Genomic DNA, 230,686 nt, shown 5'->3' with positions numbered 1-230,686 from the left:
TGAGCGCGCCCACGGCTCGGTTGGCGGCGCTGACTCCGGAGAGCGCGGTCGGTGCCTCGCGCGACCTCCTCGGCGACCTGGTCGAGCGGCACGGCCAGGTCGGTGCGATGGTCCGCACCATGGCCCACTCGCCCGCGGTCCTGGGTGGCTACCTGCAGCTGAGCCGGGCGATGAAGCGCGCCAAGCTCGACCGGCGCATCAGCGAGCTCGTCTCGATCGCACTGCAGGTCCACCAAGGCTGCGAACTGTGCCTGGAGGCGCACGAGAGCGCCGCCCGATCGCTCGGTGTCACCGAGGAGGAGATCGAGGCGGCCCGGCGCAGCACGTCCGCGGATCCCCGGGTAGCGGCCATGATCGCGGTGGCCATGAGGGTGTACCGGGAGCCCACGGGCATCACGGACGCCCAGGTCCAAGAGTTGCGCGACCATGGCTACAGCGACCGGGAGATAGCCGACGTCGTCGGGGTGGTAGCGCTCAACGTGCTCACCGGAGCGTTCAACCTGCTCGCCGGACTCACGCCAGAGACCACCCCCTGAAGCAGGATCCCAGCCCGCGCAGCCGACAGCCGGTGGCCGACGCCGCTGGACCCGCGCGGCCCTGAAAGCCCCGTCGGCCCGGACCCCTAAGTCGATTCGTTCAATGGATTTTGAACATGACAGCGAGTTGTCGCAGGGCGCTGCATCTCGACAAGAGCCGGGGCTCACCAGGGATGGCCCGAGTCTTCTCGAACTTTCGGGGGGACGCCTCCTGACCTGCGCGAATGCGTTGACGCGAACTGCGTCCCCCCGTTTGCCGCGGACGGCGGGGGACGGATGCGGGGACGCGAGGACGCCACGCTCAGGCCGTGACGCAAAACGAGTTCTCCGAAAGTGTCCGATCCGTGGCGGCCGCGGTTGCTTGTTGGGTCATGATGGGTTGGCGGCGGGTGTGCCCGGAGGACGGATGTTCTCAGAGACAATCCTCACGACCGGTTGGCCAGTCCGGTGGGGTCGCCGAGATCGGAGTGATCGACGGTCGCCAGGTAGCGGGTGGCGCCTTCGACGCTGAGTCCGAACAGGTCGTAGATGCGGCGCACGTCGCCGCCGGTGGCGTGGATCTCGTGCAGGATGCGGTCCTCGCGCAGGGCCCGCGGACGAATGCGGCTGTCTTTCCAGGGAAAGGAGTGGCCGCCCGGCACGAGCCGCGGCGCGGTTCGTCGGTTGATGAGCAGGTGCGGGTTGGCGGTCGCCGGCCAGGTCTGGCTGCGGTAGTCGAGCCAGGCGCTGACCCGGGTTCTCACGGGTGCTGCGAGCGGGATGTCGCGGCCATCGAGGTGGAGCCGGCCGTCGACGATGTCGGTCAACCCGAGCTCGCGCACCTGCTTGCCAGTGAGGCCGTGGAAGGCCACCAGTGCCACGGCGAGCGCGACGGCCGGGTTCGGCGAGTCCAGCTCGGCCCGGATCAGCGCGAGGTCCAACGGCATCGGAATGTTGGTGTGGACGCGGGTCAGATCGATGCCCCGCATCGGGTTGGCGAAGACGAGTCGGCGGCCCTTGAGGATCTTGAACAACGACTTCAGCCCGTTCTCCGCGAAGTGGCGGTGGCTGGTGCCGGTAGGCAGGGTCGCGAGGGCGGCCAGGATGTCGTCCTTGGTGATCTCTGCGAACGACCGGCGGCCGGCTTCAACCCACACCTGGACCACGGGCGCCAGCCCTTGGATGTGGATCTCGACGGTCTCGGGCTCGCGGGGCAATTGACGAGGTGCTTGTCGGGATCCGCCGAGCATGACCTGAAGCCACAGTCGGAGGTGCTCCCGCATCGCGTCGGGGAGGCTTCCGGATTCGATGAACTTGGCGTTGAAGTACCGCTCCACCCGTGTCGGAACGTCTTCGATGAGCAACTCGGCTTCCGCGAGGACGTCGAGGGTGGAGGTGATGGTGCCGTCATAGCGGCGCAGCGCCACGACGTCGCTGGCGCGGATCCTCGCAGTGGGCGTCGGCCGGACAGTCTGCAGCATCCGCAAGGTCTGCATCACCGCATTGCGTTGTCTTACGCTCCAGCCGTAGCGCCGGGCGTGATCGGCAACGATGGCCGCGCAGTAACGCGTCAGCTCACTGTCTTCGAGCAGGATTCGGTTGCGCAGGACGTCAGGATCGGGGTCCATATCGAACAGGGTCAGCTGTTCGCGCGCGTGCTCGTCGAAGCTGGTACCGGGGTGGTAGCTCAGCTGGTTCTTGTTCTTCATCGACCAACGGGCATCCCAACTGACGTAGTCCGGCAGCGGCGTCGCCCGACGTTTGAAGACCATGTTGGCGAAGAACAACTGCTGGCTGTTCTTGTTCGCGCCGGCGAGGTCCGGGGCGCGCCCGGGCACCTGCTCGAGTCGGGCATTCTCAAGGCAGAGGCGACATGCCCGCCTGTCGCTGACGTGGCTGGTGCGGCCGCAGAAGTCGCAGGTGCCCTTCGGGTAGTGGGTCTGCCACCAGCGGCACGACCAGCAGGTCCAGTTGTGGCGGGGGTAGACGCCCCAGGCAAGGCAGCCTTTGCAGGACCCGATGTGCTCGGGGCTGCGGGGATGACATCGACTGCACAATCCCTGACTGAAGTAGTCGGCGCGGGAGCCGCAGTGGTCGCACGGTGGCGATGCGAACGGGCCACCGGGCAGGCAGCGATAACAGAGGTCGACTCGGGGGTTGGTCCAGGCAACCCGGTGGTCCTGGCAGGCGTTGCACTTGGGCGGCACCCGCAGGGGCGCGTTCGGGCCGGGCGCTGGCATGCAATGCTCCTCGTCGCCGTGGCCGATGTGGGCGAGGGTTACAGCGGCGGTGTCGACCGCGGCTTGCCGAGCCGCGGGGTGACCGCCGGGGGCTTACCGGCGCTGTCGTTCGGATCGCCGTTCCCGTTGCCGCCGTTGCCGGTGGCTGCGGCCGTGTTGCGGGGACGGCGGGCGGCGACCTTGTCCGGCTCCGGTGTCATCAGGTCGTTCGGGGTGCACTCGAGCACGGCGCACAGCACGTCGAGCTCTTCGAGCCGCATTGTCGGCGGGGCGCCGGCCCACCACGACGACATCTTCCCGGCGCTGATCTCAAGCCCGGCTTCAGCCAGCATCCGGCGCAGCTCCGCGGACTTCCAGATCCCTCTCTCGGCGGCTCGCAGCCGCAGGCTCCACTGCATCTGGATCCTCTCCTTCGGTTCGTCGGTCGGGTCAGTCGGTACGAATGCCCAGGCGGGCTTCAACGCGGTCGCTCGCGTTGTTCCACGCACGTTCGATGTGGTCGCTGCGGACGTGGAGGTAGCCCGAGGTGGTGGCCAGCCACTGGTGTCCAAGGAGCTCTTGGAGGGCCTTGATGTCCATGCCGGCCGCGTACAGAGACGATGCGCAGTAGTGCCGCAGCACGTGTGGCGTCATCCGCCCCGACCACGCCGGAAGCCACTGATCGACCTGGATCCCCAGAGCTCGGCGCAGCGCGTTCGCGCCGACGCGGCCACAGCGGTCCAGCTCGCGGTCGAACCGCTCGGACGGCAGCATCGGCGCATCCGGGTCAGCCCAATCCTCGCCGTACTGCGGGCGGACCTCTCCCAGCCACCAGTCGATCAACTGGTTCGCGCCATTGATCGCCGGCACCAGCCGGGGCTTGGGTCCGCGGCCGCCAGAGCCCTTGCCATGACGGACGTGGAGCTTGCCGAACTCGCCCAGATCGGGGCGCCAGTCGCGGATGTCGAGCATGACGGTCTCGTTGATCCGCAGCCCGAGCCGGCGCCACAGCGAGGCGGCGAAGTAGTCGCGGGCCGCCGGCCGATACTTGCGTGCCTGCGGGACCGAGCCGCGCCAGGCAGTGAACAGCGAGTCGACCTCCTCATCCGACGGCGGCACCCGGACCTTGCCCAGCGATGCCCCGGACTGACGATTGAACTCATCGATCGGCTGCTCAACCAACACACCGGTCGCACGGCGGATCGTGCCCTCGTAGCGGGCGATCACGAACTCATAGAACCCCGACAGCGCCCCTGCCTTGCCCGCCCGGGTCGACACGCTGAGCCCCATCCGGCGCTGCTGGGCCAGAAAGGCGTCCGCGTCCGCGCAGGTGGCCTCCCACAGCGGGGTGGACAGCGAGCGCGCGAACTCAATGACGATCGCCCGGGTCCCGCCGATGTGGCGGTCAGTCAGACCTGCTGCCGACATCGCCAGCGCGTGCTGGTCGACGACCTCCTGCTCGAAGTCCAGCACCGCCTGCGCACCTATCAGTGCCGGATCAGCAGCGCTGCCACCCGGCAGCGCCACCAAGCCCATCAGTCACCGACTTCAAGCGAGGCGATCATGCATCGATGCTACAGCGAGACCGTCAGCCAGAGTGACCAAGTGTCAATTCAGGTCCGGCCAGCGGTCGAACCGACGCCACCTGCACAGACGCAGATCGGGACTCATCTGGGTCCGATCGAACCTGAGTTCCTGGAGATTGCCGGCTGAGGCGCTCGGGACCGACCTGTCGTGAAGAAGCTGCTCCTCGCCGGACTGCCGGTCCTGATCGTCTTCATGGCTCTGCCGTTCGTCGTGACCCTGATGGTGGTCATGACCACGACCGCGGCCGCCGAGTGCCGCACCCAGACCAGCGAGACCGCACCCACTGAGCTCGGCGACCTTGGTGTCATGGACGGGCCGGTGGGCGGTCCGGTCAAGGGCAAGGTCACCATGGCGCAGGCCAACATCCCGCGCCGCTCTGGTCTCGACGGCTTCCGGGCCTCCATGCCCCGGGTGCTGTCGACGAACCCCGACTTCGTGAGCCTCAACGAGGCCAGCGGCTGGAGCCTGGCGCAGATCGAGGCCGCCGCTCCCGGCTACGACGCGTTCCGAGTCGCCGACCACACCGGCGACAACAACTCGATGGGCAACGTCGTGCTGTGGAAGCGCGACACCTGGTCCAAGGCCAACGGTGGCCGGGTCACCCTCGCCGTCGACGACAACACCTATTACAAGGGCCGACCGGTCACCTGGGATCGGTTCGCCACCTGGGTGATCCTCGAGCGCGCCGACGGCGCCGTGGTGTCGGTGATCTCGACCCACCACATGACCAACCCGCACAAGTACCCCCGCCAGCACGGGAACCCGCCGCTGACCCGGCCCCAGCAGTACGGCGCCGGCATGGACATCCTGCTGCAGCTGCGGAACTCCCTCGCCACGCACGGCCCGGTGCTCATCGGCGGCGACATGAACACCCACGCCTCCTACACAGACCTCCCGTGGACGGCGGCCGCCAAGATGAAGGCCGCCGGCTACGGCTGGCACAACCACTCGGTCGACTTCATCTTCTTCCCCCGTTACCAGGGCGTGCGGCTCGAGGGCGGCAGGGACGGGACCATGGTCTCCGACCACCACTGGATCGCCGCCCGCATCGCCATGAACGGCGCCGGCCCCGAGAGCGCCCCAACGACTGCGGCCACCAGCGAAGGTGTGGTGAACGCCGCCCACACCACAAGGACCTCGGCCGAGGAGCCGCCGACCGGCGACGTGCTCGCCCAGCTGATGCAGCTGCGGTTCGCCTCCAGCTACCCGACCCTGGCCACCGAGCAGGCCCGCAACGCGATCACCATCGCCCAGGTGGCCCGCGACCTCCAGGTCCCCCGCTACGGCCTACAGATCGCGATCGCCACCGCGATCCAGGAGTCCAAGCTGGTCAACCTCACGGGCGGCGACCGAGACTCCGGCGGCCTGTTCCAGCAGCGTCCCTCGACCGGCTGGGGGAGCCGCGCTGAGGTCACCAACCCGGTCCTCGCCGCGCGGGCGTTCTTCGGCAAGGCCCAGCACACCGGCAACCCCGGCCTGCTCGACATCCCCGGCTGGCAGGACATGCCGCTCACCGAGGCGGCTCAGGCTGTGCAGCGCTCCGGCTTCCCCGACGCCTACGCCCAGTGGGAGGACGTCGCCGGCGACATCACCGATCTCCTCGGCGGCGACCTGCCAGACCTGCCCGACGTCGATGGCGCGGTCTCGAACGCGAGCAACTGTGAGGGCACCGTCAACCCGATCACCGTTGGGACCTTGAACATCCTGGGCGCCGGACACACCGACAACGAGGCGGGCGGTGGCAATGAGAATGCCGGGTACGCCACCTGGGAAAAGCGGCTGCCCGGGGCACTCAGCGCGATCGAGAACGCCGGCGTCACCATCGCCGGCCTCCAGGAGGTCCACGGCCCCCAGGCGAAGGCCCTGGCTGACCGCTACTCGGCCAAGTGGGGCATGTACCCGGCCACCGGCAACACCCAGAACAAGGTGATCTGGGACCGCGGCAGCTGGGAGATGACCGACTCACGCCTCGTCCAGATCCCGTACTTCAACGGCAAGGACGTCGGGATGCCGGTCGTCCAGCTGACGGGTGCGGCCGACAGCGTCAACGCAGGGCAGGTGATCTGGGTCTGGAGCATCCACAACCCGGCCAACACGCAAGGGAACGCTGCCGGGCACCGCAAGGAGGCGCTGCGCCGCCAGCTGGCCACCATGACCGAGCTCGCCGGCACCGGCACCCCGACGGTGATCCTGGGCGACTTCAACGACGGCAAGGACGGCCAGAACTCCTCGCACTGCGTCCTCACACCCGAACTGAACAACGCCTTCGGGGGATCAGCGGAGCCCTGCAAGAAGCCCAAGCAGGACGCGCCGATCGACCACATCTACGGCGCCAACCTCACCTGGGCCAGCGCTGAGGTCGACAACAGCACCCAAGCCAACAAGATCGCTGACCACCCGCTGGTGACCGCCACCACCGCCGGCAGCAGCGCGGGCTGCGCGGTCGCGACCGAGACCAACTACAACCTCGGCCCGGTCAAGCCGCAGCTGACGCAGCTGGTCAACATCCTCGGCCCGATGTTCGACATCAAGACTGTCGGCGGCTACCGCGAGAGCGCCACCGACCCCCACGGTCACCCGGCCGGCCTGGCGGCCGACTTCATGGTCCCGCTGACTCCCGCTGGCAAGGCCCAGGGGGACGCGCTCGTGGCGTACGCCCAGGCGCACGCGAAGGAACTCGCCATCGACTACATCATCTGGTACCAGCGCATCTGGTCGGTCGCGCGAGCCGATGAGGGCTGGCGGCCGATGGAGGACCGAGGCTCGGCCACCGCGAACCACCTCGACCACCCGCACATCAACGTTCTGCCCAACGCCCAGGTCTCCCCGGTCGGCCTCGAGGGCGCGTCCTGCGACGAGGTGGTCCACCCGGTTCCCGCGCAGTACATTGGAACGGACCGGAAGAACTGGCACGACACCGGTCCCTACTGGTCCAACTGGCACACGGGAACCGACTTCTCCGCCCCGTGCGGCACGACCGTCTACGCCGCCCACGCCGGCACCATCGAGATCGACACCAGCCAGGGCTGGGCCGGCCCGCAGCTGGTCAAGGTCACCACCGGCGCCGGGTCCCTGACCACCTGGTACGCGCACATGCAGAACGTCACCGTCAGCCGCGGCCAGACCGTCGCCGCCGGCGAGCCGATCGGCCAGGTCGGCAACGTAGGGAACGGAAGTGGCTGCCACCTGCATTTCGAGGTCCACCTCGAGAACGGCTCCATCTACGGACCCGACAACGTCGACCCCTCGACCTGGCTAGCGGAAAACGCCTCGAAGCCGAGTCGGTCTGTGTGATCGCTGCCGGGCCCTTCCGACACATAGGTGACCAGCCAGAACTTCGACCACGAGGCGGAATCCAATGCAGCGAGAACGACGACGCGACCCCTACCCCTGGACCTGGGAGATCCCTGTAGCCGTGGCCCTGGCGGCCCTGTTCGTCATCGTCATCGGCATCCAGCTCGGCCGCTCCGTCGCGAACCTGCTCGCCGGCGCCGGCTGGACCTGGCCCGACGCCAACGCCGGCCCGTTCCCCTCACCGATCGGCACCGCCTTCTGGACCAGTCTTCCCGGCGTGCTCGGCGGGCACGCCGACGCCGGCCTGCCCACACCGACACCGGACGGCCTGGCTGGCCGCGGCCTGGTGTGGGTCAGCCTCGCGATGACCGAGGTCGCGCTGCTGACCGCCACCATTTGGGTCGGCGTCTGGGCCTACCAGCGCTGGGGCCCGGGACGCATGCGCGGCATGGCTACCGCCGCAGAAGCCGAGAAGATCCTCGGCGTCACTCGGCTGCGAAAGGTCGCCGGCATCGTCCGGCCCGACCTCTACGGCAAGCACGCCACCGCCACGGCGGCACCCGTTCAGCGCACCGCCGGCGACCTCACCGAGCAAACCGGGCCGCAGCTCGGCCACGGGCTCAGCCCGCGGCTCCTGAACGGCCGCCGGACGAAGGAGGAGCGATGAAGCTGAGGTTCAACCCGTGGGACGTGGGCTGGCGCATCGGGGACGCGCACGAGCCGCGTGGCGGCGAGCTGTGGGTGCCGTGGGACCGCACCGCCGGCGTCATCGGCCCGCAGGGCTCAGGCAAGACCCTCGACCTGCTCACGCCGGCGCTGCTCAGTGCCCCGGGCGCTGCCCTGGTCACCCTGACGAAGGTCGAGGACCTGCTGCTCAGCCTCACCGAACGCTCCCGCGACGACCGGCCGTGCGTGGTCCTCGACCCGTTCGGGCTGGCCGAGGGCGTCGTCGACGAGCTGATCTGGGACCCGATCGCCGGCTGTGTGGACCCCAAGGTCGCCGAGCGGCGAGCCAAGGCCTTCACCGCCGGCACCGTCAAGGGTGCGATCACCGGCGGAACGGGGGACGATGCTGCCCGGTTCTACGCCGCGGAGTCGGCGAAGGTGCTGCAGGGCTACTTCCACGCCGCGGCCCTGACCGGCAAGACCCTCGAGGACGTCCTGCAGTGGGTCGCGAACCCGACCGCGGCCACCCAGCCGATGGAGATCCTGCGCCGCCACCCGCACGCCGAGCCCTTCTGGCACGGCCTGCTGCACGGGGCGCTCAACGGCGACGACCGCACCGCCGGCAACACGATCACCACGGTGCAGCAGGCGGTGTCCCTGTTCTTCCAGGCCGACATCCGCTGCCGCTGCGTGCCCAGCCACGGGCACCCGGCCACCGACCTGGCCGACGTGATCCGTCGACGCGGCACTATCTACCTCCTGGGCCGCGAAGACCCCTACGCCTCGGCCAGCCCGCTGATGACCGCGGTGGCCGAGCACGTCCTGGACACCGGGCTGCTGCTGGCCAACAACTCACCGTGGGGAGGCCGGCTGTGCCCGCCACTGGTCTCGGTGCTCGACGAGCTGCCCTCGACCGCACCGCTTCCGACCCTGCGCACCCGGATGGCCAACGAGCGCGCCCTCGGACTGTCCTTCATCTGGGCCGCCCAGACCCGGCCCCAGCTGACCAGCATCTTCGGCGAGCACGAGGCCCGGGCGTTGCTCGGCCTCACCAACACCCTGGTGATGTTCGGCGGCTCCAAGGACGTCGTGTTCAACCAGGAGATCTCCGACCTGCTCGGAACCGTCCGCATCGGCCGCGTCACGCACTCCACCGGCGGGTTCAACGGCGGTAGCCGCAACTTCTCCGGCGACGACATCCCCATCATGCGGCCCGAGGAGGTCCGCCAGCTCCCCGAGCGGCGGGCCCTGGTGATCGCCGAGAACGGCAAGCCGATCATCGCCAAGCTGCACCGCTGCGTGGAGGCCAAGGCCGGCGAGCGGCTCCTGGCTGACCAGCGGGCACTGCGCGCACGGCTCACCAACGACCGCCGCATGGTCATCACCCCCGAGGCACGGGCGACCGCCGCCCTCGTTGAGGCACGCCGCCTCGGCTTCGTCGACGACGAGACCGAATCGACAAGGAGTGAGCTGTGACGACCGAACAGGCCCGACGGGCCGCGAGCCCGATGGTGTTCCCGTTCCCCGTGCCCGGGGAGCAGGTCCGGCTGGCCTACCGCGAGCTCCACATCGCCATCAACGGCACCGAGGAGCAGAAGAAGGCCCTGGGCAACCACGCCCTGCTGCCCCGGCCCTGGGAGCCGGCGACGTGCCCCGACCCCGAGCTCCGACATCAGCTGTGGGAGTGGTTCGAGGACGTCGTGATCTGGCTCAACCGCGAATACACCTGGGACGTCCCCGGGCTGATCCCCAGCTGCTGGCCACTGCACCCGCACCTGGTCCACGAGATCGCGGTGCTGGCCGATCAGCGCCGCCGTGCCGGGCTCGCCATGACCAGCGACGCGCTCGAGGAGTGGCACCGCTACTGCCTGCCCGCCTTCACCGACCGCATGCGCAACCGGCTACGGGCGCATTGCGACGACGAGCACAAGAGCTGGCCCGCCAAGCCGCGACACAACGAGCACCTGGGCGATGCCAGCACCCAGCGGCGTGAGAACGCCTTCGCCCACGACGTCGACGCGCTGCCCGTCACCGGACGGGCCTACGAGCAGCCCGAACCGGTCAGTCGACCGCGCCTGGTCGAGGTCGACCTAGACACCGGCGAGATTAAGGACGACCCGCTCGGCTCGCAGCCGCGCACCCGAACCGAGAAGGGTCCCCGAATCTGATGCGGCAATCGCGGAACGTCGCGCGACCAGACCCAACTCGCTAGGGAGTTGTACTAGACCGACCCCCAGTGTTTTCCACCAGGCCGCCAGGTGCCGATGCGAGCTGGTTCGGCGTGCGTTGGCTAGGCCGCGTGCTCCCGCCGTCCGGGCGTAGGGTGTCCTGATGTCGGGTGAAGATGGCCGCAGTTAGCGCGGGGCGGAGCAGCCCGATGATCGAGCGTCCCCGCACCGGCCTGACGCCTGTGGAAGCGGCGGAGAAGCTGGGCGTTCCGCGCTCGGCGATCGACCTATGGCGCCACCGCGGACACATCGTCCCGATGGGCATCATCCGAGGTCGGGGACGACCGACGCCGCTGTACTTCATCGAGGAGCTCGAACCCCTCGCCGCTGCTTACCGCGAGCGGGTTGAGCGCCGGGCGACACGCGGAGCCAGCGATCATCCCGGCCCTCGGGCCGCGAGTCGTGAAAGATAGTGATGACGGGACAGGTGCGCCCCGACGAGGTCTCAGCTAGAAGCTGAGGCCTTTGTGGTTGCAGCCGGCGTCGGCGTGGCGGTTTGCCCCCGACGCCACCGGCTGTCACCATCTACGTGGCGGAAGAAGTGCGCCCGAACGAGACCTCGACGAACATCACGTCGGGGCTTCTTGCGTTCACCGCCCATGTACCCGACCGGTCCTGTTGTGCTGATCGTTGCACCGTCACGCAGATACGGTGGGTCAATGAGGGTCTGGGAGCTCGCAGAGAGCCTACGGATCACGACCGCGGAACTCCTCGCTCTGATCGAGCCGTACGACAAGTACGTGACCTCCCACCTCGCAACGATCCCCGAGATGGCCTTGCGCGCCATCCAGTCTGATCCGCCGGCACCGACGCGGAAATTCAGCGACTACTACTGGCACGCCGAGCCCCGGCCCCGGCCCCGGCCCAGCCCGGCACCCCCTGCGGCTTCACGCCTAGGCGGCAACCCGTTCTCCGGGCGTCGCGGACGGCTGCGACGGCGCCCCGGTCCACGCCCGGTGTCATTCGAACCTCCCTATGAGGAGGACGATCACGGGTGGGGCAATGACCCGACAGCCGACCTCAAGTACGAGCCGATCTGGTCCACCCGAGACGTCGCCCGGTACTACGACGTGAAGCCCGCGACTGTGCGCCAGTGGGTCGCCCGGGGGTACCTCACCCCGGAAGGGAAAGAAGGGCCGTCGCACGTCTTCGCTCGCAACGAAGTCATGGATGCCTGGGCCGACATCAGCGCACGTCGGAACGAGTCGGGCAAAGCGAGTTCTCAGAGCTGGCCACCGTCACGTCCCCGCGGGCTTCACGCCACCGACCTCGACCGCCTGAACAAGGTCACGCCCGAGTCCCTCGTCACCATCACCGAGGCCGCAGTGATGCTCGGGCTCGCGCCCGCGACCATCCGGTCCTGGATCCGACGCGGTCACATCACCCCGCATCCAACCAGCACACCCCGACGCACTCTCGTCAGCGTCGCTGACGTCCACGCGGCCGCGCGCCGCAAGCGGCACTGAAGAACGGAGGCCCGATGAGACCTCCGTAGGAGACCCCTGTCCACCACAGACCCGCACACCCACAACCGAAGAGAAACACCAGGCCCGCTGACCGCGGGCCTTCTTCAATTCAAGGGGAAACGCATCATGAGGATCTCCACCGCGCTCGCTCCGCTCACCGCGGTAGCCAGCGCAGCTGCTTCTGACGCAGCTGCGCATGCGCTGGTGCTGATCGTTGCGATGGTCCTCGCCACCCAGACGGCCTTCGTGGTCCTGTTCGTGTGCCTCCCGGCAGCGCGACGCAAGGACCTGTTGAAGCTCGTCCGGGCTGTGCGACGACCGCGCTGACGATCAACACGGCGAACGCGTGAACGGACTTCTGACCCCTTGAGACGCCTGCGACGGGCTCTTTGTCGAGTATCTCGATAAACACAAACGAGCAACCTGTGAGGGGAGCCGGGTAGGCCGTCAGTTACGGTCCTCGACGTGTCCGACAACAACAACACGCTCTACGTTCCTCTACAATCACGGCCCGTACGAGTGGGCCCTGGTCGAAGGCCAGAAGCCTGACGAGAGCAGCGAGAGCACCTACGTCGTGCGGTTCGACAACGTTCGGCAGCACATCGCCGACGAGTTGGCGGCGGGCAAGGCCAACCCCAGCCACCAACTGGGCCGAACTGCACCAGCTTCCGCACCAAGAACTGTGACCCACAGCTGACCCGCTCCCGCTCCCGCCACGGTCTGATGCTGAACCGCTGGCATTGCCGGGCAGGCTGATTTACTTCTCCCCGGGGGTCACATCGAGGATGAGGGACCATGCGGATTCGCCGGCTGGACATCGAGCACTTCCGAGGCATCGACAGCGCATCGTGGCGGCTGCCGACCGAGCACACCTTCTTCACGCTGATCGGACCAGGCGACTCGACCAAGTCCACCATTCTGACGGCGGTCGAACGAGCGCTGACCGACCGAACGACGGTCACTTTCCAGGACACCGACTTCCACGGCGGCGACATCAGCGAGCCGATCCGGATCCGCGTCGCGGTCGCCGAACTACCGGACGAACTGCTCGCCCTCGACGCCTTCGGGGCGTTTCTGGCCGGCATCGACGCCGACGGCAACTGGGTCCACGAGCCTGACGAAGACCATGAGTCGTGCGTGATCGTTGAGCTCCTAGTCGATGCGGACCTTGAGCCAATTTGGCAGGCGTTCCGGCCACCGGCCGATGACGGAGAGGACGACGGTGACCCGCCGTCGATCCGTGCCAAGCATCGGGCCCGCATCACGGCGTTCCGCATCGACGAACGAGTCGATGCACACCTGCGCTGGTCCCGGATGTCGGCGCTCGGCAAGCTAACCAGTCGGCGCGAAGACACCAAGGAGACCTTGACCGCCGCGAACAGGGCGGCCCGCGTCGCCGCAGCGGAGGCCGTCTCCCCGGGCCTCAAGGAATTGGCCAAGGAGGTTCAGAGCACGGTCCAGCAAATTGGTAGCGCCGAGTTCGCCGACCTGAAGCCTGGCCTCGACGTGTCCCTGACCAACGCCCAGGGCAACCTGGCGCTGTTCGACGGCGACATCCCGCTGATGAACTTCGGGCTAGGCACCCGGCGGCTTGCAGGCGCCGCTACCCAACAGCTCGCGAACGGAGGGGCCAGTGTCCTGCTGGTTGATGAAGTCGAGTACGGGCTCGAACCGCATCGGCTGGTGCACCTGCTGACCTACCTGCGGAACAAGGACGCGTTCTCCCAGGTGTTCGTCACCACCCATTCTCCGACCGCGTTGCAGCACCTCGATCCCGAGGATCTGGTGATGGTGCGGTGCACAAGCGGAGCGACGGACGTGCGGTCTCTCGGTGATCCGCTCAGCTTGCGCGCGGTGATCAAGTCGAGCCCGGAAGCGTTCCTCTCCCGCCGCGTGGTCGTGAATGAGGGCAAGACCGAGTACGGGATGGTCCTGCACTTCACGGACACGTGGAACACCGACACCAGCGAGGGCTTCGTCTCAAGCGCCGCGCTCGGCGTCGTCGCGATCGAGGGCGACGGCGGCACCGGGTCCGTCAAGTGGGCGACCGAGCTCCTCGAGGTCGAGTATGACGTCGTGTTGTTCGTAGACAGCGACGACGCCAACACGAACGCGTTGCTGCCCGGCGTCGAGGCAAAGGGCGGCGTCGTTGCTCGGTGGGCAGGCGACGTTTGCACCGAGGAAGCTGTCTGCTCCCAGTTGGACGCAGCCGGTCTGAGCGCCCTGATCCAGGCCGCGGTCGAGGTGCACGATGACCCGGACACTGCGCCGACGGTCTTCGCTGACCAGCTCATCGCTCGTGGCGGACCCAAGAGGGATGAGGCAGCGGCCGTCGATCCGATCGACGTGACCACCTGGACGAACGCCGGGATCGACGTGGAACAGGCTCGCGGGATTGTCTCCTTGACCGCGAGCAAGGCGAAGTGGTTCAAGCAGATCCACAAGGGACGTCGCCTCGGCGAGTTCATTCTCGACACGCCAGCGCTGCAGACCGGACCGGTTGCTCAGGTCGTGGAAGAGCTGCGCGAGGCCATCTACGCGCGTCCGCCGGCCGCCGAGGCCGTCGAGACACCGTCGCTGGAGGAAGCCACGGTGGGTGCGACCGAAGTCGAGGAGCCGAGCGAGGTGGAGGAAACTCCTGGTGCCTGACGAACTTTCCGACGCCCTGCGAGCCGATGCAGAAGGCTTCATCGCAACTCTCCCCGCGTCCGTCACGATGCCTGCGGGCGCGGGCAAGACCCACCTGCTCGCTGCCACCGCCCGGGTCCTCGCCGACGCCGGTGCCAAGGTCCTGGTCCTCACGCACACCCACGCAGGGCTGCATGCGATCCGGGGGAGGCTGAAACGGTTCGGGGTCTCCACAGCGCAGTGCCAGGTCTCCACGATCACGAGCTTCGCGATCGCGATGGCTCGGCCCTACCCGACCCTCGGCGGAGTCCGTGTGCCAGCTACTCCGGACATGGATGACGCGACCCTGTACGTGGCGGGGGCGACTGCTGTGGCGACATCCGAGCACATCCGGAAGGTTCTCGCTGCGTCGTACACGCACGTCTTGGTCGACGAGTACCAGGACTGCAGCGAGGGTCAGCACGCGTTCGTCCTTTCGATCAAGGCGGCGGTGTCTCAGGTGGGCGTGCTTGGCGACCCCCTCCAAGCGATCTTCGGGTTCAAGGAGCAGCTTCCCGACTGGGAGAGAGAAGTGCTGACCGAGTTTCCCGACCATCTGATCGACCCGCAGCCGCGCCGCTGGGATGACCACAACCAGGCACTGGGTGCCTGGCTGCACGGGACCGTCCGGAAGGCGATGCACCCGAGATCGCTGAAGTTCGCTGGCGTGAAGTTCCCGGACGGGGTGACGTTTCGGAACACCGTCGGTGACTATCCGGCGATCTTCAGCGAGGCCCGCCGGGACCGACCGAAGAGCGAGTCGGTCCTGATCATCACCGCGCGCGCCTCAAGCGCGAGAACCCTCGCCGGAAGGCTCGGGGGCTCGTTCAAGATGATGGAGGAGGTCGCCGGCAACTTCATGGTCAAGGCCCTGGAGGCCCTCGTCGCAGCAGAGCCAGACGCGTATGCGCTCTGGCTGTTCGATCTGATGAAGGCCTGTGCCTGCGGGCACGCTGGACTCGACAAGAACACTGTCAGGAAGCGGTACGTCGAGAACCGGAGCTCCGCGGGCCTGACTCGTGCGGGCTTCGAACCTGCGTTGGCAGCGTTCGACCGACTGGTCGCTGAACCGACGCTCGCCAACCTGGTCCTGGGCATGGACCAGCTCCTGACCTCCAGGGGCTTGGCCCTGCACTCCTCCGAGGCCTGGCTCGACATCCAGGCCGCGATCCGAGGCGCCGTTGCGGCGGGCGACGACAAGTCCGTACTGCTAGACGAATTGGCGAAGGCGCGGGAGAATGTTCGGCACACCGGCAGGCGGAACCGGAACCGCGTGATCTCACGGACCCTCCTGGTGAAGGGGCTCGAGTTCGACCACGTCGTCATCGCCGACATCGCCGACCACACCGAAGTCCATGACCTTTACGTCGCACTCACCCGGGCGCGCAAAACGATCACCATCCTGGGCACCAAGGACGAGATCGAGCTCAAGCCATCGCCGAACGGCCCGAAGAAGTAGAACGCCCACCTGCGTGACACAGAGCCGCACACGGATGCCCGCGCCGGGGTTCCGGGACGCGGCGATCGCCATCCATGCGCCGAACGCGCGCAGTACGGCGGGTACGTCCGAAAGCGCAGGCGAAACGCTGGGCCTCGATCCTCGACAGCGGAGCTGAACTTGTCGCCGTGAGTGTCCGCGGAGGTGTTTCCGGCCAATCCGAGCCGACCCCGCACATCCTCGTTCGCACGCGCGAGCTGTACGAGCACCTGAATCGCTGACGCTAACTGTCGGACCTCGTGGCTACGGTCCGTTCATGGCTACCTCGAAGTCACGACGCGGACGCGGCAAGAAGCGTCGTGCACTCGCATGCGGCTCGAAGGTCGCATACGCGAAGGAGGCGGCCATCGCTACGGCTGTAGCGCTGACCAAGAAGGCCGGCGTCAGGTTCAACGCCTACAAGTGCCCGTTCTGCCACCTGCCGTCTGGTGCCTGTGCATGGCACGTCGGCCACCAGGCCACGCCGCGCCGCCGCCTCAGCTGACCCGACCAACCGGGTCCTCAGTACTCGAAGTTGCTGATCCGGTCCTCGAGCTCGGCGAACCGCTCCACCTCTTCAAGGAACGCCTCCGAGCCTTGAGCGATCGCCTCCCGCATCCGTTCGCGATGCTCAGCATGGAACGCCACCTGCAGGCCGCCCTCGATCCACACGAACGCATCCGAGAGCGGTCCGGTGCGCAGAAACTTGTCCACTGCATCGAACACCTCGCACGCTTCCGGGAACGTGCTCGGCGCCTCCGAGATGACGGTCGCCTTGATTGCGCTCGCGCCCTCCGCCAACCGTGCCGGGATCGCACCCATCGGCGAGTGCACGAGCAGCGACTGTTCCTTCTTTCCGAACCCGCCGTGAGCGTCGAGATTCCTGAACTGCTCCGCAGCGTCGCTGAGTAGGTCGAAGGTCTTCTTCGCGTCGCCGTTAGGGGCAGCCATCGCGTCGCGAAGGACGTAGCGCCATTTGTCCGACCACGGGTCGCCAATTGCCTTGGTCACCGGCTTCTCTACCGGGTCCCAATGTGGGGTGAATGGCAGCGCCAGGACGAGGACGTGTTCCAGCCAGGAGAAGTAGGCCGACGCCATCGCGGTCAGGCAGTAGCCCACGTTCACCGGGTTGAAGAAGGGTAGGAAGTAGTGGTTGTCCTCGGGGTCCCCGCCGGCGGCGCGGATGGAGATGTCGATCATTTCTTGGCGGATGTCTGCGTCTCCGTGGCCGTCGATCAGAGCCTGGCCTTGCCACCGGAAGAAGTTGTAAGCGCCGCGGAGCCGGCCGTTCTGGTTCACCAATGTGACGTTGCCTGACTCGACCTGGCTCTGCACCAGGTCGTTCAGCACCCTGGATCCGAACACCTGAGCCGCCTTCCGGACCGCGGTGGTGAAATCGGCGACGAGTGCGGCGAGGTCTGGGTCGCTGCTCAGATCGACCCGCTTGGATGCGATCACCCCAGGAGGCGGTGTGAACGGCTGGTTCTCGGTCGGTGTGAGTTGTCGATCCGTCTCGACCATCACCCTGAGTCCGAACTTCGTCGAAGCGAACGACACGTTCGTGTCCCTGAACCTGCCGCCGACTCGCCATGCCGTCTTCTCATCCCAGCCGCGCTGATTCACGAATCCAGCCCAGACCAGGGCGGCGCGCGCCAGCTCAGGTACAGGAAAGTCTCCTTCCTGCACCGGGGACAGGAGCTCGCCGTTCTTCCACGGCCGTTCGGGGTCGTCGGGCGCGAACTCGGCGAGGATGTGGCCGAGGATGCGTTGGGTCTCCTCGTCCGGCTGCAGCGATGTGATGTCCACCTACGCAAACTACGGTGACGGCCCATCTCTGACCGAACGAGTTACAGAGACGTCGGCGGCGCCTGGTCGCGAATTTCCGTAGGGGCCAACAGGTGCCGGCTGCCAAGATCGTTCCGTGGGAACGCAGATCATGCTGAGTCTCAACGACATCAACATCGACTACGGCAAGAACAGGTACTGGAAGAGCCACTACTGGCTGTTTCCGCCCGGAAGCGAAGCGAACGTACCGACCGAGTACGTAAGCGGAGTCCGGCTCCAGCCCGGGTACGAAGCGTCGCTGGCCGACGTCCGTTTCCGCCTGTGCCACCTCGGATACTCATACGCGGAGACCAGAGCGAAGTTCGAGACCTATGTGCACCGGTGGCAACGCACCGACGACGACCTGCAGATCACCTACGACGAGTTTCACGACACGATGACCGGCATCGAGTTCGCAACGCTCACCTCCGACGACCTGAAGCCCTACATCTGGGACTTCAGAGACTTCGTCATCGATCGGCTCGCAACGACCCAGCGCGACAAGTACGTGCTCGAAGACTTCATCTACGGCCTGGACTTCTCAATCACCCTCCGCACGTTGTGCGACCGGCAAGACAACCTGCAACTGCCGGTGAGGTGGCAGACCCAAGACCTCATCGACAGCGGATGGGTCACGCTCGAGGACCTCAAGGACATCGACCGACAGACGTACATCAACAACCACACCCTGCTGTGCGGCCGTATTCAGGATCACGTCGGCATCGACGGGCTGAAAGCGTTCGACAATTGGCTGCACGCCCAGGGTCTCCCGAAAGCGACGCCGTACACGCGGTCGTACCCCGGCGGCAGTCCGACCCAAGAGACCCTCACGCTCCCCGTCGCAGTGCGCCACAAGATCCATCACCCCGAGAACACCCACAACACCCTCCCTGACGAAGAGCTTCGAGAAAGCACCGAGCTCCTCCTCGACATCGTCAAACAACTTCCGCCTCCTGGCCTTGGCTTGGCCTAACTCGCGAGTCCCCGCAGATCCGCTGGCGCTGCCATCAGAGGCGGCCGCAAACGAAACGGTGCCAGCCTCTAGGATCTCGTGCACCGAACCCACGACCAGCAACACCGCCCACACGCCAGGAGCAACCTGCGTGAACTCGGGCGGGCCCAGCTCGACGGCCATCGACTCACGACAGTCGCGCTGACCGGGACTGTCGCAGCTGCACCCGATCCGGTCCGATGCCGAGGACCGCGCAGCCGCCCTCGGCCCGAATGCCCCCCGTCCGGACGAGCCCGCCGAGGCGAAGCCCGGGTCCAACTTCGAGATCGTCGCGGGCGACCGCCTGGTGCCGCACCCGCGGCGAGCAGGTGATCCCGGGCCGCCTGGCCCTTCGGATACGAGATGCGGCCACCTGGTTTCGCAGTACAGCCATATGAACATCGGCGAGCGCAGCAGCCAATACTGAACGGGCGCGAGGGTGTTCGCACCCGAGATTGGGGAATTCCCCATCACGGTGCGCTGTTCCCCTGCGCGAACTCCGCACCCGGCCCGCGTCATTCTGGTTCGCCGGTTCGCCGTGGCTTCGGAGCCCGACTCATCGCCGACCGGTCGGTGGGATACGACGATCCATGGTCGGACTTGACCAGGGATAGTGCGCTCCCTGGGATTGGCGGATCGCGGGAATGTCGAGAGGCGAGGTCGCGTCGATCGGCATCCCCAGAAGGGAGACGATCCGGTAGCGCAGGTCGCGTGCGGGGCTGTTGCCCAGGGGTGTCTCGGCGACGATCGCGCGGGTGGAGGCGCCGACGTCGTGACCGTGCTCGTGGGCCCGCTGCAGCATCGCTGCGGTGGCCGGCCAATCGCCTTGGTCGAGCAGGCGGGGGTCGAGCTCGCGGGCCAGCGGTGCCCACCGCTCGGCGGGCGTCTTGTTGGCCGCGGCCGCGAGTCGGGCGCGGACCTCGCTGCTCTTGTGCAGCTCGGCCAGGGCCGCCTTCCGCGGGTCGGCGTCCCACGTCTTGACCGCGTCCCTCAGGTCCCGGCGGGCTTGCAGATGGGAGAGCTGCAGCCGTGCCCGCACCTGGGTGACGCCCGGCTCCCAGGCCCGGCTGGGACGGGCCGAGAGGACCCGCATGGCGGCCACCCGTGCCTGCTCGGCGCCGAGGTTATCGAGGCGTTCGGTGAGGAGCTGGTCGCCCAGGGACCGGAAGGCGGGTTGGCCGCTGGCCACCGCAGCGGTGAGCGCGGCCGGGCCGCGCTTAGCGAGCAGGTCGGCGGGGTCGAGTCCGTCGGGGAACCGGGCGTAGCCGGGGTCCATGCCGTGCAGGGTGAGCATCCAGAAGTCGCGCTCGGCCGCGACCTGGCCCGCCAGGTCGGCGTCGGTGGCCACGATCGGGTCGCGTCCGACGGCGGCCAACTGCGCGGCCTGCTCCTCGGTCAGGGACGTGCCGAGCGGCGCCACGCCGAGGTAAAGGCCGGCGCTGGCGATCGTGACGGCGACCGCGTCCATCGGGCCCTCGACGATGACCGGGACGGCGCCCTCGGCGAGCACTTCGTTGACGACACCGAACAGCTGCGCGCCCTTGTGGAACAGCGGGGTGTCGGCGGTATTGAGGTACTTCGGTCCGGCCTTGTCGTCGTCGGTGAGGTCGGGGCGTCGGCGGCCGACGAAGCCGAGCACCTCGCCCTGGTAGATCACCGGGAACATCACGCGGTCGCGGAACCGGTCGATGAGGCGGCCGGTGCTGGCCTCTACAGCGACTCCGGTGGCGAGCATCTCGGCGTCGCTGACGCCGCGGCCGCGGAGGTGGTCGACCAGGTTGGTCCAGCCGACCGGAGCCTGGCCGGGGCGGAACCGCTCGTCGCCGGCGAGGTCGACGCCGAACCGGCCGGTGAGGTAGTCGCGGCCCCACGAGTCGGTGAACCGGGACTCGAAGAAGGTCTGCGTGAGCTCGTTGATCTCGACCATGCGCTCACGCGTGACGGGGGAAGAGTGCCACTCGTCGGCGCGCTGGTACATGAGCCGGATGTCGGTGTCGGTGGGCTCCAGCCGGGTGCCGCCGAGGTCGCGGATGTAGGCGGCCAGCGTCAGGTCGCTCTCGATGTACTGGTCCTCGTCGACGTCGACCAGGGCCTCCACGAGCGCGTCGACCTGGTGCTCGTCGACCAGGTCGACGGAGGGCTCGAGGTCCATGCCGGGGTCCTCAGCAAGCGGCCACGGGATGTCGTCGGACTGGTCGACGAACATCGCCTCCTCCGGCTCGATGCCCTCCCACAGGTCCGCCGGCGGCTCCTCGAAGTGGTACTCGTGCGCGTGCTCGTCGGGAGCGGTCTCTAGCGCGATCGAGGTCTGCCAGACCAGTGCCTGGCACTCGTCGACGCCCTCCCAGCCGTCGCTCGGCAGCGCCCGGCCGGCGCCCAGCAGGGCCTCGACCTGCCAGCCGCGCTGCAGGCCGTGGTCGACGTTGGAGACCAGCGCCGGCCACCAGGTGCTGGCCTGAATGCTCGCGGCCCGCTCGGGACCAAACAGGTCCGCGAGCCGAGGCGCCCAGTCGGTGGTGACGCTCTCTCCGTGGGAGCCGTCGCCGATCTGGGCGGCGACCGCGGGTGTGAGGTGCCGGGCCATGCGCCACCAGAGCGCGGCCGCGGCGAGCTCGTCGGGCAGCGCGCCCGCCGGGTGATCAGGCGCGGCGGCGGTGCGCAGCAGCTTGTGGGCCGTGACGCCGGCACGCGACATCGCGGCCAGCCGCTCGGCCAGGAGCGGGGTGAACTCGTCGTCGCGGACCTGCGGGGCGAGCGAGTAGAGCAGCTGACGCCATTCCTTGAGCGCCGGCGTGTGGTCACCGGTGACGGCCCGGTTGAGGCGCCGCTGCCACGTCGCCGACGCCTTCTGCAGCTGCGGTGCACCGGTCGGTCGCCGGTCGTCGCCGGGGACCTGCATGGCTGCCCGCCAGACCTCGACGTCGGCCACCGTGGCGGCCTCGGGGCGGATGCCGTTCTGCGCCCACACCGGCAGCGCGGCCTGCTCGGCGGCGCGGGTGTGGACCTGCTCAGCGAGCTGCTCGACCAGGTGCGCCCGCTGGGAGAGGTAGGCACCCCAGTGCGGGTCCTCGGCCAGACGCGCCGGGATCCCGGGCATCCACGGGAGCGGACCGGCGCCCGCGTTGCGCAGCCCGGAGGCGTCGAGGCGCCAGTCCAGGACCGCGGCCCGGTCGCGTGCGCTCTCCAGCTCCCGGTCACCGGCGGCGGCCCGGAGGGCTTCGACGGGGTTCTCGCCGGCCGCGCCGAGCAGCAGCAGGTGGGCGCGCAGGGTGGGCCAGGCGGCCTCATCCGACAACCCGGGAGCCAGCGTCTCGACGGCGGTATCCAGCGCGTCGACCATGTTGACCGTGGTGCCGTCGACGCCGGTGGCGGGCTCGTGGCGCAGCAGGTCCTCGGCTGCGACGTAGAGGCTGTCGAGGTAGCGCTGGGCTGCCTCACCGAGCCGGGTGGCCGGGTCGGCCTGCTCGCGGATCAGGCTGGTCGCGGACAGCTGCGCGTCGTCGCGGGCCAGCACCTGTTCGAGGATGTCGGTGGGGGTGAGCGGCCGGACCAGGGTCGGGTGGATCACCGAGTGCGGGTCGCCGTCGCCGACGACCTCGAGGTAGACGTGGTTGGCGGTCGCGCCGCGGGTCATCATCGTGTAGAGCTGCTGGCGCGACTCGGTGCCGGTGGCCAGGCCGTGCATCGTGTCGGCGGTGACGCCCTGGGCGGTGTGCACGGTGCACGCGTAGCCGAGATCGGTGGCCTTGGCGACATAGTCGCTCGGCAGTCGCACGGTGCGGCCGTGCTGGGTGTGCTGGACGGTCAGGTCGCCGCCGTCGTGGATCTCCAGGACGGTCCAGCGGTCGCCGTTCTTCACCCAGTCGGTGGCCGAGGTACGCAGCCGGCGGTCGTTCTCGCGGGTGATGATCAGCTCGCCGATCGACGCCTCGTTGCCGTCGGCGAGCCGCCGCACTGGGCCACTGCTGGCGACGTCGGCCGGGTCGATGCCTTCCAAACGGTGAGCGCGGGCCTGCTGGTTCAGCTCGCTGACCAGGTCGCGGGTCGGGGCGAGCATGATCGAGTCCTGGCCGGCGGCTCGGTCGGCCTGCCAGGCGGCGAAGACCTCCTCGGTCATGGTCGCCAGGTCGCCGACGTGGACCCGGTCGCGGTCGAGGTAGAAGCCGAGCGCCTCGCTCTTGCCCTCGCGCAGGGCCAGCGACGCTGCGCCCTCGGCGGGGTCCTTGAACCGGACGAGCTCGGTCAGCTGGAGCGCGCCGTGGGTGGCTCGGATGTCGCGCAGCACGCCGCCAGCGCCGATCGCGGAGAGCTGCTGGTCGTCACCGATCAGGCGGACGCTGCCGCCGCGCTCGAGGATGTAGGAGACCGCGGAGTCCAGGGAGAGGGTGTCGGCCATGCCCGCCTCGTCGATCACGACGAGCGTCGAGGAGTCGATGCCGGCCACCCAGTCCGGCATCGCGGCACCGGTCTGCCGGGCCTGCTCGAGGGAGTGCGTGAGCTTGGCCAGGGTGTCGGTCTGGGTGTCGATCTGGGAGCGCAGGGCTTCCGCGGCCGCCGCCGAGGGAGCGAGGCCGATGATGGTGCCGCCGCCGTCGGTCCACGCGCTGGCCAGGGCTCGCATCGCGGTGGTCTTGCCCGATCCGGCGGGGGCGATCGCCAACTGGAGCCGGGCGCCGGAAGTGGCCATCTCCCGCACCAGCGTGGCCTGCCCGGCGTTGAGGGTGATGCCGTTGGCGGTCGACTCCAGAAGCGCCAGGTCGACCGAGGACGCCTCGACGGCGTACCCGTCATGGCGGCCGGCGGCGGCGACCAGGCGCTGTTCGGCGGCCAGCACCTTGCTCGAGGTGAACAGGTCGGCCCCGGCCTGGGTGTAGACCGAGGACCCGTCTGCGCGGCGCAGCTCGACCGGCTCGCTGATGGTGCCCCAGGGGCGGGCCATGCTCACCGAGTGGCCGTCGAGGACCTCGCTGACCAGCAGATCGACCACCTGGGAGACCTGGTTGGTGGGCACGTTGGCGGCCCGGACCTGCCGCTGGGCCTCGGCGTAGACGTGCCAGTACTGCCACGTGCTCCGGCTGCCTTCCATCGTGGCCACGATGCTGTCGGTGGTCTTGGCGAACCAGGCCGAGTCGGCCAGGGAGCGGGCCGCGCCCTTCGGGTTGAGTGCGCCGTGCACCATCTGCTTGACCCGCTGCGAGGTGCCGAGCACCTCGACCGCCTCGCGGTTCCAGGCCTCGCGCTGCTCGGCCAGCGAGCGGGGCTCGTGCTTGGCCTCGCGGGTCTCCAGCGTCGCCTGCTGGGACAGCTGGATGGTCTCTACGGGCGTCGGGGGCCGCCCGTGGGTGGCCTGGAACGCCGCCGCGAGGACCTTGCGGCGGTCCTCGACGTTGATCCGGCGCTTGGAGAACCGGCGATTCAGCTCGGGGTCGACGCCGACGATCTCACGCACCGGCCGCTTGCGGGCGTCCTCGTTCGGGCGCTCCTCGAACCGGACGCCGAGGGCGTCGACCAGGTGCCGCTCGAGCGCGGTGTTGTAGGTCTCCGAGGCCGAGACGACCGCCTTGTGCAGCGGCCGGCCGTCGATGGCCAGCCACTTGCCGTCGAGGGTCTGGACTTTGTTGGCCACGGCGACGTGCGTATGCAAGTCAGGGTCTCCGGCGCGGGAGTCGCGGTGGGTGAACGCCGTGGCGACCAGGCCGCGGACGTCGACCTGGCGGACGCCGTTGGTGCCCCGGCGAGTGAACAGTGCCTTGGACTCGACGAAGTCCAGCGCGTCCTTGATCGCCGCCTGGTGGGCCCGCTCGATCACCGCGGCGGTCTTCGGGTCGGAGATCGCCCACAAAACCGAGACGCTCTTGACCGGGGAGAAGGTCAGGTCGTAGCCGGCGACGGCGTTGGTCTTGGACCGGGAGTGCTTGGCGATCGTGGCCGCCAGCTCGCGGGCGTCGACCGGCTCGCGGCCGTGCTCGGCGCGGAAGAACTCACGGCCCACCTCGGTGCGGATTCTGGCGCGCTCTGCCGCGGGGACGGGGTAGTCGCCGGGGTGACCAGCGGCCTCATTCCATTCACTGAATCGCTTGGCGACCTCGATCCGGAACGGGCTGATGTCGTTGTCGTAGACCTTGTACGGGGTGCCGAGCCGGACCGCGGTCTTGTAGTCCGCATCGGTCGGCCGCTCGGCGTCGTCGCGGCCGATCCGCAGGTCCAGTTCCTTGGTTCGCTGGGTGGCCAGCGGGTGGTGCCCGGAGCCGAACAGGCTCTGCATGTGGTCGGCGGTGACGATGTCGCCGGCATCGAGTCCCTCGATGCCCTCCATGCCCGAGCCGACCCACACGCCGGGGGTCTCGCCCTTCTCGGTGTAGTAGCTCGCCAGGCCTGTGTGGCCCTTGTCGGTGGCGTCCATCGCTGCGACCTGGCGGGTCAGGTAGTCGTACCCCGACCCCGCCGTCAGCTTGTGGAGGCTCATCGTCACGGTCACCTACGTGCGCACGTGCGCGGCAGGCGATCATTTTCGACCGGATTTCTGCTCTGTTCTTTCTATTCGGCGAACCGAGAATGCAAGAGGTGTGTGGCACTTGGTCGGTCGCGGAAATCTGGGGGGACGCTGAGGGGCGTGGGTGACGGCTGGGGCGTCGGGTTCGGATCGGGTGGGCTGAACGGGTCGAGGGAGCGGGTTTGAAGGTTTCTGCGGTTCGGTGATCGCTCGGGGTCCGGGAAATGTCGTAGGTGACTGTCAGAGTCCATGTCGACACGAGTGAGGACCGGATGAGTCAGCAGACGATCAAGCAGCAGGCACGGCGTACGGCGCGGGAGATGGCCGAGAAGCGGCGGCGCGAGCGCGAGGAGCGGGAGCGCCGGGTAATCGACCTGGCCGAGCGGGTCATGGTCGCGATCGGTGAGCGCGACGCGGCGGTGGCCGAGACCGAGAAGCGCGCGGGTCAGGCGCTGCGGGAGTTGACCGAGCGCGAGGGCCTGTCCCTGGGCGAGGCCGTCGAGTGGTGCGGCGAGACGATCACCGTGCGCGAGGCGACGCGACTGCGGCGGCTCGCCGGTGAGCCGCAGGCAGGCGACGACGGCGAGCAGGACAGCGACCGTGACGGCGCGCAGGGCGGCGACGATGCGGCGCTGGCGGCCGCTGGGAGTGGGGGAGCGGGTGCCGGTTCGTCGGCTGGATGATGCCGGCCTCGCGGCGGTCGCGGCCGCGATCACCGATCCGGCTGTGCTCGCGCGGTACCGGGCGAAGGTCGCCACGGTGCCGGGGAGCGAGTGCCTGTGGTGGACCGGCGCGGTTGCCGGTCGGTCCGATCGTGAGCGCACGGACGGCGGCGGGCATGGCCGGTTCTGGTACGCGCCAGGGCGGGTGATCATCGCGCACCGGTTCGCGTTCGCGGTGATGAACGGGGTGGACGCGCTCGCGGAGGCGCGGCTGCTCGGGCATCGGTGTCACAACCCGCTGTGTCAGCGGATCGCACCGGATCACGTCGTGGTGTCGAGCGCGGCGCAGAACCGCCGGGAGTGGTCGGTGCAGCGGCGGTTGCCGTACAGCCCGCTGGCCGATCCGCGTGGGCCGCGACGGCGGGCGCGGGAACTGCGCGACCTGGCGCGCGAGGACCCGCAGCTGGTGGCCGACGACCTCGCGCGGCTCCAGGAGCTGCTGGGCGAGCAACTGACGCTCTGGTGAGGTGGGGCGGACGCAGCAGGCCGCCCGCAGCGGACAGCGCTACGGGCGGCCTGCTGGCTGAGGGTCAGGCGGGCTCGCCGTCGAGGAGGCGACCGAGCGTCTCCCACAGGTCGAGGTAGCCGTCAGCGTCCTCAGGCGACTGCTCGCCCCACTTGGCGTGAAGATCGCGGATGCGGTCGAGTCGGTCGAGACGGTCGGGGAGCGCGTCACGGGCGGCGGCGATGAACTCGACGTCGGCGGCATGGCCGGTGGTCTTGAGGCCAAGCCGGTGGTCGTGCCCGGTGTAGTAGGCCACGAGGATGTTGTCGGGCAGCAGGGCGTCGGCGGCGGTGGCGCGGATCTTGTCACCGTCGGGAGTCCAGGGGCCGGGGGTGGCGCGTGTCTCCAGAGCGCGCAGGGTGGCGTCGTCGCTCATGCGGGCTGGTCCTCCCGGGCGGCGAGGTCGAGCCGCCCGGATGCGGCGGTCGCCACGGCGGTGATCCGGGCGGCCAGCGCCCGCAACTCGGCGGGCGTGCCCTGGATCGCCACCACGTCGTCACCGGCGAGGGTGAGGACCGGCTGACGATGCTCACCGGCACCCACCCAGTCCTCGCCGGGGGTGAACACCTGGACGCTGGTCTCGCGAGCGGCCAGCCACTCGATGTGCGCGCTCATGGGGTCACCTCGGCGGGCGCGGTGCCGATGAGGCGGCGGAACGCCTCCACGTCGGCACCGAGGGAGAACAGTCGGCGCCGGTGCTTGTCGTTCTCGGCGGCGACCTCGCCCAGGACTTCCGCGAGCCCGTGGAGGAAGGCCACGACGGCATCGGCGTCGACGGCATCGCCCATGGCGACCCACGGCTTGGGCACCCGCTCGGTGGCGGCGTAGGGCATCGCGGACATGGCGGCTCGGATGCGGCGCTGGTCGCGCTCGCTGATCACCGTCGTGGTTGAAGCTGCGTCGTTGGTCATGACTGCTCCTGTTCGGTGGTGCGGTGGGTGTGCTCGGCGTGCAGGGCGTCCAGCGCCGTGGCGACGCTGGACAGGGCCGCGTCCAGGTGGGCGCGGGCGGTCTCGGGGGTCCAGCGGCGTACGTCGCGCAGCCGGTGCTCGATGACGATCAGGTCGCAGGCCGTCTCGCTGAGGGTGTGCCGGTCCTTGGCGGCGCTGGCCTCGACGTCGGCTGGCGTGGCGGTCGGCTGGCTCATCGCAGGACGTCCTCGACTGCGCGGCGCTTGGCCTCGTCGAGCGTGCGGGTGTTGATCGCCCAGTGCTGCCCGTAGCCGCCGTCGATGTCGGCGTAGAACCCCGAGGCGAGGTAGGTCGCGTGGTCGCCGGGCGTGATCCGGATCAGGTACGTGCGCCCATGGGCGTGGACGCTGGCGGTGTGCGCGGTCCAGCGACCCGGCCAGCGGTCGTCGGCGTCTGCGGTGTGCCACTCCACGGGCGTGCTGTCGGGCGTCGTCGGGGCGGCGCTGGCGTGGGTGGTCGTGTCGGTCATGGCTCCTCCGTCGGTTGGGCCGGTGGCGGGCCGGACTCGGGGTCTCACAGCCCGCCACCGGAGGAACTGGCGAGATGGTCAGGCCGGGGCGAGTGCGGTCCAGGCGCGGCGCTTGGTCCGGTCGGGGTCGTCGCTGGTGAGCACGCGCGTGGCGCGGGCGGTGTGCTCGTCGCCCTTGGTGCGGACCGGGGCGTAGTGGTCGACGTACTCGGCCACGGCCTGGTAGCCGGCCCACGCGGTGTCGCGGATGCCGGCCTGCGTCTCGGCGTCGGCGAACAGCCAGTGCAGCCGGGAGCGGCGGCGGCGCTCGGTCTCGCGGACTCGCTTGGTGGCGTTGGCCTCGGCCTTGCCGAACGTGGCGTCGATCAGGGCATCGAACGCGGCGTCGGTCATGGTCTGCTGGATCAGCCGCTCGGCCTCGACCTGGAACGCGTCGACGTAGGTGAACGTCAGCCCGAGCGCGTCGCGGGCGGCCTGCACGGCGGCCTTGGCGTTGCGGGTGTGCCGGATCGAGAACGACGACTCGTGGTTGCGCAGGGCCGCGCTCTGGGTGTTCGCACACACGACGCGGACCGGGGTGACGAGGATGCGGAACGCGCTTGAGCCGTCGTGGCTGTTGAGCGCGGCGATGTTGAGGTCGACGCGGTCGGTGCCGCCGACCGTGAGCGAGTCCGGCAGCTGCATGGTGATGAACACCTGCCGTCCGCCGCGCAGCGACCCGGCGGTGTCGAAGATCGCGCCCGACTCGTCGGCCAGCAGGTTCAGGAACTCGGCGTGGTCCTCGTTCTGCAGCGGGGTGTAGCCGCCGCCGACGACGCCGAGCGCCTCGGGCGCTCCGGTGAACGGGTTGGTGCGCACCGTGGCGAAGCCGGGGACCTCGATCGGGGTGACGCCGCCCTCGTTGACCTCGGCGGTGGTGAGCGGCAACTTGCGGACGTCCCAGCCGCTATGCCGACGTCGGCATAGCGGCTGTTATGCCGAGGTGCTGGTTATGCCGATCTGGCCTGGTTCGCCGGCGGTGCTCGGGAGTCGGGTGTCGGCATAGTCAGAGGCTGGCGAGGAAGGCGAGTACCGGGTCGGGCGGCTGGTAGCGGCCAGCGGCGGCGTCTTGCGGGGTGATCTTCGCGATCGCGTTCTCCTTGATGGTCATGTCGGCGTGCAGGTAGATGTTGGTCGTGGCGATCTGTTCGTGACCGAGCCAGAGCGCGATGACGGTGGTGTCGACTCCGGCGTGGAGCAGTCGCATCGCGGCGGTGTGCCGCAGGGTGTGGGCGGTGACGTGCTTGCCACGCAGCGAGGGACGGGCCGCCCTGGCTCGGGTGGTTGCCAGGAGGATGCGGCGTTCGACCGCATCGCGGCTGAGCGGTCGTCCGGTTGAGGTCGCGAACAGTGGGTCGTTGGCGTCGCCTGCTCGTTCGCTGATCCATGCCTTGAGCACCCTGACGGTGGCTGGCAGGAGTGGGGTGCGCCGTTCTTTGCGGCCTTTGCCGATGCAGTGGACGTGGGGTCCGTTACCGAGGTGGACATCGGCGATCGTCAGGCCGGTCAGCTCGCTGATCCGCAGTCCGGTCTGGATTGCCAGGGCGAACATGGCATGGTCCCGCCGTCCGGTCCTGGTGGTCTGGTCGCAGGCGGCGAGCAGGGCGTCGGCTTCGGCGTGGTCGAGGTAGGTGACCAGGTTGCGTTCGATTCGGGCGGTCGGGATCGCCAAGACGCGCTGGATCACTGCGGCGTGTTCGGGGTGCCGTAGCGCGGCGTAGCCGAACAGGGAGTGGATGGCCGCGAGCCGGGCGTTGCGGGTGCGGACGCTGTTGCCGCGGACGTGGTGGAGGTGGGTCAAGAACCCGCTGATACAGGGTGCGTCCAGGTCGCTGATCTGCAACGCCGACGGTGTGGTACCGGTCTGGACGGTGACGTAGTCCAGTAGCAGCCGGAAGGCGTCGCGGTAGGCAGCGATGGTGTGGGGGCTGGCCCGGCGTTGGGTCATCAGCCGGTCGGTGAAGAACGCCTGGAGCAGGGGCGCGAGGCTGCTCACGACGCACTCACCCCTTCCAGGTCTCCACCCTGGCTGGTGGCGAGTCGACCGGCGGCATGCGCCATGAGCTCGGGGGTTGCGGTCAGATACCAGTAGGTGTTGGCCGGGTGGGTGTGTCCCAGGTAGGTCGACAGCACCGGCATCCTGGCGGCGACGTCGAGGCCGTCGCGATACCAGCCCAGCAGTGTGTTGACCGCGAAGGTGTGCCGCAGGTCGTGGATCCGCGGCCTGACCTGCTCGGTCCGCAGCCCGGCGGAGGTGGTGACCTGTCGGAAGGCGTGGTGCACGTTGCACGGCGGCAGCGGCGCACCACCGGGCAGCGTGAAGAACCTCGCCCCGCCGCCGCCGGTTTGGCTCACCTGGCCGTTTAGGCGGGTCGGGGCGATCCGGTCGGCGTAGTCGCGCAACGCGTCGGTGGCGGTCGGGTGCAGCGGCACCAGTCTGGGGTCGCGCGACTTGCCACGGGTGATGGTCAAGATCCCGTCGGTGAGGTCGACCTCGTCCCGGCCCAGTCCCAGGGCCTCGCCGAGCCGCAGGCCGGTGGCCGCGATCAACCCGAACAGCACCGGGTAGAGATTGCGGCGGTCGTAGCGGATCAGGCCCGTGCAGGCGGCGAGCAGCGCATCGATCTCCTCGGACGTGTAGATGTAGGGCGCGGGACGGGTCTTGCGCCACCCGAACACGTCACGGGGCGGGACCTCGTGGACCGGGTCCAGGGAGTGCAGGTAGGTGGCGAACCCCCGGATAGCGGTCAATCGCACCGTCGCGCGAGTCACCGGACGATGGGTCTGCCCGGCTGGGAGCGCCCCGGCCCATGCGACCGCGTCGGCGACTGTGAGCACGGCGATCCCCGATGCCGTCAGGTCGGTGGTGAACTGTCGCAGCAGGTGCTCGTGCCAGGCCAGGTCGAACCCCAGCGAACGCCGCAACTTCAGATAGCCCCCGACGCGACCGGACCAGGTCTCGGCCAAGCTTTCGCTCACCGTCGCGGCCGCGCCAGTGCCTGCGGGACTCATCGCGCACCACCCGTCGGCCAGGCCGTCGAGGTCGTCGAGATCGTCGAGGACGCTGAGGTCGGCCAGGGGACCGCGAGGCTACGTAACCGTTCGACGTCGACGCGGGCGTAGTTGGCGGTGGTCAGCGGGTCGTGGTGGCGCAGCACCTGCGCGATCGCGGGCAGCGGGACTTCGGCGCGGATCATGTCCTCACCCAGGGAGTGCCGCAGCAGGTGCGCCCCGACGGGTTCGATCCCGGCGCGTTGGCAGGTCCGGGCGATCATCGAGGAGACCGTGACCCGGTCCATCCGTCGTCGTGGGGCACGTGCCGCGACGAACACGGTGCGCAGCTCGGGTGCGTCGGTGGGTCGCGACCTCATCAGGTAGTCGACCAGGGCTTGGCCGACCTCGGCTGGCAGTGGCATGCCTTCATCGCGGTGACTCTTGCCGCGCACGATGATCTCGCCGTGGTGCCAGTCGATGTCGGTCAGCTGCAACCGCGCGACCTCGATGGCCCGCAGCCCGAGCCTTGCCAGTAGCAGGATTACGGCATAGTCGCGGCGGCCCACCACGGTGTCGCGGTCGCACGCGGCCAGCAGCGCGGCGGTCTGCTCCCGGCTGATCCCGATCGGCAGCAGCGAGGGCTGGTGAGACTTCACCGGCACGGTCGCGCCGGTCAGGTCGCGGTCGATCAGCCCGGTCAGGAACGCGTAGCGCAGGAACGTCTTGATCGTGTAGCCCAGCCGCTTCACCGACGACACCGCATGGTCCCTGCCCTCGTCCCGCAACGCCTGGGTGACCTCAACCGTGGTCAGCTGCCCGACCCCGCCCGCAGGGCAGTAGCCGGTGAGGAACCGGCGGATCCGCGCCGCCTGTGCCGCCGCCGTCTTCGGCAACAGACCTCGCTCGGTCAGCAGATACTGTTCGAACCCCGCGACCGCAAGGTCGGTCGGCGTCGCCGGTGGCGGCTCCTCGACCGGAAGCACGCCCAGCCCGCCCAGGTGCTCCAACAGCGGGCGGAGCGCTCGCCGTGAGTACAAGGCCGTGTAGGTGGCACGGCGCTCGACCAGGAACTCGTCAACCCGAGCGTCGGTGAGCATGCCGACCTCCAGGCCGCGGGCCTGCATCCAACGGCTCAGATGAGCCAGCAGCCGCAACTGGTGCTCCACCGACAACGGCAGGAAGCCGCGTCGTCCAAGCTTGGCCGCGAGCCCGGGCGCGTACTCGGCCAGCGGCCCGGACAACACGACTCTCTTCGACGCCCTCGCAGGACCCGTCATGATCTCCTCCTTCTTTGCAAACAGTGAGAAGAACAAGGCGATCAGCAGCACTGCGTTATGCCAACAAGATCACCCGACGCTGGGTGCCAACCGCGAGGCGACCGTGGCTGTGTCAACCCCGCTTGGCCGCACTGTGACGGCTTGGCTTGGCGCCCCCGGGAGGGACCGTCGAGGTGGCCCTGGTCGGGCTCGGCGTCGTTGTTCAGGGTCCAGCAACGCAGGGGTTCACTCCGGCACCGGGTCAGGCGCTTCTCTGGTTTCGATGATTCGGCAGACGACAGCGTCACCGCCGGACCGGCGGGCCCGGTCGGCGGTGCGGCGGGCGGTGAGCAGGGCGCGGCGCAGTTGCCTGAGCTCGGCCCGGGTGCGGTCGATCTGGTCGATGTGGGTGTCGAGCAGCGGGGTCACTCGGCCGCAGGGTTGGGCTCCGCCGTGTTGCAGGCTGAGGATGTCGTTGATCTCAGCGAGGGTCAGCCCGAGGGTCTTGGCCTGGCGGATGAACCGGAGCACGGCGATGTCGTCGTCGGTGAAGAGCCGGTAGCCGGCGCGCACAGGGTTGATGCCCCCCGCTCGGAGTCGTCGCGGGCGAAAGATATCCCGCTTCCCACCTGCACGTCGACGTTGAGGGCACGATCTGGAGCCGAACGCCGGCACCCAGTGCAGTTTTCAGCGGCTCGCGTCCGCGGGCGCGGCGCACGAGGGTCAGGGCAGGCGTGGGTCAGGGCAGGCGTGGGTCAGGGCAGGTGTCGGTCTAGCCGGCGGAGGAGCCGTCCGAGCATCGGGCGTTGGTGGAGCCGGAGTCGGATGACGCCATCGCGCCCCACGCGCGTGACGTCGCGCAAGCGTCCGCGGAGGGTGGGGTTGCGCTGGTCGTACGCGGCCTTGGCCTGGCGGCCGAGGTAGGTGGCGCAGTTGAGGCAGACGACCGTTTCGGGGTGCGCGCCGAGGTGGATCAGCTCGGCTGGCTGGTAGGAGTTGCCGCAGCACCAGCAGTCCGCCGCGTCGTCGTGGTTCCTGGTGTCAGGTCTGGGCTTGTGGGTGGCGGCCAACGGGATCCCCCTCACAGGTAGCGGCAGACCTGGTCGGCGCTGCAGGTGTCGGGCTCGACCTGGGTGGCCTGGTCGCGGAGCTGGGTGATGGTGTCGCGCAGCTCGAGGAGCTGGGTGATCTGTTGCTCGAGGTCGGCAAGGCGAGCGTCGAGGAGATTCCGGACGTGCTCGCACGGCGCTTGCCCGTGGTCGCGGATATCGAGGATCTGTCGGATCTGGGCGAGCGTGAGTCCCGCGGCCTGGCCGCGGTGGATGAAGTCGACGCGGGCAAGGGCCTCGGGGCGGTAGTCCCGGTAGCCGGCGGGGGTCCGGTGCGCCGGCCGCAGCAGGCCTTCGTCCTCGTAGAACCTCAGCGTCTTCGTGGTGGTGCCGGCCGCCTCGGCGAGCTCTCCGATCCGCAAGACTTCCCGCTCCCGTCGTTTGGGTTGACCTTCCCCCTTACTGGAAGGTCCAGTATGGCCGCATCGGACCGGAAACCCAACGAAACCCGGAGGCACGAATGACCCCGAACAGGGTGCATCTGGCGGTAATCGGGTCGGGCGGGGCGGCGTTCGCCGCGGCCATCCACGCCACCGCGCTCGGGAAGCGGGTGGTGATGGTGGAGCGTGGCACCATCGGCGGCACCTGCGTGAACACCGGCTGCATCCCCTCCAAGGCACTCATCGCGGCGGCTGAGGCCCGGCACGTCGCCGCCGACGGCGGCCGCTTCCCGGGGATCGCCGCCACCGCCGGACCGGTGGACATGCCCGCTCTCGTCGGCGGGAAGCAGGCCCTTGTGGAGTCGTTGCGAACCGAGAAGTATCTCGACATCGCCGACGCCCACGGCTGGCCGATCCTGCAGGGTGAGGCAAGCTTTGAGGACACGCCAGATTCGCCTGCCCTGAGGGTCACCACAGCCGACGGTACGAGCGAGCTCATCGAAGCCGACCACTACCTGGTCGCCACCGGCGCCCGGCCCTGGATCCCGCCGATCGACGGCCTGGACTCGGTGGACTACCTGACCTCCACCTCGGCGATGGAGCTGACCGAGGTCCCCGAGTCGCTGCTGGTCCTCGGCGGCGGCTACGTGGCGTTGGAGCAGGCCCAGCTGTTCGCCCGGCTGGGCTCGAACGTGACCATGCTGGTCCGCTCCCGGCTGGCATCCAGGGAGGAGCCGGAGGTCTCCCAGGCTCTGCAGCAGGTCTTCGCCGACGAGGGCATCCGGGTGGTTCGCCGGGCCGAGGTCACCAAGATCGGACTCGACGAGGCGACCGGCCAGGTTGTCGCCACCGCGTCGGTGTCCGGCGGCCAGGCGGAGTTTCGGGCCGACCGGGTCCTGGTCGCGACCGGCCGTCACCCGGTCACCGACGGCCTGAACCTGGCCGCGGTGGAGGTCAAGACCGGCGACGTGGGCGAGATCGTGGTCACCGACCAACTGGTCTCCTCCAACCCGCGGATCTGGGCGGCCGGTGACGTCACCGGCCACCGCGAGTTCGTCTACGTCGCGGCCCACCACGGCGCGCTCGTCGTCGACAACGCCTTCGCCGGCGCGGACCGGTCGGTGGACTACGCCCACCTGCCTCGGGTGACCTTCACCAGCCCCGCCGTGGGCGCGGCCGGCATGACCGAGGAGCAGGTGCTCGCCGCCGGGATCCGCTGCGACTGTCGGGTGCTGCCACTGGCCTACGTGCCCCGCGCGCTGGTCAACCGCGACACCCGCGGCTTCATCAAGGTCGTCGCCGACGCCGACACCGGCCGGATCCTCGGCCTCACCGCGGTCGCCAAGGACGCCGGCGAGCTCGCCGCCACGGGCGTCTACCTGCTGGAGGCCGGCATGAGCGTCGAGCAGGTCGCCCGCTCCTGGGCGCCCTACCTGACCATGGCCGAGGGCATCAAGATCGCCTGCCAGTCCTTCACCACCGACATCTCCAAGCTCTCCTGCTGTGCCTGACGCGTGCCAACCAGAAACCACCGGAACCCGACGAAGGACAACTCCCGTGACGAACCCCTCTCCCAGTCCATCTGCCGGCCTCATCGACCGTCTGACCACCCCCGAAGAGACCGCGCTGGACCTGCCGCTGCTGGTGCCGCTGCTGCGGCTCCTGGCCGCCGGCGAACCGGTCGACGTCTCCGCCCTCGCCGGCGCCGCCGGGCGCACCGTCGACGAGGTCCGCGCCCGGTTGGCCGCGGTACCGGACACCGAGTACGACAACCACGGGCGGATCATCGGCCAAGGCCTGACCCTGCGCCCCACCCGGCACCGGTTCACCGTCGACGGCCAGGAGCTCTACACCTGGTGTGCCCTGGACACCCTGATCTTCCCGACCCTGCTCGACCGGGGAGCCAGCATCGAATCCGTCTCACCCGCGAGCGGACATCCGATCCGGGTCACCGTCGACGCCTCTGGCGTGACCAGCGTCGAACCCGCCACCTCGGTGGTGTCCCTGGTCAACCCCGACGACATGACCTCGATCCGCCCCTCGTTCTGCAACCAGGTGCACTTCTTCACCTCCGGTGATGACGCCCAGACCTGGCTCGCCCAGCACCCCGGCGGCGAGGTGCTCTCGGTGGCCGATGCCTACCAACTGGGCGCCGCCCTGACGACCACCATGCTCGACCGACCTCAGCCGGATCCCGCCGTGGACAGCGACCAGCACTGCTGCTGAGGCAAACGGTACGTCGAGACCGGAGCCACCGATGACGCACCGACCGAACTCACCCGAAGTCCCAGGCGGCGGCTCGCTGCTGTGAGCGCCGCAGCGGCCCTCCCGGCGGTGCTGTGCAGCGCCGGGCCCGTGCTGATCGCTGCCGGCGCCTCGGCCGGGGCGCCCCTCGTTATGCCAACAAGGTCACCGGCGAACAAACGGCACCAGCCGCGCGACCAACTCCGTTCGGCGTAAACAAGTCCCCGGCATAACAGCCGCCCAGGTGGCCGAGCCTCATGGCTTCCTCGGCGGTGAACGCGCGGTCACGGACGGTGGTGCCCAGGCGGTGCCAGGCGTCCTTGCGCGCGAAGACGGCTGCGGTCTGCGTGCCGTGGGTCTCGATCTCGTGTGACATGTCGGGGTCCTCCCGGGTAGCGGATCAAACGAACTGAGTTCATTCTATGGTTTCTATTCTATTGAGGGCGGTTCTCCACAGGAAGAACCGCCCTCAGATGGGGGAGGGGAGCCGATCAGGCTGCGCTGTCGCTGGCCTCGTCGGCGTCGTCGTCGCTGTCGTCCTCGGTGCTCGGCTGCGGCTCCTCGCCGAGCAGGATCCGCTCGACCTCGCTGGGCTGGTAGCCCCACTCCACGAGCGCGCCGAGCACGCGGGCGTCCCACGCGGTCGGGTTGCGCCACGAGTGCTTGCCGGTCGTGGCCTCCCACGCGGCGACGATCGCGGCGAGGGTGGTCATGGTCGCGGCCTTCGGCGTGCTCGCCTTGGTCGCGATCTTGTGGCACTCCTCGTACCCCGCGCCGTAGTAGCCGGTCGGGACGTCGATCCCGAGCAGCGTGAAGAGCATCGGGTGCCGGTGGTCCATGGCCTTGCTTAGCGAGTGGTGGCCGGTCACGACGGCCTCGCAGATCAGGGCCTCGGCACCCTTCGGGGCGGTCTTGCGGGCCACGAACGTGGCCAGCCACTCGCGGCGCACCGTCTCCGCGCTCGCCCAGGCCTTGTTGTTGGCGATCACGCGGCGGCGCTCCTCGCGGCGGGCCTCGGCCTCCTCCTCGCTCTCGCCGCCCTCGTCCGCGCTGGCGGTGCTGCTGGACCCGCCGCCGCGACGACGCAGGCCGGAGGCGGCGAGGTCGGTGACGACCCAGACCGGCACGTACTGCTGGTAGGGCTCGGCGGGCTCGTCGTCCTCGTGCTCCTCGTCCCTGTCGTCCTCGTGCTCCTCGTCGTACTCGTCCTCGGGGTAGACCCACTCCTTGACGACCTGGACGCGAGCGCCGGGAACGTTGGGCCACTCCTCCTCGGGCAGCGACTCGCCGTCCTCGGTGACCAGCCGCTCGATGCGCAGCACCTCGTCGGCCTCCGCGACCTCCTCGGCTCTCAGCACCGGCAGGCCCTCGGCGCGCAGCCGCTCGACCTCGGCGGCGTCGGCCTCGCGCTCGGCGGCCTCGTCGCGCAGCCGCTGGGCCTCGTGGGCGAGCGAGCGACGCCACCGCTTGGCGTTCTCCAGGCGCTCGACGGCCTCGGGGTCGTGCTCGAACTCGGCGAAGAGCGCGGCCTCCTCCAACGTCAGGTCACCGGAGTCGAGCCGGTTGCGGCTCTGGTCGGCCTTGGTGACCGCCAGGGCGGCGTTCACGGTCGGGCGGTCGATGCTGGTGCGCTTGGCGATCTGCGCGGCGCTCACGCCGAGCAGGGCCAGCTGCTCCACGCCCGCGACGATCTCGGCCTCGCGCATCCCGGCGCGGTGGATGTTCTCCACCATCTGGTCCCCGATCCGGTCGGCGTCGGCGGGCTGGGGGACGACGCGGGCAGGGATCAGGCCGGTGGGGGTGCCGACCTCGGCGGCGGTGACGGTCCGGCGCTGTCCGCGCAGCAGGACGTACTGGCCGTCCTCGTTGCGGCAGACCGTGACGGCCTCCAGCACGCCGCGCTCCTTGATCGACTTGCGGAACTCCTTGTGGTCGGGGCGCAGGTCAGTCCGGGCGTTCGTGCCGATGATGATCTCGGCGGGGTCGAGGTACAGGAACTCCTCAGCCCGGACGGCCTCGGCGGCCTCGTCGGCGGCGGTGTCGGCGGGGGTCTGGATGGTGTCGGTCATGCGGCTGTCCTCCATGAGTAGAATAGAAAGAACTGACAGGACTAAGTCTCCCAGCGGGGGCCGACGCCTACCGGGCCACAGGGCGGACCTGTGGAAAGGTGGGCACCCGGCGAGGGTGGGGAAAACCCGGCCTCACCGGGCGCGGACTCCGCTGCGGCGGCGCGGCGCAGCTGCACCTCGTAGCTGGCTGGAACGGAAGGAGTCGAGCGAGGGTGGGAACGGCTGCGCAGGGCCCCGACCGGGAATGCAGCGGCGTTGGTGTTAGCCGCTGCAGCTCGACGCCGGCGGAGGAGACCAGGGGAGTGATCAGGTGACGAGCCAGACCACGAGCCCGGTCGGGATCTACTGGAAACCCGGCGTGTGGGACCTCGCACGATCGGCCTACCTCGCAGACCTGGACACCGACGCCGACTCACCCGGCTCGTTCGTTGGCTGGCTCGCCCAGGCGCTCGAGCTCCACGCCCGGCGCTCACCGCAGCAGCGGGCCGAGCTCGCGGCCGCGGGCGAGAAGCATCCCGCCCTGGTCAGCGTGACCCGCAAGAGCTTCAACAAGAAGCACGACCTGCCCGCCTCGACCATCGAGGCGGTCGAAGACGCGCTCGTGGCCGACCGTCAGGAGCTCGGCCGGATGCTCGCCCGTTCGGTGTTCGCCCAGGAGGCAGTGATCGTCGCGGCCGAGGAGGCCCGCCGGCGCCTGGGCCGCGAGCTGCCGCCGCCACCGCAGAAGCTCAGCAACCGACCGCCGCGGCGCCGGCCGTCCGCGTCGACTGGATCTGGACCGTGAGCGTTGAGCGCGTCCTGGAGGGTCCGCGGGACCTGCTCAGCTGGGCGAGCTGACCAGCTGCTCGTGACAAGCGAAATGCGGCTCCGCCGCGACGTCGACGCGCTCTGCCCGACGCCGCGGCACCGCGACGTGCCCGGCAGCCTCCACGCCGCCCGGGCGCACTGCCGCGAGCAGCTCGAGGAGGCCGGCGCGGCCGGCGGGTCGGACAGGTCGATCATCGGTGTTGCCTCCTTGTCAGTTCAGCAGCGTAGGCGTGGACGCCGACGACATCGGGTTATCCACAGGGGCGCGGTTGGGCTCATCGTCGAGGCGCGGAGGCCGGCGTGATCGAGCTCGGGGCCTGGCCCTGCGGCGAGCGCACCGGCCCGGGGACGAAGGACTCGTCGAGCTGATCCCTCGCCGCCGAGTAGGCGTGGGTGGTGAGGTCGGTGATGACCTCCTGGGCGGTGGTGACCATGCTGGCCTGGCCGAGCCGGATCAGCTGGTTCACACCGACCGAGGCGGCGCTGGTGACGGGCACTGGGACGCCCATGACGGGCCGGTGCATGGCCTCGGCCCACCGGGCCATGCTGAGGGTGCCGCTGCGGATGGCGCCCTCGACGACCACGGTGCCTTCGGTCAGGCCGGCGACAATCCTGTTTCGGGCGAGGAACCGGGCGCGGGTGGGCGCGGTTCCCGGTGGCGCCTCGGCGACGACCAGGCCGCGGTCGGCGATCGCCTCGAGCAGCTGGGCGTGCGCGGCCGGGTAGGGCCGGTCGACCCCGCAGGGCATGACGGCGATGGTCGGGCCGCCGGCGAGGAGGGCGCCGCGGTGCGCTGCCTGGTCCACGCCGTACGCCAGTCCGCTGACGACGGTGTGGCCCATGGTCGCGAGATCCCGGCTCAGCTCCGTCGCCTGGTGTGTGCCGTAGCTTGTCGCGGCGCGCGACCCAACCACGGCCACGGCGTTGGCTGCGAGCTGCTGGAGGTCAGCCGCTCCCCTGATCCACAGTCCGACGGGTTCGCCGCCGCGATCGTGCAGTGCGCCGGCGCCACGCAGGCCCGCGAGCTGGTCGGGCCATTCGGCATCGCCGGGGATGACGAACCGGATGCCCCGACCGGCGACCTGCTCGAGGACCTTGCCGGGATCGACGTGGGCGAGCTCGTGGCCGATGGTGAAGCCCCAGTGGTTCTCCACCTCGCCGGCGGCCTCGAGGTAGTCCAGGACCTTGACGGCGCCGAGCTCGCCGACCAGGCCGGTGACGCGCAGGTCGCCGGGCTCGATGGCGCTGCTCAGCTTGACGCGGGCCAGCCTGTCGGCGTCGTCGACGTGCGGGGTGCTCATGACGCCTGCTCGTAGGGTCCGAACAGCCAGCAGCTGGCCTCCCAAAGGGTGAGGTCCAAGATCTCCATGTCCGTTACGCCGGCGAGCCGGAGCGCTTCCCTCCCGTTGCCCAGGAGGTCCAGTGCCTGCCAGACATCGCAGGATTGCATCAGGAGGTAGACGCGCTCCCCCACCTTCTCCTCGTCGCCCATGAGTGCGTCGTCGTCACGCGAGAACTCGAAGGCCACGTCGGCGCTGAGCCTGTTCAGCAGCTGCGCCGCTTCAACTTGTTCCTGGTTGCAGCTGGGAGTGGGGCCGGTGAGCCGCGCAACCAAGAGTGCGCTGAGCAGATGCACCAGCGCAGTTGCGGTGTCCCAGGGAACCGCGAGCTCGACTCGCGAACTCTGGGGGTTCTCCGGGTAGTAGGGCTGGCCTGCGTAGTGAACGGCAGCGCAGGCGACAGACTCTGCGAACCCGGTCTCCTGCCACCGGGGAATTTCCTGCTGGGGCAACGGAGTGAACGTGCCACCGTCGTCGACGGCGAAAACCGGCCCGGACAACAGTTCGACGGTGCGTCGCAGCCGTTCCGCTGCCTCCGACCACGTGATGGGCACGCCGTGGCGTGCAACATTCCGGGCGACCTCCGCCGCGCTCGCGAGCACCCATTCGTCGACGTCGGTGCGAGGGGTGCTCATTCCTGGCCTCCCCACAGCAGGTCGAGGTCGGGTTCGTGGATGACGTCAAGGCGCTTGTCGGGGGCGTAGGCCGCGGGCTCGGGCACGACCAGGCGTCGCAGCTGTCGCTCGGTCGCGCTGTGCTGCACCGGGGTGTCGTCGTCGTGGTTCATCGCGGTCCTCCTCAGCGGCTCGGGGCCGGGCGGTCGGTGACGGGCTGCGTGCCCGGGATGTCGCGCTGCTGGCCGGGTGGCTTGGGGACGAAGGACTCGTCCAGGTCGGCGGCGATGTCGCGCATCTGGGTCTGGTATCGCTCCCACTCGCGCGGGTGGATGCCGTTCTGCAAGGCCGAAGCGACGATGGCGGCCATGGAGTAGGGCCGGTCGACGGGCACCTGGTCGAGCGCGCACCAGGCCTTGGCGCCGTCGCCGTGCAGCCAGCTGGCGAAGCCGAGCATGGAGGCCGGCGCCGCGCGGACCTCGTCCGGGCCGCGGCGGGTGAGGTCGGTCCAGATGGCCATGTGGGAGGTGGAGTTCTCCCGACTCATGTCCTCCCACAGCGCGTCCCGGGTGCTGATCGTCTCCAGGGCCACGAGCATCCGCGCGCCGTCGACGTCGGAGAGCCGGTTGCCGTCGGCGTGGAACTGCTCGAGGCGGTCCAGTGCCCAGTCCCGCTCCGCAGCGGGTGTGCTGGCCGCGGCCGCTCCCCGAGCCGCGGGGAGCAGCTGGGAGATGGGCTCGCGGTCGCCGACCAACGAGGCGGCCAGGGACTCGCGGCTGGCGGCCGGCTGGGCGGCGCCGGTGAGCACGGTCGCGGCCGCGATCCGCTCGGCGGTCGACGGGGTCTGCAGCCCGGTCTGGCCGGTGTTGAACTCGCGCCAGCGCTCGCCGTCGGACCACAGCCTGATGTGGGTGGTGATGCCGACGTCCTGGAGACGGTTGGACAGGTGCTGGCTGGCCAGCTCGGCGCTGCGGCGGTCCTCGGTGATGCAGATGATGGCCAGGCGGGCACCGGGCCGGGCGTGGCGGCCGTACGGGCCGCTGAGTGCGTCCCAGACCTCCTCGCGATCGGCGGCGGTCCGGGGCAGGTCAACGCGGGTGATCGGCAGTCCGGGCCGGAAGGGCACCAGGACGATCGACTCCTCGGGCTTGAAGCCGAGGACGTGCGGCACCGCGGCGAGCAGCTCGTCCGGGGACTGAACGACGAGATCCATCGGAGCGAACCTCCTCAGCTGGCCTGGGCCGCGTGCGGGGCGCGGTCGATGCGCGCGGACACGTACTTGAGCGAGATGCCGACCTCGCCGAAGCGGTTGTCGACGACCACGACGTCCTTGGTGCGCTTCTCGCCGGTCTCCTTGTCCGGCCAGCTCTCGGTGCGCTCGAGGCCGTGGACGAAGATCGGGTCACCGGATCCGCAGCTGTCGTGTACGTGCGTGGCGGCCGAGCCGAAGATCTTGACGTTGTGGGCGGTGGGCTCGTCGCTGACCCACTCGCCCTGGTCGTTCTGGACCCGGCGGTTGACCAGGACGCGGCAGGTGACGAACGGCTTGTTGTTCTCCCGGGTGTGGTGCAGCTCCGGTGCCTCGGCCAGGTTGCCGGCGAAGGTGACGGTGGTGGACATGGCTTCCTCCTAGGTGACTGCGAGACGTTGATGGGTCCCGCAGTCACCTACGTGTCATCCAGGCCCGGCAGCGATCACATCGGCCGAAGTCGTTTCCACCGCTCGAGCCCGGCGGGCGGATCAGCGGGAGCTCACCCAGGGCATGCAGAAGCGCCCCGACCGGCTCTCGGGTACCGGATCGGGGCGCTGGGAAGCACGCTAGGACCAGGTGCCGACCCAAACTGCCGGCGTCGTCCTCGCCGGCTACCGGGCAGGCCGGCTGGACCGCGGAGGAGCGGGTCTTCCGCCCGCGGCCGGCGCTGCGGCTCTCTGACGCCGGGCACCCGGTCTCGCCCCTGGCCATGCGCTGGATGTCCGACCTCGAGGGCGTCAACCTGCTCGCGACTCCACCCGGCCATCCTGGCCACCAGGCCGGCGACGTCCTGCTCATGGCACACCTCGACACCGTCCGCTGCAGTACCGGCGCCGACGACAACGCCTCGGGCGTCGCCGTGACACTCGAGGTCGCTCGTCAGCTGCGAGGGCGCGACCACCGCGTGGTGATCGCGCTCGTCGACCTCGAGGAGCTGTGGCACCTCGGCTCCCGCGAACTCGCGCGGACGGTTCCGCCCCCGGGCTTGGTGGTGTGCCTCGACGCCGTCGGTTTCTTCGACGAGCGGCGGGCTGCTCAACCCGATGCTCGCCGAGGCCGCGATGGCCTCCTCGAACGTGTTCGTGGTCAGCAACAAGCCTGCACCGGCGCGGCTTCAAGCCGCTCACACCCTCGGCCGGAGACCGATGAACCGGCTCGTCGCCCCGGCTCCCCAGACCGCACGGTCGCCGAGCGGATCTCCGTCGCAATGCAGCTGGTCCAAGGCTGCGAGCGGCGCCTGCAGTCCCACATCGACGTGGCGCAAGGTCTGCGGATCGACGAGGACGAGATCGAGCTGGCGCGCCACGGGGCGTCGGATCCCCGCCACGCCGCGATGATCGCCTACGGGCAACAGGTCGTTGACCTGGTGGGCCTCGTCGTCCTCAGCGTGCTGACCGGCGCGTTCAACCTCGTCGCCGGAGTCCAACCCGACCCCGGTCATGTCGCCTAGCCTCGAGAGCCGCCGCGCATGGCGTGAAGCACGTGGTCGATACCATCGGAGCGTGAGCCTTCCCGTGCCAGCGGCGCCAGTGCATCCTGCGCTGCGGTTGGCTGGACTGCTCGTGGTGCTCGCAGGCCTGTTCGGCATGCACGGACTCAGCGGTCAGACCGGTGGTCACGACGCCGCGGGCATGAGCATGCAGACAGCTTCGCCGGCGCTCATGCCGGCGTCCTCGATGGGCATGGACGCCTCCGACCTTGCCGCGATCCCCACGGGCATCGTGTCGGACGCTGGGCTGACGGCCGGCAACCAGGCAGAGGACCTGCTCGAGGTTGCCACCGGATCCGGTCACGGTGGCATGGCGGTGGGCGCCATGTGCCTGGCCATCCTCGGCGCCGCGCTGCTGGCCCTGCTGCGGCTCCTGCAACGGATACGGGTAGCACCTGTGGTCTGGTCGCTGCCTCGACGCACGAGAGCGATCGTCCCTCGTGGGCGGGATCCCGACCCGCCATCCCTGATCAAGCTGTCGATTCAGCGCTGCTGAGCAGCTGCGGAGCACCCCTGCGGTGGCTCCGCTGGCTCCGCATGCCCTCATTCGACAGACCACTCAGGAGATACGCCGATGAAGAGAACACTCATGTCCGCCGCGTTTGCCGTCGTGGCAGCATTGACCGTTGCCGGCTGCGGCAGCGACACCGATTCCAACGATTCAACCGATAGCAGCGGCGCGCAGTTCAACAACGCCGACGTGACATTCGCCCAGTCGATGATCGCCCACCACGAACAGGCCGTGGAGATGGCCATGATGGCCCAGGAGCGCGCCTCCAGCACCGAGGTGAAGCAGCTCGCCGACAAGATCGAGGCCGCCCAGGGCCCCGAGATCGCCACCATGACCGGATGGCTCGAGGACTGGGGCCAAGAGGCCTCGCCCGACTCCGAGAGCGGGATGGATCACTCCGGCAGCGACATGTCCGGAATGATGAGCGATGCCGACATGGAGAGTCTCGGTACCGCTACCGGCGCCGAGTTCGACCAGATGTTCCTCGAGATGATGATCCAACACCACACTGGCGCCATCGAGATGGCCAAGACCGAGCAGCAGAACGGCGAGAACCCCGACGCCATCGCGCTGGCCGAGAAGATCGAGGCCGATCAGACCGCCGAGATCGCCCAGATGGAGGACCTCCTCGGGTCCTGACCACAGCCGAGGTGCCCACTCTGGCGTGGCCCGCAGCTCAGTGCGGGTCACGCCGGCTCGGCACGACGGGCGCTCGACGGCCGCCCCCATCCGCAGTCCCTCTCCGTCGAAAGGAACCCACGTGTCTCTGGCTAACGCACGGAACAGATCAGTACTTCGCCGGCTGTCCGTCGGCCCGATCATCAACGCTCTACTCCTCGGCCTGCTTCTGGGCTGCGGCAGCGACCCAGCGAACAACGAGACCTCCAGTCAGTCCGAAGAATCGGGCGGATCTGGGTCCTCGGACGGGACCTCGATGCCCCCGTGGCCAGCACCGACCGACGTACCCGCTCGGGTCGCCAGTGCTGGCCTGGACCTGGGACCCATGGGAACGGCCGAGCACTACCACCCCAAGTTGCGGATCATCATCGACGGCAAGGACGTGCCGATACCGGCCAACATCGGCGTCGACCCCACCACCGGCGCCATGTCGGCGGTCCACACCCACGAGACCGACGGGACGATCCACATCGAGGCCGACACCGCCGGCGAGACCTTCACGCTGGGCCAGCTGTTCACCCAATGGGGAGTCACGCTGACCCCGACGCAGATCGGCGGGGTCAAAGCGAAGGAAGGCCAGCAGATGGACCTCACCAGCAACGGGATGCCGGTCGCCGGAGACCCCAAGGACCTCCGCCTCGAGCCCGACCAGGTGATCGTGTTGCGCATGCCCTGAACACCCTGCACTCGACTCCGGTGGCTTTCGTCGATGCCCCGTTCGCTTGGTGTCTCCAGGCGTCGGCCATCGGATCTGACTGGGGCGACATGAGAACCGACCCCTTGACCACATACCCAAGGGGGGTATGTTGGAACTATGAGCGACTCTCTCCAGCGCAACGCATCGACCACGACGCCGCTCGTGAAGGATCCCGTCTGCGGGATGGACGTGGACCCGGCCACGAGCCCGTACAGCTCCGAGCGCGACGGGCAGACCTACCACTTCTGCTGGGGGCGCTGCCAAGCGAAGTTCGAGGCCAGCCCTGAGACCTACCTGACCCCGTACGCCGACCGGCCCGATCACCACCAGCACGACCATGGCGACCATGGCGATCACGGGGCCGATCACGAGGCCGGTGCGACTGCGGCAACAGACGAGGCCACCGAGTGGACCTGCCCGATGCACCCGGAGATCCGGCGTCCAGGGCCGGGCTCGTGTCCCATCTGCGGGATGGCTCTCGAACCGGTCACGGTGACCGCGGACAGCGGGCCGAGTCCCGAGCTGGCGGACATGACCCGCCGATTCTGGGTGGGCGTGGCCCTGTCGATCCCGGTCGTCCTGCTGGGCATGGGCGCTGATCTGGTCCCGGCGATCCATGACCTAATCTCTGCCAGGGCCTCGGCCTGGGTCCAGCTCGTGCTGGCCACGCCGGTGGTGTTGTGGGCGGGCTGGCCGTTCTTCGAGCGTGGCTGGGTCTCGGTGCGGACCTTGAAGCTCAACATGTTCACGCTGATCGCGATGGGCACCGGGGTCGCCTGGCTGTTCAGCGTGGTCGCCACCGTCGCTCCGGGCATCTTCCCCGACGCATTCCGCATGGACGGCCCGGTCGATGTCTACTTCGAGGCCGCCGCGGTCATCACCACCCTGGTCCTCCTCGGCCAAGTCCTGGAGCTGCGTGCCCGAGAGCAGACGTCCGGGGCCATCCGTGCCCTGCTCGACCTCACTCCCGATTCCGCCCACCGGATCAACCCGGACGGCACCGAAGAGGAGGTGACCCTCGACCAGGTCCAGGTCGGTGACCGGCTCCGGGTCCGCCCCGGCGAGAAGGTCCCCGTGGACGGCATGGTCGAGGAAGGCCGCTCCTCGCTCGATGAGTCCTTGGTGACCGGGGAGTCGATGCCGGTCACCAAGACCACCGGCGACACCGTCATCGGTGGCACCATCAACCAGACGGGGTCAGTGATCGTGCGCGCCGACAAAGTCGGTCGCGACACCATGCTCGCCCGGATCGTCCAGATGGTCGCCGACGCCCAACGCTCGCGGGCGCCCATCCAGCGGGTCGCCGACCAGGTGGCCACATGGTTCGTGCCCGCGGTCATCGTCGTAGCTGTTGTCGCGTTCCTCGTCTGGGCCATCGTTGGGCCCGACCCCCGTCTGGCGCACGCGCTGATTGTGGCCGTCTCGGTCTTGATCATCGCCTGCCCCTGCGCTCTCGGCCTGGCCACGCCGATGTCGATCCTGGTCGGCGTGGGACGGGGTGCGGGGCTCGGCGTCCTGATCAAGAACGCCGAAGCGCTCGAAGTGACAGAGAAGGTCAACACCCTGGTCGTGGACAAGACCGGGACCCTGACCGAAGGCAAGCCGTCGGTCACCCGGATCGTCCCAGCCACCGGGTACGACAGCGACGAGCTGCTCCGTCTCGCCGCGGGCGTCGAGCGCGTCTCCGAACACACCCTGGCAATGGCCGTCGTAAAAGCCGCCACCGCTGCCGGCCTGGCAATCCCGGACGTCTCCGATTTCGACTCTCCCACCGGCAAGGGTGTCATCGGTTCCGTCGAGGGCCGCCGAGTCCTGTTGGGCAGCTCCACCTTCCTGGGCGACAACGGCATCGACTCCAGTGTCCTCGCGGCCGAGGCCGACCGGCTCCGCGCCGACGGAGCCACCGTGATCTTCGCAGGCTTCGATGAGCAGGTCGCCGGGATCATCGCCATCGCCGACCCGGTCAAGGACACCGCGCCGGCCGCCCTGGAAGCGCTTCGGAGCGAAGGCATCGAGGTTGTCATGCTCACCGGCGACAACCGGGTCACCGCCGAAGCCGTCGCACGCCACCTCGGCATCGACCGGGTCGAGGCCGAAGTACTTCCCGACCACAAGAGCGACATCGTCACCCGTCTCCGCGGCGAGGGCCGTGTTGTCGCCATGGCGGGCGACGGCGTCAACGACGCACCCGCGCTGGCCGCCGCCGACGTGGGCATCGCGATGGGCACCGGAACCGACGTGGCCATCGAGAGCGCCGGGATCACCCTGCTCAAGGGCGACCTCACCGGGATCGTCCGAGCCCGGAAGCTGTCCCAGGCGACCATGTCGAACATCAGACAGAACCTGGTGTTCGCGTTCATCTACAACGTCGCCGGAATCCCCATCGCAGCCGGCGTGCTCTACCCCGCCTTCGGGTGGCTGCTGTCCCCAATGATCGCCGCCGCCGCCATGGCACTGTCCTCGGTCAGCGTCATCACCAACTCCCTACGGCTCCGCGTCAAGCAGCTGTAGGCAGGCTTCCGCTCGACCATAAGATCATGCTGCGAGCCCCACAGAAGCGCCCGTCGGCCCGCGAGAACATCACCGATCCGGCCATGCGTCCGGGTGAAACTGGGGTCGCCTCGGCGCGCTCCCGGAAGTGGGGGAGTACGCCTGTATCGCGAGGCTTCAGCTGGTCAGGGGAGGCAGCCGCATGACCTGTCTTGCGGTCGGGAAGGGTCGCTCAGCGTGGTCACAGGCCAAACGCGCCGCCCTCGACCATGATGACGAGGCCGAGCACGATGAGGACGAGCGGGAACAAGATGTGCTCCCAGCGCTCGAGCACCTCTGCGATCGGTTTGCGTGTGGCCACGAACTTTGCCGCAAGGACGAGAACGGCGACCAGGGCCAGGAACACGACGCAATAGGCCACGAGGGCGCCGGTGCCGACCGCGAGGAACACCGGCACGTAGACCCCGATGTTGTCTCCACCGTTGGCGAAGGTGACTGCCGCCACCGTGAGGGCACTGACGGGCTTGTCGGCCACGGTGTCGTTGTCATCGTCCCCGTTGCGCCACACCTGCCAGGCAGCGAATGCGCCCAACAGCAGTGGAATCAGACCGAAGTACGGGATGGCGTCGTCGGGAAGGAACAGCCCGGCGCCGAAGGTCACCGCGACTGAGGCCAGAAGGATGCCACCAAAGCCAAGGTATTGCCCGACGACGATCTTGGTGGTGGTACCTCGTTGCCCGGCTCCGCGTGCGAAGAACAGCGACAAGACGATGATGTCGTCGATGTTGGTGACCAGGAACAGGCCAATGGCCTGCAACGCGGAGGAGAGCACGTTCATGTCCTATGCGTTCCTTCGGTTTCGACGCACTTCGTCGTCTCGGGTGTCGAGGGGCGTATGCCTGCTCGGTGGCTAGCGTCAGCCGAGTTTGGGGCGCCGATGCGTGTGATGCCGGGCGCTGAAGGTCATGGCTATGTCTGCGGGGGGTGATCCGTGACGGGCGGGTTGGCGGTGAGGTCCTTCGTCGGCGCCGTGGCGGTGTCGGTAGTTCGTTCGGGACGGGCGTGCAAGAGGGCGATCACGATGAAGCCTGTGACCAGGAAGGTGTCGGCGAGGTTGAAGGTGGGCCACCAGCCGGTGTGCAGGTAGTCGGTGACCCGGCCGTCTCCGGCACGGTCGACGACGTTCGCGAGGGCGCCGCCGATCACGGCGCCTCCGGCGATCCGCTCGACCCACCCCGCTTGGGGGGCCCGGTGCCACGCGTACGCCATGATGGCGACGGCGGCGGCGGCGGTGATGGCCACGATCACGCCCACGGGAAGTCGGTCGCCCATGCTGAACGCCACGCCGGAGTTGTACGCCAATTGGAGCTGCAGCAGCCCGAGATCGACCGACGAGTCGGCCAGCCGGACCTCGGAGGCCGCCTTCGCGGTCAGGTCGATCGCGGCGACCGTCGCCGCGGCCAGCAGGACCGCGACACGACCCGTACGCGCCCGTGTCCCTGCCCCGGCCAGACCGCGGCTCACCTGGCCGCGGCTTCCGCCGGAACCGCAGCCGCCGTGGGCGTGTCAGCTGGTGCGGGGGGAAGTGGGCGGACGCGGCCGGCGCGCACGCCGTTGCCGATCACGAAGATCTCCGCGACCTCGTGGACCAGGACCACCGCGGCTAGCCCGAGCACGCCGAAGGCGGCGAGCGGGATCAGGATGGCAATCAGGCCCAGGGACAGGCCGACGTTCTGCAGCATGATCGACCGGGCGCGGCGGGCGTGGGTCAGGGTGTGTGGCAGGTGGCGCAGGTCCTCGCCCATGAGGGCGACGTCGGCGGTCTCAATGGCCACGTCACTGCCCATGGCGCCCATGGCGATTCCCACGTCGGCGGTGGCCAGGGCGGGAGCGTCGTTGACGCCGTCGCCGACCATCGCGGTCGGCCGGTCCTCGCGGAGCCGGTGGATGATGGCCGACTTGTCCTCGGGCCGCAGCTCGGCGTGGACATCGGTGATGCCGGCCTGAGCGGCCAGGGCGGCGGCGGTGCGTTCGTTGTCGCCGGTGAGCATGGCGACCTGGTAGCCGCTGGCCCGGAGCCGGGCGACCACCTCGGCGGCCTCGGGTCGCAGATCGTCGCGGACCGCTATGGCGCCGACCACGGCTCCGTCGTACTCGACCAGCACCGCGGTGGCGCCCGCCTCCTGCATGGCGGTGACCGGCTCCGCCAGTTCGCCGGCCGCGATCCAGCCGGGCCGGCCCAAACGAGCCGGCCGGCCGTCGACGGTTCCGGTGAGGCCGGCGCCGGTGACCGCCTCGACGCCGTCGGCGTCCTGGTGCTCAGGGAAGGCGACGAGGATGGCGCGCGCCAGGGGGTGCTCGCTGCGGGACTCCAGGGCGGCCGCGATGTCGAGGACCTGCTCCCGGCTCTGGCCGGGAATGGTGGCGACTTCGACGACGGCGGGTTGGTTGCGGGTCAGGGTGCCGGTCTTGTCCAGGGCGACGGCACGAATGCGGCCGAGCGCCTCCAGGGCGGCGCCGCCCTTGACCAGGGCGCCGATGCGGCTGGCGGCGCCGATGGCGGCCACCACGGTGACCGGTACGGAGATCGCCAGCGCACACGGGGAGGCGGCGACCAGGACCACCAGGGCGCGTTCGATCCAGGTCGCGGGATCACCGAGCAGACTGCCCGTGATGGCGATGACAGCGGCCAGGACCATGATGCCGGGCACCAGGGGCTTGGCGATGCGGTCGGCCAGCCGCTGGGCGTTGCCCTTGCGTGACTGCTCGGCCTCGACGATGTTGACGATCCGGGCCAGGGAGTTGTCCTCGGCGGTGGTGGTGACCTCGACCTCGAGGACGCCGGTGCCATTGATGGAGCCGGCGTACACGGTGTCCCCGACGCCCGCCTCGACCGGGACGGACTCGCCGGTGAGGGCGGAGACGTCCAGGGCGGTGCGGCCGGTGCGGATGGTCCCGTCGGTGGCGACCCGTTCACCGGACCGGACCAGGAGCAGGTCGCCGACTACGAGGTCTGCGGGGGCCACGGTGACCTGGCCGCCGTCGCGGAGGATGGTGGCCTCGGCCGGGACCAGGGACAGCAGCGCCCGCAGCCCGCGGCGGGTGCGGGCCACGGCGTACTCCTCCAGGCCCTCGCTGATGGAGTAGAGGAACCCCAGCATGGCGGCCTCGGCGACCTCGCCGAGGATGACCGCGCCGACGGCGGCGATCGTCATCAGGGTGCCGACGCCGATCTTGCCCTTGGCCAGCCGCTTCAGCGTGCTGGGCACGAACGTCCAGGCCCCCAGCGCCAGCGCGATCGCGTTCAACCCGGTCACCACAGACCCCGAGGCGTCGTTGAGATCGGCGATGAAGCCGGCGATCAGGAAGAGCCCGGCGAGTGCGGCGAACCGTAGCTCGCTGACCTCCCACAACCGATCGCGCTCGTGCTCCTCCAGCCCGCCGTCGTCGTTGCTGGGCTCGTCGTGGCCGCAGCCGCAGGCGTCCGTCATGGTGCTACTTCCTCCGTAGTGGTGGGGGTGGTCTCGTTGTGAATGTCGGGGTGGGCGTCGGTGGGGCCGTAGGTGGGGCAGAGCTCGACGGCCTCGCCGGTCAGGGCGAGCAGCTGCTCGGCCGCGCCGAGCAGGTCCATCAGCTCGGGGTGGGCGATGGAGTAGAACATCTGCCGGCCCTCGGGGCGGCCGACGATGAGGCCGCAGTCGCGCAGGCAGGCCAGATGGCCCGACACGGTGCCTTGTGCCAGATCCAAGGTCTTGGTGAGGTCCACCACGCGCCGCTCGCCGTGAGCAAGCTGTCGCACGATCGCCAGCCGGTTGCGGTCCGCGAGGCCGTGGAACAGAGCAGCGCCGCGCCGCAGCGCCGGGTCGGCCTTAACCGTTGTCATTGCCATAGACCGATGATAGCGTCCGATTCATTGATCGTCCAGTTCCGCTGACAGCGGCCAACCTTGAAGGGTCTTACCATGGCGACGACAGTGGTTCACCACGAGCGGAGCAGGAAGCGCGAGCCGGAGACGGAGGCGGGTCCGCTCCTGCGATTGCTGCTCCGTCGCCGCGGACTGGTGCTGTTGGCCGCGCTGCTGCTCATGATCCTCGCCGGCGTGGCCGGGCGGGATGCCGGAGACAAGCTGACCTCCGGTGCCTACCTGGACCCCTCGGCGGAGTCGCAACGCGCTGCCGCACTGTTGACCCAGGAGTTCCCCGGCGGGCCGCCGAACCTGGTCCTGGTCGCCGAGACGGGCACCGGCACCGTCGAGTCGCCGGCAACCGTGGCGTCGGGGCGCGAGCTCACCGCACAGCTGGCCGAGACTCCCGGTGTGGGCGCGGTGCACTCCTACTGGGCGACCCCAGACCCGTCGCTGCACGCGGACGACGGCAGATCCGCGCTGATCGCGCTGCAGCTGACCGGCGGCGAGCACGCCGCACAGGAGACCGCGGCGAGGATCATCGACAACCTCGGGGAGGACTCGGGAACGTTGCGGGTGAGCGCCACCGGGCCTGCCGCGGTGGGGTTGGCGGTCGACGAGCAGGCCGAAAGCGACCTGGTCTCCGCGGAAATGGTGACCTTGCCGATCACCCTGCTGGTGCTGCTGCTGGTCTTCGGCTCCGCGATCGCAGCCGGCATGCCACTGCTGGTGGGTGCCGGTGCGGTGGTCGGCACCCTGGCCGTGCTGGGGCTGCTGGCCGAGGCCACCACGATGTCGACCTACGCGTTGAACCTCACCACAGCGCTCGGGTTCGGGCTGGCGGTGGACTACAGCCTGTTCCTGGTCACCCGATTCCGCGAGGAACGCCGCGCCGGCCGCACCGTCGAGGACGCAGTGGTCATCACCGTGCGCACTGCCGGCCGCACCGTGGTGTTCTCCGCGCTCACGGTGGCGCTCTCGCTCTCGGCGCTGCTGCTGTTCCCGATGCCCTTCCTCCGCTCACTCGGGTACGCCGGGATCGCGGTCACCGCGCTGGCCGCCCTCACCGCGGTGGTCCTCATCCCGGCGATGCTTGCCCTTGTCGGGCACCGGCTCGACCGGGCCGACCTGTTCGCGCCGATCCGACGGCGGATGACCCGGCGCCGCGCGCGGGTGGGGGAGGACCGGCTGACCTGGCACCGGATCGCTGCCCTGGTGATGCGCCGCCCCGTGCTGATCCTGGTCTCGGTCAGCGCTGTGCTCATCCTGCTGGTGCTGCCGTTCGCCGGTGCGCGGTTCGGGCTGTTGGACCATCGGACCCTTCCCGCCGACCACCCCGTGGCCGAGACAGCCGAGCGGCTGGCACGGGACTTCCCCAGCGCGGCCGAGGACCCGATCGCCGTGGTGATGCCCGGACGCGACGCCACGCCGATCGGCGAGGACGAGCTGGACGAGTACGCCGCCCGGCTCTCAACGCTGCCCGGGGTGGCGACCGTGGAGACCGCGAGCGGCCGCTACGTCGACGGGCAACCGACTGCTCCGACCGGCCAGCAAGCCGAGGTTCTGAACGCCCGCTATACATCGGCAGCCGGAACCTGGGTGGCCGTCACCCCGTCGGCCACCGATCCCGCCGACGCCCGCAGTGTGGTCCGGGACATCCGCGACCAGTCGGCACCGGGAGACGTGCTGGTCGGCGGCTCCGCGGCCACCTTGGTCGATGCCACCGACACCATCGCCGACCGGCTGCCGTGGGCGCTGGGGGTGATAGCACTGTCGACCTTCGTCCTGCTGTTCCTGTTCACTGGGTCACTGCTGATCCCGGTCAAGGCGATCGTGACCAACCTGCTCAGCCTCAGCGCCACCTTCGGAGCCCTGGTCTATGTGTTCCAGGAGGGTCATCTGCGCTGGCTGGTCGGCGACTTCACCCCGACCGGAACCCTGGAGACCACGCTGCCGGTGCTGGTGTTCTGTGTCGCCTTCGGCCTGTCGATGGACTACGAGATCTTCCTGCTGTCCAGGATCACCGAGGCTCACCGCAACGGCGCCACCACCGCCGAAGCTGTGTCCCAAGGCCTGCATCGCACCGGGGGACTGATCACCGCCGCGGCCGTGATCCTGGTCACCGTCTTCCTGGCCCTCGCCGCCTCGAACCTCACGGCCCTGAAGGTGATCGGCGTCGGCCTGACCCTCGCCGTGGTTCTCGACGCCACCATCGTCCGCGGCCTGCTCGTCCCCGCCATCATGCGGCTGGCCGGCGAGGCCAACTGGTGGGCCCCCGCGCCGCTACGGCGCCTTCACAACCGCCTCGGCCTCACCGACTGACCCACCCGGCCACACAGGAACGGAGAAGGATCATCATGACGACTGCGTACGACGATCCGCGGCGCTGGTGGGCACTGGCCGCCCTCGGCCTAGCCGTCCTGACCGACCCTCGGCTTCGACATCACCATCATGAACGTCGCCCTACCAGCCATCGCCACCGAGCTGGAGGTGGGCACCGACGCCCTGCAATGGATGGTCAACGCCTACGTCCTGGTGATCGCCGGCCTGATGCTCACCTGCGGGGCGCTGGGCGACCGGTACGGCCGCAAACGGCTGCTTCTCATCGGGCTCGGCGTGTTCGGGGTCTCCTCGGCTGTCGCCGCCGGGGTCGACTCCGCCGCCCTGCTGATCGCCGCACGCGGCGTGATGGGGCTGGGCGCCGCGATCATGATGCCGGTCGCCTTCGCGGTCCTCGCCGCCCTCTTCGGCCCAGCCGAGCGTGGCAAGGCGGTCTCGTTCCTGGTCATGGGGCTCGGGGTCGGCATCCCCCTCGGGCCGATCATCGGCGGCTACCTGCTTGAACACTTCTGGTGGGGCTCCATCTTCCTGATCAACGTCCCGATCGCGATCATCGGCGCCATCGCCATCGCGGTCCTGCTCCCGGAGTCGCGGGACCCGTCGCCACGCCGGCCCGATGTGCTGGGAGCGGTGCTGTCCATGGCCGGGCTCGCCTCGCTCGTCTACGGGGTGATCGAGGCCCCCGGTCGGGGCTGGTCCGATCCGGTCACCATCTATGCGATCAGTGCCGGACTGGTGGTGCTGACGGGCTTCGTGGCCTGGGAGCTACGGGTACGCGACCCGATGATCGACCTGCACCTGTTCGCCCAACCGCAGTTCCTGTGGGCTAGCATCGCCGGCGTCCTGGTCACCTTCGGATCCTCGGACTGTTGTTCGTCGTCCCGCAGTACCTGCAGTTCGTCGTCGGTCACGACGCCCTCGGCACCGGGATCCGGCTGCTTCCGCTGATCGGCGGCCTGGTCCTCGGCGCACCAGCCGGGGAGCGGCTCGCCGCGCGCGCCGGCTACCGGGTGCCGGTCGCGGCCGGCCCGGCCGTGCTCGCCGCAGGTGTGGCAATCGGCGCGTTCACCGATCTGCAGTCCAGCTACGGTTTCGTCGCAGCCTGGCTCGCCACAGCAGGGCTCGGGATCGGGATGGCGCTCGCGCCCGCCATGGATGCCGTCCTCGACGCCCTCCCTACCGAGCACGCCGGGTCCGGTACCGCGATCACCATGACCCTGCGCCAGACCGGTGGTGCCCTCGGCGTCGCCCTGCTCGGCAGCCTGCTCGCTGAGGGCTACGCCGGTCGAGTGAACACCGCCGGCTTGCCGGCCGAAGCAGCGGTCGCCGCTCGCGAATCCATCGCCGGGGCCCTCGCCGCAGCCACCCGCCTCGGAGAGCCAGCCCTCGCGTCCAGCGCGAATGCCGCCTACCTGCACGGCATGACCCTGGTGCTGATCGCCACCGCGATCACCGCCGGGCTCAGCGCCGTGCTCACCGCGCTGCTCCTACCCGGCAAACCCACCGCCGGCAGCGACCATGACCTTCGCTCGTCACATGCCACCGCCGTCCCCAACGACAGGGAGCGCTGACAGATGCTGATGAACAATGTGGAGACCCTCATGGTCACCAGCCCCACCAACCGAGTCTTCCAGCGCTGCGTCGAAGCGCCGACGCTGCGCCGGCTCGGCGGCCGCACCCCCGGAGCTCGCGCGCTGGAGATCAGCTGTGGGACGGGCTTTGGCAGCAAGCTGATTCTCGACCAGTTCGGCGCTGCCACAGTCGACGCCGTCGACCTCGAGCCAACCATGGTGACCCGACGCCGGCGGCTGGGCCGAGAACGACTGGAGAACCCCAGGTACGTCGCGCTGCGTTTCGCACTATGGCTACGACTCGTTCTTCTGTATCCCCGGCATCGAAGGCGCGCACGAGAAGGGCGAGGTCGAGGGAGAGATCGGCCGGTTCCGTCGTCGTCACCTCACCCGGTCCCGCACGTGGGATCGCTGGCGGCGCTCAAGGCCGCCTTGGCCGCGGCCGACCTGCGTCATGAGGCCCGCCGGATCGGGGCGCGGGTCGAGACTGTCGGCGCGGATGCGGCACGGGAGCTGCCGCTGCTACGGCCGCCGCCGGACGACGCCGCCCGGTTGTCGTGCCGCGTGGACGCCAAGGCGAAGGTCTGTGTGGGCAGTCCTACTACTCGGTCCCGGCCCGTTATTCGGGCCGTCTCGAGGTCCGGCTCGGCGCCACGACGGTGACCGCCCTCGATGCCGGTGCGGTAGGGGGCCACCCACACCAGGTCGCTGCACAAGGGCCGGGAGGACCTGGTGCTGGACCACTATCTGGAGGTCCTGGACCCGCAAACCCGGGTGCCCTGGCCGGCGCCACCGCGCTGGTGGCGCCTCGCCCGACAAGTTGACGGCGCCGCTACTCCCAGCGTAAGGCCCGGGCGGCCAAGAAGCGGTGGGCGAGGCCGGTTCTCATGGTCGGTCAGGGTCCGTGTTGTCGCTGGCGTCTGTGTTCAATGCTGCCGCGAGCAGTGCGGGCCGGCGGGAGCTGACCAGCCAGTACGGGGTGGGATCGTTGGGATCCTCGATGGGGATCCGGACCCCTGTTCGGACGTAGGGGCGCAGAAGGAGATAGGCGCGGGCGTTGGCTTCGGGGCCGGCGATCGACCGCATGTTGGGTGCATCGAGCACCTGGGTTGGCCCGAGGTAACGGCGCTGGATTCGGGCTCGCCCCGCGTGTAACCATTCGTTCGTTACGACGATCTTGGCCGACCCGTACGAGTGGAGAAGGGCCGTGAGTAGGAGCAGCAGAATCGTCGTGATCCCCCAGGCGAAGGCTTCCGGAACGGAGACGATCATGGCGACCCAGAAGCTGGCGACCATGAGCGTCCACTGAATCCACCAGCGCGCGGGTACCCGCAGCCGCTCGCGGTAGCAGCTCGTCTGGCGGTGCACAACCTGCCTCTCGTCGCGCTTCTGTCCGGGCACCTGTGAAGGCGCACCCGTGAAGGATGGTGGTTAGCGCCTCGGGCGGATGCAGACGTAGGCGAGGGCGACGCCGAAGCCGGCGATGACCGGGCCGACGGCGCCGAGTGTCCGGGACTCGGGTTGGTTGCCGACCACGCCCCAGGCGAGCAAGGTCCAGTAGCCGCCGAGGGTGATCATGGCCACGGCGGGAGGGATGCCGAGCGCCATGATGCGTCGCCGCGGTGTCTTGCCGTAGCGGGATTCGTCCATTGCGTTGCCTCTTGTTGCGTCTGTTGTTGCCGTGCCGGTTGTGTCACGACGGGGTGAGGTCGGAGCCTGCGGCGTACTCCCAGTGCCAGGGTTCGGGTTTGGAGCCGCCTTGTTGGGCCCAGGTTGGGTTGGTCCATCCGGTGTCGTCCGCGTTGGCCATGAGCCAGGTGTACTCGGCAGTGCCGTAGGTCTCGGCGCCGCCGCACAGGTCGATGGCCACGCCCCAGCCGTGGTTGCTGGTGCCGGGGCGAGCGGCCAGCCCGGGCTTGGCCGCACTGAGGCGCTGTTGGGCGTCGAGACTCCGGTAGGCGTCGGTCATGCAGAGCGGCTCGTCGAACTCACGGTGGTAGCTCTCGGAGAGGCGCCACCAGGCCTGTGCCGCGTCGCCGCGGAGGTGGAGTCCGTCGGTGGGCATCTCGCAGAGGTTGTTGTCGGAGATGAGGCCGTTGGCTTCGCTGGTCTTAGCGGGGGTGGTGTCGCAAGTGGCAAGCCAGTCCGGAAGCTGTGGCTGGGCTCTGACGGAGCCGCCTCGACTCACGGGTGGTTGCCGGTTGGTGCGGTGGTCCTTCTTCTGGATACTGCTGGGCGCGACGACGCCGGGGAGGACGGCGTCATCGGCTCGGAGGTCAGGCTCAGACTGTGGCAGCGCGTCGCTGGCGGTGGATGCTGGTGCCGGAGCGGTGGGTCCGATCAGGTCGGTGGCCCACGCGGTGGGGGCGGCCACCGCGGCTAGGGCCAGCGCGGTGGAGAGTGTGAGGCGTCGGCCCGGATGGTGGCTGGAGCCGGATGCGGCGCGGTGTCGACCTGTGGTGTCGGTCTTGCGTGATCGGGTAGGTGTGGCGGCTCGTCGTCGTCCGCGAGTTGAGGTGGACCTAGGTGCACGCGTCGTTGCCCTGTGCTGTGGACCTGCTAGCACGTGGCATGACTCCTCACTCAGGGACCTGGTCGCGGCTTGTCGCAACCCAACTTCTACTATACGAAATAGTAGAAGTTGCGAGGAGTGAGAACCAAATGTCCAGACCTTCCGGACCCGAGCACACCCTGAGTCCAGCTGACCCGAGCTCAACCGTTGAAACCGGCATCCGGCGCGCGTGGGTGGGGCCGGCCTTCCAGGTTGCGGCGAGGGTCGAGGCGGCGACCTGGATCGGGCTGCTGAGCGGGATGGCGTTCAAGTACGTGCTCGCCGACAACGATCTCGGGGTGCGGGTGTTCGGCCCACTCCATGGCGTGGCGTTCATCGGGTATGTCCTGGTGACCATAGTGGCTGCCCGCAGGTTCGGATGGTCCTGGAGGCTGCTCCTGGCTGGCCTGCTGGTGAGCATTCCTCCGGCCTTCACGTGGCCGTTCGAGCGGTATGTGGCCAGGCGCGGCCACCTCGGCGGCGACTGAGGATCCTCCTCCTTGGAGCCCGGGTCGGGGCAACCCGGTCTCGGGGACCGCGCAAACCTCGCCGGTTGGGTGGAGGACGGCGACGGCAAAGCCGGCGACGAGGACGACGCCCGAGTCCCGCGGCTGCGGCCCCGGTCGACGTTTCATCGGTGCCCGGGTCACTCTCCGGGGGAGGCCCTGCGGCGCGCTCGCGACAGCCACCCGACGAATCCGAGCGTCAAGAATGCGGTGAGGAGCCCGATGACGACCGTCGAGGTCGCCGACCCTCCCGACTCGCTACCCTCTCGCGGCTCGTCTCGCGAGGGTGGGACCGCGTCATCGGGCTCGGTGGGGGAGGGGCCCCTTGGGGATGCGCCCCCCGGGGTAGGCGTTTCGGCGTCAGTGCTCTGGGCGACGGCTTGGTGTCGATCGACGGCCGTGCTGGGGTCGAAGGCATTGACGGCCGCGGCCGGCGAGGTGAGCACGAGCGCCCAGGCGGCCGCCAGCGGTATGAGCCTGACCACCGCCCACCATCGGCCAAGGCACACCGTGCGCACCCCGCTTGAATGGCCAGGCGGCTCGGCCCGGGTCCGTGTTGGCCTGATCTGTGGGTCTGTCATAGGTCTGTCATGCGCCGAAGAGCAGATAGAGGCCCATGAAGGTGTAGCCGACCATCGCGAACAGCAGCGCGAGCTGACCAATGATGAGGTGGCGGCGTGCGAGCAGGGTGAGGGACCGGTCGTGTGCGGCGATGACGCCAAGGACGTGGCCAGTGACGATGGCGAGGACCTTGATGCTGGCCACGACCGAGGGGTGCTGGGAGAGCCAGTAGTTGATCTCCAGGTCTGCGGTGCCGAACAGGTTCGCCCCGGTGCCGCCGGGATCGCTGATCAGGATCAGCGTCTGCTGGCCGTACTCGACGAGGAAGGTGAGGTAGTGGGCGATCATGTACCCGACGATGATCGGCACGATCGAGTGGGCCAGCCGTCGGGGCAGCTCACGGCGCGGGGTCCCCTGGGGGCCGACGCCGGTGGCCATGGAAGCTGCGGTGAAGGTGATGCCGACGATCACGATGATCAGCAGCATCAGGCCGGTGCCGAGGCGGGTGAGGTCGATGCTGTTGGACTGGACAAACCGGATCCAGGTGACCGAGCTGCTCCAGCTGTCGTAGGCGGTGCTGCCGAGCAGTACGGCGACCACGGCGACCAGCCCGGCTTCGGGGGAGATGCGGGCGAGGTTGCGCAAGGGGCTGACGAGGACGAGCCTCCCAGCAGTGTTCCGGCTCCATGGCGAGAGGTGTCCGACGAGGGTGGAGTACACCTCGAAGGGGTCGGCACGGGAGACCCAGGCGGTGCCGAAAACGGCCCATCCGACGAGCATGGCAGCGGCGTAGAGAGCGAACCAGAGTCGGACGAAGTCGAGGTCGGTTCCGTCCGGCGAGACGAGTTCAAGCCAGACGAACGCGAAGAGCCCGAGGCTGGCGGGCCAGTATCCGAGCCACGGCGGGTAGGGCCGGAGGCCCTCACCCCGTCCGTCACTGTGTCTGTCGCCGGGAGTGCGGCCGACGGCCTTGTCGAGGAGCTCCAGGAGGGTGCGGACGGGGTTGACGGCGCGATAGGCGGACCCGAACAGCAGGGACACGGGCACGAGACCGACCCAGAGCCAAGCGTAGGCCACGCCGAAGACGGGGTTGGTCAGGTCGTTGGGACCGAGGACGGCGGGCCAGAGCATGAACCCGAGAAAGAGCAGACCGAGGGCTCGCAGCGCAATCTTCAATGCGGGACCGTCGAGGACCCGGGCGATCGGAGGCGGGACCAGCAGCTCGTGGCTGGGTGTGTCGAACCGTGCTTTGCGCCAGGCCAGGAGCAAGACGGCGAAGGAGATCGTCAGCGCCGCGGTACCGCCGGCGATCGCGAGATTGGCCGGAATCGGCAGGTCATCTGCGCCGCCCAGCCCGTGGGCGGAGATGTTGGTCAACGCACTTCCAGGATCGCGACGACCGCCCTGGTCTCGTGGTCCTCGACCTCGACACTTCCGGGGGTCTCAACGGTCATCTCAGCGCGCGTCTCACCTTCGCCGAACTCGACGTATTGCTCGGGCTTGGAGTGCACGTGCAACTCGCCGGCGCGGTCGGAGGTGATGTTCCACACCAGCGTCTCGTTGACGGCGAGTGCGAGCTCCTCCGCGTTGGGGGCGACCCTGTCGCCCTCGATGCGCACCTCAATGCTCGGCCCGGCCGGCGCCTCCTCGGTGGGTGACACCGACTGGGTGGGCGAGGTTGACGGCGACTCCTCGGGAGGCGCACTGCCGGAGTCGTCGGGGGCCGCCGCGGTGGCCTCCGGCGCGTCGGTTGATTCGTCGTTGCTGCCGGAGCAGGCGCTGAGAGCAAGCACAGTGGTCAGGGCGACCGCGATCAGGCGCACGCTACGCATGGAGTCTCCTTCTGGGTGGCCGAGGGACCGGTCGTGACGTCGCCTCCGGGCCCCACGGCGTCAGTGTGGGAGACGGCGGCGCGGATCTACTATGCCGCATAGGACAGTGCCTCTCGAACGGCGCGCACTGGACGCGTTCGACGGTGAGCGTGCTTGGGGAGGGCCGGGTTCGGTCAGGTTCGGGTCGCGGTGACCAGCCAAGCGGCGCCGTCGAGAAACACGCCGTCCTCGCGCACGTACGGGGCAAGGGCGGTGGCGACCGCCTCCCAACCCTGGACGGCGTCGGCCGGGCCGGCATCGCCGAACACAGCGTCGCCGAGCTCACTTTGTCGCAGGAACCGCAGGGCGTCGCTCAGGTCCGCGCCTTGGTACATCGGCGCCACGGTCGGCTGGACCTCGACGTCGGCGAATCCGGACTTGGCCAGCAGCGCCTGGGTGCGGGTGGGGTCGGCCAGCGAGAAGGCGGCATAGGACCAGCTGTCGGCGGTGAACTCGGGTGTCGGCACGTGCTCGAGTGCCGCAGTCAAAGGGACCATCAGGTGCTGCTGATGGGTTAGGTCCTGCCAGCAGGTGAACACCAGCCGACCGCCCGGGTGGAGCGCGGTGCACAGGTTGGCGAAAGCAGCGTCGGGGTCGGCGAAGAACATCACGCCGAACTGGCTGAGTGCGAGGTCGAACTCCTCGAAGCCGAGGTCCTCGGTGGTCTGGACGTCGGCGCGGATGAAGCGTGCGTTGTCGAGGCCGAGTTCGATGGCCCTGTGTTGGGCGACCTGCAGCATAGGGCTGGCGACGTCGACACCGACGACCTTGCCATGTGGTCCGACCGTGGTGGCGGCGTCGATGGTGCGATCACCCATGCCACAGCCGGCGTCGAGGACGCGCATACCGGGGCGCAGTTGAGCGGCGGCGAGGAGGGTGCTGCCGAAGGGTGCATGCATGCGCTCGTAACGGGCTTGCTCGGTGACCCAGCGTTGCCCGACTTCGCCGTCCCAGGCCCTGATCATGGGTGAGTTGTCTGGCTCCATTGCCCGCTCCATCGCCGGTTCCATCACTGTTGTCTCGTGTCGTGCACCAGGCCGAGGCGGCGCGGCCACCTACCCATCCACTACGATGCAGCATAGTAGTTGGTGTCGAGTCGAGGACGTGCGCGTGAGTACCCAGGTGAGAGTGGCCCTGCTGATTGCCGGGGCGTTCGTGATCGCGATCGGTGGGCTGCTGTTCTGGGCCGGTCGTGACGATGCGGCCGAGCCTGGCTCGGACGCCCCCGGTGGTGCTGCTGATCCGCGGCTGGTGCGCGAGGACAGCCGCATCATGGGTGAGGAGGGCTCTAGTGATGTGGTGCTCGTGGAGTTCCTGGACTTCGAGTGCGAAGCCTGCGGGGCCGCCTATCCGATCATCGAGCAACTCCGCGAGGAGTACGCCGGCGAGGTGACGTTCGTGGCTCGCTACTTCCCACTGCCCGGGCACTTCAACTCCGAGCGCGCCGCCCGCGCGGTGGAGTCGGCGGCGAGGCAGGGCAAGTTCGAGGAGATGTACCAGCGGATGTTCGAGACCCAATCTTCCTGGGGTGAGCAGCAGGAGCCCTTGGACGACCTCTTTCGCGAGTACGCCGTCGAGATCGGCCTGGACATGGACCAGTACGACGCCGACTACGCCTCTGACGAGGTGGCCGACCGGGTTCAGCGCGACGTCGCCGACGGCACCGACCTCGGAGTCCAGGGGACCCCGACGTTTTACCTCAACGGCGAGCTGTTCGAGCCGACCTCGGCCGAGGACTTCAACACCGCGATCGACGACGCCCTCAACCAGTGAGTGGGGAGTGAGGGGCGCGTGAGACCAGCATCGGGGAAGACCATGCCGGACGCAGCGGTCACCGACCCGGCAGTCACCGACCGCAGCGCAGTCGTCGCCGAGACACAGATTGACCGGGACACCAACCAGACGACTGGCCAGCCGACGGATGACACGGCGAGGGGGCGGTCGCTCGGGGCTCGTCCCGTGTCGGATCGTGCTCTGGCGTGGCTGATGCTCGTGGGGGGCGTCGTCGGTTTCACGGCGGCGTTCGTGCTGGCGGTGGAAAAGATCGCGCTATTGACCGACCCGAGCTACACGCCCTCGTGCAGCCTGAACCCGGTGCTCAGCTGCGGGTCGGTGATGCAGACAGCGCAGGCCGAGGCGTTCGGGTTCCCGAATCCGTTGCTCGGGGTGGCGGCGTTCCCGGTGGTTGCCGCCACGGGCGCCGCGCTGCTGGCGGGCGCCCGGCTGGCCCGCTGGTACTGGCTGGGGCTGCAGGCCGGTGTCACCTTCGGGTTGGTGTTCGTGGGATGGCTGATCTTCCAGAGCCTGTACCGAATCGGCGCCTTGTGCCCTTACTGCATGGTCGTTTGGACGGTGATGCTGCCGCTGTTCGGCTACGTCACGCTTCGCAACGCCACCACCGGGATGTTCGGCGCGAAGGTCGGCGGGAGCCGGGTGGTGCGGGTGGCTGCGCAGTGGCACCTGGTGGTGCTGACGACGGCGGTCGTGGTCGCGCTGGGCCTGATCGCAGACCGGTTCTGGTACTACTGGTCGACCCTGGTCTGAGCGCGACATGACCAGCATGAACGTCGTCGGGGTGGGGGTGGTCGCGTGAACGGGCTGCAGGACACCGTTCTCTCCGGCTCCCTCCTGTTGGCGGCCGTGGTCGCCGTCGCCGCTGGGGTGGTGTCTTTCTTCTCCCCTTGCTCGCTGCCGCTGTTGCCGGGCTACCTGTCCTATGTGGCCGGGGTGTCGGGCCAGGAGTCGACGGTCGTGCGCGAGCTCCAAGGTCATGCGCCGACGGCACGCGGTCGCACGATCGCGGGTGCGGGGTTGTTTGTGCTCGGGTTCGCGGCGGTGTTCACCAGTTACGGCGCGTTGTTCGGTGCGTTGGGTTCCCAGCTGGTGCGCCACCAGGAGGACATCATCCGGTTCTCGGGGGCGCTGACGGTGCTGTTCGGGCTGGTGTTCGCGCTCGCGGGCGCCCGGGTTCCGCTCCTGGGGCGAACGGTGCGGCTGCGGTACCGGCCGCGGGTCGGGCTGGCCGGCGCGCCACTGCTGGGTGTGGTGTTCGGGGTGGGGTGGACTCCCTGCATCGGCCCCGCGTTGGCTGCGGTGCTCACGTTGGCGACGAGCTCTGCCACGGCGGGTCGTGGCGCGGTTCTGGCGTTCGCCTACAGCCTCGGGTTGGGTCTGCCCTTCCTGCTGGCGGCGTTCTCGGTCAGTGGAGCGATGCGGCGGTTGGCGTGGGCCCGGCTCCACGTCAGGGCGATCGCGCGTGCCGGCGGCGGGTTTCTGATCGTCTTGGGGGTCCTCCAGTTGACCGGGGTGTGGTCGGAGTGGATGGCCGCGATGCAGGCCCTGATAGCCGGCTGGCAACCCCCCATCTAGTACACCCACGACTGATACGGGTGCAGAACGGATCGAATACCGCGGGATCGGCCCCGGTTGGCAGAAGGGGGAGGAAGGGATGGAAGGCGAGGCAATGGTCAGCAGACCCAGCACACTTGGTCCGGCCGGTGCACCCGGTTCATCTGGTAGGCCGTCCCCGTCTCGGACCCCGGGGACGCGGATCCTGTCCGTCCTGGTCGTCCTCGCCGTGATCGGTCTGGTGGCGTGGCTGGTCGCTAGCCGTTCAGACGGTGGTGACCCGCGGGCGCGGTCCGCCGACGGGTCGGTGGTCGAGGAGTTCGAGCCTGACGACCGGATCGAGGGCGAGCCGTTCCAGGCACGGATGCTCAGCGGGGATCGGTTCGATTCCGGCGATCTAGCCGGCCAGGTCGCGGTCTACAACGTGTGGGGTTCGTGGTGCGTGCCCTGCGTGACCGAGGCACCCGAGTTGGTCGAGGTCGCGGAGGAGTTCACCGGCCAGGTGCAGTTCGTTGGCATCAACGTGCGCGACAACGACGCGGCCGCGCGTGCTTTCGAGCGCGATCACGGCGTGCCCTACGACAGCATCGTTTCCTCGGACTCGAGCGAGGCGATGCTCGCCTTCCAGGGAGCCCTGGCCGCCGCGGCGGTGCCGACCACGCTGGTCGTCGACCCCGAAGGCCGGGTCGCGGCCCGTGTCGTGGGGCCGGTGACTGCGAGCACGCTGCGTGCCTTGATCGAGCCCGTGTTGGCCGAGACGGATGCGCAGGACTAGAGCCGCCGCGGGTCGCCGGCCCGGCGGTGCCCGATCCAACAGGTATCGAGTCGACAGCAGCCGGTCCGGGAGGCATCGGTCGGGCAGGCACCGCCGTGCCGGGTCGGCTCGACGTGGAATCGTCGTCTCCGCGCTGGTGGCGATGGTGCTGGGTGGTACAACTGCGGCGGTCAGTGGCGGGCTCGGACGGCCGCAGTCCACGGCGGCGAGGACGCCTCCACCGGAGGCGCCGCCCATGCTCGACGAGCCAGCCGCGCAACCGGCTCCGACGCCTGGGCCGCCCGCGTCGAGACCGAAGTTGCGGGCGAGGGACAGGGCCGAGCGGGACCGCACCGGGCGCGCGCCAGCCGGATCGCGGTCGACACGTGACGCGATGGGGCAGGCGGGGGTGAGGATCCCGGCTGGCGGGTCCGGCAAGTTCGTCGTGACCGCGCCCCCAGGCAACAGCGCCGACCACGCTGCCGGAGCCGGGGAGCTGACCTACACGGTGGAGATCGAGGAAGGTCTCCCGTTCGCCCCGACGGTGACCGCGCGCACGATCGACCGCATCCTGGACGATGACCGGGGCTGGGCGACGGTGGCCGGCCGCACGTTCCACCAGGTCGCCGAGGCTGGTGAGCTGCGGATGCTGATCGCCACACCGGAAACCACGGATGTGCTCTGTGCGCCGCTGAGGACGAACGGCGAGGTCTCCTGCCGCAACGGGGACCTGGTCGTGCTCAACGCCCGGCGGTGGGCCTTCGGCACGGACGACTACCAGGATGCGGTGCCGATGTACCGCACGTACCTGGTCAATCACGAGGTCGGGCACGCCATCGGGTACGCCCACGCCGACTGTCCCGGACCGGGCGAGCGGGCGCCGGTGATGCAGCAACAGACCTACGGGCTGGACGGCTGTCGGCGCAACCCCTGGCCGAATGTCGGCTGAGAGCCAACGACGCGCGCCCAGCCACGGACGGAGCGACCAGTCGGCTGGGGTCTCAACCGAGGATGGTGGTGCAGCCGGTGATGATCATCTCGACTATCGGGGACATCGCCAGCGCGACCGGCGTCGCCAGCAGGATGGCCGTACCCAGGGCGACCGCGAGGCTTTGGCGGCGCTTCCACGGCTTCCACGGTCCCGCGGCGGCCGCGAGCCGCTCCACCCGGGCCACGGCGGCCACGTTGCCGGCGCCGAGTCCGGACTCGGGCACCCCTGCGGCAAGGCCGGAGCCGAGTGTCACCAGGGCCCGGGCGAGCCCATGGCGGTCGTGGGCGGCGTCGTCGGCCTGCATTTCGATCAAGGTGGACACCTGCTCGTGTGCCACTCGGAAGACCGCCACAGGGCCTAGCGCGCGGCGCAGTACGTCGGCGAGCGCGAGGGCCAGGTCGTGACGTGACCGTAGGTGGGATCGCTCGTGGGCGAGCACGAGTTCCAGCTCGTGCGGGTCCAGCACCTCGAGGGCGGCGCTGGTGACCACGACTCGCTTGCGCAGTCCTGGGAGGCAGTAGACCAGTGGCTTGGGATGCTTGACGATCACGAACCCGTCGGGGTGCTCGGTGCCGAGTACGCGCAGCAGGGTCAGCTGGGTGTGGCGGCCGCGGGCGGCGTTGACCACGGTCGAGGTGGTCAGCCAAAGCATCCGGATGGCGAGCCCCGCCGCGGCCAGAGCGGCGAGGTAGGCGACCCAGGTGCCCGCTGGGGTCTGGTAGTGCTCGATGACCTCGGCCGGGGTGGTGCGGCATAGCCGGGCGATGAACTCGGCGAGGGGTGTGAGCGGTGCGGCGAGGGTGAGGCCGACGAGCGCGATCGCGGCGACGACCGAGATCGTCAGTGCCTGCCAGGCCAGAATGCCCCAGCCGGGAGCTCGCTGCACCCAGGCCGCGCCGAGAAGGAGCCGCGGGCCGAGGGCAGCGGCCAATGCGACGAAGACGAGGAGGACGGCGGGGGCAAGCACACGCTCACTCCTTCTCGCCTGGATCACGTGACTGATTGCCGCGCTTGCTGAACTTCGCCAGGGCGGTGCGAACTTGGACCTGTTCTTCTGAGGAGAGCTGCTCGACGAAGTTGAGCAGCGCGGCGCCACGGTCGGCGGTCTGGGCGAGGACGTCTTCGAGCATGCTCGCGGTGTGGTCCTCCTGGGACATGACCGCGGTATAAACATAGGCACGGCCTTGCTTCTGCCGGTGTACGAGCCCCTTGCGGTGCAGGTTGTCGAGCACGGTCATCACCGTGGTGTAGGCGATCTTGCGCTCCCGCTGGAGATCGTCGACGACCTCGCGCACCGAGGCTGGGCGATCCCAGTCCCATAGTCGATGCATGACAGCTGCTTCGAGTTGTCCCATCTGCTTCATCCGACCTCCGCGCCTCCGCACTCATCAACGGCCTACTATGCTGCATCGTAGATCGGTTGGTTCGTCCCGTCTCGTTGCTGCTCTTCTGGCTCCAGTTCCGTCCTCAGGGTCCCATGTCCTCCAACTCTCGCGCACCTTCCGGTCGGACCGGGGCTCCTCGCGCCGCGACCCGCACCGGGCCTGCTGGAGACCGATACAGCCTTAGCGGCGAGCTCGGCGGGTGCAGCCCGATCGGTCGACGTGGCGGCCTCGTCAACGCGGTCGGTGCCGCCGGGGGAGGTCTGGTGGCCGCGCTGTGCTTTGAGCCGGTGGGTGCAGGCTGGCTCGCACCGGTCGCGATGGCGCTGCTGTGGGCCAGCGTGGCCCGCGCGCCGCTGAGGTTCGCGGCCTTCTCGGGGCTGTGCTTCGGTCTGGCCTTCATGCTCGTGCTGTTGTGGTGGCTGGAGGACTCGATCGGCTGGGCGGCCTGGCTGGGCCTTGCCGGTGCCCTGGCGGTGAGTGTCGCCGTGGCCAGCGTCGGGGTGCGTGCGGTGGCGTCGCTCCCGGCCGGGCCGGTGTGGGCCGGTGCGGTGTGGATCGGTGTCGAGTCGTTGCGCAGCGGCTGGCCGCTGGGAGGTATGCCGTGGGGCCGGCTCGGATTCACCGCCATCGACACCCCGTGGCAGTCGCTCCTCCCCTACACCGGGATCACCGGCACCGGGCTTCTCATCGCGACCGGAGGCTTCACATTTGCCCACGCCTGCAGCGTCTTCCTGCGCCGCACTTCATCGCCGCGTCGCACCGCGGCCGCCGGAATGCTGGCGGGCGTATGCGCGGCCGTTCTCGCGGGGGCGATCTGGCCCTACCACGTGCCGGCCGTCGCGACGACCACAGTGGCCGCGGTCCAAGGCGGCGTGCCCGGCGATGGCCGGGATCTGGCTGGTCATCACCGGGCGGTCACCAGCAACCACGTCGAGGCGACCACCGCGCTCGCCGACAGCCTCACCTCCAAGCAGAGGGAGTCGCTCGTGTTGGTGGTGTGGCCGGAGAACGCTACCGCCGTCGATCCGGTCCGCGACCCCGTTGCGCGCGCGGCCATCGAGGAGGCCGTGGCCGCCATCGGCGTTCCGGTGCTGGTCGGGGGGATCTTCGATGGCCCGACCGCTGAGACGGCCTACAACCGCGGACTGCTCTGGCGACCCGACCGCGGACCCAGGCTCGGTGGGAGCGGAGCGTACACGAAGACGCATCCGGTGCCCTTCGGGGAGCACATTCCGTGGCGGTCGGTGATCGGTGGCTGGTCGTCGCGATTCGACCGCATCCCACGTGACATGCTTCCCGGCCAAGGCGAGGGACCACTGTCGGTGTACGGGCTACTGGTAGCGGACGCGATCTGCTTCGACGTCGCCTACGACGACGTCCTTCCCGGCCAGGTCGCTCGCGGTGGACAGATCGCGGTGGTGCAGACCAGCAACGCCACCTTCACCGGAACCACCCAGCCCGAGCAGCAGTTCGAGATCACTCGGGCTCGGGCAGTTGAGCTCGGGCGGACGGTCGTGGTGGCCTCGACCAACGGTGTCTCCGGGGTCATCGCCGGCGACGGCGAAGTGACCCAACGTGCAACAGGGGAGGAGACCGCGACGCTCGTTGCCGAGGTTGAACTCGCCGACCGGGTGACGCCAGCGGTGCGTTCCCAGTCGGTGCGGTCGGCGACCATTCCCGCGGTCGCGGTGGTGGGGCTACTCCTGGCGTTCGCCCGTGGACTCCGGCGCCGGGGGAGGGGCAGGGTCCCGACTCGGTTCGAGCGATCCGTCGAGCTTCCCAAGGCGGCTGAGGTAGGCGTTGTAGTCGGCCATCACCTGCCCTCCGGTGCGGGCCTCGGAGCGGTCGAACCGACGTCGCTCGCGCCGGTCGGAGGCGACCCATCGGACGATGAGGGCTCCGGCGAGGATCGCGAGCGGGTAGTCACCCAACGCCCATCCCAGTGATGCGCCGAACTGCTGATCGTCGAGTAGGGAGGCTCCCCAGGGCCGCTGGAGAGCTGAGAACCAGTCCGGCGCGAGCACTTGGTCCGAGGACATGAGCGAGACCGAGAAGAGTGCATGAAAGCCGAACGTCACCATTAGCAGCACCACACGGAGCGGGAACATAGGTCGGTGGATTCCCGGGTCGATGCCGACCAGGCAGTTCGCCAGTAGGAAGCCGGTAAGGAGGAAGTGGGCCACCATGGCCACGTGCATGGTGTGAGACTCCAGCGACAGTTCGAACAGGCCGCTGTAGTAGAAGACGGCCAGGCTCACTACAAACATCCCGGCCGTGACCACCGGGAGGGTCAGGAGGTGGGCCAGGAACGATCGAAGTGCCTCCTGGAGCCACTCTCTGGGGCCCAGGGAGCCGTCGGTACGGCGGGGCAGTGCCCGTAGCGCGAGTGTGATCGGTGCGCCGAGGACCAGGAACGTGGGTGCGGCGGTCGCGATGGTCATGTGCTGGACCATGTGCATGCTGAACAGCACCCGTCCGTAGACCCCCGGGGAGCCGCTGGTGGCCCACACGACGAGCAGCCAGCCGAGCAGCCAAGCGATAGTGCGCAGCAGTGGCCATCCGTCACCCCGTGCCCGGAGCCGGAGCACCGCACTCAGGTACCAGGCGGTCATGGCCAGGGCGACCGTGAGCCAGATCAGGTCGGGCTTCCATTGGGTGAACCACTCACCGATGCCGAGCTCGGGGGGCAGGTCGGTGCCGAGGAGGGCCTGTGCGTTGCTGAGGGACGGGTCGGTCTCGGGGGTCGGTGGGTTGGTGCGGCTCAGCGCGACCCCGGCACCGGCGCCGGTCAGCAGCAGGACGACCTCGTAGAACGCAAGCCGGGCGAACGCACTCGAGGCGCCGGACTCGATGCGCCTGACGATGCGGGTCCGCTGCCACCAGCCGAGAGCGGCGACCGCGCTCAATACCGCGACCTTGACGGCGAGCATGGCCCCGTAACTGGTGGTCAGTGCCGATGCGCCGGGTAGGCGCAGGGCGGCACCGGAGATTCCGGAGAGCGCGACCAGCAGCAGGCACCAGCCCGCGAGCCGGGAGTAGCGGCGTACGACAGGTCCGAGGTTCTCGCCCAGGTGTCGGCGCACCACCAGTAGGCCGACCAGGCCGCCGGTCCACACGGTCACGCCGAGCAGGTGGAACAGCTGCAACTCCACCAGGCGGTTGTGATCCAGTGACCCGGTCGCATGTCCGCCGAGTGCCATAGGCCACACTCCGGCCAACGCCACCAGCGCCGCGAACCCCATCCCTTCGGGACGTCGAATCATCAGGCAGGCGGTGGCGAGCAGCGCCGCCAGAGCGGCGCCGGTGAGCAGGTAGCGGCCAGGCTCGAAGCTGGTGGCGAAGTACCACGCCTGGGACCAGAACCCCTCGCCGCCTACGGGCTCACCGGAGGCGTCGGCGTAGACGAAGATGAGCATCGCCAGGGTGCTCCATGCCCATGCCATCGCGGTCACGGCACCGACCTTGAGCAGCAGCCGCTGCGTCGACGACACGCGGCGCGACCCACCGCCGGACCCGGCGCTGGGTCCGGGGGCGGTGGGCAGGCAGGTGGCCGCGAGCACCACGACCCCGACCGCGACCGTCGCGCTGGCATCCCGTACCGCCTGCACCACCGGCAGGCCCCACCGTGTGACGGACCCCGAGTCCGGCAGCCCCGGCAGGCTGGTGGCCGCCAGGCCGTCGGAGAGGAACAGCAGCCCCAGCGCGACACCCGGCGCGAGAGCCGTGAGCAGCAGCAGGCCGGCGGCGCGCCTAGTCCCGCTGCCGATCACCGGGGAGCCGGTGATCGCGTGGTCACCAGGCGCGGTTGGGCTGGGCATCGTCGGGGTCTGGCTGATCGGGCTCTGATACGTCTGTCTCGGAGTTGGCCTCGACTGTTTCGGCGTCCGTCCCCGTGTCGGCCACCCCGTGGCCGGCTTCTGCGTCAGCCCCTCCGGTGGTGGTCTCGGCAGGCGTGCCGTCGATCGACTCGACGGGTGCCACCCGGGTGAACCGGGTCACCAAGAGCAGTGCGGCGAGCAGGAGCAGAAAGCCGCCAAGGAGCACGGGCGCCACAAGTCGCCACGATCCCGCGCCATCGTCCGCTCGCGCGTCGCTGGTCTGCTCGCCACCCCCTGATGCCGCACCATCGGCTGGCTCAGAGGACGCGTTCTCGTCCGACCCTCGGGCATCGGCGGGGTCGTCGCTTGATGCGTTGCCCTCTGTGTCTTCGGGGTCCTCGGTGGCCGCGTTCGCGGGAGGGCGCACGGTGAACGACAGCGTCCCTTGGACGGGGTGCCCGTCGGCGGACGTGACCCGGTAGGCGACCTTCCAGGCGCCACCGGCCATGCCCTCGCCGGGGATGTCGGCCACCAGGGTGGTCGGTTCCGAGCCCGCCGTCACGGGCAGCTCCGCCGCGTCCTGGTCGGGCGTGGTGAGGGCGACTTTCGAGAGCTGTGGCTCCATCGGCTCGTTGAACCGCAGCGTCACCTGATCCGGGGCCTCGCGAAGCGTGGAGTCGGCGGCGGGGTCGGAGCCGACCAGGTCGGTGTGGGCCGCTGCGGGTGGGGCGGGCATGGTGAAGACGAGGACCGATGCGAGCATCGAAACCAGCAAGGCAGTTCGCAGGGCAAGGCTCGGGTGCACGGGCTTGACGGTCAAGGGGATTCTCCAGCCGTTCACGGACAACTACTATGCTCCATCGTAGACAGCGGTCGACTAGGAGGGGACATCGGGATGGGTGTCGGTCACGGGCATGGGCACGGGCCTCAGGATGGGGGCCAGCTCACGGGACACGCGGGCGCGCGTTACCGGTGGCGGCTAGCGGTCTCCTTCGGACTCATCGCAATGTTCTTCGTCGTCGAGCTTGTCGCGGGCATCATCAGCGGCTCCCTGGCGTTGATCTCCGACGCTGGCCATATGGCCGCCGACGTCGTCGCCCTGGGGGCCGCGCTCGTGGCGACCAAGATCGCCACCCGCCCCGACGACACCGGCCGCCGCACATACGGCTCCTACCGAGCGGAGGTCTTCGCCTCCGGGCTCGCCGTTCTGCTGATGCTCGGCGTCGCCACCTACGTCGTCATCGAGGCGATTGGTCGTATGGGCACCAACCCCGAGGTCGACACCGGCGCCATGCTAATCGTCGGCCTTCTCGGCCTCCTGGTGAACCTGGCCGCACTGGTCCTGCTGCGCGCCGGAGCGAAGGACTCGCTCAACGTCAAGGGCGCCTACCTGGAGGTCGTCGCCGACACCGCCGGCAGCATCGGGGTTCTTGCCGCAGCCGGTCTCGTCGCCGCCACCGGCGAGGGGTACTGGGACACCGCTGTCGCGTTCGCGATCGGCGCCTTCGTGGCGGTGCGCGCGGTCATGCTCGGCCGCCAGGTCCTCGCGGTGCTCGGGCAGCACGCGCCCGCTGGCCTGGACATCGACGCGGTCGCGGACTCCTTGGCCTCGTTGCCCGGAGTGAAGGACGTGCACGACCTGCACGCCTGGACCCTCACCTCGGGGATGAACGTGGCCACCGCCCATCTGGTCCTCCACGACAACGCTCAAGGGCAACCCGCATTGGTGGCCGCACAGACGATCCTGCGGAATGACTACCTCATCGAGCACGCCACCTTGCAGGTCGAGGAGAAGCGCACCGCCAACTGCGACGAGGTGACCTGGTAGCTGCGCGCATCAGTTGTTGGCTGCGGGCGAGGGCCGCGGGTCGACTGGTGTCTCAGTGCGTGTCGCCGTGCATCCCGCCGCACTCTCCATCGCCCTCGGGATCGACGATGGGGCCATCCTCGGCGGGCGGATCTGCAGACCGATCTTGGGGCGTGGCTTCCGGCTGATTCCCGGGTTCGTTCTGGGCTGCCGCTGTCGCGGATGATGAGTCCTGCTCGCGGGCAGCGGCGAGTCCGTCGGGCACCCGGTTCTCGGTCAACCAGAACACCAGTGTCCCGACACCCACGCAGACGGCGATGGGGATGCCGACGAACATGGCGATGATCTCCCACCAGCTCATGGCTGCCCTCTGTCACCATGGCGCATCTGATCACGAGGTGCCGCTGACAACGGCGGTCCGGTCACGACCGGGTCACACTCCGGCGTAGGAGTGCAGGCCGGAGATCCACATGTTGACCCCGACGAAGTTGAACAGGAACGCCGCGTAGCCGAGGAGGCTGAACCATGCTGCGCGGGTTCCGCGCCATCCGGCCGTGGACTGGGCGTGGAGGTAGGCGGCGTAGAACACCCAGGTGATGAACGCCCACGTCTCTTTGGGGTCCCAGCCCCAGTAGCGGCCCCAGGCGGCCTCGGCCCATACCGCGCCCGCGATGACGGCGAAGGTCCAGATCGGGAAGGCGAATACGATCAGCCCGTAGGAGACTCGCTCCAGCGTCTCCGACCTCAACCCAGCACCAGCCCCGCGGCTGGTTGCGTCAATGCCGGGTGTGGAGTCGTTGGCGCGTTCGCGGCGCCGCTGGATCAGGAACGCTCCCGAGGCGAGGGCGGCGATGGTGAACACGCCGCCGGCGACGATGGCCGCAGCCACATGGATGACCATCCAGTAGGAGTTGAGGACGGGGATCAGCGCATCAACCGGTGTGTAGAGAACGGTGACGGCGAGCCCGAGGCACACTAGGACCAGTCCGGCAACTCCGATCCCGAGACCTTCAATCCGGTGGCGCCGCGATCCGATGACGAAGGCGGTGGCGATGGCAGCGGCGCCGACCATGGAGAATTCGTACATGTTTCCCCACGGCGCCCGCCCCGCGGCGACACCTCGTGCTACGACGGCCGCGATGTTCACGCTGCAGGCGATGGTGAAAAGTCGCCCCGCTATCAGCGCGGTCCGGCTGAGGTCGCTGCGGTCGAGCAACGAGTTCACGTCTGGGGTCGTCACGTCCTCGGGCGGTCCATCTGGGCCTACGGTGACGGGGGAGTCGACGGGATTCGCCGACCCGGTCACCGCGGCAGGCGTGGTGGAGCGAGTTCGGGCGCCGAACCGGGCGCCAGTGCGGGCCTTGGCCAGATCGGCGGCGTACACCGTGAAGGCCACCGCATAGATGCCGATGGCGAGGGCCACTAGGTTGTCGGAGAGCGCGGCGAGGTTCACGAGAGACTCCTCACGGCCTCGGGATCGAGGTCGGGATCAAGGTCGGGGGCGAGGTCGGGGGCGAGGCGATTCAGGGTCTGCATGAGCTTGTCTGTGTCCTCGCTCGGTGCGGATCTGCGAGTGAGGGACCGCGTGGCGGTCTCCACCTGGACGCCCTCCCGGTCGGGGTATTGGGTGACGCGGACCCAGACCCGTCGACGGCGGACGGTGAGGGAGACGGTGAGACCGATCAGCAGGAGGACAGCTGCGGCCAGGGCAATCTCCTTGCCCGGGTCGTAGGCGACCTGGAAGTTGCCGAACCGGGCGACGCCGTCGAAGGTGACCGACCCGGCACCGTCGGGCAACCGCATGGTCTCGCCGATCCGCAGGCTCTGACTCTCGATCTCGGTCAGGCTGGTCTTGTCGAGGCTGTACACCGACTGCGGCACTCCCGTGTCCATGCTCAGGTCGCCGGAGTAGGCCACCAGATCCAGACGGGGTGCGAGCAGTCCGGGGAACTGCGAGACATCGCCGCCCATCGGCGTGCCGGTGGGCAGGAACAGACCTTCGAAACCCAGCTGGGTCGGTTTCGCGTTCGGCACCTTGATGACGCCGTCGCTGGTCAGTGCACCGTCGGAGGGAAGGAAGATGACCGGCCCGGAGAAGACGGTCTCGCCCTTGCCGTCACGGACCGTCACCCTGGGGGCGTACCCGTGCCCGCTGAGGAACAGCTTGGTGCCATTGACGTCCAGCGGCTGGTTCGGCGCGATACTGGTGGAGGCTTCGGAACCGCCCTCGGTGCGGTAGGTGACCTGTGCGTCGAACTTCCGGGGTTCGCCTGTTCGTGGCCCAGTCGGCGCGAAGGCCGTCTCGAGCTCCTCCAAGGTCATCGAGAATGGGGTCAGCCCGTCGACGTCGGCCAACGACGCCGGTGTGAATGCGTCGTAGGAGGAGGCCACGTTGGTGAAGGTGTCGCCCTCGGCGAGCGCGACCCGGCCCTCGAAGCCGAACAGCTTCCCGCCGGCCACGCCGACCAGCAGGACCAGCAGCGAGAGGTGGAAGGCCAGGTTTCCTATCTCCCGGGCATAGCCCTTCTCCGCGCGAACCTCCGCCCGTGCTTGCGCCTGGCCGGGCACTGTCTCACCCGTCTCACCTGTCGTGTGGGGCACGTCGGGCTCGCTGTCGACGACGACGCGATAGCCGCGGCCGCGCAGGGTTGCCGCGGCCTGTGCGACCACGACGTCTGCCGGGGCGTCGAGCGAGGTTTCGCGGTGGTGTTCGAACCGGTCCAGCCGCGGTGGGGCCTTCGGTGGCTCGGCCCGCGCCTCCCGCCACAGCCGCGCGCAGCGGGGGAGGACGCAGCCGGTCATCGAGACCAGCAACAGACCGTACGTGGCGGCGAACCAGGGGGAGGCGTAGACCTCGAACAGCCCCAGCCGGTCCAGCCATGGCGAGAGCCTCGGGTGCTCGGCCATGAACTGCGGCACCGCCGCCGGATCCGTGGCCACGTTGCGTTGCGGCAGCACAGATCCCGGGATCGCCGCCAATGCGAGGAGTGCGAGCAGAACCACGGCGGTACGCATCGAGGTCAGCTCACGCCAAGCCCACCGACCCCATCCCCACGAGGGCAATGGCCGGGCGCCCCGGTCCGCCGAGTCCGTCGTCACCACCACCCCACCGAGTTCCGTCACCATTATCTACTAGACGCAATAGTAGACACACGTCGCGCTGTGCCACCGCAGCGCCCTGCCCCTCACGCGTAGCCACAGATGGACGGGCTGGACAACCCTTGGAGCGATCTCTGGTTCTCCTCATACCCCGTCCTCGATCACGACCCGCTGAGCGCGGTTGCTCTGAAATCAGTAGGTCGTCACATGGACGTGGTCATAGTGATTCGCGGTCACCGATCCGCGATCCTCCATCGCGCGCCAACCCTCTGAAGAGCGCTCCACCGACCAGATCCGCCGGGCGTGAATCACGTAGCTGACCCCGAACTCGGAGTAATACGCCCGGAGAAACTCCGCGACCTGCCAGGCGCGGTCGCCGGCAGCCATGATGTCCATAGCGATCCCCTGCGCATGCTCACCGTCGCCGCGCAACGTGCCGTAGGTCGCGATCTCGGGAAAGTTCGCGCAGACGGCCTGGTGGATCGCCCGGATGTTCGAGCTGACACCGGAGGGGACAGATGTCCCGTTCGTGCACTGACCGCCGAGGCTAGGCCCAGGGTCAGGTTTCTCCTCGCTGAGATAGCCCGAAGTGACCCACCGGGCCTCGCCGTCCAGCACGATCTCCTGTCGGCCGAGCATCGCGCGGCCGGTGACTGGCACCTTCTTACCGGCATCGAGGACGCCGAGCTGCTCGGCCTGCTTGTCCGGGCGGGTCCAGATGTTGAGCTCGGTGGTCGTCCACCGATGGGTGTCGGCATTCCGGATGGCCGCTGCCACTGCATTTGGCAGCAGGACCTCATCGACCGGGCTCAGCTGACGCGCAGCAGCGGCCTTCAGCTCACGCGCGGGAGACCCCGCTGGCCGGCCGGCGTCGCCGCGCCTGATACCGCCACGCGAAACGACCGGGCGGCGGTCGAGGACGCTGCCCGCGGCCGACTGGTCGACGGCGAGGAGGTCGGACGGGGGATCGGATCCAACAACGCCGATCGTCACCGCTGCGCCGGTTGCGAGAACCGCGAGGGGTGCCGCGATGAGTGCTGCCGAAGGCTTGCGTCGTGCGGTTTCCCGCTTGTGGCTATGAGTCGCCACGCGCTGATTCCTTACTGTCGCTGTCATGGTCGATGCGCTGGTTCCCCCGGTCAGGAGTCCGGGCATGACGAGTGATGCAAGCACGCCGGTCAGCGGATTCTGAAATCCTCACTACTATCCCGGATAGGACAACTGCTCGGACATGTGAGTCGCGCTCGGCAGCGGAGCTGTTCCCAACCGCGCTGGCGCACGATGGCCGCGGTGGCGGGCCCGCAGCCCGATCGGACTGATGTCGTCGGCGGCTCCATTCAGCATCTCCGCCACCAGTTGTGCTCCGTGAGCAGCGGTGGGCCGAAAGCGGACCTCCACGCGCGTAGGCACCCCGGGTGACGGACGGTCGCGGTACTCCTCATAGGCGCGATCGGGTTTTGCGACCCCGAAAAGGCCGATACACATGGAGAACTCATCCGGAGTTGCTCACGAAAGGACACGGAGATGGAACATGATGAAGATGCCGGGCGGCGGCCACCCCGATGCCATAGACGAAGATCGTGCAGTTGGCATCGCGGAGAAGCGCGAAACCGTCCAACACGGACCGAGATCGAGACCCTGAACGACCTCCTCTCGTCCGGACCGACATCGATGAGATGGACTGGTGACGGCACCACGTGGCCGCCCGTCCTGGCGGCTGCTGAGGTTCTCTTCAGTGTCGCAACCACCGCTCGGACTGGGTGAGGTAGAGCAGGTAGGACAGTGCCGGCAGCACGATCGCCACCGCCAGGCCGACGGCGACCAGCAGCGCCTGCAACGTCGCGTCGGCACCGGCGGCGTCGACGATGGTGACCTCGTCGACCAGCAACCACGGGTACTGCCCGGCCCCCCAGCCCAGGGTCACAGTGGCGACCGCGGCCGCCACGGCGAACCGGGCGACGGAGTACCGCCGCGTCCAGATCAGCACGAGTGCGCTGGCTCCGGCGAGCGCCGACAGCACCATGAGTGGCAGCGCCCGACCTGTGAGGCCGTCGAAGAGCGTGGGTGCGTCCTCTTTGATCGGCACCAGCGCGGCGAACACCAACGCGCCGGTGAGCGCGCCCACACCCAGCGTGCGCACGCGCAGCATCTCGGCTAGCCCGCGGTGCCCGGATCGGGCGGCGTCGGCGACGAGAAACGAACCGGCCAGGTACGCACAGCTGCCGCCCGCAATCAGGCCGCCGAACAGCGAGGTCGGGTTCACCCACGACGAGACCAGGTCGCCGCCGCCGTCGGCAGGCACTCGGCCGGAGGCGATTGCGCCGGCTACGCAGCCCAGGAAGAACGGGGTGATCAGTGAGGAACCGGCGAACACGATGCCGAAGAGCCGAGCTTGGCCGAGGGTGGCGGAGTACTTTCGGAACGCGAAGGACGCCCCGCGCAGCACGATGCCCAGCAGGGCCAGCATCAACGGCAACCAGAGCGTCGACATGGCCGCCGCGAACGTTCCGGGGAACGCCGTCCACCAGGTGACCAGCACATAGATCAGCCAGACGTGGTTAGCCTCCCACACCGGTCCGATGCTGTGGTCGATCAGCGTGCGAACCTCCGCACCGCGGCGGGCGCCGCCGGCGGTGGCGTCGAAGAAACCGGAGCCGAAGTCCGCGCCACCGAAGACCGAGTAGACGACGACACCGGCGAACAGCGCGGCGGCCACCGCAATCTCCAGCGTCACCGGGACGGCTCCTGCACGCCCTCGGCGGACTCGGGGCCATAGGGACTGGGTAGATCGAGCTCGCCGGCGCGCCAGCGTCGCGCCATGGACCGGAGTACGACGTAGGCGCCGACCGTCATGCCGAGATACACCACCGCGGTCCCGGCCAAGCTCCACCAGATCCACGGGTTCTCGGTCACCGCGTCCTCGGTGCGCAGCACCTGCCAGACCACCCACGGCTGACGGCCGACCTCGGTGGCGATCCAGCCAGCCTCGAGGGCGATCATCGCTAGCGGGCCGGCGGCCACGGCGTATCGCAGGAACCAGCGACTTTCCAGGAGGTCGCGGCCGCGCCATCGCACGAACCAGAACAGCAGCACGGACAGGGCGAGCAGCGAGCCGATGCCGACCATGGACTGGAACGCCCAGTGGGTGATGTTGACCGGCGGCCGCTCGTCCTCCGGCACCTCGTCCAGGCCGGGCACCGGCCTGTCGAAGCTGTTGCGTGCGATCAACGAGCCGATCTTGGGGATGTCGATGCTGTAGCGGACCTCGCCGTCGATCATGATCCCGCCCAGGCGCAGCGGCGCCGGTTGCTCGGTGGTCTCGGCCAGTTCGAACGCGGCGAGCTTGGCCGGCTGGCTCTCCGCGACCCGTAGGCCGAGCACGTGGCCGACCAGCGGCTGGGCAAGCGCGGCGACGGTGGCGAAGACGAACGGAACGATGAACCCGAGCCGGTGGTGGCGGTCGCGGTGGCCGCGCAGCATGCCCGCGGCGTACACCCCGGCGACGGTGAAGCCGACGACCACGAAGGCGCCGACCCACATGTGGGCGAACATCAGCCACACGCCGTCGTTGAACATCGCGGCCCAAGGGTCAATGTCGACCACCTCGCCGGCCGCGTTGAGCCGGAAGCCGGTTGGGTTGTTCATCCAGGCGTTGACCGCGATTACGCAGAACGTGCCGATCACGCCCGCGCAGGCCATCGGGACCAGCATCAGCAGGTGGATCCGCGGGGGCATCCGGCCCCAGCCGTAGAGGTAGATGCCGAGGAAGATCGCCTCGACGAAGAACGCCAGCCCCTCGAATGCGAACGGCAGACCGAGCACGTCGCCGTACCTCCCCATCAGACCCGGCCACAGCAGACCCATCTCGAAGCTGAGCACGGTCCCGGACACCGCGCCGATCGCGAACAACACGGCGGAGACCTTCGACCACCGCTTGGCAAGCTCGAGTGCCACCGCGTCACCGCGGAAGACACCGCGCCAGTGGACGATGAAGATCATCGACGGGAAAGCCACGCCGAAGCAGGCCAAGATGATGTGCCAGCCCAGCGACAGCGCCATCTGGTTACGCGCGGGCAGTAGACCGGACGGCGTGTCAGACAACAGGACCTGCAGTGCCTCAAGGGTCATGGGTTCTCCTCAGTCGAGCCAGCACAGGAACGCATCCGGTCGCGGTTCACCGATGGTGCCGTCCGATCTCGCCGGTCTGCCGGGATTCCGTAGCTTTCGCGGACATGGTCGCCCCCTTGCGCCGGCATCAGGCGCCCGTAGTTCCGGCCCCTTGCCGGCGAAAGCCTGGTCGTCCACTCGCCATGGGCAAGAGTCTACTAACTCTCATAGTAGATGGGCGCAGTGGGCTGACCTGGCGCTTCTTAGAGAAGCCCGCGCCGGCTACCTAGTCGGAGGCACGGCACCTCTTGTGGGGTCCATCAAGCTGGCGCAGATCCGCGTACTGCCGCTCCTACTATGATCCCTAGTAGGAGGTCGCGGTGCGAGTCTTGGAACTGACCTGTCCGGAGTGCGACGTCACTCTTCAGGCGGGCGACGAAGCGGAGCTCGTCGACCTCGGGCTACAACACGAGCGGAGCATTCACGACCGAGCGGCCTCGCGGGAGCACGTGCTGACCTCGATCTGGCTCCAGAATCGATAATGGCCCACCCCGCCGAGGTTCCCGCCCTCGTCCGGCACGGGCCGATCTCTCCTGCCATGTGCCGACGGCGATCATCTGCGCCGGTCGCCCCCGCGCGGGCGTCGCCGCCGGGTGACTGTGTCAGAGCGGGCGTCCTTCTTTGCCGGGAACTCGACCTATTTGCGGGGGCAGATGGAGGTCCTTGTCGACGAAGGACCCCTGGTCGCCGCTGCCCAGTACAGGCTCGGGAGCGGCGGCGGGCTCGGCGCAGGTTCAGCCGAACTGGTAGCCAGCCTTGGTGATGGCTGTCCGCGGTCGACGGCGTCGGCCCGGATGTGCTCGATTCGACGAGGCTGTCTTTTGAAGTCCTCAACAACAGTGTGTCCGGGCCGATCTGTGTGATCAACAGCGATGATTCGCCGGGACCCTCTGACCAGGAAGCACCACCATGACACAGTCTGCGAAGGCCGACGATGAGCCGAGGAAGGGCAAGAAGAAGATCGTCGCGATCGTCGCCCTTCTCGCCGTCGCTGCCGCAGCGTACTTTCTCGTCCTCAAGCCGAAGCCCGAAGGGGATCCTGAGCCAGTCGCGGGCGAGGTCGTCACCCTCGAGCCGATCCAGCTGAACCTCGCCGCCGGAAGCTATCTGCGGATCGCAATCGCGCTGCAGCTCACGGCTGAGGCCGAGGAAGCGGACGGCAGCAGAGCCCTCGACGCCACGATCGAGATGTTCTCAGGCCGAACCGTCGCAGAGCTCTCTGACGTCAAGCAGCGGACGAAGCTGAAGGAGGAGCTCGCCGCTGAGATTGAGGAGCTCTACCACGGTGAGGTTATGGATCTCTACATTACGGAGTTCGTGACGCAGTAGTCGCTGGATCTCGTCGAGAAGACTCCGCGACGCCAGGCCGAACGACCCCACGGAAGTCCGGAATGTGTACCAGCCAACCCAGGAAACCAACAACGTGCTGCTCGGCGGAAACATCCCCGTCCTCTTGTCGCCGATGACCTATCTTAGGTTAACTAGTGTCTAGAACTCCACTAGGTAACCTATAGGGGCATGCTAGCATGTCGCCATGGCTCGATACCGTGACATCGCCGAGGACCTCCGTCGCCGCATCGGAGCCGGCGAGTTCTCCCCCGGCCAGCAACTTCCCTCCATCGCGGCTTTGCAGGAGCACTACGACGTGCCCGGCTTGAACACGATCCGCCAGGCGCAGCAGCTGCTCGTCGAGGACGGCCTGGTCGAGACCCGCCAGGGCGTCGGTGCCTTCGTGCTGCGCAACGATCCGCAGCCGCGCACCGTCGATGTAGCCGCAGAGTTGCGGACAGCTCGCGCCGCAATCGACCGAGCCCTTGCCGCTGCGCTCGGCAGCCAGAGCTGAAAGTCGCGCCACAACTGTCGGAGGCGGTCCGCAGCGCCGGGTCTGCAGCAGAGCTAGTCCTTCGTCGCCCGGAACGGTCGCTCACGGGCTTCTGCCCACAACCAAGCAGCGAGTCGAGGCGATCGCTCGAGAGATCCTGAAACCGCACCTGGCGTTCTCGTCGACGAGGGTGATTGAGATTCGAGCCACGCCGCGTTTATGTCCCGAAAACGTGAGCGCAAAGGGTCTAGCCAGGTCAAGTGGGATCAAAACGAGCGAGCGATGTAGCCACCCCAGCGGGAGCGTTTGCGCAGGTCAGCGCCCAACCTGTCAAAGGCCAGCAAGCGGCGACGAACAACAGTCGCCATCGCACCGTGAGTCCAGAGGTCGCAGGTTCAAATCCTGCCCCCGCTACAAAGAGAAACACCAGGTCAGAGGCGGTTTTGGGAGGAATCCGGAAACCGCCTCTGGCGTTCTCGAGAGCCGCCCGTGAGCACTTGGCAGCAGCGATTGCCGCGTTCTGCCCCGCTCGGGCTTGCGAGACGACTTAAACAAGCGTGGAAAGCCCTGGCTCCACCGGGACGTATGCAGGCGTAGGGGGACGGAGATTCACGGCCTCGAGCGCCAAATGATTGGGTCGTTTGGAAAGAGTTCAACGCGCCGTCCGTGTGCGCCGACTGCGCCAGCTTCATGACGACTCACTGTGGGATCCGCCCGCTATTGGCGCGGCGTGCGCTCCTGCCGGTTGGAGAACGTGATCGGCGACCGCTAGATGGAGGTGGCTGGCCGTAGGTGCTCCGCCGGCAGCCCCTTCAGTAGCCGTGTCGGCGCGCGACTGGATGTGTCACTGGAAGAGGATGTTGGTCGCTTCGCCGCCGTTGAGGGTGTCGGCGCCTTCGCGCCGCGGAGGATGTCGTCGTCCCCGCCGCCGGACACGGTGTCGTCATCGGCGTTTCCGTTGACGGTGTCATTGCCTGCCTCGCCCCGCAGTGTGTCCGAGCCGTCGGCGCCTCGGACTTGTCATCGCCCGCGCCGCCGTAAACGTAGTCGTTCCCAGCTCCGCCGTTGATCCGGTCGGCGGCTGACCCAGCGAGGATGTCGTCATCGCCGGGGCCGCCGACCAAGAGGACCGACGCGCGTCGTCGCCGAACATGTCGTCATCGCCCATGCCGCCACGGAGCACGCCGCCGGTCTGGTTGGAGCCGAGGTTCTGGCCGGAGTACGAATGTCGACACCCGTGCCGCCGTCGATTAGGTCGGATCCCAGTCCGCCACAGACCGTGTCGTTGCCCCCGAGGCCGTAGATGAAGTCCCTGCCCACGTCGGGGTTGTGCGTCGACGAAGTGGCCCGCGGGAGTTTGTGTGACGACCCGAGCCGGGGACAGCAGGGTGCCGAGCATCACCGAGGTACCGGTAAGGGCGAGGATGGCGAAGGTCAACGGTCGTTCTGCTCGCTGGTCCGGGCTTCTGCGCGGCCAAGTGTCCGCGGGCGTTCGAGTCGCCTTGGCGCCACTGGTCGGCGAAACGCGGGTCTTGACCGCGGCGAAGTGCGGCCTGGTCACCTCGCTACGGCCTTCCGCGCGCATCAACTGGGCCACCGGATCAGGGCCACGTCGTGCTCGGCATGTTTGCAGCCGTGACCCGTAGAGCCCGGTAAATCGTCCGCCCTGCTGACTTAGGTTCGCCGACGCACTTCACCGTCGCGGACTGCGGTGCTCCACGACGCCGTCTTGACACGCGGTTTAGACTGAGAGTCTAAACACGAAGAGCACAACTTGCCAAGGAGGTCCAGTGCGTCGCGTCCCCGCCCAGATCGCCGCTCGACTACCGGCCGCGGCCGAACTGTTCGCTGATCGCGGCTTCGAGAACACCAAGGTGGACGACGTTGCCGCCGCGACCGGTGTGCCGAAGGCAACGCTCTATTACTACTTCGCCGGGAAAGAGGAGATCTTGGCGTTTTTGCTCCAAGAAACCCTCCAACAGATGGCCGACGAGGTGGCGATCGCGGTGCAGGCGCCTGACTCGGCCGCGGCCCGGTTGGCCGCGGTTGTACGGGCGCAGCTGAGGGTGATGGCAGACCAGCCCTCCGTCTGTCGCGCGCTGATCGAGAACCTCGGACACGCCGGGCGGATCCCGGAGCTCGCCAGCTCCGTGACAGAGGCCTACTACACGCCGGTGCAGCAACTCCTCGACGAGGGGGTGCGCGACGGATCGCTCCGAGCGACGGAGGACCCTTCGACGACGGCGATGGTTTTGTTCGGCGCCGTCACCATGAGCGCGCTCTCGTACCTGGCGGCGGGTCGACCGCTGAGCCCCGAGGGTTTGAGTCCCGCGATCCTCACGGTCGTCCTGGACGGGCTTCGACCTACGGATTCGCCTCCCTAGGGCTGCCCATGGCGCGACAGCCCAATTCACGCCGTGCAGCCGCAACGCAAGGCCGGCTTGGCGGCTGCGAACTCGGCTCCGAGTGCCGCGGTTGAGACAGGTTTACGAGAAGGAGATGTCTGTGGATCTTCACCTCCACGAGACGGTCCTCGCCGCCGTGGTCGCCGCCGCTGATAGGCGGCTTGACGGGAGCCTTCCATGGTCGGACGTCCCTGACGCCGAGAGGTGCTTCCGTACCCCGGAGAGGCTGGTGAGCATCCTTCAGCTGCGTTGGCACACGCGTCTCTCCGCCCTCATCGAGGACGCGCTCGACGACGAGCCGCTGGATCTAGCTCAGGCAGTGATCGAGGCCTGGCGAGGCTGCGCGGCCGAGATGCCTGGGGTGCGGCGCATCCTAGACGCGCATGCGGACACGCCGGCCATGCAGATCGCCCAGCGCAAGGACTGGGCGTTGCTCGCCAGCGCAAAGGGCCTTAGACCAACCGAGGACCCGAGAGTGGAGGCTGTCGGCAGGAAGATCGAAGAGCTTGCCCGTTCACGATCAGGGTTGCGGCGACTTACCACCACCAACCCACGGCACGTCTCCGGATCGCTGTGATGTCGAAGAACATGGTTGCGCCGCATCGCAACGCCGGGCCTGATCGCTCAATCACTTCGGATCACGCCCTCCGAACGGAAACCCAGGGTCGGAGTTCGAGCAGACCGATTCGAGTCGTCCCGTCGGCGTGTCCACGCCACGACCAGCAAATCGATCTGACCGCGGATGCAGCCGACTTCAAATACGGGGGCTAAAGATGCTGGAGCGTCCGGTCGGCCGGCTGGCCCGGGCCTGCGTGTTGGGCATCCGCTTCCCGCGACTGGTGGTTGTCGGGTGGCTGGTCGCGGCTGCCCTAGTCACGTTCGGGGTGCCCTCGCTGCCGTCGGTGGTTGAGCGCAGCAGTGGCGCCTTCGTGCCCGAGGACGCTCCCTCGTTGGCTGCGTTGCATCGGATGGATGAGGCGTTTGGGTCTGGGCGTACTGAGTCGTTCGCCTACGTCGTGTTCAGGAACGACGCGGGCCTGAGTGCAGCGGACATGGGGGGTTACCGCGATCTGGTGCGGGCCCTGCAGGCGGACGAGGAGCGGGTCTCTGATGTGCAGCACTTCGTCGGCAATAAGGACGCCCGGCGCCAGCTGGTCAGCGAGGACGGTCAGGCCGCTTACCTGGTGGTTGGGCTGACCAGTGGTATCGGGTCGCCAGGTTCCGAGCGGGACGTGCACTGGCTTCGGGAACAGATCGCCGGGTTGTCGGTGGCGCCGGGCACCACCACGTATGTGACTGGTGACCCGGCGATGATCACCGATTTGACGACCGAGGTGAACGCGGCGTCGGTGCGGATCACGGTTATCTCCGGTTTGCTGCTGGTCATCATCTTGTTGATCATTTACCGCCGGGTCAGCACTGTGCTGCTCACCCTGGTCACGATCGGGGTTGCGCTGGCCTGCGCGCGGGGTGTGCTGGCCTGGGCCGGTGAGCAGGGGATGGCTCTTTCGACCTACACCGATGCGTTCGTCACCGCCATCGTGCTGGGCGCCGGCACCGACTACTGCGTGTTCCTGATCAGCAGGTTCCGCGAATCGTACGGACGCGGAGTCGAGCCGCTGATGGCGGTCGAGGAGTCCGCGACCAGGGTGGGACCTGCATTGGTGGCGTCAGCGGGAACCGTCATCCTCGCTGCGATCTGCCTGGGGTTCACCAAGCTGGCCATCTTCTCCACCACCGGACCGCCGATGGCGATCTGCGTCGCGGTCACCGTGGCGGTGAGCTTGACGTTCACGCCGGCGCTGATGGTCTGGTTCGGGCCCAGGATCGGCCCGGCGAAGGTCCCGGCCCCGACATCTGCGTGGTCACGGGTCGGAAGGTTGGTGGCGCGGCGACCGGCTCGGGTGCTCCTGACCGGCACCGCCGTGTTGGTGGCGCTGGCCGCGTTCCTGCCCACCATGGTGATCTCCTATGACCAACGGAACTCCCAACCCGAGGGCACGCCGAGCAACCAGGGGTTGGCGGTGCTGGAGGATCACTACCCCCGCAACGAGACCCTGCCGGACTACTTGCTGGTGGAGTCCCCGCGCGACATGCGCAACCCGAAGGATCTGGCCGTGCTCAACGAGCTGAGCCGCGCCGTGGCCAAGGTCGACGGCGTCACCGGAGTGCGCAGCATCACCCAGCCGGCCGGTGAGCCGTTGAAACCGGCATCGATCGCCCGGCAGCTCAAGCGACTCGCCAACGGACTGGGTCGCGCCAGCGACGGCCTGGAGGACGGCCAGCCCGGGCTGGAACGCCTCTCCTCAGGCAGCACTCAATTGGCCGACGCGATCGATCAGGTCGCAGACGGCGCCGACCGCGCCCACGACGGCGTCGGCCGGCTGGTGAACGGAACAACCGACCTCACCGACGGCCTCGGCCGCGCCACCGAGAACACCCAACGAGCCGCGCAGGGCGCCCGCCGACTGCAGGCCGGCGCGGCCACTTTGGCGACAGGCCTGCAAACCGCGCACGACCAAGTCAGCATGGCCGTCCAGGGCATCGACCTGATCGTCCAGGCACTCAACCGTGACCTGCTCTGCACTGCCGACCCCATCTGTCGCCGGTCCCGGGAAGGACTGGCCGAGATCCACCGCGGCCTGAAGAACGAGCTCCTCCCCGGACTGCAGCGCGCAGCCAACGGCGCGACCCGCATCGCCCGCGGCCAAGGCAACCTCGCCGGTGGCCTCGACCGTCTCGCCTCCGGGTTGAGCCAGGCTCAACGCGGCGCCGACCGGATCGCCGAGGGACAACGACTCCTGCGCACGCGGCTCGGACAGATGGCCCACGGCACCTCACAAATCGCCCAGAACGCCGACGCCTTCGCGCCCGGCATCGAGGACCTCATCAACCAGACCAGCGTGCTCGCCGAGAACCTGCAACGCTCTGAGTCCTACCTGCGCACGGTCAACCGAGGGGCCGATACCCCCGAGGCCGGCGGCTTCTACCTACCCGCGCGCACCCTTCGTGACGAGCGCTTCGCCTACGCACGTGAGGTCTTCCTCAGCCCCGACGGCCGCGTTGCACGCATCCAGGTCACCGGCGACACCGACCCTCTGAGCCCGGACGGGCTGCGCCGCTTCGAGGAGGTACAGGACACCGCCGATACCGCGCTCACGCAGACACGTCTCGCCGACGCGACGATCAGCGGCACCGGCGCCGCCGGCCTCGGCGCGGACCTGAACCGCTACCTGCTCGACGACGCCAAGCTCGTCCTTGCCGCGGTGCTCCTGGTCGTTCTGCTGCTGCTCATCATCACGCTGCGCTCCCTCGCCGCCCCCCTGTACCTGCTCGTCTCGGTGGCGCTCTCCTGCGCGGCGGCCCTCGGCCTGACCACCTTGGTCTTCCAAGACATTCTTGGCCACGACATCCAGTTCCCAGTGCCGGTGATCACCTTCGTGCTGCTGGTCGCCGTCGGCGCCGACTACAACATCTTGCTGATGAGCCGGATGCGCGAGAACGGCACCACCCTGACCCGCGCCAAGGTCGCCGAAGCCGTCACCCTCACCGGCCCCGTGATCACCTCCGCAGGCATCATCTTCGCCAGCACCTTCATCGCGCTGCTCACCTCACCGGTGATCACGCTCGCCCAGACCGGGTTCGCCGTCGCAGCCGGGCTGCTGCTCGACACCTTCGTGGTCCGCAGCCTCATCGTCCCCGCTTGTGCCGCCCTCCTCGAGGACCACAACTGGTGGCCCGCGCGCCGGCCCCGGCGCTCTGAGTCACCCGAAGCAACGCCCGCCAAAGTGCCCTCCTGAACCTCTGTTTCCCTCTGCGCACATATATGGGAGTCGACGACGTCCCGTTCACGGCCGACGTACAAACGCATCCTCGAAGGTCGCCATCCCTGGGGTCGGCGGGAGCGAGACCGCGAGTCTCAGGCGTTGCGGTCGCGTCTCCTCCAGCAGGGGCTCCGCAGTGTCTATTGGGGATCTGGATGCGAGGTGAGGTGGCTCATCGAGTCGATGCGTGGCCGCTCAGGAGGCCGGGGGACTCATCGGAATCCCAGCCGAACCGGCGCTTCCCGAAGGCGTCGAGCGCGAAGTGCGTGGCAAGCACAAGACCACAGCCGAGCAGCACGTCGATCACGTAGTGGTTGCCGGTCGCGATGACGACGAACGCCTGTGCGCTTGGGTAGAGGACCGCCAACGGCCGCCACCACCGGCCTTTGAAGTCCCACATCTGCAGCGCACACCACAGGGCCCAGCCGCAGTGCAGGGACGGCAGCGCGGCGTACTGATTGGTGGCGTCGCCGATGCCTCGGGGCGCGGAGGCAGCGCCACCCCACCAGCCGTAGCCTGCGAAGGCACGCATGACGTCAGCGACGCCATCACCGGGTACGAGTCGAGGAGGCGCAACGGGGTAGTTCATGTAGACGAGCAGCGCCACCGCTGAGGCAAGCACCAGGCTCCAGTAGCCGCGGCGGTACTTCCAGCCGCCGACCTTCCAGGAGAGGAACAATACGGTCGGAGTCGCGACGTAGTGCATGACGGCGTAGAAGTAGCACGCCGGCACCGCTACCAGTGGCACGCCCATGGTCCATGAGTTCAGGGGCACCTCGACGTGGTCGAAGACCCAGCCCTCGAGTGCTACCAGCTCGTCGGAGTGCACGAACGCGAGGGCGACATCACCGCCCTGCCCGGCCCGGATCACGTTGTAGGCCAGCGCGAGCATCGCCATGGCGACGAGCTCAAGCACCGATGGGTGGACGATCCTCTTGATCGCGACACCAACCCGGCTCGGCTGGCGGGACGTCTCGACCGACATCAGCCCACGTTTGCCCGAGAGCTGTTGGCTACGAGGAGAGCCAGCGGACAGCGGGGCGCGTCCGAGACGCAGGCGAACGACGGGACAGAACCCCCGGAGCACGCGTAGGTTTCCACGGCACGCTTCATAGGGCGAGGATCGAAGGAGTTCCGAGGCCAGCCCGCGAGGTGATCCGTGGTGAGCTGCGGATGGAGGACGCTGCGGACGAGGCGCTGCGCGCCCTCGGAACTGAAAGGCTTCAGGCGCGTGGGTGATCCGTACCCGCGCTTGGCGATGGCGCCCGTGCTGCTCCGCCTAGCCATGGCGGCGTGTCCTTCCCGGCGGCGGTCGCCTGTCCGGCCGCGGTCCGTCGTCGTGGTCGGCGAGCTGTGCGTCGGGGTCGACGGAGGTCTCGAACGCGGCGGCGACGTCCTCGCCCGAGGTGTGTCCCCGGGTCTCGCGCAGTGGAGTTTCGCGGAGGAAGAGCAGGATGAGGAACCCGAGGATCGCGAATGGTACGGCGGCGAGGAACGTGGTCTGCAGCGCCTCGGCGAACCCGGTGGTGACCGCGAGATGGATGGGGTCGGGCAGCGCGGCGATCTGCTCGGGGCTGCCCAGGGTGGCGGACGTGGGGGGCATCTGGTCGGCGGTGACCCCGGCTTCCTTCAGTTGGGCGGGGATGGTGTCGCGGAGCCGGTGGGTGAGCAGTGCACCGAAGACCGCGACTCCCATCGCACCGCCGAGGGACCGGAAGAAGGTCGCTCCTGAGGTCGCGACGCCGAGGTCGGCATGGGCCACCGCATTCTGGGTCGCTAGAACGAGTACCTGCATCACCATGCCGATGCCGGCCCCGGTGATGAACATGAACACCCCGGCGAGCCAGAGCGAGGTGTCCACCGAGAGTCGGCTCATCAGCATCAGCCCGCCGGCCGCGACCAGCAGGCCGACGACGGGGAAGATCTTGTAGCGACCGGTGTGGGTGATCAGGCGCCCCGAGCCGATGGAGGTGATCAGCAGGCCGACCATCAGCGGAAGGGTCAGGAGACCGGAGGCGGTGGGCGACTCGCCCTTGACGATCTGCAGGTACTGCGGCAGGAAGATGATGGCGCCGAACATGGCGACCCCGACCGCGAAGCCGGCCAGGCTGGTGATGACGAAGGTGTGGTTGGTGAACAGTCGAGGAGGCATGATCGGTTCGGTCGTCCGGCGTTCCTGCCAGACCGTGAGGGCGAGCATGAGCAGCGCAACTGCGGTCAGGCCGTAGGTCCAGGCCGAGTTCCAGGCGAACTCCTTGCCGCCGAGCGAGAGCATTAGCAGTAGCGCGCTGATCCCGGCGACGATGAAGAACGCCCCCAGCCAGTCAATAGCATGCTGGCGGCGCGGGAACGGCAGCTTGAGCACACGTTCGGTGACCACGAGGGCGGCGATGCCGATGGGGATCCCGACCCAGAAGGTCCAACGCCACGAGAGGTGCTCGACCAGGAACCCGCCGAGCAGGGGGCCAGCGACGGTTGCCAGGCCGAAGACCGAGCCGATGTAGCCCTGATAGCGGCCGCGTTCGCGGGGACTGACGACGTCGCCGATGATCGCCTGGGACAGTGCCATCAGCCCGCCCACGCCGAGTCCCATCACGGCCCGGAACCCGACGAGCTGTCCCATGTTCTGGGCGAACCCGGCGGCGAGGGAGGACACCAGAAAGATTCCGATCGCGGACTGGAACATGATCTTCGGCCGTACAGGTCTGACAGCTTGCCCCAGATCGGTGTGGATGCGGTCGAGGTCAACAAGGTGGCGGACACGACCCAGGCGAGCTGGTCCTGGCCGCCGAGCTCGCCCACGATGGTCGGCAGTGCGGTGGCCACGATCGTCTGGGACAGGGCGGCGACCAGCATCCCCAACATGAGCCCCACCAGGACGGTGAGGATCTGCCGGTGCGTCAGGTCCGGCATCACCTGCTCGGTCGGTGGCCCGGGCTGAGCGCCTCGAGGCGTGGGTGACGTGCTCATCGCTGGCTCTCTTCTGGCGTGGGGGATCAGGGCTCAGCTGGCTTGTCGAGGCCGCCGTTGATGGCGGCACCGAACGAACGCAGTGGGTAGCAGACAGTCCGCTCTGGGCAGCGCCTGGAGCGGGCTGGTCCGCCGCGCAACTCTACCCTTTTCCTCCTATGCATTCCGGCGTAGGCTGGCCTCAACCACTGCGCACACGGTGATCGTGATCCCCGGCTCGGCCGCCCAGGCTGGAGGTGGATAAAGTGAGATATTGGGATCTGAACGGCCCGGCTTGGCAACCGCTGGCGAACGCGCTTTGGGACGTCTCGGCGGTCTTGTGGTGGACGCTCGTGGCTGGCCTTATCGCCTGTGGTGGATGCTGGTACGCGGGTCGGTTCATCTATGGGGAGTGGGTTCGCGAACATCCCCCGCCCCATCTCCGGTTCCTGGCCGAACGAAGGCTGCGTCGGGACCTTGCCCGAGGGGTGGCCGAACTTGAGGAGTACCTGCGCAAACGCGATCCAGCACACCTCAACGACAGTCTGGTTCGGCCCGGCCCGTCGCGGACTCAGAGGCGCCATGGATGGCGTCGACTTTGAGACAGACCTTGCAGTTCGCCAGGTCGATCTCCGACGGCAGCCCCGACCCCGGCCGAGGGGTGGCTGGATTCGGGCCCGAACCTATCTCCAGCGGGACACTGGGACCACGGCGGGCAACTGCGCGACCGCTGGGACCACGGCGGTCAACTGCGCGACCAATGGGAACAGAGGTGACCGGAGTGCCAGCGGCGTGAACCGTCCGGAGGGGGCGGTTCCTGCCGGCGGGCGAGGTCGACGCGCAGCCGCGGTGGCGAGGAGGACACAGACTTCTGGCGGCCGGGTCCGGCAGGATTGGCCGCCCGCGACCACACCAGAGACGCGGGAAGAGCAGCCCAACGGCCCACCATGGTGGCCGCCTACTAAACCGGTCCGGTATGGCGAGACGCACTGGATCATGCCCCTCGAGACGTTCGGCTCTGGTTGCGTCAGTTCCCTCATCACCTGCGGATCTCGATGTCTTCTCGGTCATTGGCCTCGGTCCGCTGGTTGAGCATGGTCAGCAGCTGGTCGCCCTCAATGTCGAGGTCGGGCAGCAGGCGGTCGAGCCAGCGGGGCAGCCACCATGCTCGCTCGTCGAAGACGGCCATGAGCGCCGGGACGAGGGTCAACCGGACGATGAAGGCGTCGATGAGGATGCCTGCGGCGAGGGCGAAGCCGATCTGCTTGATCATGATGTCGTGGCTGAAGATGAAGCCGGAGAAGACCGCGACCATGATGATGGCGGCAGCCACGACGACCCGGCTGGCCTGGTCGAACCCATGGATCACGCTCGACCGGGCTGCCTGGCCGTGGATGTGCGCCTCGCGCATCGAGGAGACCAGGAAAACCTCGTAGTCCATGGCGAGGCCGTAGAGGATGCCGGTCACGATGACCGGCATGAAGCCCATGAGCGGACCGCCGGTGTCGAACCCGAAGAGGCCGCTGAGCCAGCCCCACTGGAAGACGGCGGTGGTCGCACCGAACGTGGCCACGATGCTGAGCAGGAAGCCGGCTGTGGCCTTGAGTGGGACGACGATCGAGCGGAACACAAGCATCAGGATCAGGACGGAAAGGATGACGATGATGCCGAGGTAGAGCGGAAGCACGTCGGCGAGCTTGTCGGACATGTCGATTCGGATGGCGGTGAACCCGGTCACGCCCAACTGCACCTGGTTGTCCAGGGCGATGGCGTTGTCGGGCTCGCGTAGTGACTTCACGAGGTCGCTGGTGGCCTCGTCGCTGGGGCCGGAGATGGGGATGATGCTGAACACGGCCAGGTCGCCGGCCTCGTTGACGCCGACGGGGGCGGCCAGCACGATGTCGTCTCGGTCCTGGAACTCGCCGAGGAGTCTCGCGGTCAGCTCGGGCGTGACGCGGCCTGCGGTGCCGGTGGGCTCTGCGGTGACCAGGAGCGGGCCGTTGAATCCCTCACCGAAGCCTTGGGAGACCGCCTCGTAGCCCTGTCGGGCGGCAGTGTCCTTGTTCGCCGTCGCGCCGGATGGGATGCCCAGGTTCATGTTGGCGGCGGGGATCGCCATCACTCCCAGGATCGTGACCACGCCGGCGATGACAGGCCACCTGAACCTGATCACAGCCTTGACCCACTGGTCGGCGACGCTGTGGGACTCCGCCTCCACCTTGGCGCGGCGCCGGGCTCGGGCCTTGTCCGAGCAGATCCGTTCCCCGACCAGCCCTAGCAGCGCGGGCAGCAGGGTCAGGGCGATGAGGACGGCAAGGGCGACAGTGGATGCTGCGACCAGTGCCATCGTGGACAGCGTCGCGATGCCGATGACGGTGAGCGCGGTCAGTGCGATGAGGACGGTCAGGCCGGCGAAGAACACGGCACTGCCTGCGGTGCCGACTGCTCTGCCGGCAGCCTCCTTCGCAGTGAGTCCCCGGTCGAGGATCAGTCGTCGCTGGCGGTTGACGACGAACAGCGCGTAGTCGATGCCGACGGCGAGGCCGACCATGAGACCCAGGACGGGGGTGGCGGAGTTCATCTCGACGGCCGTCGAGAGCGCGTACGCGCCGCCCACGCCGACGCCGACGCCGACCAGAGCGGTGACCAGGGGCAGGCCGGCCGCGATCAGGGAACCCAGGGTGAGCACCAGCACGAGAACGGCGACGGCGAGACCGATCACCTCGCCGATGCCGACGGGGATCTCGAGGGCTTTGAGCGAGTCGCTCGGGAGCACGGTGATCCCCGTTCCCTGCTCGGCGCGCTCCACCACCTCGACCACCGAGGTGACGTCGTCATCTGTCAATGAGGTCGAGGCGACGGTGAACTGGAACTGGAACAGCGCGACCTGCCCGTCCGAGGACATCAGCACGCCGGGCACCGGTGCCCCGTCCACCAGCAGCGGCTCGTAGGGGGGCGCCTGTCCTCGGTCCGACTCGGCTGGGCGATCGACCGGTGGGTTCTCTTGGGGCGTGCCCGGTGCGCCCTCCTCAGCGGCACCCAGCGCGGCGTCGAGGGGGTTGACGACCTTCTCGAGGTCATAGACGTCGCTGACGGTGCCGCTGATGACCGCGAGTCGCTCCGGAGTGTCGAGGCGCTCGCCGTCCGGTGCGGTGAAGACGACGCTGGCCTGCCCCCCCGAGGCCTCGGGGAGCTCATCGGCTACACGGTCGAGCACGGTCTGTGCCTCGGTGCCGTCGATCTTCATCCCGGAGCTGACACTCACCCCATTGATGGCCATGCCGCCGACGACCACCGCGAGGACTGCGACCCAGCCCGCAATGAACAGCCACGGCCTGCCGAACGCGGTGCGTCCAAGCCGATACAAGAAGGTAGACATGGGGTCGGGTTCTCCTCCAGGGCGAAGGCGGCGTTTAGAGGCCGTGGCGCAGGTAGTCGAAAGTGATGTCGAGGAACGAGCTGTAGTCCATCGACGCCGGGCTGGAGTCGCTCTCGCCGTCCAGGTGCACGTCGAGGGTTCCCTCCAGGGCGGCCATCACGGCGCCGTACACGGCGCCGAACAGCAACGGCACGTAGATGGCGGGGTACCGATCCCCAGCCACCGACCCCAACAGTTCCTGGGCCACATGGCGCATGCGCTGCTGAACGCCCAAGACGTAGGGCTCCAGGGTCGGGTACTGCCGCGCCATCGCCATCAACTCGCGCATCCTCACCAACGTGCCCTCGGTGAACTGATCCCTCATGACAGCCAGCAGGGCATCCAGCAGCGGCAACTCTGTGGGCAGGCCGACCAGGATCGCGCTCGCGTCCTCGACACCACCGAACGCGACCGAAGCGACTGCTTCCTCCTTGCAGGAGAAGTGGTTGGCAAAAGTGCGTCGCGAGTACCCCGCTCGCTCCGCGACGTCCGCGGTGATAAATCCGAACAACCCGCGCTCACGGGTCAACTCGAAAGCCGCTTGGGCCAGCGCCTGCCCCGTCGCCTCACGCTTGAGGTCCCGCAAACCACGATCCATGCCTCAGTATGACCTTCCCTGCCCGATGAGCAACATTGCCCAATGAGCAGGCAGACATTTCAGGCCTCCGCCCTTGCTCCAAAGCAGCAGTCCGCCTACCGCAGGCCGGTAGCGTGACAGCAACACGAAGCTGCCGATCCGTCTTCGGCACCGGTCTCGTCAAGGACGGGCCATCGACTAACGGAGCGCGTATGGGTGTTGGTGGCGAAGGGGTCGGGGCTGACGGCGGACGGAACCAGAGCACGACCGATGACGGGGAGCAGTTCGCCGATGCAGTCCTGGCTCTGCTCGCGGTGGCTCGGCGGACACGGGGCCGACTGCAGCCGCTCTTCGAAGACGTCACCGTGCCTCAGCTGGTGCTACTGGATGCAGTGCAAGCCTGCGGCCTTGAGGGCATCGGCGCCATCTCGGCATACACGCTGCTGAGCCAACCCACGGTGACCCAACAGGCGGCCAGCCTGGAAGCCGCTGGTCTCCTGCGCCGCATCCCGGCCGAGGACGACCGGCGCCGGCGCGTGCTCACGCTCACCGATCGCGGCGAGCAACTCCTGGCCGCCAAGCGCGACCTAGTCGCCGACCGACTTTCGCTGGCTTGGAAATCCCTCACCCCCCAGGAGCAATCCATCGCGGTTCCACTGCTTCGCCACATCACGGATCTCGTCAGCCATCTCACCTGAAACCACGCACTACCCTTTTCCTCCTATGTATTTCGGCGTAGATTCACGCATGGTCCCTGTTCACACGTCCGCCGGCGCCCGGACCGCCTCGTCTCGCAAGCGCCGAGCTCGCAAGCGAACAGGTGGCCACCTAGGTAGGTGACTTATGCACTGGGTAGACCTCCACGGACTCGGACGGCACGACCTGGCCGAGGCGTTCCTCGACGTGACTCAGTACCTGCTGTGGTGGGTCGTCGGTGGACTCATTGCCTGTGGCAGTTGGTGGCACGGCGGTGTCGAGGTGTACCAGAGTTGGGTGCGAGAATCTCCGGCTCCTCGCGTCAGGTTGGTGAGTGAACTGCGGTTACGCCGAGAGGCGCGCCAAGGCTGTCGCGCGCTCGAGAGGTACCTCGGGTAGCACAGAGCTTGCGGAGTGACCGCGATGCGGCGGGGAAGGTCTCATCCCGTGTGTCTACGACGGCGACTCACCGGAAAGTCTGCAGAAGGACCGCGTGAAGTCGCCCGAGCCAGTCCGAGGACATCGGGAAACGCGGGACGTCGCTTCGGGATCGATCCGCAGCCTTAGATCAAGCGGGTTTCGGTCGCGACTTGCGATCGGAGGTCGGCGGCCTTGAAGACCTCGTTCACCTGTGCAGATTGGGCTGGGGTGCGGCTGGCTCTCACTGAAAGGACAGTGAGGCGAACCCGCGGATCGGGCCTGAGCGGAGTCGGATCGACGAGTCGAGGTCGACATCCCAGTCACGATGGCGGGTGAGAAGTGCCATCAGGGCGATGCGTGCTTCGAGCCGGGCCAGGGATGCGCCGAGACAGAAGTGGATGCCGCGACCGAACGCGACTTGTCGTTCGGGTGCGCGGTGGATGTCGAAGTGGTCTGCGTCAGGGAACGCGTGGTCGTCGCGGTTGGCCGACCCGAAGAGCAGCAGCACGGTGTCGCCGGCTTCCATGGTCTGCTCGTGCAGAGTGGTCTGTCGGGTCAGGGTGCGTGCGAGGCCCTGGACCGGGGAGTCGAAGCGCAGCAGCTCTTCGACCGCTGCGGGCACGAGATTGGGGTTGTCGACCAGCTGTCGTTGGCTCTCGGGGTGCTGGGCGATGATGACCGCGCTGTTGGAGAGCAGGTTGGTGGTTGTCTCGTGGCCGGCGACAAGCAGCAGCAGGCAGAAGCCGAGAAGTTCCTCTTCCGGGAGGTGTTCGCCGTCGACTTCGGCCTGCACGAGTGCGGTCATGAGGTCGTCTTGGGGGTGGGCGCGACGTTCGGCGAGGAAGGCAGCGAAGTAGTCATAGAGCGCGGCGGCGGCGTCCAGCCCTGCGCCGAACTCACCCCGGGTGGGGTTGGACTGGATGAGGGTGGTGGACCAGGTTCGAAAGCGGTCGCGGTCTTCGCGCGGCACGCCGAGCATGTCGGCGATGACGATAGCCGGCAGCGGTCCGGCGAACCCGGAGACGAAATCCCAGGGACCCGCCTCCGGCGTCTGGTCGAGGAGGTCGTCGACCAGGGTCTGGATGTGTGCCTCCAGCCCGGCGATGCGCCGAGGTGTGAAGGCCTTGCTGACGAGGTGGCGCAGCTGGGTATGCCGCGGCGGATCACTCATGATGAGCATGGGCAGGAACAGCTCGGTCATGTCCACACCGGGCGGTGTGGGGAAGATGCCGGACGCCGACGAGTACCTCGCCGGGTCTGCCAGCGCGGCCGAGACGTCTTCGTAGCGGCTGAACACCCAGGAGCTTGCCTCTGGTGACCAATAGGCGGGGGCGTGGTCGCGCAGGTCGCGATAGACCGGGTAGGGATCAGCCATGACCTCGGGGTCAAACGGGCTGTAGGCCACCTGCTGGCTCATCGGAGTCTCCCTCGGGTATTGGTTCAAGCGCGGTCAGCTTCCGGTTCGGCCACCAACTGCAGTCCTAGAACAGGGGTGCACAGGTGGGGAAACGAGAGTGGGACGACGTGCCGACGACGCCGCGCGCTTTCTCTGCCCTAGCGTCGGGGGACGAGCCCGCCAGACACCATACATGCATGCATGTATGCATGTATGCTGCCGCACATGACCACTGGAGTACAGCCCCGCCACGTTCGGGCGGTGACAACTCGCCGGCTGTTGCTGGACACCACCGTGGCCTGTCTGGCGGAGCTGGGGTACGCGGGGACCACTGGCCCGGCGGTGGCCGAGCGAGCCGGCCTGTCGCGAGGCGCTCAGCTCCACCACTTCGGCACCCGAGACCAGATGGTCGTCGCAGCGGTCGAGCATCTGGCACAGCAGCGCCTGACGCATGTTCACGACAGCCTCGCGGTTCGCATCGCAGACAACCCGGGCACTTCGGCTCGAACAAACAGGGAAGCAGCACTGGCGGCTCTCGAACTCCTGGCAGAGGCAATGTCCGGACCACTGTACGGAGCCACCTTGGAGCTGTGGGCCGCAGCGCGAACCAACGACGACCTTCGGCGTCAGCTGGTATCGGCCGAAGAGCGTGTACACGCCGACCTTCGCGAAATCTGTCGGGCCTGGATCACCACGGACCCGCTTCTGGTCCAGATCACCTTGGATCTCCTCCTGGGCCGAGGCGTGAGCGGGATGCTCGTCCCGCATCCCCCGCACTGGCAACGCGCTGTCTTGGAACGCTGGATCGACACCATCAACACGGTGGACCCGAAAGCAACGGGGTCGCGCGATGAGCAGTCTTAATGACCTGATGGCGTCGTTCGCTGACAAATTCCGTCCTCATGAGGACGGCAGTCGCCTTCCCTCGCACCACGCCAACTGCCTGGGCTGCGGCGAGGACAACCCTCACGGGCACCGTCTGGAGGTGCGACGCGCCGGCGACGGCGTGGTCGCTGAACACACCTTCGACCTGCGGCACGAAGGCGCTCCCGGCATCGCGCATGGCGGGGCACTAGCAACAGTCATCGACGACCTCTACGGGTTCCTCCAATACCTGGTGGGCGGCCCCGCGGTGACTCGACGTCTCGAGATCGAGTACCTGCGACCAGTGCTCCTCCACACCCCCTATCGGTTGGAGGCCCACCTCGCCGGCCGCACGGAGCGCCGACTTGAGGTCGAAGCCACCATCACCGACACGGACGAGCGGACAGTGCTCACCTCGACCGCCGTCTTCGTGCTCGTCGACGTCAGTCACTTCGCGGCCGCGCACCCACTCACCAAGGAAAACGCTTCGACCAGCGCCATCACCGAACCCGCAGCCGAAACCCCAGTCGAAACCGGGGACCCCGCAAGAGTGCCGAGGGGGCCGCTGCCATGAGCGCCCAACTAGGCGGGTCTGACCAGGACAGTCACACCCTCGCGAAACGCAGGGTTCGCAGTCCGAGGAGGACCAGATGATCACCGGTCTCGCCTCGGTTCAGGTGTCGCCCTATCCCCATCGAATAGGTGGGCACTGCGGTTCTGGTGCCCTGCGGGACCTCCTGGAATGGGCTGGACTCGGATGGGACGGCCCACCCAGCGAGGGCCTGGTCTTTACCCTCGGCGGCGCGCTTGGTCTGTCCTACGTACGCTCGCCCGACCTGTTCCCACCCCTGTACCTGGTTGGCCGCGGCGGAGAACTCGAGTTGGACCTGCCCCGCCGGCTCGGCGGAACCGCCCAGCAGCGGGCCACCGACGATCCCGCCGAGGGCTGGGCCTGGGTGCGTTCAGAGGTCGAGGAAGGCCGGCCCGTGATGGTGTGGGCCGACATCGCCGAGCTGCCCTACCTGCGCGTGAAGCTCTCGATGAGTCGCCACGACATCGTGGTCCTCGGATACGACGACGAGGCCCAGGTAGCTCTGGTGGTGGACAACGACCGTGAAGAAGTCCAAGAGGTTCCGTACGACGCCCTTGCCCGGGCCCGCCGCTCGACCTCCTTCCCGCAGCCCACACGACACACGGTCTACGACATCACGTGGCCGGGTGAGCTACCCGATCTGGCATCCGCCGCAGCCGAAGCGTTCGCCCAGTCAGCCCGGGCGATGACCGAACTCGCCCCCGTCGCCAGCATCTTCGACGACGAACCCCCAGCACCAGGTGACGCCGGTGGACTCTCCGGTGCCACCCATCAGGCGGTGCACACAGCCGGAGTCGCCGCAGCGAGCGCCTTCGCCGAGGACATTGCGGACTGGGAGCAGCACGACGACGAGGAACTGGAGATCATGTTGTTCAGCCTCGGCGCGTTCATCGAGAAGGCAGGCACTGGAGGCGGTCTCTTCCGCCGCCTCCTGGCGCAGGGGACCTCCGAGATCGCCCAGACGACCGAGGACGACGCGACCGCCTCACTCGCGCGCTCAGCCAAACACGCCGCCCAAGCATGGACCTCCGTGGCGCGTGCGGCCACCACCCGGGACCAGCCCGCACGCGAACGCGCCCGCCACGCCGCGCAGGCGGCCTCCGTCCTCCCGGGGCTCGAGTCAAACCTGACAGAGCGCCTCCAGGCGGCGGCGGCATCGCTCAGAAGCTGATGCAGGACGACACCCAGACATCACGACTCGTCGCTGTCGGAATCTTCTTGTCGGGTCCATCTGAGTTGTCCGGAGGCGCGCAGCTCTCTATCCATCATTGAGGTCTGGGGGTGAGACAGGGCGAACTGCGACCCGAGAAGGACGAACTCAGCCACGATGCGGCCAGCGAACACGATCGCGGACAGCGCCCGATGCCGGTCTCCGGGGCCGCTGCCGTCCACGGCACCGCGGGCCGCGCCGGCGGCCGGACGGAGGCGTGAACTTATGGTGATGTCTCGCGTCGAAGCCCGCGTGGGAGCTCGCGTGGGTACCGACATGCTGAACGGGGCGCTCGGGGCCCGGCGGCTCTGCCTCCTACCCCTTCCCCTGCGTGGGGACCTCCGGCGATTGCGCCAACGCCATTAGCACCTTGTTCAGCTCGCTGAGGAGCGTGACAAGCCTGGCTTCATCCTCCTCGGGCATGCGCGAAAGGCCACGCGCAAGCGCATCGACGAGCCGCTGCCGCCGCTCGACGAGGAGGTTCACTGCCTCGGGTGTGGGGAGGACGAGGACGCCTCGACCGTCCGAGTCGTCCGGTTCGCGGCGGAGCAGTCCGATGGAGGCGAGCGAATCGACCGTGCGACTGGCGGTGGCATCCGTCGTTCCCATCCGGGCGGCAAGCGCGCCGATGCGAAGCGGAGACTCGTCGACGGCGATCGCGAGCGCGAGCCGCTGCGTCCAGGAGAGCGGGCGCTCGTCAGCCTCCTGGAACTGGCCTCGGGGGTGGACGAGGAGCAGGACGAGCCGCTCTAGATGCTCTGCTAGCCGAGCCGGTTCCGGTCCGCTCATTCGACTGCCTCTGCGACGGGGACGTGCCGCGACTGGGGTAGGCGCGGAGTGACGAGGAGGGCGACGAACACTGCGACGAGGGCGGCTGCCGCTCCGATAGAGAAGGCGGTTACAAAGGCCGACTCGGCCGGGATGTTTGTCCTTCGGATCGTGTCGGCGGTCAGGATCGCCGCCCCAACCTGGCCGCCGATCACGCCGCCGACGGTGCGCATCACGGTGTTCATGCCCGTCGCGACTCCGGTCTCGCTGGGCCGCACCGAGTCGACGATGACCTTCGCCATCGCCGCAAAGGTGAAGGGGATACCGCCACCGAGCACGATCATGCCCAGCACGATCTGCCAGGGATGGTCGTGCCAGAGGGCGAACATGGCGAGCCCGACCGAAGCCATCGCCATCCCGAGCGCCATCGGCCATTTCGACCCGTAGCGCCGGCCGAGCACGCCGGCGAGCGGACCTGAGACGAACCCGGCGAGCGCGCCAGGTAGCAGATAGAGCCCCGCGGTCGTCGTGCTCGCGCCGAACCCGTATCCGACCAGGCGTGCGAGCGAGTCAGGAAGCCCCTGCGGTGTCTCGGCGAAGATCGGGATCAGCACGAAGGAGCCGAACATGGCAAAGCCCGCGATCAGGCCGGTCAGATTCGAGAAGAGAACCGGCCGCCGAGCGAGCATGCGCATATCGACCATCGGCTCAGGGACGCGAAGCTCGAAGGCGCCCCAAACGACAAGAAGCGCGGCCGATGCGACGAGAAGCGCCACGATGCGGCCGGACCCCCAGCCCCAGTTGTTCCCTTCGGTGAGCGCGAGCAGGAGGGAGAGCAGTCCGCCCGAGAAGAGAATGGCTCCGGGAACGTCGAGCCGCGACGGAGTCTTGACCGGCGACTCGGGCACGAAAAAGACGACGAGAACAGCGGCGATCCCGACCGCGATCGCCCCAACGACGAAAATCCAGCGCCAGGAGAGGTTGTCGACGATCACCCCAGAGAGCACGAGCCCGAGGCCGCCGCCGACCGCGAACACAGATGAGACAACCCCGACCCCGACCCCGACCTTCTCCTCAGGGAACTCGTCCTTGATGATCGCAAAGCTGAGCGGGAAGACGGCGCCGCCGGCGCCCTGCAGGATGCGAAAGGCGATCAGCATCCAGATGCTCTGGGCGAAGATCGCGCCCACGCAGCCCACGAAGAAGATGCCCAGGCTAACCAAGAGCAGGCGCTCCTTACCGTGCTGGTCGCCGAGCTTGCCCAGCAGCGGCGTCGCGATGGAGGAACTGAGAAGGAACCCGGTCAGGAGCCAGGTGACCCAGGTGGTCGTCGTGTCGAGCTCGCGCTGCAGGGTCGGCAGGGCCGGGATGATCATCGTCTGCTGCAGAGCAAACGCGATGCCGGCAAACGTGAGCGCGGCGAGCGTCACGTTGTAGTGCTGACGATGGGCTTGTTCCTGCTCCGTCACGAGCGCCTCACTCTCAATAGTTCATCTCTCCAAGAACCACCCGGCAACGAGCCTGCAGCAACCAGGCCCGTCGCTCGCTGATAGGCCAACCGCCTTCCCGCGGCCGCGCTTGATTCACCCGCACAACTAACTCCTTGCCGACCGCGTCGACTATGCGCTCGCCGGCTCGACCAGCTGCTCGTACCCCGCACGCCGCAGACGCGCCGCCCGATGAAGAGCGTGGGCACGAACGCGACGGGCATCATCGGCAGGCCGATCACGAAGATGGATGCTCGTCGTTACGGTGCTGCTGTCGGTGATGCTCTCGCCGGTGCTCAACACGGCGATCGTCGCGATGGCCTCTGCCGAAGATCGGCACTGCAGAGGTCGCCGCCAAGTTGTGCGACGCCCTCGCAACGCCACGCATGTAGATGCCATGCATATCGGTGGGCACAGCTCGCCGTCGCTGACACCGTCCAACTATATTACATTGCGTAACGAAACAAGGTGGGGCTCGGAATTGCCTCCGGCGCTGATGAAGGCTCGGGTTTGTCGTCTGGCGATTCAGAAGGCGACGCCGATCCCGCCGGAGGTTGGCCGACGACCTCGAGACACTCAGCCCGGGCGTGCCGGGGAGGCGGTCACTATGTTGAGGACGAAAAGTCATCTGCCCGTCGTCGCTGTCGACACCGCGGGTAAGCGAGTCGGACGCAGAACGGATCGATCACCAGCTCTGGCACGATTCTCGAAACTGCCTCGGAGACTGGCCAGTCCACCTCTTGAAGGCATGCGAGAAGTTGGTGAGGTCGCTGTACCCGAGGTCGATGGCGACCTCGCTGACCGACGCAGATCGGTCGAGCAGCCGCAGCGTGGCGCGTTCCAACAATGACGTCTCGAGCAAGTCGCGGAACGTGGTGCCCTCTTCTTGGAGGCGCCGCTTGAGAGTGCTGGCGGACATCGACAGCTCATCTGCGACCGTCTGACAGGTCTTCAGTTCACGAGCCTCGTCCAGCGACATCCGTACCTTGTCCGAGTAGGATGTTGGCTCGATCTTGTGCTCGAGGGACTCCCGCAGATCGGCAATTGCGAGGCGATATGCAACGGGATCGGAGAACCGACAGACCTCGTTCAGCGTCTCAGTCGGCACGTGGACGAACGTCATCGAGGCGTTGGCAATCAAGTGCCCGCGTGGGTGGTCGTGTTGAGCTATGGAGGCGGGCGCCGGCCAGCTGGTGTGCAGTTTGACGGTTGACTCGTCGCCGACCAGCATGTGGATCAATCGTTGCAGCGCCGAGCCGCAGTAGGTGACGAGCAAGCAGTCCAGATCTGGATCACCGATATGGCCCGTCAGCCCGACGGTGAGGCCGTCAACGCTCGGATGGAATCGTGTGGTGACGGCTGTCGTGATCAAGGGAAGGTACGTGAGCAGCTCCATGATCTCGGCTACTGATCCTGCGCTGATCAGCGGGAGGCTTAGCGGGCCGAAAGAGGTCAACTGAGCCTGTTCTGCGAACGTGTGGCCGAGGTCGGTGGCATGTTCAGTGTCAAGCGTGGGATAGACCTCCCGGAACCACCGCACCGGGACCTGGGCGTCGTCCTGCAGCAAGGTCGCCTCGGTGACGCCTTCGCGATCCATGATGGCGCGGAACCGTGCGACAGCGTCCGCGCCGAGTGCCTGGCTCTCGAGCAGCTGCGCGAATGCGGTGTAGGGCACACCCGCTTCGCTGAGGGTCATCGAACCCCTTCCCTGAGCCGAACTCACAACTATATGGCCCGGGTGAACATAGCCACGACCAGCATCCGCGACAAGAGTCGGCACTAAGGCTTTGGGCCCCGACATCGCATCAGGAGTTGATCATGGCAATGGTTTCGTTCGTGTCGCACGACGGCGAGACACACACGGCGTCCCTGGACGAAGGGCAGTCGTTGATGCAGGTCGCGACCAACAACGCGGTGCCCGGCGTCGACGGTGACTGCGGCGGAGAGGCTGCCTGCGGGACCTGCCACGTCATTGTTGACCCTCAGTGGTCGGAGCGGGTCGGGCTCTCCGGTCCCGATGAGGAGCAGATGCTCGCGATGAACCCCGAGCGTGAACCGACCTCCCGACTGTCGTGCCAGATGGCGGTCTGCGACGCATGGGACGGGCTGACAGTCCGGCTCCCTGAATTCCAGATGTGACCAGCGAGAACGGGTAGAAGTGATGAAGATTCCTGAGGCGGTCACCGCCAAGGTCCAGGCAACCATCCCGATGGAGCGGCAGATTCAGGGCGCGCATCTTTACGACAAAACCAGGAGGTGGGTGACGGGGACCAACGGCAGGAGAATGTTTGTCGAGAGCCCCATCCCGCCGGTCGAGGAGATCGAGCTCGCGGACATCGACATGAGCAATCCGTTCATGTACCGGCAGGGCCGGTGGAAGTCCTACTTCGAGCGTCTGCGCAACGAAGCCCCCGTCCACTACCAGCCCAACAGCCCGTTCGGGCCGTTCTGGTCTGTCACTCGGCACGCCGACATCATCGCCGTTGACAAGAACCATGATGTCTTCTCTGCCGAACCCTTGATTGTCATCGGCGTGCCACCTCGTTTCCTCGATATCGAGATGTTCATCGCGATGGACCCGCCGCGGCACGACCTGCAGCGGCAGGCGGTCCAAGGCGTCGTAGCGCCGAAGAACCTGCGCGAGATGGAGGGTCTCATCAGAGAGCGCGTTCGAGAGGTGCTGGACAACCTTCCGGTGGGCGAGCCCTTCAACTGGGTGCAGCGCGTATCGATCGAGCTGACCGGCCGCATGCTCGCCACCTTGCTGGACTTCCCGTACGAGCAACGACACCAGCTCACCTACTGGTCGGATCTTGCGTCGTCAATGGAGCAGGCCAACGGCGGTCCCTCGGACAACGACGAGGTCTTCCGCGGCATGCGCGACATGGCGCGAGGTCTGAGCGCCCTCTGGCACGATAAGGCCGCCCGGACTGCTGCCGGGGAGGAACCCGGCTTCGACCTGATCACCATGCTGCAGAGCAACGAGAACACCAAGGACCTCATCGACCGCCCGATGGAGTTCCTCGGAAACCTGGTGTTGCTGATCGTCGGAGGCAACGACACGACCCGCAACTCGATGAGTGGTGGTGTCCTTGCGCTCAACCAGTTCCCGGATCAGTTCGAGAAGCTGAAGGCCAACCCTGACCTCATCCCCAACATGGTCTCGGAGGTCATCCGTTGGCAGACTCCGCTCGCCTACATGCGCCGGATCGCCAAGGTCGACACCATCCTGAACGGTCAGTTCATCCGTGAGGGCGACAAGGTCGTGATGTGGTACGCCTCGGGCAACCGCGACGCCGCCGTCTTCGATCGGCCTGACGAGCTGATCATCGATCGGGCCAACGCGCGCAACCACATCTCCTTCGGCTTCGGCGTCCACCGCTGCATGGGGAACCGGCTGGCCGAGCTGCAGTTGCGGGTCCTGTGGGAGGAACTGCTCCCGCGCTTCGAGGAGATCGAGGTAGTGGGCGAGCCGGAGTACGTGCAGTCAAACTTCGTACGCGGCATCAGTGAGTTGATGGTCCGTCTCACCCCGAAGGCCGGCGCATGACCGGGCCGCGAGCGGTGATCGTCGGCGCAAGCCATGCCGGCGCGCAGCTCGCAGCGAGTCTGCGCCAGGAGGGGTGGACCGGGGAGGTCGTCCTGGTGGGCGATGAGTCGGCGCTGCCCTACCAACGCCCGCCCCTGTCGAAGGCCCTGCTGGCGGGCAAGAGCACCCTTGAGGATCTGGCGATCCGTAGCGCAGCGTTCTACGCCAAGCAGGAGATTCAGCTTCTGGATGCGACGATCAAGTCGATCGACCGCACCGCTGGTCACCTGGTGCTGGGCAACGGCGAGTCGCTGGGCTACGACAAGCTTGCCTTGTGCACCGGTGCTCGTCCGCGACGGCTCCTCGTACCTGGCGCCCTTCTTGGCGGGGTCTACTACCTGCGCACCGCCAAGGACGTCGAGCTGATCCGTGGGGCCGCCTCGCCCGGACAGCGAGCCGTCATCGTCGGCGGGGGCTACGTCGGGCTGGAGACAGCCGCGTCGTTGCGCGCGTTGGGGCTCGACGTCACCGTGCTCGAGGCGACCGAGCGTGTCCTCGAACGAGTGACGGCCCCCGAGGTCTCAGCATTCTTCGAGCGGATCCACCGAGATGCGGGCGTCGGCATTCGGACGAATGCACTTGTCGAGGCCATCGCCGGGGACACCCAGGTCCGCGAAGTGCTCCTGTCGGGCGGCGAATCAATTCGTGCTGACTTCGTCATCGTGGGCATCGGTGTTGAGCCGAACACCGAACTCGCCTCGGCATCAGGCCTGGTTGTCGACAACGGCATCGCGATTGACGATCGAGCCCGCACGAGCGACCCCGGCATCGTTGCGGCCGGCGATTGCACGAGCCGCACCATGGCCAGTCACGGTCGTCGAGTTCGTCTCGAGTGCGTACCGAGCGCGGGGGAGCAGGCCAAGGTGGCCGCCGCCACCCTCTGTGGGAAGGCCAAAGAAATCACTGCGCTTCCGTGGTTCTGGTCAGATCAGTACGACGTCAAGCTCCAGATCGCCGGACTCAACACCGGTTACGACGAAGTCGTTCTCAGCGGTGATCCCCGTCAAGACCGCGACTTCACCTGCTTCTACCTCCGCCAAGGTGTGCTGATCGCCGCGGACTGCGTGAACCGTCCCCGTGAGTTCATGATGACCAAGCGGCTCCTGGCGCAAGGTGCTCCGCTGCTGGGGCGGGCGGAGTTGGCTGCCCCAGATCTGACCGACGTACGGGGGTAGGCCGAGCGGCGTAGTGCGCCTCCATTGCTGACCACCGGGAACGCTCATAGATAGGACATCAAGTGACGAACCTCTTCCCACGAGTAATCACGAAGAGGCGCGACCGGCTCTCGTCGTTGCTCCTGGCGCCGCTACCGAGTCGATGGGACGCTGCCCTGCGCGAGGCAAGCGACCGGTGGCCGGTCTACGAGCTCGCCCCAGCTCCGGAAGGCTCCGGACTCAAGCCCGTCCAAGGGACCGCCGGACTCCCTCTCCTCGGACACACCGTGGACTACATCCGCTTCGGGTCGGACTTCACGCGTGCCAGATACAGGCGCTTCGGTCCGGTGTCCTGGATGGGGGCGTTCGGCACCAAGGTGGTGGCGGTGGCCGGCCCCGAGGCCACACAAGAAGCACTGACCACCAAGGCGAGGTCCTTCTCCCAGGACGGCTGGACCTATCTCATCGACGCGTTTTTCCACCGTGGCCTGATGCTGATGAGCTTCGACGAACACAAGATGCATCGACGCATCATGCAGGAAGCGTTCACCCGTGACCGGCTTGCCGGATACGTCGACCAACTCGGACCGACCGTCGAGGCGAACATCCAAGGCTGGACCGCCGGCACGTCCAACCGCCTCTACCCCCTGCTCAAGAGCCTGACTCTCGACGTTGCCACGGACGTCTTCATGGCGGGGCGAGGCGGGAACGAGGACACCGATGCGATCAACGACGCCTTCGTGTCGACCGTACGGGCAGCCAGCTCGATCGTGCGGATACCGCTGCCGGGGACACGCTGGCGAGCTGGTGTGCGTGGGCGAGCAGTGCTGGAGGCCTACTTCGCACAACATCTGCCTGCTGCCCGCGAGGGTCAGGACGGCGACCTGTTCGCGGGACTGTGCCATGCGCAGACCGCTGAAGGGGACGCCTTCACCGATGAGGACGTCATCAACCACATGATCTTCTTGATGATGGCCGCCCACGACACCTCGACCATCACCACTGCGGCGGCCGCCTACTTCCTCGCCAAGCACCCGGCGTGGCAGGAGCAGGCCAGGGCCGAGTCCGACCGACTCGGCGACCGGACCCCGAACATCGTCGACCTGGAGTCGCTGGCGACTCTCGATCTGGTGATCAAGGAAACGCTGCGCCTGGTGGCGCCCGTGCCGATCGTCATGCGCAAGACCGTCGAGGACGTCGAGATTGCCGGGAGCCACATTCCAGCAGACACGTTGGTTGCCGTCGCTCCGGCCGCCAATCACTTCGACGAGTCATGCTGGACCGACCCCGACACATTCGACCCGGGACGCTTCAGCGAGCCGCGGCGGGAAGACCAACACCACCGCTTCGGGTGGATCCCGTTCGGTGGCGGGGTGCACAAGTGCATTGGTCTCCACTTCGGGACCCTGGAGGTCAAGGCCATCCTGCACCAGATGCTGCGTACCTACAGCTGGACGGTCCCCGACGGCTACGAAGTCAGGTGGGACAACACCTCACTACCGATTCCCGTCGATGGGTTGCCGGTCACCCTGGAGCGCCGATGAGTCAGATACTTGCGTCCTACCTAGAGCCGACGGAATTTCTCGACTTCGAGCACGAGGAGGTCCGCGACTTCACCGCTGCCACGGTCGGTGACGCGAGGACCGACACGGAGAAAGCGAGACGACTGTTCGCTGCCGTCCGTGACCAGGTCTGGTACGACCCGTACACCGTGTCGGCCGATCCAGCCCACTACCGGGCGAGTTTCGTGCTTCAGACCGGCCGCGCCTACTGCGTCCCGAAAGCCGTGCTGCTGACTGCGGTGTGCCGCGCGGTAGGCATTCCGGCGCGTTTGGGTTTCGCCGATGTCCGCAACCATCTGCAAACCCAGTCATTGCGAACGCTCATGGGCGGCACGGACCTGTTCGTCTACCACGGATACAGCAGTCTCCACGTCGACGGGAAGTGGCTCAAGGCCACTCCGGCGTTCAACGTCGAACTGTGTGCTCGTTTCGGTGTTCCGCCGGTGGAGTTCGACGGTGAGCACGACGCGCTCATGCACGCCTTCACGGCTGACGGAACCCAGCACATGGAATACGTCCACGAGCGCGGTCTCTACGACGACCTGCCCCTGGCTGAGATCCTGATCGAGCTTCGCAATACCTATGGATCGATGGTGGATGCCTCCGCGCATGCGGTCGACGACACTTTCTCGCTGAGGCCGACGAGTCAGATCCGTTCCAATGCATCGCCCATCTCGCCAGCGGGCGGGTCGCGTGAATGAAGTTCGAGTCCGGATGGTCGGCCTTCGCTCTCTGCTCGGCCCTTAGAACAGACTCGGCCTTGCTCGTCGACGTCGACATGACCGCCAGGAGTGCCTGGGTCGATACCGGAACAACGAAGCCCGTCTCCACGATCCGGCCACACGAGAAGGACGTCACATGCCCCGAAGAATCATGATCCGGGATTACCCGCATCGGATGGGAGGGCACTGCGGCTCGGGCGCAATGCGCGATCTACTGCACTGGCACGGTCTCGGTTGGGACGGGCCGCCTGACGAGGGCCTGGTGTTCGTGCTCGGCGGCGCCCTGGGGCTGTCCTACCTCCGATCGAGCGAACTCTTCCCGCCGCTGTATCTGGTGGGACGAGGCGCCGACTTCGAAGTAGACCTACCGGCACGACTCGGCGGCCTTGTGCACGTCCTCACCACCGACGATCCGGAGGCGGGATGGTCGTGGGTCCGAGACGAACTCGACGCCGGGAGACCCAGCCTCGTGTGGGGGGACATCGCCGAACTGCCCTACCTGCGGGTCCAGCTGCAGATGAGCCGCCACGACATCGTGGTCATCGGCTACGACGAGGAGAAGAAGCTCGCCTTCGTCGTGGACAACGACCGCGCGGAGGTCCAGGAAGTTCCATTCGAAGCGTTGGCTCGGGCACGGTCCTCCACCGCGTTCCCGCAGCCCACGCGCCACTGCACCTACCGGATCACCTGGCCCCGTTCGCTGCCCGCCATCGCGGAAATCGCGGCAGATGCCTTCAGTCAGTCTGCAGCCAACATGCGCGATCCGTCGGCCCACAGCATCGCCGAACCCACCACGGCGGCCGTCGGCGCTGAAGGCATGGAAGCAGTTTCTCTGGTCGCCGAGGACGTTGCGAACTGGGCGGAACTTCCCGACAACGAGCTCGAGATCCTGCTGTTCAGCCTCGGCGCCTTCATCGAGAAAGCAGGAACCGGCGGCGGGCTCTTCCGCCGTCTGGTCGCCGACGGCTGCGCAGAGGTCGCACGGCTGACCGGTGACCCCGCGACCGCAGACCTTGCGAACGAAGCCGCCCACTGTGCGCAGACCTGGACCGACGCCGCACGAGCCGCGGTCAAACGCGAGGCCGATCCACGGTCTCGGGTCGACGATGTCGCCTCGATTGTTGGACGGCTGCCAGAGCTGGAATCGCGTCTAGTTGAGTCCTTGGAGGCTGCCGCAACGTCGTTGGCCGCCGACCACTGGCCGGCTCCTGCCGTCGCGTCGACTGACGGCACCGAGATCGTGATCGAGGCCGGGGGAGAAGTGGAGTGACGCACATACCGACAACGGGGGATCGCAACGACGAGTACGCACGCTTGGACGGGCACGACGGGCCCGCCTCTCGCGCTGAGGGCGTGGTCCCGCGATGGGCGGCGCACCTCGCCGGTCAGGGCAACGTGGAAGTCGGACAGGCGCTGCCCCCACATTCCCCCGACTGCGCCGGATGCGGGCCCGACAATCCCGCCGGGCTGCATATTCGCGCGGTCCGCACTGCGTCGGGCGTCGAAGCGGTGCACAGCTTTGTCGCGGCCCAGGTAGGCGCGCCCGGCATCGCCCACGGAGGAGCAGTCGCCCTCGCATTTGACGATCTCTTCGGCTTCTCGCTCTACACAGTCGGATCGCTCGCGGTCACGAGAAGTCTCGCTATCGAGTACCACGCGCCGTTCCGGTTGCACCGTCCTTACACATTTCGTGCCCACGTCGCCAAACGCGAAGGACGCCGATTGCTGCTCCATGCTGACGCGTGGGACGACGCCGGTCAGAAGGTCGGATCAGCCGAAGCCACTTTTGTAACCGTCGGTCCCGGCCATTTCACAGCTGGCACCCAAAAAAACGGGAGGAGTCAGGACCAATGAGCTCCGTAGATGCGCGACGCCGGGGTGCTCGCTGCGATCCCGCCGAGGATGGCTGGCGAACGCGCACCGGATCGGGTTACCGGGCCGCGCGCACTCCTACCGTGTGCCGCGCTTCGCTCGAAGAACCCGGGGTGATCATCCGGTGACGTCTCCCGGAGCGCACGCGGACTGGGGCGTGGCATGGTGGGTCGCCTTCCTGATCTGCAAGCCGATTCTGATGCTGGTGCGCCGGCGCGACTGGCGTGGAGTCGAGCGGATACCCGCACGCGGCCCAGTCGTACTCGCCGCGAACCACGTCTCCGAACTGGACCCGTTGCTCGTCGCCGAAATGGTGCTCGCCCAAGGGAGGACCCCGGCGTTTCTTGCGAAGAGCAGCCTGTTCGAGGAAGGGATCGTAGGGAGGTGGTTCCGTGCGGCCGGACATGTGGAGGTGGATCGATCTCATGGTGCCGACGGATTCGGCGCCGCCTTGGCGGCACTTCGCAGCGGTGCACTGCTCGTGGTCTATCCCGAAGGAACGATCACCAAGGACCCTGACGGCCGCTTGATGGAACTCAAGACAGGCGCTGTGCGGCTAGCGCTCGAATCAGGAGCACCGCTCATTCCCGTTGCCCAACGAGGCGCCGAAGAGATCCTGCCGGCCTACAGCCACCGCCCGAAGCTGTTCAAGCGGCCCACCGTGACCATCGACATTGGTCCACCGCTGGACCTGACCGATCTCAGGCAGCTTGGACCTGATCCCGAAGCGGTGATCGCCGGTACGCGCCGACTTGCCGACGCCCTGACCCGGATGCTGGATCAAGTGGCAGAGCGACGCGGCGCGAGTCACCGGCCTACAGGCAGCCGGCAACGAAGAACGTCCTGGTGATACCCCGGTGATGCCGGGGCTGGAGGAGAGCAGGGCGGATTGGTGCCATCTCGCGTCCGAAAATAGCGATGGCACGGCGAGACACAAGACCGAATATGAGTGATTCGATCAAGTTACAACCTAAATGTCGTAGTACAGCTCGAACCCGCCGGTGGTGGATATGCCTGCCCGCATCCCGTCGCCTAGTGCGCGAGTCACGAGTCCCCTCGATTCTGGATGCGGGTAAGGGCGTCGAGGTTGCGTTGGTCGGTGTCGGGCAGGGTGTGCAGGTACTTCTGGGTGGTCTGGATCTGGGAGTGACCCATGCGTTCCATCACGGAGGCAAGGTCGGCGCCACCGGCCAGCAGCCAGGAGGCGTGGGCGTGCCGGAGGTCGTGGACGCGGACGGGGAAGTCGATCCCGGAGGTTTTGACGGAGGGGAGCCAGATCCGGGTGCGGAACGTGTTCCTCGAGATCGGCGTGCCGGCCCGAGTGGCGAAGAGCAGGTCGTCGTGCCCGATGTGGTTGGTCTGGATGTGTTGGGCGATGGCATCGAGCCATGCTTGCCGCACGCCGAAGCTGCGGGGCTCGTTGTCCTTGGGGTAGGGCTTGACCAGGTACCGCTGGCCGGTGGGGGAGTGCTTCTTGGAGACCTCCACGATCGTCTCCTCCACGGTCAGTGATCGGCGCAGGAAGTCGATGTGCCGGGGCTTCAACGCGATCAGCTCGCCCCACCGGAGCCCGGCCTCGATCAGGGTCTCGACCATGAGCCGGTGCTGCTCGGGGATCGCAGCGAGCAGGCGTGTGTATTCGTCGGGGGTCAGGGTGCGCGCCTTGCGGGTGATCACCTTGGGCAGCTCGGTGTGGTCACACGGGTTGTGGACCAGGACCCGGTCCTTCACGGCGCGGGCGAAGATCGAGGACAGCATCACGTGGTACTTGCGGATCGACCGCGGCGAGAGCCCGGCTCCTTTGGCCTCGGTGACCCAGTCCTGGACCAGGGACGGCGAGATGCGGTTGAGCTTGCGTTGGCCGAAGTAGGGGTAGAAGTGCTTGTTCAAATACGAGATGTAGGCGGCGCGAGTGGAGGCCTCGACGTGCTTGTTGGGCAGCCACTCGCCCCGGACGTAGTCGTGGAAGGTGACCTCGCCGAGTGTGGTGTCGTGCCATGCGCCGGCGAGGACCTTCTGTTCCTCCCGGTTGGCGGCGCGGAGGGCGTCGCGGCGGGTGGAAAAGGTGCCCGCGGAGCGGAGCCGCCCGTCGGGGTCGCGGTAGCCGCCGCGGTAGCGAGTGCCGCGGGCGCCGTGTCGTTCAACCACCCATGCCATATGTGTCTCCCCGAATCGCATGTGAGCCATTTGTGAGCAGACCGTGCCCGGATCAGGCTGGACGATCGGGGACGAGCCTGGAATCGAAAGTGGCCTCTGACCTGGGACTTTACCGTGAATCCACGCTCGGCGCACCTGTCGATTCGGGGCCGGAGGGTCTCTCATAACCCAGAGGTCGCAGGTTCAAATCCTGCCCCCGCTACTCGAGAATCGAAAGATTCACACCTTGGCCCCCACATCTTGTGGGGGCCAAGCGCGTTTCAGGCCACATCTGGTGGACCGAGGCAATCCCTTGAGGCCGATTGTCGGCTCGATTGTGCGCGGCGCACCGCTGGTGAGCCCGGTCGCACCTGGTGCGCGCCACGTTCGATGCACGGCTGTCATGTCCCCACGCGCGTGCCCGGCCAGGGGCGACCTGGGGCGATCAGGGACTCGGAATGGGGTTCGCTGAAAAGAATTGAGCCCGCCCACGCGTTTCGATTGCCCGGCCTCGATCGCGGCGGACGGTCCCTCTACGTGACCGCACCGATGAAGCCCGGCGACACGCCGGCCACCTACAGCCCCGACACCACGCTGACCCTCAGCGAGATCGCCGACCTCGCCGGCCGCGACCTCAAGACCATCAAGACCTGGAACAACTCAGGGAAGGGCCGCTGGCCCAACGCCGTCCAGGACGAGACCGGCCGCAAGACCTGGCGGGTGCCGGTCAGCGACCTCGTCGCCACCGGCGTGCTCGGCCCCTCCCAGGTCGAGCAGGTCGAGAACGAGCTCGCCGCCCGCCGGGAGTCCAAGGAGACCAAGCACCTGCGCGAACAGGTCATCCGCCTCGAGGAGCGGCTCACCGCCGCTCAGACGCTCGCCGATGAGCGCGCCAACACGATCGCGCTCCTCAAGAGCCTGGTCGGCAAGGGCGGTGCAGCATGAGCCGCAAGCTGACCGGGTCCAAGAAGCGGACCGGCGCCGGCTGGACCGCCAGCCTCCCGATCCACCGCGGCGCAACCAAGCGCCACGCCTACACCTTCGCCACCGAGGACGCCGCCGACCGCTGGATCGCTGCTGGCATCACCGCGATCGAGTCCGGCACCAGCCTTCCTGTGCCGGACACCGATCGCCCACCCGGCCGGTCTGCCGAGACCGGAACTGCCTTCCGCGCGATGGCCGACCCGTGGCACGCGGAGTACTACGAGGAGCTGCGTCGCGGCAAGCACGACCGCGCCACGGCCACGAAGGGCCACCTCAAGCGCATCGCCACCTTCATGGACGAGCGGGGCCTGACGCTGGAGACCATGACGCGCCAGGAGGTGAAGGCGCTGCAGGCATCCCTCACCCGCTCGACGACCCAGGCCACCGTCACCGTCCCCGAGGGGATCGATCCGACCGACCTCGTCACCATGGCCGAGGCGCTCGCCCTCCCCAACATGGCGTCGAAGTCGACCTTGAAGCGCCGCAAGGCCGAGGGCAAACTCGTCGCGGTAGACCCGTCCGCCACGGTGCACCGCTTCCTTGTCGCCGACCTCTACAGCGAGAACATCCTGGGCCCCACGGGCGAGCTCCGGCGCGGACCGCGCACCGGCGGGAGCCTGTCGCAGGACGTCGCCAACGACGTCATGTGGACCTTCCACGAGGTCTGCGCGTACGCCCTCGACCACGGCGTCAAGGTCCCTCAGGACCGCGGCAGCCTCAAGATGCACCTCACCGACAGGCTCCCCAGCGCGCCGCGACAGCCGGTCAGCCTGACGCGCTGCGCCGACATCGCCTCGCGCCTGCACGTCGTGCACCAGCTCGTCCTCTGGCTCATGCGCATCCTCGGTCTCCGCATCAGTGAGGCCTACGGCATCCGCGTCCACGACGTGCTCGACCAGGGTGCGGGCCAGTACGGCGCCGTGGCGGTAAAGGCGCAAGGCGGCAAGAAGTTCTCCCGGACCGCCCCGCACGGGGCCACGGTCACCAGTGACGACAAGGAAGAGCTCAAGACCACGAACTCCAAGCGGGTGCTCGTCGTACCGCCCGTCCTCATGGACCTCATCCGCATCGTCATCGCGGTCTTCCATACCGATGCCGAAGGCGTGATTCGCCAGGAGGCCCGACTCGTCCCCGGACTGAGACGTCGAGACGCCGGGGGACAGGCCGCCTTCCGCAAGGCGCTCGCGAACGCCGCCGGGGCCGCCAACGTGGACTGCACCCCTGAGGAAGACGTGATCGATGAGATGTTCTCCTGCACGCCCCACGACATGCGCAGGACCATCCTGTCCGACCTCGACCGACTCGAGGTCAAGGACAGCCACACGCAGCGCTTCGCCGGGCACCTCGCCGGAACCGCAGTCCTCCACCGCAGCTACCTGCTCGACGACCCCAAGCTCCGCCCCGCCAAGAACATCGCCACCCTCATCCAGCGCGAGCTCACCACGAACCTCCCGGTCGGGCTCGCTATCCCCACGACCATCCGCTGCACCACGGGCAACCAGGGGTACCTCGCGCTGGACGGCCCCCGCATCGACGCCGAGCTCGCCGAGCGCGGCGCGCTCGTCCTCATGACCGACGAGGGAGGGGAGCCGCTCGTCGCAACCGCTGAGGCCGCCGCCCTCTGGGACGTCACGCCCAAGACCGCGAGGCTATGGATGGCCGAGGGTCGGGTCCCGTCCATCCCCTGGGGCGGTCGGGGGAGCGGCCAGGAGCGGCGCGTGCGTCTCTCCGACGCCATGGCTCTGCGCGAGCGGCTCAGTGACCGGGTCACGCTGGCGCGCCTCGCCGACGAGGTGCACACGACCTACCACGCCGTCTACCAGTTGGTTCGCGCTCAGGGGCTCGAGCTTGAGGCATGGGGTGAGCGCGACTTCATCGTCCCGGCGACCACCGCCTCGTGGCTGCGCGAGCACTACAGACACCAGTCCGAACTGCACGGCCGGGCCGTGCCGTACTCGGTGGCCGCCACGACGCTCGGTACGACCGTGGCTGCGGTCGAGCATCTCGTGGACGACGGGACCCTGGACAAGGACGAACGCGCCCACGACGGTCGACGCATGGTCACCCGCGAGAGCCTCGCCGCAGCACAGGAGATGCGACCGTCCAACAATCGCAAGGCAACGGAGCCGCCTGTCGAGCTGGTGACCTGGGCAGAGGTCTCGACGTTGACCGGACTGACGGGTGGCGAGATCGGCGCACTGGTTGCAGACGGCACTCTGGTTCGCCAGCAGTACAAGCGCCGCCGCCACGTCACCCGTGTCAGCGTGCTGCGCTACCTCCTCGAGCACGCCCCGGACCGGCTTCAGATCGCCAGCGACTGATCCGACTGACCGCCTTGCAGGTCCCTGAAAGGCCTCATCAACTCCAGGTGACCGCTCGCAAGTTGCCTGGACGACGTTATGAACCTGCTTACCATCGGTCGCGCATCGCACGTTCGGGGTGGGGATTCGAGAAGTTGAGGCGTCGTCTTAGGGAACGGAAACGTACTCGCGTGAAATCGCCCGAAGCCTGATGTCGCATACGAAGCACACGGAATGATGAGATGGGCAAGGGCTCGGCAGGGATACCGCTGGTCGTAAGTCGACTGTCAGCGACCCGAAGGCACCGAGCTGCGACGTCAAACACCCCGAAGCCGGACGGGCAGCGGCCCAGCGGCGAACGAGCATCCGCATTCGAAGCGACCAGAACCCTTCACTGCGCCAGATGGTGCGTCCATGCTCGGCCGTCCCAGTAGCGGAATCGCGCGACCCGGTAAGGGTCGGGATACCAAGCCGCCGGAGGGAGTGTTGCGCTGGCCGGCGCAGCCGTGACAGCCGGCGCCCAGGAGCTCTTGGCCTCCTGAGCCGCGCTGAGGCGCCTGACGACTTCTGCTTGCATCAGATCGGCGAAGCGGTCCGGTATCGGTGAGTCGTCGTTCTCCGAGTTCAACCAGTAGGTGCCGGTCAGATGTCCGTAGTCGTTGAAGTCGACCACCGCCGACCAGGTCGTCAGCCCGGTGTTCGAGTCGACGTCGAGGACAACTGTCATGCCGATCACGAACACTTCGCTGACCCTCGGCAGCCGCAGGCCAATCCTCTCGGCGAGCTCGACGAACTCCTCTTGCGAGATCCCGTCGCTGAAGTGCAGGTAGGAGTTACGGCGACGCTTCTCCTCCTGCGCATTCTTGGCGGCGCTCGCGACGACCGCTCCGACAACCGCGACGCCCATGCCCGTTGCGAGCTTGTCGAACAGTCCCATGTGCTCCCGACCCCCGTGTTTGACCGCCGACTGTATCGATCGTCTCCACTCCCGTGGGCGCTCACGGGCCTTGGCCGACACGGTCAGGGGGATGTCACGGGGGCGTAGACCATCCGCGCACCAGCATGCAGGCGATCGACCGGAACCGGATGACGCCCGCGCCGGCCCACCATCGTTGGGAGGGAACGTCGCAGCCGGATGCGCCGGAGGGGTGCAGCCCCTAGGAAGCCTGCCTCGCCTGCGGTGATGAGGAGCCGCAAACCCCGTCCGTTGGGGTAGAAAGCCGCCTAGCATCTGCCGCGATGGCAACAAAGGGGCACGGATGGACTCGATCGAGGAGTTGCAACGGTGGTCTGAAGACCTGAAGGTGCAGCTCGACGCGGTGCAGCAGCGGATGGAGGAGCGGCTCCACGCAGATCCGATGGACGTGGAGGGATACCTGTTGCTGTCCGAGGAATGGAGAAAGCTCAGCGAGGACAGCAGTCAGGTTCGGCGCTGGTTGTACGTGGCGCAGCGCAACGACCGCATGACCGCGCTGCTGGATGACGCGGAGAAACTGCTCGGCGCCGCCGAGCCGGTTCTCGCGGCGGTCCCCGGGTCCTGGGGCGACCGCTGCGACCAGGCCCTCGGCCGGCCGTACGGTTCGGGTGTTCTCCTCGCGACCGAGCACCGCATCGTGTGCTGCTCGCGAACCTCGTCCGGCAGCAGCGTGGAGACGACCGACGTGTACTACCAGCGCACCAAGTTCGCGAGCCTGCATTCAGGTGTCGGGTACCTGACCGGTGACCGGTTCTTCACCATCAGCGGCGCGTTGAAGAAGTCGAAACGCAACCAGCCGTGGCTCCACCTCCGGATCGACGCGGCGCCCGAGGACTGGACACCTCCAGCCCGGGTCGGTGGGCTCGAGGCCTTCCTGGCGACCGTCGGCGCCCGGCTGCGCGGCGCGGTGAACTTCGAGGAGTTCCTCGACACCCCCGACAGCGGTGCGGCTGCCCGGTTGAAGCAGGTCACCCAACTGCATCGCGACGGTCTGCTCACCGATGAGGAGTTCGCTGCCAAGCGTGCCGAACTGATCGACCGTCTGTGACTCGACGCAGCGTTGCATTGTCACACCGATTGCGCAGGTGGCAGAGCGCCGGACGCTCACCACCATGAACGAAACAACCACGCTCACCCTGACACTGTCCATCCCCGCGCCGCTCGTGACACGCCTGTGGTCAAACGCCGCGCCGAACTTCATCCGATCAGCCTGACCGCTTCTGGACCTACGACGACGCGGCCCCGCCCGATGCACACCCGCCTGTCTTCGGCGACGGGACGATGATGTGGACTGAGACCATGTCGGACGCGTTGCTCCTCCGCGGCTACGAAGAACAGCTCGGTTACGCCACCAGCCTCCTCTTCGACGAGGCCGACTACTCGCTATGGCCAGTCGTCCTCAGGAGCCGCCGCTTTCTCTCTTAGGAGGAGGGCAGGAGGCGCTGAACGGCCGCTCGGGCACATCGCTAGTCCAGCTCGGCTTCTCGGCCCACGCAGAGAAGCCGGGCTGGACGATTTCATCGAGGGCTTCGGACGGTGCGAGGAGTCTCGCGCAAGCTCCCGGTCACGCCAGCGCTGGTCCACCTGCCGAGGTAATTCTCCGGGTACTGCGCGGTGGGCCAGGTACCGTGCTCGGCTGGTGCCCGCCGGCAGTGTGAGCAGATGACGCCGTACCCGCTGGCTGCGACCTCGGGCAGGAGGATGACGTGGTCGGCGAAGCGCCGGCCGTGGCACCGGCCGTGCGGGCGGGCAGGGGACCGCCTTGACGTGTGTCTTGGACTCGTTGGCATAGGCAAGGTAGACGGGTCTTGTGAAGCCGGCGGCTCGCTTCTGTGGCTTTACCAGTTCGCGGATCTCGGCCTCGGTCTTGCCGAGGGCGAGTGCGACGTCGAGCACCGGGAGGCCGTGTTCGCGAGTCGTCCTGTCTGCCGTGAGCATCTTGATCGCGTCGGACACCCAGACGGTGTCGTCAGGCACGGCAGCGTCGCCCCAGGACAGATTCGGGTCAGCGTACGTCGCTCTGAGCCGCCCTATGTAGTTGCTCGTGGGGGAGCTGGTGTCGTCGGACCCGCGCGTCACCCAGCGGTGGAGTTCCTGGCGGACCTCGGAGATCGGGTGGTCGACGAGCGCGCACTTGGCTCCGCGGGAGGTGATGCCGTTGGTCACGAGCCAGGGCATGACCCGCTTCTTGAGCAGCGTCGCGCGGGTGACCTGCAGGAGGTCCGCCGTTGCAGTCAGTTCGCGGCCCTCCTCGAAGAGGTAGCGCACGACAGTGTCGGTGTTGGCGAGGTTGCGGCCGGTGCGGGTGCGGACGTTGCGGATCCGGCCGGTGAGGGGGAGCTGGGCGTGTCCGCCGGAGGCGAGGGGGAGCAGCGCGGTGCAGGCCCAGACGACGTCCTCGCCGTCGACGTGGAAGCGCCAGTCGATGAAGGTCTCGTCGCAGAGGGTGCCGAACTTGGAGGGGCTTTCTCCGTTGTTTCGTGCTGCGGCCTCGAGCCCGGCCACGAGGTGGGCGGCGACGGAGATGTCGGCGTGGTCGGGTCGCGCGGTGGCGGAGCCTGCCTGGTGCTTGCGGATCTTCGCCTTGAGCCGTGTGATCTCGGCGTCGAGGGCGGCGACCTTCGTCTTCACCTCGGTGACCTGCGCTGCGTAGGCCTTGGCCTCTTCCTCGTCGCCGGCTGCTGCGCTGAGGGCCGCCATCGTGCGGTGTCCCGTGATCTCCCTTTCGAGCGGCTCCTTTGCGCCGGCCTTCAGTGCGATCTGGTGGCGCCAGGTCGTGGTGGGGTCGGGGTCGTCGCCGCGTCGCTGTGCTGCTGTCAGCGGGGCGATCGTGGTGGGGTCGAGCAGGTTCCTCACGGCGTGGTCGAGGCGGCAGGCGACGGAGGCTGCGAGCTCGGTCAGCGGGAACGTCGCGGCGATGTGGTCGGGGCGGCTCTCGCCGGGGCCGAAGTAGGTCCACCCGCGTCCGGTGCGGGTGCCGGTCGCGGCGGACTCGCGGCGGAAGAGCAGGATGCAGTTGGCGCGCCCGCTGAGGTTCATGCGGGCCTGGACTCCCCACTGCGTGGGCTCGTCGTCGTACTTCGACCCGAGCTCGCCGGGTGCCACGAACCAGCTCGAGAAGCCCTGCAGAGCCCGCCGGGTGGGAGTGTGATGTGCCTGCCCGCCCGTTGGTGCCTTGGGGGCTCGCAGCTCGCGCAGGAGACGCGCTGCCACCTCGCGGCAGACGCGGTCGGGGACGCCGAAGCGGAGGATCTCGTTCCCCTTGTCGTCGGTCGGCCACCCCCAGGACGCGGACAGGACGTCGAAGTACCCGTACTCGTCCAGGTCGTCACGGTAGGTGGCGGAGATGCCGTCCAGGACGATGTTCCGGCCGCGGATGTCGTTGTTGAGGCGCCGGTAGTACCGGCTCGTCCTGACGAGCTCGACCTTGGCGATGAAGAACCGCACGTCGGGGTCGAAGACGTCGGCGGGGTCCTCGCCCTCCAGGTAGCGGGCGATGTCGAGGTCGCTGGGAATCACCCGCGGGTTGGAGTCGCTCCGCGTGAAGAAGCTCTTCGCGGCTCCGTAGGAGGCCCCGTCGTCGTCGACCGCGCGGGCGAAGGTGTTGTCGAGATCGGTGTGGTCTCGGCGCACGATCAGGCCCTCGGCCTCGAAGGCGATCAGGCGCGCGGTGATGTCCTGATAGGACTCGCCATTCGCGTGGGCCCGGTAGATGGCCTCGATCACCGGAGCCATCTGGCGCTGCGCCTCGGGGACGATGCCTCGGTCGCCCTCCTCGACGGTGCGCCCGTGCTTGTCCTTCTTGTGGCCCCAGCCGTAGGGCATCTGACGTTCGGCGAGGGCGGCGCCGCCGAGCTTGTACTTCATGAGGCGCTTGCCGGTCATGCGCCGACGGCGGTTCGGGTCGTCACTTCCGCCGACGAGGCCGAGCGCACCGAGCGCGAGCTCGTCACCCGGGATCGACTGGTCATAGCGCTGACCACCGAAGACCATCGTGACGTCGCGGATCTTGCACTTGTTGGTGATCTGAGACCAGTCGGCCCGGTCACGACCGGCGCGTGTGACGTCGTCCGCCCAGCAGACCTCCCGGAGGGAGGGGAAGTGGTTGAGCAGCGACATGATGAGCACGGTGACGCCGTTGAGGTCCTCGCCGTCGGGGCGCACGATGTGCTTGAGCGTCGAGGACAGCGTGATGTTGAGGAAGACCACGTCACCGACGCACACGACAGCGGCAATCGGCTCGTGGCCGGCGGCGTCGTGGTGGAGGTCGGCCATGGTGATCCAAGTGATGCCGTACTGCGCTCCGACGTCGGGCTGTGCCGGGTCCCAAGCGGTGTCCGGGAAGGCGCTGATCTTGGCGATGTCCGGGTTGTCGGAGTAGATGCTGAAGTGGGCTGCGCGCTGGCCGGCGATGCCCCCGGCGTTGCCGACGACGGAGAAGCGGGCGGCGTGACCGCTGACCGGGCTACCGTTGCCGAACTTCGTGGCGAGTGGGTTGTAGACCTTGCGGTCGGTGTACTGAGTCAATGGATCCTCCTCGGGTAGGTGCGATGCACCGTGCCGGCGAGGTCGCCAGACGCAATGGGATCGATGGAGGAGTTCTGACCCACCGAGATGGATGCCGACCTCTCCACCTCGGGGAAGACCTTGAAGCCAGCCGTGCGGTGGCGCTCACTGGCCGTTCCCGACGCGTCGCCGCTCTGCCGCGGCGGGCTCCGCTGCGATGGCGAGACCCCGGGCCTGGAGCCGGTCGTCGAGGTCGGGGATTAGGTGCACGGCCGCACAGGCGAGCTGCACCAGCAGCGCGGCGTAGCTTCCGGCCTCCTTGCGGGTCATCGCGGCGATCAGGGCAGAGCGGACTGTCTCGACGTCGCCAGCGCGCAGCCCCGCGAGGGTGGGACCGAGAACGGGGTGCGAACTGGTCGCGGTTGGCGGAGCCCATGACCAGCAGGCCTCGATGAGGCAAAACGCGACGAGCACGCGGTCATTGACCGGCGTGAAGGCCAGTCGGGTGGCCAGCCGAGCGCACTCGTCGTCTGCGGTGCTCGCAGCGGTCATCAGCGCCACGGCGCCCGCGGCGGCTTCATGGGTTCGCATGTAGTACTCCTGTTCGGACTTCTGGTCGGCAGGTCCAGTCAGGTAGGGAGGGTGCGCGCCGCTCGAGGCGCAGCAGTGGCCGTAGCGCGCGAAGACGCGAGATCGAGTTCCAGCGCCCGGTCAGGTCGCGGAGGTGCTCACGGTCACGGGTGCCCAGAGCGGAGAGGTCGCCTCGAGTTCACTGTGTTGCGCGCGAGGGGTCAGGGCGCGAAGGCGGCGTAGTTCGGCGCAGTACGCCTGAAGGATGAGGTCACGAGTGTTGGCCATGTTTGCTACTGGTGAGCGCGCAGCTGCTCGGGCCAAGACGTTGCCGAACCTCCCTGACAAGAAGGGCATCGTCGTCCACTGTTCAGCGCATCGAGTCGGGTACATGAGGCTCGACCTCGCATAAGCATCTGCGGATAGAGAGAGCTGGTCCCGAGGGAACGCACGCGAGTCACCCGGCCATCTCGAGTTCCACTACCCGAACGCACGGGTGGCCGCTGGTCGCGTCCGGAGCACGCGCGCGTGCGGGGCTGCGACGACCAGGTCTGGTGGGCGATCACCGACGAGCAGGCGGCCCGCTGGGGCCAGGCGCACAGACTGAGCCACTCGCGCCATGAGCGAGCCAAGAGGGCCGGGGAGCAGTCGCAGCCGACCCGTATGCTGCGGGGCGTGGACAGGTTCCCCTACCACCGGCGCGCCGAGATGGCAGAACCGATTTTGGCGGCTGCGGAGGAGCGGGCCGAGCACGGCCGTCCGGGGGGCCCGGATGGCCGTGCTCCTCGCCGACGGCGAATGGGTCGCCGAGATCATCGCTGACGCCCTCGAGCATGCCCTCTGGGTCACTGCGGGTGGCGTGCTCACTATGCCGGCACCGGTGCCGTGACCAGCGATGCCTCCGCTCCCGAGAGCGACTACCCCGGGGCCGGCAAGCTGATCCTGATCGAGGCCGCAGAGCTCGCCGAGGCCACCGGTGAGACCGCCGCGATCGCCCTGAAAGCGAGAAGCCGCGGTAAGTGAGGAGGAGGCCCTTTCCCCTCACTATCAATGGATGGCGCCGCACCCGCCGACAGCAAGCGCGACGGGGCCGGGGCGGGTTGTTTCGTACCGGCTAGGTTGCCGTCATGGGACTGCTGGTGAACCTTCGAGACCTGCCGGAGACGGTGAAGATCAACCGCGACCTCGGCCTCCAACTTCTGGGTGCGGCCGGCGCGAGTGTCCTTACGATCCTGCTCGCCCTCGACGGCACCGCCGCCACGCACATCGGAGCTGGACTGACCGGAGCTGCGATCTGTGCCGCGGGTTTGCCCGCGTCGCGCTGATAATCGCCGGATTCGCTTCGACGGCTGACCGCCCCGAGCGACTCCGAGGCCGACTCCGAGGCCGGTCGCGCTTGGTTGCGGTTGGTCAGGTGGGCGCCACGATGAACGCGTGGACCGAGGTGTCCCACGGAATGTTCGTCCGGGACTTGTACTGGTTGAACCCTGTGGTGATCCCCGCGGCTTGGTCGACCCAACTGCCGACGTTCATGTCGAATGAGTCGAAGTAGACCCTGCCGTTGGTCTTGCGGACAGCGGTCACCCACCCGACGTGCCCATAACCGCTGGTGTTCCAGACGACCATGGAGGCAATGTGCGGCACGCTCGAGACGTAGAACCCGTTTGCTTTCGCGCTATTGTCCATGTTGATCGCATGGCCCGTGATGTTCGGGTAGGAGCCGACAAAGCTCCTCCACTTCTCCAGCGCGCCCCAGGTGCAGTAGCCCCTGATACCGGTGTTGTAGGTCAGCGTGCGCGTTGGAGACGGTTTGCAGACCCGTGCGCGGTTCGCAGCGGTCTGTGTGCCGATGCAACGACGGTTTTCCGGATATCCGTTACGGGTGCGGAAATCGGGTGTTAGCAGGGTCCGGCGCCAACCACCGGAGCTGGTTCGGCCGCAGCCGATGTCGAGGCGAAGAACGGGGTCGGGCCGGGTGGCGGTGACGGTGACGCTGTAGTAGGCGGCGTTCGACCGGCCCGGGAAGGCCCACCACGAGGCCCACTTGTCTCCGCCGTCGAGGTTCTCCACCCAGACTCCTTGAACGGCGTCGGAACTCCAATCGCAGACGACTGTGCCCTTGATGGAGACCGAGTAGGTTGTGACTGCCTGGGCCACCGGCGGGAACTGCGCTGCCATCAGGAGGCCTATCGCCCCGATGAGAAGTCGAACCAGAAGTCGCATCGAGGGCCCCCTAGCCTGCGTCAATGGCCAGACGCTAGCGGCCGATGACCCCGCTCCGCAGCGAAACGACGGCCTGTTGCAGCAACGGTCCCGCATTGAAACAAAACTGCGGCTGCAGCACGGCGGTGCCACCGATGTGGAGCGGCGGTGCGCGTGGCTAAGAATGCCGCTGCGCTGGCGGTAGCGCTACGGCGCTGATGGTTCCAAGGGGACGAACCAAACGAAAATACGAAGAAGGGTCAGCGGAAACCTCCACGCTCGTCCGAGTAGTTGTCATCCCGTTGCGGTGATCACTTGTCGGGGCCGGCCCCCTGTGGCATGAGTCGACAGGACGACGAGGTCGAGATCGATGAGGCGAGCTACGAGATCGTCGAGTTCGCTCTTGGTCTTGTTCTTGCCGAACAGTTCGCTCACCTGGGTGCGGTCCAGCCCGTCCGCGCCGGCCGCCTTCACGGCGGAGTAGAGGCGGTCCACGCGCTCGTCGCCGAGCGTGGCACCCCAGATGTGGGCGACGGACGCTTCGGAGTACTCCCAGAGCGCGGCCGCTGCCCGGAGGTGTACCGCCTCGAGGGCCGGGGACTGATCGAGTAGGGCGTAGATCGTGGCGAGGCGAAGCATCTGGGGGCTCGCCCGGACCGTCAGCGAGTCGTAAACCTCTCCGCCGGAGGGCTGCGACTCGACGATCCGGTAGAGCGTGTCCCAGTGACGCCGGAAGTCTGCGCTGCGCTTGACCTCACCAACGCTGCGAGCGAAGTTGACCGAAGCGCGCAGCCGGGCTCCGAGCAGCTCGATCTGGGCGTCGGTCAGACGTCCGGGCTCGGGAAGCAAGGTCCCGCGATGGCTCAGCACATGGATGAACCGATTCGCGTACCCGTTGGCGATGTCGACCGGCTTGAGGACCACCTTGAGCTCCCCGATGGTCACGTGGCCGAGCACGGACAGGTGGGGCTGCTCGGCGATGAGCGTCTGTGCCTTGGTCCGCGCGCTCAACGCGTCGCCGTCCCATGCAGACCGCAGGACTGCCGAGACGATCGAACCTTGGCGACCGGCGATGGTGAGCAGGCGGCCGTACTCCTCCTCGGTCAGAAGCAGGCGCTGGTCGAGGTCGACCTCACCGTCTTCGGCAAGGGACGCGAGCGCCTGGATGAGCGCCTCCCCGGACTGGATGCCACCTCGCAGGTGACGTGTGGTCATGAAGTCTTCGTCGGCGGCATCGAGAACCGGGCGGACAGCGGCTGCTGACGTTCCCTTGCGCGCCCTGGCAGAGGAGCCGACTACGACGCCGAACAGCAGCGGATAGTGCTTCTGATGTCCGACGTTGACGTGGGCGCTTCGGCCGACCATCGCGCCGAACGTCACCAGGAGCGTGAGCAGCATCGCGGGCGCCGATGCTTCGGTGAGCGGTGCCAGTGCCCGGACCACCTGTCCGGCGAGACCGTGGAGGGCGTCGTTGTCGAGCTCAGGTGCGCGGTCACGGCTCTCCAGCCGCCGCGCAAGCCTGAGCCGCCCGAGCAGCTCGAAGGAGGTTTCGTCGGACGCGAGTGCGGGCGAGTTGGTTTCCGCGTCCTGAGTGACTGTCACTGGTCGTCCCCGCCTGTTCAGGTAGGCGCGCGCCGCAACGCGGATCAGCGAGGCCACGGAGCGGTCCTCGGCAGCGGCCCGCTCCTTCAGGGCGTCGCGGAGGTCGTGGGGGAGCCGCACGACGAGGGCGACGTCGTTGATCGAGATGGAGGAGTCGTTGGTGGGGGAGGTCATTGGAGTCCTGGTGTGATCGGTTCGGTGGGATGCCGCTGGTGCGGCGAACACCGAAGGTCCCCGGTGTCGATCGGAGGGCAATCGCATGTAGAACCGTTTCGGTGTGACCTGTGTCACGTCTTGCGTTGCCACGGCTCGCGCCAACCGGTGCTGGCGGGCCACACAAGAGAGCCCCCGCAGACGGCGGGGGCATCCGGCCCCTACTGCTGCGGCCGAAACCCGCTGGAGGGTCCACGTGACACCGATGAACCAGCCGCAGCCCGCACTCGCGCTGGCTGCCACCCCGGCTCCACCCCGCGACCGGGAGACCCAACGTCTTCTCTACCTCTGGGTGCAGCTCACCTACCGCACCGCCTCCGCTGCGGCGCACCACAGCCCCGACGAGGCGTCCCTGCGTGACCTGCAGCTGCAGGTCGAGGACGCGCTCAGCGACCGGCTGGACGACCCGTACCTGGTGCTCGACGAGCTCTGGAGCTGGGAAGCGGCCCTTCTGCACACGGCGGAGACCTCGCCGGAGGACTGCCTGATCTGCCGCAAGGCACGGCTCGGCCTCCCGGCCGACCTGCCGCTCCCGGCTGGACTGGGAGGCGCCCGATGACCGTCGCGCACATCCCCCAGGGAACAGTTCCGGTCGCCGTGAACGCCGACACCGTCGTCATCCACGACCTCTCGGTCATCCATGGTGAGGCGGCGACCCTCGTCCGGTCCCACATGACCGAGCACGGTCCCGAGGCTGCGGCCGACCTGGTTCGGCGGGCGATCCCCGTCGGACTGGTCGCGCTCTCGCTCGGCACTGCCGGCATCGACACCGGCAGCCTCACCCGTACCCTCGACGCGTTCGCCGAGCGGGTGGACGAGAAATCCGGAGCCGCCCTAGCCAGCCTCGATCAAACGCTGACCCTGCTCCGCGGCGGCGAAGAGGCCGTGGCTCGAACGGCCGGTGCCGTCCTCGACAAGCTGCCAGCTCAGGTCGAGGCCGCTCTGGCCGGCCAGGCTGGAAGCGTCAGGGCCAGCGTCATGGAGGCGGCGCGAGCCGTCCAGGATGCCGGAGTCCAGGAGATCACCGCGGCGCTCGCGCGCCACTCAGAGTCGGTTCGCGACGCACTCTCGCTCGATCGGGAGGGTCCGGTCCGCATGCTGCGGAAGGACCTGCTCGACGAGTTGGGCGGTGCACGACGCGAACTCGGCGAACAGCTGGTCGCGCTGAAGAGCCTCGTAGAGGCCGCCCAGGTGGCCAAGAACGCCGGCGCCAAGAGCAGTCGAGCGATCGGTGCCGCCAACGAGGACGACGCCATGGCCCTGTGCCAGGAGGTCGTTACGGCGGCCGGCGACATCTTCGAGCGCACCGGCAGCCAGCCGGGAACGGGAGGCACCACCCGTCGCTCGGGCGACGGCGTGGCGACCTTGTCGCAGGCCATCACGGGCCACGGTCGGCAAGTACGGATCGTCGTCGAAGCGAAGTCGCGCACACGCCCACTCACGGCCAAGCAACATCGCGACGAGATCGCCAACGGCTGCCGCGTGCGCGACGCGGCTGGCGGTCTGGTGCTGGTCCCGACCGACGCGGAAGTGCCCGGGGGCGGATCGTTCGCCCGAGTGGACACCTGTGCGTACGTCGTCAGCACCGAACGAGCCGAGAGCGTCGAGCTCATCTACCTGCTGCTCAGAGAGCACGTAGCGATGCTCAAGGTCAGGCAGGACGACGGGTCAGAGATCGACCTTGCCCAGGTCGAGACCAGGCTGAGCATCGCGCTCTCCGGCATCAGCCAGCTCGACGAGGTCGGCCGGCTGGCCAACCAGGCCAAGACCTCGCTCGAGAAGCTCATCGTGCTCGGGCGAGACACCCAGCAGAAGGTCAGGGATACCCTGACCGAGGGGATCGCCCTCATGCATCCGTAGAACCAGTGAGGAGGAGCGCATCTAGCGCTCCTCCTCACTCTGCGATCTCACGCGTGGCCCTCGCCTTACAGCCATCTGAGCCTCCGCAGCGGCATGAAGCCTCACCGGACGCGAAGGCGTCACGGTTTCGTCAAGACGGTCCATTCGGCCGGACCCCTCAACTACCGTCTGCCGAGAACGCAAAGACTGGGTGGGAACGGAACGGAAGACAGTGACGACGAAGGTCATCGGAGGAGGTTCGAGCGCGGTCGCAGCGTCAGCGCATGCGGCGTGTGCGCGGTTTCGCGGCACCGATCCGCTGGTCACCGGGGTAGCCCGCAGAACCCTTGCCGAGAAGCTCGGCCACCCGGACACGTCCGGGCGCATCCCGGATGCTCGCTGGATGCGGGCTATGACGTTCGAGCGCCTCGTCAGGAACGAGGCGTTCGCCAGTCAGACTGTCACGACGACTGTCGGCGCGATCGGACTGAACCGGCCGACCGAGGTCGTCATCGCGGATGCGAAGGTCAACAAGGACCGGACCGCTGATCTGCTCACTGAAGCCCACCAGCGGGCATCCGCTGATGGCGCCGCCACCCTCATCCACCAGCTGGCCGTTCCGTTCGTCGGCTTCGAGGACACCAGTGCAACCGACGTGAAGCCGGACTTCGCTGTCGTGGCGCCGAACGTTGACCGGACCGGCTCGTGGCTGGTGGTCGGCGACGCGAAGGACTACGAGCGCCACCGCTCACGCGTCGAGGACTCCCGGCTGCTGAAGGGCTTCCTCCAGGTCGCCGTCGGCGCGGAGTCCGCCGCTGTCTGGTCCAAGCTGCCCGCAGGAATGCGCGTCCACCAGTACGGCGCACTCGCCGTGCCGCGCAACGCGTTCCTCCAACCCGAGGCCCTCGTCGAGGACCTGGCCGACCACCGGCGCGAAGTCGCGATGCGGATCGCCGAACGCCGAGCCGAGGCGAACGGAACGACGTTCGACCCCTCCGCGGTCGACCTGTTCGTCGAACACCTCATCGCGACCTACGACCCCGCCTCCTGCCCGTCTTGTTCGCTGTTCGCCTTCTGCCGCGCCGAGCTTCGGAAGTCCACCAACCCGACCGACCTGCTCGTCGAGATCGGCATCGCCAGGGAGGTCCGCCCGCACGTTGCCGGCATCGTCGACGGCACCGGCGCGGTCGGACCCGCCCGGCCGTCGGTCGTCGCGCAGGTCGTCGCCACAAAGGACGGTCTGCCGCAGCAGACCAAGCAGCGCCGCGTGGACCCGATCGGTCTGCCCGGCACCGTCAACCTGGTGCTCGCCAAGGCCGACGCTGCGGCACTCGGCGTGCACGGGATCGCGATCCAGGTCGTCACCTCCGAAGGACCGGGGAAGTGGCAGCAGCACGTCTTCCCCGAGCCGCAGTCGCCCCAGACACGCCGCGCCGTCGTCCGCGCGATCGGAGCCGCGCTCACGAAGGCGATCAAGGATCGACGGGTGGCGAACCCCGACAGCCCGGAGCCGGTCCACCTCGTGGTGCCGGACAAGATGACCGCCGACGTCCTCGTGTCGATCGCCGACAACCTGGCCGGCCTCGAGCTGAGTCGCCTCCGCTGGGCGCAGGACAAGCTGATGGGTCGCCCGCAACTGACCTTCGACGGCGAACCGGCGCAGGTGCCGCTGCGGCTGAGCGAGGACGACCGGACGGCGGTCGCGTTTCTCCTGGAGGACGACCGAGCCCGGGCGATGACCCTGCGCTCCCCGATCGTCAACGCTCAGGAGGTGCTGAACCGTCACCACGTCGTCGGCGGTCCAGCGGTGAGCGCGCTGCGTCTGGACTACGTCGTCGCGTGGTTCCTCGAGGGCAGCGCCGTCGACCACCGCAACCTCGCCGACGACGTCGAGAACCTCGCGCACACCCCCGGCGCGCGGCTGACGAACATCCAGTCCAACGCCATCCACGCCACGATCTCCGGGCCCGAAGAACGCCGCAACGTCGCCGAGTACGACCGACTCGTTCGCGCCGAGCTGGCCTACAAATCCGACGTCCTGACCAAGGCGATCGAGATTCTCGACGGCGACCAGCCGTCCCGGCTGCGGGTCGTGCACCGCACGATCGAGTCCGACGCGCAGACGGTCTGGCAGCGTCGACTACGGCTCCACGCCTCCGACCTCGTCCGGTTCGGGCGCACCTACCGCTGGTGGCGCAACGCGCTCGTCGAACCCATTCAGGACGACCAGAAGTGCCGCGACCAGCTTCTCGCCCTGGCCAACCCGCAGACCGCCCAGGACCTCGCCACCGACGCAGGTCAGCGGATGGTCGCCTTCGCCGACGTCGTCTCCGTCGACCCCCTCGTCCTGGACGTCCACTCGCGCCGCATCGTCGCCGGGTCGTCGGTGGTCCTGCTCCACGTCAACGACGACCCGTGCGTGGAACACCCCGACGTCGGCCTGAAGGTCCAGGGCACGTCGTTCCAGTTCCAGGGAATGGCGATCGGCCCGCTCAGCAAGGACGGCGTCGACGAAGACGCGCCGCGCGGGCACCTTCTCTGGACTCCCAAGATCTCGCCTGCCCTCACCGCCGGAGACCGAGTCGTCGTCGCCGACAGCGACTGGTTCGCCGGCACGCCGTACGGCAAGAACCTGAACGTGAAACGGCCCGCGGTCGACGGCAACGCCGCACCCAAGCCCGACTGCGTCACCGCCGGCTACGCCGACGACCCGGACGCCCACAACTACTGCTGCAAGCCGCACGAGGTCAACGAGGCCGAATGGTCCGACACGCTCGCCGAGCGCCGCGCCGCCGGCCTTCTCAACCCAGAGACTTGGCCGCCGGTGCGCAACGACGACGCGTTCGAAAGCACCGCCGCAGACGCCCCGCAGGGGGACCCGTACGCCGACGAGCCCGTCGCGGCACCCGACGACGCCACCCTGGACGACGTCGACTGATGGTCACCTTCACCTCGCCCGCCGAGACCGCGACTGGGCTGCACCACGCCGTCGCAGCGGCCGGCAACACCGCTGTCGCCCTCGAGGCGTCAGCCGCCCTCCAGGCGGCGCTCGCTGGAACGAGCGACCACCAGCGCATCCTGCTGAAGGCGGCCGCGGGCGCCGGCAAGTCGTTCGCCCTCAAACGGCTGGTTTACGACGCGGTCGCCCACGCACGCTGCGCGCGTGTCGCGATCATCGCTTTCACCAATAAACAGATCCATCCGCTCGCTGTCGACATCGCCAAGTCCCTGGGCAAGGACAACGTCTGCATCTTCGTCAAAAAGGGGACCGTCAACGATCTGCCCGACGACGTCGTCAAGCACGTGACCATCGCGGAGAAGACATCCGAGATCCCGACAGACGCCAAGGTCGTCATCGCGACCAGCCACAAGCTCGGCGCCCCGAGCGAGTTGCGCCGCCAGAAGGACGCACTCGGCCCAGGCCGCAACGGCGACACGCCCTACGACGTGCTGTTCGTCGACGAAGCGTGGCAGCTGCCGCACTACCTGTTCGACCGGGTCAACAAGGCCGCCCCGCTGTGGGTCGGCGTCGGCGACGTCGGGCAGCTTCCACCGCTGGAGGTGGGCACCAACCCCTGGCGCGGGGACCCCGGCCACAACCCATACCGCGCCTGGCCGACCGACTACACCGACGGTAAAGACGCGGACCGCACCTGGGAGCGGGAGCTCCCTGCCGTATGGCGCCCCCCGGTCGGGGCGCTGGCGCTATGGCGGGCGTTCTACCCCGAGTGGAGTCAGCTCGACTGCGTCGCCGGCCCGGACGACCGGAAGCTCGTCACCGGCGCCGACGGCGTCGCTGGCGAGATCTGGACGACGGTCGGCAGCGGCGTGCCCACCCTCCTCGAGGTCGACGGCCTGCCGCCCGCCGAGGCCGCCGACATCGACCTACCGCTCGTCGAGTACGTCGAATCGCTCTTGGACGAACTGTTCGCGGCTGGCTTCGCCCTCGAGCGGGCCAACTACGACCAAGAGGCGAACCCGACCGGCGAACGCGAGTGTTGGGAGCCCAGAACTCACACCGGCGACCCGCTCGTCGCGATCCTCGCCACTCGCAACCAGGCGGTCGACGACGCCGCGGACGCCGTCGATCGCCTTCGGGAGAAACACGAGCTGACCGACAAGGACATCGTCGCCTCGACCGTCGACTCCTGGCAGGGCCAGACGAACGGCATCACGATCGCCATCCACCCCTTGACCGGAGCCGGCGAGCTCAACGACTTCAACTCCGCGTTCGGCCGGCTCGCCGTCACCTGCACCCGCGCCACCCACGGACTGCTGATGGTCAGCCGCCCCGGCCTCGACACCCTGCTCGGCGAGGCCCCGGCGCGCCCGGGCAACCCATACGGCGAGCCCGGCAACCGCCAGCTGCCGCGACAGACCCACGAACGCATCCTCGGCACGTTCGCCCGTGCCACCATCACCTACATCCCCGACAACGCAGTCCAGGAGTAACCACGTGTCCCGGCTCAACGACCTGCTCCGCCAGCTCGAAGCGAACGAGAAGACCGCGGCGATCGCCAAGGAGCTCCGTACCGAGTACGACGCGCTCGTCGACCGGCGCGCTTTCGGCCTCAACTTCGAACGCCACACACCGGAGACGGTCGAGCTCCCTGGCCGGACGATCCGCCGCGGCGACAAGGTCCACGTCCTTCCCGAGCGCGGCAAGAACCCGACCGCCGAGAACTCGCGGCTGTGGCGAGTTGTCGCAATCGACCGGAGCGCCGGAATCGCGACCGTCGAAGACACCGCCGTCCAACCCGCGGAGACGCAGGAGCGACCGCTCACCGAGCTGGTCGTCGTCGCCGAGTTCCGCGACCCGATCTACCCGGGCCTCGTCTCCACCGGCAAGGTCGAGTGCGGGGGTGACAAGCCGTTCCACGCCGTGATCAACGCCGAGAACTACCACGCGCTCCAGACGCTGCTCTTCACCCATCGTGGCCGAGTCGACTGCATCTACATCGACCCGCCCTACAACACGGGCGCAAGAGACTGGAAGTACAGCAATGACTACGTCGAGAGTGACGACCTGTACCGCCACTCCAAGTGGCTGGCTTTCATGGAGCGACGACTGCTGTTGGCGCGGGATCTACTCAATCCAGAGGAATCGGTACTGATCGTCACCATCGACGAGCGGGAGCAATCGCGGCTCGCGCTTCTCCTCGAGCAGGTTTTCCCGGAGGCGAGCACGTCCATGGTTACGAGCGTCATCAGCCCTCAAGGATCCGCGCGACCAGGGTCGTTCTCGCGGGTTGAGGAGTATCTGTTCGTCGTCCGAATCGGCGGCTCAGAGGTCCAGCGCACCGGCGACGACATGCTCATCGAGGCGGAGAAGGCTGTCGACGCACCTGTCTGGTTCAGCATGATCAGAAGCGGCACAGACGCACGTCGTGAGGACAGCAAGAACCTTTTTTATCCTATCTTCGTAGAGGAGTCGTCGCGACGTATTGTGGACGTCGGCGACGCGCTCCCTCTGGGAGATGCTCGGACATCGGTTCCAGATAGACCGGGTCTCAGGACGATCTGGCCGATCCGGCGTGATGGGTCGGAAGGCCGCTGGCAGCTCTCTGCGTCAACCTTCCGTGAGTATGCACGGGATGGCTTCGCCAAGGTCGGCGAGAAGAATCCCGCCGGCAACTTCGCGATCATGTACATCCGCACGGGCGATCGCGCGCGCATCCTCGCCGGGGACATTGAAAGGCAGGGAACTGATCAGTTCGGCTATGCCATCTACCGGCGCGTCGGCGGTGCCTCGTCATCCCGAATCCCCAAGTCGGTCTGGAACAAGCTTTCCCATGACGCTGGCAAACAAGGAAGCATGCTCGTTAGCAGTCTGCTGGGCGGACGCAAGTTTCCCTTCCCGAAGTCTCTTTACGCGGTGGAGGATGCGATTCGATTCTTCGTCCTGGATAAGCCGGAGGCCGTCGTGGTCGACTTCTTCGGCGGGTCGGGCACGACGGGCCATGCCGTGATGAGACTGAACAAGCTGGACGGCGGACGACGCCGTTCCATTGTCGTGACAAACAACGAGGTCTCATTCGAGGAGCAGAGAGCTCTGAGAGCAAGAGGTCTCAGGCCTGGGGACGAGGAGTGGGATCGGTTCGGGATCTGCGAATGGATCACGAAGCCTCGCCTCAAAGCAGCGATCACCGGCAAGACCCCGGATGGCGAACCAGTCAAGCTGGACTACAAGTTCAATGGCGAGTTTCCCATGAAGGAAGGGCTCCAGGAGAACGTCGAGTTCTTCACACTGACTTACGAGGCGCCTCTGCGGGTGTCAAGCAGCCGTGAGTTCGCCCGGGTCGCGCCGCTGCTCTGGATGCGGGCAGGCTCGCAGGGTCGCCGGATCGACGACGTCTCGGCGGGGTTCGACGTCGTGGACACCTACGGTGTGCTCGCCGACCTCGACCAGACCGAGCCGTTCCTCAAGGCGATCGCCGCGCGGGAAGCCGAGGGCGCCGAGATCCGGATGGCGTTCGTGGTCACGGACGACGACCGGCTCTTCACGTCGGTGTGCCGGGACCTTCCTGAGCACGTCGAGGCCGTGCGGCTCTACGAGGCGTACCTGCGGAACTTCGAGATTGAGGCGGGACGGAGCACGCGATGAGGTTCGAGCTCCACCCCTACCAGCGCGACGCGGTCGGAAAGGTCCTCGACAACCTCGAGCGCGCCCGGGTCGCGTTCCACCGCGACGGCGAGAACTCGTCGCTCTCGCTGACCGCGACCACCGGAGCCGGCAAGACGGTGATGGCGGCCGCCGCGATCGAAGCGCTCTTCTACGGCAGCAGCGACCTGCTCGACGGCTTTGAGCCCGACCCCGGCGCGGTCGTCATCTGGTTCTCCGACGATCCGGCACTGAACCTCCAAACGCGGGACCGGCTGATCCAGGCGTCCGAGCAGCTCAACGTCGCCGACCTCGTGGTGATCGAGCCGCCGTTCTCCCGCAAGAAGCTCGAACCGGGCAAGGTCTACTTCCTCAACACCGGCAAGCTCGGCAAGAACTCGCTCCTGACGCGCGGCCACGTCGCCGAGACCGACAGCGACCAGAGCGCCGCGTTCACCGTCGCGCCCGACCTGCAGTCGTCGACCATCTGGGAGACGATCTCCAACACGATCGAGGACGAGGACCTGACGGTCTACCTGATCCTCGACGAGGCCCACCGGGGCTTCACGCCCGCGAAGGTGCAGGACAAGCCTACGCTCGTACGACGGCTGATCAACGGTCACGCCGGCTACAAGCCGATCCCCATCGTGTGGGGGATCTCGGCCACGATCGAGCGGTTCGACGAGGCGATGAAGACCGCCGACGCGTCGAAGAACCGGCGCGCCCTGCAGCGGGTGCTCGTGGACCCGGGTCTGGTCCAGGCGTCAGGTCTCGTCAAGGACACGATCGCGCTGACGATCCCCGATGAGGCCGGCCAGTTCGACCTCACGTTCGTGCGCCACGCCGCCGAGCGCCTGAAGGCGTCCACCGAGCGGTGGGCCGGCTATGCGACCCAGCAGGAGGAGTCTGACGTCGTCGTACCCCTGCTCATCTTGCAGGTGCGCAACACCCCCGATGACGAAGCGGGGGAGACAACGTGGCGCGACGAGATCGGGCAGGCGCTCGACGTGATCGCGTCGGTCCTCGGAGACATCGACGCCCGCCACGTGCGGCACGTCCTCGGTGAGCACAAACCGCAAAAGTTCGGGCCCTGGGAGATCGACTGGATTCCGCCGCAGCGCGTCGAGGGCACTCGCGAGGTCCGCGTCCTGGTCGCGAAGGACGCTATTTCCACCGGGTGGGACTGCCCGCGCGCGGAGGTGATGGTGTCGTTCCGCCCGGCGAAGGACAGCACGCACATCACCCAACTGCTCGGCCGCATGGTGCGCTCGCCGCTCGCGCGCCGGGTACCCGGGGACGAGCGGCTCAACGCGGTCGACTGCATCCTGCCGTTCTTCGACCGGACCACCGCCGGCAACGTCGTGAAGTACCTGACCGGCCAGATCGAGGAGATGCCCGGCTCGTCCCAGCGCAAGGTCCTGCTCGCACCGTGCGAGCTCACCCGTAACCCCGCAATCCCGCAGTCGGTCTGGGACGTGTGGGACCGCCTGCCCACCCAGACGATGCCGCAGCGTGACGCGCGACCGGTGATCCGTCTGACGGCTCTGGCCCAGGCGCTCTCCCACGACGGCATCCGACCTCGCGCCCTCGAGGCGGTCAACGATGAGTTGATCCCCGTGCTCGACAAGCTCGCGGCCGATCACGCCGCCGCGCTCGACGCGGCTGTGGCGGAGATCTGGGATGTCCACGTCAAGGAGATCCTCGGTCGCACTGGCGGCTCGAAACTGACCTACAACGACTTCGTCATCCGCGCCGACGACCGGGCGATCCGCACCGGCTTCCGGTTCGCCACCAAGGCGCTCGGCCACTCGTTGGCGACGGCGTACGTGGACCACCTGTGCCCCGAGGACGAGGACGACGACGAGCTCCGCGACGCGTTCGTCCGGACGGCAGCGCTCGCCTCGACCCGCGACGTGCGGGCGCGTGTCGACAACGTGGCGAATTCGATCGCGGAGCGCTGGTTCGACGAGTTCCGCCGGGAGATCGCCAAACTCAGCGACGAGCGCCAGGAGGAGTACGAGAAGATCCGCGGGCTCGCAGTCGACCCGCAACGAGGCTGGCTTGGCGAGCCTCGGCTGCGGATGGAGGACTACAAGGTCGTCGACAAGGCTACCGGCGAGGTGTCCGACGCGCCGCTGCTCGAGGGCCACCTGATGGCGGACGCGAACGGGCTCTACCCACTCGGCGGCCTCAACCCGTGGGAGGTCGACGTGGTCCGCACCGAGATGTCGCGCGACGGCGCGCTCGGCTGGTATCGCAACCCGCCGCGGCCGGCGACCGACTCGCTCACGATCGCCTACCGCGACGATTCAGGCAACTGGCGCTCGATGCACCCTGACTTCGTGTTCTTCCACGAGGACGACGGCGAGGTGAAGGCCTCTATCGTCGACCCCCACGGGCACCACCTCGACGACGCCCGGATGAAGCTTCACGCGCTCGCCGACTACGCCGAGAGGTACGGCGACCACTTCGACCGCATTGAGCAGGTCACCGCCATCGGGAACCGCAAGCGCACGATCCCGCTGCACTCCGAGTACTCGCGCGAGGGCATCCGCAAACTGAGGCGGTCCGTGGTGGAGTACTACGAGTCGGACATCGCGATCGTCTACGAAGGCTGACCAGGAGCGCACGTGTGCAAGTCACGCCGATGATGAAGGATCAGGGGTAGGCCCGCGGATGGATGCCAGCGTGGAGTACAGACCGACGGGCCGGGGTCGCTTCGAGGTGACCGTGTCGTTGCCGGGCTCGTCGCTGACCGTGTCCGGGAGCCTGGCCGACACCATGCCGGCCACGCACGGATCTCTGGTGCTGGCAGGCAACCCGGCGTTGGTGGCGAGCGCCTGGGCCTTCGCCAAGCACGAGGCCTATCGGCGACGCCTGCGCTCACCCGAGAAGCGCAAGAGCCATGGGAAGCAGGCCGAGGAGCACCAACGCGCGTCCAGGACGATCGCCGAGATGGTCATCAAGGCGACGAACGAGGTGCGGCACGGGTGGTGCTCGGCCTGCTTCACCCTGGCGACGCATCGGAGAGTGCGCGGCTTCGGGGCACCGGCTGAGCCCTACCTCTGTGACAACTGCGGAGGACCAACGACCCGATGCCTCGCCGGTCCGCGCTGCAAGAACATGGCCAATCGTGGCGCAGGGAGGGTCGTCAGCCCCAAGTACTGCGCGGAGCACCGGCACGAGATCCCGAGCTTCGAGAAGCTGGGTGAGGCGATCCACACGGTTGACGACTGGCCAACCTGGCTGCGCTTCGAGAAGCGGAACCTCTCCCGGTCAACCAAGGTCGTCAGTGCCGTCGTGGTCACCGCGGCCGCCGTCACGCCGGCAGCATGGGTGGCCGCCCCCGCGATCGGAGGCGCGGTCGGCAGCCTGACAGGGCTCACCGGTGCGGCAGCGACAAGCCACGGCCTAGCCACTCTGGGGGGAGGCTCCCTCGCCGCCGGCGGCTTCGGGATGGTTGGCGGCACAGCGGTGATCACCGCCGTGGGGGGAAGCGTGGGCGGAGTCGTCGGCGGGACTGCGACGGCGGCCTACGCCAAGGCCGACCCGTCGTTCGGTGTGAAAAAGCTGCGCGATGGCGAGGGAGCACCTGTCCTACTCGCCAGCGGATTCTTGACCGAGGGCGACAAGGGCTGGGGCAGCTGGCAACGCCTCATCGACGCGCGATACCCCGACCGACCCGTCTACCGAGTGACCTGGGGTGCGAAGGAGCTCAAGGCCCTGAGAGCGTTGGCCGCCTCAGGCATTGGCGAAGCGGTCGCTGCACAACTCGCAGGGCAGGGAGCCGCGAGGGCGGCCACCGCTACCGCCTCGAAGGCCGGTTGGTTCGGCTGGCTCATAGGCGCAGCAGGCCTGGCGGCGAACCCGTGGTCGGTGGCCAAGGTGAGAGCCGGGATGACGGGGGCGGCGCTCGCCGACCTGATCGCGCGGACCCAGGAACCGAAGTTCGTCTTGGTTGGGCATAGCCTCGGAGCGCGGGTGATGGTGACCGCGGCCCAGATCCTCGGGACGAAGCAATCGGGACCTCATATCGAGGAGATGCACTTGCTGGGCGCCGCTGTCGGCCGCAAGGGGGACTGGCGGATCCTCCACGAGGCGGTCGAGGGGAAGGTCTGGAACTACTGGTCGGCCGATGACGCCGTGCTGAAGTACCTCTACGCCGTGGCTTCGGTCGAGAAGGCGGCGGGGCAAGCGGGGTTCCAGACCACGTACGACCGCATCGTGAACCGGGAGGTGACCGGCAAGGTCCCCGGGCACTCGGCGTACTTCGACGCGATCGAGCTGGCTCGAGGCCGGTCGTGAGCTCCCTGTTCGGATGGATGGACCAAGACGACGCCCAGCGCGCCGCCATGAACGAGATCGTCATGATGTTCCAGGACCAGGGGAGCGTCGACGAACTGGGCATCGGCGCGGTGCGCGACGCCTTCTCCAACCACTTCTTCCCGGGCACGTCGGTGCTGCACACCCGCGTTCGTTACTTGCTCTTCGTGCCCTGGTTGCTGCGCGACGCTGGCCGCCGGGGTCACTCGCTGGACCAGGCCAAGCATGAGCTGCGCCAGGCAGAGGTACGACTGATCCGCTCCCTCCTGGCGGGCAACGAGACCACAGGGGTCATCGGTAGCCAGGCCCAGGACCGGCTCAAGACGATGCCGAGCCAGGTCTATTGGCCGGCGCTGCAGCGCTACGGCGTCGTACGTTGGAGCCTGGGTATCGAAGGGCATCTACGGCGGATGGCGGGGCGAGCAGCCCACCGCAGCGACGTCACCGCGGGAGATGCAGCTGACGCGCTCGGTCCCGACCTAGGGCTGGACGACGAGCTGCCGACCGCGCCCGACGAACTGCTGTCCGCAACGACCTTCGACCTCAATGTTGACGAGGCGAGGTACCTCCAAGGCGTCTTCGCACGACTGCCCGGCGACAGCCTGCTGAGCCGGTTCGCCACGCGGCCGCACGAGGCCGTGGGCGAGCGGATCTGGACCTCGCCCGCCCTTGAGCGCCTCCCGGACACACAGAAGCTGCAGGTCGACCACTCCCGGCGCCTGCACCACGCGTGGCACGGCGCGCCGTTGCTGTACAACCTGATGCTGGCCCAGCTGGTGTCCGACGACGCCCTCGTCGAGGAGTACGACACCCGGTTGAAGGAGTGGGAGGCCGAGCTCAAGGAGCACCGGGTCTTTGAGGGGTGGGACCGCTTCGGGTTCTGGTCCCTTGTTCGGGGGCTCAACCCCCGCCTGCGCTCCTCCACCCAGTCGTTCGTGGAGGACTGGTTCGCACTGGCCGAGTCGGGCCGGTACACCTCGTCGCATGCACGGGCGCTGGTCAGGCAGCGAGAGATCTTCCTCAAGGGCCGCCGCAGCCGACTCCTCGACGCCCAGGCCCGCGAGTCCTGGACTCCGGGCGCTGGCACCGGTCGGCTCGGCTACCGCTGGGGAATCGCGACGAGCTTCCTCGCAGACATCCACACCGGGCTGACCAGCGCCGAGGACACCGAGGGAGCAGCCTGATGCTGGACCCGTCTGAACGACACCTGCTCACCGACGCGCTCCGGCCGCCCGGGGGGCACCGGGTCGACGTGGCGATGGCGACCACCTACACCGTGGACCTCCAGTCCGTGCTCCTCGCGCCGCTGGCCATGGCTGCCTACGACCATGCCGACAGCGGCCTGGACGCGGCAACCCCGGTCGCGCTGCTGGAGTCGGTGCGCCGCCACGCCGAGCACACGACCGTGCTCTGCCAGGCCGGTGGCGTGCACGTGCCGCCGACCTACCCTCGGCTGGCTGCTTTCGCCGAAGGCATGGTCGCCGAGGTTGAGCCGCCGCGCGGGCACACCTTCCACCCGAAAATCTGGCTCCTGCGGTTCGTCGACGAGTCGGGCACCCGGAGGCACCGTTTCGTGTGCCTGAGCCGCAACCTCACCGGTGATCGCTCGTGGGACACCGTGCTGGTTTGCGACGAAGAGCCCACCTCAGCCCGCACGTTCGACGCGGCACCGGTGGCCGCCTGGGCGCTCGACCTGCTCGGCTCGCTCGTTCGACCGCTCGCAGCTGCCCGCGAGGACGGCCTGCGTGACCTGTGTGCCGGGCTGCCCGGCGTGCGCTTCTCGGTGCCTGAGCCGTTCACGGCGGCGGCTGTCGTGCCGATGGGGGCCGGTGCGGACCTCGGCTGGCCGCTGCCCGACGAAAGTGCCGCCTGGGCGGTCATCTCGCCGTTCCTGGAGGTCTCGGCATTGCGACGGCTGCCCCGGACGAGCGGCCGTCGGGTGATTCTGTCGCGACCCGATGCCTTCGACCGGGTCGGCCGCCGCGCCTGCGCGGACGCCGAGACCGTCGTCCTTCAACCCATGGCCGACCTGGCCTCGCCAGATGAGTCGCTTGAGGAATCGCCTCGTGGGCCGACGGAGGCCGGACAGCACGGGGGAGTGCCCCGGGGCCTGCACGCCAAGGTGTTCGTCTGGGACGACGGTGTGGGCACCTCCCACGTGCTCACGGGTTCGGCCAACTGCACCGGAGCGGCGTTCGGCGGCAACGTCGAGATGGCTGTCGTGCTCAGCGGTCCCACCGCCACCTGCGGCGTCGCCAGTGTCCTGGGAGACGACCGCTCCGGGCTGCTCCGCCTCACCCAACCTCACGAGATCGAGGAGCAGGAGCCGACCGCCGACCCGACCTACGACCTGGAGCGACGCGTCGAAGCGTGGCACGTGGCCCTGGCAGCGGCGCGGCCCCGCCTGCTCGTCGAGCAGGACGAAGACGAGAACGCCTACACAGTCCGGCTCGACCTGTCCTTACCTCCCGACCCGGACGGCTTCGCCGCGACGACGACCGTCAAGCCCGCCGCCGTCGCGAACGCCCCGGCCCAGCCGGTCGGCGGGGATCTCTCCTGGGGTCCGGTCAGTCTCCACGGGCTGGCGCCCTACCTGGTCGTCGTCACCGAAGCCGCGTCCAACGGTGTTGAGGTTCGCCGCGACTGCGTCCTCGTGTGCGAGGTGTCCGGTGCGCCCGACGACCGCCACCGCCGCCTCCTGCGTGCGCTGTTGGCACGCCAGCAGGACGTGTTGCGCTACCTCATGCTCCTGCTCGGAGACCTCGGCGCCGAAGCCTTGCTCGACCGGCTGGCAGCGACCGATGACGACCCGGAGGCCGCGGGAGCAGGCGGCGCCTTCGGCCGGGGGTTCGACGACCTGGTGCTCGTCGAACCGCTGCTCCGGGCCGCGGCCCGCGGCGACGAGGCACTCGGTCGCGCCCACCGTCTCCTCGAGGACCTCCGCGACGAGACGGGCCAGCTGCCCCAGCTAGACGAGGAGTTCCAGACAATCTGGCGGGTCGTGTGGGAAGGCGCCTCGTCGTGAGCGCGACCCCGTCGCGCCCTGACGTCGACGCCGAGCTGGCCATGCTCAAGGACTTCCAGCGGCGCACAGTCGACCGGGTCCACGAGCAGTTCTGGCACCCGACCGACCCCACTCGGCGTTTCCTGGTGGCCGACGAGGTCGGCCTGGGCAAGACCCTGGTGGCTCGGGGGGTCATCGCCAAGACGATCGACCACCTGTGGGAGACCGTCGACCGCATCGACGTCGTCTACATCTGCTCCAACACCCAGATCGCCCACCAGAACCTCCCCAAGCTCAGGGTCGGCGAAGGCATCGCCGAGCGTCACCACGCCGACCGGCTGACCATGCTCGCCTCCGAGCTGCGCCACCTCGAGGGCCGCAAGCTCAACTTCGTCTCCTTCACCCCCGGAACTTCCTTCAGCGTCGGCGGCAGCGGCGGGCGCGTCGAGGAGCGGGTACTTCTCTACCACCTGCTGAAGGCCACCTGGAGCAACGAGGTTCGGCCGGGACCCTGGCTGCGGTTCTTCCGCGGGCGCGTCGACGAGGCACGATTCCGGCGCCGAATCGACGACTTCAACCGCTCCCACCTCTCCGCCGACCTCGTGCGCGACTTCGCCGAGTCCGTGCAAACGCTGCGCAACACCGCAGGGCAGACACTGATCGAGGAACTGCGAGAGGGTGTCGAGGCCTACAAGGGACTCGGCGGCCGCAAGGCACCAGAAGGAGTCAGCGCCCGCCGCTACCGGATCATCGGCAGACTCAGGCGCGCCCTGGCCCGGGCAGCGGTCAAGCGGCTCGAGCCCGACCTCGTCATCCTCGACGAGTTCCAGCGGTTCAAGGACCTGATGTCCGACGACGGCGAAGGCGCAGACCTGGCGCGCGAGCTCTTCGACCACGGCGACGCGCGGCTCCTACTGCTCAGCGCCACGCCGTTCAAGATGTACACCCTCCCCGAGGAGCCCGAAGGGGACGACCACTACCGCGACTTCGTGGACACCGTCCGCTTCCTGGCCGGCGACGACCGCGCGTCGCGAGTGAAGACCGATCTCGCGGCCCTGCGAGCCAGTCTCTACGCCGGCGACCGGGAAGGCGCCTCGGCGGCTCGCGATCGCGCACAAGCCGAGCTGCGTCGAATCATGTCGCGCACCGAGCGGCTGGCCACCAGCGCCCACCGTGACGGGATGGTCGTGGAGAGGACTCTTCCGTCCGTCCGACTCGAGCCCGACGACGTCCGCGACTACCGGCGTCTGCACCGCGTCTCGCGAGTGCTCGAATCCCAAGACCCGCTGGAGTTCTGGCGGGCGGCGCCGTACGTGCTGGAGCTGATGGAGAGCTACCAGGTCAAGCAGAAGCTGCAACGCCACGACGCTCACGACCCCGCACTGGTTGCAGCGCTGTCCGGCGGTGGCGCCCGGCTGCGGTGGGACGATGTGCGTGACTACCTCGCGGTGGACCCCGGCAACGCCAAGATGCGCGGGCTCGTGGGCGACACGGTCGACTCGGGCGCCTGGCAGCTCGTCTGGATCCCACCCTCGCTGCCCTACTACGAGCTCGGTGGCGCCTACGCTGCCAAGGAGCTCCGAGAGTTCACCAAGCGGTTGGTCTTCTCGGCCTGGGCCGTGGCCCCCAAGGCAATCGGCAGCATCGTGAGTTACGAGGCCGAGCGGCGTATCGCGGCCAAGGCGGCGGCGGCCAGCAGCGCCGCCGGGTTCACGAGGTATGACGCGACGCGGCCCCCCGGACTCCTCAGCTTCAACCGCGCCGCGGACGGACGGCTCGGCGGCATGCCGGTGGTGGGACTGCTCTACCCGTCGGTGGCGCTCGCGGAGGCCGGCGACCCGTTGTCGGTGGCTGCCGAGATGGGAGAGGCGCTGCCGCTGGATCGGGACGCTTTCCAACGCCTTGTACGGACGAGGGTGGAGGCCCTGCTCGCAGGCATCCCGGAGGGGGAGCCCAGTTCCGCCCCGGACGAACGGTGGTACTGGGCCGCGGGCATTCTGCTCGACCGGCTGCGAGACGTCCACGTGGTGGACGACCTCTCCTACGGTTTCCACTACGAGGAGTCCGACGATCCCTCGAGGTTCTCCGCACACGTCGAAGAAGCCGCCCTCGTAGAGGCCGAGGACCTGGGGCGCCGCCCTGACGACCTGTCGGAGGTGCTGACTCGCCTCGCGATCGGAGGGTTCGGTGTCTGCGCGGCCCGAGCGCTCGGTCGGTCGGGGTCGTCCGAGGACCTGTCAGATCAGTCACTCCAGGACGCGGCCTCCAACATGGCGTGGTCGCTGCGCAACCACTTCAACAAGCCTGAGGTGATGGGCCTCGTCGTTAGCCAGGAGCGCCGACCGTACTGGCAGGACGCCCTGTCGTACTGCGTCGATGGCTGCCTGCAGAGCGTGCTCGACGAGTACGTCTACTTGCTCGAGCAGGCGGTCGCCGACGGGGAACGCTCAGAGACGTGGTTCAAGATCTCTGAGCGGTTCGACGAGGCCGCGTCGCTGCGCACATCGACCCACACCTTCCACGACATCCGCGCCGACGACGGCGCGGTGTCGATGGAGAGTCACCGCACCCGCACCCACTTCGCGGTCCGGTTCGGCCGCGGGGTCGCTGAAGACGACAAGAACGTGATGCGTGAGGGACAGGTCCGGGCGGCGTTCAACTCGCCCTTCTGGCCGTTCGTGCTCGCTTCCACCTCGGTCGGCCAAGAGGGCCTCGACTTCCACTACTACAGCCACGCCATCGTGCACTGGAACCTGCCCGCCAACCCCGTCGACCTCGAGCAGCGCGAGGGACGGGTGCACCGCTACCAGGGACACGCCGTACGCCGCAACGTCGCCGCGGGGTACAGCTCTCGGCCTGAGGTCGCCGCGTCCGGCGATCCGTGGCCCACGATGTTCGAACTGGCCGCCGCGGACCGTCCGGAGGGAAGCAATGACCTGTACCCGTCGTGGACGCCGCCGCTCGCCGGCAGCGCGCGCATCGAGCGCTACGTCCCCAGCCTCCCGCTCAGTCGCGAAACCCACTCCCTACGGCGTCTGCTCCGCACGGTTGGCGCCTATCGACTCGTCCTCGGGCAGCCCCGGCAGAGCGACCTGCTGCGCTACCTCGGAGACCGTGCCGCTGACCTCGGGGATCTGTCCATCGATCTGGAGCCCTGACCCGACCGGCAGCCTTTCCACAGACTGCGTCTCGGCCGTCGACGAGGGTGCCATGATGCCCGGCGTCGACGCTCCCTCCGTTGTTTCTGCGCCCGCTCCAGATCCCGTGGTCTCCGCCTGCTCGGTAGAGACTGGGATAGAGACTTACGACGGCCCGGAGGGTCTGGCCACCGCCAGCTCTGACGCCGATCGGGTCTACAGATACCGCGTCTCTCGCGTGTGGGAACCGCAGGTTCCCCGAGTAGTATTCGCGATGTTGAATCGACAGTTCACCACCGCCGTCTAGCTCGACAAGACGGCGCGCCGCTGCGTCAGCTGCGCCCGCGAGTGGGGCGCCGGTGCCCTGGAAATGGCCATCATCTTCGCGTTGCGTTTGACCGACCCTTTGCGCTTTACACCCATCCGGACCCGGTCGGCCCCGCAACCGACAACGCATTGGTCGCCGCTGCAACGGCCGCAGCAGACTCCGGTGGGCTGGTATTCGCAGGATGGGGCGTGCGCGGTGCCCTGCACGGTCGAGGTGCCGAGGTCCGGAAACTGCTCGCCGGTGCCGGCGGCGACCTTCACACGCAGCGACTCACCAAGCATGGAAATCCCGGTTACCCGCTGCGGGGTCGATGGCGAGCTCGTGGACGTTTCGCCGGTGGCGCCCTGCTCTCCTTGTTGGCGGTAACCGCCTGCCCGGTTCGCTCGATCGTTTCATGGCAATACCGGACAGGGGCCGCTGTGATAGACCAAGATGAGGCAGTCGCATTGACTATCAACGGGGATGACATGTCGGATTCCTGGGACGACCCGCCGCGCCGGTATGAGGTCGCTGCCGACGAGCCTGACTTCTACGGCGCCAGCAGCCGACCGCAAACCCAGGTTCGCGACGTTTCCAGCAGTGCCCTCGAGGTTTCCGCCGCCCCGCTCGTCTGGCTTTGGGGCGGCCTCTTCGCGGCCGCCGCCGGGATCGCCATCCCACTGGTGACGGCCTCGCACAACCTCGCGCTGGTGGGGTGGCTCGTCGGTGGCACCGTGTCAATCCTGCTCATGGCTTTCTTCACCCGACGCGACTTGGCCCGCCGCGGCGAGGGGCTCGCCCGCGACAGCGCCCTAGCGCCGTGGCTGCGCCGGTTGCTGTTGTGTGCGGCGGCCGTGGCGGTGGTTCTGAACGCCTGGACCATCGCCGATGCGCTGGCCAGGGACAGCTGGTGAGTCGACGGCCGCTGGCCGTGCTTGTCAGCACCCTGATCGCTGGTTCCCTGCTGAGCATCTCGAGTCCGGGTGTCCACGCAACCGCGACACTCGCGGAGACCGACGAGGGTGCCGTGCAGCGCTTCGGCTCGTGCCTCGCGGGAGGTGGCGAAGGACACGTGCTGCTGGTGCTGGACACTTCTCGTTCGCTTCAGGAAACCGACCCTGAAGGCCAGCGAGTCGAGGCGGCGACGTATCTCATGCAGGAGTTGGGCGCCTTCCAGGAGCAGACCGACGCAAAGCTCGACGTGGCGATCGCCGGATTCTCCGACGACTTTGCCCCTTCGTTCGATTGGACGCCGCTGGAGCGGGAAACTACAGGTCAGGTCCTGGATGCCGTTACCGAGATCGGCGCCCGCGATGACGGATTTGAGACCGACTACTGGTCGGCGGTCACCGGCGCGCGCAAGGAACTGGCCGACCACGCTGGACCGGACGACTGCTCGGCGTTGGTCTGGCTCAGCGACGGCATGTACGACTTGGACAAGCGCGACAGCGACTCCGAGGAGAAGGCCTACGGCACGACGAAACCTTACGGCCCGCAGGTGACACTCGAGACGGACGGCAACGTCGACCAGGTCCAGGCGGCAGGCGAGACCGACCTGTGCCGCGACGGGGGAGTCGCCGATGCGCTGCGAGCCCAGGGCGTCGTGACCCTGGCGATCGGCCTGCAGGGTGGGCAGCCATCCACCGCGTTCGACCTCATGCGCGGCATCGCCACCGGTGCCGAGGTTGAGGGGGAGCCCTGTGGTGCCCAGGACGGACGGCAGGCGGGGAAGTTCGTCCTGGCGGGGGCCATCGGCGACTTGTTCTTCGCATTCGACGAGTTCGCCGACCCCGACCGGGCGCCGATCTCTCAGTCGACACCGCTGTGCCAGGGATCGCTCTGCCCCGAGGGCACGCACCAGTTCGTGCTCGACGCCTCCATCTCCGAGGTTCGCATCCTGGGCGGGACCAATCTCGAGCAGTACTACGCCGTCCTCCAGTCGCCCACTGGTGCACGTGTGCGCATCGACCCCGGCGCCCGGCTTGACGCGTCGGGACCAGCGTTCGAGTCGGAGGGCCGCTGGGTGAGCGACTCGGTCTTCTCGATGCGCCTGAGCCGGACGCGGGACCGTGGCTGGGTGGGGGCCTGGCGGATCACCTTTGTCGACCCTGGCTCCACAGGCGCGGGGTCGGCCCGCTCCAACATCCGCCTGTACGGCGACGTCCGTCCCGCTTGGCTCGACGCAGAGGGAGCAGAGCTGACGGCAGGTGAGGTCGTGCCGATCCGGCTCGGTCTCGCCCGGGCCGATGGGAGCCGCCTGGACCCGAGCGTGCTCAAAGGCACCGTGAGCGTCGACGCCGAACTGCGCTACCCCGACGGGTCAACGGTCCCGATCGCCTCGGACTTGGACGCCACCGAACTCGGGACTCCCGCGTCGCTCGACCTGACCGGCGCGCCAGCCGGCGACGCGGTCGTACACCTGACGCTGTCGCAGACAACAGCGCCCGCCGGCGAGATCCACGGCACCACGCTGGAACCACAGGCCGTCGACCACCGGGTCGCGGTGCTGCCGCCGCCCGACTACCCGACGCTCCCGGGAACCGTCGACTTCGGCGAGGGAGAGTCAGCGGACGCGGTCACCGCCGTGCTGCCGCTGACCGGCGAGGGCTGCGTGTGGCTGGACCGAGCGGAAGCGGTCACGTTGCCCGACGGCGTCGCCGCCGCACCGGTCACGGCGGACGCCAGCAAGCCCAGCGACTGCCGTTCCGGCGAGCTCACCCTCACCCTCACCCCGGACGCCACCGGTTCCGGACTGGTCAGCGGTGAGCTGCACATCATGACGCGGTCTGATCGTGAGTCCGCGGAGCCGGTCGCCACGACGGTCGCCTACCGGTATGAGATGCTCCGTCCGCCCGAGGGGCGTGCCTGGTGGTTCTTGCTCCTCGTCGCGTTGGGCTTGATGCTGCCGCTGTTGCTGCTGATGGCTGTCAAGTGGTGGACGTCGAGGATCCCCGGGAGCAGCCTCACCACACTCGCCGAGCGAGGAGTGGTGAGCGGCAACTCTTCGTTCCTCAACGGGTGGCGCCCCGACCCCACGCGGCTGCGCGTTCAATCCCTGGAAACGGGAGACCGCCGCCGAGTCGTCGTCTCCGATCGGACGACCCTGGTCGCCAAGACGGACCTCCTCCGGCTGACCGAGGCGGGCTACGTCGTCGCGACCGGCGGGCCGTTCGCGAGCTCGGCCGGGAAGCGGCTCCCGCTGTCCGTGCAGGACCACTGGGTGGCGGTCCTGGATCCCCAGGACCTGCACCGTGGTCCGGTCGAGGTCGTGTTCCTTCTGTCGTCGGGTGCCCGCCGCCTCGACGTCCTGGTGTCGGACGCGCGTGGCAAGGTGCCCACGGCCGTCGCCGACCTGAGACGCGGGTTCCCCGACACCGCCGCACCCGAGAACCGGGACGGGTTCGAACGGTCGGTCGCGCCGGGGAGCGACCAGTCCACGACGCGCACCCGCGACGACTCGTGGTGAGAGAAGAGCAGGAGAGCAGACAGTGAAGAAGTTCCTCGTCGTCGGGGTAGGTGGTTCGGGTGGAGCGACGCTCCGCTACATGATCGACGAGCTACGAGCCGACCTGCGGACCCATGGCGTCGACCAGTTGCCCGACGCCTGGCAGTTCGTGCAGATCGACGTGCCGCCGACGCCGGAACAGACCCCGGGCCTGGGGAGCATCACCGATCTGGGCGGACGCTACGTCCCGGTGAGCGCCTCGAATGCGGTGTACGGCGATGTGCGGCGGACCGTGGAGAGCCGCCTGGCGCCGCACGCTCTGGGGGCCCTGGCCACCTGGGAGCCTGACTCCGCGGCCGACGGCATGCCGGTGGTGACTGGTGCCGGACAGCAGCGAGGCATCGGTCGGATGCTCACCCTCACGCGGGTCAAGCAGATCCATGAGGCACTGCAGCAGAGCTGGGAGGCGCTGCAGCGGCCGACCGCCTGGGGCGTTTTGCCCCAGGCCATGCCGGAGGAGGGGCCCTTCAAGCTCGATCAGAGGGACCTCGTGGTGCCCGTCGTGGTGGGCTCGATGGCCGGTGGCTCCGGTGCATCCATGTTCCTAGACGTCTGTCGGATCCTGGGCCGGGTGGGCGCCATCGACCGCCGCTACCTCGGGACCTTCCTCTACACGCCGGACGTGTTCCACTCGCTCGACGACGGGGCGATCAAGGGCATCGACGGCAACGCTCTCGGCGCGCTCGGTGACCTCATCGCGGCGCAGATGGGTGCGGGCGGCGACGCCGACAGCGAGATCTTCGAAGCCTTCGGCCTAGGACGTGAGGCGAGCGGACCGCCGTTCGGGCGGGTATTCCCGATCGGCTCGTTCATCGGCGGCGACGGGCCGCGCTTCGGCGCGACGGCCGACCACATCTTCCGCGGACTGGGCCGGGCCGTCGCCGCGACCATGATGTCCGAGAGCGCGACCGAGCAGTACCTCAAGAACAAGATCGAGAACCCGACTCCCCTCGACGTCTCGCAGGCCCGCTTCGGCTGGGGCGCGGCGAAGAGCTCGGACTTCGCCTGGGGCTCGTTCGGCTACGCCACTCTCAGCCTGGGACGGGACCGGTACGCGGAGTACGTCGCCCAGCGGTTGGCGCGGACGGCCGTCGACCGCCTGATCGGAGGCTTTGAGAACCCGTCCAGCCGGCTCACTCCCGAGGAGCAGCTCGACCAGCTCGTCGACAGCCAGTGGGACCAGATCCGCCAGCGGCTGGGGCTGCGAGCTCCCGACGGGTCGCCCGTGCCGTGGCTGGTGGGCGAGGCGCTGACGGAGGCGCAGCGCAACACCATCGTGGACTCCGCAGTCGCGCCGTTCCGGCACTGGGTCGAGCAGCAGCCAGCCCAGCGCGCAGCGGACTGGCTGACCGACGTCCAGGCCACTCTCCCTCGCTTCGAGGACGCCGCGAAGGAGACGGTCCGCAACCTGGTCCGTGCCTGGGCCGACGGCTACGTCACGCGTCTCGAGGAGCGCACCAAGTCCGAGGTGGTCCGAATCCTCGCGCACCCGAGCCAGGGACTGCCCTACGTGCGCCGGGTCCTGGAGCGGCTCCGGAGCGAGGTCGGGCTGTTGGTCGAGGCGCTGCGCAGGGCCCGGCCCGACCTGCGGGTCCTCCAGACCGGCGCGGAGACCCAGAGTGTGGCCGTCGGTCTGAAGAACACCTCCTCCGACCAGGGGCAGCTGCCGCGACGGGTGGCAGACGACGTGCGTCGCAGCGGAGAGGACTACGTCCATCGGTGGACCGCCCGCCTGCTGGCGGACGTACTGGCGGCCTTCGGTGAAGAGGTGCTGGAGGAGCTGCAGGTTGCGGTGTCGAGATCGCTGGAGACGCTGGTCTTCGCGCGTGACCAGCGTCCGCGCGGCGGCGGGATCGCGTTGCTGCGCACGACGTCCTACCAGGACTGGCCGGAGGAGTCGGACCTCGTGCCGCCACGCTTCGATGAGGCGCACAATGAGGTCCTGCTCACGACTTCGGCAGAGTTCCCTGCCCGGTTCCGCGAGCACGTGTCGACTGGTGGAGGGGTCTACCAGAGCAACCTCGAGGAGATGGTCGAGGCCGTCGTCCGGGGGCAGTGGGAGAACGTCGGAGCCGCGCCCGCCGACTTCGAGGTGGTCACCAACACGCGCGGATGGCGCCCAGCCGTGCTCGACACGGACCCCCATGGTCAGCCCACTCCGCCTAGTCGACCCGCCTACCTGCTCGCGCTGTCGACTGCCGACCTGCTGGAGCGAGCCACGGCCTTCCAAGCCCGACGGGGGGTCTTTGAGAAGTTCAGCTCGCAGACCTTCGAGGGCTTTCTCAACGAGCCGGGCATCTCCGACATCGAGCGGGAGCGCCGGCGCATCGCCTTCACCGACAAGTTCGAGGAAACGATCAAGCAGGCCCAGCCGCTCGTCGGCGTCAACGGCACGATGGTGCGCGCCCTGCACGACGCCGAGCTGCAGGTCGAGCTCACGTTCAGCGCGATCCCGCTAACCCCGGGCTCAGCCGTCGTCGAGGACGCGCGTCGGCGGTTGGAGACGACCGCCTCCCGAACCTCGGTCGACCGGTTCGACCTCGCGGTCTCGCCCTCCACCTCGAGCCGTCGGATCGCCGTCTTCGGTGGCCACCAGTTCTACACGCCACTGGTGTTCTCCTCGTTTCTCCGCCAGCTCCGGGACCGGTGGGCCCAGTCGGGCGAGGACCGACGTCGCGAGCTGTGGAACTGGAAGCGGAGCCGCCCGATTCCCGGCGGGGTCGGGATGAGCGTCATCGAGCTGCGGACGATGATCAAGGGCTGGTACCTGGGACGGGCGCTGGGGCTCCTCCACCATCCGGACGACTACCTGTCCGCGGAAGCCGTCAACGTGTGGTCCACGACAGAGCAGAGGTGGCTGACCTTCGAGACTCGCCTGCTCACAGCCCGGCACCGCTACCGCGATCCCCAGCAGTTCGACTGGCTGGCAGGGGTGCTCGAGGGGCACACCCTCGCTGTGGTCAACGCTGTCGACGACCCGGACCTGACGTCGCTGCGCCCCTACGAGGCGCTGCGGAGCCTGGCTGACGCCGGGCCGCTGCCGGCCACCGCGGCTGCGCCAGTCAGCGGTCAGCGGCTGCTGGAGCAGTGGCTGCGCACCGGTGCGTGGCCCTCGGGCGTGCGCTCCGCTGCCATCCTCCTCGACGGCGAGGAGGCGGCGGACCTGGATCCGCAGGCGCGGGTCCGGGCGGTCCAGCAGTGGCTGGCGTCGGTGCGTCGCTGGGTCGTGCACCAGTGGTTGGAGCCGACGGCGAGTTTCGGACCGACCGCCGGGTACCGGCTTCGGGTGGAGAGTGCCGCACACCTCTACGAGCTCCCCCTCTTCGCCGAGATCGCGCTGACCACCTACCACGCGCTCGCCGACCTGGAGAACCTGCTGCAGGCGGCCGCTGACAGTGTGCTTGCGGGGGGATCCGGTGACGCACCCAGGATCTGACCTCGTCATCCTCGCCGCCCGCCGGCGGGAGGCCGCACCACTCCTTGATGTCCTGAGGGACTGGTCGTCGCTCGGCCTGGTGGCGGACTTCCTCCTGGTCGACGCCGATGTTCCTGCCTCGATCCGAGGCTCCGAGGCGCTCGCGGTGAGCGCCGGGCGGGTCCGGTCGGTGCCTCTCCAGCATGAGCTGGCCACTCGGCCGGCAGCCCGCCGCGCTCATGTGGTCTGCGTGAGCCAGGTCGCCGAGGACTTCTCCTCCATCGGCGTGGACCGCGGCCGCTCGCTCTTCCGCGAGATCGGCGAGTCCCTCCCCTCGGTCGAGAAGACCTGGGTCCACGTCATCGCGGTGGCGGTGCCCGACGCTTGGCCGCGGGTTGATCCGGACGAAGTGGGATGGCTCGGCTGCCACAACGTCGTGCTGGCACCGGAGAGCTCCCGGGCGCCCGGAGCCGGCGTCGAGCGGGTCGTGGCGCTACCCCTATCCCCGGAGAGGCTGACCCACCAGGCCGCTGCCCTGTGCTCGGCAGTGGGGCTTTGGACCGCGGATCGCAGCACGCCTTTCCACGGTCAGGCGCCTGCCGGTGGAGGAGATGCCGTCGCCCTGCGCACCTTCACCAGGCACCTGTCCGACGCAGCCGTGAGCTCGCGCGTGGTGGCCCGGGCAATCGACGTGGAGCAGCGCTATCCCGTACCCGCCGCGAACGGCCGCCCGGTCCAGGTCCTCGACGACGAGGTGGGCGCCGCAGTGGATATGGCCGACCGCCTGGTTGCTGCGCACCCCGAGGTCCGCGCCCGTGCTCGCGAGACGCTTGAGGCGAGGATTCGGACGCGGCTCAGCCTCGTCGAGCTCCTCGCTCTGTTCTTCCGCTTCCTCGGCAAGGCTCTGCGGCGAGCTCCCCAGGACTTCGTCGACTCGGTGCTCATCCGGGCCTCGAGCAATATCGCTCAGGCGGCGCAGGACGCCTTCCTGGGGCCGGACTCGACACATGTCGTCACCGTCCGCGGCATCCGCGGCATCAAGGAGGACGGCACGCTGTTCACGCCAGAGGAGCACGACGCCGAGCTGGAGGCCCTCCTGGCGAGGGCACGCGACTTGGGGGCGGCGGCGCCCCCCGAGCAGCACGACTACAGCGAGCTGTGGCGGGACTTCGTGAATGGTGCCCTCAACCTTCTCGACGCCGGCAAGCGCGGGCGCGGGCTGGAGCCGTCCAAGGTCGGCTCCGAGGACGGGGCGGTGATCGACCCAAGGCGCGTGGTGGTCCCGCCGTCCGACGTCTTCGAAATTCCCCTCGACCTCCGTTCGCTCGCCAAGGTCGCGAAGGTCGCCCCCTACGACGTCGATGCAGTCGACCGCACGCGGGTCCTCCTGAAGGAAGGGGCTCGCGAGCAGCGTGACCGGGCGGCCGCGTGCTCGAACGCTCAAGCCGAGCTGGAGTCGCGAGCAGAGGAGCACCGGCGCTCCTACGCCGGCCGGGTGGGCGAGCGGATCTTTGGTGAGCTCGCCAGCGCACGCGATGACGTGCTGACCCTCGTCCAGGCGGTCCAGGGGATGAAGGAGGGACGCCGGCCTCCGCCCGAGCTGGCCTCGCTGCAGAGGTCCCTGGCGCTGACCCTCCTGGCGCACCTGGCAGTGTTCGTCGGGGCGGTCCTGGTCACGCTCTTGCTGGCCCAACAAGACCTCGTGACTTGGCGGTTGGCGCTCCTAGGGAGCGTGGGGCTCGCGGTCGTCTGGTTGGTGTCGGGTCTTTACCTGTTCCACCGGCGTCAGCAGGAGCTCTTCCAGCTGCGTTTTCGCTGGGAGGACGAGGTAAGGCAAGCCGCGCTGCACAAGGCGAACCTGGCCGCCGCTCTCGAGGACGTCCGCAGGATCCAGCGGGTCTACCGCCAGTACATCGACTGGGTGCGCGCGCTCGGGACTTTTCTCCGAGCGCCCTGGGGGCATGTCGCCGTGAACGACGGCACCGACCCGTTGCTCGGCGAGGGCTACCCACACAACCAGCGATTCGGCGTGGCGAAACCCGACGACGACGCCATCCAGCAGGTGCTGAACCGCCTTCGACCGGACCTCTTCCCGGTGGGTTGGCTGAGCCGGGCCTGGCAGATCTTCCGGGACGACGTCCCGGACATCGGTGAGGATGGGCGCCTCCTCGAGGAGGATCCTGAGCTGATCTTCACCGACCGTGCCGTCGCGTCGACGTCGATCCTGACCCGATGGAGTCGTGCGATCGCGGCACGGAGCTGGAGCGGTGGTGCCAGCGAGGTTGAGAAGAGGATCGATGAGCTCGTGGCCCGTGACGAACGCCACCGGGACCGTTTGCTGAGCCGGGTGCTCTCCGTCGCTGGTGACGGTGTCGAGAGGGTGGAGAGCTACCAAGAGTTCGTCGAGGGTCTCACCGAGGTCGAGGCCGGGGCGGCGTCCCAGGCCGGTGAGCACAGGGGGAGCTTCTCCCCGACTGCCTTCGTCGCGGTACCCGAGACCACGGAGCCCTGGACCGTCGCGCAGGCGCTGACTAACCACAGCGGTCCGGGCACCGCCGAGTCGCTGGTCGTCACCGAGATCTCGCGCAGGTTCCCGACCCGTGACTTGGTGTTCTGCGTGCCTCCGGGCAGTCAGGCGACGTCGCCAAGCGACGCGGCGCCCCCCGACCGGCCCGCGCCGAGGGTCTGAGATGTCAGGGATCGATCTCGTGACCCTGGCGGTGGTGGATGCCGGCCTCGTCGCGGCAGCACTCCGGCTCGGCCTCGGCGGCCGCTCTCGCGGCTCCACTAGACTGGCCGGCGCAGCGGGCCCGGTCCTGCTGGCGGTTGCTGGCGTCCTCCTCGTGGCTGCGCTGCCCTTCGGATGGGCACGGACAGCGGGCGACGACCTGGTGTCCGTACTCGACGCCCGCCTCGCGTCGTCACCGCTCGCCGCTGCGGCGCTGGTGCTGTCGGCCATCACGCTGGGGATGGTGGCCGAGAACGTCCGGCGGGGGCCGAGCGCCGCTGCGAGGTTGGTGGCGGTGGTGATCGGCGCGGGGTGGACCGCCGTGGCAACCGATGCGTTGCTCCTCGGTTGGCAGCTCGACAGGCACGTGACGGACGCGGTCCAGATCTCGCCGGCGCCAGCCGTGTGGCTGTGCCTCGCAAGCGGTCTCGTCGCGATCTCGGGAGCGCGCCTCGCGCGTTCCGCCGCGGTTCCACTCGGTGGACCTCCAGTGCGGCGGGATGTCGACGAGTGGGACGTGCCCGTCCGCTCGACCCCGATTGAGAAGGGAGACTTCTGGTGAGCGACTCGCAGCGGCGCGTCGACCGTGCGCTGGCATGGCGGGACGGGCTGCCCCCGGACGGCCGGCCCACACCGCAGGACGTGGAGGTGGCAGCACGGCTGTGCATCACCGATCCCTACGTGATGGCGCGCTTGCTCTGGGACGACCAGCCCTCCCTGGGCCGGCACTTCGACGAGCTGGCTGCCGTCATCCGGGGAGCGGCAGAGGCGGACGGATCTGCGGACGAGCGGGTGGCGGGTCGGGTACAGGCGACCGCTCCGCCACGGGAGTCGCGTACGAGGACCTCCGCCGCGTCCGCCGACTCAGAATCGCGCGTTGGGGGCGACCTGGACTCCTGGCTCGAGAGCCTGCGGGCAAGCGGCGAAAGCGTGCCCATCGGCCCGGAGCTGGCGGCCACCCTGCGAGGACTCACCTCGCCGGACGATCTGCGCCGGGTGACGGTGTCGCCGGCTGAGCGCCGGCTGTGGCGCGACTTCGTCCGTCGGCACGAGGAGGATCTGCTCGCTGTGCTGGGACTCGCCCCGACGTCCACGGCGCAAGCCCCCGCGGCCTCCGTGCGCCCCACGGGGCCGGTGCCTGGCGACGCTTTCGCTGGCAACACGGACGTCGGGGGGTCATTGCCGACCGGTCGACGGATCCGCTTCACGCCCGCGGGCGACGACGGCATCCGGCTGACGTGGGACGGGGGCGCCGAGGACGGCCAGGTGCGGATCTTCCGTCTGGGCGCGCGCGACGACACCCGGCCGTGGAACCTCGACCCGCACGTCGGAGTGCGCGTCGTCGGCGCTACCCACGACGCCTTCCTCGTCGACGACGAGCCGTTCAGCAGCGCCCGCCGTTTCTACGCCGTCGCCGTCCAGGCGGGAGCCACGGAAGCGGAGGCACGCGCTGCCCTCCCGGTCTGGTGGGCGGAGGGCGTGACCGTGCAGCCCGTACGCGGCCTGAGGATCCGCACCACGGGCGGTCAGGTGTCGGCAGGGTGGCAGGTTGCCTCCGGCATCGAGCGCGTCGAGGTCCTGCGCGTGCCGGTCGACGAGTTCGGGAGCACCCCGCAGGCCTTCGACGTGGATCGGCGGATCAGCGGTGACCGTCCGGGGGAGAACCTCAGCGGCTTCGTCGACGACGACGTGGAGGCGGGCAGTTACGAGTACCGGATGTACGCGTGCGCCACCGTGGACGGGAGGCTCGAGCGCTCGTTGCCGGTGACGTCGCGGCAGACCGTGCAGGCCGAGCTCCCCGTGGTCTCCGACCTGCTGGTAGAGGAGAATGAGGACGGCGACTTCGTCATCACCTGGACGCCGCTGGCGGAGGCTGGGCTCCGCGTCGAGATCCACGCCCTGCTCGAGCGTCCCCCCGAGGGTCTCGGTGAGCGCACGGTGGGGCGGGCGGTCCTAGAGCGCGAGGGCGCCTTCAGTGAGGACACGGTCGTCCACGGCAGCGCGAGCCGGGCGGTGCGCCCGCGACTGCCTGGAGAGGATCGGCTCCACTTCACGGCGGTCACGGCGTCTCGCGACGGCGCCCTGTGCCGTGTCGGGCCCACCGTCGTCCACCACCGCGCCGGAGCGGTCCGCCACGTGCAGCTGGTCGAGCGCGTGGACGAGCAGTTCCTGTCCTTTGCCTGGCCGGACGGGGCAGGCCTGGTCAAGGTTCTGCGTGCGAGCGCCGAGGACGACCACGGTGCGCAGGATTTCTCAGCTATGCCCGTGGTGGCTGAGATCAGGCCCGAGGAGCACCGACTGCGCGGCGGGGTGCACCTGGATCCCCTTCCGTCTGAGGGCGCGGTGCTCTACGTCGTTGGCATTTCGTTTCACGCCACCGGGCACAAGCAGGGACCGCCGTACCGCGTCACTTACCCGGGGTTGACGCGTCTGGACTGCGACGTCGTGCCCGTCCACGGCCAGGTGCGGCGGGGTCTGCGGAGGGTGACGGAGGAGGTCGGGCGGGAGTTGCGGGTGACCGCCGACCTCGACGTGGAGGTGCCGTTGGTGCTGGTGCGGAGGGAGGATCGGCTTCCGCTCCACCTCGACGACGGCGAGCGGATCGAGACGTTCCAGCCGCGCCTGCAGCGAGGAGAACCCAAGTCCGTCCTCCCGTGGCCACGAGACTCACGCCCCGGGTTCGTGCGATTGTTCGTTGACCTGCGGGATGAGCAGGAGCGCTACGCCGTGCTCGACCCGCCGCTTTCCCAGCTGCGGGGCGACCCATGACCTGGTACGAGCTCACCTACGCCGCGGGTCGGGCTGGCTGGGAGGTCCAGGCTGCGACTCGGGGGACACCGCGTGCCCTCGAGAAGCAGATGCGGGCCGGGGTGACCACCCGGCTCGAGCTCCTGGCACCGCTGGTGGACTTCCCCAGCACCGCCGAGCTGTCCACGCGGATCCGACGACTAACGTTCCGGTACTTCGACGAGGGCGGCAGCGTCTGGTGGCACGCGGTCGAGGCCGGCAAGGACGCCACTGGGAGGCCCGGCAACGTCTTCACCCACGCGGTCGGCAGGGCCGGTCTGTCTCGCACACTCCGGCCGATCGACCTTTGGCACTCGAACCTCTGGCTCACCCCCTTCGGTCCTCGCGAGGTCGACGAGACGGTCCTGGGACGGTTCGAGGCACCGCGGACGTCGGGGCGGGCGGCCGCGATCGAGAGGGCGCTGTCCCGGCAGGAGGAGACCGAGGCACTCCTGGCAGCCGCAGGCACGTGCCGTGAGCGCGGTTGGTCGTTGGTCCTTGCCTCGGAGTCGCAGGAGGAGTTCGTCGCCTGGCTCGCCGTGGTGTGTCACTTCACCGCGGCACCGGTCGCGGCCGGCAGCTTCCCCTTCAGCACTTTCGAGCGAGCCGCGCGCATGCAGTCCATCCTCGAGACCGACGCGGTTATCGTCTTCATCCCTTCAGTTGACCTCGGGGAGGCGAAGGATCTGGCGGCCAGCCAACCCCAGCGCACGATGCTCGTGCTGGACCTCGCCGACTTGCCCGCGGCGCCGTCCGGGGGTGAGTGGGAGCACGCCGGGCAGCGCTGGCCAGCCGAGGGCCTCTGGCAGGACGCCTTCTTCGAGCTGACCGACGCCGGGCGTTACGGCCCGGCAGACCTCGATCGCGTCCTGGGCCTGATGGACGACATCGCCGACGGCGGTGACGACTACCTGGACGTAGGGGAACCCCTGGCCCTGGCGATCCTCGAGGACCTGGAGGATGAATCTCGTCGCGACGACCTTCTCCTCCAGTGGGGGGCGCGTCTGGGTCCGCCCCGTCGCGTCGACGAGGCGTCCGACGACCCGTCCGGGCTGGACGAGGAGCTAGGCCCCGTCCGTGTGGCCGATGCGCCGCTCGAGGTGCAGATGACCGTGCAACTCCCGGCGGCCGACGTCGGTCGGCCCGAGGACGCCCAACTCGCGCGGGCAGTCGTGCGTGGCGCGGACGCGCTGGCCGTCGCGCCCGACACCGTCGGCCGAGTCGAGAGGTGGTTGGCGGACTACGAGGAGGCGCACCGGGCGACGGGCCGGCTCCCCGACGACCTCGACACCGAGAAGGAGTGAGACGTGGCTGAGCTGACAGAGCTGACTTACGGTCAGAGCACGGAGCTCCCGGACGTGGATCTGCGCGCTCACCTGACCGGCGGAGCGCCGGGTGTCGAGTTGCACGCAGTCGATGCGCAGGGCAAGGACGCCGCAATAGGCCGCATCGACCCGGTCACCGTGCTCGTCGGTCGGGTCGGCCACGTGCGCCTGGTGGCGCGTCCGGCGTCGGGGCCCGATTTCCCCGCAGGCACGCGGATCGGGCTGGACGTGCGGCTCGCGAGCACTGCTGTGGAGGCGGAGCAGGTGCTCGTGCCGGCCACCGATGCAGGCGCACTGACCGAGCTCGAGCTCGCCCGCCTCGAGCGGACGGGAGCCGGGTGGAGGATGCTCGTCCCCGACCAGGACGGCCGAGCGGGCCCGGCACCGGACGAAGCGCCGGGGAAGCACGCGCCGCGTGGCCCTCTCGACGAGCGGGAGCATCCGTGGCTGACCGCCGGCCGCGCAGCCGTGCGGCGGGCCCGCGGAGGCCAGGCCCCGCACCGCAGCGGCGAACCGTGGGGCCTCGTCCTCGACGGCTCGTACTCGATGCGCGCATCCTTTCCCGGGGAGACGCTCGGGCACCTGGTGGAGATGGTTGCAGGCATCCTCGCGGAGTCCAGCGGGCGCCTGCCCGTCGCTGCCGTGGTCACGGGGCTGACCCGCCCGGTACTGGTCGACGAGGCAGTCGCGCGCCCGCAAGTGCTCGTCGACCGGGTCCTCGAGGACCGTCGGCCACCGTCCTGGAACCTCGCCACGCCCGCCGTTCGACAGGCCGTCGCCCAGGGTGCCCGGGCCATCGCGGTCGTGACCGACGGTGTCCCGGCGGACTTCTACGACCTGGCAGAGTACGCGAACGGAGGAACGTCGCGGGTGGTCCTCGTCGTGAGCGCGGGCCCACTCCACGGACGCGAGGGTTTCAGTTCAAGATTGAGCGTAGTCGAGCTCGAGCCGACGGCGGACGGATGGGAGAGCGCCGAGATGGTGCATGCGCTGACGGGAGACGCGTGATGGGGCGTCCCAAGTGCCCGACCTGCTTCCGCGAGCTCGCCGAGCCCGCGCGAGTGCTGTCGTGCGAGGGCTCCTGCTCATCAGAGAGCCCAACCGAAGCGAACCGGCTCCGCGGCTGGGAGGAGAGGGTACGTCCGCCGGTCCCGGTAGAGGACGGCCGTCTCAGCGGCGTGTGTCCCCGGTGCAAGGAACCCACCCGCCAAGAGGCGTGCGCTTGGTGCCTTGGTCCCATCCCTGCGTTGTGGCGCGAGTCCCAGCCGGTCGTGACGTGCATCGCCATGGCCGGTGCGAGGTCTACCGGGAAGAGCCTCTACCTCGCGGTGCTGCGGGGGCAGCTGGAGCTCTGGGTGACGACCCAACACCGCTCTCATCTGCGGGCGCACGGCGACACCGACCGGATCTTCGACGAGCGCTACCGGCGCCCGCTCTACCAGCAGCGCCAGATGCTGACCTCGACCGCCACGATCCAGGACGACGAGACCGCCCAACGGCCGCTGATCTTCTCCTTCAAGGAGCAGGGGGGCCGGACCCGGGCGCTGGTCCTCCGTGACGTCGCCGGCGAGGATCTCGAAGACCTCGCGTCGCGCAGCCACCGGCTGGAGTTCCTCAGGCGCGCTGATGGAATCGTCGCCCTTTTGGACCCCTACAAGGTCGAGAGCATCCGCGAGATGCTGCGCGGCGCGTACGACGCCAGCGGGGAGCCTGGTGGCGACGGGATCAAGGTCATCGAGCAGCTGCTCGACTTCTTGAGCCAGCATCGCGAGGGCCGGCATACCCGAGTGCCCTTTGCGGTCGCACTGTCGAAGGTCGATGCCCTCCAGGAGCTGCGCAAGGTCGCCGGGACCCGACTGAGCCTCGCGATGGCTCGCGCGGGATCGCCCTTGCGGCGCGATCCTTCGATGAGGTCGCCGGCGATCGACCGCGACGACGTCGATCTCCTCGACGCCGAGGTCCGCTCCTTCATCACCTTCGTCGACGGTCCCGGGCTGCCCAACCTCCTGCGCGAGCACGCCGAGCGGCACCGTTTTTTCGCGGTCTCGGCTCTGGGCGGCAGACCTCGGGGGGACGCCGTTCCCGACGCCGGGATCGCGCCTTTCCGGGTGCTCGATCCTCTCAAGTGGATTCTGGAGGAGGACACATGACCGCCGGATCGCCGACCGGGGCGGGCGAGCGCGACCGCATCGACCGGGCGTGCTCACCGGCGCTGGTCGTGGAAGTCCGGTGGGATCCTGGCGCGGCCGAGACCGCTCTTGCGGCCTTCGTCTGCTCAGCGGACGGGACGGTGCTATCCCAAGGACACTTCGTCTTCCGCATCCAGCCCGTCGCTGGCGACCGGAGCGTGTTCCTCCGCGAAGATCACCCCTCGGGCTCCGGAAAGACTGCTCAGGTGCTGGTCGACGGCACGGTCCTCCCAGCGACAGCGTCGAGCATCGAGCTGGCGCTGGCGACCATCCCGCTCTCGGGGCACACGCTCGGCTCCACCTCGGCCATCGAGGTGGCGGTCTGGAGACCGGCAGACGGTGTCGCCCTGGCCAGTTGCTCGGTGCCGCCCCCGGGACCCAGCAGCTGCGTGCGTCTGGCCCGTCTCCACGTCTATGACGAGGAGTGGGGACTCGAGAAGGTGGCCCAGACCTACCCGAAGGACTTCGCCTCGCTGGTGCGCGACTTCGGGGTGCAGCTCCGCGACTGACTCACCCGCAGCGCCGAGCGACGTTCTCGAGCACCTCGGCGTCGGCTCGCGTGATGGGCAGGGCGTAGTGGAGGCTCGCGCGGAGGTAGAGCACGGCGTACTCACAGCGGAACGCCTTGTTGGGCGGTAGCCATGAGGCCGGCGTGCTGTCGCCCTTGCTCATGTTCGCCGGTCCGCCGACGGCGAGCAGCTCGCGCCGGATGTCGTTGGCGAAGGTGGCTCGTCTTGCGGCGGACCAGCGCCAAGCGCCCAGGTCCCACGCCGCGGCCAGCGGGATCACGTGATCCACCTGGACGGCGATCGAGGTCTCCCAGCCGCGCTCGAAGGGGATAGCCCGGCCGGTGTACGGATCGTGCAGAGTGCCGCTCAGGACGACGCACCCCTGAGTGTCGGGGTCGATGACCGTGTCGATGAGGTCCCGCCGCAGGACGTCATTGCGCGTGTCGCAGCCATTCCGGCTGTCGGGCGCATCGGTTGCGTCGCTCCATTCCGTGCCGAAGACGCATCCCTGGCCCGGTCCGCAGTCACGCTCGTAGCCAGGGACGTCGGGCCGCTGGGCCACGACCCCGACCTGCGAGAGGAGACGCATCAGCCGCACCCCCATGCCGGTGGGCACGGGTGCCTCGGACGACTCCGGCGCGGTCGACGGTGAAAGGACGGGAGTAGCGGGTGGGGTCGGCGAGGGAGTGACCGGTGGGTCCGGCGACGGGGTCGTGGAGACGGACGACGCCGCTGGCGAAGCCGGTACAGCGACCTCGTGTCCGAGGCGATCGGCTGTCTTGTCGTGCAGCACAACCATGCGGACGAGGACGACAACGAGAAGAATGGTCGACACGCAGCCCAGCACTGCTAGAAGCCCGGGAACGCCGGACGGCCGCCACGCCACTGTCTCGGAGCCTCTCTGCTGGGGAAAGGAAGACCCTAACCAGCCGCGGTCGATCAGGAGGTGCCTTCGGTCAATCGCGGGTCGCGGAGCCGCGCCTGGCCTACGGTAGGCGTCGTTTCTTTCTTGACGAGGAGTACGCGTGAACAAGGCTCGAGCCGCCAGCGCCAAGCGCATTGCAGAGCTGGCCGAGGATCCCCACTTCGAGGGTCGCCGAGAGGACCTGGAGTCTCTGTCCCGTGCTCTGGCCGACGCCTCCGACACGTCGTGGACGGGCATCGACCTGGTCTCGGCCTTCCCCCCGGAAGCGACGATGACCTCCGGCCACCGGCACTTCCTGGAGAGCTTCTTGGGGATGCTGGCCGGCGCCTGCGTGTTCGCTCCGGTCGGCTGGACGTGGTACGCCCTCCGCAGCGCTACAACAGCCTATGACGAGCTGCTCGCCGCGGGTGACGAGCGAGGCCGGACCTTCCTGGCTTTATGGACGCAGGGCTTCGACGGACGACTTGCCGAGTCCCACCGCCTGGTGAAGGTAGCCGAGATCTCGGTCGTCCTCGTGGGCATCGCCGTGGGGTTCATCGTGCTGCACCGCCTTGCGGCAGAGGTCAACGTCCGCCGCGAGGACCGGAGTGCTCGCCGCGCGCACCAACAGCTTCTCAGCGCGCTGTTGACCGCGCAACGCGTCCTCAACGAGCGGCGCTCCGACGACCCGCGCTTCCTCGAGGCGGCCGTCGAGCGCTCCGTCAAGGAGCTAAACAAGGCCCACGCAGCCACCCGACGCGGCGTCGAGTCCCTCGAGGCCTCGTCGCAGGCCGGGCTCGAGAGGATCAACGAAGCGGGCATCATGCTCACCGAGGCCGTCTCCCCCCTGCTCGCGTCGGCGACCGCGGCGCAGACGAACCTCGCGACCACCGCAGCCGCCGTCGCCGCGGCGGAGAAGGAGGTCACGTCGTCCGCCGCCGCTCTGCACAAGGAACTGTCTTCGCTCATCGAGCACTTCCGCAGCGCAGTCTCGGAGCAGACCGAGCTGCTCACCACCCGCACCTCGGCGTCCCTGCAATCCCTGGAGGGAGCGATCGGCCAGGTCACGGCTGCGCAGACCGAACTCACCCAGGTGGTCGACGCCGGCCTGACGGCGGGACGCAGCGCCGCAACAGAGGCCGCCGATGCCGGTCGTCGCACCAGCACCGAGCTCGCCGACGCCAGTCGACGGACGGTCGCCGATCTCGCCAAAGCGGTCGACGACCTCCGCGCCGTGCTCGACGAGCACCGCCTCACCTTGTCGGGACAGGCTGGAACCCTCGCTTCCGCGGCCGACCTGGCAGGCCAGATCCTCGAGGAGCTGCGCGTGGGTGCGGCTCGTCCCGACGGCCTGGCGCGCTGAGCCATGCCACTGCGCCCGAGCACAGCCGACGCCCGGCGCGGCCGGCTCCGCTCGTCGGAGTCCGTCGCCGGGTGGGTCTTCGCTGACCTGCTCCTCGTGCTCTTCATCGTCGGCCTGGGGACGGCCATCCCCCTGGAGGTGGAGCCGCCGAAGCCCGAGCCCAAGCCCAAGCCCAAACCCGAGCCCGAGATCGTCGGGATGCGAACGAAACCGACGAGGGTCACGGTCAAGGTCAACGCGGATGCCCTCCTCAGCTCCGGACCCACGGCCACGCGGGCCCGCTCGGCCGCCTGTCAGTCCGTGCAGAACGCCACCGCCGACCTCATCGACGAGGGCGCCGAGGCGGCCCTGGTCCTGATCTTCGGCGGTCACCCGGACGACGCGTCGCAAGCTCAGCGCGTAGCGGCGGCGGTCGGCCAGGAGCTCACCTGTGCCTCGCCCACACTCTTCCCCCGGAAGTCATTCGGTCCGGGCCGTACCCCCACACCCGCCGAAGTGGCGAGCGGCCGCGACACCACCGGTGTGGTGCGTCCGTTCTGGAACGGTCGGCTGGACTACGGCACGGCGCAGTTGGAGATCTACGTCTTCACGACCGACGAGAGGAAGGGGACCCGGTGAGCGCGGACCGGTGGATGATCCTCGCGGGCGCCTTGGGGGGACTCCTGGCGGTCAGCGGGATCGTCCTTCTCCTGTGGAGACGACAGAGAAGCCGTAGCCGCCGGCATCGCCCGGAGGTGGAGGTCGATCCTCAACGGCTCGACCTCCCCCCGGTCTGGGAGGGTGCATGGTGGGCCGACCAGCCCGAGCGGCCGCCGGTCAACGCTCCTTCTGAGGTCGCCTTTACCTTCGCGGATCTCGTCCGCCGGCCCGAGGAGCAGTACCGGCCGCGGATGGATCCCCGGCAGGTGCTCTCGATGGCGCAGCGGGAGAGGTACGACGAGCAGCCCCGGCCCGCGTGGCGACAGACCGGGCGGACCATGGTCCACCCGACCCGTGACGGCGACGGCGACGTTCTCGTGCTTGCTGATCCGGTCCGAGCGGGTTCGCGCGATCGCGGGTTGAGCCGGCTCGTGACGCGCGGTGCCGCGGTCCGCGATGCGCTGGGCTCCTCGGCGCAGCGCATCGAGCTCGCCTGGCCGCAAGAGGCGTTCGTCGACTTCGAGGGCGCTGTGCTCGGCTACTTCATGCCCAGATTGGACGACCGTTACGTCCTCACCTTGGACGATGGGGACCGGGCTGTCCGGACCCTCGGAACGGCTAACGGCCTCCCGCCCGCCGGGGTGCCGCCCCTCGACGACCCGGACGCTCTGGAATTAGTGGGCTTGTTGGCGCAATGGCTGCGCGCTCTGCACATGGCCGGTGTCGTGCTGGGAGACCTGGGGTGGCGCTCGGTCGCCTTCGCGATCACACCGATGCGCATCCGCCCGCTCGACTATGACGCCGCGCGTGTGCTGGGAAGCGCGGGCCTGTTGGACCCGGACCCGGAGACTGAGCACGATCCCGAGGCGCTGGCGTGGCTTTCGTCGTTCGACTCCGACAGCTACCTCTTCGCGCTGCTCGCCTACCGTCTGCTGGTCAGCCGCGACCACGTGAGCATGATCGACGTCACGAAGGTCCCGACCCAGCTGCCGGGTCTGAGCAAGCAGGCCACGTCCACACTTCGACGTCTGTGGCAGCACGCTTCCGGGCCGAAGTGCTCCCGGCCCACCATGGAAGAGTGGGTCGAGGCTCTATCGTCGATCTCCGTCGGGGCGGCGGTCGTCGAAGCGTCCGGTGGTGCAGCCGTCGAAGCGCCCTGATCTGGGGGCGGCATGAAGACTCTGCGCATGGGTGGAAGCTGCCTGGCGCCGCGCGAACTGGCCCGGGACCGCGGCCGCTCAACGACATGATTGCGGGGCCGTCCCCCACTGCTCCAGCATCGAAAGAAAGTTCGCCCCTGGCCCCACATCGTGCGCGGACCGAGCGCATTCTGGCCCACTTGGCGGCTGAAGACGATTGCTGGATCTCGGTTGTCGGCTCGGTTGCGAACCGTACCAACGCCCGCGGAATGTCCGCCCCCGGAGGTAGCGTCACTGGCGAGCCATTGTGAACACCGATTGTTGAAGACGGCGATGGGGTGAACCCGCGAAGAGGGGTGCGACCAGGTGAGGGACCAGGGGAATGAGCGTGGTCTGACGTGATGGAGAGGCCAAGGTGCGCGGGTCCCAATAGTGCCCCCGCTACAAAGAAAAACAGCAGGTCAGAGGCGGTTTCCGGAGAGATCCGGGAGCCGCCTCTAACCTTATTCGCTGCCTTGTCGGCACTTGTGGGCAGTTCGGTTCGCGCCGCGCTCACGCCCGGCTGTCGAGGCGTCTCACCAGACTGGACGCGCCCGGACTTTCAGGGACGAGCTGGGCTCAGCATGGACGCCCGTTCTGACGGCGAATCGACGGCGACCTATGGTCGTTGGCTCAGCGGTTGTCGGTGAGCCGGCGGGACGGCTTCCCGATCGAGCGAGCGCCCGCTATTGCCGAGTAGCGGGCGTGCGCCTGTACCAGATTGAAGATGTCTGACCCTGAAGAGACTGGCGTTGGCGTGAGCGGGCACTGGGCCGAGTATCCGGTTTCGATGTGTTCAGCTGAACAAATTGCCCGTCAGGCATCGGCAGGCCCTCTCGGGCTGCTGAGCGGGGCTATTCGGGCTTGGCGCAGCGAGGACACAACGAGAGGGGCATGATGGCAGTCCCACTGGACGTCATGAGGTCGGAGCTGGTTGCCGTGGTGACGGATAGCTCGCCTGGGCGTTCGGTGGCTGACGCGCTGTGCGCGACCTGTGTGAGATTGTTCGAGGTGGATGGTGCCGCGGTCTCAGTGGTGTTGAACGGTACGTCGTCGGGGACTTTCGGATCGAGCAGTGAGACCAGCCGCCGCCTCGATGAGTATCAGTTCACGTTCGGTGAGGGGCCGTGCCTTGATGCGGTGGCCGCCCAGGAGGCGGTGCTGGTGCCGGACCTTGATTCTCCGCAGGAGCAGCGGTGGCCTGTATTCGCCAACGCAGTTCTGGAGGACGGGATCCGGGGTGTCTTCTCACTGCCGATCACGGTCGGGTCGGAGTGCGTGGGGGCGCTCGACTTGTTCCGCGCCGGCCCGGGTCCGCTGCAGGGCGACATCCTCGCGGGCGCGATGATCGCGGCCGAGTTCGCGTCTGCGCCGTTCCTCGACTTCATGGCTGAGGCCCGAAACGAGACCGAGCTCGACGAGTTCTACGGAATGTCCGTGCCTAGCGAAGCGGACGCGGACGGGGACGGGGACGGGGACGGGGTTGACCGGTTCGAGGTCTACCAGGCGACCGGGATGTTGATCTCCATGCTCGACGTCCACGCAGCCGAGGCCTTGGTCCGCCTGCGAGCCCACGCGATGGCCACCGGGCAGACAGCAAGCCAGGTGGCCCGGGCGATCATCGAGCGGCGGTTGGTGCTGGACCGAGACGACAAGGGCGAAGCGGGAAGGAGCCCGCGGTGACTGAAGACAGAGAGCGCAAGATCATCCAGGCATTTGTGGAGCTGTCCAATGATCTGGTCGACGACTACGACATGGTGGACATGCTCAGCCAACTCACCACAAACTGCGCCAGCCTGCTTGACGTAGCCTCCGCAGGCCTCCTCCTCGCCGACGCACGCGGTGTGTTGCACGTGGTGGCAACCTCGTCCGAGCGCACCCACCATCTGGAGGTTTTTCAGCTTCAGCGCGACGAGGGCCCGTGCTTGGACTGCTATCACGGAGGTGAGGCGATCCTGGTCCCCGATGTGGACGACAAAGAGGATCGGTGGCCTCAGTTCTGCGAGGCCGCACGCATCGTGGGCTTCAAGTCGGTCCATGCCCTGCCTATGCGGCTGAAGGACAACGTGCTAGGCACGCTGGGTCTGTTTGGTGAGGAAGTGGGCTCGCTCGGCACCGAGGACCTAGCCCTCGCCCAAGCATTGGTCCACGTGGCCAGCGTGGCCATCGTCAACGAGAAGTCCGCATCGGATCGGGAGACGATCAACTCTCAGCTGCAACACGCGTTGACCAGCCGCATCGTGGTCGAGCAGGCCAAGGGTGTCATTGCTCATGCGGGCGACCTGGAAATGGCCGACGCCTTCACCGTCCTGCGACGCTACGCCCGCGACCACAGTCGAAAACTCAGCGAGGTGGCCGGTGCAGTCGTGCGCCGCGAGCTGCACCAAGACGCACTACTTCAGCACGCCCGAACTGCAGAACTACGCTCCTAAGTTCCGACGCCGAGCTTGCGGTTTTCAAGTTTTCGCTGCGTGCCGAGCAGCGCGGCCGAATCGGTGCGGGGCCAGTCGCTCCCATCAGGTGACCAAGACCCTGCGCACTCTATTGTCGCTTGTCGCGCCCGCTGATGCCGAGAAGCGGGCGCGGCTGCGGCTCAGAACGACCCGGCCGGCTGCTTCTCAGAACCGACGGGGTCTCCTCCGATGATGCGCCAGGCGCGGTCGTCCGGACTGATCCTGCGTACCCCGCCGCTCCCGGTGCTAACCCAAGTCGTTGTGGTCTGGGACGTACCGCATCGTTCGTTATGTCGCGCACACGACGCCCCCCGGCCCGTTGGAGCCGGGTCGGGGGGCGTCGTGTGCCTAGCGGTCAGTGGAGGTCGTAACCACCTTGGCCGTCAGTGGCGCCGGTCGAGTCGTCGGAGTGCTCACGGGTCCCGGACTTCGCAAGCCCGCGGCTGATCATGTAGCCGATCGTCAGAAGAGTGACGTAGAACCACGCTTCTTGGGGGCCGAAGTCAGCGGGGCTTCCATCAACGACGAAAGACGCGATCGAGACGCCGATGACGGCGAGGACGTAGACCACCTCGGAGGTCTTGCACGACGCCTTCGTCTCAGTGCTGAACTGCTTCCTATTGCCTGCGAGCGACTCGATGGAGGGCATTCGTCACGGGTTCGTCATGAGGCCGTTTTGTCCAGCGGTGTGAAGACAAGGGCCGGGAGCCATTCGGTCAGGAGGGTTCCGTCCGCGGTTTCACGGGCGACGAGGCCTTCCCAGATGTCGCCGCGTCGTCGCCACTTGAGGACAATCCCGACTTCGACCTCCGCGCGGGACGGTAGGCGAACGCCTACCTCATGCACGCCGGAAAAGGGCTCTTCGACCACGGTGATCCTCAGTGAGCGTTTGACGGCTCTGCTCTGCCGCGCGAATTGCGGCTGGCGGATGCCGGGGATCAGGGTCTAGGACCTTCAGCACTTTGTCCCTCGACCATACGCCCCTTCGGTCAGAACACAACTCCCGACACGACGGCGACCCCGGCCCGCAGCACGCAACTGCCGCCGCGAGTGCGATGCCCGTAGAGACGCGGTCACTTCGCGCTACGGCCGATAGACGAACCTGTACTGGCCGTCGAGCTCGCCGTTGAGACGGCGGACCAGTCCCGCGGCCTCGGCGTCGTGATCTGGCTGCCCCGACCTGTGCTCCCAGCCGCACCCCCATGTCTTTAGGTCGTTGGCCAACTCCAGCGACACCCCGAATTCGGCGATCAACTCCTCAGGCTCGCTGAACATCAACCCGCCTTCGCTCCACAGCGGAACGGTGACACCGTGTTCGCCCATAAGCCTGATCATCGACCCGTGAGGAGGGGGCTGCCAGGGCTCTACTTCGTCCCGCTCGTAGCCGCCGTTGGGCGGATACGCGAACCAGCCGAACTTCGCGGGTTCGGAGGGATTGCGGCTCGCGCGTTCTTCTGACACGTCTCCAGTGTGACGAGTGAAAGCAGCACGCTAATGCCGTTCGACGGGCGCGGAACTGCGTAGCGGGCAACACACCCTCGTTGTGTCAGCATCACCTCATGCTCACCGACAGCGATCAACGCAACCTCTTCCAGGAGGTCGCGGCGGAGGTCGTCGGCCATACTGCGGAGGTCGAGTGGCTACCGCCTGGGGATGAGTGGATCGCGCACGCACGGCTTCGCGGAGTAGGCGGTCTTGTCGGCTATGTGCTCACCTCCACCGAGTGGCACGAGGCCCGGTTCGAGGAACCTCAGTACTTAACGTTCCTCATTGCGGACAGCGAGGACGTTGAATACCTGCGGAAGACATGGGCGAGACTCGCCAAGGTCGTCGCCGCGTACGTAGCCGGTGAGTACGAGGTCGAGCAACGGCGCGGGCTGACAGGGAACCGCACGTTCCTCAACGTCCGGAGTGACGACGGCGTGTGGCGCATTGGGAAGCGTGGCACGCGCCCTCCTCAGTTCGAGAACTAACGCCGCTACTGCCGCCCTGCGTGCTCGCAGACTCGCGCGCTAATGCCGCGCGGCGTGCTCGCGCCGGGTGCGTGAGTAGCGTTTCAGCGTCGGGAGGGGAGTCATGTGCCGAGGCCATGTGAGCGGCGAGGATAGAGGGGTGACCGGTACGGCGGTAGAGGTATTTCCACCACTGCGTCACCGCGGCCTGGCGCCGTCAACGGGGTCGACACAAAGGCCGTCCGCCGTGTCCTGCAGGCTTTGGCCAGGCTCAGACCTAGGCTCGGGCAGTGGCTGACCTGACCGAGCCTTGCCCCAACTGCGGCACGATGATGCGTTGGGAGACATCACACGAGCGATGCGACGGTTGTGGATACATCCGTCCGTGCTGTGAGGGCGCACCCTGTGTTTGACGGACGCGCACGCCGTGCGGCAATAGCGGGCGTTGCGTCTGGCTGCTTCCGAGCCCACTAGCCCTGCTCGGCGAGTATGTTGCCTCTCGTGATCTCACGTCGGACGCTTCTACAAGGTGCCGCCTGGACCGTCCCAGCAGTCTCCCTCGCCACGGCAGCCCCCGCGATCGCGGCCACCGGACCGGCGCACCTCGTGATCGGCGCAACGGCGCCCTCTGCGGTCAGGAACGGGTTCAACACCCTCTACTGGAACGCCCCCAACTACGTCGCCATGCATCTCTACCTACGCAACGACAACACCGAGCCGACGACCGACCTCGTCATAACGTGGACCTCCCCAGCAGGCGCGTCCCCGGGCAGGGAGGGCGGTCCGTGGCGAGACGCGCGTGCGGAAGACCTGCGCGGATGGACAGCGACCAAGTCTTACATCGGCACCGGCACCAAGAAGGCGACCGTCTTCACCATGAGGCCCCCGACCCAGCTCGCGGGCAACACCGAGATCCGCACATACTTGCTCCTCTCGGCTCCGAACAAGTTCCTCTTCGGACGAAACTCAACATGGACCTACGCCGCCGCGCCGGGCGCCCCTGGCACCGGCGGGGTCGCCGGAAGTGTGACCGCTCGCCTTGAGTGAGCACGACCGCGTGCTGCTCCGGGAGCTCGCAGGGCGGCAATAGCGGACGCCAGGGATGAATGTCCGTGAACAGGGATGGGTTGCCTCTCGTTCGAACTACGCTTCCTGCATGCTGGAGGCGGTAGCGAGGTCGCTCGACGACAAGCGTTGCTTCGACCTCCCAGACGTCGGGTCGTACCGACGGCCGGGCTGGTTCGACCGCTCCGGCACGACACTGCTGCCGGTCGGCTCGCCGTCGCTCCAGGCCCGGACGTTCGGCGGCTGGATCGCTCGGGCGGCTGCGGTCGACCCGCACGGTGCGATCGTCGGCGAGTTCCAACGCCGCGAATTCGCGGACGTACTCGGCGACGTGGCGTGGGGCCAAACGGCCTATGTGCTCGCGCCCGAGACCGGGTACGACGACTTCGTCCTTACCTGGGGCGGCGAGCCGAAACTGCGGGTACGACGGCACCGGCCTTCGACTGGGATCCCGGCGTACATCGAGCGGACTGACCGGACGCTAGATAGAGGGCTTACTTTGTTCGTGACCTGGCTCCTTATGGAGCTTCGCGGCGAGAGCGACCGGAACAACAACTGGGGATCGGTCGCCTTCTGAGTCCGCAGTCCCCGCCTACAGTCCTCCTCAATGCCAGGCCTCCCGCCACCTTCAAGGCTGATCACGCGCATGCGGCAATAGCGTGCACTTCCGGCATCATGTCGCCGTGAGTATCAGCCCGGCACATGCGGATGCGTTCTACACAGAGGTGCTCCGCAGCGAAACCGTGTGGGGGATCCGGGACGCCGACGGCTTTCCGGCTCCCGAGTCTGGTGGGCATCGTGCGATGCCGTTCTGGTCCGCAGAGTCGCGGGCACAGCGAATCATCGAGCAGGTCGAGGCGTACCGCGGTTTCGAGGTCGTCTCGCTGCCACTCGATGTCTGGCGTAGCCGCTGGATGCCCGGCCTGGCGAAGGACGGACTCTTGGTTGGGCTCAACTGGTCCGGCACATCAGCCACTTGTTACGACGTGACGCCAGCCGACGCGGAGGCGGCTCTCGTCGCTCGCACGTAGGGGCAGTCTTCGGAGTGTTGGACGGCCCGCTACTCGGCAATAGCGGGTGCCTCGTTTAAAAGAGTGGGGAGGGGAGGCGTTCTCCAAGAAGTGCTGTGGACGTCGCAGCTGGCAACGACGTACCGCTGGTGCGCCCGTCACTCGTCCGGGGTTCGAGGTTAGGTGACCCGAGAGTTGTCGTTGGACAGCCAATAGGCGCCGGCCGCGGCGCTACCACGAGCCGCGGTCGTCGGTGCGAAGACGATTTGAGTCGTGTCGCGCATATGCCCCGGTAACGCCGGCGCAAGCAATCAGATTGGAGCAGGCGACGTCAAGATGGCTTGCGTCTGATCTCTCGGCTCGCTCGTGCCTGCGCAGCCAGGACGCACGCCGGCAAGAGCGATCGAAGTAGCGAGATCGGGGAGGCTCGCATGCCGAAGGTTCAGAGGTCGCAGGTTTCAAATCCTGCCCCCGGCTACCAAGGACCAGGGGTGGGCTTCCGATAGATCCGGAAGCCACCCCTGGCGCCTTCTCCGGGGGTAGTGGGTCACAATCTGCGGAGCGTTCCGCACCTCGCCTCGCGGCGACCGAACCACGGGAGTCCCCATGCCTGCAGACCCGGTCCTCGACCTCTTCCGCCTCGACGGGAAGGTCGCCGTCGTCACCGGCGCTTCCAGCGGCCTGGGCGTCGCGTTCGCCGTGGCGTTCGCCGAGGCGGGCGCCGACCTCGCGCTCGGGGCCCGTCGCGAGGACCGGCTGGCCGACACGGCGCGGCTGGTCGAGCAGCAGGGGCGTCGCGCGCTGACCGTGGGGACCGACGTGGCGGACCCGGCTTCCTGCGACAACCTGGTGGCGCTGGCGATGGAGGAGTTCGGGCGGGTCGACGTCCTGGTCAACAACGCAGGTGTCGGTACGGCGGTGCCCGCCACTCGCGAGACGCCGGATCAGTTCCGGCAGGTCATCGACGTCAACCTCAACGGCTGCTACTGGATGGCACAGGCCTGCGGGCGAGTGATGCAGCCCGGGTCGAGCATCATCAACATCTCCTCGGTCCTCGGCCTCACCACCGCGGCCCTGCCGCAGGCGGCGTACGCCTCCTCGAAGGCCGGCCTGATCGGGATGACCCGCGACCTCGCCCAGCAGTGGACCGGGCGCAAGGGCATCCGGGTCAACGCGATCGCCCCGGGCTTCTTCGAGAGCGAGATGACCGACCAGTACCCGCCGGGCTACCTGGAGTCGCAGCAGGCCCGGATCCCGACCGGCCGCAAGGGCGACCCGCGCGAGCTCGCCGCGACCGCGGTGTTCCTCGCCAGCCCCGCCGCCGGCTACATCACCGGCCAGACCCTCGCGGTCGACGGCGGAATGACCATCGCCTGAGGCTCGCGAGGCGGCCGGCCTCAGCTGCCGACCTCGAGGAGCGACGGGCCGTACCAGGTCAGGAGCCGGCCGCTGACCAGCTCGGTCGGGACGTCCGGGAACGCCTCCGGTCCGTCGTCAGCGGTGAAGACGTAGGGCTCGTCGGGGAGGAGGACCGCGTCGGCCTCCGCACGTCGGATGTCCTCCAGCCCGACACGTGGGTAGCGGTCCGGGTGGTCGGCGCAGACGTTGCGCCAGCCGAGCCGGCGCAGCAGGTCACCGGTGAACGTGCGGGAGCCGACGACCATCCACGGGTCGCGCCAGATCGGCACGGCGACCGCCCGGGTCATGGGCGGCAGCGGACCGCACCACCGCTGCCGAACGGCATCGAGCCAGGCCGGCACCGGCCAGCCGAGCACGTCGTCGAAGAGCCGCTGGTAGCTCTCGACCGCGTCGGGCACCGTCTCGATGACGGTGACCTCCACCCGCACACCGGACGCTCGGAGCCGCTGTACGTCGAGCTCGCGGTTCTCCTCCTTGTTCGCGATCACGACCTCCGGCTCGAGCGCCTGGATCGCGCGAAGGTCCGGGTTCTTGGTGCCCCGCACCCGGGTCGTCTCCAGGTCGGGCGGGTGGGTGCACCAGTCGGTGGCACCGACCACGGCAGCGCGGTCGACCGAGGCGAGGGCCTCGGTGATCGAGGGGACCAGCGAGACGACGCGGGTGAGCGGCGAGGTGGTCACAGGGCGCGATGCTACGGGCGCTCAGCGCTCCGGGCTCACCGCGGTGTAGGGGTGCTCGCCGATGCGCAGCACGCCGAAGCGCTCCACGCGCCCGGCGGCGCGGGCGAGGGCCCGGCTCGCGGACCTGGCGCGGGGTGCGAGGCGCGGTGAGTGCCGGGCCGTCGCGTCGAGCACGTCGCGGCCGTGGTCGAGCAGCGTCAGCGGCAGGGCGGCCAGGGCGTTGCCGGGTGGGCGTCGCGACACGACGGGGTGGGGACGGTCGGGGGCGATTCGCCGTACGACCTCCCAGGCGATGCCCAGCCTGCGGAGCCGTCGGACGCTCACGGCTTCCTGGAGCCGCGGGAGCAACACGTCTTCCTCGTCCCGGACGTCCTCACGGAGCACGGCGATCAGCCGGTCGATGATCTGCCGGCGGCGGTCCGGGGAGGGGGAGTCCTCGAGGGCGGTCCACAGCTGGTTGACCTCCTGGTGCTCCTGCTCGACCTGGCAGGTGAGGCCGTGACCGTCCGGCAGCCGGCGCCGGATCTCGGGCCAGAGCACCGACTCCTCGGCGAAGGCGTGCGGGAAGACCAAGCGCGCGATCTTGTGCAGCACCCGGTCCTGCTGGCCACCGGGCTCCGTCGCGGCGAGCTCGTCGAGAAGCCGGGCGAGCCGCACGTGGTCCTGCTTCTGGCGGGCGAGGATGCTCCAGCGTCCGCCGAGCTGCTGGGTGTCCTGGTCTGCGAGGCTCGTCACCGAAGGCTCCGGTGCCCCTCAGCCGAGGTAGTAGCCGGGCAGGTACGGCGGAGCGGGCTCCGGCTTCGGGGTGCGGGTGTGGGAGTCGGGCGTGTCCGTCGGCTCCGCGACGGCCCTGCGGTCGCGGGTGTCGTCGGCCTCGGTGATGGGCGGTCGCTCTTCGGTGCGTTGGGTCATGACCGTGCCTTCACTGCTCGTTCAGCGTGGCGCACATTTCCTGACGCCGGGGTGATGTGCGGGAGCAGGTACCCCGTTCGCCGCCCGGCAACGCCCCGGCCGGTGTTCAGCCGTCGAGCCGGGTGGTGGCGATGCCGGTCATCGCGGAGAGCGCGAGTGACCGGGCGATCGCACCCGTGGTGGCAGGGAACCTACGGCGTCCGAGCGTGAGCGCGACGCCGAAGTAGATCGAGAGGCACCAGGGGCAGTTCAGGAGGTACGAAATCTTGGACTTCTCGGGTGGCCCTTGCCGTTCGATCACGCTCTCCCTGACGGGCTCCGTGATCCGGTCGTCCCGCACCAGCTTCACCAGCCGGTACGTGGCGAGACCGTCCACCATCAGCTCGGACATCCGGTCGATGCTCCGGTCGCTCATGTCGCCACTCCCGCGACATCTCTGCGTGGTCGGTGCCGCGGGAGCCGCCGGGGGGCGTGCGACCGTGGTCGGGTCCGGGCGCTGCTGGTCGTCGACATCGCGGTCCCTCTGCGCAGCATGGGCGGCTGGCTCCCTGTGTCCCAAGGGGCCAGTTCCGTCGCAATGCCCGACGTCGACCGGCTCATACCCGGACGAGGCAGACATTCGGATCAGTTCCGACGGCGGCGGTGATGCCTCCGGTCCGTCAGTCGCGGGCCGTCCGACCCAGCGCCGCAGCCCTGCCGAGCACGTCGTCGAGCATGGACTCGGTGAGCCGGCCGGTGAAGGTGTTCTGCTGGCTGGGATGGAAGCAGCCGAGCAGCATGATGGTGCGGGTGCCGTCGGTGAGGACTGCCTCGGCGCCGTGTCCGAACCGGGGCTTGGGCCGCGGGACCTGCCAGCCGATAGCGGCGTAGGTACGCAGCGTCGCGTCCCACCCGAAGCCACCGAGCGCCACCGCCACCCGCACGTGCTCGGCGAGCAGCCGGAGCTCCGCCTCGATCCAGGGCGCGCAGGTGTCGCGTTCGGTGTTCGTGGGCTTGTTGTCCGGGGGCGCGCAGCGGACGGTGGCGACCATCCGGGTGTCGACGAGCTCGAGGCCGTCGTCGGCGTGGACGCTCGTCCCCTGGGTGGCCAGGCCGACCCGGTGCAGGGACGCGAACAGCCAGTCGCCGCTGCGGTCGCCGGTGAACAGCCGGCCGGTGCGGTTCGCGCCGTTGGCCGCGGGTGCGAGGCCGACGACCAGGATCGGCGCGTCGGGCGGGCCGAGCCCGGGGACCGGGCGTCCCCAGTAGGGCTCGTCGGCGTACGACGCGCGCTTGGCGTGCGCCACCTGCTCCCGCCAGCGGACCAGCCGCGGACACGCGCGGCACACGCTGACGCGGGCATCGAGCTCGTCGAGACCGGTGTCGCGCGCGAGCCGTCGTACCTGCGCCGCCGTTCTGGCCACCGGCGTCTCTGGCGTCGCCGGGTCACCCGGCCAGCCGGTGCCCGGCGGCACGGGGGAGACGAAGAGCGTGCCGGTGGCCGGGTGCGGCAGGGGCGTGTCGGTCACGCCCCCATCCTGACGCGCTCCTGTTCGGCCCGCTCGGTGCGGCCCGCCGATCTGGGTACCAGGCCCCGGACGACGTGGAAGGAGCGTGCCCGAGTGAGCGGGTTGGACGAGAAGCTGGTGGACATCTACGACGAGGTGTTGCACCGCAACGCCGGCGAGGCCGAGTTCCACCAGGCGGTCCGCGAAGTGCTGGAGAGCCTCGGCCCGGTGGTGGCCAAGCACCCGGAGTACACGGACTCCGCCGTCATCCGCCGGCTGTGCGAGCCGGAGCGCCAGATCATCTTCCGGGTGCCGTGGGTCGACGACAGCGGGGCGGTGCAGATCAACCGCGGCTTCCGCGTCGAGTTCAACTCAGCGCTCGGCCCCTACAAGGGCGGCCTCCGCTTCCACCCGTCGGTCTATCTCGGAATCGTCAAGTTCCTCGGGTTCGAGCAGATCTTCAAGAACTCCCTCACCGGACTGCCGATCGGCGGGGCCAAGGGCGGCAGCGACTTCGATCCCAAGGGCCGGTCGGACGCGGAGGTGATGCGGTTCTGCCAAGCATTCATGACCGAGCTCTATCGACACATCGGTGAGTACACCGATGTGCCGGCGGGCGACATCGGAGTCGGCGGCCGCGAGATCGGCTACCTGTTCGGCCAGTACAAGCGGATCACGAACCGCTACGAGTCCGGTGTGCTCACCGGCAAGGGGCTGACCTGGGGAGGGGCGCAGGTGCGACGCGAGGCCACCGGCTACGGGACGGTGTTCTTCGCCCACGAGATGCTGCGGTCGAGGGGAAGGTCCTTCGACGGCCAGCGAGTCGTGGTCTCCGGCTCCGGCAACGTCGCGACGTACGCGATCGAGAAGGTGCAACAGCTCGGCGGTGTCGTGGTCGCGTGCTCGGACTCCTCCGGGTACATCGTCGACGAGAAGGGCATCGACCTCGAGGTACTCAAGGAGGTCAAGGAGGTACGCCGGGCGCGGCTGACGGAGTACGCCGACCTGCGTGAGAGCGCCGTCTTCTCCGACGGCGCGTCGGTCTGGGACGTGCCGTGCGACGTCGCTCTGCCGTGCGCCACCCAGAACGAGCTGGACGGCGCGGAGGCGCGGACGCTCGTGGGGAACGGCTGCGAGCTGGTCGCGGAGGGCGCCAACATGCCCTGCACGCCGCTGGCGACCGCGGTGTTCGCCGAAAGCGGTGTCATGTTCGCGCCGGGCAAGGCCGCGAACGCCGGCGGCGTGGCGACGAGCGCGCTGGAGATGCAGCAGAACGCCTCCCGCGACTCGTGGACGTTCGCGCACACCGAGGAGCGGCTCGAGGAGATCATGCGCTCCATCCACGACCGGTGCCTGGAGACCGCCGAGGAGTACGGCAAGCCCGGCGACTACGTCGCCGGCGCCAACATCGCCGGGTTCATCCAGGTCGCCGACGCGATGCTCGCCCTCGGCGTCATCTGATCCGACCGGCGGGCTCGGCGCCGGGCTGCCCGCTACTTCCTCCGCGGCAGGGCGTAGGCCTTCCCGTCCATGGCGTAGACCGGCCTGATGCCCAGCGCCTTGAGGATCGTCGGCATGATGTCGACCGACCTCACCTCGGCGCGGAGGTCGGTCGGGGCGAGGCCCGCCCCGCCGAAGACGATCGGGATCCGCTGCGAGGCCCGCTGGATGCCGCCGTGGTCACCCAGCACCGAGTAGGTGGTGTCGTCCGGCAACGTCGCGACCAGGTCCGGGCCGTAGCCGACGGCCTGGGTGTCGAGGAGCTCCTGCGCCTTGTTGTCGAACCACTTCCTCTCGCCGGGCGTCGTCATCCGGTCGCGGCGGACGGGGGAGACCCGGAAGTAGTGCGAGCCGTCACGACGCCACACCGCGGTGACGTCGGGCAGGTCCTCCATGACGGACGCGACCTGCGCGACCGTCTCCCGGGACCGGTCGTCGAGCCACACGCTCAGCATCGAGTCGCTGTAGGTGAGCCCGATCTTCCCGGTGTCGACGAGCGGCTGCAGCGCCTCCTGCGGGCGGTCGTAGGCGACGTCGTTCTCCGCGTCGCCGTAGTACCAGTTGTAGTAGCCGTAGTCGTTCTCCGGCTCGAAGTCGCCGTGCCAGTGCCCCTCCGCGGCCGCGACCGAGCCGTGGTCGGCGGTGAGGACGACCAGGGTGCTGGCGAGCTCACCGCTCTGCCGCAGCGCCGTCATGATGCGGCCGACCTGCGCGTCGGCGGTCCTGGCGGCGTACCTCATGTGGGTCATGGGGTCGTAGCCGGGCGTCGCCGCTTCGGGGTCGCGCACGCCACCCCACATGTGGGCCGCCTTGTCGACGCCCGGGAGGCTGACGAAGATGCCGCTCCAGGCGTCCTGCTCGTGGTCCATGATGTCGAGCACCGCGTCGGTCGCCCAGATGTCACCGCCCTGGTGCGCCGGCTCGTCGCCGACGACGTAGCGGTCGTCGGTGGCGGGGTAGAGCTGGGCGGGGAACTGCAGGGTGTCGTAGCCCTTGTCCCGCTCGACCAGGTAGCGGGAGCCGCACTCCGCACCGATGTACGTGGGCGGCGCGGGCACGCCGGTCGGCATGCGGTAGCGCTGACCCTCGCAGGTCGGACCGCTGGTGAAGGTGACGACCGAGGTGTTGGGCGACCCGGGCCCGGCCAGTCCGTAGGCGGCGTACCCCTTCGGGCTCACCGTGAACACCTTGCCGGAGTCGTCGAGGTAGTCCGACAGGTGCGGGTAGCCTGCGTGCTCCTGCAGCGCGGCCATCTCGTTGTAGCCGAAGTTGCTCGAGATGTAGAGGCCACCCTCGGGTCCGAGGACGCCGTCGACGTCGCGGAAGCCCTCGCTGGTCCACCCCATGTTCTTCGGCAGCATGCCCGACGTGATCACGTTGTGGGTGACGACCGTGACGGCGCCGGTGTGACCGAGGTAGCCACGGGGGGTGTCGACGCCGCGGGTCATCAGTCGCTCGACGTTCTTCATGTCGTACTTCTCGACGATCCTCCTGCTGAGGGCGTCGACGACGATGATGACCACCTTGTCGGGCTTGGCCGGTGCCTGAGCGGCCGGGCCCGCCGACCTCGTGGCCGGGCCGGACGCAGACGCCGGCCCTGGTCCGCCTCCGGCCACGGCGCCCGCCCAGGCGAGCGCTGCGACGACCGGGAACACCAACAGACGACGACGAAGCATGACCCCACCCCTTTGTGGCTGAGCAGCGCCCGATCGCAGCGATACGGTCCTCCGCACGCTAGCCCCGCAGCGAGGCCTGGTCCAGCGTTCGTGGTGTCAGGGCTACGCAGGGCTGGGCGACGCGGGTCGAGTGCCTGCTCGCCTCAAGGGGACCGCTAGGACGCGAACGGCTCGTAGCAGTCGTAGGTCTCGATCTCTGCGATCAGGCCGTCGCGGACCCGCACGAACTGGGCGATGTGCGCGACCAGCTCCTGGCCCGTCAGGAAAGGGCCGGCGTCCTGGGCGACGACGCCACGCCAGGTGAGCCGCACGGCGACGGTGTCGCCGACCTCCTGGATCCAGTGCACGTCGTACTGCTGGCTCGAGAGCAACCCGGCGCCCGCCGAGCTGGCCGCGATCATCGCCGCGCGGTCGCTGACGCGTCCGCCCGGCACCAGCGCGTTGGGGCGCTCGATCGTGACGGCGTCCGGAGCGAGGAGGCCGGCCAGGGCGTCGCCGTGCCGGCCCTGCTCGATCGCGGTGTAGAAGGAGGCGACGGTGTCGACGGCCGAAGACATGGCGTCACCGTAGCGGCGTAGCCGCTCGCGGGCGAGGACCCGGCGTGGGACCCTTCGGTGTGCCCGACGACCTCTTCGACGACGGTTCCACCGCCATCCCGCAGGCACTGCCGGGGGATGTCGAGCGGGTGGTCGTGGTCGGCGCCGGGATCGCCGGTCTCGCCGTGGCGAACGCGCTCACCACAGCGGGCATCGACTGCGTCGTCCTGGAGGCGCGGGACCGGATCGGTGGGCGGTTGCACACCGTCGATGTCGACGGGCACGTGGCGGACCTCGGCGGGGCGTGGATCCACCACCCCGACGACAACGTCCTCGCGGACTGGGTCGACCTGGCCGGTGTGCCGTGGATCGTCGACCCGACCGGCACCCGGTTCACCGGCGCCGACCTCGGCGAGGGCAGGAGGCTCCGCCCCGAGGAGCTCGCCGGTGCCGGGTACGCCGTCTTCGAGCCGCTCGCGGACCAGGTGCGGGCCGACCTCGCGGCCGGACGCCCGGACCGGTCCATGGCCGAGGTGGTCGACGACCACCTGGCGGCGGGCCCGCTGCCCGACGACGAGCGGGCGCGGCTGCGCCAGCTGATGGCAGCGATGGTCGAGCAGGACGGTGCGGGACCCCTCGCCGAGATCTCGGCCCGCTGGGCGCTGACCGAGGGCATGTTCGTCGGCGACGTCGTCGACAACGTCCCCGTGCAGGGGTTCCGCTCGATCCTGGCCCCGCTCGCAGCGGCGTCGGCGATCCGGCTGGACTCCCCAGTGCGCCGGGTCGAGCAGACGCCCGACGGGGTGACCGTCGTAGGCGACGGCTGGTCCGAGGCGGGGAGCCACGCCGTGGTCACTGTGTCGCTGGGCGTGCTGAAGAACGCCGGGGTCGGCTTCGTCCCGCCGCTGCCGCCGGACCGGCAGGCCGTCATCGACCGCACCGGCTTCGGCACCCTGGAGAAGGTCTTCCTCGCGTTCCCCGAGCCGTTCTGGCGGGACCGTGATCCCGGCCTCCAGCACTCGGTGGTCTATCCCGCCGACCGCACCGAGGCGGCGACCTGGACCTGGGACTTCGGGCTCTCGCCGACGATGATGTTCCTCGTCGCCCACAGCGCCGCGGCGACCATGCGGCGGGACCCGCTGGCCTGGGCGGTCCAGCAGCTCGAGGCGGTGTACGGCGAGCCGCTCCCGGTCGCCCCGACCGGTCTTGCCAGCACCGACTGGCTTCACGACGAGCACGCCCGCGGCGCTTACGCCCACATCCGCCCGGGTGCGTTCGACGCCGACTTCGATGCGCTGGCCGCCCCGGTGGGGCGCATCGGTTTCGCTGGCGAGCACACGGGGAGCGAGCGCGCCGGTTACGCCGACGGAGCCATGGCCAGCGGGTTGCGGGAGGCCAAACGCCTCCTCCAGCTACCTGCGGTCCGCCTGGCCGCACCCTGATCCGATCCGCGCCCCGACCGGCATGCGGACGGGGGGCGTACGGTGGAGAGCAACCATCCTGTCGAGCCGGGCTCGTCGAGTCCGCAAGGGCAGACCGGAAGGTGGGCGTCATGGCGACGTCACCGACAGGATCCATCACCGCCCCCGTCCGCGGCGGCTACGGCGAGCTGGCCCGGGAGATCCGCGGTCGAGGACTTCTCCGCCCACGGACGGGCTACTACGTCCTCGTCGCGCTACTCGACCTGGCGGCACTGGCTGCGGTGGTGTCCGGGCTGGTGCTGCTGCACGACACCTGGTGGGCGGTCCTGCTGGCCCCCGTATTCGCGGTCGTCTCGACCCAGATCGCCTTCTTCTCCCACGACGCCGCCCATCGTCAGATCACCCATGACAACCGGACGGTCGCCGTGCTCTGCCTGATCGCCGGCAACCTGCTCAACGGGCTCAGCTTCGGGTGGTGGCTGTCGAAGCACAACGCTCACCACGCCCATCCCAACGACCTCGACACCGACCCCGATGTCGCTGCCGGTGCGCTGGTGTGGGCGTCGCGCCAGGCGGGCGCACGTCGCGGGGTGGCCGCGTGGCTGACCCGGCACCAGGCGGGCCTGTTCTTCCCGATGCTGACGCTGGAGGCGCTGAACCTGCGCGTCTCCAGCGTGCGGGCCGTGCTCGCGCCCGGGCTCCGCTACCGGAGGACCGAGGGGCTGCTGCTGGTCGTGCACGCCCTGCTCTACGTCACGCTGCTCGTCAGCACCCTGACCTGGGCCCAGGCGCTGGTGTTCCTCCTCGTCCACCAGGCCCTGTTCGGCGTCTACCTCGGCTGCTCCTTCGCCCCGTCGCACAAGGGCATGCCGGAGCTGACGGCCGAGCAGGCCGCCGACCCGTTGCTCCGCCAGGTGCTCACGTCCCGCAACGTCCGGGGCGGGCGGGCACTCGACGTGGCACTCGGCGGCCTCAACCTCCAGATCGAGCACCACCTGTTCCCGAGCATGCCCCGGCCCAACCTCAGACGCGCCCGGCCCGTCGTCCGACGCCACTGTCAGGACCGGGGCATCGCCTACTCGGAGGCGAGCCTGCTCGGTTCCTACGCGATCGGGCTACGCCACCTGCACGAGGTGGGCGCCGGTCTGCGCCGGTCGTAGCCGCGGACTCGCGCTGTGGTCGGCCCATCCGAGTGATGCCGGTGACCCCCGCCTATGGTGGGGACCCGGCGGGGTACCGGCCACCCGAGGAGGTCACCGATGGACGAGGATCTGTTCCACCACGCGCGCCACCTGGCGCAGTCACTGACACCGGGCGACCTCGCGTCGACCCTGAGCCGCATCACCGCGGCCGCCGTCGAAGTGCTGCCCGACGTCACGATGGCCAGCATCACCGTCCGTCACACAGACGGCCGGCTCGAGACCTTTGCCCCCACCGACGACGTGCTGATGGAACTGGACGCTCATCAGTACGACCTGCAGCAGGGGCCGTGCTACGAGACCGCGACCGACGAGGCCTACGTGGTCTCGTCGAACCTCGCGGCCGACCCGCGGTGGCCCGACTACACGAAGGTGGCGCTGGCAGCCGGTGTGCGCGCGCAGGCGGGCATCGGGCTGTTCGACGCCCAACGGTTCCAGGGAGCCCTGAACCTGTACTCCCACCGCGTCGGCGCCTTCGAGGACCTGGGTCCACTCGCCGCGCTGTTCTCCCACCAGGCCGCCATCGCCATCGGGTACGCCCGCGAGGTCTCCGACCTCCGCCAGGCGATCGCGACCCGGCACGAGATCGGAGCGGCGGTCGGCGTGGTCATGGAGCGCTACCAGCTGAGCGAGGAGCGGGCGTTCGCATTCCTGGCCCGGCTCTCTCAGGACCGCAACGTGAAGCTACGGGAGATCGCCCGCGAATTCGTCGCGGGCGACGAGGACGGCTGATCCCGGAGGCACCCTCACCGAGAGCGGCCCGGCCTCCTCAGGCACGGACCCGGTCGTGCTGAACAGCACCTCGATCGCGGGGACCCTCCAGTCCTCCTCGCCCAGGTTGAGGTGGATCGCGAGCCGGCCGCGGTCGATCGTGAGGCGCCGCGCGTCCTCGTCGACGGTCGCGCTGCCGAACGACGGGTCGGTCAGCTCGGGGTGCTCCTGGCGCAGCCGGGCGAGCGCTCGATAGCCGTCGAGGACCCGGGCGTGGTCGCCGGTCGACGACTCCTCCCACCGCAGCCGACTGGCCTCGAAGGTCGTGAGGTCCTGCGGGTCGAGCACCTGGTCCGGGTCCCACCCCATCTTCTCGAACTCCGCCAGCCGGCCCTCGGCGGTCGCGCGGGCGAGCTCCGGCTCAGGATGGGAGGTGAAGAAGGCGAACGGCGTCGACGCCGCCCACTCCTCGCCCTGGAACAGCATCGGCGTGAACGGGCTGCCGAGCGTGAGCAGCGCACCGCAGAGGAGCCGGTCCGGGTCGAGGTGCTCGGCGGTGCGGTCGCCGCGCGCCCGGTTGCCGACCTGGTCGTGGTTCTGGGCGCAGACGACCAGCCGCCAGGCGGGCATCCGCTCGGTGTCGACCGGGCGACCGTGCGGGCGGTCGCGGAAGCTGGAGAAGGTGCCGTCGTGGAAGAACCCCCTGTCGATCACCTTGGCCAGGGCGGAGAGAGGCTCGAAGTCCGCGTAGTAGCCGTCGGTCTCCCCGGTCAGTGCGACATGGACCGCGTGGTGGAAGTCGTCGCTCCACTGGGCGTCGAGGCCACGGCCGCCGGCCTCGCGCGGGGTGACCATCCCGGTGTCGTTGAGGTCGGACTCCGCGATCAGGGTGAGCGGTCGGTTGAGGTGAGCCGACAGGGCAGCGACCTCGCGGGCCATCTCCTCGAGCAGGTGCTCCTCGGAGTCGTCGACCAGGGCGTGCACGGCGTCGAGGCGCAGGCCGTCGACGTGGAAGTCGCGCAGCCACATCAGCGCGTTGTCGAGGATGTAGCGGCGCACCTCGGCGGACCCCTCGCCATCGAGGTTGACCAGGTCGCCCCAGGTGTTGCGGCCCTCCTTGAGGTACGGCGCGAACCGGGGCAGGTAGTTGCCGGAGGGTCCGAAGTGGTTGTAGACGACGTCCTGGATGACGCCGATCCCCGCGGCGTGGCAGGCGTCGACGAGCCGCTGGTAGGCCTCCGGCCCGCCGTACGGTTCGTGCACGGCCGACCACAGCACGCCGTCGTACCCCCATCCGTGCTCGCCGTTGAACGCGTTGACCGGCATCAGCTCCACGAAGCCGACGCCGATCGAGGCCAGGTGGTCGAGCCGCTCCGCGACGGCGTCGAGGGTGCCCGCGGGCGTGAACGTGCCGACGTGGAGCTCGTAGATCGTGGCGCCGGCCAGCTGGCGGCCGGTCCAGCCGCCGTCGGTCCAGGAGAACGCGGCGGGGTCGAAGGTCGCCGAGCGCTCGTGGACGCCGTCGGGCTGCCGCCGCGACCGCGGGTCGGGGAGCGGCTTCGGGTCGTCGTCGAGGAGATAGCCGTACGGCGTACCGGCGGGCACCGACTCCTGACGGGACGCGATCCGCCACCAGCCACCCGGCGCCTGCTCCATCGGGAGCGTCTCCTCGCCCAGGTTCAACCGGACCCGGGAGGCCCGGGGCGCCCACACGTCGAACGTCATCCCGCGTCCCGCACCAGGAGCGCGACCGGCAGGTCGGCGAGGAGGTCCGCGACCTCCGCCGCAGCCGGTCGGTCGGTCAGCAGGTCGTGCCAGGTGCCGTCGGGAAGCTCGAGCCGGGTGTCGCGCCAGCCACCGGACCGCTCCAGACCGAGGGGGAGCCGGGTCACGACCGCGACGACACCACCGCGGTCGAAGGCGAGCACGTGGTCGGCGGCCGCGCCCGTGGCGGCCACGGGCCGGTAGTCGGTGAACAGCTCGGGCCGGTCGCGCCGGAGGCGCAGCGTCGTGCGGACGACGTGCAGCTTGGCCCGGCCGTCATCGGCGAGCCCGCTCGGACGGACCGGGCGTGCCTGCTCCAGCAGCGACATCCGCTGCTCGAAGTCGACCGGCCGGCGGTTGTCCGGGTCGACCAGGCTCTGGTCCCACACAGCACTGCCCTGGTAGACGTCCGGGACGCCCGGCACCGCCAGGCTCAGCAGCTTGGCCGAGAGGGCGTTGCTCCACCCCGCGTCGGCCACCCGCTCGGCGGCGGCGGCGAGGAGCGCCCGCACCGCGTCGTCGTCGTACGCCGCGTCGACGAGCGCGTGCACGTGCTTCTCGTACACCGGGTCGGGGTCGGTCCAGGTCGTGTGGTCGCCGGCCTCCCGCATCGCCTTCTCGGCATAGGCGTGCAGCCGCTCGCGGGAGATCGGCCAGGCGCCGACGGCCGCCTGCCAGAGCAGGTTGGCGAACCCGGGGTCGGGCGCGGGCGCGGCCTCGAGCAGTGCGTCGACGGTGCCCGCCCACCACTCGGGGTCCTCGGCGAGCACGGAGATCCGCGCGCGGACGTCCTCGCTGCGCTTGGTGTCGTGGGTGCTCAACGTGGTCATCGCTGCCGGCGTGCGCTCCTGCCGGCGGGCCATCGCCGCGTGGAACTCCTGCGGCCCCAGCGCGAACTGGTCGGGGTCGGCGCCGACCTCGTTGAGCGAGGTGAGCCGGCTCCAGCGGTAGAAGGCGCGGTCCTCGACGCCCTTGGCCATGACCATGCCGCTGGTCTGCTGGAACCGGAGGGCAGGTGCTCGCAGCCGGTCGCCGAGCACGGGCAGCACCAGGTCCAGCCACGGCTGCAGGTCGGGCCGATCGCGGCGCACCGCCTCTGCCGCGCTCTCCAGCTCCTCGCGGCCGTCGGGAAGATAGCTGCGGTAGACGGGGAACGCGGCCAGGAGCTCGATCAGCACGGCCTCGACGCCGGCGCGCCAGTCGTCGGTGGGCTCCGCGGCGAGCTCGCGGGCGAGCTCGCGGGCGATCCGCCGCACCTCGGCGTTGAGGATGGTCTCCGCGACCTCGCGCTTGTTGTCCCGGACCATCTCCGGCCACGGGGGGACCCCGCCCCGGAGCCGGTCCTCGAGCTCGCCGAGCGGCTCCTCACCCGCCGGGTCGACGAGCACCCGGTCGATCACCCCGAGCGCGTCGTAGCCGGTCGTCCCGGCGGTCAGCCAGCCCTCCGGCAGCTCCTCACCGGGCTCGAGGATCTTCTCGACGACGACCCAGGCGCCGCCGGTGAGCTCGGCGAGGTCGGAGAGGTACGCCGCCGGGTGGCGCAGCCCGTCGGGGTGGTCGACGCGCAGGCCGTCGACGAGCCCTTCCCTGAACCAGCGGCCGATCTCGGCGTGGGTGGTCTCGAAGACGTCGCGGTCCTCGATCCGGACGCCGGCGAGGGTGTTGACCGCGAAGAACCGGCGGTAGTTCATCCGGTCGTCGGCGGTCCTCCAGCCGACCAGCCGGTAGTGCTGCCGCTCGTGGGCGACCTGCGGGTCGTCGATGCCCTCGGTGCCGGGCGCCAGCGGGAACCGGTGGTCGTGGTAGCCCAGCATCCCGTCGACGATCTCGAGGTTGCGGATCCGGCCGTCGTCGAGGTCGTCGTCGCCGACGATCGGAAGCAGGACCCTGCCGTCGCCGGCCTCCCAGTCGACGTCGAACACCGCTGCGAACCGCGACCCCTGCCCGTGCTGCAGCACGTCCCACCAGCCGCCGTTCACCACGGGGGTCTCGACGCCGAGGTGGTTCGGCACGATGTCGACGACGATGCCCATGCCGCGCCGGTGGGCCTCCTCCGAGAGCCGGGCCAGCGCCTCGGGTCCACCGCGCGCGGGGTCGACGCGGGTGGGATCGACGACGTCGTAGCCGTGGTCGCTCCCCGGGTGCGCCTCCAGGATGGGGGAGAGGTAGATCCACCCGACGCCGAGCTCGTCGAGGTAGGGCAGCACCTCGCGCGCCGCGTCGAGGTCGAAGTCCTCGGTGATCTGCAGTCGATAGGTGCTGGTCGGGACGCCGTCCGACCGTCGGTGCCGCGTCATTCCTCGCCTGCCATCGTCGCCACGGACGCGGCGGGGCTGGCGTCGACCTCGTCCTCCTCGGCATGCCACTGCCGCAGCACGACGACGCTGCGGTGCGGCAGGTCGAACACGGAGCCGGCGTCGATCGGGACGTCGGTGTCGCAGGTGCCGGTCGTGTCGAGGGCGACCTGCCAGCGGGCGGCGTACTCCTCCTCGGGGAGGGACACCTTGATCGCGTCGCCGCCGTTGAAGAGCAGCAGGAAGTGGTCGTCGCGGATCGGCTGGCCGCGCCGGTCGCGGCCCTGGATGCCGTCGCCGTTGAGGTACATGCCCAGCGTCCGGTGCTCGCCGTGCCAGTCGTCGTCCTCCATCGGCCGCCCCTCCGGGTGCAGCCAGACGATGTCGTTGAGCCGCTCGCCCTCGCCGGTGCGGACGGTGGTGCCGGTGAAGAACCGCTTGCGGCGCAGCGACGGGTGCTCGCGACGGAGCCGGGCCAGCTCGGAGACGAACTCGACCAGGGGGCGGTCCACCCGGTCCCAGTCGATCCAGCTCAGGTCCGAGTCCTGGGCGTAGGTGTTGTTGTTGCCCTGCTGGGTGCGACCGAGCTCGTCGCCGTGCAGCACCATCGGGACGCCCTGGCTCAGCAGCAGCGTGGCCAGGAGGTTGCGCTGGTCCTGCGCGCGGGCCTGGTTGACCCCCGCGTCGTCGGTCGGCCCCTCGACACCATGGTTCCAGGACCGGTTGTCGTCGGCGCCGTCCCGGCCGTCCTCGCCGTTGGCCTCGTTGTGCTTCTGCTCGTAGGAGACCAGGTCGCGCAGCGTGAAGCCGTCGTGCGCGGTGACGAAGTTGATGCTCGCCACTGGACGGCGTCCGGAGTGCTCGTAGAGGTCGGAGGAGCCGGCGATCCTGCTGGCGAACTCGCCGAGGTTCGGCTCGCCGCGCCAGAAGTCGCGGACGGTGTCGCGGTAGGCGCCGTTCCACTCCGTCCACTGCGGCGGGAAGTTGCCCACCTGGTAGCCGCCGGGCCCGACGTCCCACGGCTCCGCGATCAGCTTCACCTGGCTGACCACCGGGTCCTGCTGCACGAGCTCGAAGAAGGTCGCCAGCCGGTCGACCTCGTAGAACTCGCGGGCGAGCGTGGAGGCCAGGTCGAAACGGAAGCCGTCGACGTGCATCTCGGTCACCCAGTAGCGCAACGAGTCCATGATCAGCTGCAACGAGTGCGGGTGGCCGACGTTGAGCGAGTTCCCGGTGCCCGTGTAGTCCATGTAGTACTGCCGGTCGTCGCCGACGAGCTGGTAGTACGCCGGGTTGTCGATGCCCCGGAAGCTCAGCGTCGGGCCGAGGTGGTTGCCCTCCGCGGTGTGGTTGTAGACCACGTCGAGGATCACCTCCATCCCGGCGCCGTGCAGGGTGCGGACCATCGACTTGAACTCCTGCACCTGCTGGCCCGGCAGCGGCGAGCTGGCGTAGCCGTCGTGCGGCGCGAGGAACCCGATCGTGTTGTAGCCCCAGTAGTTGCGCAGCCCGCGCTGGAGCAGCACGTCGTCGTGCACGAACTGGTGCACCGGCATCAGCTCGACCGCCGTCACGCCCAGCTTCTGGAGGTGCTCGATGACCGACTCGTGCGCAAGCCCGGCGTAGGTGCCGCGAAGGTTCTCCGGCACGTCGGGGTGGGTCGCGGTGAGGCCCTTGACGTGCGCCTCGTAGACCACGGTCTCCGAGTACGGCGTGCCGGGCGGCCGGTCGCCCTCCCAGTCGAAGTACGGGTTGATGACGACGCCGAGCATCGTGTGGTCGAGCGAGTCCTCGTCGTTGCGAGAGCCCTCGTCGCCGAAGTTGTAGCCGAAGAGCGACTGGTCCCAGCTGATCTCACCCAGCGTTGCCTTCGCGTACGGGTCGAGCAGTAGCTTGTTGGCGTTGCACCGCAGGCCCTGGTCAGGGTCCCACGGCCCGTGCACGCGGTAGCCGTAGGCCTGCCCGGGCTGCACCTCGGGCAGGTACGCGTGCCAGACGAAGGCGTCGACCTCGGTGAGCTCGATCCTCTGCTCGGTGCGCGCGCCGGCGGCGTCGACGTCGATCAGGCACAGCTCGACGCGTTCGGCGACCTCGCTGAACAGGGCGAAGTTGGTGCCGCTCCCGTCGAACGTCGCGCCGAGCGGGTAGGCAGATCCGGGCCAGGTCTCCACATGTCTCCTTCGGGGGTAGAAGGGCGCGATACCCGGCCCGGTTGCCGGTATCCCCGGGCCCGGCGCACGCGAGCGATGACTTTGCTCACCTGCTGTCGTCCATCCTGGGCAGGACTGGTGCGGGGAAGGACGGAGCGATGCTGACAGAGGTGGCGGACGGCGTGCTGGTGCACCGCAGTGAGGTGCTCAGGAACAACACGGTGGTCGTGCAGGGCACTGACGGGGTGCTGGTCGTGGACCCGGGGCTGACGGAGGTCGAGATGGCCTGCCTCGCACGCGACCTGAGCGAGCTCGGGCAACCGGTCGTCGCGGGCTTCGCGACCCACCCGGACTGGGACCACGTGCTCTGGTACGACGAGCTCGGTGACGTGCCGAGGTACGGCACCGCCGACTGCGTCGCGTTCATGGCCGACCTGCGTGCGCAGCCGGACTGGCGCGACCGGGTCGCCGAAGGCCTGCCGCCGGAGATCGCCGACGAGACCCCGCTCGACCTGTTCGGGCTGCTCACCGTCCTGCCCGAGGGCGCCACCGAGCTGCCGTGGGCCGGCCCCGTGGTCCGGGTCGTCGAGCACGCCGGCCACGCCACCGGCCACGCGGCGCTCCTGGTCGAGGGCAGCGGGGTGCTGGTCGCCGGCGACATGCTCTCCGACCTGTTCGTGCCGATGCTCGACGTCGAGGGTGCTGCCGACCCGGTCGGCGACTACCTCGCCGGGCTCGCCCGGCTCGACCAGGCGGCCGAGCGGGCCCGCGTCGTCGTACCCGGGCACGGGACCGTCGGCACCGGGGAGGAGGTGCGCCTGCGGCTGGAGCGGGACCGCGCCTACGTCCTCGCGCTGCGCGACGGCGGCGACTTCGACGACCCGCGGATCAGCACGCCCGAGACGGGCTGGGAGTGGACGACCGCCATCCACGAGGGACAGCTCGCGGCTCTGGCCCGTCGCTAGAGGACGGCCAGGACCTCGGCCGCGGTCACGCGGCCGGACCGGACCGCGCCCTCCATGTAGCCGCTCCACTCCACGGCGTGCTCCGCTCCGGCCCAGTGCACGCGCCCGACGGGCGGGCGGAGCGCGTCCCCGTGGGCCGTCCACACCCCGGGCGCGAAGTGTGCGCCGTAGCAGCCGCGGCTGAACTCCTCGGCGCTCCAGTCCTTCTCGACGTAGGAGATCGGCGCCGCCGCCGCGGGGCCGAAGTAGCGCGCGAGGCACTCGAGGACCTGCCGGCGTCGTACGTCCTCGGGGAGGCGCTGCCATCGACGGGCCTCCCCGCCCTCGACGAACCCCATCAGGATGCCGATCTCTCCGCCGGGCGGGGAGACGTCGAACGTCACCTTCACCGGGCCGCGGTCGGAGATCGCCTGGCCGTTCAGCCCGGCGTCGCGCCAGAACGGGGTGGGGTAGGAGGCGAAGCACTTCGCGACGGTGCCGGCCGGGACCTTCTGGAGGAGCTGGTCGCGCCACGGAGGAAGGAGCGGGTCGTAGTGGATCCGTCCCGCCAGTGTCGGGGGTACGGCGACCACCACCCGCCGGCCGGTGACGGTGGCGCCCGCCCGGGTCCGCACCGCGACCCCTTCGTCGTCGCTGACGATGGACGTGACCGGGCTGTCGAGCCGAATGTCGAGGCCCTCGGCCAGCCGTTGCGAGACCAGGACGGACCCGCCGACGACGCGGTCCTTCTGTGCGCCGCGGTCGGTCGCGCTCAGGGTCTCCAGGTCGCCGTTGCTGGCGGTGTAGAACAGTGTGTGGAGGAGCGACAGGTCGGCCGGGTCCGCCGCGTAGACGGCCTCGGCGAGCACCCGGAAGTAGGTGCGCCCGGTCGGCGTGCGGAGGTTGCGTCGCACCCAGGTCTCGTAGGTCTGCCCGTCGAGCACGTCCGCCCTCGGGTGCTCCCACGGTCGGGCCGGGTCCACGCCGCGGGCCAGCCGCTCGAACCGGGCGAGGCCCTGCACCAGGTCGGCGAGGGCGATCGGGTTCAGGCGCGGGACGGCGCCCTTCCTCGACGACAGCCGCGACTGCCGGCCGCCCAGGTCCAGGAGGTGGGAACCTGCGTCGTTCCAGGTGGGGAACGTCTGCAGGCCGAGCTCGGCCACGAGGCGGTACATCTCGGTGTGCCCCTCGCCGATCCAGGTGCCGCCCAGCTCGACCGGATGGCCGTCCACCACGCCGCCCTCGGTCCGCCCGCCGACGCGGTCGCGGGCCTCGAGCACGGTCACGGTGCGGCCGGCGGCGACCAGGGCGCGGGCGGCTGTCAGGCCCGCGAGTCCGGCCCCGACCACCACCACGTCGACGTCGGCCATCGTCACCTCCAGGAAGTCTCCGGAACCGTTGATCGGGAGCGTACGACCGTCGGAGCCCGATCGGAGCCCGATCGGGGCCCCGGATCGTGGCTAGCGCGGGTCGCCGACCCAGCGCCCGCGGTGCAGGACGCGGGTGACCTCCAGGTCGTCGTCGAGCACGACCAGGTCGGCGCGGTGGCCGGGCCGCAGCGCGCCGACGCGGTCCAGCCCCAGCATCGCGGCGGGGGTGGCGGTGGCGGCGCGGACGGCGTCCTCGAGGGGGAGTCCGACCTCGCGCACGGTGTAGCGCACGGCGGCCGCCATGGTGAGGGTCGAGCCCGCGATCGCTCCGGAGCCGGCGAGCCGGGCGACGCCGTCGGCGACCTCGACGACCAGCCGGCCGAGCCGGTAGCGGCCCTCGGCCGCGGCGGCGGCGGCCATCGCGTCGGTGATGAGCACGATCCGCTGCGGCTTGGCGTCGGCCGCGAGCCGCAGGGCGGCGGGGTGCACGTGGACGCCGTCGGCGACCAGCTCGACATAGGCGTCGGGGTGCTCGAGCAGCGCCGCCACCGGGCCGGGCTCGCGGTGGTGCAGTCCCCGCATCGCGTTGAAGAGGTGGGTGCCGAGCGTCGCGCCGGCGTCGAGCGCGGCGCGCGTCTGGTCGTAGGTGGCGTCGGTGTGCCCGATGGCGGCGGCCACCCCGGCCGCGGCGAGGCGACCGACCGCGTCGAGACCGCCGGGGCGCTCGGGGGCGAGGGTGACCAACCGGACGTGGCCACGACCCGCTGTGAGCAGCGCGTCCACCGCGGCCGGGGTCGCGTCGGCGAGGAGGGCCGGGTCGTGGGCGCCGGCGTGGCTCGAGCTCAGCCACGGGCCCTCGAGGTGGATGCCGGCGAGCAGCCCGTCGTCGGCGACGTCGGCGAGCCGCTCCACCGATGACACCAACGTCTCCTGGTCGGCGCTGACGAGGCTGGCGAGCATCGTGGTGGTGCCGTGCCGCAGGTGCGCCCGGACGGCGGTCGCCGCGTCGTCCGTCGTACCGCCGTCGAACGAGGCACCGCCGCCGCCGTGGTTGTGCACGTCGACGAACCCGGGCGTCACGGTTGCACCCGCCCCCGACTCCGACAGCGCGACGTCCGGTGGGGCCGGAGGGGCACCCGCGCCGACCTCCGCGATCACGTCGCCGTCGACACGGATCCAGCCCGGCGTCAGCACCTGATCCGGAGTGACGACCCGGTCGGCGGATACCAGCACCCGCGGAAGCCTACGGCGTGGCCGGGATCGAGCGCCGCACCACGGTGCTGGACACGGCCGCACAACAGGATCACTGTGGGCTCGTGGCGGAAAGCACGGCCGAGCAGGCGCTGCGGGCCGCGGTCGAGAGCAGTTGCTCGATCCGGGTCTCCCGGGACGCGGCGGCCGCGTTCCTGAGCAGCGAGCTCGACCACTGGCTTGACCCGTCGGTGCCGTACGACGAGCTCGACGGACTGGTCCTCGCGCGCCTGGTCACCCACGAGGTGCGCTGGGTCGGCAAGCACTTCCTGGCCCGCGACCGGCTGGAGCGGCTCGCGGTCGTCCGCGACCGGTACGCCGGCCGCGACCCCTACCTCGACGCGTTCCTCGACTGCATCCTCGACAAGCACGAGGGGCGCTACTGGAACCGGACCTACCTCTCGCTGCCGGTGCTGCAGGTGCTGCTGGCCGAGGGCGGCCTCCCGCCGACGATCCTCGCCGCCCTGCTCGCCGCGGACATCGCGCGCTACGAGCTGTGCGCCGCGCACCGGTGCACGGAGGTGTCGCCAGTGGGTCGCCCCGATCCGCGCACGCTGCGCACCCGGTTGCGTCACGCGCACCGGTTCATGACGTCGCACCTGGGCGGTGAGTCCTCCCATGAGCTGCTCGCCGCCATCGCGCACGAACCCGAGTCGGACCTGCCGCACCTGCTGCTCCAGCTCCCGGCCCAACCGAACGCGCGGGCCACCGAGTGGCTCGAGCTCGCGCTCCAACCCGTCTCGACGGTCCACGACGAGTACTTCTTCATGCGGGTGCTCCAGGCCCACGAGATGGCCTTCACCGGGATGGTCCAGCGGATGCGTGCGGCCGTCGTCGCTGTCCGGGCCGCCCGCCTCGACGACGCGGCCGTCGTGCTGGAGGACGTCGTGGCGATCATGGACCGCAACGCGACGCTGTTCCGGATGGTGGCGACCATGCGCTACGAGGCGTTCCACACCTTCCGCGAGTTCACCGACGGAGCGAGCGCCATCCAGTCCGAGCAGTACAAGCGGTTCGAGGCGCTGTGCGGCCTGCCGCCGGCCGACCGGCTGGGCTCACCGGCCTACGAGAGCGTGCCGGTGGTCGACGCGGAGGTCCGCGGCGGGCAGGACACGATGACCGACGCCTACCGCGATGCGTGCTCCGTCGGCAGCGATCGCGAGAAGGTCGCCGCGATCGGGGTCCTGCTGCGCCGGCTCGAGGAGAGCCACCACCGGTGGAAGTCGACCCACGTCACCCTCGCGACCCGGATGCTCGGGGACGCGCGCGGCTCCGGCCACACGACCGGCGTCGGCTATCTCCAGGGGTGGGTCGACCACCGGCTGTTCTGGGCGCTGCCGGAGCTCAGTGAGCCAGGTCGGGGTCCCACCGGTTCGCGATGAGCTTGAAGCTCGGGGTGTCCTTGAGCGAGGTCATGGCCTCGTAGATCCGCTCGTAGCGGGTCGAGGTGATCCGCCACTTGCCGTCGGGGTCCCTGCGGTACTCGTCCTGGTAGTAGCCGCCGCCGCGGATCTGCACCTCGAACGCGGGCACGATCACCGTGTCCTCGAAGCCCCACGACCCGGTCGCGGTGTCGCCGTCGACCGCGATCTCCGGGTGGCTGGCGATGTGGATCGAGATGATGTCGGTGCCGAGGTTGCCCGACATGAACTCCACGACGTCGGCCCGGTTGTCGAAGTGGAGTGGTTTGTCCATCGCCTGGGTGCCGTAGCGGGCGACGACGTCCTCGGCCAGGCAGTCGCCGAACTCGTCCCACTGCTTCAGGTCGAGGGTCCGGAAGTAGCGGTACTTGAGCTGGCGGATTTCTTCGATCGCGGCGAGGTCCATGGCGAGACTCTAGAACGTGTTCTAGTTTCCGGGAAGGGCCTGCCCTCTAGGGTTCCAGGGTGACCATCGACGAGCTGCGCGAGCGGGTCCGCGAACTCCTGGCCGACCACGACCCCGCGACGACGGACCGGCTGGAGTTCCTCCGGGCGCGGTACGACGCCGGCCTGGCCTGGGTGCACTACCCGGTCGGGCACGGTGGGCTGGGATTGGACCAGTCCTGGCACTCCGAGGTCGAGCGGCTGCTAGCCGAGGCGGGCGCGCCGGACAACAACCCGCGCGCGATCGGCATCGGGCTCGGCATGGCCGCGCCCACGATCCTCGCGTTCGGCACCGAGGATCAGAAGCAGCGCTTCCTGCGGCCGCTGTGGACCGGCGAGGAGGTGTGGTGCCAGCTCTTCAGCGAGCCCGGCGCCGGCTCCGACCTTGCGGCGCTGGCGACCCGGGCGGTGCCCGACGGCGACGGCTGGCGGGTCAACGGCCAGAAGGTGTGGACCTCGAGCGCGCACACCGCGCGGTTCGCGATCCTCGTCGCGCGCACCGATCCCGACGTCCCGAAGCACCGGGGCCTGACCTACTTCCTCTGCGACATGACCGACCCCGGCGTCGACGTACGACCGCTGCGGCAGATCACCGGCGAGGCCGAGTTCAACGAGGTCTTCCTCACCGACGTCTGGATCCCCGACACCCAGCGGCTCGGCGACGTCGGCCAGGGCTGGGCGGTGGCCAACGCGACCCTCAACAACGAGCGGGTCGCGATCGGCGGCCGGGAAGCACCCCGGGAGGGCGGCATGGCCGGCGTCGTCGCCGACGTCTGGCGCGACCGGCCGGAGCTGCGGACCCCGGCGCTGCACGACCGGCTGCTGTCGCTGTGGGTCGAGAGCGAGGTGGCACGGCTGACCGGCGCCCGGCTCCGCCAGAAGCTCGCTCAGGGCCAGCCCGGACCGGAGGGTGCGGCGATGAAGCTGACCTTCGCCCGGCTCAACCAGGAGCTGTCCGGTCTCGAGGTCGAGCTGCTCGGCGAGGAGGGCCTGCGCTACGAGAGCGACCGGGGCTGGACGATGGTCCGTCCGGACGAGGTCGACTTCACCGGACGTGACGCCGGCTACCGCTACCTGCGCGCGAAGGGCAACTCGATCGAGGGCGGCACGTCGGAGATCCTCCGCAACATCGTTGCCGAGCGGGTCCTCGGCCTGCCCGGCGAGCACCGCGTCGACAAGGACGTGCCCTGGAAGGAGATCCCGCGATGAGCGAGGTGGACCTGCTCTACACAGACGTCGAGGACGACCTCCGCGTCACCGTCCGCGACCTCCTCGCCGGCCGGTGCGACCCGGCCGCCGTCACCGCGATGTACGACGGCGACCGGTCGGTCGTCGGCGACCTCTGGTCCACGCTCGCCGCCGACCTCGGCCTCGCCGGGCTGCTGGTGCCCGAGGAGCGCGGCGGGCACGGCGCGTCGGCTCGGGAGGCCGCCGCGGTGCTCGAGGAGCTCGGCCAGGCGGTGGCGCCGGTCCCGTTCCTCACCAGTGCCGTCATCGCCACCAGCGCGCTGGTGGGCTCGGACGCCGCGCTGCTGACCGAGCTGGCGGCGGGGGAGCGCACGGCAGCGCTCGTCGTGCCCTGGTCGACGCCACCGGACGGTGTGCTCCCGGCGGTGGCGCTCTCCGACGGCCGGCTCACGGGCACCGTCACCAGCGTGGCCGGCGCGGTCGAGGCCGACGTGCTGCTGGTCCTCGACGGCGACGGTGGCGCGCTGCACGCCGTACCCGTCTCTGCTGCGACGGTGACCGCGGTGAGCTCCCTCGACATGTCCCGGCAGCTCGCCGACGTCACCTTCGAGGGCGCTGCCGGCCAGGTCGTCGTCGCCGACGCCGAGGCCGCGGTGCGGCGCGGGCTCGACCTGGGCGCTGCCCTGCTTTCCTCGGAGCAGCTCGGCGTCGCCCGCTGGTGCCTCACGACCACGATCGCCTACCTCAAGGACCGTCGGCAGTTCGGCCGCGTCGTCGGGGGGTTCCAGGCGCTCAAGCACCGGCTGGCCGACCTCTACACCGAGGTGGAGTCGGCGGCCGCGGCAGCCCGCTACGCCGCCGCGACGGCGGCCAACGGCGACCCCGACGCCGTCGTCGCCGCAGCGGTGGCGCAGTCGTACTGCTCGGACGTCGCCGTGCACGCGGCCGAGGAGGCGGTCCAGCTGCACGGCGGCATCGGCATGACCTGGGAGCACCCTGCCCACCTCTACCTCAAGCGCGCGAAGGCCGACGAGGTCGCGCTCGGCACACCCGGAAGGCACCGCGCCCGGCTCGCGAACCTGGTGGACCTGCCTGCCTGACCGCGCACATCGGTCGGTCCGACCCTCTCGCCTGGTGCCGAAGGACTAGAGCCGCCTGACGGGCGGCCAGGAAGCAGGCGAAGCGCAGCGCGGCGGCCCGTGGGCACCGAGCCTGGAGGCATGTCACGCCGACTTCTCACCGCCGCCGTGGCGGTCGTCGCTGCCGCCGCCGGCGCTGCGACGGCTCTTGCCCAGGGGCCGGCCGCCGGGCGGGGCACGCCGCCGCTCGGTCCGGGCACCGCGGGCCCGCCGTACAGCTACACGACCGAGCTGATGGGCGGCACCGCCCTGCTGCCCCTGCCCGACCAGGCGGCGCTCACCCGGACCGAGCACGGCTACCGCTTCCGCGCCGGCCAGCAGGACAGCGACCTGGAGATCACGCTCGTCGACGGCGCGCTGCGCTTCGTCGACCGCGGCACCCAGCGCTTCCGCAAGCTGGCGCCGATCTGTCGCGAGGAGAAGGTGCCCACCGGGGTCGCCGCCGTGTGCCCGATCGCCAAGCGGGCGGACGCCGCCCGGCCGGTGCTCGTCGAGTTCTGGCCGCGGCTGGGGGACGACAGTCTCGACGCCTCCACGCTGCCCGACTCCGTCGCGGTGACGATGCTGGGCGACGCCGGCCACGACGTCGCCCGGTTCGGGGCCGGCCCGGACTTCTTCAACGGCCACACCGGCATCGATCAGGTCTGGGGTGGCGCCGGCAACGACTGGATCCGCACTGGCAAGGACGACGACCTGGCATGGGGTGGCCCGGGCGACGACCAGCTCGTCGGCATCGACGGTCGGGACACCTTCTACGGCGAGGAGGGCGACGACCTGGTGGGCGGCGGTGTCGGCAACGACACCCTCGACGGCGGTCCCGGCGCGGACCTGGTCCGGTGCGAGGGCGGCTCCGACTCGGTGCGGACCGACGGGGCCGACCGGCTCCGGTCGTGCGAGAAGGTCGTCAGGTCCTGACGGCGTACGGCGCGAGCAGCGGCCGCAGCACCTCGGCCCACGCCAGGTAGCCGGCCGGCGTCAGGTGGAGGTTGTCCCGCGAGAGCTCCCGGCGGATCGCCTCCCCGGTGGTGTCGACGAACGCCGGCCAGAGGTCGACGTACTGTGCGCCGTGCTGGGCCGCGACCTCCTGGTAGCCCTCGTTGATCGCCCTGATCCGCGCCGCGAAGTGGGAGGTCCGGGGCAGGACGCTGTTGACGAGGAGCAGCGCGTCGGGCGCGGCCTCGCGGATCCGCCGCACGATCTCGTTGGTCCGCGCCACGACCTGGTCGGTCGCGCGCATCTCCCGCGGCCCGTGGATGTCGTTGGTCCCGATCATGAGCGAGACGGCGACCGGCTCGTTGATCGCGGAGTCGACGCGCTCGAGGAGGTCGTAGGTCGCCTCGCCGCCGATGCCGCGGTTCGACGTCAGCAGGTCGGGGAAGAGGTCGGGCCACATCCCGCCCTCGGTGATGCTGTCACCGAGGAAGACCACGCGGCCCTCGGCGGTGCCGACCGTCTCGAAGAGACGCCGGCGCGCGGCCCCGACCCGGCCCTTCACCAGCGGGCGCACCATCGGGACGAGGACGCTGTAGGTCCGGTCGGTGTTCATCGGCCAGCACCCTAGCGGTGCCGCCGGCGCGCCGGACGAGGAGCTCAGGCGTTGAAGGTGAGGGCCGCGATGACCTTGTCCTGGATGTCCTTGCCCAGCGCGAGCAGCTCGTTGGCGGTGGCGGTGACCTGGTCGACGACGTCGCCCGGGGTGGGCACCAGGTCGATCGCGACCTGCACCCCCTTGGCGACGATCTCCTGGCCCTTGACGGCCGTGGCGGCGAGGTCGGGAAGCTCGGGCATGGGAACTCCTGGAGGGATGAGCGACTGCTGCCGTCAAGGGGAGCACGGTGCGCCGGGGGACCTCAAGGTGGCGGCGCGGTGGTGGTGCTCACACGAGGGTCGCCGGGGTCATGGAAATGTTAACCGCCAGTAACCGTTGCACCGTGACAGTCGCACTGTCAGCATTCGCCCCATGACCGCTGACGCCCCTGAGGCCACCCTGCCCGCGCCCTCCGAGCTGCTCGCGGTGGCGAGCCTGTGTGAGGCATTCCAGAACACGGTGGCTAGGACCCCGGACGCGGTCGCCCTCCGCACTCCCGGCGGCGCGACCGAGATCACCTGGCGTGAGTACGGCGAGCGCGTGGAGCGCATCGCCGGGGGACTCGCCGCGCTGGGGGTCAAGCCCGGCGACACCGTCGGCATCATGCTGGTGAACCGACCCGAGTTCGCGCTGGTCGACAACGCCGCCCTGCACCTGGGCGCGACGCCGTTCTCGATCTACAACACCTCCTCGCCGGAGCAGATCTCCTACCTGTTCGGAAACGCGGGCAACACGATCTGCGTCACCGAGCAGGCGTTCCTCGAGCAGGTCCGGAGCGCCGACTCCGGGGTCGAGACGTTCATCAGCGTCGACGGAGGCGAGGGCGCCATCTCGCTCGCCGAGCTCGAGGGCACCCCGGCGCCCGAAGGGTTCGACTTCGAGGCGTCGTGGCGCGCCGTCGGGCCCGACGACGTCATCACGCTCATCTACACCTCCGGCACCACCGGCCCGCCGAAGGGCGTGGAGCTCACCCACGGCGGCATCCTGGCGCAGCTGGCGATGACGTCCGCCGCGCTGCCGCCGCAGGCAGGGGACCGCTCGACGTCGTACCTCCCCTCGGCGCACATCGCCGACCGCTGGGCCTCCCACTACACCGGGATGACGTTCGGCCCCACGATGACCTACGTCCCCGACCCGAAGGCCGTCGTCGGTGCGCTCGGCGAGGTCAAGCCGACCGTCTGGGGAGCGGTGCCGCGCGTCTGGGAGAAGATCAAGGCCGCGCTCGAGGCCAACGGCATCACCGACCCCTCGGTCCTGCCGGAGGAGACCAAGGCCGGCGTCCGCGGGCTCATCGGCCTCGACGAGATGCGGTGGTCGGTGTCCGGGGCCGCGCCGATCGCGCCCGAGGTGCTCGAGTACTTCGGTGCTCTCGGCATCACGATCGCCGAGCTCTGGGGCATGTCCGAGCTCTCCTGCTGCGCCACCGTCAACCCGCTCGACGACATCCGGGTCGGCACCGTCGGCAAGGCGCTGCCGGGGGTCGAGCTCAAGCTGGCCGAGGACGGCGAGCTGCTGGTCCGCGCCGCGACGGTGATGAAGGGCTACCGCAACGAGCCGCAGAAGACCGCCGAGACCATCGACAGCGACGGCTTCCTCCACACCGGCGACATCGCCACCATCGACGACGACGGCTACGTCCGGATCGTCGACCGCAAGAAGGAGCTGATCATCAACGCGGCCGGCAAGAACATGTCGCCGGCCAACATCGAACAGGTCGTCAAGGCGTCCCACGCCCTCATCGGCCAGGCCGTCGTCATCGGCGACGCCCGCCCCTACAACGTGGCGCTCCTCGTGCTCGACCCCGACGTCTGCGCGGCGTACGCCGAGAAGGCGGGCCTGCCCGACGGCTCTGCCACCGCCCTCGCCGACGACCCGGGCGTCCGGGCCGTCATCGCCCAGGCGATCGAGGAGGCGAACGCCCGGCTGTCCCGGGTGGAGCAGATCAAGAAGTACCGGATCCTCGCCACCGACTGGCTCCCCGGCGGCGACGAGCTGACCCCCACCATGAAGCTCAAGCGCAAGCCGATCGGCGCCAAGTACGCCGACGTGATCGAGGAGCTCTACGCGGAGGGTGCGCCGGAGTAGTCCGCGGGCCCGTGCCACGGCCCACGGACGACCCGACCGCGCACGCGAAGGAGCGTGCCTGGCGCGAGCTCGCGACGATCGACGAGGAGCTGTCGGCCGGAACGATCGACGAAGAGGAGTGGCACCGCCGGGTGCTGATGATCGTCGAGCCGGCCTACCTCGGCGCTGAGACCCCGCAAGGTCAGTCGGGGCACAGCGGTGACGCGGAGCGGTGGGAGCGCGCGCGGCGACTCGTCCTCGACGCCGTCGATCGAAACGGCACCTTCCTCGACATCGGCTGCGCCAACGGCCTCCTGATGGAGTCCGTCGCCGGCTGGGCGGCGGAGGACGGCCGCACGCTCGCGCCGTACGGACTCGACATCTCCGCAGCCCTATCCGACCTCGCCCGGGAACGACTCCCGCACTGGGCGGACCGGATCTGGACCGGCAACGCGATGTCCTTCGACCCGCCGCGCCGGTTCACCTACGTGCGGACGGGGCTCGACTACGTGCCGGCACGGCGGCGCGCCGAGTACCTGGCGCACCTGATGACGGCCTACGTCGAGCCGGATGGTCGCTTGATCATTGGCACGTACAACGAGGAGTCGGGCTCGGAGAGCCTCTGCGACGAGGTCGCGAGGTGGGGTCACGTCATCTCTGGCCGAAGCTCCCGGTCGCACCGGGTCGATGGCCTCTCCTACAAGGTCTTCTGGATCGATCAGGTGGCCCAGCAGTAGCCTGCCTCAGATCCGTGCTGCGTCGTCGGACGACGGCAGGCAGATGTCTCGGGAAGGCAGGTTGGAGCGTGCGCAGCATCGCGGCAGCCGCGGTGGTCACGATCTTCGCAGCTGCCTCCGCCTGCGCGGCGCCCGGCAACGGGTTCGGAGAAGGAGAGGACGCCATGGCCCCTGAGCGGTTCACGATCGTGCCCGACGACTACCACGTCCCCTATGCCGGCACGGCCGAGGACGGGCGGAGGTTCTTCCTGAGCGACGAGCTCTTCGACCATGGTGCGCGGAACGGCAAGAAGACGTCGGGATTCGTCGGCCTCTTCCTCTGGGAAGCGGACGGCAGCTTCGACGAGGTCCGAGTCGATCCGGTCGCGGGGCAGGACGACGTGCCACCAGGTCAGGCGGCCAGTGCCGGCGCGGACGACCTCGTGGCCGAACGGCTCCGGCAGCTCGGCGACTACACGCTGGAGCCGATCACGGTCGAGCCCTTCACGACCGAGGTCGACGGTGTGACGTTCGGCTGGGAAGTCGGGCAGTACGACGACGGCACCTGGTTCATCACCATCGCTCCTGGCGACTTCATCTCCTACTACGAGCCGTTCGACGGCCTGCAGTACGACACCTGACCGCAGGGCAAACCCCGCTCCCTCCACGCGGTCGTCCACAGTCGGGGAAGGGGCGCGTGTGGGTCGTTCCAGCGGCGGGGAGCAGGTCTGCATGTCCCTGCGCATCGATGCCCGCGCCCTCGACCACCTGAGCTGGCTCCAGCACGGCGTGATCGCGCGGCGCCAGCTCGTCGAGGCGGGGGCGACCGACAACGACATCGAGCGCTGGGTACGCAGACGGCAGCTCGCGGATCGGCCAGATCCTTCGACGCAGGGGCTGGCGCAGGGAGTTCCGCCGTTGTCCCCGCTGCGATCCGCGTTAGGTCGCGATCTACTGGCACCAGGTGCCGGTAGATCGCGCGTCAAGCCTTCGATCGACCACCGCGGCCGCGGGATCAGCCGGCCACTCTCAGCTCTCCGCGTCGTCCGCCTTCTCCATCCGCCGCACCTGCGTCTCCAGCCGGTCGAGCCGGTCGGTGATGTCGCCGAGGGCGTCGGAGAGGCTCTTGATGCGGCGCTCGAGCTTGGCGAGGTCCGCGGCGGTCGGGAGGTTGAGCGCGGCGAGGGTGGCCTCCTGCGCCCGGACGGTGCGGTCGCGCAGGGCGGAGGCCTCGGTGAGCAGTCGCTGGGTCAGCGGCTGGTCGACTAGTGGCTCGAGCGCCTTGGTGACCTGTTCGGAGACCTGCTCAAACGGTGTGGACATTGCCGACCTCTCGATCCCATTCCAGCTGGAGGCGTCCCAGCTCGGTCGCCGGCGGGTCGCCGTAGACCCACTCGCGGGCGACCCGGTGCAGGTTGATGCGGGGGCTCAGCTGTCCGATGACGGCTGACAGCTGGGCCTCCGCGCGGGTGCGGAACGCGTGCTCGGCCGGGAGGTTCTGCTTGAGGGCGAACCGGTACTCCGGCCGACGCGGGTCGGCGAACCTGGCGGCGACGGCGTTGACCCGGCGGGAGGTGATCTCGACCTCCTCGTCGGTGAAGTACCACCAGCCGGCGGTCACCGTGTGCCGCAGCAGCTCCTCGGCGTCGGTGCCCTCGAAGTCGGGCACGAAGCCGCGCTCGTGACCGATCCGCAGCACGGCCTCGGCGTCGCGCTCGAAGCCGGCGCGCAGCCCGGCCAGCTCGGCCTCGGCATCCTCGGCGGTCACCCGCTTGAAGAGCCCGAAGTCGAGGAAGGCCAGGGTGCCGTCGGCGAGGACCAGGGAGTTCCCGGGGTGCGGGTCGCCGCTGTACATGTGCAGCCGGTAGGGCGTGCCGGAGTAGAACCGGAACAGGATCTCCGAGACCCGGTTGCGGGTCGCCAGGTCGGCGTCGTACACGCTGCTCAACGGCTTGCCGTCGACCCACTCGGTGGTGAGCACGCGCTCGCCGGAGAGCTCGCGGATCACCCTCGGGATGCGGATGAACGGGTGGCCGTTGTAGGCGCTGGCCACCATCCGGGTGTTGTTGGCCTCGAGCTCGTAGTCGAGCTCCTCGAGGACCCGGGCCTCGAGCTCGCTCGCGAGCTGCTGGACGTCGAGACCCTCGTGGACGGTCCTGCCGTAGACCTTCATGAAGAGGCTGAGGTTCTTCAGGTCGGCGCGGACCGCGGTGTCAATGCCGGGGTACTGCACCTTGACCGCCACCTGGCGGCCGTCGTGCAGCACCGCCCGGTAGACCTGGCCGATGGAGGCCGCCGCGACCGGCGTCTCGTCGAACTCCTGGAACGCCGAGCCGAGCCGCTCGCCGAGGTCCCTCTCGATCTGCTTGCGCATCTTGGCCCAGGGGACCTTGGGGGCGTTGTCCTGCAGCTGCGCGAGCTTGGCCTGGAACTCCTCGCGGTGGCTCGGGGGGATCAGCCCGCCGTCGAGCATCGACAGGGTCTGGCCGAGCTTCTGCGCCGCACCCCGCATCGTGCCGAGCACGGCGACCAGTCGTTCGGCCAGCTCCAGGTTGCGGGCCTCGATCGCCTCCGCGGCCTTCTCCTCGGAGCGGAAGGCGTTGGCCGCACGCGTGCCCGCGTGCTTGGCCGCCTGACCGGCGGCGAGGCCGCCCAGCTGGGCGAGCCGGCCGGCGCGGGAGGTTCGGGTCTTCTTCGGCGGCACCTCCGGATGCTACCGAGCCGAGCTCCCGGCCGGGCAGCCTGTCCGACCGGGGCGGGGACGTCGCCTATCGTCAGCGGGTGCGGACACCGGAGTACAGCGAGGAGCGGCTGGTCGCCGGCATCGCCGCCGCGGCCGCCGAGCTGGGGGAGCCGCTGCGCGCCGGGACGTACGACGCCTGGCAGCGCGGCCGCGACGACGCCGCGTCCCTGGCGCTGGTGATCCGCCGGCTCGGCTCCTGGAACCAGGCCTGCGCCCGCGCGGGGGTGGCCACCAACAAGACCCGCTCGACCAGCCGGCGCTGGTCGGACGACGACGTCGTCGACATCGTGGCGGACTACCTCGAGTCGCCCGGGAGCACCGGGTCGTTCGCCGACTACTCCGCCTGGGCGCGCACCCAGGACGGGGTGCCGAGCGGGGCGACGCTGCGGCAGCGGTTCCCGTGGGGGGCGACGAAGGAGAAGGCCGAGGCGCGGCTGCGCGAGCGGTCGTCCGATCAGCCCCGAGACCGACAGTCCTGAGTCAGCCCTGGGGGAGCCCGGTCCCGGTCCGCTGGAAGTCGACGAGCCGCTCGTTCTCGTAGCCGACGCGCTGCGCGGTGTCCTCGAGCTCGCGGAACATCTGCTTGAGCACCCGCAGCCCGTCCGCCGACTGGCGGGTCAGGTCGGCGGCCAGGTCGAGCGCCGCGGCCTCCGCCTGCTCGGCCGGGGCGACCCGGTGGAGGAGTCCGTACGACGCCGCCTCGTCCGCGCCGATCGACCGGCCGGTGTAGACCAGGTCCTTCGCGCGGGCCAGGCCGACCAGCTGGGTCAGCCGCGCCGGGCCGACCGGGACGCCGAGGCGGGCCCCGGCCCAGGCCAGCTTGAGGTTCTCGCCGCCGACCCGCAGGTCGCAGCCGGCGACGATCTCGGCTCCGGCGCCCACGCAGTTGCCGACGCAGACCGCGATCGTCGGCACCGGCAGGACCTCGAGCAGTGCGTACAGCTCGGCGAACGCCTCCATCCGCGCCACGCCGCCGGCGTGGTCGAGCTGCTCGCCGACGTCGGCCCCCGCGCACAGGGCGGTCGCCGAGGTCGTGGAGACGACGACCACCCGAAGCTCCGGGTCCTCGGCCAGCCCGCGCAACGCGCCGTTGAGGAGGCCGAGCGTCGCGGTGTCGAGGGCGTTGCGCTTGTCGGGGCGGTTGATCCGGAGGATCTCGACGCCACCGTCGCGCCGTTCGCGCAGCAGGGAGGTCACGGGGCGGATCGTAGTGTGGCGCGATGACGTCGATCCTTTGGCTCCGCCGTGATCTTCGCCTCGGCGACCACCCCGCGCTGCACGCCGCGGCCGAGGAGGGCGCGGTGCTCCCGCTGTTCGTCCGCGACCCCGCGCTGGCGAACGCGGGCGACGCGCGCCGCAGCCGGCTCGAGGCGTCGCTGGCCGCGCTCGACGCCGCGACGGACGGGGTGCTCGTGGTGCGGTCCGGCGACCCGGCCGAGGTGGTCGCCTCGGTGGCCGCCGAGGCGGGCGCGACCAGCGTGCACGTGACGGGCGAGTTCACGCCGTACGCCGTCCGTCGCGACCGCCGGGTCGCGGACCGGCTGCGGGAGGCCGACGTGCCGATGGCGTCGAGCGGCACGCCGTACGCCGTCCGGCCGGGAAGCGTCGTCAACAAGAGCGAGGCGCCCTACCAGGTGTTCACGCCGTACTCCCGGGTCTGGCGCGACCAGGCGATCGAGCCGCCGCTGGACCGGCCGCGCGGACTGAGGTGGCGGCGGACCGTCGACAGCGAGGGCCTCGACACCGCACTGGTCGAGCGGGGTCGCTCGTTCGGGCCGGTGGGGGAGGACGCCGCCCTCGACCGCTGGCGGGTGTTCGCCGACGGCGCCCTCGACGACTACGACAGCCGTCGGGACCGGCCCGACCTCGACGGCACCAGCCGGCTCTCGGTGCACCTGAAGCACGGCGAGATCCACCCGCGCACGTTGCTGGCGGACCTCACCAACGGTCGGCGGAGGTCCCAGGGTGCCCGCACCTTCGTCACCGAGCTCGCGTGGCGGGAGTTCTACGCCGACGTGCTGTGGCACCGGCCCGAGTCGGCGTGGCGCGACCTGCGGGACGGCCTGGCCGGCATGCGGTACGACGAGGGCCCCGACGTCGAGGAGCTGGTCGAGGCGTGGCGCCAGGGCCGGACCGGCTACCCGTTCGTGGACGCCGGGATGCGTCAGCTGCTGGAGATCGGCTGGATGCACAACCGGGTGCGGATGGTGACGGCCAGCTTCCTGGTGAAGGACCTCCACGTGTGGTGGCCCGTCGGGGCGCGGCACTTCCTCGACCACCTCGCGGACGGCGACCTCGCCTCCAACAACCACGGGTGGCAGTGGGTCGCCGGCACGGGCACCGACGCGGCGCCGTACTTCCGCGTCTTCAACCCGGTCACCCAGGGCAAGAAGTTCGACCCCGACGGTGACTACGTGCGGCGCTGGGTGCCGGAGCTGGCGCACCTACCGGGCGTGAAGGTCCACGAGCCGTGGCGGCACGACGGGGGCTACGACCACGGCTACCCGCGGCCGGTCGTCGAGCACGACGAGGAGCGCAAGGTCGCGCTCGAGCGCTACGAGAAGGCCAGCCGGTCCACGTAGCCGACGACACGGTTGAACAGCGCGGTCGCTGCCGCCGGTGAGGTCGTGCGCGGTGCCAGCGGACCGGTGAGCTCGTCGTCGACGTCGCGCGGGAGGGCGACGCCCGACCTGGTGGCGATGCCGGCGGAGACGACGGCCGCGCTGCGGACGGCCACCGGGTCCAGGGTCCAGACCGCTTCGAAGATCCGCTGCCGGTCCGGAACCGTCGTCTGGCCCGGCAGCTCCCAGGCGGCGAGGCAGGCCGTGCTGTCGAGGGCATCGCAGACCACGGTCCACTCGCGCCGCATGGGGGCGTCGGGCGCCAGCGTGGCCTGCACCGGCCCCCGTGCGTCGAGGCTCTCGTCGGGCCAGTGGTCGGCGAAGACGACCGCGCTGCGGGCGATCCGGGTGAGCTCGCGCCACCTGGGCGCGGACGGGAGGTAGAACTCGCTGCGCTGGAAGCCGCCGAAGAGGATCGGGCTGTCGGCCACGGCGCAGCACTCGTCCTCGATCGCCCAGGACAGCGCGACGAGGGTCGACTTCCGCAGCCGCTGCGGGGCGAGGGCCGGGTGTCGGCGGCGCAGCTCGGCGAACACCGACGGGCTCTCCGGCGCCCGCGAGGCCAGCGCCTCCGCGATCGCGATCTCGAGCCGGATGCCGGCCTCCTTGCGCCGCAGGACCTGGCGGATCAGCGCCACGTCGTGCTCGGAGTAGCGCCGGTGCCCGGAGGACAGCCGTTCCGGCTGGGGGAAACCGTGCCGCGTCTCCCACATGCGGAGCACGGCAGGACTCACCTCGGTTCGTCGCGCAAGCTCACCGATGGAGAGCCCGGTCCCGGGTACTTGCGCGGACACCTCGACCTGCGTCATAGTCCTAGCCTAATCTAAACAATCTGTTGAAGTACACGTTCACCTTTGGAGCCTGAGATGACGTCACTCGACGTGCGACCCGCCTCGGTCCCGGCCACGGACGGCCTCGACCGGATGCTGTGGCGCGCCGCTCAGGGCGATGTCGGCTCGTTCATGTCCTTCTACGACGCAACGGTCCGGGTCGCCCACGGCTACGCACGGTTGCGCCACGCCGACCCCGCCGCCGCCGAGCGGGCCGTCGGCGCCGCCTACGAGCGGGCGTGGCGCGGGATCGCCGGCCAGGCCGGCTCGGGCCTCTCGCCGCTGGCCTGGCTGCTGCACGACACGCACTGGTCCTAGATATCAACAACCTGTTCGAAAACTTGTGGAAGGACGAGTCGTGCCGCTCCCGGTAGTGGTCGTTGGCGCCGGTCTCGCCGGACTCGCCTGCGCCCGTCGCCTGCGCGACCACGCCCTCGACGTCGTCGTCCTGGAGGCCGGGGACTCGCCTGGGGGGCGGGTCCGCAGTGACCGGGTCGACGGGTTCGTCGTGGACCGGGGCTTTCAGGTCCTGAACACGGCCTACCCCGCGCTGCGGTCGGTGGACCTCGACCGCCTGGATCTCCGCGCGCTGCCGCGCGGGGTGCGGCTGCGGCGTGGCGGCCGCCTCGCCGACCTCCTCCACCCGCTGGACTCCGCGGGGGCCGTGCTCCGGACGGCTCCGTCGCGGGCAGCGACCACCCGGGAGAAGCTCGCGCTCGCGCGCTACGGCGCGGGCGTCGTGCTCGGACCGGTCGGTCCGGTCAAGGGCCGCCCCGACATCGATTCCCGCTCGGCGTGGGCTCAGCGGCTTCCGCAAGGGGCGATCGACGGTGCGCTGCAGCCGTTCATGGCGGGGGTGGTGCTCGAGCGGGAGGTCACGACCTCGCGCGTCTTCACCGACCTGATGATCCGGATGTTCGCGCGCGGCCTGTCGACCGTCCCGGCGGCCGGGATGCAGGCGCTGCCGGAGCTGCTCGCGAGCGGTCTGCCGCCCGACACCGTCCGGTACGGCGCGAAGGTCGTCCAGGTGCTGCCGGACGCCGTCAGGCTCGCCGACGGCCGCGTCGTGGAGGCCCGCGCCGTCGTGGTGGCGACCGACCCGTGGACGGCGCACGTGCTCGTGCCCGAGCTCGGGTCGCCACCCGCCGCGCGCGGCGTCACGACGTACTACTTCGCGGCGGACCCGTGGCGCCGGCAGAGCGGGCTGCTGACCGCCGATGCCGACGGGTCCGGGGTCCTCAACTCGGTGATCCTGACCGCATCGGTGCCGGAGTACTCCGCCGACGGCCGCTCGCTGATCGCGACGTCGGTGCTCCGCGACGACGCCGGCCCGGACCTGACCGTCGATGCCGCCCGAGACGTCGCGGCCGAGCTGCACCGCGCGCCGTCCGGGGACTGGGAGCTGGTCGCGACGCGCGACCTGCCGCAGGCGCTCCCTGCGATGCCGGCACCGCACCAGTTCCGCCGGCCGGTCCACCTGGTGCGGACCGGGGTATGGGTCGCCGGCGACCACCGCGACACCTCCTCGATCCAGGGCGCGCTCGTCAGCGGCCGCCGCGCCGCGACCTCGGTGCGGCGTACGCTGGCCACCGGCGGGACCCACACCGCGCACGACGACCGGAAGGCCTCATGACCCACGACGACCACGGGACGGTGCTGGTCGCGGGTGGCACCGGGTTCGTCGGACGGCGGCTGGTGCCCGAGCTGATCCAGGCAGGACGCGACGTGCGGGTCATGACCCGCCATCCCGACCGCTACCACGGTCCGGGCGAGGCCGTCCGCGGCGACGTCGAGGAGGCGGCTTCGCTCCGCGAGGCGATGGTCGGCTGCGCCGCGACCTACTACCTCGTCCACTCGCTCTCCTCCGAGGACTTCGAGGCCCGCGACGCCGAAGCCGCGACTGCGTTCGGAAAGGCTGCGGCGGCCGCCGGCGTGGAGCAGATCATCTACCTCGGCGGCCTCGGCGACGACGGCGACCAGCTCTCGGCGCACCTGCGCAGCAGGCGTGAGGTGGAGACGCTGCTCGGCGAGGCGGGGGTGCCGGTGACGGTGCTGCGGGCCGGGATCGTCGTCGGCCACGGCGGGATCTCGTGGGAGATCACCCGGCAGCTGGTCGAGCACCTGCCGGCGATGGTGACGCCGCGCTGGGTGCGCACCCGGACCCAGCCGATCGCCGTCGCCGACGTCGTGCGCTACCTGGTCGGCGTGCTGGGGCACCCCGAGGCCATCGGTCGGACGTTCGAGGTCGGCGGTTCGGAGGTGCTGGCGTACGTCGACATGATGAAGCGGGTCGCCGCGATCGAGGGACGACCGCTGCCCGTCGTCCAGGTGCCGCTGTTGACCCCTGGCCTCTCCTCGCTCTGGCTCGCCTTCGTGACCGACGTCGACAGCCGCACCGGGCGCAACCTGGTCGACTCGATGGTCAACGAGGTCGTCGTTCGCGACGACTCGATCCGCGAGGTCGTGCCGTTCACCCCGATGTCCTACGACGAGGCCGTGCGCGTGGCGCTGGAGGAGAGGCGCGAGGCGCGATGAGGCCCCGCCGCCTCCTCGACCGCTACCTACCGAGGTCCCTGCGCCACGTCGCGATCGAGAACCTCGACTCAGCCGATGCCCTCCGTCGCCGCCGGAGGGCGGTCGCGGTCACCTCGTTGGTCGGTGCCGGGCTCCTCGGCGCGTCCCTCTCGACCCGCCCGGGCTCGCGGAGCTTCTACTTGTCGACGGGCGCGGTGGCGGGCCTCTGGACGGTCGGCAGCCTGGCGTCAGGGCCGTTGCACCTGGGCTGGATCGAGACCCGGGACGAGACCCTCCAGCGCCCCGTGCTGACTCCGATCGCCACCGGCGTCGGCGCCTTCGCAGCGTTCTACGGCGCAGCGCTGGTCGCGCGCAGGATCCCGGTGCTCGACGCCGCCGTCTCCGACGTGCTGCTGTTCGCCGAGGAGGGCGACGACCGACTCGTCCTGCTGACGACGCTCGCCAACGGCGTCGCCGAGGAGGTGTTCTTCCGCGGCGCCCTGTACGCGGCGCTGGGCGACCACCACCCGGTCGCGTCGTCGACGGCCGTCTACACACTGGCCACCTCGACCACGCGCAACCCCGCACTGGTCCTCGCCGCCGCGGCGATGGGCGGCCTGTTCGCTCTGCAGCGTCGCGCCTCCGGCGGCGTCCAGGCGCCGGCGCTCACGCACCTCACGTGGTCGGCCCTGATGGTCCGCTACCTGCCGCCGCTGTTCCGCCGGCGTCGCTGATCTGGGAGCCTGCGACGGTGACGACGCTGGGAGCCGCCGAGACCGCCGACCGGATCCGCGCGGGGGAGCTGACCGCCGGGCAGGCGGTCGAGGACTGCCTCGCCGCCATCGACGACCGCAACCCGGAGCTCAACGGGTTCTCGGTCGTGCTGGCCGAACGAGCGCGCAAGGAGGCCGCCGAGCGCGACGCGGCCGCCGCCCCGCTCGGGCCCCTGCACGGCGTGCCGATCGCCATCAAGGAGGAGAACGACGTCGCGGGCTGCGTCACCACCTTCGGCGGCCGCTCCAACACCACGCCCGCCGAAGCCGACTCCGCGGTGGTGCGCCGGCTGCGCGCCGCGGGCGCCGTCATCGTCGGCAAGACCTCGATGCCGGAGTTCGGTGCCTGGCCCTACACCGAGCCGCTCAGCCTCGGCCCGGCCCGCAACCCGTGGCACACCGCGCACACGCCCGGCGGCTCCAGTGGAGGTACGGCGGTCGCGGTCGCCTCCGGCATGGTGCCAGCCGCGATCGGTGGTGACGGCGGCGGCTCGATCCGGATCCCCGCGTCGTTCTGCGGCCTCTTCGGCCTCAAGCCGCAGCGCGGCCGGGTCACGACGGCGCCGAACCCGCACCTGTGGTGGGCGCTCGGCACCCTCGGCCCGCTGACGCGGACGGTCCTCGACTCGGCCCTGGTCTACGACGCCATCAACGGCGGCGAGCCCGGCGACCTCTTCCAGGCGGGCGAGGCGGGCAGCTTCGTCGAGGCGGCGCGGCGCGAGCCCGGCCGGCTGCGCATCGGGTGGACGGTCAAGGGCACCGCCCCCGGCGTGCGACCCCACCCGCTCCACGTCGAGGCGGTGGAGGACACCGCCCGTCTCCTCACCGACCTCGGCCACGACGTGCGCCCGCTCGACGTACGCCTGCCGGACCCGACCGCGGCGTTCGTCCCGCAGTTCTTCGCCGGCCTCCGCACCGAGGCCGATGCCGTCGAGCACTACGAGCGGCTGGAGCCGTCGATCCGGCAGGCCTACCGGCTGGGGTCGTGGGTGCGGCCCGGCGTCGTCGACTGGGCGCTGCGCCAGACCGAGAAGGTCAGCGAGAAGGCGAACCGCGCGTTCGACGGCTACGACGTGCTGCTGACCCCGGTCACCGCGAACCGGCCGCCGAGGGTCGGCGTCCTGAAGGGCGTCAACGTCCTCACCGCGGCGCTCAAGTCGCAGCCTGCCATCACCTACACCGCGCTCTGGAACGTCACCGGCAACCCCGCGGCCGCCGTCCCGTGCGGTCTCGGCACCGACGGCCTCCCGCTCTCGGTCCAGCTGGTCGGCCGGCTCGACGACGAGCCGACGCTGCTGAGCCTGAGCGCCCAGATCGAGGCCGCGCGCCCGTGGCCGCTCGTCGCGGAGCGCTGAACCCCGTGGCCAGGACGAAGCGGGGCGACCGTCCGGCCCGGGTCGAGGACGTGCACGAGCTCGCGCTCGGGATGCCGCACGTCACCGTGGACCCCGGCACCAGGAACAACCCCGTCTACCAGGTCGGCGGCAAGTCCTTCGTCTTCTTCCGCAACCCTCGCCCCGACGCCGTCGACCCCGACACCGGCGAGCGCTACCCCGACGTGATCGTCTTCTGGGTCGCCTCCGAGGGCGACAAGCTCGCGATGGTGCAGGACCAGACCTCGCCGTACTTCACCACCCCGCACTTCGACGGCCATCCGTCCGTCCTGCTGCGCGGCAGCCGGGTCGGAGAGATCTCCTACGAGGAGCTCGCCGAGGTCGTCCAGGACGCCTGGCTCTCCCGCGCGTCGCCCACCCGCGCGCGGAAGTGGCTGGAGGAGCACCGGCTCAGCTGATCAGGGAATACTGACCTTCTGCTCGCAGCCGTAGCCTCCGATGTCGGTTCCCGGGCCGCCGTCACACACGTCCGGGGACCCAGCGCCGCCGTTGAGGTTGTCGTTGCCGTCCCCTCCGGCGATGCTGTCGACGCCTTCGCCGCCGCGGATGACGTCGTTGCCGTCCCCGCCGTCGAGGTCGTCATTGCCGAAGCCGGCCGCACCGGTCTCGTCGAGCACGTCACGGCCGGCGCCGCCGGTCACCGTGTCGTTGCCGACGCCGCCCTTGACGCTGTCGTTGTCGTCGCCGCCGTCGAGGGCGTCGGCGCCGGCCTCGCCGCGCAGCTGGTCCTGGCCGGCGCCTCCGTCCACTGTGTCGTTGCCAGTGCCGCCGTTCAGCCAGTCGTTGCCGCCACCACCCAGGATGATGTCCTCGCCGCCGGCCCCGTGGAAGCTGTCCGCGGCCGCGCCACCACACATCACGTCCGGACCCGGCGTGCCGCGCAGCACCTGGCGCTGGTTCGAATTCGGATCTCCGATGGTGCACTCCGGGTCGGCCGGAGTCGTGCCGAAGCTGCCGGGCGCGGCATCCGCGCCGGTCACCCAGCCGATGCCGGAGTCGAATCCCCAGCAGCTGATCGAGTCCGCGGCATCGATCGCGCAGGTGTGGCCGTCACCGAGGGACAGGGTCTTGAAGGTCCCCGCCGAGGAGTTCGGACCGTCCACCTCCCCGAACATGTCGTGACCCCAGCAGATGATCGAGTCCGCAGCGTTGATCGCACACGTGTGGAAGAGGCCGAGGGACACGGTCTTGAACCCCGCACCAATCGGAGCATCGACCTGACCGGCGCCGTTGTTGCCCCAGCAGCTGATCGCACCTGCGACATCGATCGCACACGTCTGGAAGTAGCGAACGGACACGGTGGTGAACGCGCCGGCGGCGCCGTCCGGACCACTCGTCTGACCGTGGGAGTCGTCGCCCCAGCAGCTGATCGAACCTGAGGTGCCGACCGCGCACGTGTGCAGGTTGTCGGCGGCCACCGTCTTGAAGGTCCCCGCTGCGGCGTCGGGATCGCCCACCTGACCGTGGTCGTCCCGGCCCCAGCAGCTGATCGAACCCGTGGCTTCGATCGCACAGGTGTGACTGGTGCCGGCGGACACGGCCGTGTAGGTGCCCGCCGCGGCATCGGGACCGCTCACCTGGCCGTAGGAGTTCTCGCCCCAGCAGCTGATCGAGCCGCTGGCGTCGATCGCACACGTGTGGGAGCTGCCGGCGGAAACTGCCTTGAACACCCCGGCTGCGCCATCCGGACCAGTTGTCTGACCGTAGTCGTCGTAGCCCCAACAGCTGATCGAGCCTGCAGAATCAATCGCACAGGTGTGGGTGCCGCCGGCGCTCAGCCCCCGCGATCCCGCGTCGTCGTGGGCCTGAGCCCCACTCGGGAACACGATGGCGGCCAGAACAGTCAGGGCAGCCCACAGCCCGACCGTTGCGCTACGACGTCGTCCAGTCCGGTTCATCCGTCAACCTCTCACCTCGAAGGAGTCCCCCGACTGTCGACGGACGCTAACGCAAGGTCTGCGAGGTTCGCGCAAAATTGCAACGAAATCCCGCGCCGACCCTGCGCGGCGGCGTCAGCCGGGCCGACCTGATCGACCGAGCGTCACCGGGACGTCGTCAGCACCACCTTGCTGCGGGCGTGCTCCTGCTCGAGGTACCGCACGGCGTCCGCTGCCGCGGTGAGGTCGAAGGTTCGCTCGATCACGGGGCGGATGGTGCCGGCGGCGACCAGCGCGGCGAGCTCGTCAAGGGTCCGTGCGTCGGGGCGTGCCATCGGGATCTCCGTGCGCCGGCCGCCACGTCGCGCGGTCAGCCTGCCGCGCAGCATCAGTCCGAGCGGACCGACCGTGCGGCCCTCCCCGGCGACGCCTCCGCCGGACAGGACGAGCACGCCACCGGGTGCCAGGACCCGCCGCAGGTCGCCGAGGGAGCGGTTGCCGACGAGGTCGACGACCACGTCGTACGACGCGGGCCCGGTCGCGAAGTCCTCGCGCGCGTAGTCGAGGACCCGTTCGGCGCCCAGGGCGCGGGCCTGGTCGGCGTTGCGGGCGCTGCACACCGCGGTGACGTCGGCACCCTTGGCGGCCGCGAGCTGGATCGCGAAGGTCCCGACGCCGCCGGACGCGCCGTTGACGAGCACCGACCGGCCGGCCCGGACGCCGCCCCGTGCGAGGAGGAGCTGCGCCGTCGTACCCGCCATCGGCAGGGCCGCCGCCGCCTCGAACGACACCTCCGCCGGTTTGCGCGCCGTCGCCGCCTCGCGGGCGACGGCCTGCTCGGCGAAGGTGCCCGAGCCCTCCCCGAACACCTCGTCGCCCGGCTGAAAACTCGTCACCGCCGCTCCCACCGCGCGGACGACCCCGGCGAAGTCCGACCCGCGCACCCGCTGCCGGGGCGCGCGGAGCCCGAACATCGAGAAGTCGAGCCGCGCCAGCCGCGGTTCGCCACGCATGATGTGCCAGTCGGCCGCGTTGACCGAGGCGGCCCGGACGTCGACGAGCACCTCGTCCGCGCGCGGCACCGGCGTCGGCAGGTCCTTCAGGTAGAGCACGTCGGCGGACCCGTAACGGTCCTGGGTGATGGCCTTCATGGGTCGACGCTAGGACGCCGGGACGGTCCTGCGGACCCGGGATGACCCTGGTCGGCCCCCGATCCCGCTGCGTCGCCACTACCCTCCGACCATGGCCGTCCCGGCCGGAGGACAGCGGCTGCTGACCCCGGCGTTCCTGCTCCTCGGCGTGGCCGACCTTGCCTACTTCACGGCGGTGGGCACCGCGGTCCACACGCTGCCGCTCTACGCCACTGGTCCGATCGGTTCGACGGAGGCGGGCGCCGGGCTCGCGTTCGGGGCGTTCGGCGCGACCGCCTTGGTCTGCCGGCCGTTCGCGGGGCGGCTCTCGGACACCCGCGGCCGGATCCCGCTCATCGTCTTCGGCGCCGTTCTCGCCGCTGTCGGCATGGTGCTGCTCCCGTTCGTGGACTCGCTCGCGGCGGTCGTGGCGATCCGTCTGCTCCAAGGCGTCGCTGAGGCGGCGTTCTTCGTCGCGTCGTTCGCGATGCTCGCGGACATCGCGCCGCCGGAGCGGTTCGGAGAGGCGTTGAGCTACAACTCGCTCGGGCTGTACCTCGGCCTCGCCCTCGGCCCGCCGTGCGCGGAGGCGCTCATCGAGCGATGGGGCTACGACGAGGCGTGGTTCGGTGCGACCGCGCTGTGCGTCCTCACGGCCGGGCTGGCGCTCCTCATCGGCGAGCCCGTGCGCGAGCACGACGAGGGCGGTCACGGGCGGCTGATCCACCGTCCGGGGATCCCTGCGTCGCTGGGCTTCTTCGCGTCGCTGGCAGCGGTCGGCGGCTTCGTCGCGTTCGCGTCGCTCCACTCCGAGGACCTGGGCATGTCCAACGTCAGCCTGGCGCTGCTGGTCTACGGCGTGGTGGTCGTCGTCTGCCGGCTCGTGTTCGCCAAGGTGCCGGACCGACTGCCCGCCCTTCCGCTCGGCGCGGCGTCCCTCGCCGCCATCGGCAGCGGCCTGGTCGTGATGGCCGTCTGGCAGCGACCGGCCGGGCTGCTCATCGGGGTGGTGATCTCCGCAGTGGGCGTGACGTTCTCGACCCCGGCCTTCTTCGCCGCGATCTTCGCAACGGCGGCGCCGTCGGAGCGTGGGGCGGCATCGGGCACCGCGAGCGCGTTCATCGACCTCGGCCTCGGCTTCGGGCCGATCGCGCTCGGGCTGGTCGCCGATGCGGCCGGTATCCCGTGGGCGTTCGCGGCCGGCGCCGCCTTCGCGTTCGCAGGCGCACTCTGGACGCTCGCGCTCGTGGCGCGGGGTCAGCCCTCGAGGATCTCGTCGACCTCGGGCGAGCCGTAGAACGGCTCCAGCCGGGCCCGCAACAACCGCTCGAGCACGCCGGCCTCGTCCAGCAGAGTGAGCAGGCCGGGCGCGGCCCGGGCGACGTCCTCGCGCACGTCCACGCGGTCGAGGTCGAGCTGCTCGAGCAGCTCGGTCGGGGTGTAGCCCCCGAAGTCGTCGAAGAACCGGTCGACCAGGACGCCGATCAGCGCGGCGACGTGCTCGCTCGCCGCGGTCGAGATGCCCAGGGCCTGGACGGCGGTGACGACCTCGTCGACCTGCTCCCGGCCCACCACCCGCCCGAGGCCGGTGACGTCCCGCGCGGCGGCGAGGTCCCACGCCTGCAGCACGGCCTCCTTGGTGGTGGGGTCCTGGAGCGTGTCGGTGACGATCCGCCCGAGCCGTCGTACGGCGAAGGCGCCGCTCTTGCCCATCGTGTCCCCGAGCAGGCCCTCCAGCGGCTTGCCCGCAGCGCCCACCACGGACGCTGCCGTGTTCGTCCCGAACGACACCAGCGCGCCCAGGCCGGGCACCATCTTGTCGGCGACCGCCTTGTTGGCGTTGGCCACCTCGGCCACGATCCGGGCCATGAACCGCGACGCAGCCGCGCCGACCACCGGGCTGTCGGCCAGCTGCGCGACGACCTTATCGACGAGCGGGCTCAGCCCGACCAGGGCGTCCAAGACCGCCTCCAGCCGCTCGCGGTCGACCAGCTCGCCGAGCGGGTAGGGCTCGGCCGGTCCCTTCATCGCCACGTCGACGACGAGGTCGAGCAGCCCGGTCGCGACGGGGCTGCCGGGTGCCGCGGCCAGCACCCGGGCGATGACGTCCTTGACGACCTCGCGATCGACCAGGTCCGCGATCTGCTGGTCCGCGGTGGCGTCGAGCAGCTCGTCGGTGAACGTCGCGGCCGTGCTGGCGGCCTGGTCGCCGCGCAGCTGCTCGAGATGGAAGGCGACCTGGGCGTCGAGGAGACGCTGGGCGACGGGGTGCACGTCGGCGAGCGTACTCAGAACATGACGACCGACTTGCCGAGCGTCCGGCGTCCGTCCATCTCGGCGAGCGCGTCGGCGACCCGGTCGAGCTCGTAGACGGCGCCGATCGGCGGGTCGATGGCGCCGGACTCCATCATCGGCATCAGCCGCTCCCACTGCGCCTTCATGTAGCCGGGCCGCACCATCGCGAACGCCCCCCAGCCGACGCCGCGCACGTCGACGTTGTTGAGCAGCAGCCGGTTGACCTTCACGGTGGGGATCTCGCCACCGGTGAACCCGACGACGAGCAGGCGCCCCTGCGCGCCGAGGCTGCGCAGTGCGTCGGTCATCAGCGGCTCGCCGACGACGTCCAGCACCACGTCGACGCCGTCGGGGCCAGTGAGCTCCTTGACCTGCGGCAGGAAGCCGTCGCTGAGCACGGCCTCGTGCGCGCCCGCAGCCTTGGCGAAGTCGGCCTTCTCGGGCGTCGAGACGAGCGCGATGACCCGGGCGCCGAGGCCCTTGCCGACCTGGATGGCAGCGGTGCCGACGCCGCCCGCGGCGCCGGTGACGAGCAGGGTGTCGCCCGCGGTCAGCCCGGCCCGGGTGGCCAGGGCGAACTCGGCGGTGAGGTAGTTCATGGGGATCGCCGCGCCCTGCTCGAAGGTGTAGCGGTCGGGGAGCGGGAAGACCGACTCGGCGTGCAGCGAGACCAGGTCCGCGCCGCCGCCGTACGGAAGGCAGCAGGCGACCCGCTGCCCCTCGCCGAGGCCGCTCCCGTCCGGGGCGCTGCGGACGACGCCCGCGAAGTCGACACCGAGCTGGAAGGGGAGCTCGGGCTTGATCTGGTACTCGCCCTTGGTCTGCAGCAGGTCCGGCCAGGAGATGCCGAGCGCCTTGACCTCGACCAGGACCTGGCCGTCCTGGGCGGTGGCGTCGGGGACGTCCTGGACGGTGACGGAGGCGGGTCCGTCGAGTGCGGTGACTTGGACAGAGCGCATGGCGAGACCCTAGAGGGTGGGGGGAGGAGTGGCGTTAGCGTGTCGGCGTGACCAACCTGCCCCTCCAGCTCGCTCGTCGCGCTGCCCAGGAGGCGACGTACGCGTCGTGGGCCTACAAGCGTGGCGCCCTCGGCATCGACCCGCCGTGGAAGGTCGCCCGGATCGGCAAGGCGGTCTACCGCCACGGCATGCTCGGCGGGATCCCGACCATCGCCTCGATCCGGCACGGCCGTGACCAGCTGGCGGTCATCGACGAGCTCGCCGACATGACGTACGGCGAGCTCGACGACGCCGCCAACGCCCTCGCCCACCACTGGCGGAGGATCGGGCTCGCTCCCGGGGACGGGGTGTCGATCCTCGCCCGCAACCACCGCTGGTTCCTCGTCGCGACCTATGCCGCCGCCCGTTGCGGTGCCAAGATCGTGCTGCTCAACACCGACTTCGCCGGCCCGCAGATCCGCGACGTGGCGGCGCGGGAGGGCACCGACCTGCTCGTCCACGACGACGAGTACGGCGAGCTGCTCGCCGAGGTCGAGACCCGGCTCGGCCGGATCCGCGCGTGGACCGACGACCCCGACGAGCGCGGCAGCGACACCATCGCCGGAGTGGTCGCCTCGGGCGACACCTCACCTGCGCCGCGGTCGGGCACCGACCCCCGGGTGGTGCTGCTGACCAGCGGCACCACGGGCACCCCGAAGGGGGCGCCGCGGCCGGAGCCCCGCTCGCTGGCGCCGATCGGCGCGCTGCTCTCGAAGGTGCCGTTCCACGCCAAGGGGGTGCTGGTGCTGCCGGCGCCGATGTTCCACACCCTCGGTTTCGCCCAGGCGCTGCTGAACGGCTTCCTCGGCTCGACGCTGGTGGTCCGGCGCCGGTTCGACCCGGCGCTGGTGCTGCAGGACCTCTCGGTGAACGGCGCGACCGGCATGGTCGCGGTCCCGGTGATGCTGCAGAAGATGGTCGAGCTCGGCGAGGAAGCGTTCGCCGAGTCCGACCTCTCCCGGCTCACCGCGATCTTCGTCGCCGGCTCCCAGCTCGGCGCCGAGCTCGCGACGCGCTCGACGGAGCTGTTCGGCCCGGTGATCCACAACATGTACGGCTCGACCGAGGTCGCCTACGCGACCATCGCGACACCCGAGGACCTGGCTGCCGAGCCCGGCTGCGTCGGCCGACCGGTGATGGGGGCGGTCGTGAAGCTCTACGACGCCGACGACGAGGAGATCACCGAACCCGGCGCCACGGGGCGGATCTTCGTCGGCAACGACTTCCAGTTCGAGGGCTACACGGGCGGCGGCGACAAGGACCGCATCGACGGCCTGATGTCGACCGGCGACGTGGGCCACTTCGACGCAGCCGGCCGGCTCTTCATCGACGGGCGCGATGACGACATGATCGTCTCCGGCGGCGAGAACGTCTTCCCCGGCGAAGTCGAGGAGCTGCTCTTCGCTCACGACGCCGTCCGCGAGGCGGCCGCGATCGGCGTGCCCGACGAGCGCTTCGGGCAGCGGCTGCGCGCGTTCGTCGTGCTCAACGGAGGAGCGGAGCTCACCGAGGACGAGGTGAAGGCGTACGTCGCGCAGAACCTCGCCCGCTACAAGACCCCCCGTGACGTCGTCTTCGTCGAGGAGCTGCCGCGCAACCCGACCGGCAAGGTGCTCAAGCGCAAGCTGGCCGAGGAGAACGGGGCTTCGTAAACGGTCTCGCGCGGGACTTCCGTCCCGGGCAGGCGACCCTGGGCCACATCTACCGGTCTTTCGGTGACGTACGCACGACCGCGGACGTGATCGACCTCGTTCGCAGGTCTCGTCGATAGCGACGGCCCAGCGCCAGCCCGCAGTGGAAGGCGCTGTCGCTCAGTCGAAGTCCTCGTCGACGTCCTTCAGATCACTGCGGAAGCCGAGAACGGCGCGAGTCATCTGGTTGCGGGTGTCGAGGAGGTCGTCGAGCGCCAGGTCGAGGTCGGCGGCGGTGACGACGAGGGGGTGGTTGTCGGGTTGCTCGTCCCGGTCGGCGGCGACGACGGCGGAGCGGCGGAGCAGCTCCTTCAGGAAGGAGGCGGTGACGCCGTCGGTCCGGTCGAGCACGCTGTCGATCCCGCTCAGGTCGAGGTCGAGACTCCCGCGGTAGAGCTCGATGAGCCGGCGCCGTGACGTGCGGTCGGGCACCTCGATGTGGACCGCCTGGTCGACCCGTCCCGGGCGGGAGGCGAGCGCGGGCTCGAGGAGGTCGGCCCGGTTGGTGGTGAGGAGGAAGACGACGTCCGCGTCCTCGTCGAGACCGTCCATCTCGTTGAGGAGGGTGAAGAGGAGAGGCGTCGCTCCGCCGTACCGGCTGCGTTCCTCGGCGATCAGGTCGACGTCCTCGACGACGATCATCGCCGGTTGCAGCGACCTGGCGACCGAGCACGCTTCGCTGATGCCGTGCAGGGTCTCGCCGGTCAGCTCGACCACGGTGGTGCCGACCAGCTCGCTGATGAGGTACCGCACCGAGTGCGTCTTGCCCACGCCGGGAGGTCCGTAGAGGAGGATGCCGCGCTTGAGGTGCTGGCCGGCGGCCCGCAGGCGAGCGCTGTTGCGGGCAACGCCCACGACCTGGCGGCGGAGGTCGTCGAACGTCTCGGTGGGGAGGATCAGGTCCTCCCGCGCCATGGTCGGCCGTTCGCGGAACCGGAGCAGCGATCCGCGCTCGCCGAACATGCTTCCGCCGAAGGACACGACCTGCCCGCGGTAGACGTTGTGCTCCAGGGCGAGGTCTCGCAGCCGACGCCCGAGGGACTCGGCCCGATCGGGTTGGTGCGCGACGATCTCGAGGGTCACCTCCCGGGAGTCGGCTTCGGGGTCCGGGCCGCGGAACAGCACGGCCATCCGGTCGTCGCCGTCTCCCAGCAGGAGAAGTGCGACCCGCAGGCACTCGCGGGTCTCGCCGCCCGGTCCGCTGGGCAGGCTGATCCGGGTGACGTTGCCGGGCCGCGGGCCGTGCATCATCCACCGGTCGTCGCCGAGCAGGTCGGCGATCCCGAAGGACCCGTGGTGGCGATGTCCGGCTACGCCGATGATCCGCGCGCGGTCGCCGTACTCGTCGAGCACGACGTCGAGCGCGCCCTGCACGTTGACGTGCTCGTACGCCCGCCACTGCTCGACGATGACCGGGAGCTCGTGGACCTCGGGGCCGAGGTGGTCCGTGAGGACCGAGCGGAAGGTCGGCTGGTCGACGGTGCGCGCCTTCGAGACGAACCGCTGCAGGACGTAGCGGCCGTAACGACCGACGTCGGACAGCTGAGGTGACCGGTCATCGGCCGGCTGCGCGACCGGCGGGCCCGCGGAGAACGACATCGACATCCCCGGAGACTAGACGTATGACGTCCGCGGACAGCGAGGATCACGTGAAGAGGCTGCCGACGTCCGCGGCGTACCGGTCCTTCCGCTTGCGGTCCACGATCCGCAGGTGCCCGTCGACGTCGATCTCCCCGAGGTCGCCGGTGTAGAACCAGCCGTCGTCGTCGAACGCCTCGGCGGTGAGGTAGGGGTCGCGCAGGTAGCCGGGCGAGACCACGTCGCCGCGGCAGGCCACCTCGCCGTCCTTGGCGATCCTGACCTCGATGCCCGGGAGCGGCTGGCCCGCGGTGCCCGGCTTGATGCCGCGCAGCGAGAGGGTCATGGCACCGGTGCACTCCGCCATGCCGTAGGCCTCGGCGAGGGGCACGCCGAGCGCGTGGAACCACTCGATCAGCGACGGGTCGTCCGGGCTGGTCCCGGTGACGGCGTGCTCGACCTGGTCGAGCCCGGCCGTCTTGCGGACCAGGGCGAGGCCGCTCTCGTCGAGCTCTGCCCAGGCGGCGTCCTGCTCCGGCGTCGTCTCGCCCCAGCTGCGCGCCAGGGCAATCGGAGCGGCCTCGCGGGTGGCGTCGTCGAACGCCGTGGCTGCAGTGGGATCCTGCGCGACGGCGTCGAGGACGTCGGCGCGGAGCGCCTCCCACATCTGCGCGTGGCCGAAGAGGATCTGCGGACGGACGTCGAAGAGGTACGACGCCAGCTGGCGCTGGTCCGGGCAGCTGGCGATCTCCAGGCCGGTGAACGCGAGCAGGTAGTGGCTGGCGGCACGTGCGCCGACGTGGCTCATCGGCAGGTACGCCAGGGTGCGCTTGCCCACCAGGTCCTCGGCGAACCCGCCCCGGAGGGCCGCCACCTGGGCGGCGACGTTGCGGTGGGTCACCATCACGCCGGCGGGATAGCCGGTGGCGCCGGAGACGTAGCTGATGGTGGCGAGGTCCTCGGGCCAGATCGCGCGCGAGGCCACGGCGAGGTCGAGCGGCGGACGGACGAGCAGCCACTCGAGCGGCACCAGGTCCTCGCGATCGGCAGTCGCGTCGGCACTGCGGACCACGACGAGCTTGAGGGCCTCGTAGACCTTGCCGGCGGACTCGTCGAACCGCGCCACGCCCGACCGGTCCTCGACGATGGCGATCTTCGCCCGGGTGTGCCCGACGAGGAAGGCGATGCGCTCCGGCGAGGAGGTCTCGTCGATGGACACCGGCGTGCCGCCGGCGAAGAGGACGGCCAGGTCGGCGACGTGGAACTCCGGGATCGTGCGCATCATCAGCAGCACCCGCTCGCCCTCGCGGAGGCCGAGCTGCCGCAGGCCGGCGGCGACGCTGGCGACCCGCTCGGCGAGCTCGTCGAACGTCAACGACTCCCAGGTGCCGTCGTCCCCCTGCCAACGGAGGGCCGTGCGCGAGCCGGAAGCGGCGACGGTGCGCAGGAAGGCCTCGGTGATGGTCGGGGGCGTCATGCTCCCACGGTCCCTCTCGGAGGGGGCTTCACGCTCGTTCGCTAGTCCCAACCTCCGGACCCCGGTTGGCCGGGGGTACAACGGCGGTCAGGAGCACGGGTCAGGGGGTCGGCGGGCCGAAGTAGGCGATCCACCGCAGCGCGAGCTCGAGCCACGTCGAGCGCTCGGTCAGCGGGTGCCCGAGCAGCTCCTCCGCGCGGGCGATCCGGTAGCGGACCGTGTTCTTGTGGACGAACAGCCGCGCGGCGGTGACCTCGACGCTGAACGTCATCAGGTGGGTGAGCACCGTCTCCCGGAGCACGTCGAGGTTCTTGTCGTCGCCGACGAGGGCGCCCGCCTCGCGCGCGACCATCCGGTGCGTCAGCTCCGGCTGGTCGGCCACCAGGCAGAGCAGCTCGACGTCCGCGAAGCACGTCAGTCGAGGTGCCGCCGGCGACCGGAGAGCCAGCGCCTGGGCGGCCCGGGCCTCGGCGTGGCTCGACCGGAACCCCGCGACGCCGGTCGAGGGTCGTCCGACGGCGACCCGCAGCCCGCGCTGCTCGATCTCCTGCCTCAGGTCCGCGAGCAGGTGGACGTCGGGCGGTCGCGGGGTTGCGGCCCACCACCAGAGGTCCCGGCTGCCGGCCATCGTCGCCAGCGGGGGTGGGGCGCCCAGCGCCTTGCCGAGCTCGCCCGAGACCTCGGCGACCTCTGCCGGGGTGCGCCCGAGGTTCTCGTCCGCCCAGGCGACGCCGGCGGTCTGCCAGTGCTGCAGGGGGTGGGCCAGCGCCTTCTCGGCCACGGTCGCCGAGGGCGGGTTCACGCCGAGGAGCGCCCCGATGCTGTCGGCGCGACGGGTGGCCGCGCTGTCACGCAGCCGCTGTCGCTCGCCGACGAAAGTCTCGGTCAGCGCCTCGACCGCGTCGTCGAGCCACCGGGCGGCGCGCGTCCAGATGAAGACCAGGATCTCGTCGCGGGCCGGCGCGTCCCCGCCGGCGCCGTCGATGGTCTTGGTGAGGGCGTTGAAGACCGCCTGGTTGCCCACGCGGTACACCTTCAGCAGCGTGCCGAGATCCATCCCACGCCGGGCGAGCGAGAGCGCCAGGCCGTAGGCCGGCGCCGGCAGGTGCAGGCCGTACTCCCCGTCGATCATCGCGAGGAACGCCCGCCACTGGGACGTAGTGCTCGCACGCAGGTCCTCGACCAGGATCGGGTCCTCGGCCACCTCCGGAACCTGCGAGAGGATGACGTTGTCGACCTCCTGGACGAAGACGGCGACGGCCTCGTCGCGGGACGCCTCCGCTACGTACTCACGGATCCAGGCGATCAGGGCGGGAGACCGAGACTCCGACACCGCACACCTCCGACCGCCCCGGGACGGACAGCGACCGTCGCCGACGTTGGAAGTGCCACTCTGCGCCGCGTGACGCGCCCGCACAACCGTGCGGGCCGACTTTCGGCATCAGCCCAGCTTGCGGAGCTGGTTGACGGCCCTCGTGGTGGCGACCACCGTGCCGTTCGCGTCGGTGATCCGGGCTTCCACGACGAACTCCGACCTGCCCGTCTCCAGCGCCTCCTGGCGCACCCGCTCGATCTCCTCGGCCGCGATCGTCGCGCTTGCCCGGACGTCACCGAGCCCGGGCCGGAGGAACTCGATCTCGGCCTTCTTCACCAGAGGCACGAACCCCGCCAGCTCGCCGCTGAGGTCGAACGAGGCCTGGGGGATGATCCCTCCGAGCACCTCCGCGGCGGTGAAGAGCGACCCGGCGTAGAGGACGCCGAAGTGGTTGCCGTTGGGGCCGGCAGGCAGCTCGACGGTCGCGTGGCCGGGGCCGGCGTCGACCACCGTGATCCCCATCGCACCCAGGATCGGGATCAGGCTGTGCATGCTGGACGTGGCCTGCTCGGCCGAGGTGATGGGCTCCATCTCAGGACTCCTTCCCCGCGGTGCGGGCGTGCTCGGTGATCTCGCCGACGAGGGTCGGCCAGAGCTCCTCGGGCAGGTCGTGCCCCATGCCGGGGTAGGTGACGAGCCGGGCGCCCGGCACGGCCGCGGCGGTCTCGTGACCGCCCTCGACCTGGATCAGCGGGTCGTCCTCGCCATGGAGCACGAGCGTCGGGACCGCCAGCTCACGCAGACCGGAACGGCGGTCGGGCGAGACGAGGATGGCCGCGAACTGGCGCACCTTGCCCGCCGAGGAGCTGCTCCTGCGGAACGACTCCTCGCCGACCGCCCGGACCCAGGCGACGTCCTGCGGGTAGTCGGTCGAGCCGACCACGCGGTAGACGTTGACGGCGAGGTCCCCGGCCTCGGCCTCGGTCTTCGGCGACGGCCACATCAAGGTGGCGGCCGCGGCGTCGGTGGGCTTGCCGATGTGCGCCGCCGGCGTGGACATCACTGACGTGAGGCTGATCAGCCGCTCGGGGTGCCGGATGGCGACCTCCTGGGCGATCATCCCGCCCATCGACAGGCCCACCAGGTGCACCCGGTCGAGCCCGAGCGCGTCGAGCAGCCCGGCCGTGTCGTCGGCCATGTCGGCGAGGACGTACGGCGCCTCCTTCGACTGCCCGGTGAGCAGGGCCACCATGTCGGGCACACCGAGCTCGTCGAGGTGCGTGGAGAGCCCGATGTCGCGGTTGTCGAAGCGGATGACGTGGAAGCCCTCGTCCGCCAGCGCCTGGCAGAACCGGTCGGGCCACACGAGCATCTGGCTGGCGACACCCATGACCAGCACCATCGGCGGGTCGTCGGGGGATCCGAAGGTCTCGTACGCCAGGCTCACCCGGCCGGCGTCCACGGTCGACGGCGTCTGCATGGCCTGAACTATGACAGTCCAACTGTCACGATGGAACGGCGACCTCGACGCCGAAGACGGCGAGACCGAGCAGCGCGCACAGCCCCAGCGTCCGCATCGGCCCCCACCCCCGCCAGAACATCATCAGCAGCGCGACGCCGGTGATCGCGAACGCGACGGGGTCCCAGCTCGACAACACAGGGACGTCGAGCCCGATCGGACCTGCCTCGACGTCGCGGCTGCGGTCGAAGAGCGTGTGCAGTGCGAAGAACACCGCGAGGTTGGCGATCACGCCGACCACGGCCGCGGTCACGCCGGTGAGCGCCGCGGTCAGCTGGCGGTTGTGACGGAGCCGCTCGACGTACGGCGCCCCGAGCAGCACGAAGAGGAAGCAGGGCACGAACGTCACCCACGTCACCAGGAGCGATGCCAGGACGGCCGCGACCCAGGGGTCGAGGCTGCCCGGGCTGCGGTAGGCCCCCAGGAAGGCGACGAACTGGACCACCATGATCAGGGGTCCGGGAGTGGTCTCCGCGAGCGCCAGCCCGCGCACCATCTCGCCGGGCGCGAGCCACCCGTAGACGTTGACCGCCTGGCTCGCGACGTAGGACAGCACGGCGTAGGCGCCCCCGAAGGTGACCACCGCGGTGCCGGAGAAGAACAGGCCCTGGTCGAGGAAGACGTCGGTCGACGACACGAAGACCGCGAACAGGGCCACCGGGGTGAACCACAGGACCAGGAACAGTGCGATCACCACCAGCGACCGGCGTTTCGACGGCAGCTCGTGGTGGAGCGCGTCGTCGCTGATGAGCGGCGGCGGTCCGTCGACGGTCGCGTCGTGGGTGCCGTTCTGACCGATCCTCGGGAGCATTCGGCCGAGCAGCCAGCCGACGACCCCCGATGCGAGCACGACGAGGGGGAACGGCACCGCGAACACGGTGAGCGCGACGAACGCCCCGACCGCGACGGCGACGAGCGAGGGATGGCCCAGCGCACGAGGGGTGATCCGTCGTACCGCCTGCAGCACGATGGCGATGACGGCGGGCGCAACCCCGGCGAACAGCGCGGACACGACGTCGGTGCCGCCGAACCGCACGTAGACGGCGGACAGCGCGAGCAGCGCAATCACGCCCGGGAGCACGAACAGGCTGCCGGCGATGAGGCCGCCGCGGGTGCCGTTGAGCAACCACCCGGTGTAGATCGCGAGCTGCTGGGCCTCCGGCCCCGGCAGCAGGGTGCAGTAGTTCAGGGCGTGCAGGAAGCGACGCTGCCCTATCCACCGCTTCTCGTCGACCAGCTTGTGCTGCATGACGGCGATCTGGCCGGCCGGTCCGCCGAAGGTCTGCAGGGAGATGGCGAACCACGCCCGGGTGGCCTCGCCGAGCGGGATGACGTCCTTCTTGGTGTCGATGGCGAAATACAACCATGCCGACCGGGAAAGTGGACCTAAGGTCTGGCTAACCTGCACGCATGCCCGACCCCGTCGTCCGAGCGATGCCCCTCGGCGCCGCCCAGCTCGGCGCACAACTGCGGACCGCCGTCGACGAGATCGGCGCCTGGATGCGGGAGTACGGCGACGCAGCCGCCCATCCGTCGCAGGACGTCGACCTCGGCGCGCTCGAGGCCGCGACCGCAGAGCTGCGCGAGCGGCTGCGCGACAACTACCCCTTCCACCACCCGCGCTACGCCGCGCAGATGCTGAAGCCGCCGCACCCGGCGGCCGTGATCGGCTATGTCACGGCGATGCTGGTGAACCCCAACAACCATGCCCTCGACGGGGGACCGGCCACCGCCGCGCTGGAGAAGGAGGTCGTCGCCCAGCTCGCCGCGATGTTCGGCTTCGCCGACCGCGCCGGCGCGCCCGGCTACCTCGGCCACCTGACCAGCAGCGGCACCATCGCCAACCTCGAGGCCCTGTTCGTGGCGCGCGAGACCCACCCGGGCCTGCGGGTCGCGCACAGCGCCGACGCGCACTACACCCACGCCCGGATGGCCCACCTCCTCGGCGTCGAGTCGGTGGCGGTGCCGACCTCGGCCGACGGCACGATGGACCTCGACGCGCTTGCGAGCCTCCTTCGCACCGGCACCGTCGGCACCGTCGTGGCCACCACCGGCACGACCGGTCTCGGCGCGGTCGACCCGGTGCACGAGATCCTGCCGATCGCGCGGGCGCACGGCGTGCGGGTGCACGTCGACGCGGCCTACGGCGGCTTCTTCCGGCTGATCGCCGACGACCTGCCGGGCGGGGTCGCGCCCGCGCCGTACCTCGCCATCGCGGAGTGCGACTCCGTGGTCATCGACCCGCACAAGCACGGCCTGCAACCCTACGGGT

Annotated in this window: 198 protein-coding genes and 7 pseudogenes (3 of these 205 only partly in view); 109 read left to right on the top strand and 96 right to left on the bottom strand. The window is 69.2% G+C overall.

Annotated features, from left to right (window positions below; all coding sequences use genetic code 11):
* Positions 1-3, top strand: the final stretch of a protein-coding gene (locus tag DJ010_RS01520) for a heavy metal translocating P-type ATPase (protein WP_109691855.1). The gene continues 2,328 nt to the left of window position 1, outside the view; the window shows 3 of its 2,331 coding nt (coding positions 2,329-2,331); its start codon lies off the left edge, out of view; the stop codon is at positions 1-3.
* A protein-coding gene (locus tag DJ010_RS01515) for a carboxymuconolactone decarboxylase family protein (RefSeq protein WP_109691854.1) crosses the window boundary here: on the top strand, positions 1-536 show its 3' portion. 1 nt of this gene lie to the left of the window's left edge; only the last 536 of its 537 coding nucleotides appear in the window; its start codon straddles the left edge of the window (only 2 of its three bases are visible, at positions 1-2); it ends in the stop codon at positions 534-536. The genes DJ010_RS01520 and DJ010_RS01515 overlap by 4 nt, the downstream gene beginning before the upstream one ends.
* Positions 537-961: 425 nt before the next feature.
* On the opposite strand, the gene DJ010_RS01510 is transcribed toward DJ010_RS01515, so the two are convergent.
* Genes DJ010_RS01510 through DJ010_RS01500 form a run of 3 tightly spaced genes read right to left on the bottom strand, consistent with a single transcriptional unit; the run spans position 962 to position 4,270 of the window.
* Positions 962-2,755, bottom strand: coding sequence for a site-specific integrase (locus tag DJ010_RS01510; RefSeq protein ID WP_109691853.1), 1,794 nt, complete (start codon positions 2,753-2,755; stop codon positions 962-964).
* Between the two features lie 38 nt (positions 2,756-2,793).
* On the bottom strand, positions 2,794-3,153 hold the full coding sequence (locus DJ010_RS01505; RefSeq protein ID WP_109691852.1) for a helix-turn-helix domain-containing protein: 360 nt from the start codon (positions 3,151-3,153) through the stop codon (positions 2,794-2,796).
* Between the two features lie 31 nt (positions 3,154-3,184).
* Positions 3,185-4,270: a tyrosine-type recombinase/integrase gene (locus DJ010_RS01500; RefSeq protein ID WP_109691851.1), complete on the bottom strand. Its 1,086-nt coding sequence runs from the start codon at positions 4,268-4,270 to the stop codon at positions 3,185-3,187.
* A 198-nt stretch (positions 4,271-4,468) separates the two neighbouring features.
* Between DJ010_RS01500 and DJ010_RS01495 the strand changes: the two genes are divergently transcribed.
* The 9 genes from DJ010_RS01495 to DJ010_RS21705 all read left to right on the top strand — a co-directional run bounded on the left by DJ010_RS01495 (position 4,469) and on the right by DJ010_RS21705 (position 16,624).
* Positions 4,469-7,615 (top strand): VldE C-terminal domain-containing protein, encoded by a 3,147-nt coding sequence (locus tag DJ010_RS01495; protein WP_109691850.1) that lies wholly within the window; start codon positions 4,469-4,471, stop codon positions 7,613-7,615.
* A gap of 64 nt (positions 7,616-7,679) precedes the next feature.
* Positions 7,680-8,282 carry a hypothetical protein gene (locus DJ010_RS01490; protein ID WP_146207227.1) on the top strand — a complete coding sequence of 201 codons (603 nt, stop codon included), beginning with the start codon at positions 7,680-7,682 and terminating at the stop codon, positions 8,280-8,282.
* Positions 8,279-9,757: a type IV secretory system conjugative DNA transfer family protein gene (locus DJ010_RS01485; RefSeq protein WP_109691848.1), complete on the top strand. Its 1,479-nt coding sequence runs from the start codon at positions 8,279-8,281 to the stop codon at positions 9,755-9,757. Before DJ010_RS01490 ends, DJ010_RS01485 begins: the two co-directional genes overlap by 4 nt.
* On the top strand, positions 9,754-10,449 hold the full coding sequence (locus DJ010_RS01480; RefSeq protein WP_109691847.1) for a hypothetical protein: 696 nt from the start codon (positions 9,754-9,756) through the stop codon (positions 10,447-10,449). Before DJ010_RS01485 ends, DJ010_RS01480 begins: the two co-directional genes overlap by 4 nt.
* Positions 10,450-11,168: 719 nt before the next feature.
* Entirely contained in the window at positions 11,169-11,975 is an 807-nt protein-coding gene (locus DJ010_RS01475; RefSeq protein ID WP_158282892.1) for a helix-turn-helix domain-containing protein, read from the top strand.
* Between the two features lie 126 nt (positions 11,976-12,101).
* Positions 12,102-12,302: a hypothetical protein gene (locus DJ010_RS21710; RefSeq protein WP_146207226.1), complete on the top strand. Its 201-nt coding sequence runs from the start codon at positions 12,102-12,104 to the stop codon at positions 12,300-12,302.
* A gap of 468 nt (positions 12,303-12,770) precedes the next feature.
* On the top strand, positions 12,771-14,624 hold the full coding sequence (locus DJ010_RS01470; protein ID WP_109691845.1) for an ATP-dependent nuclease: 1,854 nt from the start codon (positions 12,771-12,773) through the stop codon (positions 14,622-14,624).
* The gene (locus DJ010_RS01465) at positions 14,617-16,101 is read left to right on the top strand and encodes a UvrD-helicase domain-containing protein (RefSeq protein ID WP_109691844.1); all 1,485 of its coding nucleotides are present in this window, start codon (positions 14,617-14,619) and stop codon (positions 16,099-16,101) included. The genes DJ010_RS01470 and DJ010_RS01465 overlap by 8 nt, the downstream gene beginning before the upstream one ends.
* Before the next feature lie 295 nt (positions 16,102-16,396).
* Positions 16,397-16,624 carry a hypothetical protein gene (locus DJ010_RS21705; RefSeq protein ID WP_146207225.1) on the top strand — a complete coding sequence of 76 codons (228 nt, stop codon included), beginning with the start codon at positions 16,397-16,399 and terminating at the stop codon, positions 16,622-16,624.
* 17 nt (positions 16,625-16,641) lie between these two features.
* Here DJ010_RS21705 and DJ010_RS01460 read toward each other — a convergent pair whose 3' ends face one another.
* Positions 16,642-17,925, bottom strand: coding sequence for a hypothetical protein (locus DJ010_RS01460; RefSeq protein ID WP_109691843.1), 1,284 nt, complete (start codon positions 17,923-17,925; stop codon positions 16,642-16,644).
* A gap of 115 nt (positions 17,926-18,040) precedes the next feature.
* On the opposite strand from DJ010_RS01460, the gene DJ010_RS01455 reads away from it, so the two are divergent.
* On the top strand, positions 18,041-18,916 hold the full coding sequence (locus DJ010_RS01455) for a HEPN/Toprim-associated domain-containing protein (protein WP_109691842.1): 876 nt from the start codon (positions 18,041-18,043) through the stop codon (positions 18,914-18,916).
* 574 nt (positions 18,917-19,490) lie between these two features.
* Here the strand turns inward: DJ010_RS01455 and mobF are convergent.
* The gene (gene mobF, locus DJ010_RS01450; RefSeq protein WP_109692467.1) at positions 19,491-25,400 is read right to left on the bottom strand and encodes a MobF family relaxase; all 5,910 of its coding nucleotides are present in this window, start codon (positions 25,398-25,400) and stop codon (positions 19,491-19,493) included.
* A 299-nt stretch (positions 25,401-25,699) separates the two neighbouring features.
* Here mobF and DJ010_RS01445 point away from each other — a divergent pair, with 299 nt between their 5' ends.
* Both DJ010_RS01445 and DJ010_RS01440 read left to right on the top strand, forming a co-directional pair.
* Complete coding sequence (locus DJ010_RS01445) at positions 25,700-26,110, top strand: hypothetical protein (RefSeq protein WP_245927128.1); 411 nt, start codon at positions 25,700-25,702, stop codon at positions 26,108-26,110.
* Complete coding sequence (locus DJ010_RS01440) at positions 26,088-26,615, top strand: hypothetical protein (RefSeq protein ID WP_109692466.1); 528 nt, start codon at positions 26,088-26,090, stop codon at positions 26,613-26,615. Before DJ010_RS01445 ends, DJ010_RS01440 begins: the two co-directional genes overlap by 23 nt.
* Positions 26,616-26,679: 64 nt before the next feature.
* Here DJ010_RS01440 and DJ010_RS01435 read toward each other — a convergent pair whose 3' ends face one another.
* The 12 genes and pseudogenes from DJ010_RS01435 to DJ010_RS01380 form a co-directional block, all read right to left on the bottom strand.
* Positions 26,680-27,030: a hypothetical protein gene (locus tag DJ010_RS01435; protein WP_109691840.1), complete on the bottom strand. Its 351-nt coding sequence runs from the start codon at positions 27,028-27,030 to the stop codon at positions 26,680-26,682.
* Positions 27,027-27,269: a hypothetical protein gene (locus DJ010_RS01430; RefSeq protein ID WP_010832688.1), complete on the bottom strand. Its 243-nt coding sequence runs from the start codon at positions 27,267-27,269 to the stop codon at positions 27,027-27,029. The genes DJ010_RS01435 and DJ010_RS01430 overlap by 4 nt, the downstream gene beginning before the upstream one ends.
* Complete coding sequence (locus tag DJ010_RS01425) at positions 27,266-27,565, bottom strand: hypothetical protein (RefSeq protein ID WP_109691839.1); 300 nt, start codon at positions 27,563-27,565, stop codon at positions 27,266-27,268. Before DJ010_RS01425 ends, DJ010_RS01430 begins: the two co-directional genes overlap by 4 nt.
* A complete protein-coding gene (locus DJ010_RS01420; protein WP_109691838.1) occupies positions 27,562-27,801 on the bottom strand; it encodes a hypothetical protein in 240 nt (79 codons plus the stop codon). The genes DJ010_RS01425 and DJ010_RS01420 overlap by 4 nt, the downstream gene beginning before the upstream one ends.
* On the bottom strand, positions 27,798-28,094 hold the full coding sequence (locus tag DJ010_RS01415; RefSeq protein ID WP_109691837.1) for a hypothetical protein: 297 nt from the start codon (positions 28,092-28,094) through the stop codon (positions 27,798-27,800). Before DJ010_RS01415 ends, DJ010_RS01420 begins: the two co-directional genes overlap by 4 nt.
* A 78-nt stretch (positions 28,095-28,172) precedes the next feature.
* Positions 28,173-29,027: pseudogene (locus tag DJ010_RS01410) on the bottom strand (DUF932 domain-containing protein); the annotation flags it as partial.
* Positions 29,028-29,139: 112 nt separating this feature from the next.
* Positions 29,140-30,129 (bottom strand): tyrosine-type recombinase/integrase, encoded by a 990-nt coding sequence (locus DJ010_RS01405; RefSeq protein ID WP_109691836.1) that lies wholly within the window; start codon positions 30,127-30,129, stop codon positions 29,140-29,142.
* Complete coding sequence (locus tag DJ010_RS01400; protein ID WP_245927126.1) at positions 30,126-31,100, bottom strand: tyrosine-type recombinase/integrase; 975 nt, start codon at positions 31,098-31,100, stop codon at positions 30,126-30,128. Before DJ010_RS01400 ends, DJ010_RS01405 begins: the two co-directional genes overlap by 4 nt.
* Positions 31,101-31,141: 41 nt before the next feature.
* Positions 31,142-32,404: a tyrosine-type recombinase/integrase gene (locus DJ010_RS01395; RefSeq protein WP_146207224.1), complete on the bottom strand. Its 1,263-nt coding sequence runs from the start codon at positions 32,402-32,404 to the stop codon at positions 31,142-31,144.
* A gap of 225 nt (positions 32,405-32,629) precedes the next feature.
* Positions 32,630-33,058 carry a MerR family DNA-binding protein gene (locus tag DJ010_RS01390; RefSeq protein WP_281271106.1) on the bottom strand — a complete coding sequence of 143 codons (429 nt, stop codon included), beginning with the start codon at positions 33,056-33,058 and terminating at the stop codon, positions 32,630-32,632.
* Between the two features lie 80 nt (positions 33,059-33,138).
* A complete protein-coding gene (locus tag DJ010_RS01385) occupies positions 33,139-33,453 on the bottom strand; it encodes a hypothetical protein (RefSeq protein ID WP_109692464.1) in 315 nt (104 codons plus the stop codon).
* 11 nt (positions 33,454-33,464) lie between these two features.
* The gene (locus tag DJ010_RS01380; protein ID WP_109691833.1) at positions 33,465-33,854 is read right to left on the bottom strand and encodes a heavy metal-responsive transcriptional regulator; all 390 of its coding nucleotides are present in this window, start codon (positions 33,852-33,854) and stop codon (positions 33,465-33,467) included.
* A 98-nt stretch (positions 33,855-33,952) separates the two neighbouring features.
* On the opposite strand from DJ010_RS01380, the gene merA reads away from it, so the two are divergent.
* Positions 33,953-35,383, top strand: coding sequence for a mercury(II) reductase (gene merA, locus DJ010_RS01375; RefSeq protein ID WP_109691832.1), 1,431 nt, complete (start codon positions 33,953-33,955; stop codon positions 35,381-35,383).
* A 46-nt stretch (positions 35,384-35,429) separates the two neighbouring features.
* On the top strand, positions 35,430-36,098 hold the full coding sequence (merB, locus tag DJ010_RS01370) for an organomercurial lyase MerB (protein ID WP_211318608.1): 669 nt from the start codon (positions 35,430-35,432) through the stop codon (positions 36,096-36,098).
* A 169-nt stretch (positions 36,099-36,267) separates the two neighbouring features.
* On the opposite strand, the gene DJ010_RS01365 is transcribed toward merB, so the two are convergent.
* Both DJ010_RS01365 and DJ010_RS01360 read right to left on the bottom strand, forming a co-directional pair.
* Positions 36,268-36,492: a hypothetical protein gene (locus DJ010_RS01365; protein WP_245927125.1), complete on the bottom strand. Its 225-nt coding sequence runs from the start codon at positions 36,490-36,492 to the stop codon at positions 36,268-36,270.
* A 115-nt stretch (positions 36,493-36,607) separates the two neighbouring features.
* Entirely contained in the window at positions 36,608-38,185 is a 1,578-nt protein-coding gene (locus DJ010_RS01360; RefSeq protein ID WP_109691831.1) for a ParB/RepB/Spo0J family partition protein, read from the bottom strand.
* A gap of 310 nt (positions 38,186-38,495) precedes the next feature.
* Here DJ010_RS01360 and DJ010_RS01355 point away from each other — a divergent pair, with 310 nt between their 5' ends.
* On the top strand, positions 38,496-38,969 hold the full coding sequence (locus tag DJ010_RS01355; RefSeq protein ID WP_109691830.1) for a hypothetical protein: 474 nt from the start codon (positions 38,496-38,498) through the stop codon (positions 38,967-38,969).
* A 298-nt stretch (positions 38,970-39,267) separates the two neighbouring features.
* Here DJ010_RS01355 and dprA read toward each other — a convergent pair whose 3' ends face one another.
* From dprA to DJ010_RS01335, 5 genes are read right to left on the bottom strand one after another with little or no spacing between them, the layout of a single operon-like run.
* Positions 39,268-40,293, bottom strand: coding sequence for a DNA-processing protein DprA (dprA, locus tag DJ010_RS01350; RefSeq protein WP_109691829.1), 1,026 nt, complete (start codon positions 40,291-40,293; stop codon positions 39,268-39,270).
* Positions 40,290-40,967, bottom strand: coding sequence for a hypothetical protein (locus tag DJ010_RS01345; RefSeq protein ID WP_109691828.1), 678 nt, complete (start codon positions 40,965-40,967; stop codon positions 40,290-40,292). The genes dprA and DJ010_RS01345 overlap by 4 nt, the downstream gene beginning before the upstream one ends.
* Positions 40,964-41,119 (bottom strand): hypothetical protein, encoded by a 156-nt coding sequence (locus DJ010_RS22220; RefSeq protein ID WP_170124597.1) that lies wholly within the window; start codon positions 41,117-41,119, stop codon positions 40,964-40,966. Before DJ010_RS22220 ends, DJ010_RS01345 begins: the two co-directional genes overlap by 4 nt.
* An 11-nt stretch (positions 41,120-41,130) precedes the next feature.
* The gene (locus DJ010_RS01340; RefSeq protein ID WP_109691827.1) at positions 41,131-42,159 is read right to left on the bottom strand and encodes a DUF4192 domain-containing protein; all 1,029 of its coding nucleotides are present in this window, start codon (positions 42,157-42,159) and stop codon (positions 41,131-41,133) included.
* A 14-nt stretch (positions 42,160-42,173) separates the two neighbouring features.
* Positions 42,174-42,566, bottom strand: a complete 393-nt coding sequence (locus DJ010_RS01335; RefSeq protein ID WP_068113961.1) for a single-stranded DNA-binding protein — start codon at positions 42,564-42,566, stop codon at positions 42,174-42,176.
* 350 nt (positions 42,567-42,916) lie between these two features.
* On the opposite strand from DJ010_RS01335, the gene DJ010_RS01330 reads away from it, so the two are divergent.
* From DJ010_RS01330 to DJ010_RS01310, 5 genes are all read left to right on the top strand, one after another.
* Positions 42,917-43,648 (top strand): M28 family metallopeptidase, encoded by a 732-nt coding sequence (locus DJ010_RS01330; RefSeq protein ID WP_158282891.1) that lies wholly within the window; start codon positions 42,917-42,919, stop codon positions 43,646-43,648.
* 52 nt (positions 43,649-43,700) lie between these two features.
* The gene (locus DJ010_RS01325; RefSeq protein ID WP_146207223.1) at positions 43,701-44,183 is read left to right on the top strand and encodes a DUF6153 family protein; all 483 of its coding nucleotides are present in this window, start codon (positions 43,701-43,703) and stop codon (positions 44,181-44,183) included.
* Positions 44,184-44,261: 78 nt separating this feature from the next.
* Positions 44,262-44,837 carry a DUF305 domain-containing protein gene (locus tag DJ010_RS01320; RefSeq protein WP_109691824.1) on the top strand — a complete coding sequence of 192 codons (576 nt, stop codon included), beginning with the start codon at positions 44,262-44,264 and terminating at the stop codon, positions 44,835-44,837.
* 364 nt (positions 44,838-45,201) lie between these two features.
* Positions 45,202-45,552: a hypothetical protein gene (locus tag DJ010_RS22585; protein ID WP_245927124.1), complete on the top strand. Its 351-nt coding sequence runs from the start codon at positions 45,202-45,204 to the stop codon at positions 45,550-45,552.
* A gap of 138 nt (positions 45,553-45,690) precedes the next feature.
* Entirely contained in the window at positions 45,691-48,084 is a 2,394-nt protein-coding gene (locus tag DJ010_RS01310) for a heavy metal translocating P-type ATPase (protein ID WP_109691823.1), read from the top strand.
* 220 nt (positions 48,085-48,304) lie between these two features.
* Here the strand turns inward: DJ010_RS01310 and DJ010_RS01305 are convergent, their stop codons facing one another.
* From DJ010_RS01305 to DJ010_RS01290, 4 genes are all read right to left on the bottom strand, one after another.
* The gene (locus DJ010_RS01305) at positions 48,305-48,901 is read right to left on the bottom strand and encodes a cadmium resistance transporter (RefSeq protein ID WP_109691822.1); all 597 of its coding nucleotides are present in this window, start codon (positions 48,899-48,901) and stop codon (positions 48,305-48,307) included.
* Positions 48,902-49,032: 131 nt separating this feature from the next.
* Complete coding sequence (locus DJ010_RS01300) at positions 49,033-49,587, bottom strand: signal peptidase II (RefSeq protein ID WP_245927123.1); 555 nt, start codon at positions 49,585-49,587, stop codon at positions 49,033-49,035.
* Complete coding sequence (locus tag DJ010_RS01295) at positions 49,584-51,554, bottom strand: heavy metal translocating P-type ATPase (protein ID WP_109691821.1); 1,971 nt, start codon at positions 51,552-51,554, stop codon at positions 49,584-49,586. Before DJ010_RS01295 ends, DJ010_RS01300 begins: the two co-directional genes overlap by 4 nt.
* Positions 51,551-51,952, bottom strand: a complete 402-nt coding sequence (locus DJ010_RS01290) for an ArsR/SmtB family transcription factor (RefSeq protein ID WP_109691820.1) — start codon at positions 51,950-51,952, stop codon at positions 51,551-51,553. The genes DJ010_RS01295 and DJ010_RS01290 overlap by 4 nt, the downstream gene beginning before the upstream one ends.
* Before the next feature lie 72 nt (positions 51,953-52,024).
* Here DJ010_RS01290 and DJ010_RS01285 point away from each other — a divergent pair, with 72 nt between their 5' ends.
* The 3 genes from DJ010_RS01285 to DJ010_RS22860 all read left to right on the top strand — a co-directional run bounded on the left by DJ010_RS01285 (position 52,025) and on the right by DJ010_RS22860 (position 55,878).
* The gene (locus tag DJ010_RS01285; protein WP_109691819.1) at positions 52,025-54,289 is read left to right on the top strand and encodes an MMPL family transporter; all 2,265 of its coding nucleotides are present in this window, start codon (positions 52,025-52,027) and stop codon (positions 54,287-54,289) included.
* A gap of 120 nt (positions 54,290-54,409) precedes the next feature.
* The gene (locus DJ010_RS22865; RefSeq protein ID WP_281271114.1) at positions 54,410-55,255 is read left to right on the top strand and encodes an MFS transporter; all 846 of its coding nucleotides are present in this window, start codon (positions 54,410-54,412) and stop codon (positions 55,253-55,255) included.
* Positions 55,177-55,878, top strand: a complete 702-nt coding sequence (locus DJ010_RS22860) for an MFS transporter (protein ID WP_211318606.1) — start codon at positions 55,177-55,179, stop codon at positions 55,876-55,878. Before DJ010_RS22865 ends, DJ010_RS22860 begins: the two co-directional genes overlap by 79 nt.
* A gap of 885 nt (positions 55,879-56,763) precedes the next feature.
* On the opposite strand, the gene DJ010_RS01270 is transcribed toward DJ010_RS22860, so the two are convergent.
* From DJ010_RS01270 to DJ010_RS01265, 3 genes are read right to left on the bottom strand one after another with little or no spacing between them, the layout of a single operon-like run.
* Positions 56,764-57,279: a DUF3093 domain-containing protein gene (locus DJ010_RS01270; protein ID WP_245927122.1), complete on the bottom strand. Its 516-nt coding sequence runs from the start codon at positions 57,277-57,279 to the stop codon at positions 56,764-56,766.
* A gap of 30 nt (positions 57,280-57,309) precedes the next feature.
* Positions 57,310-57,528: a hypothetical protein gene (locus DJ010_RS21700; RefSeq protein WP_146207222.1), complete on the bottom strand. Its 219-nt coding sequence runs from the start codon at positions 57,526-57,528 to the stop codon at positions 57,310-57,312.
* A gap of 43 nt (positions 57,529-57,571) precedes the next feature.
* Positions 57,572-57,943 carry a M15 family metallopeptidase gene (locus DJ010_RS01265; RefSeq protein WP_109691817.1) on the bottom strand — a complete coding sequence of 124 codons (372 nt, stop codon included), beginning with the start codon at positions 57,941-57,943 and terminating at the stop codon, positions 57,572-57,574.
* A gap of 596 nt (positions 57,944-58,539) precedes the next feature.
* Here DJ010_RS01265 and DJ010_RS01260 point away from each other — a divergent pair.
* On the top strand, positions 58,540-58,917 hold the full coding sequence (locus DJ010_RS01260) for a DUF3817 domain-containing protein (protein ID WP_109691816.1): 378 nt from the start codon (positions 58,540-58,542) through the stop codon (positions 58,915-58,917).
* Between the two features lie 606 nt (positions 58,918-59,523).
* Here the strand turns inward: DJ010_RS01260 and DJ010_RS01250 are convergent.
* The 3 genes from DJ010_RS01250 to DJ010_RS01240 all read right to left on the bottom strand — a co-directional run bounded on the left by DJ010_RS01250 (position 59,524) and on the right by DJ010_RS01240 (position 62,377).
* Positions 59,524-60,873 carry a hypothetical protein gene (locus DJ010_RS01250; protein WP_109691814.1) on the bottom strand — a complete coding sequence of 450 codons (1,350 nt, stop codon included), beginning with the start codon at positions 60,871-60,873 and terminating at the stop codon, positions 59,524-59,526.
* On the bottom strand, positions 60,870-61,328 hold the full coding sequence (locus DJ010_RS01245) for a hypothetical protein (RefSeq protein WP_109691813.1): 459 nt from the start codon (positions 61,326-61,328) through the stop codon (positions 60,870-60,872). Before DJ010_RS01245 ends, DJ010_RS01250 begins: the two co-directional genes overlap by 4 nt.
* Before the next feature lie 173 nt (positions 61,329-61,501).
* Positions 61,502-62,377, bottom strand: coding sequence for a class I SAM-dependent methyltransferase (locus DJ010_RS01240; RefSeq protein ID WP_109691812.1), 876 nt, complete (start codon positions 62,375-62,377; stop codon positions 61,502-61,504).
* A 100-nt stretch (positions 62,378-62,477) separates the two neighbouring features.
* Between DJ010_RS01240 and DJ010_RS01235 the strand changes: the two genes are divergently transcribed.
* The 5 genes from DJ010_RS01235 (at position 62,478) to DJ010_RS01215 (ending at position 66,418) form a co-directional block, all read left to right on the top strand.
* Positions 62,478-63,140 carry a DsbA family protein gene (locus tag DJ010_RS01235; protein ID WP_245927121.1) on the top strand — a complete coding sequence of 221 codons (663 nt, stop codon included), beginning with the start codon at positions 62,478-62,480 and terminating at the stop codon, positions 63,138-63,140.
* A gap of 42 nt (positions 63,141-63,182) precedes the next feature.
* On the top strand, positions 63,183-63,911 hold the full coding sequence (locus DJ010_RS01230; RefSeq protein ID WP_109691810.1) for a vitamin K epoxide reductase family protein: 729 nt from the start codon (positions 63,183-63,185) through the stop codon (positions 63,909-63,911).
* 45 nt (positions 63,912-63,956) lie between these two features.
* On the top strand, positions 63,957-64,736 hold the full coding sequence (locus tag DJ010_RS01225; protein ID WP_211318605.1) for a cytochrome c biogenesis CcdA family protein: 780 nt from the start codon (positions 63,957-63,959) through the stop codon (positions 64,734-64,736).
* 286 nt (positions 64,737-65,022) lie between these two features.
* Positions 65,023-65,490, top strand: a complete 468-nt coding sequence (locus tag DJ010_RS01220; RefSeq protein WP_158282889.1) for a TlpA family protein disulfide reductase — start codon at positions 65,023-65,025, stop codon at positions 65,488-65,490.
* A gap of 388 nt (positions 65,491-65,878) precedes the next feature.
* On the top strand, positions 65,879-66,418 hold the full coding sequence (locus DJ010_RS01215; protein ID WP_245927120.1) for a DUF3152 domain-containing protein: 540 nt from the start codon (positions 65,879-65,881) through the stop codon (positions 66,416-66,418).
* Positions 66,419-66,470: 52 nt separating this feature from the next.
* On the opposite strand, the gene DJ010_RS01210 is transcribed toward DJ010_RS01215, so the two are convergent.
* Entirely contained in the window at positions 66,471-67,427 is a 957-nt protein-coding gene (locus DJ010_RS01210; protein ID WP_109691808.1) for a M56 family metallopeptidase, read from the bottom strand.
* Between the two features lie 4 nt (positions 67,428-67,431).
* Positions 67,432-67,824 (bottom strand): BlaI/MecI/CopY family transcriptional regulator, encoded by a 393-nt coding sequence (locus DJ010_RS01205; protein ID WP_109691807.1) that lies wholly within the window; start codon positions 67,822-67,824, stop codon positions 67,432-67,434.
* Between the two features lie 113 nt (positions 67,825-67,937).
* Between DJ010_RS01205 and lnt the strand changes: the two are divergent.
* A pseudogene (lnt, locus tag DJ010_RS22575) lies at positions 67,938-69,461 on the top strand (apolipoprotein N-acyltransferase); the annotation flags it as partial.
* Between the two features lie 81 nt (positions 69,462-69,542).
* Here the strand turns inward: lnt and DJ010_RS01195 are convergent.
* Together DJ010_RS01195 and DJ010_RS01190 are read right to left on the bottom strand one after the other, a co-directional pair.
* Positions 69,543-71,663 carry a bifunctional copper resistance protein CopD/cytochrome c oxidase assembly protein gene (locus DJ010_RS01195; protein ID WP_109691805.1) on the bottom strand — a complete coding sequence of 707 codons (2,121 nt, stop codon included), beginning with the start codon at positions 71,661-71,663 and terminating at the stop codon, positions 69,543-69,545.
* A complete protein-coding gene (locus DJ010_RS01190) occupies positions 71,638-72,483 on the bottom strand; it encodes a copper resistance CopC family protein (protein WP_146207220.1) in 846 nt (281 codons plus the stop codon). The genes DJ010_RS01195 and DJ010_RS01190 overlap by 26 nt, the downstream gene beginning before the upstream one ends.
* 75 nt (positions 72,484-72,558) lie before the next feature.
* Between DJ010_RS01190 and DJ010_RS01185 the strand changes: the two genes are divergently transcribed.
* Positions 72,559-73,491, top strand: a complete 933-nt coding sequence (locus tag DJ010_RS01185) for a cation diffusion facilitator family transporter (RefSeq protein ID WP_109691803.1) — start codon at positions 72,559-72,561, stop codon at positions 73,489-73,491.
* A 52-nt stretch (positions 73,492-73,543) separates the two neighbouring features.
* On the opposite strand, the gene DJ010_RS01180 is transcribed toward DJ010_RS01185, so the two are convergent.
* From DJ010_RS01180 to DJ010_RS01155, 6 genes are all read right to left on the bottom strand, one after another.
* Positions 73,544-73,831, bottom strand: a complete 288-nt coding sequence (locus DJ010_RS01180) for a hypothetical protein (RefSeq protein WP_109691802.1) — start codon at positions 73,829-73,831, stop codon at positions 73,544-73,546.
* Between the two features lie 72 nt (positions 73,832-73,903).
* Positions 73,904-74,923, bottom strand: coding sequence for a c-type cytochrome biogenesis protein CcsB (ccsB, locus tag DJ010_RS01175; protein WP_109691801.1), 1,020 nt, complete (start codon positions 74,921-74,923; stop codon positions 73,904-73,906).
* Positions 74,920-76,485, bottom strand: a complete 1,566-nt coding sequence (resB, locus tag DJ010_RS01170) for a cytochrome c biogenesis protein ResB (RefSeq protein WP_245927118.1) — start codon at positions 76,483-76,485, stop codon at positions 74,920-74,922. The genes ccsB and resB overlap by 4 nt, the downstream gene beginning before the upstream one ends.
* Positions 76,486-76,761: 276 nt before the next feature.
* On the bottom strand, positions 76,762-77,658 hold the full coding sequence (locus DJ010_RS01165; RefSeq protein ID WP_146207219.1) for an SH3 domain-containing protein: 897 nt from the start codon (positions 77,656-77,658) through the stop codon (positions 76,762-76,764).
* Between the two features lie 643 nt (positions 77,659-78,301).
* Positions 78,302-79,303 (bottom strand): cytochrome d ubiquinol oxidase subunit II, encoded by a 1,002-nt coding sequence (locus tag DJ010_RS01160; RefSeq protein WP_109691798.1) that lies wholly within the window; start codon positions 79,301-79,303, stop codon positions 78,302-78,304.
* Positions 79,300-80,697 carry a cytochrome ubiquinol oxidase subunit I gene (locus DJ010_RS01155; protein ID WP_109691797.1) on the bottom strand — a complete coding sequence of 466 codons (1,398 nt, stop codon included), beginning with the start codon at positions 80,695-80,697 and terminating at the stop codon, positions 79,300-79,302. Before DJ010_RS01155 ends, DJ010_RS01160 begins: the two co-directional genes overlap by 4 nt.
* Before the next feature lie 948 nt (positions 80,698-81,645).
* Here DJ010_RS01155 and DJ010_RS01150 point away from each other — a divergent pair.
* Together DJ010_RS01150 and DJ010_RS01145 are read left to right on the top strand one after the other, a co-directional pair.
* Positions 81,646-82,065, top strand: coding sequence for a flagellar basal body-associated FliL family protein (locus tag DJ010_RS01150; protein WP_109691796.1), 420 nt, complete (start codon positions 81,646-81,648; stop codon positions 82,063-82,065).
* Positions 82,066-82,270: 205 nt separating this feature from the next.
* Positions 82,271-82,579: a GntR family transcriptional regulator gene (locus DJ010_RS01145; RefSeq protein ID WP_109691795.1), complete on the top strand. Its 309-nt coding sequence runs from the start codon at positions 82,271-82,273 to the stop codon at positions 82,577-82,579.
* Positions 82,580-83,326: 747 nt separating this feature from the next.
* Here the strand turns inward: DJ010_RS01145 and DJ010_RS23005 are convergent.
* The 3 genes and pseudogenes from DJ010_RS23005 to DJ010_RS22995 form a co-directional block, all read right to left on the bottom strand.
* Positions 83,327-83,557 (bottom strand): annotated as a pseudogene (locus DJ010_RS23005) (hypothetical protein); the annotation flags it as partial.
* A gap of 32 nt (positions 83,558-83,589) precedes the next feature.
* Positions 83,590-83,682 (bottom strand): annotated as a pseudogene (locus DJ010_RS23000) (hypothetical protein); the annotation flags it as partial.
* Positions 83,660-83,878 carry a hypothetical protein gene (locus DJ010_RS22995; RefSeq protein ID WP_211318604.1) on the bottom strand — a complete coding sequence of 73 codons (219 nt, stop codon included), beginning with the start codon at positions 83,876-83,878 and terminating at the stop codon, positions 83,660-83,662. The gene DJ010_RS22995 and the pseudogene DJ010_RS23000, both read right to left, overlap by 23 nt.
* Before the next feature lie 470 nt (positions 83,879-84,348).
* Here DJ010_RS22995 and DJ010_RS01140 point away from each other — a divergent pair, with 470 nt between their 5' ends.
* From DJ010_RS01140 to DJ010_RS01130, 3 genes are all read left to right on the top strand, one after another.
* The gene (locus DJ010_RS01140; protein WP_109691794.1) at positions 84,349-84,942 is read left to right on the top strand and encodes a TetR/AcrR family transcriptional regulator; all 594 of its coding nucleotides are present in this window, start codon (positions 84,349-84,351) and stop codon (positions 84,940-84,942) included.
* A 121-nt stretch (positions 84,943-85,063) separates the two neighbouring features.
* Entirely contained in the window at positions 85,064-85,540 is a 477-nt protein-coding gene (locus tag DJ010_RS01135) for a hypothetical protein (RefSeq protein WP_109691793.1), read from the top strand.
* Positions 85,541-85,736: 196 nt separating this feature from the next.
* Complete coding sequence (locus DJ010_RS01130; RefSeq protein ID WP_109691792.1) at positions 85,737-88,763, top strand: MMPL family transporter; 3,027 nt, start codon at positions 85,737-85,739, stop codon at positions 88,761-88,763.
* 196 nt (positions 88,764-88,959) lie between these two features.
* Here the strand turns inward: DJ010_RS01130 and DJ010_RS01125 are convergent, their stop codons facing one another.
* Positions 88,960-89,685, bottom strand: coding sequence for a phosphatase PAP2 family protein (locus DJ010_RS01125; protein ID WP_158282886.1), 726 nt, complete (start codon positions 89,683-89,685; stop codon positions 88,960-88,962).
* 381 nt (positions 89,686-90,066) lie between these two features.
* A pseudogene (locus tag DJ010_RS01120) lies at positions 90,067-91,613 on the bottom strand (MDR family MFS transporter).
* Between DJ010_RS01120 and DJ010_RS22570 the strand changes: the two are divergent.
* Positions 91,501-91,728, top strand: a complete 228-nt coding sequence (locus DJ010_RS22570) for a hypothetical protein (protein WP_245927212.1) — start codon at positions 91,501-91,503, stop codon at positions 91,726-91,728. The pseudogene DJ010_RS01120 and the gene DJ010_RS22570 sit on opposite strands and share 113 nt — an antisense overlap.
* Before the next feature lie 1,047 nt (positions 91,729-92,775).
* Here DJ010_RS22570 and DJ010_RS01115 read toward each other — a convergent pair.
* Together DJ010_RS01115 and DJ010_RS01110 are read right to left on the bottom strand one after the other, a co-directional pair.
* Entirely contained in the window at positions 92,776-95,115 is a 2,340-nt protein-coding gene (locus DJ010_RS01115; RefSeq protein ID WP_109691790.1) for an MMPL family transporter, read from the bottom strand.
* A gap of 34 nt (positions 95,116-95,149) precedes the next feature.
* Positions 95,150-95,740 (bottom strand): TetR/AcrR family transcriptional regulator, encoded by a 591-nt coding sequence (locus DJ010_RS01110; protein WP_158282885.1) that lies wholly within the window; start codon positions 95,738-95,740, stop codon positions 95,150-95,152.
* Between the two features lie 356 nt (positions 95,741-96,096).
* On the opposite strand from DJ010_RS01110, the gene DJ010_RS01105 reads away from it, so the two are divergent.
* Positions 96,097-96,429 (top strand): MarR family winged helix-turn-helix transcriptional regulator, encoded by a 333-nt coding sequence (locus DJ010_RS01105; protein ID WP_211318601.1) that lies wholly within the window; start codon positions 96,097-96,099, stop codon positions 96,427-96,429.
* 659 nt (positions 96,430-97,088) lie between these two features.
* Here the strand turns inward: DJ010_RS01105 and DJ010_RS01100 are convergent.
* Entirely contained in the window at positions 97,089-98,264 is a 1,176-nt protein-coding gene (locus DJ010_RS01100) for a cytochrome P450 (RefSeq protein WP_109691787.1), read from the bottom strand.
* A gap of 204 nt (positions 98,265-98,468) precedes the next feature.
* On the opposite strand from DJ010_RS01100, the gene DJ010_RS01095 reads away from it, so the two are divergent.
* From DJ010_RS01095 to DJ010_RS01085, 3 genes are all read left to right on the top strand, one after another.
* Positions 98,469-99,107 (top strand): TetR/AcrR family transcriptional regulator, encoded by a 639-nt coding sequence (locus DJ010_RS01095; RefSeq protein ID WP_158282884.1) that lies wholly within the window; start codon positions 98,469-98,471, stop codon positions 99,105-99,107.
* A gap of 7 nt (positions 99,108-99,114) precedes the next feature.
* Positions 99,115-99,681, top strand: coding sequence for a PaaI family thioesterase (locus tag DJ010_RS01090; protein ID WP_245927117.1), 567 nt, complete (start codon positions 99,115-99,117; stop codon positions 99,679-99,681).
* 76 nt (positions 99,682-99,757) lie between these two features.
* Positions 99,758-100,870 carry a BtrH N-terminal domain-containing protein gene (locus tag DJ010_RS01085; protein WP_109691784.1) on the top strand — a complete coding sequence of 371 codons (1,113 nt, stop codon included), beginning with the start codon at positions 99,758-99,760 and terminating at the stop codon, positions 100,868-100,870.
* Positions 100,871-101,224: 354 nt separating this feature from the next.
* Here DJ010_RS01085 and DJ010_RS01075 read toward each other — a convergent pair whose 3' ends face one another.
* From DJ010_RS01075 to DJ010_RS01065, 3 genes are all read right to left on the bottom strand, one after another.
* The gene (locus DJ010_RS01075; protein WP_109691782.1) at positions 101,225-101,698 is read right to left on the bottom strand and encodes a MarR family winged helix-turn-helix transcriptional regulator; all 474 of its coding nucleotides are present in this window, start codon (positions 101,696-101,698) and stop codon (positions 101,225-101,227) included.
* Positions 101,695-103,146, bottom strand: a complete 1,452-nt coding sequence (locus tag DJ010_RS01070) for an MFS transporter (protein ID WP_211318600.1) — start codon at positions 103,144-103,146, stop codon at positions 101,695-101,697. Before DJ010_RS01070 ends, DJ010_RS01075 begins: the two co-directional genes overlap by 4 nt.
* 703 nt (positions 103,147-103,849) lie before the next feature.
* Positions 103,850-104,860, bottom strand: coding sequence for an AraC family transcriptional regulator (locus tag DJ010_RS01065; protein WP_109691781.1), 1,011 nt, complete (start codon positions 104,858-104,860; stop codon positions 103,850-103,852).
* Between the two features lie 122 nt (positions 104,861-104,982).
* Between DJ010_RS01065 and DJ010_RS01060 the strand changes: the two genes are divergently transcribed.
* The 8 genes and pseudogenes from DJ010_RS01060 to DJ010_RS01025 all read left to right on the top strand — a co-directional run bounded on the left by DJ010_RS01060 (position 104,983) and on the right by DJ010_RS01025 (position 112,913).
* Complete coding sequence (locus DJ010_RS01060) at positions 104,983-105,303, top strand: 2Fe-2S iron-sulfur cluster-binding protein (protein ID WP_109691780.1); 321 nt, start codon at positions 104,983-104,985, stop codon at positions 105,301-105,303.
* A 22-nt stretch (positions 105,304-105,325) separates the two neighbouring features.
* Positions 105,326-106,699: pseudogene (locus DJ010_RS01055) on the top strand (cytochrome P450); the annotation flags it as partial.
* A gap of 11 nt (positions 106,700-106,710) precedes the next feature.
* Positions 106,711-107,928: an NAD(P)/FAD-dependent oxidoreductase gene (locus DJ010_RS01050; protein WP_109691779.1), complete on the top strand. Its 1,218-nt coding sequence runs from the start codon at positions 106,711-106,713 to the stop codon at positions 107,926-107,928.
* A 62-nt stretch (positions 107,929-107,990) separates the two neighbouring features.
* On the top strand, positions 107,991-109,451 hold the full coding sequence (locus DJ010_RS01045) for a cytochrome P450 (RefSeq protein WP_109691778.1): 1,461 nt from the start codon (positions 107,991-107,993) through the stop codon (positions 109,449-109,451).
* Entirely contained in the window at positions 109,448-110,170 is a 723-nt protein-coding gene (locus DJ010_RS01040) for a transglutaminase-like domain-containing protein (protein ID WP_109691777.1), read from the top strand. The genes DJ010_RS01045 and DJ010_RS01040 overlap by 4 nt, the downstream gene beginning before the upstream one ends.
* A gap of 157 nt (positions 110,171-110,327) precedes the next feature.
* Positions 110,328-111,461, top strand: a complete 1,134-nt coding sequence (locus tag DJ010_RS01035; RefSeq protein ID WP_109691776.1) for a BtrH N-terminal domain-containing protein — start codon at positions 110,328-110,330, stop codon at positions 111,459-111,461.
* Positions 111,458-112,045 carry a PaaI family thioesterase gene (locus tag DJ010_RS22990; protein ID WP_369333137.1) on the top strand — a complete coding sequence of 196 codons (588 nt, stop codon included), beginning with the start codon at positions 111,458-111,460 and terminating at the stop codon, positions 112,043-112,045. Before DJ010_RS01035 ends, DJ010_RS22990 begins: the two co-directional genes overlap by 4 nt.
* Before the next feature lie 175 nt (positions 112,046-112,220).
* Positions 112,221-112,913, top strand: a complete 693-nt coding sequence (locus DJ010_RS01025; RefSeq protein ID WP_109691775.1) for a lysophospholipid acyltransferase family protein — start codon at positions 112,221-112,223, stop codon at positions 112,911-112,913.
* A 194-nt stretch (positions 112,914-113,107) separates the two neighbouring features.
* On the opposite strand, the gene DJ010_RS01020 is transcribed toward DJ010_RS01025, so the two are convergent.
* Positions 113,108-114,220, bottom strand: a complete 1,113-nt coding sequence (locus DJ010_RS01020; RefSeq protein ID WP_109691774.1) for a tyrosine-type recombinase/integrase — start codon at positions 114,218-114,220, stop codon at positions 113,108-113,110.
* Positions 114,221-114,736: 516 nt separating this feature from the next.
* Here DJ010_RS01020 and DJ010_RS01015 point away from each other — a divergent pair.
* Positions 114,737-115,144, top strand: coding sequence for a hypothetical protein (locus DJ010_RS01015; RefSeq protein WP_146207218.1), 408 nt, complete (start codon positions 114,737-114,739; stop codon positions 115,142-115,144).
* Complete coding sequence (locus DJ010_RS01010) at positions 115,141-117,504, top strand: tyrosine-type recombinase/integrase (RefSeq protein WP_109691772.1); 2,364 nt, start codon at positions 115,141-115,143, stop codon at positions 117,502-117,504. Before DJ010_RS01015 ends, DJ010_RS01010 begins: the two co-directional genes overlap by 4 nt.
* A gap of 370 nt (positions 117,505-117,874) precedes the next feature.
* Here the strand turns inward: DJ010_RS01010 and DJ010_RS01005 are convergent, their stop codons facing one another.
* Entirely contained in the window at positions 117,875-118,420 is a 546-nt protein-coding gene (locus DJ010_RS01005; RefSeq protein WP_158282883.1) for a DUF2510 domain-containing protein, read from the bottom strand.
* Positions 118,421-118,742: 322 nt separating this feature from the next.
* Here DJ010_RS01005 and DJ010_RS01000 point away from each other — a divergent pair, with 322 nt between their 5' ends.
* A complete protein-coding gene (locus DJ010_RS01000; protein ID WP_109691770.1) occupies positions 118,743-119,507 on the top strand; it encodes an SHOCT domain-containing protein in 765 nt (254 codons plus the stop codon).
* A gap of 335 nt (positions 119,508-119,842) precedes the next feature.
* On the opposite strand, the gene DJ010_RS00995 is transcribed toward DJ010_RS01000, so the two are convergent.
* Both DJ010_RS00995 and DJ010_RS00990 read right to left on the bottom strand, forming a co-directional pair.
* Positions 119,843-122,986 (bottom strand): serine integrase family protein, encoded by a 3,144-nt coding sequence (locus DJ010_RS00995; protein ID WP_109691769.1) that lies wholly within the window; start codon positions 122,984-122,986, stop codon positions 119,843-119,845.
* Between the two features lie 144 nt (positions 122,987-123,130).
* Positions 123,131-123,556 carry a hypothetical protein gene (locus DJ010_RS00990; RefSeq protein WP_109691768.1) on the bottom strand — a complete coding sequence of 142 codons (426 nt, stop codon included), beginning with the start codon at positions 123,554-123,556 and terminating at the stop codon, positions 123,131-123,133.
* 864 nt (positions 123,557-124,420) lie between these two features.
* Between DJ010_RS00990 and DJ010_RS21905 the strand changes: the two genes are divergently transcribed.
* Entirely contained in the window at positions 124,421-124,558 is a 138-nt protein-coding gene (locus tag DJ010_RS21905) for a hypothetical protein (RefSeq protein ID WP_158282882.1), read from the top strand.
* 104 nt (positions 124,559-124,662) lie between these two features.
* Positions 124,663-124,860 carry a hypothetical protein gene (locus DJ010_RS00985; RefSeq protein ID WP_109691767.1) on the top strand — a complete coding sequence of 66 codons (198 nt, stop codon included), beginning with the start codon at positions 124,663-124,665 and terminating at the stop codon, positions 124,858-124,860.
* Between the two features lie 85 nt (positions 124,861-124,945).
* On the opposite strand, the gene DJ010_RS00980 is transcribed toward DJ010_RS00985, so the two are convergent.
* Both DJ010_RS00980 and DJ010_RS00975 read right to left on the bottom strand, forming a co-directional pair.
* Positions 124,946-125,713, bottom strand: coding sequence for a CHAP domain-containing protein (locus DJ010_RS00980; RefSeq protein WP_146207217.1), 768 nt, complete (start codon positions 125,711-125,713; stop codon positions 124,946-124,948).
* A gap of 318 nt (positions 125,714-126,031) precedes the next feature.
* The gene (locus DJ010_RS00975) at positions 126,032-127,513 is read right to left on the bottom strand and encodes a DUF3987 domain-containing protein (protein ID WP_158282881.1); all 1,482 of its coding nucleotides are present in this window, start codon (positions 127,511-127,513) and stop codon (positions 126,032-126,034) included.
* A gap of 244 nt (positions 127,514-127,757) precedes the next feature.
* On the opposite strand from DJ010_RS00975, the gene DJ010_RS00970 reads away from it, so the two are divergent.
* The 13 genes from DJ010_RS00970 (at position 127,758) to DJ010_RS00910 (ending at position 153,704) form a co-directional block, all read left to right on the top strand.
* Entirely contained in the window at positions 127,758-128,111 is a 354-nt protein-coding gene (locus DJ010_RS00970) for a hypothetical protein (protein WP_109691764.1), read from the top strand.
* A complete protein-coding gene (locus DJ010_RS00965) occupies positions 128,108-129,412 on the top strand; it encodes a hypothetical protein (protein WP_109691763.1) in 1,305 nt (434 codons plus the stop codon). The genes DJ010_RS00970 and DJ010_RS00965 overlap by 4 nt, the downstream gene beginning before the upstream one ends.
* Before the next feature lie 391 nt (positions 129,413-129,803).
* Positions 129,804-132,329 (top strand): hypothetical protein, encoded by a 2,526-nt coding sequence (locus tag DJ010_RS00960; RefSeq protein WP_211318598.1) that lies wholly within the window; start codon positions 129,804-129,806, stop codon positions 132,327-132,329.
* Positions 132,329-133,843: an AAA family ATPase gene (locus tag DJ010_RS00955; RefSeq protein WP_109691761.1), complete on the top strand. Its 1,515-nt coding sequence runs from the start codon at positions 132,329-132,331 to the stop codon at positions 133,841-133,843. Before DJ010_RS00960 ends, DJ010_RS00955 begins: the two co-directional genes overlap by 1 nt.
* 4 nt (positions 133,844-133,847) lie before the next feature.
* Complete coding sequence (locus DJ010_RS22565; protein ID WP_109691760.1) at positions 133,848-135,995, top strand: DNA methyltransferase; 2,148 nt, start codon at positions 133,848-133,850, stop codon at positions 135,993-135,995.
* Positions 135,992-138,610, top strand: coding sequence for a DEAD/DEAH box helicase (locus tag DJ010_RS00945; protein ID WP_109691759.1), 2,619 nt, complete (start codon positions 135,992-135,994; stop codon positions 138,608-138,610). Before DJ010_RS22565 ends, DJ010_RS00945 begins: the two co-directional genes overlap by 4 nt.
* A 58-nt stretch (positions 138,611-138,668) precedes the next feature.
* Positions 138,669-140,297 carry a DUF726 domain-containing protein gene (locus DJ010_RS00940; RefSeq protein WP_146207215.1) on the top strand — a complete coding sequence of 543 codons (1,629 nt, stop codon included), beginning with the start codon at positions 138,669-138,671 and terminating at the stop codon, positions 140,295-140,297.
* Positions 140,294-141,499, top strand: a complete 1,206-nt coding sequence (locus DJ010_RS00935) for a DUF6361 family protein (protein WP_109691758.1) — start codon at positions 140,294-140,296, stop codon at positions 141,497-141,499. Before DJ010_RS00940 ends, DJ010_RS00935 begins: the two co-directional genes overlap by 4 nt.
* A complete protein-coding gene (locus DJ010_RS00930; protein WP_109691757.1) occupies positions 141,499-143,340 on the top strand; it encodes a phospholipase D family protein in 1,842 nt (613 codons plus the stop codon). Before DJ010_RS00935 ends, DJ010_RS00930 begins: the two co-directional genes overlap by 1 nt.
* Positions 143,337-146,477, top strand: coding sequence for a helicase-related protein (locus DJ010_RS00925; protein WP_146207213.1), 3,141 nt, complete (start codon positions 143,337-143,339; stop codon positions 146,475-146,477). Before DJ010_RS00930 ends, DJ010_RS00925 begins: the two co-directional genes overlap by 4 nt.
* A gap of 219 nt (positions 146,478-146,696) precedes the next feature.
* Positions 146,697-147,677, top strand: a complete 981-nt coding sequence (locus DJ010_RS00920; protein WP_158282880.1) for a DUF1643 domain-containing protein — start codon at positions 146,697-146,699, stop codon at positions 147,675-147,677.
* Positions 147,584-150,229: a vWA domain-containing protein gene (locus DJ010_RS00915; RefSeq protein WP_146207212.1), complete on the top strand. Its 2,646-nt coding sequence runs from the start codon at positions 147,584-147,586 to the stop codon at positions 150,227-150,229. The genes DJ010_RS00920 and DJ010_RS00915 overlap by 94 nt, the downstream gene beginning before the upstream one ends.
* A gap of 22 nt (positions 150,230-150,251) precedes the next feature.
* The gene (locus DJ010_RS00910) at positions 150,252-153,704 is read left to right on the top strand and encodes a tubulin-like doman-containing protein (protein WP_109691753.1); all 3,453 of its coding nucleotides are present in this window, start codon (positions 150,252-150,254) and stop codon (positions 153,702-153,704) included.
* A gap of 216 nt (positions 153,705-153,920) precedes the next feature.
* Here DJ010_RS00910 and DJ010_RS22855 read toward each other — a convergent pair whose 3' ends face one another.
* Positions 153,921-154,046 (bottom strand): hypothetical protein, encoded by a 126-nt coding sequence (locus DJ010_RS22855; RefSeq protein WP_281271105.1) that lies wholly within the window; start codon positions 154,044-154,046, stop codon positions 153,921-153,923.
* 4 nt (positions 154,047-154,050) lie between these two features.
* Between DJ010_RS22855 and DJ010_RS00905 the strand changes: the two genes are divergently transcribed.
* From DJ010_RS00905 to DJ010_RS00875, 7 genes are read left to right on the top strand one after another with little or no spacing between them, the layout of a single operon-like run.
* Entirely contained in the window at positions 154,051-156,372 is a 2,322-nt protein-coding gene (locus DJ010_RS00905) for a hypothetical protein (protein WP_146207210.1), read from the top strand.
* A 1-nt stretch (position 156,373) separates the two neighbouring features.
* A complete protein-coding gene (locus DJ010_RS00900) occupies positions 156,374-156,973 on the top strand; it encodes a hypothetical protein (protein ID WP_109691751.1) in 600 nt (199 codons plus the stop codon).
* A complete protein-coding gene (locus DJ010_RS00895) occupies positions 156,970-159,180 on the top strand; it encodes a SaeA-related protein (RefSeq protein WP_109691750.1) in 2,211 nt (736 codons plus the stop codon). The genes DJ010_RS00900 and DJ010_RS00895 overlap by 4 nt, the downstream gene beginning before the upstream one ends.
* On the top strand, positions 159,177-160,502 hold the full coding sequence (locus DJ010_RS00890; protein ID WP_109691749.1) for a GAP1-N2 domain-containing protein: 1,326 nt from the start codon (positions 159,177-159,179) through the stop codon (positions 160,500-160,502). Before DJ010_RS00895 ends, DJ010_RS00890 begins: the two co-directional genes overlap by 4 nt.
* 3 nt (positions 160,503-160,505) lie before the next feature.
* Positions 160,506-161,531: a hypothetical protein gene (locus DJ010_RS00885; RefSeq protein ID WP_109691748.1), complete on the top strand. Its 1,026-nt coding sequence runs from the start codon at positions 160,506-160,508 to the stop codon at positions 161,529-161,531.
* Positions 161,486-162,673 carry a TRAFAC clade GTPase domain-containing protein gene (locus tag DJ010_RS22350; RefSeq protein WP_342769458.1) on the top strand — a complete coding sequence of 396 codons (1,188 nt, stop codon included), beginning with the start codon at positions 161,486-161,488 and terminating at the stop codon, positions 162,671-162,673. Before DJ010_RS00885 ends, DJ010_RS22350 begins: the two co-directional genes overlap by 46 nt.
* The gene (locus tag DJ010_RS00875; protein WP_109691746.1) at positions 162,670-163,221 is read left to right on the top strand and encodes a TerD family protein; all 552 of its coding nucleotides are present in this window, start codon (positions 162,670-162,672) and stop codon (positions 163,219-163,221) included. The genes DJ010_RS22350 and DJ010_RS00875 overlap by 4 nt, the downstream gene beginning before the upstream one ends.
* A 1-nt stretch (position 163,222) precedes the next feature.
* Here DJ010_RS00875 and DJ010_RS00870 read toward each other — a convergent pair whose 3' ends face one another.
* Entirely contained in the window at positions 163,223-163,837 is a 615-nt protein-coding gene (locus tag DJ010_RS00870; RefSeq protein WP_245927115.1) for an HNH endonuclease family protein, read from the bottom strand.
* Between the two features lie 409 nt (positions 163,838-164,246).
* Here DJ010_RS00870 and DJ010_RS00865 point away from each other — a divergent pair, with 409 nt between their 5' ends.
* The 5 genes from DJ010_RS00865 to DJ010_RS00845 all read left to right on the top strand — a co-directional run bounded on the left by DJ010_RS00865 (position 164,247) and on the right by DJ010_RS00845 (position 169,737).
* On the top strand, positions 164,247-165,488 hold the full coding sequence (locus tag DJ010_RS00865) for a hypothetical protein (RefSeq protein WP_109691745.1): 1,242 nt from the start codon (positions 164,247-164,249) through the stop codon (positions 165,486-165,488).
* Positions 165,489-165,584: 96 nt separating this feature from the next.
* Entirely contained in the window at positions 165,585-166,106 is a 522-nt protein-coding gene (locus DJ010_RS00860; RefSeq protein WP_146207208.1) for a hypothetical protein, read from the top strand.
* Entirely contained in the window at positions 166,103-167,287 is a 1,185-nt protein-coding gene (locus DJ010_RS00855; protein ID WP_109691743.1) for a hypothetical protein, read from the top strand. The genes DJ010_RS00860 and DJ010_RS00855 overlap by 4 nt, the downstream gene beginning before the upstream one ends.
* 987 nt (positions 167,288-168,274) lie before the next feature.
* Positions 168,275-168,988: an ANTAR domain-containing protein gene (locus tag DJ010_RS00850; protein WP_211318597.1), complete on the top strand. Its 714-nt coding sequence runs from the start codon at positions 168,275-168,277 to the stop codon at positions 168,986-168,988.
* A complete protein-coding gene (locus DJ010_RS00845; protein ID WP_109691742.1) occupies positions 168,985-169,737 on the top strand; it encodes a GAF and ANTAR domain-containing protein in 753 nt (250 codons plus the stop codon). Before DJ010_RS00850 ends, DJ010_RS00845 begins: the two co-directional genes overlap by 4 nt.
* A gap of 376 nt (positions 169,738-170,113) precedes the next feature.
* Here DJ010_RS00845 and DJ010_RS00840 read toward each other — a convergent pair whose 3' ends face one another.
* The 3 genes from DJ010_RS00840 to DJ010_RS00835 form a co-directional block, all read right to left on the bottom strand.
* Positions 170,114-170,407 (bottom strand): hypothetical protein, encoded by a 294-nt coding sequence (locus DJ010_RS00840; RefSeq protein WP_109691741.1) that lies wholly within the window; start codon positions 170,405-170,407, stop codon positions 170,114-170,116.
* Between the two features lie 14 nt (positions 170,408-170,421).
* Positions 170,422-170,628: a hypothetical protein gene (locus DJ010_RS21695; RefSeq protein WP_146207207.1), complete on the bottom strand. Its 207-nt coding sequence runs from the start codon at positions 170,626-170,628 to the stop codon at positions 170,422-170,424.
* Between the two features lie 213 nt (positions 170,629-170,841).
* The gene (locus DJ010_RS00835) at positions 170,842-171,219 is read right to left on the bottom strand and encodes a hypothetical protein (RefSeq protein ID WP_146207206.1); all 378 of its coding nucleotides are present in this window, start codon (positions 171,217-171,219) and stop codon (positions 170,842-170,844) included.
* A 98-nt stretch (positions 171,220-171,317) separates the two neighbouring features.
* Between DJ010_RS00835 and DJ010_RS00830 the strand changes: the two genes are divergently transcribed.
* From DJ010_RS00830 to DJ010_RS00815, 5 genes are all read left to right on the top strand, one after another.
* A complete protein-coding gene (locus tag DJ010_RS00830) occupies positions 171,318-171,731 on the top strand; it encodes a hypothetical protein (protein ID WP_109691739.1) in 414 nt (137 codons plus the stop codon).
* 480 nt (positions 171,732-172,211) lie between these two features.
* Entirely contained in the window at positions 172,212-172,757 is a 546-nt protein-coding gene (locus DJ010_RS21690; RefSeq protein WP_146207205.1) for a hypothetical protein, read from the top strand.
* Positions 172,758-172,866: 109 nt separating this feature from the next.
* Positions 172,867-173,352: a hypothetical protein gene (locus tag DJ010_RS00825; RefSeq protein ID WP_109691738.1), complete on the top strand. Its 486-nt coding sequence runs from the start codon at positions 172,867-172,869 to the stop codon at positions 173,350-173,352.
* 106 nt (positions 173,353-173,458) lie between these two features.
* Positions 173,459-173,806 (top strand): DUF2750 domain-containing protein, encoded by a 348-nt coding sequence (locus DJ010_RS00820; RefSeq protein WP_109692452.1) that lies wholly within the window; start codon positions 173,459-173,461, stop codon positions 173,804-173,806.
* 585 nt (positions 173,807-174,391) lie between these two features.
* The gene (locus tag DJ010_RS00815) at positions 174,392-175,162 is read left to right on the top strand and encodes an SDR family NAD(P)-dependent oxidoreductase (protein WP_109691737.1); all 771 of its coding nucleotides are present in this window, start codon (positions 174,392-174,394) and stop codon (positions 175,160-175,162) included.
* A gap of 20 nt (positions 175,163-175,182) precedes the next feature.
* Here DJ010_RS00815 and DJ010_RS00810 read toward each other — a convergent pair whose 3' ends face one another.
* The 5 genes from DJ010_RS00810 to DJ010_RS00795 form a co-directional block, all read right to left on the bottom strand.
* Entirely contained in the window at positions 175,183-175,884 is a 702-nt protein-coding gene (locus DJ010_RS00810; protein WP_109691736.1) for a helical backbone metal receptor, read from the bottom strand.
* A gap of 21 nt (positions 175,885-175,905) precedes the next feature.
* A complete protein-coding gene (locus DJ010_RS00805) occupies positions 175,906-176,619 on the bottom strand; it encodes a hemerythrin domain-containing protein (protein ID WP_109691735.1) in 714 nt (237 codons plus the stop codon).
* 18 nt (positions 176,620-176,637) lie between these two features.
* Positions 176,638-176,796 (bottom strand): hypothetical protein, encoded by a 159-nt coding sequence (locus DJ010_RS21895; protein ID WP_158282878.1) that lies wholly within the window; start codon positions 176,794-176,796, stop codon positions 176,638-176,640.
* Between the two features lie 106 nt (positions 176,797-176,902).
* Positions 176,903-177,211 carry a DUF1360 domain-containing protein gene (locus tag DJ010_RS21890; protein ID WP_158282877.1) on the bottom strand — a complete coding sequence of 103 codons (309 nt, stop codon included), beginning with the start codon at positions 177,209-177,211 and terminating at the stop codon, positions 176,903-176,905.
* A gap of 244 nt (positions 177,212-177,455) precedes the next feature.
* Complete coding sequence (locus tag DJ010_RS00795; RefSeq protein ID WP_109691733.1) at positions 177,456-178,304, bottom strand: uracil-DNA glycosylase; 849 nt, start codon at positions 178,302-178,304, stop codon at positions 177,456-177,458.
* Positions 178,305-178,406: 102 nt separating this feature from the next.
* On the opposite strand from DJ010_RS00795, the gene gdhA reads away from it, so the two are divergent.
* Positions 178,407-179,744 carry an NADP-specific glutamate dehydrogenase gene (gene gdhA, locus DJ010_RS00790; protein WP_211318648.1) on the top strand — a complete coding sequence of 446 codons (1,338 nt, stop codon included), beginning with the start codon at positions 178,407-178,409 and terminating at the stop codon, positions 179,742-179,744.
* A gap of 32 nt (positions 179,745-179,776) precedes the next feature.
* Here the strand turns inward: gdhA and DJ010_RS00785 are convergent, their stop codons facing one another.
* Both DJ010_RS00785 and DJ010_RS00780 read right to left on the bottom strand, forming a co-directional pair.
* A complete protein-coding gene (locus DJ010_RS00785; protein ID WP_109691731.1) occupies positions 179,777-181,459 on the bottom strand; it encodes an alkaline phosphatase family protein in 1,683 nt (560 codons plus the stop codon).
* A 155-nt stretch (positions 181,460-181,614) separates the two neighbouring features.
* Entirely contained in the window at positions 181,615-182,016 is a 402-nt protein-coding gene (locus tag DJ010_RS00780; RefSeq protein ID WP_109691730.1) for a nuclear transport factor 2 family protein, read from the bottom strand.
* 44 nt (positions 182,017-182,060) lie between these two features.
* Here DJ010_RS00780 and DJ010_RS00775 point away from each other — a divergent pair, with 44 nt between their 5' ends.
* The 3 genes from DJ010_RS00775 to DJ010_RS00765 all read left to right on the top strand — a co-directional run bounded on the left by DJ010_RS00775 (position 182,061) and on the right by DJ010_RS00765 (position 185,347).
* Complete coding sequence (locus DJ010_RS00775; protein ID WP_109691729.1) at positions 182,061-183,437, top strand: flavin monoamine oxidase family protein; 1,377 nt, start codon at positions 182,061-182,063, stop codon at positions 183,435-183,437.
* Positions 183,438-183,547: 110 nt separating this feature from the next.
* Entirely contained in the window at positions 183,548-184,576 is a 1,029-nt protein-coding gene (locus tag DJ010_RS00770; protein ID WP_109691728.1) for a fatty acid desaturase family protein, read from the top strand.
* Positions 184,577-184,675: 99 nt separating this feature from the next.
* Positions 184,676-185,347, top strand: coding sequence for an ANTAR domain-containing protein (locus DJ010_RS00765; protein WP_158282876.1), 672 nt, complete (start codon positions 184,676-184,678; stop codon positions 185,345-185,347).
* Here DJ010_RS00765 and treZ read toward each other — a convergent pair.
* The 3 genes from treZ to glgX are packed head-to-tail and all read right to left on the bottom strand — an operon-like array spanning position 185,300 to position 191,555.
* Positions 185,300-187,051 carry a malto-oligosyltrehalose trehalohydrolase gene (gene treZ, locus DJ010_RS00760; RefSeq protein WP_109691726.1) on the bottom strand — a complete coding sequence of 584 codons (1,752 nt, stop codon included), beginning with the start codon at positions 187,049-187,051 and terminating at the stop codon, positions 185,300-185,302. The genes DJ010_RS00765 and treZ overlap by 48 nt on opposite strands.
* Positions 187,048-189,387, bottom strand: a complete 2,340-nt coding sequence (gene treY, locus DJ010_RS00755) for a malto-oligosyltrehalose synthase (protein ID WP_109691725.1) — start codon at positions 189,385-189,387, stop codon at positions 187,048-187,050. The genes treZ and treY overlap by 4 nt, the downstream gene beginning before the upstream one ends.
* The gene (gene glgX / locus DJ010_RS00750; protein ID WP_109691724.1) at positions 189,384-191,555 is read right to left on the bottom strand and encodes a glycogen debranching protein GlgX; all 2,172 of its coding nucleotides are present in this window, start codon (positions 191,553-191,555) and stop codon (positions 189,384-189,386) included. Before glgX ends, treY begins: the two co-directional genes overlap by 4 nt.
* Before the next feature lie 137 nt (positions 191,556-191,692).
* Between glgX and DJ010_RS00745 the strand changes: the two genes are divergently transcribed.
* A complete protein-coding gene (locus DJ010_RS00745; protein WP_109691723.1) occupies positions 191,693-192,499 on the top strand; it encodes an MBL fold metallo-hydrolase in 807 nt (268 codons plus the stop codon).
* On the opposite strand, the gene DJ010_RS00740 is transcribed toward DJ010_RS00745, so the two are convergent.
* Both DJ010_RS00740 and nagA read right to left on the bottom strand, forming a co-directional pair.
* The gene (locus DJ010_RS00740) at positions 192,496-193,848 is read right to left on the bottom strand and encodes a flavin monoamine oxidase family protein (RefSeq protein ID WP_109691722.1); all 1,353 of its coding nucleotides are present in this window, start codon (positions 193,846-193,848) and stop codon (positions 192,496-192,498) included. The genes DJ010_RS00745 and DJ010_RS00740 overlap by 4 nt on opposite strands.
* A 90-nt stretch (positions 193,849-193,938) precedes the next feature.
* Positions 193,939-195,081 (bottom strand): N-acetylglucosamine-6-phosphate deacetylase, encoded by a 1,143-nt coding sequence (nagA, locus tag DJ010_RS00735; protein WP_211318596.1) that lies wholly within the window; start codon positions 195,079-195,081, stop codon positions 193,939-193,941.
* Between the two features lie 83 nt (positions 195,082-195,164).
* On the opposite strand from nagA, the gene DJ010_RS00730 reads away from it, so the two are divergent.
* Entirely contained in the window at positions 195,165-196,481 is a 1,317-nt protein-coding gene (locus DJ010_RS00730) for a tryptophan 2,3-dioxygenase family protein (protein ID WP_109691721.1), read from the top strand.
* Here DJ010_RS00730 and DJ010_RS00725 read toward each other — a convergent pair.
* The gene (locus DJ010_RS00725; RefSeq protein ID WP_109691720.1) at positions 196,444-196,926 is read right to left on the bottom strand and encodes a nuclear transport factor 2 family protein; all 483 of its coding nucleotides are present in this window, start codon (positions 196,924-196,926) and stop codon (positions 196,444-196,446) included. The two genes, DJ010_RS00730 and DJ010_RS00725, sit on opposite strands and share 38 nt — an antisense overlap.
* Positions 196,927-196,985: 59 nt before the next feature.
* On the opposite strand from DJ010_RS00725, the gene DJ010_RS00720 reads away from it, so the two are divergent.
* From DJ010_RS00720 to DJ010_RS22850, 3 genes are all read left to right on the top strand, one after another.
* Entirely contained in the window at positions 196,986-198,173 is a 1,188-nt protein-coding gene (locus DJ010_RS00720; protein WP_109691719.1) for an acyl-CoA dehydrogenase family protein, read from the top strand.
* Positions 198,170-199,252 carry an acyl-CoA dehydrogenase family protein gene (locus DJ010_RS00715; protein WP_109691718.1) on the top strand — a complete coding sequence of 361 codons (1,083 nt, stop codon included), beginning with the start codon at positions 198,170-198,172 and terminating at the stop codon, positions 199,250-199,252. The genes DJ010_RS00720 and DJ010_RS00715 overlap by 4 nt, the downstream gene beginning before the upstream one ends.
* Before the next feature lie 120 nt (positions 199,253-199,372).
* Positions 199,373-200,206: a calcium-binding protein gene (locus tag DJ010_RS22850; protein ID WP_109691717.1), complete on the top strand. Its 834-nt coding sequence runs from the start codon at positions 199,373-199,375 to the stop codon at positions 200,204-200,206.
* On the opposite strand, the gene DJ010_RS00705 is transcribed toward DJ010_RS22850, so the two are convergent.
* Positions 200,196-200,837, bottom strand: a complete 642-nt coding sequence (locus tag DJ010_RS00705; RefSeq protein ID WP_109691716.1) for a DUF459 domain-containing protein — start codon at positions 200,835-200,837, stop codon at positions 200,196-200,198. The genes DJ010_RS22850 and DJ010_RS00705 overlap by 11 nt on opposite strands.
* Positions 200,838-200,881: 44 nt before the next feature.
* Positions 200,882-201,079, bottom strand: coding sequence for a hypothetical protein (locus DJ010_RS00700; RefSeq protein WP_109691715.1), 198 nt, complete (start codon positions 201,077-201,079; stop codon positions 200,882-200,884).
* 172 nt (positions 201,080-201,251) lie between these two features.
* On the opposite strand from DJ010_RS00700, the gene DJ010_RS00695 reads away from it, so the two are divergent.
* The 3 genes from DJ010_RS00695 (at position 201,252) to DJ010_RS00685 (ending at position 204,300) form a co-directional block, all read left to right on the top strand.
* Complete coding sequence (locus DJ010_RS00695; RefSeq protein ID WP_109691714.1) at positions 201,252-202,964, top strand: AMP-binding protein; 1,713 nt, start codon at positions 201,252-201,254, stop codon at positions 202,962-202,964.
* Between the two features lie 11 nt (positions 202,965-202,975).
* A complete protein-coding gene (locus DJ010_RS00690; RefSeq protein WP_109691713.1) occupies positions 202,976-203,680 on the top strand; it encodes a class I SAM-dependent methyltransferase in 705 nt (234 codons plus the stop codon).
* Positions 203,681-203,748: 68 nt separating this feature from the next.
* Positions 203,749-204,300 (top strand): hypothetical protein, encoded by a 552-nt coding sequence (locus DJ010_RS00685; RefSeq protein ID WP_109691712.1) that lies wholly within the window; start codon positions 203,749-203,751, stop codon positions 204,298-204,300.
* A gap of 388 nt (positions 204,301-204,688) precedes the next feature.
* Here the strand turns inward: DJ010_RS00685 and DJ010_RS00680 are convergent, their stop codons facing one another.
* Both DJ010_RS00680 and DJ010_RS00675 read right to left on the bottom strand, forming a co-directional pair.
* Positions 204,689-204,982, bottom strand: coding sequence for a hypothetical protein (locus DJ010_RS00680; protein WP_109691711.1), 294 nt, complete (start codon positions 204,980-204,982; stop codon positions 204,689-204,691).
* Positions 204,966-206,363, bottom strand: a complete 1,398-nt coding sequence (locus DJ010_RS00675) for an ABC1 kinase family protein (protein ID WP_109691710.1) — start codon at positions 206,361-206,363, stop codon at positions 204,966-204,968. The genes DJ010_RS00680 and DJ010_RS00675 overlap by 17 nt, the downstream gene beginning before the upstream one ends.
* Before the next feature lie 77 nt (positions 206,364-206,440).
* Here DJ010_RS00675 and DJ010_RS00670 point away from each other — a divergent pair, with 77 nt between their 5' ends.
* Positions 206,441-206,881: a homing endonuclease associated repeat-containing protein gene (locus DJ010_RS00670; RefSeq protein WP_109691709.1), complete on the top strand. Its 441-nt coding sequence runs from the start codon at positions 206,441-206,443 to the stop codon at positions 206,879-206,881.
* Between the two features lies 1 nt (position 206,882).
* Here DJ010_RS00670 and DJ010_RS00665 read toward each other — a convergent pair whose 3' ends face one another.
* Positions 206,883-207,599 (bottom strand): enoyl-CoA hydratase/isomerase family protein, encoded by a 717-nt coding sequence (locus tag DJ010_RS00665; RefSeq protein ID WP_158282875.1) that lies wholly within the window; start codon positions 207,597-207,599, stop codon positions 206,883-206,885.
* A gap of 23 nt (positions 207,600-207,622) precedes the next feature.
* On the opposite strand from DJ010_RS00665, the gene DJ010_RS00660 reads away from it, so the two are divergent.
* The gene (locus DJ010_RS00660) at positions 207,623-208,984 is read left to right on the top strand and encodes a cryptochrome/photolyase family protein (RefSeq protein ID WP_109691707.1); all 1,362 of its coding nucleotides are present in this window, start codon (positions 207,623-207,625) and stop codon (positions 208,982-208,984) included.
* On the opposite strand, the gene DJ010_RS00655 is transcribed toward DJ010_RS00660, so the two are convergent.
* Entirely contained in the window at positions 208,957-209,832 is an 876-nt protein-coding gene (locus DJ010_RS00655; RefSeq protein WP_109691706.1) for a DICT sensory domain-containing protein, read from the bottom strand. The two genes, DJ010_RS00660 and DJ010_RS00655, sit on opposite strands and share 28 nt — an antisense overlap.
* A gap of 57 nt (positions 209,833-209,889) precedes the next feature.
* On the opposite strand from DJ010_RS00655, the gene DJ010_RS21885 reads away from it, so the two are divergent.
* From DJ010_RS21885 to DJ010_RS00630, 6 genes are read left to right on the top strand one after another with little or no spacing between them, the layout of a single operon-like run.
* The gene (locus DJ010_RS21885) at positions 209,890-210,171 is read left to right on the top strand and encodes a sigma-70 family RNA polymerase sigma factor (RefSeq protein WP_158282873.1); all 282 of its coding nucleotides are present in this window, start codon (positions 209,890-209,892) and stop codon (positions 210,169-210,171) included.
* 40 nt (positions 210,172-210,211) lie between these two features.
* Positions 210,212-211,486, top strand: a complete 1,275-nt coding sequence (locus DJ010_RS00650) for an NAD(P)/FAD-dependent oxidoreductase (protein WP_158282872.1) — start codon at positions 210,212-210,214, stop codon at positions 211,484-211,486.
* Entirely contained in the window at positions 211,483-212,388 is a 906-nt protein-coding gene (locus DJ010_RS00645) for an NAD(P)H-binding protein (RefSeq protein WP_109691704.1), read from the top strand. Before DJ010_RS00650 ends, DJ010_RS00645 begins: the two co-directional genes overlap by 4 nt.
* Complete coding sequence (locus DJ010_RS00640; protein ID WP_109691703.1) at positions 212,385-213,101, top strand: CPBP family intramembrane glutamic endopeptidase; 717 nt, start codon at positions 212,385-212,387, stop codon at positions 213,099-213,101. Before DJ010_RS00645 ends, DJ010_RS00640 begins: the two co-directional genes overlap by 4 nt.
* Before the next feature lie 17 nt (positions 213,102-213,118).
* Complete coding sequence (locus tag DJ010_RS00635) at positions 213,119-214,495, top strand: amidase (RefSeq protein ID WP_109691702.1); 1,377 nt, start codon at positions 213,119-213,121, stop codon at positions 214,493-214,495.
* A 5-nt stretch (positions 214,496-214,500) separates the two neighbouring features.
* Positions 214,501-214,932, top strand: coding sequence for an MmcQ/YjbR family DNA-binding protein (locus DJ010_RS00630; protein WP_245927114.1), 432 nt, complete (start codon positions 214,501-214,503; stop codon positions 214,930-214,932).
* Here DJ010_RS00630 and DJ010_RS22845 read toward each other — a convergent pair whose 3' ends face one another.
* The 3 genes and pseudogenes from DJ010_RS22845 to DJ010_RS00620 form a co-directional block, all read right to left on the bottom strand.
* Entirely contained in the window at positions 214,933-216,204 is a 1,272-nt protein-coding gene (locus tag DJ010_RS22845; protein WP_281271104.1) for a hypothetical protein, read from the bottom strand.
* A 39-nt stretch (positions 216,205-216,243) separates the two neighbouring features.
* Positions 216,244-216,432 (bottom strand): annotated as a pseudogene (locus tag DJ010_RS22985) (hypothetical protein); the annotation flags it as partial.
* 143 nt (positions 216,433-216,575) lie between these two features.
* Positions 216,576-217,562 carry an NAD(P)-dependent alcohol dehydrogenase gene (locus tag DJ010_RS00620; RefSeq protein WP_109691700.1) on the bottom strand — a complete coding sequence of 329 codons (987 nt, stop codon included), beginning with the start codon at positions 217,560-217,562 and terminating at the stop codon, positions 216,576-216,578.
* Positions 217,563-217,653: 91 nt separating this feature from the next.
* Between DJ010_RS00620 and DJ010_RS00615 the strand changes: the two genes are divergently transcribed.
* Positions 217,654-218,838, top strand: coding sequence for an MFS transporter (locus DJ010_RS00615; RefSeq protein ID WP_109691699.1), 1,185 nt, complete (start codon positions 217,654-217,656; stop codon positions 218,836-218,838).
* Here DJ010_RS00615 and DJ010_RS00610 read toward each other — a convergent pair.
* Positions 218,799-219,815 (bottom strand): hypothetical protein, encoded by a 1,017-nt coding sequence (locus DJ010_RS00610; protein ID WP_109691698.1) that lies wholly within the window; start codon positions 219,813-219,815, stop codon positions 218,799-218,801. The two genes, DJ010_RS00615 and DJ010_RS00610, sit on opposite strands and share 40 nt — an antisense overlap.
* A gap of 14 nt (positions 219,816-219,829) precedes the next feature.
* The gene (locus DJ010_RS00605; RefSeq protein WP_109691697.1) at positions 219,830-220,795 is read right to left on the bottom strand and encodes an NADPH:quinone oxidoreductase family protein; all 966 of its coding nucleotides are present in this window, start codon (positions 220,793-220,795) and stop codon (positions 219,830-219,832) included.
* Positions 220,796-220,842: 47 nt separating this feature from the next.
* On the opposite strand from DJ010_RS00605, the gene DJ010_RS00600 reads away from it, so the two are divergent.
* Entirely contained in the window at positions 220,843-222,486 is a 1,644-nt protein-coding gene (locus DJ010_RS00600) for an acyl-CoA synthetase (protein ID WP_211318595.1), read from the top strand.
* A gap of 159 nt (positions 222,487-222,645) precedes the next feature.
* Here the strand turns inward: DJ010_RS00600 and DJ010_RS00595 are convergent, their stop codons facing one another.
* The 6 genes from DJ010_RS00595 to chrA form a co-directional block, all read right to left on the bottom strand.
* Positions 222,646-224,130, bottom strand: coding sequence for an AAA family ATPase (locus DJ010_RS00595; protein ID WP_109691696.1), 1,485 nt, complete (start codon positions 224,128-224,130; stop codon positions 222,646-222,648).
* A 40-nt stretch (positions 224,131-224,170) separates the two neighbouring features.
* A complete protein-coding gene (locus DJ010_RS00590; protein ID WP_109691695.1) occupies positions 224,171-225,580 on the bottom strand; it encodes an AMP-dependent synthetase/ligase in 1,410 nt (469 codons plus the stop codon).
* Between the two features lie 100 nt (positions 225,581-225,680).
* A complete protein-coding gene (locus DJ010_RS00585; RefSeq protein ID WP_109691694.1) occupies positions 225,681-226,913 on the bottom strand; it encodes a PucR family transcriptional regulator in 1,233 nt (410 codons plus the stop codon).
* A gap of 108 nt (positions 226,914-227,021) precedes the next feature.
* Positions 227,022-227,486 (bottom strand): PaaI family thioesterase, encoded by a 465-nt coding sequence (locus tag DJ010_RS00580; RefSeq protein ID WP_109691693.1) that lies wholly within the window; start codon positions 227,484-227,486, stop codon positions 227,022-227,024.
* Position 227,487: 1 nt separating this feature from the next.
* On the bottom strand, positions 227,488-228,375 hold the full coding sequence (locus tag DJ010_RS00575) for an alpha/beta fold hydrolase (protein WP_211318594.1): 888 nt from the start codon (positions 228,373-228,375) through the stop codon (positions 227,488-227,490).
* Between the two features lie 25 nt (positions 228,376-228,400).
* Complete coding sequence (gene chrA / locus DJ010_RS00570; protein WP_109691692.1) at positions 228,401-229,777, bottom strand: chromate efflux transporter; 1,377 nt, start codon at positions 229,775-229,777, stop codon at positions 228,401-228,403.
* Positions 229,778-229,824: 47 nt separating this feature from the next.
* Between chrA and DJ010_RS00565 the strand changes: the two genes are divergently transcribed.
* Positions 229,825-230,686 carry the 5' portion of a pyridoxal phosphate-dependent decarboxylase family protein gene (locus DJ010_RS00565; RefSeq protein ID WP_211318593.1) on the top strand. 551 nt of this gene lie beyond the right edge of the window, so 862 of the gene's 1,413 nt are visible here — the first part of the coding sequence; the start codon lies at positions 229,825-229,827; the stop codon falls past the right edge of the window.

Origin of the sequence: Nocardioides silvaticus, from assembly GCF_003160695.1 — a bacterium.
Classification (GTDB): domain Bacteria; phylum Actinomycetota; class Actinomycetes; order Propionibacteriales; family Nocardioidaceae; genus Nocardioides; species Nocardioides silvaticus.
The sequence above is the reverse complement of the archived record's forward strand: the minus strand, read 5'-3'. Positions and strand labels throughout refer to the sequence as shown.

Coding starts and splice junctions, on each gene's coding strand:
- DJ010_RS01305 (WP_109691822.1), bottom strand. CDS start 48,901: ATGAACGTGCTCTCCTCCGCGTTGCAGGCCATTGGCCTGTTCCTGGTC.
- DJ010_RS00940 (WP_146207215.1), top strand. CDS start 138,669: ATGGATGCCAGCGTGGAGTACAGACCGACGGGCCGGGGTCGCTTCGAG.
- DJ010_RS00640 (WP_109691703.1), top strand. CDS start 212,385: ATGAGGCCCCGCCGCCTCCTCGACCGCTACCTACCGAGGTCCCTGCGC.
- mobF (WP_109692467.1), bottom strand. CDS start 25,400: ATGAGCCTCCACAAGCTGACGGCGGGGTCGGGGTACGACTACCTGACC.
- DJ010_RS00725 (WP_109691720.1), bottom strand. CDS start 196,926: ATGGACCTCGCCGCGATCGAAGAAATCCGCCAGCTCAAGTACCGCTAC.
- DJ010_RS01145 (WP_109691795.1), top strand. CDS start 82,271: ATGGCTCGATACCGTGACATCGCCGAGGACCTCCGTCGCCGCATCGGA.
- DJ010_RS00770 (WP_109691728.1), top strand. CDS start 183,548: ATGGCGACGTCACCGACAGGATCCATCACCGCCCCCGTCCGCGGCGGC.
- DJ010_RS01485 (WP_109691848.1), top strand. CDS start 8,279: ATGAAGCTGAGGTTCAACCCGTGGGACGTGGGCTGGCGCATCGGGGAC.
- resB (WP_245927118.1), bottom strand. CDS start 76,485: ATGCGTACCGCCGTGGTTCTGCTCGCACTCCTCGCATTGGCGGCGATC.
- DJ010_RS01095 (WP_158282884.1), top strand. CDS start 98,469: ATGACCACTGGAGTACAGCCCCGCCACGTTCGGGCGGTGACAACTCGC.
- DJ010_RS01295 (WP_109691821.1), bottom strand. CDS start 51,554: ATGACGGACGCCTGCGGCTGCGGCCACGACGAGCCCAGCAACGACGAC.
- DJ010_RS01265 (WP_109691817.1), bottom strand. CDS start 57,943: ATGCCCACCGACGGACTCCACCTCCGCGGCGACGCGGCACAGGCCTGG.
- DJ010_RS22855 (WP_281271105.1), bottom strand. CDS start 154,046: ATGACGTGGACCCAGGTCTTCTCGACCGAGGGGAGGGACTCGCCGATC.
- DJ010_RS00680 (WP_109691711.1), bottom strand. CDS start 204,982: ATGTCCACACCGTTTGAGCAGGTCTCCGAACAGGTCACCAAGGCGCTC.
- DJ010_RS22850 (WP_109691717.1), top strand. CDS start 199,373: ATGTCACGCCGACTTCTCACCGCCGCCGTGGCGGTCGTCGCTGCCGCC.
- DJ010_RS01020 (WP_109691774.1), bottom strand. CDS start 114,220: ATGGCATGGGTGGTTGAACGACACGGCGCCCGCGGCACTCGCTACCGC.
- DJ010_RS01100 (WP_109691787.1), bottom strand. CDS start 98,264: ATGAGCCAGCAGGTGGCCTACAGCCCGTTTGACCCCGAGGTCATGGCT.
- DJ010_RS00645 (WP_109691704.1), top strand. CDS start 211,483: ATGACCCACGACGACCACGGGACGGTGCTGGTCGCGGGTGGCACCGGG.
- DJ010_RS01130 (WP_109691792.1), top strand. CDS start 85,737: ATGCTGGAGCGTCCGGTCGGCCGGCTGGCCCGGGCCTGCGTGTTGGGC.
- DJ010_RS00875 (WP_109691746.1), top strand. CDS start 162,670: ATGACCGCCGGATCGCCGACCGGGGCGGGCGAGCGCGACCGCATCGAC.
- DJ010_RS01240 (WP_109691812.1), bottom strand. CDS start 62,377: ATGGAACCGGCGATGGAGCGGGCAATGGAGCCAGACAACTCACCCATG.
- DJ010_RS00605 (WP_109691697.1), bottom strand. CDS start 220,795: ATGCGCTCTGTCCAAGTCACCGCACTCGACGGACCCGCCTCCGTCACC.
- treZ (WP_109691726.1), bottom strand. CDS start 187,051: ATGACGTTCGACGTGTGGGCGCCCCGGGCCTCCCGGGTCCGGTTGAAC.
- DJ010_RS00695 (WP_109691714.1), top strand. CDS start 201,252: ATGACCGCTGACGCCCCTGAGGCCACCCTGCCCGCGCCCTCCGAGCTG.
- DJ010_RS00985 (WP_109691767.1), top strand. CDS start 124,663: ATGGGACTGCTGGTGAACCTTCGAGACCTGCCGGAGACGGTGAAGATC.
- DJ010_RS01230 (WP_109691810.1), top strand. CDS start 63,183: ATGCCGGACGCAGCGGTCACCGACCCGGCAGTCACCGACCGCAGCGCA.
- DJ010_RS21890 (WP_158282877.1), bottom strand. CDS start 177,211: ATGAGCGACCGGAGCATCGACCGGATGTCCGAGCTGATGGTGGACGGT.
- DJ010_RS00615 (WP_109691699.1), top strand. CDS start 217,654: ATGGCCGTCCCGGCCGGAGGACAGCGGCTGCTGACCCCGGCGTTCCTG.
- DJ010_RS01510 (WP_109691853.1), bottom strand. CDS start 2,755: ATGCCAGCGCCCGGCCCGAACGCGCCCCTGCGGGTGCCGCCCAAGTGC.
- DJ010_RS01360 (WP_109691831.1), bottom strand. CDS start 38,185: ATGACCGACACCATCCAGACCCCCGCCGACACCGCCGCCGACGAGGCC.
- DJ010_RS01050 (WP_109691779.1), top strand. CDS start 106,711: ATGACCGGGCCGCGAGCGGTGATCGTCGGCGCAAGCCATGCCGGCGCG.
- DJ010_RS00930 (WP_109691757.1), top strand. CDS start 141,499: ATGCTGGACCCGTCTGAACGACACCTGCTCACCGACGCGCTCCGGCCG.
- DJ010_RS00620 (WP_109691700.1), bottom strand. CDS start 217,562: ATGAAGGCCATCACCCAGGACCGTTACGGGTCCGCCGACGTGCTCTAC.
- DJ010_RS01320 (WP_109691824.1), top strand. CDS start 44,262: ATGAAGAGAACACTCATGTCCGCCGCGTTTGCCGTCGTGGCAGCATTG.
- DJ010_RS01505 (WP_109691852.1), bottom strand. CDS start 3,153: ATGCAGTGGAGCCTGCGGCTGCGAGCCGCCGAGAGAGGGATCTGGAAG.
- DJ010_RS01435 (WP_109691840.1), bottom strand. CDS start 27,030: ATGAGCGACGACGCCACCCTGCGCGCTCTGGAGACACGCGCCACCCCC.
- DJ010_RS00705 (WP_109691716.1), bottom strand. CDS start 200,837: ATGAACACCGACCGGACCTACAGCGTCCTCGTCCCGATGGTGCGCCCG.
- DJ010_RS01245 (WP_109691813.1), bottom strand. CDS start 61,328: ATGCGTAGCGTGCGCCTGATCGCGGTCGCCCTGACCACTGTGCTTGCT.
- DJ010_RS00660 (WP_109691707.1), top strand. CDS start 207,623: ATGACGTCGATCCTTTGGCTCCGCCGTGATCTTCGCCTCGGCGACCAC.
- treY (WP_109691725.1), bottom strand. CDS start 189,387: ATGACGCGGCACCGACGGTCGGACGGCGTCCCGACCAGCACCTATCGA.
- DJ010_RS00655 (WP_109691706.1), bottom strand. CDS start 209,832: ATGACGCAGGTCGAGGTGTCCGCGCAAGTACCCGGGACCGGGCTCTCC.
- DJ010_RS00815 (WP_109691737.1), top strand. CDS start 174,392: ATGCCTGCAGACCCGGTCCTCGACCTCTTCCGCCTCGACGGGAAGGTC.
- DJ010_RS01005 (WP_158282883.1), bottom strand. CDS start 118,420: ATGGGACTGTTCGACAAGCTCGCAACGGGCATGGGCGTCGCGGTTGTC.
- DJ010_RS01340 (WP_109691827.1), bottom strand. CDS start 42,159: ATGGATCTCGTCGTTCAGTCCCCGGACGAGCTGCTCGCCGCGGTGCCG.
- DJ010_RS01335 (WP_068113961.1), bottom strand. CDS start 42,566: ATGTCCACCACCGTCACCTTCGCCGGCAACCTGGCCGAGGCACCGGAG.
- DJ010_RS01115 (WP_109691790.1), bottom strand. CDS start 95,115: ATGTCTACCTTCTTGTATCGGCTTGGACGCACCGCGTTCGGCAGGCCG.
- DJ010_RS00575 (WP_211318594.1), bottom strand. CDS start 228,375: ATGCAGACGCCGTCGACCGTGGACGCCGGCCGGGTGAGCCTGGCGTAC.
- DJ010_RS01425 (WP_109691839.1), bottom strand. CDS start 27,565: ATGACCAACGACGCAGCTTCAACCACGACGGTGATCAGCGAGCGCGAC.
- DJ010_RS00715 (WP_109691718.1), top strand. CDS start 198,170: ATGAGCGAGGTGGACCTGCTCTACACAGACGTCGAGGACGACCTCCGC.
- DJ010_RS00700 (WP_109691715.1), bottom strand. CDS start 201,079: ATGCCCGAGCTTCCCGACCTCGCCGCCACGGCCGTCAAGGGCCAGGAG.
- DJ010_RS01475 (WP_158282892.1), top strand. CDS start 11,169: ATGAGGGTCTGGGAGCTCGCAGAGAGCCTACGGATCACGACCGCGGAA.
- DJ010_RS01075 (WP_109691782.1), bottom strand. CDS start 101,698: ATGAGCGGACCGGAACCGGCTCGGCTAGCAGAGCATCTAGAGCGGCTC.
- dprA (WP_109691829.1), bottom strand. CDS start 40,293: ATGAGCACCCCGCACGTCGACGACGCCGACAGGCTGGCCCGCGTCAAG.
- DJ010_RS01415 (WP_109691837.1), bottom strand. CDS start 28,094: ATGACCGACACGACCACCCACGCCAGCGCCGCCCCGACGACGCCCGAC.
- DJ010_RS01035 (WP_109691776.1), top strand. CDS start 110,328: ATGCCCCGAAGAATCATGATCCGGGATTACCCGCATCGGATGGGAGGG.
- DJ010_RS01155 (WP_109691797.1), bottom strand. CDS start 80,697: ATGACCCTTGAGGCACTGCAGGTCCTGTTGTCTGACACGCCGTCCGGT.
- DJ010_RS01310 (WP_109691823.1), top strand. CDS start 45,691: ATGAGCGACTCTCTCCAGCGCAACGCATCGACCACGACGCCGCTCGTG.
- DJ010_RS01040 (WP_109691777.1), top strand. CDS start 109,448: ATGAGTCAGATACTTGCGTCCTACCTAGAGCCGACGGAATTTCTCGAC.
- DJ010_RS01395 (WP_146207224.1), bottom strand. CDS start 32,404: ATGACGGGTCCTGCGAGGGCGTCGAAGAGAGTCGTGTTGTCCGGGCCG.
- DJ010_RS01125 (WP_158282886.1), bottom strand. CDS start 89,685: ATGGCGATGCTCGCGCTGGCCTACAACGTGATCCGGGCCGGGCAGGGC.
- DJ010_RS01180 (WP_109691802.1), bottom strand. CDS start 73,831: ATGAGCTGGTGGGAGATCATCGCCATGTTCGTCGGCATCCCCATCGCC.
- DJ010_RS01430 (WP_010832688.1), bottom strand. CDS start 27,269: ATGAGCGCGCACATCGAGTGGCTGGCCGCTCGCGAGACCAGCGTCCAG.
- DJ010_RS00765 (WP_158282876.1), top strand. CDS start 184,676: ATGGACGAGGATCTGTTCCACCACGCGCGCCACCTGGCGCAGTCACTG.
- DJ010_RS01205 (WP_109691807.1), bottom strand. CDS start 67,824: ATGAAGCAGATGGGACAACTCGAAGCAGCTGTCATGCATCGACTATGG.
- DJ010_RS21700 (WP_146207222.1), bottom strand. CDS start 57,528: ATGGACGAATCCCGCTACGGCAAGACACCGCGGCGACGCATCATGGCG.
- DJ010_RS21885 (WP_158282873.1), top strand. CDS start 209,890: ATGACGTCACTCGACGTGCGACCCGCCTCGGTCCCGGCCACGGACGGC.
- DJ010_RS00580 (WP_109691693.1), bottom strand. CDS start 227,486: ATGGAGCCCATCACCTCGGCCGAGCAGGCCACGTCCAGCATGCACAGC.
- DJ010_RS01330 (WP_158282891.1), top strand. CDS start 42,917: ATGTCCGACCTCGAGGGCGTCAACCTGCTCGCGACTCCACCCGGCCAT.
- DJ010_RS01185 (WP_109691803.1), top strand. CDS start 72,559: ATGGGTGTCGGTCACGGGCATGGGCACGGGCCTCAGGATGGGGGCCAG.
- DJ010_RS00945 (WP_109691759.1), top strand. CDS start 135,992: ATGAGGTTCGAGCTCCACCCCTACCAGCGCGACGCGGTCGGAAAGGTC.
- DJ010_RS00595 (WP_109691696.1), bottom strand. CDS start 224,130: ATGTCGATGTCGTTCTCCGCGGGCCCGCCGGTCGCGCAGCCGGCCGAT.
- DJ010_RS01060 (WP_109691780.1), top strand. CDS start 104,983: ATGGCAATGGTTTCGTTCGTGTCGCACGACGGCGAGACACACACGGCG.
- DJ010_RS00900 (WP_109691751.1), top strand. CDS start 156,374: ATGTCAGGGATCGATCTCGTGACCCTGGCGGTGGTGGATGCCGGCCTC.
- DJ010_RS00970 (WP_109691764.1), top strand. CDS start 127,758: ATGAACCAGCCGCAGCCCGCACTCGCGCTGGCTGCCACCCCGGCTCCA.
- DJ010_RS21895 (WP_158282878.1), bottom strand. CDS start 176,796: ATGACCCAACGCACCGAAGAGCGACCGCCCATCACCGAGGCCGACGAC.
- DJ010_RS01285 (WP_109691819.1), top strand. CDS start 52,025: ATGGCGACGACAGTGGTTCACCACGAGCGGAGCAGGAAGCGCGAGCCG.
- DJ010_RS01365 (WP_245927125.1), bottom strand. CDS start 36,492: ATGTCACACGAGATCGAGACCCACGGCACGCAGACCGCAGCCGTCTTC.
- DJ010_RS00975 (WP_158282881.1), bottom strand. CDS start 127,513: ATGACCTCCCCCACCAACGACTCCTCCATCTCGATCAACGACGTCGCC.
- DJ010_RS00840 (WP_109691741.1), bottom strand. CDS start 170,407: ATGCCCTCCATCGAGTCGCTCGCAGGCAATAGGAAGCAGTTCAGCACT.
- DJ010_RS00830 (WP_109691739.1), top strand. CDS start 171,318: ATGCTCACCGACAGCGATCAACGCAACCTCTTCCAGGAGGTCGCGGCG.
- DJ010_RS00960 (WP_211318598.1), top strand. CDS start 129,804: ATGACGTTCGAGCGCCTCGTCAGGAACGAGGCGTTCGCCAGTCAGACT.
- DJ010_RS21705 (WP_146207225.1), top strand. CDS start 16,397: ATGGCTACCTCGAAGTCACGACGCGGACGCGGCAAGAAGCGTCGTGCA.
- DJ010_RS00980 (WP_146207217.1), bottom strand. CDS start 125,713: ATGGCAGCGCAGTTCCCGCCGGTGGCCCAGGCAGTCACAACCTACTCG.
- DJ010_RS00745 (WP_109691723.1), top strand. CDS start 191,693: ATGCTGACAGAGGTGGCGGACGGCGTGCTGGTGCACCGCAGTGAGGTG.
- DJ010_RS00780 (WP_109691730.1), bottom strand. CDS start 182,016: ATGTCTTCGGCCGTCGACACCGTCGCCTCCTTCTACACCGCGATCGAG.
- DJ010_RS01150 (WP_109691796.1), top strand. CDS start 81,646: ATGACACAGTCTGCGAAGGCCGACGATGAGCCGAGGAAGGGCAAGAAG.
- DJ010_RS01010 (WP_109691772.1), top strand. CDS start 115,141: ATGAGCCGCAAGCTGACCGGGTCCAAGAAGCGGACCGGCGCCGGCTGG.
- DJ010_RS01500 (WP_109691851.1), bottom strand. CDS start 4,270: ATGGGCTTGGTGGCGCTGCCGGGTGGCAGCGCTGCTGATCCGGCACTG.
- DJ010_RS01345 (WP_109691828.1), bottom strand. CDS start 40,967: ATGAGCACCCCTCGCACCGACGTCGACGAATGGGTGCTCGCGAGCGCG.
- DJ010_RS22585 (WP_245927124.1), top strand. CDS start 45,202: ATGGGAACGGCCGAGCACTACCACCCCAAGTTGCGGATCATCATCGAC.
- DJ010_RS01065 (WP_109691781.1), bottom strand. CDS start 104,860: ATGACCCTCAGCGAAGCGGGTGTGCCCTACACCGCATTCGCGCAGCTG.
- DJ010_RS00990 (WP_109691768.1), bottom strand. CDS start 123,556: ATGCGAACCCATGAAGCCGCCGCGGGCGCCGTGGCGCTGATGACCGCT.
- DJ010_RS01445 (WP_245927128.1), top strand. CDS start 25,700: ATGAGTCAGCAGACGATCAAGCAGCAGGCACGGCGTACGGCGCGGGAG.
- DJ010_RS22220 (WP_170124597.1), bottom strand. CDS start 41,119: ATGAACCACGACGACGACACCCCGGTGCAGCACAGCGCGACCGAGCGA.
- DJ010_RS01420 (WP_109691838.1), bottom strand. CDS start 27,801: ATGAGCCAGCCGACCGCCACGCCAGCCGACGTCGAGGCCAGCGCCGCC.
- DJ010_RS00890 (WP_109691749.1), top strand. CDS start 159,177: ATGACCTGGTACGAGCTCACCTACGCCGCGGGTCGGGCTGGCTGGGAG.
- DJ010_RS01290 (WP_109691820.1), bottom strand. CDS start 51,952: ATGGCAATGACAACGGTTAAGGCCGACCCGGCGCTGCGGCGCGGCGCT.
- DJ010_RS00785 (WP_109691731.1), bottom strand. CDS start 181,459: ATGCTTCGTCGTCGTCTGTTGGTGTTCCCGGTCGTCGCAGCGCTCGCC.
- DJ010_RS00965 (WP_109691763.1), top strand. CDS start 128,108: ATGACCGTCGCGCACATCCCCCAGGGAACAGTTCCGGTCGCCGTGAAC.
- DJ010_RS01490 (WP_146207227.1), top strand. CDS start 7,680: ATGCAGCGAGAACGACGACGCGACCCCTACCCCTGGACCTGGGAGATC.
- DJ010_RS01090 (WP_245927117.1), top strand. CDS start 99,115: ATGGCGTCGTTCGCTGACAAATTCCGTCCTCATGAGGACGGCAGTCGC.
- DJ010_RS01000 (WP_109691770.1), top strand. CDS start 118,743: ATGGACTCGATCGAGGAGTTGCAACGGTGGTCTGAAGACCTGAAGGTG.
- DJ010_RS01085 (WP_109691784.1), top strand. CDS start 99,758: ATGATCACCGGTCTCGCCTCGGTTCAGGTGTCGCCCTATCCCCATCGA.
- DJ010_RS21710 (WP_146207226.1), top strand. CDS start 12,102: ATGAGGATCTCCACCGCGCTCGCTCCGCTCACCGCGGTAGCCAGCGCA.
- DJ010_RS00740 (WP_109691722.1), bottom strand. CDS start 193,848: ATGGCCGACGTCGACGTGGTGGTGGTCGGGGCCGGACTCGCGGGCCTG.
- merA (WP_109691832.1), top strand. CDS start 33,953: ATGACCCCGAACAGGGTGCATCTGGCGGTAATCGGGTCGGGCGGGGCG.
- DJ010_RS00825 (WP_109691738.1), top strand. CDS start 172,867: ATGCTGGAGGCGGTAGCGAGGTCGCTCGACGACAAGCGTTGCTTCGAC.
- DJ010_RS00590 (WP_109691695.1), bottom strand. CDS start 225,580: ATGACGCCCCCGACCATCACCGAGGCCTTCCTGCGCACCGTCGCCGCT.
- DJ010_RS00955 (WP_109691761.1), top strand. CDS start 132,329: ATGGTCACCTTCACCTCGCCCGCCGAGACCGCGACTGGGCTGCACCAC.
- DJ010_RS22350 (WP_342769458.1), top strand. CDS start 161,486: ATGGGAGAGCGCCGAGATGGTGCATGCGCTGACGGGAGACGCGTGATG.
- DJ010_RS01470 (WP_109691845.1), top strand. CDS start 12,771: ATGCGGATTCGCCGGCTGGACATCGAGCACTTCCGAGGCATCGACAGC.
- DJ010_RS01195 (WP_109691805.1), bottom strand. CDS start 71,663: ATGCCCAGCCCAACCGCGCCTGGTGACCACGCGATCACCGGCTCCCCG.
- DJ010_RS01260 (WP_109691816.1), top strand. CDS start 58,540: ATGTCCAGACCTTCCGGACCCGAGCACACCCTGAGTCCAGCTGACCCG.